The 224,853-nt window shown below is 70.9% G+C and carries 198 protein-coding genes, 10 pseudogenes and 1 riboswitch; of the genes and pseudogenes, 124 read left to right on the forward strand and 84 right to left on the reverse strand.

Features of this window, described 5'->3' with window-relative positions:
• The 4 genes from MRBLMG1_RS36200 to nusB all read left to right on the forward strand — a co-directional run.
• Positions 1-767 (forward strand): AAA family ATPase (locus MRBLMG1_RS36200; protein WP_367828408.1); only part of this gene is annotated, 767 nt, incomplete at its 5' end.
• Positions 768-838: 71 nt separating this feature from the next.
• The gene (locus MRBLMG1_RS36205; protein WP_367828409.1) at positions 839-1,951 is read left to right on the forward strand and encodes an aminopeptidase P family protein; all 1,113 of its coding nucleotides are present in this window, start codon (positions 839-841) and stop codon (positions 1,949-1,951) included.
• Between the two features lie 49 nt (positions 1,952-2,000).
• On the forward strand, positions 2,001-2,567 hold the full coding sequence (efp, locus tag MRBLMG1_RS36210; RefSeq protein WP_367828410.1) for an elongation factor P: 567 nt from the start codon (positions 2,001-2,003) through the stop codon (positions 2,565-2,567).
• A 2-nt stretch (positions 2,568-2,569) separates the two neighbouring features.
• Complete coding sequence (gene nusB, locus MRBLMG1_RS36215) at positions 2,570-3,007, forward strand: transcription antitermination factor NusB (protein WP_367828411.1); 438 nt, start codon at positions 2,570-2,572, stop codon at positions 3,005-3,007.
• 278 nt (positions 3,008-3,285) lie between these two features.
• Here the strand turns inward: nusB and bldD are convergent, their stop codons facing one another.
• A complete protein-coding gene (gene bldD, locus MRBLMG1_RS36220; RefSeq protein ID WP_017242229.1) occupies positions 3,286-3,786 on the reverse strand; it encodes a transcriptional regulator BldD in 501 nt (166 codons plus the stop codon).
• A 245-nt stretch (positions 3,787-4,031) separates the two neighbouring features.
• Here bldD and pyrR point away from each other — a divergent pair, with 245 nt between their 5' ends.
• The 14 genes from pyrR (at position 4,032) to MRBLMG1_RS36290 (ending at position 20,659) form a co-directional block, all read left to right on the forward strand.
• Positions 4,032-4,598 carry a bifunctional pyr operon transcriptional regulator/uracil phosphoribosyltransferase PyrR gene (gene pyrR / locus MRBLMG1_RS36225; RefSeq protein WP_367828412.1) on the forward strand — a complete coding sequence of 189 codons (567 nt, stop codon included), beginning with the start codon at positions 4,032-4,034 and terminating at the stop codon, positions 4,596-4,598.
• 85 nt (positions 4,599-4,683) lie between these two features.
• A complete protein-coding gene (locus MRBLMG1_RS36230) occupies positions 4,684-5,664 on the forward strand; it encodes an aspartate carbamoyltransferase catalytic subunit (RefSeq protein WP_367828413.1) in 981 nt (326 codons plus the stop codon).
• A 2-nt stretch (positions 5,665-5,666) separates the two neighbouring features.
• Positions 5,667-6,953, forward strand: a complete 1,287-nt coding sequence (locus MRBLMG1_RS36235; RefSeq protein ID WP_367828414.1) for a dihydroorotase — start codon at positions 5,667-5,669, stop codon at positions 6,951-6,953.
• Positions 6,950-7,528 carry a hypothetical protein gene (locus MRBLMG1_RS36240; RefSeq protein ID WP_367828415.1) on the forward strand — a complete coding sequence of 193 codons (579 nt, stop codon included), beginning with the start codon at positions 6,950-6,952 and terminating at the stop codon, positions 7,526-7,528. Before MRBLMG1_RS36235 ends, MRBLMG1_RS36240 begins: the two co-directional genes overlap by 4 nt.
• Positions 7,525-8,673 (forward strand): glutamine-hydrolyzing carbamoyl-phosphate synthase small subunit, encoded by a 1,149-nt coding sequence (gene carA, locus MRBLMG1_RS36245; protein WP_367828416.1) that lies wholly within the window; start codon positions 7,525-7,527, stop codon positions 8,671-8,673. The genes MRBLMG1_RS36240 and carA overlap by 4 nt, the downstream gene beginning before the upstream one ends.
• On the forward strand, positions 8,666-11,974 hold the full coding sequence (carB, locus tag MRBLMG1_RS36250; RefSeq protein ID WP_367828417.1) for a carbamoyl-phosphate synthase large subunit: 3,309 nt from the start codon (positions 8,666-8,668) through the stop codon (positions 11,972-11,974). Before carA ends, carB begins: the two co-directional genes overlap by 8 nt.
• Before the next feature lie 75 nt (positions 11,975-12,049).
• The gene (locus tag MRBLMG1_RS36255) at positions 12,050-13,159 is read left to right on the forward strand and encodes a quinone-dependent dihydroorotate dehydrogenase (RefSeq protein ID WP_367828418.1); all 1,110 of its coding nucleotides are present in this window, start codon (positions 12,050-12,052) and stop codon (positions 13,157-13,159) included.
• Entirely contained in the window at positions 13,156-13,992 is an 837-nt protein-coding gene (gene pyrF, locus MRBLMG1_RS36260; RefSeq protein WP_367828419.1) for an orotidine-5'-phosphate decarboxylase, read from the forward strand. The genes MRBLMG1_RS36255 and pyrF overlap by 4 nt, the downstream gene beginning before the upstream one ends.
• 352 nt (positions 13,993-14,344) lie before the next feature.
• The gene (locus tag MRBLMG1_RS36265; RefSeq protein ID WP_362572758.1) at positions 14,345-14,668 is read left to right on the forward strand and encodes an integration host factor; all 324 of its coding nucleotides are present in this window, start codon (positions 14,345-14,347) and stop codon (positions 14,666-14,668) included.
• 49 nt (positions 14,669-14,717) lie between these two features.
• Complete coding sequence (gene gmk / locus MRBLMG1_RS36270; RefSeq protein WP_367828420.1) at positions 14,718-15,305, forward strand: guanylate kinase; 588 nt, start codon at positions 14,718-14,720, stop codon at positions 15,303-15,305.
• Positions 15,306-15,367: 62 nt separating this feature from the next.
• On the forward strand, positions 15,368-15,640 hold the full coding sequence (rpoZ, locus tag MRBLMG1_RS36275) for a DNA-directed RNA polymerase subunit omega (RefSeq protein WP_366042461.1): 273 nt from the start codon (positions 15,368-15,370) through the stop codon (positions 15,638-15,640).
• Positions 15,641-15,749: 109 nt separating this feature from the next.
• Positions 15,750-16,961 (forward strand): bifunctional phosphopantothenoylcysteine decarboxylase/phosphopantothenate--cysteine ligase CoaBC, encoded by a 1,212-nt coding sequence (gene coaBC / locus MRBLMG1_RS36280; protein ID WP_367828421.1) that lies wholly within the window; start codon positions 15,750-15,752, stop codon positions 16,959-16,961.
• A 266-nt stretch (positions 16,962-17,227) separates the two neighbouring features.
• Positions 17,228-18,436: a methionine adenosyltransferase gene (gene metK, locus MRBLMG1_RS36285; protein WP_367828422.1), complete on the forward strand. Its 1,209-nt coding sequence runs from the start codon at positions 17,228-17,230 to the stop codon at positions 18,434-18,436.
• Between the two features lie 93 nt (positions 18,437-18,529).
• Positions 18,530-20,659 (forward strand): primosomal protein N', encoded by a 2,130-nt coding sequence (locus MRBLMG1_RS36290; protein ID WP_367828423.1) that lies wholly within the window; start codon positions 18,530-18,532, stop codon positions 20,657-20,659.
• A gap of 78 nt (positions 20,660-20,737) precedes the next feature.
• On the opposite strand, the gene MRBLMG1_RS36295 is transcribed toward MRBLMG1_RS36290, so the two are convergent.
• Positions 20,738-21,256 (reverse strand): hypothetical protein, encoded by a 519-nt coding sequence (locus tag MRBLMG1_RS36295; protein WP_367828424.1) that lies wholly within the window; start codon positions 21,254-21,256, stop codon positions 20,738-20,740.
• Between the two features lie 227 nt (positions 21,257-21,483).
• Between MRBLMG1_RS36295 and fmt the strand changes: the two genes are divergently transcribed.
• From fmt to MRBLMG1_RS36330, 7 genes are all read left to right on the forward strand, one after another.
• Positions 21,484-22,416, forward strand: a complete 933-nt coding sequence (gene fmt, locus MRBLMG1_RS36300; RefSeq protein WP_367828425.1) for a methionyl-tRNA formyltransferase — start codon at positions 21,484-21,486, stop codon at positions 22,414-22,416.
• Positions 22,417-22,489: 73 nt separating this feature from the next.
• A complete protein-coding gene (locus tag MRBLMG1_RS36305) occupies positions 22,490-23,902 on the forward strand; it encodes an RsmB/NOP family class I SAM-dependent RNA methyltransferase (protein ID WP_367828426.1) in 1,413 nt (470 codons plus the stop codon).
• Between the two features lie 118 nt (positions 23,903-24,020).
• Complete coding sequence (gene rpe, locus MRBLMG1_RS36310; RefSeq protein ID WP_367828427.1) at positions 24,021-24,704, forward strand: ribulose-phosphate 3-epimerase; 684 nt, start codon at positions 24,021-24,023, stop codon at positions 24,702-24,704.
• A gap of 134 nt (positions 24,705-24,838) precedes the next feature.
• Positions 24,839-25,888: a sugar-binding transcriptional regulator gene (locus MRBLMG1_RS36315; RefSeq protein ID WP_367828576.1), complete on the forward strand. Its 1,050-nt coding sequence runs from the start codon at positions 24,839-24,841 to the stop codon at positions 25,886-25,888.
• A 55-nt stretch (positions 25,889-25,943) separates the two neighbouring features.
• Positions 25,944-26,390 (forward strand): ribonuclease domain-containing protein, encoded by a 447-nt coding sequence (locus MRBLMG1_RS36320; RefSeq protein WP_367828428.1) that lies wholly within the window; start codon positions 25,944-25,946, stop codon positions 26,388-26,390.
• A complete protein-coding gene (locus MRBLMG1_RS36325; RefSeq protein WP_367828429.1) occupies positions 26,380-26,712 on the forward strand; it encodes a barstar family protein in 333 nt (110 codons plus the stop codon). The genes MRBLMG1_RS36320 and MRBLMG1_RS36325 overlap by 11 nt, the downstream gene beginning before the upstream one ends.
• A gap of 105 nt (positions 26,713-26,817) precedes the next feature.
• Positions 26,818-28,260, forward strand: coding sequence for a GuaB1 family IMP dehydrogenase-related protein (locus MRBLMG1_RS36330; protein WP_367828430.1), 1,443 nt, complete (start codon positions 26,818-26,820; stop codon positions 28,258-28,260).
• A gap of 497 nt (positions 28,261-28,757) precedes the next feature.
• On the opposite strand, the gene MRBLMG1_RS36335 is transcribed toward MRBLMG1_RS36330, so the two are convergent.
• On the reverse strand, positions 28,758-29,753 hold the full coding sequence (locus MRBLMG1_RS36335; RefSeq protein WP_367828431.1) for a GDSL-type esterase/lipase family protein: 996 nt from the start codon (positions 29,751-29,753) through the stop codon (positions 28,758-28,760).
• 339 nt (positions 29,754-30,092) lie between these two features.
• On the opposite strand from MRBLMG1_RS36335, the gene MRBLMG1_RS36340 reads away from it, so the two are divergent.
• Positions 30,093-31,574: an amino acid permease gene (locus MRBLMG1_RS36340; protein WP_367828432.1), complete on the forward strand. Its 1,482-nt coding sequence runs from the start codon at positions 30,093-30,095 to the stop codon at positions 31,572-31,574.
• Between the two features lie 10 nt (positions 31,575-31,584).
• On the forward strand, positions 31,585-32,040 hold the full coding sequence (locus MRBLMG1_RS36345; RefSeq protein ID WP_015032260.1) for an Lrp/AsnC family transcriptional regulator: 456 nt from the start codon (positions 31,585-31,587) through the stop codon (positions 32,038-32,040).
• 170 nt (positions 32,041-32,210) lie between these two features.
• Here the strand turns inward: MRBLMG1_RS36345 and MRBLMG1_RS36350 are convergent, their stop codons facing one another.
• The gene (locus MRBLMG1_RS36350; RefSeq protein ID WP_367828433.1) at positions 32,211-32,777 is read right to left on the reverse strand and encodes a Repetin; all 567 of its coding nucleotides are present in this window, start codon (positions 32,775-32,777) and stop codon (positions 32,211-32,213) included.
• 372 nt (positions 32,778-33,149) lie between these two features.
• Here MRBLMG1_RS36350 and MRBLMG1_RS36355 point away from each other — a divergent pair, with 372 nt between their 5' ends.
• Both MRBLMG1_RS36355 and MRBLMG1_RS36360 read left to right on the forward strand, forming a co-directional pair.
• Complete coding sequence (locus MRBLMG1_RS36355; RefSeq protein WP_367828434.1) at positions 33,150-33,956, forward strand: carbon-nitrogen hydrolase family protein; 807 nt, start codon at positions 33,150-33,152, stop codon at positions 33,954-33,956.
• 56 nt (positions 33,957-34,012) lie between these two features.
• Positions 34,013-35,710, forward strand: coding sequence for a flavin monoamine oxidase family protein (locus MRBLMG1_RS36360; RefSeq protein ID WP_367828435.1), 1,698 nt, complete (start codon positions 34,013-34,015; stop codon positions 35,708-35,710).
• A 28-nt stretch (positions 35,711-35,738) separates the two neighbouring features.
• Here the strand turns inward: MRBLMG1_RS36360 and MRBLMG1_RS36365 are convergent, their stop codons facing one another.
• From MRBLMG1_RS36365 to MRBLMG1_RS36375, 3 genes are all read right to left on the reverse strand, one after another.
• Complete coding sequence (locus tag MRBLMG1_RS36365) at positions 35,739-36,455, reverse strand: DUF5995 family protein (RefSeq protein WP_367828436.1); 717 nt, start codon at positions 36,453-36,455, stop codon at positions 35,739-35,741.
• 73 nt (positions 36,456-36,528) lie between these two features.
• Positions 36,529-37,923 (reverse strand): uracil-xanthine permease family protein, encoded by a 1,395-nt coding sequence (locus tag MRBLMG1_RS36370; protein WP_367828437.1) that lies wholly within the window; start codon positions 37,921-37,923, stop codon positions 36,529-36,531.
• A 125-nt stretch (positions 37,924-38,048) separates the two neighbouring features.
• Positions 38,049-39,263, reverse strand: coding sequence for an MFS transporter (locus MRBLMG1_RS36375; protein WP_367828438.1), 1,215 nt, complete (start codon positions 39,261-39,263; stop codon positions 38,049-38,051).
• Positions 39,264-39,384: 121 nt separating this feature from the next.
• Here MRBLMG1_RS36375 and MRBLMG1_RS36380 point away from each other — a divergent pair, with 121 nt between their 5' ends.
• Positions 39,385-40,512: an ROK family transcriptional regulator gene (locus MRBLMG1_RS36380; protein WP_367828439.1), complete on the forward strand. Its 1,128-nt coding sequence runs from the start codon at positions 39,385-39,387 to the stop codon at positions 40,510-40,512.
• Positions 40,513-40,648: 136 nt separating this feature from the next.
• On the opposite strand, the gene MRBLMG1_RS36385 is transcribed toward MRBLMG1_RS36380, so the two are convergent.
• Complete coding sequence (locus MRBLMG1_RS36385) at positions 40,649-43,018, reverse strand: chitinase C-terminal domain-containing protein (RefSeq protein ID WP_367828440.1); 2,370 nt, start codon at positions 43,016-43,018, stop codon at positions 40,649-40,651.
• A gap of 274 nt (positions 43,019-43,292) precedes the next feature.
• Positions 43,293-43,422, forward strand: a riboswitch (FMN riboswitch).
• Between the two features lie 174 nt (positions 43,423-43,596).
• Between MRBLMG1_RS36385 and ribD the strand changes: the two genes are divergently transcribed.
• The 10 genes from ribD (at position 43,597) to MRBLMG1_RS36435 (ending at position 52,068) form a co-directional block, all read left to right on the forward strand.
• Positions 43,597-44,670, forward strand: a complete 1,074-nt coding sequence (gene ribD / locus MRBLMG1_RS36390; protein WP_367828441.1) for a bifunctional diaminohydroxyphosphoribosylaminopyrimidine deaminase/5-amino-6-(5-phosphoribosylamino)uracil reductase RibD — start codon at positions 43,597-43,599, stop codon at positions 44,668-44,670.
• Between the two features lie 2 nt (positions 44,671-44,672).
• Positions 44,673-45,281: a riboflavin synthase gene (locus MRBLMG1_RS36395; protein ID WP_367828442.1), complete on the forward strand. Its 609-nt coding sequence runs from the start codon at positions 44,673-44,675 to the stop codon at positions 45,279-45,281.
• Positions 45,278-45,916 (forward strand): nicotinamide mononucleotide transporter family protein, encoded by a 639-nt coding sequence (locus tag MRBLMG1_RS36400; RefSeq protein ID WP_367828443.1) that lies wholly within the window; start codon positions 45,278-45,280, stop codon positions 45,914-45,916. The genes MRBLMG1_RS36395 and MRBLMG1_RS36400 overlap by 4 nt, the downstream gene beginning before the upstream one ends.
• Positions 45,913-47,190 carry a bifunctional 3,4-dihydroxy-2-butanone-4-phosphate synthase/GTP cyclohydrolase II gene (locus MRBLMG1_RS36405; RefSeq protein WP_367828444.1) on the forward strand — a complete coding sequence of 426 codons (1,278 nt, stop codon included), beginning with the start codon at positions 45,913-45,915 and terminating at the stop codon, positions 47,188-47,190. The genes MRBLMG1_RS36400 and MRBLMG1_RS36405 overlap by 4 nt, the downstream gene beginning before the upstream one ends.
• Before the next feature lie 29 nt (positions 47,191-47,219).
• The gene (ribH, locus tag MRBLMG1_RS36410) at positions 47,220-47,705 is read left to right on the forward strand and encodes a 6,7-dimethyl-8-ribityllumazine synthase (RefSeq protein WP_015032243.1); all 486 of its coding nucleotides are present in this window, start codon (positions 47,220-47,222) and stop codon (positions 47,703-47,705) included.
• A 35-nt stretch (positions 47,706-47,740) separates the two neighbouring features.
• On the forward strand, positions 47,741-48,013 hold the full coding sequence (locus MRBLMG1_RS36415; RefSeq protein WP_030551960.1) for a phosphoribosyl-ATP diphosphatase: 273 nt from the start codon (positions 47,741-47,743) through the stop codon (positions 48,011-48,013).
• A gap of 50 nt (positions 48,014-48,063) precedes the next feature.
• On the forward strand, positions 48,064-48,912 hold the full coding sequence (gene hisG / locus MRBLMG1_RS36420; protein WP_017242191.1) for an ATP phosphoribosyltransferase: 849 nt from the start codon (positions 48,064-48,066) through the stop codon (positions 48,910-48,912).
• A gap of 42 nt (positions 48,913-48,954) precedes the next feature.
• Positions 48,955-49,407 (forward strand): PH domain-containing protein, encoded by a 453-nt coding sequence (locus tag MRBLMG1_RS36425; protein WP_367828445.1) that lies wholly within the window; start codon positions 48,955-48,957, stop codon positions 49,405-49,407.
• Between the two features lie 241 nt (positions 49,408-49,648).
• On the forward strand, positions 49,649-51,025 hold the full coding sequence (locus MRBLMG1_RS36430; protein ID WP_367828446.1) for a hemolysin family protein: 1,377 nt from the start codon (positions 49,649-49,651) through the stop codon (positions 51,023-51,025).
• Entirely contained in the window at positions 51,022-52,068 is a 1,047-nt protein-coding gene (locus MRBLMG1_RS36435; protein WP_367828447.1) for a hemolysin family protein, read from the forward strand. The genes MRBLMG1_RS36430 and MRBLMG1_RS36435 overlap by 4 nt, the downstream gene beginning before the upstream one ends.
• 128 nt (positions 52,069-52,196) lie before the next feature.
• Here the strand turns inward: MRBLMG1_RS36435 and MRBLMG1_RS36440 are convergent, their stop codons facing one another.
• Both MRBLMG1_RS36440 and MRBLMG1_RS36445 read right to left on the reverse strand, forming a co-directional pair.
• Positions 52,197-54,116, reverse strand: coding sequence for an AAA family ATPase (locus MRBLMG1_RS36440; RefSeq protein WP_367828577.1), 1,920 nt, complete (start codon positions 54,114-54,116; stop codon positions 52,197-52,199).
• 330 nt (positions 54,117-54,446) lie between these two features.
• Positions 54,447-55,076: a uridine kinase family protein gene (locus MRBLMG1_RS36445; RefSeq protein ID WP_367828448.1), complete on the reverse strand. Its 630-nt coding sequence runs from the start codon at positions 55,074-55,076 to the stop codon at positions 54,447-54,449.
• A gap of 300 nt (positions 55,077-55,376) precedes the next feature.
• Between MRBLMG1_RS36445 and MRBLMG1_RS36450 the strand changes: the two genes are divergently transcribed.
• Complete coding sequence (locus MRBLMG1_RS36450) at positions 55,377-56,774, forward strand: peptidase C39 family protein (protein ID WP_367828449.1); 1,398 nt, start codon at positions 55,377-55,379, stop codon at positions 56,772-56,774.
• Here the strand turns inward: MRBLMG1_RS36450 and MRBLMG1_RS36455 are convergent.
• Positions 56,722-57,855, reverse strand: coding sequence for a tyrosine-type recombinase/integrase (locus tag MRBLMG1_RS36455; RefSeq protein ID WP_367828450.1), 1,134 nt, complete (start codon positions 57,853-57,855; stop codon positions 56,722-56,724). The two genes, MRBLMG1_RS36450 and MRBLMG1_RS36455, sit on opposite strands and share 53 nt — an antisense overlap.
• Positions 57,856-58,078: 223 nt before the next feature.
• Positions 58,079-58,363, reverse strand: a pseudogene (locus tag MRBLMG1_RS37500) (IS701 family transposase); the annotation flags it as partial.
• On the opposite strand from MRBLMG1_RS37500, the gene MRBLMG1_RS36460 reads away from it, so the two are divergent.
• Together MRBLMG1_RS36460 and MRBLMG1_RS36465 are read left to right on the forward strand one after the other, a co-directional pair.
• Positions 58,268-58,459 carry a hypothetical protein gene (locus MRBLMG1_RS36460; protein WP_367828451.1) on the forward strand — a complete coding sequence of 64 codons (192 nt, stop codon included), beginning with the start codon at positions 58,268-58,270 and terminating at the stop codon, positions 58,457-58,459. The pseudogene MRBLMG1_RS37500 and the gene MRBLMG1_RS36460 sit on opposite strands and share 96 nt — an antisense overlap.
• Positions 58,460-58,526: 67 nt before the next feature.
• Positions 58,527-58,904: a hypothetical protein gene (locus tag MRBLMG1_RS36465; protein WP_367828452.1), complete on the forward strand. Its 378-nt coding sequence runs from the start codon at positions 58,527-58,529 to the stop codon at positions 58,902-58,904.
• Between the two features lie 98 nt (positions 58,905-59,002).
• Here the strand turns inward: MRBLMG1_RS36465 and MRBLMG1_RS36470 are convergent, their stop codons facing one another.
• Both MRBLMG1_RS36470 and MRBLMG1_RS36475 read right to left on the reverse strand, forming a co-directional pair.
• Positions 59,003-59,344 (reverse strand): hypothetical protein, encoded by a 342-nt coding sequence (locus MRBLMG1_RS36470; RefSeq protein ID WP_367828453.1) that lies wholly within the window; start codon positions 59,342-59,344, stop codon positions 59,003-59,005.
• Positions 59,345-59,367: 23 nt separating this feature from the next.
• Positions 59,368-59,628 (reverse strand): hypothetical protein, encoded by a 261-nt coding sequence (locus tag MRBLMG1_RS36475; protein WP_367828454.1) that lies wholly within the window; start codon positions 59,626-59,628, stop codon positions 59,368-59,370.
• A 57-nt stretch (positions 59,629-59,685) separates the two neighbouring features.
• On the opposite strand from MRBLMG1_RS36475, the gene MRBLMG1_RS36480 reads away from it, so the two are divergent.
• The 3 genes from MRBLMG1_RS36480 to MRBLMG1_RS36490 all read left to right on the forward strand — a co-directional run bounded on the left by MRBLMG1_RS36480 (position 59,686) and on the right by MRBLMG1_RS36490 (position 65,242).
• Positions 59,686-60,021, forward strand: coding sequence for a DUF4240 domain-containing protein (locus MRBLMG1_RS36480; protein ID WP_367828455.1), 336 nt, complete (start codon positions 59,686-59,688; stop codon positions 60,019-60,021).
• Between the two features lie 345 nt (positions 60,022-60,366).
• Positions 60,367-63,852: an AAA domain-containing protein gene (locus MRBLMG1_RS36485; RefSeq protein WP_367828456.1), complete on the forward strand. Its 3,486-nt coding sequence runs from the start codon at positions 60,367-60,369 to the stop codon at positions 63,850-63,852.
• Positions 63,845-65,242 (forward strand): hypothetical protein, encoded by a 1,398-nt coding sequence (locus MRBLMG1_RS36490; protein ID WP_367828457.1) that lies wholly within the window; start codon positions 63,845-63,847, stop codon positions 65,240-65,242. Before MRBLMG1_RS36485 ends, MRBLMG1_RS36490 begins: the two co-directional genes overlap by 8 nt.
• 262 nt (positions 65,243-65,504) lie before the next feature.
• Here the strand turns inward: MRBLMG1_RS36490 and MRBLMG1_RS36495 are convergent, their stop codons facing one another.
• From MRBLMG1_RS36495 to MRBLMG1_RS36515, 5 genes are all read right to left on the reverse strand, one after another.
• The gene (locus tag MRBLMG1_RS36495; RefSeq protein WP_367828458.1) at positions 65,505-65,903 is read right to left on the reverse strand and encodes a DUF5958 family protein; all 399 of its coding nucleotides are present in this window, start codon (positions 65,901-65,903) and stop codon (positions 65,505-65,507) included.
• The gene (locus MRBLMG1_RS36500) at positions 65,900-66,310 is read right to left on the reverse strand and encodes a Fic family protein (RefSeq protein WP_367828459.1); all 411 of its coding nucleotides are present in this window, start codon (positions 66,308-66,310) and stop codon (positions 65,900-65,902) included. The genes MRBLMG1_RS36495 and MRBLMG1_RS36500 overlap by 4 nt, the downstream gene beginning before the upstream one ends.
• A gap of 242 nt (positions 66,311-66,552) precedes the next feature.
• Positions 66,553-67,326 carry a hypothetical protein gene (locus MRBLMG1_RS36505; RefSeq protein ID WP_367828460.1) on the reverse strand — a complete coding sequence of 258 codons (774 nt, stop codon included), beginning with the start codon at positions 67,324-67,326 and terminating at the stop codon, positions 66,553-66,555.
• A gap of 144 nt (positions 67,327-67,470) precedes the next feature.
• Positions 67,471-67,941 carry a DUF6228 family protein gene (locus tag MRBLMG1_RS36510; protein WP_367828461.1) on the reverse strand — a complete coding sequence of 157 codons (471 nt, stop codon included), beginning with the start codon at positions 67,939-67,941 and terminating at the stop codon, positions 67,471-67,473.
• A gap of 33 nt (positions 67,942-67,974) precedes the next feature.
• Complete coding sequence (locus tag MRBLMG1_RS36515; protein WP_367828578.1) at positions 67,975-68,439, reverse strand: DUF2199 domain-containing protein; 465 nt, start codon at positions 68,437-68,439, stop codon at positions 67,975-67,977.
• A 208-nt stretch (positions 68,440-68,647) separates the two neighbouring features.
• Between MRBLMG1_RS36515 and MRBLMG1_RS36520 the strand changes: the two genes are divergently transcribed.
• The gene (locus MRBLMG1_RS36520; protein WP_367828462.1) at positions 68,648-69,160 is read left to right on the forward strand and encodes a hypothetical protein; all 513 of its coding nucleotides are present in this window, start codon (positions 68,648-68,650) and stop codon (positions 69,158-69,160) included.
• Positions 69,161-69,236: 76 nt separating this feature from the next.
• On the forward strand, positions 69,237-70,031 hold the full coding sequence (locus tag MRBLMG1_RS36525) for a fumarylacetoacetate hydrolase family protein (protein WP_367828463.1): 795 nt from the start codon (positions 69,237-69,239) through the stop codon (positions 70,029-70,031).
• 6 nt (positions 70,032-70,037) lie between these two features.
• On the opposite strand, the gene MRBLMG1_RS36530 is transcribed toward MRBLMG1_RS36525, so the two are convergent.
• The gene (locus MRBLMG1_RS36530) at positions 70,038-71,396 is read right to left on the reverse strand and encodes a hypothetical protein (RefSeq protein ID WP_367828464.1); all 1,359 of its coding nucleotides are present in this window, start codon (positions 71,394-71,396) and stop codon (positions 70,038-70,040) included.
• A 253-nt stretch (positions 71,397-71,649) separates the two neighbouring features.
• Here MRBLMG1_RS36530 and MRBLMG1_RS36535 point away from each other — a divergent pair, with 253 nt between their 5' ends.
• From MRBLMG1_RS36535 to MRBLMG1_RS36585, 11 genes are read left to right on the forward strand one after another with little or no spacing between them, the layout of a single operon-like run.
• Entirely contained in the window at positions 71,650-72,165 is a 516-nt protein-coding gene (locus MRBLMG1_RS36535) for an ATP-binding protein (protein WP_367828465.1), read from the forward strand.
• On the forward strand, positions 72,162-72,644 hold the full coding sequence (locus MRBLMG1_RS36540; RefSeq protein WP_367828466.1) for a recombinase family protein: 483 nt from the start codon (positions 72,162-72,164) through the stop codon (positions 72,642-72,644). Before MRBLMG1_RS36535 ends, MRBLMG1_RS36540 begins: the two co-directional genes overlap by 4 nt.
• Positions 72,641-72,838: a hypothetical protein gene (locus MRBLMG1_RS36545; protein WP_367828467.1), complete on the forward strand. Its 198-nt coding sequence runs from the start codon at positions 72,641-72,643 to the stop codon at positions 72,836-72,838. The genes MRBLMG1_RS36540 and MRBLMG1_RS36545 overlap by 4 nt, the downstream gene beginning before the upstream one ends.
• A 19-nt stretch (positions 72,839-72,857) precedes the next feature.
• On the forward strand, positions 72,858-73,769 hold the full coding sequence (locus MRBLMG1_RS36550) for a hypothetical protein (RefSeq protein ID WP_367828468.1): 912 nt from the start codon (positions 72,858-72,860) through the stop codon (positions 73,767-73,769).
• 59 nt (positions 73,770-73,828) lie between these two features.
• Positions 73,829-74,893, forward strand: a complete 1,065-nt coding sequence (locus MRBLMG1_RS36555) for a radical SAM protein (RefSeq protein ID WP_367828469.1) — start codon at positions 73,829-73,831, stop codon at positions 74,891-74,893.
• A gap of 23 nt (positions 74,894-74,916) precedes the next feature.
• Complete coding sequence (locus tag MRBLMG1_RS36560) at positions 74,917-76,056, forward strand: enolase C-terminal domain-like protein (RefSeq protein WP_367828470.1); 1,140 nt, start codon at positions 74,917-74,919, stop codon at positions 76,054-76,056.
• Complete coding sequence (locus MRBLMG1_RS36565; protein ID WP_367828471.1) at positions 76,053-76,763, forward strand: HAD family hydrolase; 711 nt, start codon at positions 76,053-76,055, stop codon at positions 76,761-76,763. The genes MRBLMG1_RS36560 and MRBLMG1_RS36565 overlap by 4 nt, the downstream gene beginning before the upstream one ends.
• Complete coding sequence (locus tag MRBLMG1_RS36570) at positions 76,763-77,935, forward strand: hypothetical protein (RefSeq protein WP_367828472.1); 1,173 nt, start codon at positions 76,763-76,765, stop codon at positions 77,933-77,935. The genes MRBLMG1_RS36565 and MRBLMG1_RS36570 overlap by 1 nt, the downstream gene beginning before the upstream one ends.
• On the forward strand, positions 77,932-80,091 hold the full coding sequence (locus tag MRBLMG1_RS36575) for a phosphoketolase (protein ID WP_367828473.1): 2,160 nt from the start codon (positions 77,932-77,934) through the stop codon (positions 80,089-80,091). Before MRBLMG1_RS36570 ends, MRBLMG1_RS36575 begins: the two co-directional genes overlap by 4 nt.
• Positions 80,088-80,936 (forward strand): phytanoyl-CoA dioxygenase family protein, encoded by an 849-nt coding sequence (locus MRBLMG1_RS36580; RefSeq protein WP_367828474.1) that lies wholly within the window; start codon positions 80,088-80,090, stop codon positions 80,934-80,936. The genes MRBLMG1_RS36575 and MRBLMG1_RS36580 overlap by 4 nt, the downstream gene beginning before the upstream one ends.
• A gap of 44 nt (positions 80,937-80,980) precedes the next feature.
• A complete protein-coding gene (locus MRBLMG1_RS36585) occupies positions 80,981-81,793 on the forward strand; it encodes a class I SAM-dependent methyltransferase (RefSeq protein WP_367828475.1) in 813 nt (270 codons plus the stop codon).
• A 29-nt stretch (positions 81,794-81,822) separates the two neighbouring features.
• Here the strand turns inward: MRBLMG1_RS36585 and MRBLMG1_RS36590 are convergent, their stop codons facing one another.
• The 5 genes from MRBLMG1_RS36590 to haaT form a co-directional block, all read right to left on the reverse strand.
• Complete coding sequence (locus MRBLMG1_RS36590) at positions 81,823-82,059, reverse strand: DUF7660 family protein (protein WP_367828476.1); 237 nt, start codon at positions 82,057-82,059, stop codon at positions 81,823-81,825.
• Between the two features lie 462 nt (positions 82,060-82,521).
• Positions 82,522-82,998, reverse strand: coding sequence for a cyclophane-containing RiPP N-acetyltransferase HaaN (gene haaN, locus MRBLMG1_RS36595; protein WP_367828477.1), 477 nt, complete (start codon positions 82,996-82,998; stop codon positions 82,522-82,524).
• Positions 82,999-83,083: 85 nt separating this feature from the next.
• Positions 83,084-84,244 (reverse strand): FxsB family cyclophane-forming radical SAM/SPASM peptide maturase, encoded by a 1,161-nt coding sequence (locus tag MRBLMG1_RS36600; protein WP_367828478.1) that lies wholly within the window; start codon positions 84,242-84,244, stop codon positions 83,084-83,086.
• Positions 84,245-84,257: 13 nt separating this feature from the next.
• Positions 84,258-84,437, reverse strand: a complete 180-nt coding sequence (gene haaA / locus MRBLMG1_RS36605; RefSeq protein WP_026058169.1) for a HaaA family cyclophane-containing RiPP peptide — start codon at positions 84,435-84,437, stop codon at positions 84,258-84,260.
• Positions 84,438-84,576: 139 nt separating this feature from the next.
• A complete protein-coding gene (gene haaT / locus MRBLMG1_RS36610) occupies positions 84,577-87,345 on the reverse strand; it encodes a cyclophane-containing RiPP biosynthesis TPR protein HaaT (RefSeq protein WP_367828479.1) in 2,769 nt (922 codons plus the stop codon).
• A 257-nt stretch (positions 87,346-87,602) separates the two neighbouring features.
• Between haaT and MRBLMG1_RS36615 the strand changes: the two genes are divergently transcribed.
• The 5 genes from MRBLMG1_RS36615 (at position 87,603) to MRBLMG1_RS36635 (ending at position 92,739) form a co-directional block, all read left to right on the forward strand.
• Positions 87,603-88,049 carry a hypothetical protein gene (locus tag MRBLMG1_RS36615; RefSeq protein WP_367828480.1) on the forward strand — a complete coding sequence of 149 codons (447 nt, stop codon included), beginning with the start codon at positions 87,603-87,605 and terminating at the stop codon, positions 88,047-88,049.
• A 60-nt stretch (positions 88,050-88,109) separates the two neighbouring features.
• On the forward strand, positions 88,110-89,330 hold the full coding sequence (locus tag MRBLMG1_RS36620) for a damage-control phosphatase ARMT1 family protein (RefSeq protein ID WP_367828481.1): 1,221 nt from the start codon (positions 88,110-88,112) through the stop codon (positions 89,328-89,330).
• Positions 89,331-90,002: 672 nt separating this feature from the next.
• Positions 90,003-90,437, forward strand: coding sequence for a hypothetical protein (locus MRBLMG1_RS36625; protein ID WP_367828482.1), 435 nt, complete (start codon positions 90,003-90,005; stop codon positions 90,435-90,437).
• Positions 90,438-90,585: 148 nt separating this feature from the next.
• On the forward strand, positions 90,586-91,821 hold the full coding sequence (locus MRBLMG1_RS36630; RefSeq protein WP_367828483.1) for an MAB_1171c family putative transporter: 1,236 nt from the start codon (positions 90,586-90,588) through the stop codon (positions 91,819-91,821).
• 288 nt (positions 91,822-92,109) lie between these two features.
• Positions 92,110-92,739, forward strand: coding sequence for an HAD-IA family hydrolase (locus tag MRBLMG1_RS36635; protein ID WP_184930811.1), 630 nt, complete (start codon positions 92,110-92,112; stop codon positions 92,737-92,739).
• Positions 92,740-93,129: 390 nt separating this feature from the next.
• Here the strand turns inward: MRBLMG1_RS36635 and MRBLMG1_RS36640 are convergent, their stop codons facing one another.
• Entirely contained in the window at positions 93,130-94,002 is an 873-nt protein-coding gene (locus MRBLMG1_RS36640) for a helix-turn-helix domain-containing protein (protein ID WP_367828484.1), read from the reverse strand.
• 557 nt (positions 94,003-94,559) lie between these two features.
• On the opposite strand from MRBLMG1_RS36640, the gene MRBLMG1_RS36645 reads away from it, so the two are divergent.
• From MRBLMG1_RS36645 to MRBLMG1_RS36685, 9 genes are all read left to right on the forward strand, one after another.
• Entirely contained in the window at positions 94,560-94,886 is a 327-nt protein-coding gene (locus MRBLMG1_RS36645) for a transcriptional regulator (RefSeq protein WP_367828485.1), read from the forward strand.
• Between the two features lies 1 nt (position 94,887).
• Positions 94,888-95,907: a hypothetical protein gene (locus MRBLMG1_RS36650; RefSeq protein ID WP_367828486.1), complete on the forward strand. Its 1,020-nt coding sequence runs from the start codon at positions 94,888-94,890 to the stop codon at positions 95,905-95,907.
• Positions 95,907-96,611, forward strand: a complete 705-nt coding sequence (locus tag MRBLMG1_RS36655; RefSeq protein ID WP_367828487.1) for an ATP-binding protein — start codon at positions 95,907-95,909, stop codon at positions 96,609-96,611. Before MRBLMG1_RS36650 ends, MRBLMG1_RS36655 begins: the two co-directional genes overlap by 1 nt.
• 115 nt (positions 96,612-96,726) lie before the next feature.
• Positions 96,727-97,293, forward strand: a complete 567-nt coding sequence (locus MRBLMG1_RS36660) for a WhiB family transcriptional regulator (RefSeq protein WP_367828488.1) — start codon at positions 96,727-96,729, stop codon at positions 97,291-97,293.
• On the forward strand, positions 97,293-98,351 hold the full coding sequence (locus MRBLMG1_RS36665) for a DUF2637 domain-containing protein (RefSeq protein ID WP_414721722.1): 1,059 nt from the start codon (positions 97,293-97,295) through the stop codon (positions 98,349-98,351). The genes MRBLMG1_RS36660 and MRBLMG1_RS36665 overlap by 1 nt, the downstream gene beginning before the upstream one ends.
• A gap of 88 nt (positions 98,352-98,439) precedes the next feature.
• Entirely contained in the window at positions 98,440-98,664 is a 225-nt protein-coding gene (locus MRBLMG1_RS36670) for a hypothetical protein (RefSeq protein ID WP_367828490.1), read from the forward strand.
• Positions 98,665-98,711: 47 nt separating this feature from the next.
• Positions 98,712-99,326 carry a plasmid mobilization protein gene (locus MRBLMG1_RS36675; RefSeq protein ID WP_367828491.1) on the forward strand — a complete coding sequence of 205 codons (615 nt, stop codon included), beginning with the start codon at positions 98,712-98,714 and terminating at the stop codon, positions 99,324-99,326.
• The gene (locus MRBLMG1_RS36680) at positions 99,326-101,086 is read left to right on the forward strand and encodes a relaxase/mobilization nuclease domain-containing protein (protein WP_367828492.1); all 1,761 of its coding nucleotides are present in this window, start codon (positions 99,326-99,328) and stop codon (positions 101,084-101,086) included. The genes MRBLMG1_RS36675 and MRBLMG1_RS36680 overlap by 1 nt, the downstream gene beginning before the upstream one ends.
• Positions 101,087-101,194: 108 nt before the next feature.
• Positions 101,195-101,638, forward strand: coding sequence for a hypothetical protein (locus MRBLMG1_RS36685; protein ID WP_367828493.1), 444 nt, complete (start codon positions 101,195-101,197; stop codon positions 101,636-101,638).
• Positions 101,639-101,908: 270 nt separating this feature from the next.
• On the opposite strand, the gene MRBLMG1_RS36690 is transcribed toward MRBLMG1_RS36685, so the two are convergent.
• The 6 genes from MRBLMG1_RS36690 to MRBLMG1_RS36715 all read right to left on the reverse strand — a co-directional run bounded on the left by MRBLMG1_RS36690 (position 101,909) and on the right by MRBLMG1_RS36715 (position 107,970).
• The gene (locus MRBLMG1_RS36690; protein WP_367828494.1) at positions 101,909-104,773 is read right to left on the reverse strand and encodes a serine/threonine-protein kinase; all 2,865 of its coding nucleotides are present in this window, start codon (positions 104,771-104,773) and stop codon (positions 101,909-101,911) included.
• 152 nt (positions 104,774-104,925) lie between these two features.
• Positions 104,926-106,104 carry an FHA domain-containing protein gene (locus tag MRBLMG1_RS36695; RefSeq protein ID WP_367828495.1) on the reverse strand — a complete coding sequence of 393 codons (1,179 nt, stop codon included), beginning with the start codon at positions 106,102-106,104 and terminating at the stop codon, positions 104,926-104,928.
• Between the two features lie 247 nt (positions 106,105-106,351).
• Complete coding sequence (locus MRBLMG1_RS36700; protein ID WP_367828496.1) at positions 106,352-106,681, reverse strand: esterase; 330 nt, start codon at positions 106,679-106,681, stop codon at positions 106,352-106,354.
• Positions 106,682-106,753: 72 nt separating this feature from the next.
• Positions 106,754-106,966, reverse strand: coding sequence for a hypothetical protein (locus MRBLMG1_RS36705; RefSeq protein ID WP_367828497.1), 213 nt, complete (start codon positions 106,964-106,966; stop codon positions 106,754-106,756).
• A 40-nt stretch (positions 106,967-107,006) separates the two neighbouring features.
• Complete coding sequence (locus MRBLMG1_RS36710; RefSeq protein WP_367828498.1) at positions 107,007-107,267, reverse strand: hypothetical protein; 261 nt, start codon at positions 107,265-107,267, stop codon at positions 107,007-107,009.
• Positions 107,268-107,622: 355 nt separating this feature from the next.
• Positions 107,623-107,970, reverse strand: a complete 348-nt coding sequence (locus MRBLMG1_RS36715; protein ID WP_367828499.1) for a DUF317 domain-containing protein — start codon at positions 107,968-107,970, stop codon at positions 107,623-107,625.
• Positions 107,971-108,192: 222 nt separating this feature from the next.
• Between MRBLMG1_RS36715 and MRBLMG1_RS36720 the strand changes: the two genes are divergently transcribed.
• Positions 108,193-108,456 (forward strand): hypothetical protein, encoded by a 264-nt coding sequence (locus MRBLMG1_RS36720; RefSeq protein ID WP_367828500.1) that lies wholly within the window; start codon positions 108,193-108,195, stop codon positions 108,454-108,456.
• A gap of 4 nt (positions 108,457-108,460) precedes the next feature.
• Here the strand turns inward: MRBLMG1_RS36720 and MRBLMG1_RS36725 are convergent, their stop codons facing one another.
• The 26 genes and pseudogenes from MRBLMG1_RS36725 to MRBLMG1_RS36850 form a co-directional block, all read right to left on the reverse strand.
• Entirely contained in the window at positions 108,461-108,949 is a 489-nt protein-coding gene (locus MRBLMG1_RS36725; RefSeq protein ID WP_367828579.1) for a hypothetical protein, read from the reverse strand.
• 59 nt (positions 108,950-109,008) lie between these two features.
• Positions 109,009-109,947: a DUF317 domain-containing protein gene (locus MRBLMG1_RS36730; protein ID WP_367828501.1), complete on the reverse strand. Its 939-nt coding sequence runs from the start codon at positions 109,945-109,947 to the stop codon at positions 109,009-109,011.
• A 640-nt stretch (positions 109,948-110,587) separates the two neighbouring features.
• Positions 110,588-110,923, reverse strand: a pseudogene (locus tag MRBLMG1_RS36735) (winged helix-turn-helix transcriptional regulator); the annotation flags it as partial.
• Positions 110,920-111,588, reverse strand: a complete 669-nt coding sequence (locus MRBLMG1_RS36740) for a hypothetical protein (protein ID WP_367828502.1) — start codon at positions 111,586-111,588, stop codon at positions 110,920-110,922. The gene MRBLMG1_RS36740 and the pseudogene MRBLMG1_RS36735, both read right to left, overlap by 4 nt.
• The gene (locus tag MRBLMG1_RS36745; RefSeq protein WP_367828503.1) at positions 111,585-112,061 is read right to left on the reverse strand and encodes a hypothetical protein; all 477 of its coding nucleotides are present in this window, start codon (positions 112,059-112,061) and stop codon (positions 111,585-111,587) included. The genes MRBLMG1_RS36740 and MRBLMG1_RS36745 overlap by 4 nt, the downstream gene beginning before the upstream one ends.
• A complete protein-coding gene (locus MRBLMG1_RS36750) occupies positions 112,058-112,849 on the reverse strand; it encodes a glycosyl hydrolase (protein WP_367828504.1) in 792 nt (263 codons plus the stop codon). The genes MRBLMG1_RS36745 and MRBLMG1_RS36750 overlap by 4 nt, the downstream gene beginning before the upstream one ends.
• Entirely contained in the window at positions 112,846-113,451 is a 606-nt protein-coding gene (locus MRBLMG1_RS36755; protein ID WP_367828505.1) for a DUF4913 domain-containing protein, read from the reverse strand. The genes MRBLMG1_RS36750 and MRBLMG1_RS36755 overlap by 4 nt, the downstream gene beginning before the upstream one ends.
• 93 nt (positions 113,452-113,544) lie before the next feature.
• Positions 113,545-114,447, reverse strand: a complete 903-nt coding sequence (locus MRBLMG1_RS36760; RefSeq protein WP_367828580.1) for a DNA cytosine methyltransferase — start codon at positions 114,445-114,447, stop codon at positions 113,545-113,547.
• Between the two features lie 115 nt (positions 114,448-114,562).
• A pseudogene (locus tag MRBLMG1_RS36765) lies at positions 114,563-114,745 on the reverse strand (DNA methyltransferase); the annotation flags it as partial.
• A 1-nt stretch (position 114,746) separates the two neighbouring features.
• On the reverse strand, positions 114,747-115,337 hold the full coding sequence (locus tag MRBLMG1_RS36770) for a hypothetical protein (protein ID WP_367828506.1): 591 nt from the start codon (positions 115,335-115,337) through the stop codon (positions 114,747-114,749).
• A 42-nt stretch (positions 115,338-115,379) separates the two neighbouring features.
• A complete protein-coding gene (locus MRBLMG1_RS36775; RefSeq protein WP_367828507.1) occupies positions 115,380-116,552 on the reverse strand; it encodes a DnaB-like helicase N-terminal domain-containing protein in 1,173 nt (390 codons plus the stop codon).
• Positions 116,549-116,779, reverse strand: a complete 231-nt coding sequence (locus tag MRBLMG1_RS36780; protein ID WP_367828508.1) for a hypothetical protein — start codon at positions 116,777-116,779, stop codon at positions 116,549-116,551. The genes MRBLMG1_RS36775 and MRBLMG1_RS36780 overlap by 4 nt, the downstream gene beginning before the upstream one ends.
• Positions 116,776-118,564, reverse strand: a pseudogene (locus MRBLMG1_RS36785) (type IV secretory system conjugative DNA transfer family protein). The gene MRBLMG1_RS36780 and the pseudogene MRBLMG1_RS36785 overlap by 4 nt, the downstream one beginning before the upstream one ends.
• A 93-nt stretch (positions 118,565-118,657) precedes the next feature.
• Entirely contained in the window at positions 118,658-119,629 is a 972-nt protein-coding gene (locus tag MRBLMG1_RS36790) for a hypothetical protein (RefSeq protein WP_367828509.1), read from the reverse strand.
• Between the two features lie 252 nt (positions 119,630-119,881).
• Complete coding sequence (locus MRBLMG1_RS36795; RefSeq protein ID WP_367828510.1) at positions 119,882-121,150, reverse strand: hypothetical protein; 1,269 nt, start codon at positions 121,148-121,150, stop codon at positions 119,882-119,884.
• A gap of 183 nt (positions 121,151-121,333) precedes the next feature.
• On the reverse strand, positions 121,334-121,831 hold the full coding sequence (locus tag MRBLMG1_RS36800; RefSeq protein WP_367828511.1) for a hypothetical protein: 498 nt from the start codon (positions 121,829-121,831) through the stop codon (positions 121,334-121,336).
• Between the two features lie 26 nt (positions 121,832-121,857).
• On the reverse strand, positions 121,858-122,622 hold the full coding sequence (locus tag MRBLMG1_RS36805) for a hypothetical protein (RefSeq protein WP_367828512.1): 765 nt from the start codon (positions 122,620-122,622) through the stop codon (positions 121,858-121,860).
• Between the two features lie 96 nt (positions 122,623-122,718).
• A complete protein-coding gene (locus MRBLMG1_RS36810) occupies positions 122,719-123,546 on the reverse strand; it encodes a hypothetical protein (protein WP_367828513.1) in 828 nt (275 codons plus the stop codon).
• A gap of 133 nt (positions 123,547-123,679) precedes the next feature.
• Positions 123,680-124,378, reverse strand: a complete 699-nt coding sequence (locus MRBLMG1_RS36815; protein ID WP_367828514.1) for a hypothetical protein — start codon at positions 124,376-124,378, stop codon at positions 123,680-123,682.
• Between the two features lie 20 nt (positions 124,379-124,398).
• Positions 124,399-125,904, reverse strand: a complete 1,506-nt coding sequence (locus MRBLMG1_RS36820; protein ID WP_367828515.1) for an ATP-binding protein — start codon at positions 125,902-125,904, stop codon at positions 124,399-124,401.
• 27 nt (positions 125,905-125,931) lie between these two features.
• A complete protein-coding gene (locus MRBLMG1_RS36825; protein ID WP_367828516.1) occupies positions 125,932-126,384 on the reverse strand; it encodes a DUF6238 family protein in 453 nt (150 codons plus the stop codon).
• Between the two features lie 35 nt (positions 126,385-126,419).
• A complete protein-coding gene (locus MRBLMG1_RS36830; protein WP_367828517.1) occupies positions 126,420-127,886 on the reverse strand; it encodes an SCO6880 family protein in 1,467 nt (488 codons plus the stop codon).
• A 132-nt stretch (positions 127,887-128,018) separates the two neighbouring features.
• Positions 128,019-129,416: an SCO6881 family protein gene (locus MRBLMG1_RS36835; protein ID WP_367828518.1), complete on the reverse strand. Its 1,398-nt coding sequence runs from the start codon at positions 129,414-129,416 to the stop codon at positions 128,019-128,021.
• Between the two features lie 27 nt (positions 129,417-129,443).
• Positions 129,444-130,133, reverse strand: a complete 690-nt coding sequence (locus MRBLMG1_RS36840; protein WP_367828519.1) for a hypothetical protein — start codon at positions 130,131-130,133, stop codon at positions 129,444-129,446.
• Positions 130,133-130,441 carry a DUF6112 family protein gene (locus tag MRBLMG1_RS36845; protein ID WP_030195549.1) on the reverse strand — a complete coding sequence of 103 codons (309 nt, stop codon included), beginning with the start codon at positions 130,439-130,441 and terminating at the stop codon, positions 130,133-130,135. Before MRBLMG1_RS36845 ends, MRBLMG1_RS36840 begins: the two co-directional genes overlap by 1 nt.
• Positions 130,442-130,529: 88 nt before the next feature.
• The gene (locus MRBLMG1_RS36850; protein WP_367828520.1) at positions 130,530-131,675 is read right to left on the reverse strand and encodes a C40 family peptidase; all 1,146 of its coding nucleotides are present in this window, start codon (positions 131,673-131,675) and stop codon (positions 130,530-130,532) included.
• A gap of 578 nt (positions 131,676-132,253) precedes the next feature.
• On the opposite strand from MRBLMG1_RS36850, the gene MRBLMG1_RS36855 reads away from it, so the two are divergent.
• Complete coding sequence (locus MRBLMG1_RS36855) at positions 132,254-133,000, forward strand: DNA-methyltransferase (protein ID WP_367828521.1); 747 nt, start codon at positions 132,254-132,256, stop codon at positions 132,998-133,000.
• 98 nt (positions 133,001-133,098) lie between these two features.
• Here the strand turns inward: MRBLMG1_RS36855 and MRBLMG1_RS36860 are convergent, their stop codons facing one another.
• From MRBLMG1_RS36860 to MRBLMG1_RS36890, 7 genes are all read right to left on the reverse strand, one after another.
• A complete protein-coding gene (locus MRBLMG1_RS36860) occupies positions 133,099-134,034 on the reverse strand; it encodes a DUF5655 domain-containing protein (RefSeq protein WP_367828581.1) in 936 nt (311 codons plus the stop codon).
• 242 nt (positions 134,035-134,276) lie between these two features.
• On the reverse strand, positions 134,277-136,658 hold the full coding sequence (locus MRBLMG1_RS36865; protein ID WP_367828522.1) for a UvrD-helicase domain-containing protein: 2,382 nt from the start codon (positions 136,656-136,658) through the stop codon (positions 134,277-134,279).
• Positions 136,658-143,521, reverse strand: a complete 6,864-nt coding sequence (locus MRBLMG1_RS36870) for a DEAD/DEAH box helicase (RefSeq protein WP_367828523.1) — start codon at positions 143,519-143,521, stop codon at positions 136,658-136,660. Before MRBLMG1_RS36870 ends, MRBLMG1_RS36865 begins: the two co-directional genes overlap by 1 nt.
• A complete protein-coding gene (locus MRBLMG1_RS36875) occupies positions 143,518-149,184 on the reverse strand; it encodes a hypothetical protein (RefSeq protein WP_367828524.1) in 5,667 nt (1,888 codons plus the stop codon). Before MRBLMG1_RS36875 ends, MRBLMG1_RS36870 begins: the two co-directional genes overlap by 4 nt.
• A complete protein-coding gene (locus tag MRBLMG1_RS36880) occupies positions 149,181-152,348 on the reverse strand; it encodes an SNF2-related protein (protein ID WP_367828525.1) in 3,168 nt (1,055 codons plus the stop codon). Before MRBLMG1_RS36880 ends, MRBLMG1_RS36875 begins: the two co-directional genes overlap by 4 nt.
• Positions 152,349-152,491: 143 nt before the next feature.
• Entirely contained in the window at positions 152,492-153,679 is a 1,188-nt protein-coding gene (locus tag MRBLMG1_RS36885) for a serine/threonine-protein kinase (protein WP_367828526.1), read from the reverse strand.
• A 593-nt stretch (positions 153,680-154,272) separates the two neighbouring features.
• Positions 154,273-154,440 carry a helix-turn-helix domain-containing protein gene (locus MRBLMG1_RS36890; RefSeq protein WP_367828582.1) on the reverse strand — a complete coding sequence of 56 codons (168 nt, stop codon included), beginning with the start codon at positions 154,438-154,440 and terminating at the stop codon, positions 154,273-154,275.
• 299 nt (positions 154,441-154,739) lie between these two features.
• On the opposite strand from MRBLMG1_RS36890, the pseudogene MRBLMG1_RS36895 reads away from it, so the two are divergent.
• Together MRBLMG1_RS36895 and MRBLMG1_RS36900 are read left to right on the forward strand one after the other, a co-directional pair.
• A pseudogene (locus MRBLMG1_RS36895) lies at positions 154,740-154,880 on the forward strand (peptidase C39 family protein); the annotation flags it as partial.
• Between the two features lie 222 nt (positions 154,881-155,102).
• Positions 155,103-157,253, forward strand: a complete 2,151-nt coding sequence (locus MRBLMG1_RS36900) for an ATP-binding SpoIIE family protein phosphatase (protein WP_367828527.1) — start codon at positions 155,103-155,105, stop codon at positions 157,251-157,253.
• Between the two features lie 38 nt (positions 157,254-157,291).
• Here the strand turns inward: MRBLMG1_RS36900 and MRBLMG1_RS36905 are convergent, their stop codons facing one another.
• Positions 157,292-157,963 (reverse strand): ThuA domain-containing protein, encoded by a 672-nt coding sequence (locus tag MRBLMG1_RS36905; RefSeq protein ID WP_367828528.1) that lies wholly within the window; start codon positions 157,961-157,963, stop codon positions 157,292-157,294.
• Between the two features lie 144 nt (positions 157,964-158,107).
• Here MRBLMG1_RS36905 and MRBLMG1_RS36910 point away from each other — a divergent pair, with 144 nt between their 5' ends.
• From MRBLMG1_RS36910 to MRBLMG1_RS36945, 8 genes are all read left to right on the forward strand, one after another.
• Complete coding sequence (locus MRBLMG1_RS36910) at positions 158,108-159,199, forward strand: LacI family DNA-binding transcriptional regulator (RefSeq protein ID WP_030552488.1); 1,092 nt, start codon at positions 158,108-158,110, stop codon at positions 159,197-159,199.
• A 136-nt stretch (positions 159,200-159,335) separates the two neighbouring features.
• Complete coding sequence (locus tag MRBLMG1_RS36915) at positions 159,336-160,649, forward strand: ABC transporter substrate-binding protein (RefSeq protein ID WP_367828529.1); 1,314 nt, start codon at positions 159,336-159,338, stop codon at positions 160,647-160,649.
• A gap of 99 nt (positions 160,650-160,748) precedes the next feature.
• Complete coding sequence (locus MRBLMG1_RS36920; protein WP_030552484.1) at positions 160,749-161,645, forward strand: carbohydrate ABC transporter permease; 897 nt, start codon at positions 160,749-160,751, stop codon at positions 161,643-161,645.
• Between the two features lie 95 nt (positions 161,646-161,740).
• The gene (locus MRBLMG1_RS36925; RefSeq protein ID WP_414721719.1) at positions 161,741-162,595 is read left to right on the forward strand and encodes a carbohydrate ABC transporter permease; all 855 of its coding nucleotides are present in this window, start codon (positions 161,741-161,743) and stop codon (positions 162,593-162,595) included.
• A gap of 24 nt (positions 162,596-162,619) precedes the next feature.
• A complete protein-coding gene (locus tag MRBLMG1_RS36930) occupies positions 162,620-163,633 on the forward strand; it encodes a hydroxyacid dehydrogenase (protein ID WP_367828530.1) in 1,014 nt (337 codons plus the stop codon).
• A 122-nt stretch (positions 163,634-163,755) separates the two neighbouring features.
• A complete protein-coding gene (locus MRBLMG1_RS36935; protein ID WP_367828531.1) occupies positions 163,756-165,780 on the forward strand; it encodes a PQQ-binding-like beta-propeller repeat protein in 2,025 nt (674 codons plus the stop codon).
• 29 nt (positions 165,781-165,809) lie between these two features.
• The gene (locus tag MRBLMG1_RS36940) at positions 165,810-166,634 is read left to right on the forward strand and encodes a heparin lyase I family protein (protein WP_367828532.1); all 825 of its coding nucleotides are present in this window, start codon (positions 165,810-165,812) and stop codon (positions 166,632-166,634) included.
• A gap of 122 nt (positions 166,635-166,756) precedes the next feature.
• The gene (locus tag MRBLMG1_RS36945; RefSeq protein ID WP_367828533.1) at positions 166,757-167,689 is read left to right on the forward strand and encodes an ROK family protein; all 933 of its coding nucleotides are present in this window, start codon (positions 166,757-166,759) and stop codon (positions 167,687-167,689) included.
• A gap of 149 nt (positions 167,690-167,838) precedes the next feature.
• On the opposite strand, the gene MRBLMG1_RS36950 is transcribed toward MRBLMG1_RS36945, so the two are convergent.
• From MRBLMG1_RS36950 to MRBLMG1_RS36960, 3 genes are read right to left on the reverse strand one after another with little or no spacing between them, the layout of a single operon-like run.
• Complete coding sequence (locus MRBLMG1_RS36950; RefSeq protein WP_030552472.1) at positions 167,839-168,141, reverse strand: DUF202 domain-containing protein; 303 nt, start codon at positions 168,139-168,141, stop codon at positions 167,839-167,841.
• On the reverse strand, positions 168,138-168,527 hold the full coding sequence (locus MRBLMG1_RS36955) for a YidH family protein (RefSeq protein ID WP_367828534.1): 390 nt from the start codon (positions 168,525-168,527) through the stop codon (positions 168,138-168,140). Before MRBLMG1_RS36955 ends, MRBLMG1_RS36950 begins: the two co-directional genes overlap by 4 nt.
• Positions 168,528-168,550: 23 nt before the next feature.
• A complete protein-coding gene (locus MRBLMG1_RS36960; RefSeq protein WP_367828535.1) occupies positions 168,551-169,726 on the reverse strand; it encodes an ROK family protein in 1,176 nt (391 codons plus the stop codon).
• A 120-nt stretch (positions 169,727-169,846) separates the two neighbouring features.
• Between MRBLMG1_RS36960 and MRBLMG1_RS36965 the strand changes: the two genes are divergently transcribed.
• The 11 genes from MRBLMG1_RS36965 (at position 169,847) to MRBLMG1_RS37015 (ending at position 181,658) form a co-directional block, all read left to right on the forward strand.
• Positions 169,847-170,890: a hydroxyacid dehydrogenase gene (locus MRBLMG1_RS36965; protein WP_030552467.1), complete on the forward strand. Its 1,044-nt coding sequence runs from the start codon at positions 169,847-169,849 to the stop codon at positions 170,888-170,890.
• Positions 170,887-172,335, forward strand: coding sequence for a sulfatase family protein (locus tag MRBLMG1_RS36970; RefSeq protein ID WP_078946078.1), 1,449 nt, complete (start codon positions 170,887-170,889; stop codon positions 172,333-172,335). The genes MRBLMG1_RS36965 and MRBLMG1_RS36970 overlap by 4 nt, the downstream gene beginning before the upstream one ends.
• Positions 172,332-173,585, forward strand: a complete 1,254-nt coding sequence (locus MRBLMG1_RS36975) for an extracellular solute-binding protein (RefSeq protein WP_367828536.1) — start codon at positions 172,332-172,334, stop codon at positions 173,583-173,585. Before MRBLMG1_RS36970 ends, MRBLMG1_RS36975 begins: the two co-directional genes overlap by 4 nt.
• A gap of 134 nt (positions 173,586-173,719) precedes the next feature.
• Positions 173,720-174,625 carry a carbohydrate ABC transporter permease gene (locus MRBLMG1_RS36980; RefSeq protein WP_037635896.1) on the forward strand — a complete coding sequence of 302 codons (906 nt, stop codon included), beginning with the start codon at positions 173,720-173,722 and terminating at the stop codon, positions 174,623-174,625.
• Positions 174,622-175,473, forward strand: a complete 852-nt coding sequence (locus tag MRBLMG1_RS36985) for a carbohydrate ABC transporter permease (RefSeq protein WP_106978626.1) — start codon at positions 174,622-174,624, stop codon at positions 175,471-175,473. Before MRBLMG1_RS36980 ends, MRBLMG1_RS36985 begins: the two co-directional genes overlap by 4 nt.
• 8 nt (positions 175,474-175,481) lie before the next feature.
• Positions 175,482-176,369: a Gfo/Idh/MocA family protein gene (locus MRBLMG1_RS36990; RefSeq protein WP_367828537.1), complete on the forward strand. Its 888-nt coding sequence runs from the start codon at positions 175,482-175,484 to the stop codon at positions 176,367-176,369.
• Positions 176,366-177,322, forward strand: coding sequence for a formylglycine-generating enzyme family protein (locus MRBLMG1_RS36995; protein WP_414721720.1), 957 nt, complete (start codon positions 176,366-176,368; stop codon positions 177,320-177,322). Before MRBLMG1_RS36990 ends, MRBLMG1_RS36995 begins: the two co-directional genes overlap by 4 nt.
• A 124-nt stretch (positions 177,323-177,446) precedes the next feature.
• Complete coding sequence (locus tag MRBLMG1_RS37000; protein ID WP_367828538.1) at positions 177,447-178,601, forward strand: Gfo/Idh/MocA family protein; 1,155 nt, start codon at positions 177,447-177,449, stop codon at positions 178,599-178,601.
• A complete protein-coding gene (locus MRBLMG1_RS37005) occupies positions 178,598-179,743 on the forward strand; it encodes a dihydrodipicolinate synthase family protein (protein WP_367828539.1) in 1,146 nt (381 codons plus the stop codon). The genes MRBLMG1_RS37000 and MRBLMG1_RS37005 overlap by 4 nt, the downstream gene beginning before the upstream one ends.
• Positions 179,740-180,570, forward strand: a complete 831-nt coding sequence (locus MRBLMG1_RS37010; RefSeq protein WP_367828540.1) for a sugar phosphate isomerase/epimerase family protein — start codon at positions 179,740-179,742, stop codon at positions 180,568-180,570. The genes MRBLMG1_RS37005 and MRBLMG1_RS37010 overlap by 4 nt, the downstream gene beginning before the upstream one ends.
• The gene (locus tag MRBLMG1_RS37015) at positions 180,567-181,658 is read left to right on the forward strand and encodes a glycerate kinase (RefSeq protein WP_367828541.1); all 1,092 of its coding nucleotides are present in this window, start codon (positions 180,567-180,569) and stop codon (positions 181,656-181,658) included. The genes MRBLMG1_RS37010 and MRBLMG1_RS37015 overlap by 4 nt, the downstream gene beginning before the upstream one ends.
• Before the next feature lie 290 nt (positions 181,659-181,948).
• Here MRBLMG1_RS37015 and MRBLMG1_RS37020 read toward each other — a convergent pair whose 3' ends face one another.
• The gene (locus MRBLMG1_RS37020) at positions 181,949-183,931 is read right to left on the reverse strand and encodes a hypothetical protein (RefSeq protein ID WP_367828542.1); all 1,983 of its coding nucleotides are present in this window, start codon (positions 183,929-183,931) and stop codon (positions 181,949-181,951) included.
• Between the two features lie 212 nt (positions 183,932-184,143).
• On the opposite strand from MRBLMG1_RS37020, the gene nagB reads away from it, so the two are divergent.
• Complete coding sequence (gene nagB, locus MRBLMG1_RS37025) at positions 184,144-184,929, forward strand: glucosamine-6-phosphate deaminase (protein WP_367828543.1); 786 nt, start codon at positions 184,144-184,146, stop codon at positions 184,927-184,929.
• 72 nt (positions 184,930-185,001) lie between these two features.
• On the opposite strand, the pseudogene MRBLMG1_RS37030 reads toward nagB, so the two are convergent.
• A pseudogene (locus tag MRBLMG1_RS37030) lies at positions 185,002-185,420 on the reverse strand (ABC transporter permease); the annotation flags it as partial.
• A gap of 37 nt (positions 185,421-185,457) precedes the next feature.
• Between MRBLMG1_RS37030 and MRBLMG1_RS37035 the strand changes: the two are divergent.
• Positions 185,458-185,601 (forward strand): hypothetical protein, encoded by a 144-nt coding sequence (locus tag MRBLMG1_RS37035; RefSeq protein ID WP_367828544.1) that lies wholly within the window; start codon positions 185,458-185,460, stop codon positions 185,599-185,601.
• Between the two features lie 205 nt (positions 185,602-185,806).
• On the opposite strand, the gene MRBLMG1_RS37040 is transcribed toward MRBLMG1_RS37035, so the two are convergent.
• Positions 185,807-185,974 (reverse strand): helix-turn-helix domain-containing protein, encoded by a 168-nt coding sequence (locus MRBLMG1_RS37040; RefSeq protein WP_367828545.1) that lies wholly within the window; start codon positions 185,972-185,974, stop codon positions 185,807-185,809.
• Positions 185,975-186,254: 280 nt separating this feature from the next.
• On the opposite strand from MRBLMG1_RS37040, the pseudogene MRBLMG1_RS37045 reads away from it, so the two are divergent.
• Positions 186,255-186,395: pseudogene (locus tag MRBLMG1_RS37045) on the forward strand (peptidase C39 family protein); the annotation flags it as partial.
• Between the two features lie 215 nt (positions 186,396-186,610).
• Positions 186,611-187,246, forward strand: a complete 636-nt coding sequence (locus MRBLMG1_RS37050; RefSeq protein ID WP_367828546.1) for a DUF1345 domain-containing protein — start codon at positions 186,611-186,613, stop codon at positions 187,244-187,246.
• A gap of 9 nt (positions 187,247-187,255) precedes the next feature.
• On the opposite strand, the gene MRBLMG1_RS37055 is transcribed toward MRBLMG1_RS37050, so the two are convergent.
• Together MRBLMG1_RS37055 and MRBLMG1_RS37060 are read right to left on the reverse strand one after the other, a co-directional pair.
• Positions 187,256-187,399, reverse strand: a complete 144-nt coding sequence (locus tag MRBLMG1_RS37055; protein ID WP_367828547.1) for a hypothetical protein — start codon at positions 187,397-187,399, stop codon at positions 187,256-187,258.
• A gap of 129 nt (positions 187,400-187,528) precedes the next feature.
• Complete coding sequence (locus MRBLMG1_RS37060; protein WP_367828548.1) at positions 187,529-187,954, reverse strand: hypothetical protein; 426 nt, start codon at positions 187,952-187,954, stop codon at positions 187,529-187,531.
• A gap of 5 nt (positions 187,955-187,959) precedes the next feature.
• Here MRBLMG1_RS37060 and MRBLMG1_RS37065 point away from each other — a divergent pair, with 5 nt between their 5' ends.
• From MRBLMG1_RS37065 to MRBLMG1_RS37100, 8 genes and pseudogenes are all read left to right on the forward strand, one after another.
• Complete coding sequence (locus tag MRBLMG1_RS37065; protein ID WP_367828549.1) at positions 187,960-189,624, forward strand: flavin-containing monooxygenase; 1,665 nt, start codon at positions 187,960-187,962, stop codon at positions 189,622-189,624.
• A complete protein-coding gene (locus tag MRBLMG1_RS37070; protein WP_367828550.1) occupies positions 189,621-190,001 on the forward strand; it encodes a hotdog domain-containing protein in 381 nt (126 codons plus the stop codon). The genes MRBLMG1_RS37065 and MRBLMG1_RS37070 overlap by 4 nt, the downstream gene beginning before the upstream one ends.
• 137 nt (positions 190,002-190,138) lie before the next feature.
• Positions 190,139-190,279, forward strand: a pseudogene (locus MRBLMG1_RS37075) (peptidase C39 family protein); the annotation flags it as partial.
• A 74-nt stretch (positions 190,280-190,353) separates the two neighbouring features.
• Positions 190,354-190,500, forward strand: coding sequence for an SCO1431 family membrane protein (locus tag MRBLMG1_RS37080; RefSeq protein WP_367828551.1), 147 nt, complete (start codon positions 190,354-190,356; stop codon positions 190,498-190,500).
• Positions 190,501-190,677: 177 nt separating this feature from the next.
• Entirely contained in the window at positions 190,678-191,904 is a 1,227-nt protein-coding gene (locus tag MRBLMG1_RS37085; protein WP_367828552.1) for an acyl-CoA dehydrogenase family protein, read from the forward strand.
• Between the two features lie 116 nt (positions 191,905-192,020).
• Complete coding sequence (locus MRBLMG1_RS37090; protein WP_367828553.1) at positions 192,021-192,389, forward strand: hypothetical protein; 369 nt, start codon at positions 192,021-192,023, stop codon at positions 192,387-192,389.
• Positions 192,390-192,623: 234 nt separating this feature from the next.
• Positions 192,624-193,760 (forward strand): hypothetical protein, encoded by a 1,137-nt coding sequence (locus MRBLMG1_RS37095; RefSeq protein ID WP_367828554.1) that lies wholly within the window; start codon positions 192,624-192,626, stop codon positions 193,758-193,760.
• A gap of 10 nt (positions 193,761-193,770) precedes the next feature.
• Positions 193,771-194,859: a phosphotransferase family protein gene (locus tag MRBLMG1_RS37100; RefSeq protein ID WP_367828555.1), complete on the forward strand. Its 1,089-nt coding sequence runs from the start codon at positions 193,771-193,773 to the stop codon at positions 194,857-194,859.
• A 9-nt stretch (positions 194,860-194,868) separates the two neighbouring features.
• Here the strand turns inward: MRBLMG1_RS37100 and MRBLMG1_RS37105 are convergent, their stop codons facing one another.
• On the reverse strand, positions 194,869-195,237 hold the full coding sequence (locus MRBLMG1_RS37105) for a hypothetical protein (RefSeq protein ID WP_367828556.1): 369 nt from the start codon (positions 195,235-195,237) through the stop codon (positions 194,869-194,871).
• Between the two features lie 225 nt (positions 195,238-195,462).
• Here MRBLMG1_RS37105 and MRBLMG1_RS37110 point away from each other — a divergent pair, with 225 nt between their 5' ends.
• The 4 genes from MRBLMG1_RS37110 (at position 195,463) to fxsA (ending at position 199,496) form a co-directional block, all read left to right on the forward strand.
• The gene (locus MRBLMG1_RS37110) at positions 195,463-195,903 is read left to right on the forward strand and encodes an Lrp/AsnC family transcriptional regulator (protein ID WP_024760806.1); all 441 of its coding nucleotides are present in this window, start codon (positions 195,463-195,465) and stop codon (positions 195,901-195,903) included.
• A gap of 70 nt (positions 195,904-195,973) precedes the next feature.
• Positions 195,974-197,608: an amidohydrolase gene (locus MRBLMG1_RS37115; protein ID WP_367828557.1), complete on the forward strand. Its 1,635-nt coding sequence runs from the start codon at positions 195,974-195,976 to the stop codon at positions 197,606-197,608.
• Positions 197,609-198,043: 435 nt separating this feature from the next.
• A complete protein-coding gene (locus MRBLMG1_RS37120) occupies positions 198,044-198,820 on the forward strand; it encodes a polyprenol monophosphomannose synthase (protein ID WP_367828558.1) in 777 nt (258 codons plus the stop codon).
• Between the two features lie 82 nt (positions 198,821-198,902).
• The gene (gene fxsA, locus MRBLMG1_RS37125) at positions 198,903-199,496 is read left to right on the forward strand and encodes an FxsA family membrane protein (RefSeq protein ID WP_367828559.1); all 594 of its coding nucleotides are present in this window, start codon (positions 198,903-198,905) and stop codon (positions 199,494-199,496) included.
• 163 nt (positions 199,497-199,659) lie between these two features.
• On the opposite strand, the gene MRBLMG1_RS37130 is transcribed toward fxsA, so the two are convergent.
• The 4 genes from MRBLMG1_RS37130 to MRBLMG1_RS37145 all read right to left on the reverse strand — a co-directional run bounded on the left by MRBLMG1_RS37130 (position 199,660) and on the right by MRBLMG1_RS37145 (position 203,300).
• Positions 199,660-200,034, reverse strand: a complete 375-nt coding sequence (locus MRBLMG1_RS37130; protein ID WP_015032218.1) for an RNA polymerase-binding protein RbpA — start codon at positions 200,032-200,034, stop codon at positions 199,660-199,662.
• A 255-nt stretch (positions 200,035-200,289) separates the two neighbouring features.
• Positions 200,290-201,663 carry an MFS transporter gene (locus tag MRBLMG1_RS37135; protein ID WP_367828560.1) on the reverse strand — a complete coding sequence of 458 codons (1,374 nt, stop codon included), beginning with the start codon at positions 201,661-201,663 and terminating at the stop codon, positions 200,290-200,292.
• Between the two features lie 57 nt (positions 201,664-201,720).
• Positions 201,721-202,485 (reverse strand): glycerophosphodiester phosphodiesterase, encoded by a 765-nt coding sequence (locus MRBLMG1_RS37140; RefSeq protein ID WP_367828561.1) that lies wholly within the window; start codon positions 202,483-202,485, stop codon positions 201,721-201,723.
• Entirely contained in the window at positions 202,482-203,300 is an 819-nt protein-coding gene (locus MRBLMG1_RS37145) for a YczE/YyaS/YitT family protein (protein WP_367828562.1), read from the reverse strand. Before MRBLMG1_RS37145 ends, MRBLMG1_RS37140 begins: the two co-directional genes overlap by 4 nt.
• 64 nt (positions 203,301-203,364) lie before the next feature.
• On the opposite strand from MRBLMG1_RS37145, the gene MRBLMG1_RS37150 reads away from it, so the two are divergent.
• Positions 203,365-204,864 carry a PLP-dependent aminotransferase family protein gene (locus tag MRBLMG1_RS37150; RefSeq protein ID WP_367828563.1) on the forward strand — a complete coding sequence of 500 codons (1,500 nt, stop codon included), beginning with the start codon at positions 203,365-203,367 and terminating at the stop codon, positions 204,862-204,864.
• A 70-nt stretch (positions 204,865-204,934) separates the two neighbouring features.
• Here MRBLMG1_RS37150 and MRBLMG1_RS37155 read toward each other — a convergent pair whose 3' ends face one another.
• Entirely contained in the window at positions 204,935-206,584 is a 1,650-nt protein-coding gene (locus tag MRBLMG1_RS37155; protein WP_367828564.1) for a hypothetical protein, read from the reverse strand.
• A 37-nt stretch (positions 206,585-206,621) separates the two neighbouring features.
• Positions 206,622-206,816, reverse strand: a complete 195-nt coding sequence (locus MRBLMG1_RS37160) for a hypothetical protein (RefSeq protein ID WP_015032212.1) — start codon at positions 206,814-206,816, stop codon at positions 206,622-206,624.
• Positions 206,817-207,160: 344 nt separating this feature from the next.
• On the opposite strand from MRBLMG1_RS37160, the gene MRBLMG1_RS37165 reads away from it, so the two are divergent.
• The 6 genes and pseudogenes from MRBLMG1_RS37165 to MRBLMG1_RS37190 all read left to right on the forward strand — a co-directional run bounded on the left by MRBLMG1_RS37165 (position 207,161) and on the right by MRBLMG1_RS37190 (position 216,567).
• Entirely contained in the window at positions 207,161-207,553 is a 393-nt protein-coding gene (locus MRBLMG1_RS37165) for an ankyrin repeat domain-containing protein (protein ID WP_367828565.1), read from the forward strand.
• A 255-nt stretch (positions 207,554-207,808) separates the two neighbouring features.
• A complete protein-coding gene (locus tag MRBLMG1_RS37170) occupies positions 207,809-209,224 on the forward strand; it encodes a HEAT repeat domain-containing protein (protein ID WP_367828566.1) in 1,416 nt (471 codons plus the stop codon).
• Positions 209,225-209,460: 236 nt separating this feature from the next.
• Positions 209,461-210,582 (forward strand): glycosyltransferase family 4 protein, encoded by a 1,122-nt coding sequence (locus MRBLMG1_RS37175; protein ID WP_367828567.1) that lies wholly within the window; start codon positions 209,461-209,463, stop codon positions 210,580-210,582.
• Positions 210,579-211,817 carry a glycosyltransferase gene (locus MRBLMG1_RS37180; RefSeq protein ID WP_414721721.1) on the forward strand — a complete coding sequence of 413 codons (1,239 nt, stop codon included), beginning with the start codon at positions 210,579-210,581 and terminating at the stop codon, positions 211,815-211,817. Before MRBLMG1_RS37175 ends, MRBLMG1_RS37180 begins: the two co-directional genes overlap by 4 nt.
• Positions 211,814-212,632: pseudogene (locus MRBLMG1_RS37185) on the forward strand (SGNH/GDSL hydrolase family protein); the annotation flags it as partial. The gene MRBLMG1_RS37180 and the pseudogene MRBLMG1_RS37185, both read left to right, overlap by 4 nt.
• Before the next feature lie 335 nt (positions 212,633-212,967).
• Positions 212,968-216,567: a hydantoinase B/oxoprolinase family protein gene (locus MRBLMG1_RS37190; RefSeq protein WP_367828568.1), complete on the forward strand. Its 3,600-nt coding sequence runs from the start codon at positions 212,968-212,970 to the stop codon at positions 216,565-216,567.
• 45 nt (positions 216,568-216,612) lie between these two features.
• On the opposite strand, the gene MRBLMG1_RS37195 is transcribed toward MRBLMG1_RS37190, so the two are convergent.
• Genes MRBLMG1_RS37195 through MRBLMG1_RS37205 form a run of 3 tightly spaced genes read right to left on the reverse strand, consistent with a single transcriptional unit; the run spans position 216,613 to position 218,923 of the window.
• Positions 216,613-217,476 carry a biotin-dependent carboxyltransferase family protein gene (locus MRBLMG1_RS37195; RefSeq protein ID WP_367828569.1) on the reverse strand — a complete coding sequence of 288 codons (864 nt, stop codon included), beginning with the start codon at positions 217,474-217,476 and terminating at the stop codon, positions 216,613-216,615.
• A complete protein-coding gene (locus tag MRBLMG1_RS37200; protein WP_367828570.1) occupies positions 217,473-218,162 on the reverse strand; it encodes a 5-oxoprolinase subunit B family protein in 690 nt (229 codons plus the stop codon). The genes MRBLMG1_RS37195 and MRBLMG1_RS37200 overlap by 4 nt, the downstream gene beginning before the upstream one ends.
• Complete coding sequence (locus MRBLMG1_RS37205; RefSeq protein WP_367828571.1) at positions 218,159-218,923, reverse strand: LamB/YcsF family protein; 765 nt, start codon at positions 218,921-218,923, stop codon at positions 218,159-218,161. The genes MRBLMG1_RS37200 and MRBLMG1_RS37205 overlap by 4 nt, the downstream gene beginning before the upstream one ends.
• Before the next feature lie 143 nt (positions 218,924-219,066).
• Here MRBLMG1_RS37205 and MRBLMG1_RS37210 point away from each other — a divergent pair, with 143 nt between their 5' ends.
• The 5 genes and pseudogenes from MRBLMG1_RS37210 to MRBLMG1_RS37230 all read left to right on the forward strand — a co-directional run.
• Positions 219,067-219,786, forward strand: coding sequence for a GntR family transcriptional regulator (locus tag MRBLMG1_RS37210; RefSeq protein WP_367828572.1), 720 nt, complete (start codon positions 219,067-219,069; stop codon positions 219,784-219,786).
• A gap of 144 nt (positions 219,787-219,930) precedes the next feature.
• The gene (locus tag MRBLMG1_RS37215; protein WP_367828573.1) at positions 219,931-221,475 is read left to right on the forward strand and encodes a hypothetical protein; all 1,545 of its coding nucleotides are present in this window, start codon (positions 219,931-219,933) and stop codon (positions 221,473-221,475) included.
• Entirely contained in the window at positions 221,472-222,197 is a 726-nt protein-coding gene (locus tag MRBLMG1_RS37220) for a hypothetical protein (RefSeq protein WP_367828574.1), read from the forward strand. Before MRBLMG1_RS37215 ends, MRBLMG1_RS37220 begins: the two co-directional genes overlap by 4 nt.
• Positions 222,194-223,108: a hypothetical protein gene (locus tag MRBLMG1_RS37225; RefSeq protein WP_367828575.1), complete on the forward strand. Its 915-nt coding sequence runs from the start codon at positions 222,194-222,196 to the stop codon at positions 223,106-223,108. The genes MRBLMG1_RS37220 and MRBLMG1_RS37225 overlap by 4 nt, the downstream gene beginning before the upstream one ends.
• Positions 223,109-223,174: 66 nt before the next feature.
• Positions 223,175-224,853: pseudogene (locus MRBLMG1_RS37230) on the forward strand (hypothetical protein); the annotation flags it as partial.

Here is a 224,853-nt window from a genome sequence, read left to right on the forward strand (position 1 = left end):
CGTCACCGTCTTCCGCGACCTGCGCTCCGGACGTTCCACCGAGGGCTGGGACGTCGAGCGGCCGGGCACGGTCATGTCCACGGCCGAGGCCGTACAGGTGGCCGCGTCACTCGGGGTCGCCGCCGCAGCGGGGGGACCTGACCGGGCACGTACCGCTGCCGCCCGTGGGCGCGCCGCCCGTGCCGGCCGCCGAGCACGGCGGGACCGGCACGGCCACGCTCGCGGTGCTGCTGATCGGGCCCGCCGGGGCCGGCAAGACGACCGTCGCGCGGCACTGGGCGCAGCGCCGCCGGGTGCCCACGGCGCACATCAGCCTCGACGACGTCCGCGAGTGGGTCTGCTCCGGCTTCGCCGACCCACAGTCGGGCTGGAACGACCACTCCGAGGCGCAGTACCGCCTCGCCCGCCGCACCTGCGGCTTCGCCGCGCGCAACTTCCTCGCGAACGGGATCTCCTGCATCGTCGACGACGCGGTCTTCCCCGACCGGCCCGTCGTCGGCCTCGGCGGATGGAAGCGCCACGTCGGCCCCGGCCTGCTCCCGGTGGTCCTCCTGCCCGGCCTGGAGATCGTCCTGGAGCGCAACGCGGAGCGCAGCGGCAACCGGCGCCTCTCGGACGAGGAGGTCGCCGCCATCCACGGCCGGATGGCCGGCTGGTACGGCTCGGGGCTGCCGATCATCGACAACTCCACGTACGACGTCGAGACCACCGCCCGCGTCCTCGACGACGTCCTGGCCCGTGCGATAGCGAGTCCGCCCACCTGGTGACCCGGCGGGCCGTCTGCCCGGTCGGCCGCGCAGAACAGGCCGCCGCGGCGCGGTGCTCGTAGGCTCGGAGCATGTCAGAGGTGTATGCGGACCGCCGTGTACGGCTGCGCGACCGGTGCGCGGCCGCGGGCAGCCCGGCGGCCCTGGTCTCCCGCCCCGCCAACGTCCGCTATCTCGCGGGCGGCTCACCGCCCGGCGCGGTCCTGCTCGTCGGCCCGGAGCCGGACACGGACGTCCTGCTCTGTCCCGTCGCACCCGGCGCCGAACCGGCCGACGGACGGCTCGACGAGCTGCTGAGACAGCAGGTCCTGCCCGCGGGCGGCGGCGATCCGGCGGTCGCGGCCGTCGACCTGGCCCGCCGGGCCGGATCGGACGTGCTCGCCGTCGAGGAGCACGACCTGACCGTGGCCAGGCACCGCGCCATGGGCTCCGTCGCGCCCGGACTGCACCTCTCCGACCTCGCGTGCGCCGTCGAACAGCTCAGGATCGTCAAGGACGAGGACGAGATCGCCTGCCTCCGGATCGCCGCGGAGATCGCCGACCAGGCCCTCGGCGAACTCCTCGAGTCGATCCTCGTGGGGCGGACCGAGCGCCACCTCGCCCTGGAGTTGGAGCGCCGGCTCGTCGACCACGGTGCCGACGGGGCCGCCTTCCCCACCTCGGTGGCCACCGGTCCGCACTCCGGGCGCCGCGGGCACCGGCCGACCGACCGCCGCGTCGAGGAAGGTGATTTCCTCTCCGTCTGCCTCGGCGCCGACTACCGCGGCTACCGGTGCGAGATCGGCCGCACCTTCGTCATCGGCACCACCCCCGCCGACTGGCAGATCGAGCTGTACGAGCTCGTCTTCGCCGCTCAGCGCGCCGGACGGGAGTCCCTCGCACCCGGCGCCGAGTACCGGGACGTGGACCGGGCGGCCCGGCAGATCCTGGACTCGGCGGGCCACGCGGAGGCCGCCGTGCCGCTCACCGGGCACGGCGTGGGACTCGAAATCGACGAGGACCCGCAGCTCTCACCCTCGGCCATGGGTAAACTGGACGCTTGTGTGCCGGTCACCGTCGAACCGGGGGTCCACCTCCCGGGCCGGGGCGGGGTCCGGATCGATGACACGCTCGTCGTGCGCCAGGAGGCGGACGGCGGACCCGAGCTACTCACCATCACGACCAAGGAGCTGCTCGCGCTGTAAGGCGCGTACGCCTCCCAGGTCCCACGTCAGTCCAGGAGATTCCGCAACCGTGGCTTCCACGAACGACCTCAAGAACGGCATGGTGCTCAAGCTCGAAGGCGGCCAGCTCTGGTCCGTCGTCGAGTTCCAGCACGTCAAGCCCGGCAAGGGCCCGGCCTTCGTGCGCACCAAGCTCAAGAACGTGCTGTCCGGCAAGGTCGTCGACAAGACCTTCAACGCGGGCGTCAAGGTCGAGACGGCCACCATCGACCGCCGCGACATGCAGTTCTCCTACATGGACGGCGACTACTTCGTCTTCATGGACGAGGAGACCTACGACCAGCTGCACGTCGACCGCAAGTCGGTCGGCGACGCCGCCAACTTCCTCATCGAGGGCTTCAGCGCCTCCGTCGCGCAGCACGAGGGCGAGGTGCTCTACGTCGAGCTCCCGGCCGCCGTCGTGCTGACGGTCAAGCACACCGACCCGGGTGTCCAGGGCGACCGCTCCACCGGCGGCACCAAGCCCGCCACGCTGGAGACCGACCACGAGATCCAGGTCCCGCTCTTCATCACCACCGGTGAGAAGATCAAGGTCGACACGCGCACCAGCGACTACCTCGGCCGGGTGAACAGCTAACCGTGGCCGCTCGGAGCAAGGCCCGCAAGCGGGCCTTCCAGATCCTCTTCGAGGCCGACCAGCGCGACGCCTCCGTCCAGGAGGTCCTCGCGGACCAGATCCGGCACGCGCGGTCGGACGACCGCCAGCCGCCGGTCAGCGACTTCACCATGCAGCTGGTCGAGGGGTACGCGGCCCATGTGGCGCGGATCGACGAGCTCATCGCGACCTACGCGGTGGACTGGGACCTCGACCGGATGCCCGTCGCCGACCGGAACATCGTGCGCCTCGGTGCGTACGAGGTGATCTGGGAGGACGGCACTCCGGACGCGGTCGCGATCGACGAGGCGGTTCAGCTCGCCAAGGAGTTCTCCACCGACGAGTCCCCGACCTTCGTCAACGGCCTGCTGGGGCGCTTCAAGGACCTGAAGCCGCGGCTGCGCCGGGACGCGGACGACTGAGTCCGCAGGACGGTCACCCACGCCTGAGGGGCCCGCAGCACACGTGCTGCGGGCCCCTCAGGCGTTCCCCGGGCGGTACGGGCCCCCTCGTGGGCCGTGCGGGCCGTGTACGCGGCCTTGCGGGACCGTACGGCTACGCGGGCCCTCCCGGCGCTCGTGCGGCCCGTTCAGGGCTCTCCCGGGGCTTCGCGCACGGCCGGGGAAACGCCGAGGGCCCGTGGACGTCGGATGACGTCCACGGGCCCGGCGGTACGTTTCTGCTACGCCCTCGTAAGGGTTCAGTTGTCCTCGTGGGCGACCGCGCGGCGCGCGTCGGCGTCGAGCACGCCCCAGCTGATCAGCTGCTCGGTGAGGACCGAGGGGGACTGGTCGTAGATGACGGCGAGCGTGCGCAGGTCGTCCTGGCGGATCGACAGCACCTTGCCGTTGTAGTCGCCGCGCTGCGACTGGATCGTCGCCGCGTAGCGCTGCAGCGGGCCGGCCTTCTCCTGGGGGACGTGCGCCAGGCGCTCCAGGTCGAGGACCAGCTTCGGCGGCGGCTCGGCCGCCCCGCCGGGGGTCGTGCCCGGCAGGAGCTCCTGCACCGGCACTCCGTAGAAATCGGCCAGCTCGGCAAGACGCTGCACGGTCACCGCACGGTCACCACGCTCGTACGAGCCGACCACCACGGCCTTCCAGCGGCCCTGGGACTTCTCCTCCACTCCGTGGAGGGACAGACCCTGCTGGGTGCGGATGGCGCGGAGTTTGGCCCCGAGCTGCTTTGCGTATTCGCTGGACATAACGCTCCCGGACGCTGTGACGACATGCGGCTGCGCCGCGCGGCTGGTAACTCACTGTGAGGTTACGCAGCGTTACTCTTTCCCGTCAAGCCGAATGGTCCGTACCGCCTCCTCCCGGGGGACGGCGCACGGAGTGGCGCCCGGGGGTGCCTCGCACACCCGTCCACCCCTGGTAAAGTGAACGGCGCAATTCCGACGTCCTTTAAGAACCGTCCCGTGAGGCGGAGAAGGAGGTCCGATTTTTCATGGACACTCAGCAGCAGTACGGCGATGACGCCCGGCCCGTCCTCGAGGCCCCCGACATCGCGCGGGTCCTCACCCGCATCGCCCACGAGATCGTCGAGCGCGCCAAGGGCGCCGACGACGTGGTCCTCCTCGGCATTCCCACCCGCGGCGTCTTCCTCGCCCGCCGGCTGGCCGAGAAGCTCGAGTCGATCACCGGCACGAAGGTCCCGGTCGGCTCCCTCGACATCACCATGTACCGGGACGACCTCCGGCTGAAGCCCGCCCGCGCCATCGGCCGCACCGAGATCCCCGGTGACGGCATCGACGGCCGCCTCGTCGTCCTCGTCGACGACGTGCTCTTCTCCGGCCGCACCATCCGCGCCGCCCTCGACGCCCTCGGCGACATCGGCCGCCCGCGCGCCGTCCAGCTCGCGGTCCTCGTCGACCGCGGCCACCGCGAACTCCCGATCCGCGCCGACTACGTCGGCAAGAACCTCCCCACGTCGCTGCGGGAGACGGTCAAGGTCCAGCTCGCCGAGGAGGACGGTCGCGACACCGTGCTGCTCGGCGCCAGGCCCGCCTCCTAGCCGGACCGGCTTTCCCGCGGGGCCCGGGGCACACCCCTGCGCCCCCGCATGTCCGCACACCTCCCCACCACGGAGAGACACCCCGATGATGCGTCACCTCATCTCGGCCGCCGACCTCACCCGCGACGACGCCGTTCAGATCCTCGACACCGCCGAGGAGATGGCCCGGGTGGCCGACCGGCCCATCAAGAAGCTGCCGACCCTGCGCGGCCGGACCATCTGCAACCTGTTCTTCGAGGACTCCACCCGCACCCGGATCTCCTTCGAGGCGGCCGAGAAGCGCCTCTCCGCCGACGTGATCAACTTCGCGGCCAAGGGCTCCAGCGTCTCCAAGGGCGAGTCCCTCAAGGACACCGCGCAGACCCTGGAGGCCATGGGCGTCGACGCCGTCGTCATCCGGCACGGCGCCTCCGGGGCCCCGTACCGCCTCGCCACCTCCGGCTGGATCGACGCCCCCGTCATCAACGCCGGCGACGGCACCCACCAGCACCCCACCCAGGCCCTGCTCGACGCCTTCACCATGCGTCGGCGCCTCGTCGGCCGCGACGCCGGTCTCGGCCAGGGCCTCGACGGCAAGCGCATCACCCTCGTGGGCGACGTCCTGCACAGCCGGGTCGCCCGCTCCAACGTCGACCTGCTGCACACCCTCGGCGCCGAGGTCACCCTGGTGGCCCCGCCCACCCTGGTCCCGGTCGGCGTCGGGACCTGGCCCTGCGAGGTCTCGTACGACCTCGACAGCGTGCTGCCGAAGTCCGACGCGGTGATGATGCTCCGTGTGCAGCGCGAGCGGATGAACGCCGCCTTCTTCCCGACCGAGCGCGAGTACTCCCGCCGCTACGGGCTCGACGGCGAGCGGATGGCGAAGATGCCCGAGCACGCCATCGTCATGCACCCCGGCCCGATGGTCCGCGGCATGGAGATCACCGCCGAGGTCGCCGACTCCGACCGCTGCACGGTCGTCGAGCAGGTCGCCAACGGCGTCTCCGTCCGGATGGCCGTCCTCTACCTGCTTCTGGGCGGCAACGAGTCCGCCGTCAGCCACACCCGTACCGAGGAGAGCAAGTAACCATGAGCAAGATCCTTATCCGCGGTGCGAAGGTCCTCGGCGGCGACATCCAGGACGTCCTCGTCGACGGCGAGACCATCGCCGAGGTCGGCACCGGGCTGTCCGCCGAGGGCGCGACCGTGATCGAGGCCGACGGCCGGATCCTGCTGCCCGGCCTGGTCGACCTCCACACCCACCTGCGCGAGCCCGGCCGAGAGGACTCCGAGACCGTCCTCACCGGCACCCGCGCCGCCGCCTCCGGCGGCTACACCGCCGTCTTCGCCATGGCCAACACCCACCCGGTCGCCGACACCGCCGGCGTCGTCGAGCAGGTCTACCGGCTCGGCAAGGAGTCCGGCTACTGCGACGTGCAGCCCATCGGCGCCGTCACCGTCGGCCTCGAAGGCAAGAAGCTCGCCGAGCTCGGCGCCATGCACGACTCCGCCGCCGGCGTCACCGTCTTCTCCGACGACGGCAAGTGCGTCGACGACGCCGTGATCATGCGCCGCGCCCTGGAGTACGTGAAGGCCTTCGACGGCGTCGTCGCCCAGCACGCCCAGGAGCCCCGCCTCACCGAGGGCGCCCAGATGAACGAGGGCATCGTCTCCGCCGAACTCGGACTCGGCGGCTGGCCCGCCGTCGCCGAGGAGTCGATCATCGCCCGCGACGTCCTCCTCGCCGAGCACGTCGGCTCCCGCGTCCACATCTGCCACCTCTCCACCGCCGGCTCCGTCGAGATCGTCCGCTGGGCCAAGTCCCGCGGCATCGACGTCACCGCCGAGGTCACCCCGCACCACCTCCTCCTCACGGACGAGCTGGTCCGCTCGTACAACCCCGTCTACAAGGTCAACCCGCCGCTGCGCACCGAGAAGGACGTCCTCGCCCTCCGCGAGGCGCTGGCCGACGGCACGATCGACATCGTCGCCACCGACCACGCCCCGCACCCGCACGAGGACAAGGACTGCGAGTGGGCCGCGGCCGCCATGGGCATGGTCGGCCTGGAGACCGCGCTCTCCGTCGTCCAGCAGACGATGGTCGAGACCGGCCTCCTCGACTGGGCCGGCGTCGCCGACCGCATGTCCTTCGCCCCCGCCCGCATCGGACGGGCCTCCGGCCACGGACGACCCGTCTCGGCTGGTGAGCCCGCGAACCTGACGCTGGTCGATCCGGCTTACCGTGGTGTCGTGGACCCCGCGGACTTCGCCTCCCGCAGCCGCAACACCCCCTACGAGGGTCGTGAGCTGCCGGGACGCGTCACCCACACCTTCCTGCGGGGCCGGGCAACGGTCGTGGACGGGAAGCTGGCGTGACACCACTCATCACAATCGCCGCACAGGCAGCCGATCAGAAGTCGGCGGAGGTGACCGACTGGGCCGGCAGGATCGGCTGGGTCGCCGGACTGCTGCTCTTCGTCGCCTTCGTCTACTGGCTGATGCGCCAGGGATGGAAGTGGCGCGGCAGCCTCCAGTCGGACCTCCCCGAGCTGCCCACCGCGCCGCAGGAGCCCGGTGCGGCGAGACTGACCCTCAGCGGGCGCTACCACGGGTCCACGACCGCCGGGCAGTGGCTCGACCGGATCGTCGCCCACGGCCTCGGCACCCGCAGCCGGGTCGAGCTCACGCTCACCGACGCCGGGATCGAGGTCGTACGCCCCGGGGCGAACGACTTCTTCGTCCCGGCCGACGCCCTGCGCGAGGCCCGCCTCGACAAGGGCATCGCGGGCAAGGTCCTCGCCGAGGGCGGCCTGCTGATCGTCACCTGGGCCCACGGCGAGAAGCTGCTCGACTCCGGCTTCCGCTCCGACCGGGCGGCCGAGCACGCCGCCTGGGTCGAGGCCGTCAACTCCATGAACCACACCATCACGACGGAAGGCATCGCACGATGACGACCTCCACAAGGGGAGCCGCCAAGACTCCCGCCGTACTCGTCCTGGAGGACGGCCGCATCTTCCGCGGCCGCGCCTACGGGGCCGTGGGGGAGACCTTCGGCGAGGCCGTGTTCTCCACCGGCATGACCGGCTACCAGGAGACCCTCACCGACCCGTCGTACCACCGGCAGGTCGTCGTCATGACCGCCCCGCACGTCGGCAACACCGGCGTCAACGACGAGGACCCCGAGTCCGGCCGCATCTGGGTCTCCGGCTACGTCGTCCGCGACCCCGCCCGTGTCTCCTCCAACTGGCGCGCCCAGCGCTCGCTGGACGAGGAGCTGGAGCGCCAGGGCGTCGTCGGCATCTCCGGCATCGACACCCGCGCCCTCACCCGCCACCTGCGCGAGCGCGGCGCCATGCGCGTCGGCATCTTCTCCGGCGACGCCTGGACCGGCGTCCGCGACGAGGCCCTCCTCGCCAAGGTGCAGGAGCAGCCCCAGATGAAGGGCGCGAACCTCTCCGCCGAGGTCGCCACCAAGGAGACGTACGTCGTCCCCGCGATCGGCACGAAGAAGTTCACCGTCGCCGCCGTCGACCTCGGCATCAAGGGCATGACCCCGCACCGGATGGCCGAGCGCGGCATCGAGGTCCACGTGCTGCCCGCCACCGCCACCGCGGAGGACATCTACGCGGTGAACCCGGACGGCGTCTTCTTCTCCAACGGCCCCGGCGACCCGGCCACGGCCGACGGTCCCGTCGCCGTCATGCGCGCCGTCCTGGAGCGCAGGACCCCGCTCTTCGGCATCTGCTTCGGCAACCAGATCCTCGGCCGCGCCCTCGGCTTCGGCACGTACAAGCTGAAGTACGGCCACCGCGGCATCAACCAGCCGGTGCAGGACCGCACCACCGGCAAGGTCGAGGTCACCGCGCACAACCACGGCTTCGCCGTCGACGCGCCCCTCGACAAGGTGTCCGACACCCCCTTCGGGCGCGCCGAGGTCTCCCACGTCTGCCTGAACGACGACGTCGTGGAAGGCCTCCAGCTGCTCGACCAGCCGGCCTTCTCCGTCCAGTACCACCCCGAGGCGGCCGCCGGCCCGCACGACGCCGCGTACCTCTTCGACCGCTTCGTATCCCTGATGGAGGCCGAGCGTGCCTAAGCGCACCGATATCCAGTCCGTCCTGGTCATCGGCTCCGGCCCGATCGTCATCGGACAGGCCGCAGAGTTCGACTACTCCGGCACCCAGGCGTGCCGCATCCTCAAGGCCGAGGGCCTGCGGGTGATCCTGGTCAACTCCAACCCGGCCACGATCATGACCGACCCGGAGATCGCCGACGCCACCTACGTCGAGCCGATCACCCCCGAGTTCGTCGAGAAGATCATCGCCAAGGAGCGCCCCGACGCCCTCCTCCCCACCCTGGGCGGCCAGACCGCGCTGAACACCGCGATCTCCATGCACGAGCAGGGCGTCCTGGAGAAGTACGGCGTCGAGCTCATCGGAGCCAACGTCGAGGCCATCAACAAGGGCGAGGACCGCGACCTCTTCAAGGGCGTCGTCGAGGCCGTCAAGGCCAAGATCGGCTACGGCGAGTCCGCCCGCTCGGTCATCTGCCACTCCATGGACGACGTCATCAAGGGCGTCGACACCCTCGGCGGCTACCCCGTCGTCGTCCGCCCCTCCTTCACCATGGGCGGCGCCGGCTCCGGCTTCGCCCACGACGAGGAGGAGCTGCGCCGCATCGCCGGCCAGGGCCTCACGCTCTCCCCGACCACCGAGGTGCTCCTGGAGGAGTCCATCCTCGGCTGGAAGGAGTACGAGCTCGAGCTGATGCGCGACAAGAACGACAACGTCGTGGTCGTCTGCTCCATCGAGAACTTCGACCCGATGGGCGTCCACACCGGAGACTCGATCACCGTCGCCCCGGCGATGACGCTCACCGACCGCGAGTACCAGCGGCTGCGCGACATCGGCATCGCGATCATCCGCGAGGTCGGCGTCGACACCGGCGGCTGCAACATCCAGTTCGCGATCGACCCGGTCGACGGCCGGATCATCGTCATCGAGATGAACCCGCGCGTCTCCCGCTCCTCCGCGCTCGCCTCCAAGGCGACCGGCTTCCCGATCGCCAAGATCGCGGCCCGTCTCGCCGTCGGCTACACGCTGGACGAGATCCCGAACGACATCACGGAGAAGACCCCGGCGTCCTTCGAGCCCACGCTCGACTACGTCGTCGTCAAGGCCCCCCGGTTCGCCTTCGAGAAGTTCCCGCAGGCCGACTCCACCCTCACCACGACCATGAAGTCGGTCGGCGAGGCCATGGCCATCGGCCGCAACTTCACCGAGGCCCTCCAGAAGGCCCTGCGCTCCCTGGAGAAGAAGGGCTCGCAGTTCACCTTCGTCGGCGAGCCCGGCGACAAGCACGAGCTGCTGCGCGACGCGGTCCGCCCGACCGACGGCCGCATCAACACCGTCATGCAGGCCATCCGCGCCGGCGCCACCGCGCAGGAGGTCTTCGACGCCACGAAGATCGACCCGTGGTTCGTCGACCAGCTCTTCCTGATCAAGGAGATCGCCGACGAGCTGGCCGCCGCCGAGAAGCTCGAGCCGGAGATCCTCGCCGAGGCCAAGCGCCACGGCTTCTCCGACGCCCAGATCGCCGAGATCCGCGGCCTGCGCGAGGACGTCGTCCGCGAGGTCCGGCACGCCCTCGGCGTCCGCCCGGTCTACAAGACGGTCGACACCTGCGCCGCCGAGTTCGCCGCCAAGACCCCGTACTTCTACTCCTCGTACGACGAGGAGAGCGAGGTCGCGCCGCGCACCAAGCCCGCCGTGATCATCCTGGGCTCCGGCCCGAACCGCATCGGCCAGGGCATCGAGTTCGACTACTCCTGCGTCCACGCCTCCTTCGCCCTGAGCGACGCCGGCTACGAGACCGTGATGGTCAACTGCAACCCGGAGACCGTCTCGACGGACTACGACACCTCCGACCGCCTGTACTTCGAGCCGCTGACGCTCGAGGACGTGCTGGAGATCGTCCACGCCGAGACGCTGGCCGGCCCCGTCGCCGGTGTCGTCGTCCAGCTCGGCGGCCAGACCCCGCTGGGTCTGTCCCAGGCGCTCAAGGACAACGGCGTGCCGGTCGTCGGCACCTCCCCGGAGGCCATCCACGCCGCCGAGGACCGCGGCGCGTTCGGCCGGGTCCTGGCGGAGGCCGGCCTGCCGGCCCCCAAGCACGGCACCGCCACCACCTTCGCCGGCGCCAAGGCCATCGCCGACGAGATCGGCTACCCCGTCCTCGTGCGCCCGTCGTACGTGCTCGGCGGCCGCGGCATGGAGATCGTGTACGACGAGACCCGCCTCGAGTCGTACATCGCCGAGTCCACCGAGATCAGCCCCACCCGGCCGGTCCTCGTCGACCGCTTCCTCGACGACGCCATCGAGATCGACGTCGACGCGCTCTACGACGGCCAGGAGCTCTACCTCGGCGGCGTCATGGAGCACATCGAGGAGGCCGGCATCCACTCCGGCGACTCGGCCTGCGCCCTGCCCCCGATCACCCTCGGCGGCTTCGACATCAAGCGGCTGCGCGCCTCCACCGAGGCCATCGCCAAGGGCGTCGGCGTCCGCGGCCTGATCAACATCCAGTTCGCCATGGCCGGCGACATCCTCTACGTCCTGGAGGCCAACCCGCGCGCCTCCCGGACCGTCCCCTTCACCTCGAAGGCGACCGCCGTGCCGCTCGCGAAGGCCGCCGCCCGCATCTCGCTGGGCGCCACCGTCGCCGAGCTGCGCGCCGAGGGCCTGCTGCCGAAGACCGGCGACGGCGGCACCCTGCCGATCGACGCGCCGATCTCCGTCAAGGAGGCCGTGATGCCGTGGAGCCGCTTCCGCGACATCCACGGGCGCGGCGTCGACACCGTCCTCGGCCCGGAGATGCGCTCCACCGGCGAGGTCATGGGCATCGACGCGGTCTTCGGCACGGCGTACGCCAAGTCGCAGGCCGGCGCCTACGGCCCGCTGCCCACCAAGGGCCGCGCGTTCATCTCCGTCGCCAACCGCGACAAGCGCTCGATGATCTTCCCGGCCCGCGAGCTCGTCGCCCACGGCTTCGAGCTGCTCGCCACCTCCGGCACCGCCGAGGTCCTCAAGCGCAACGGCATCAACGCCACGGTCGTGCGCAAGCTCAGCGAGGGCGAGGGCCCGAACGGCGAGAAGACGATCGTCCAGCTGATCCACGACGGCCAGGTCGACCTGATCGTCAACACCCCGTACGGCACCGGCGGCCGCCTCGACGGCTACGAGATCCGTACCGCCGCGGTGGCGCGCAGCGTCCCGTGCCTCACCACGGTCCAGGCGCTCGCCGCCGCCGTCCAGGGCATCGACGCGCTCAACCGCGGCGACGTCGGCGTCCGCTCGCTCCAGGAACACGCGGAGCATCTGACCGCGGCCCGCGACTAGCAGCCCGTACGAACGAGGGGGACACCGGAGACACCGCGGTGTCCCCCTCTTCATGAGCACACCTGGACTCCCCGCATGTACAAGTTCTTCTTCACCGTCGTCTTCAAGCGCATGGACCCCGAGAAGGCCCACTACCTGGCCTTCCGCTGGATCCGCCTGGCCGCCCGCGTCCCCGTCCTGCGGACCTTCGTCGCCGCCGTCCTCGCGCCCCGGTACGAGGAGCTGCGCACCGAGGCCCTGGGCCTGCGGATGCACGGCCCCTTCGGCCTCGCCGCCGGCTTCGACAAGAACGCCGTGGCCATCGACGGGATGTCGATGCTCGGCTTCGACCACATCGAGATCGGCACCGTCACCGGCGAGGCCCAGCCCGGCAACCCGAAGAAGCGCCTCTTCCGGCTCGTCCCGGACCGCGCCCTGATCAACCGCATGGGCTTCAACAACGAGGGCTCCGCCGCCGTCGCCGAGCGCCTCCACGCGCGCGTGCCGGTCTTCAAGACCGTCGTCGGCGTCAACATCGGCAAGACCAAGGTCGTGCCGGAGGCGGAGGCCGCCGCCGACTACGTGAAGTCCACCGAGCGCCTGGCCGCCCACGCCGACTACCTCGTCGTGAACGTCTCCTCGCCGAACACCCCCGGGCTGCGCAACCTCCAGGCCACCGAATCCCTGCGCCCGCTGCTCACGGCCGTACGGGAGGCCGCCGACCGCTCGGTCACCGGCCGCCGGGTCCCGCTCCTGGTCAAGATCGCCCCCGACCTGGCCGACGAGGACGTCGACGCGGTCGCCGACCTCGCCCTGGAGCTCGGTCTCGACGGCATCATCGCCACCAACACCACCATCGCGCGCGAGGGCCTGGGCCTGACATCCGACCCGGAGCTGATCAAGGAGACCGGCGGTCTCTCCGGCGCGCCCGTCAAGGAGCGCTCCCTGGCCGTCCTGCGCCGCCTCCACGCGCGCGTGGGCGACCGCCTGGTCCTCGTGGGCGTCGGCGGCATCGAGAACGCCGAGGACGCCTGGCAGCGGATCCTCGCCGGCGCCACCCTGATCCAGGGCTACAGCGCCTTCATCTACGAGGGCCCGTTCTACGCCCGCGCGATCCACAAGGGCCTCGCCGCGCGCCTCGCCGCCTCCCCGTACGCCACCCTCGCCGAGGCCGTCGGCGCCGACAACCGAAAGGCCGCCAAGTGACCCTCTCCTTCGGTACCCGCCTGCGCTCCGCCATGGACGAGCGCGGCCCCCTGTGCGTCGGCATCGACCCGCACGCAGCCCTGCTCGACTCCTGGGGCCTGACCGACGACATCGCCGGTCTGGAGCGCTTCACCTTCACGGTCGTCGAGGCGCTCGCGGACACCGTGGCGGTCTTCAAGCCGCAGTCCGCCTTCTTCGAGCGCTTCGGCTCGCGGGGCGTCGCGGTCCTGGAACGGGCCGTCGCCGATCTGCGCGCCGCGGGCGGCCTGGTCGTCATGGACGCCAAGCGCGGTGACATCGGCTCCACCATGGCCGCCTACGCCGAGACCTTCCTGCGCAAGGACTCCCCGCTCTTCTCCGACGCGCTCACGGTCTCCCCGTACCTCGGCTACGGCTCCCTGAAGCCGGCCGTCGACCTGGCCCGCGAGTCCGGGGCCGGCCTCTTCGTGCTGGCGCTCACCTCCAACCCGGAGGGCGCCGAGGTCCAGCGGGCGGTCCGCGAGGACGGCCGGACCATCGGCGCGACGATGCTGGGCCACCTGGCCGCGGAGAACGCGGGGGAGACGCCCATGGGCTCCTTCGGCGCGGTCGTCGGCGCCACGCTCGGCGACCTGTCCTCGTTCGACCTGGACATCAACGGGCCGCTGCTCGCCCCCGGCATCGGCGCCCAGGGCGCGACCCCGGCCGACCTCCCCGCCGTCTTCGGCGCGGCGGTCCGCAACGTCGTCCCGAACGTCAGCCGCGGAGTCCTGAAGCACGGACCGGACGCGGCCGCTCTGCGGGACTCGGCTCACCGGTACGCGGACGAGGTCCGGGCGGCGGTCGGCGCCTAGCGGGTCCGCGGGCGGTCCTTCCCGGTCTCCCGGGCGATCCGATCCGGGGTGTCAGGTCAAGCCGCAGGTGGGAGCCTTTTCGGCCCGGTGGGACGACCCGTCCCGCCGGGCCGTCTCACTACTTGACGAAAACTTGGCTCAAAACCGGGTCGTTATGCCGGAAAAGTCCTGGTCGGTCGATGCTGACCAGGACTTTTCCGCTGTTCTCGCTGACGGGAGCGGCCTCGGCCGCTAGTCTCCGGGGCAGAGCAGCCGTTCAGCGACACACCGTTGAACGTTGCTCCACTGGTGTGGGGCGCTGGGTTCCTCACCGGTCCGTATCCGACAGATCGACATCCGAGGTGACGTAGGCGTGGCTCTTCCGCCCCTTACCCCTGAACAGCGCGCAGCCGCGCTCGAGAAGGCCGCCGCGGCTCGCCGGGAGCGGGCCGAGATCAAGAATCGACTCAAGCACTCCGGCGCCTCCCTGCAGGAGGTCATCAAGACCGGCCAGGAGAACGACGTCATCGGCAAGATGAAGGTCTCCGCTCTCCTCGAGTCCCTGCCGGGCGTGGGCAAGGTCCGCGCCAAGCAGATCATGGAGCGCCTCGGCATCTCCGAGAGCCGCCGCGTCCGCGGTCTCGGCTCGAACCAGATCGCCTCCCTGGAGCGGGAGTTCGGCAGCACCGGCGCCTGATCCGGGACGCGCGTCCCGGGCACACCGGTAAAGCTGGAATAATCGCTGCATGGCAGCAGAGGTACGTCCGCGGCTGACCGTGCTCTCCGGCCCCTCAGGGGTCGGCAAGAGCACGGTCGTCGCTCATATGCGCAAGGTCCACCCCGAGGTCTGGCTCTCGGTGTCGGCGACGACACGGAAGCCCCGCCCCGGCGAGAAGCACGGCGTCCACTACTTCTTCGTGACGGACGACGAGTTCGACAAGCTGATCGCCAACGGTGAGCTCCTCGAATGGGCCGAGTTCGCGGGCAACCGTTACGGCACCCCGCGGGGCGCGGTCCTCGAGCGCCTCGACTCCGGGGAGCCCGTGCTCCTGGAGATCGACCTCCAGGGCGCCCGTCAGGTCAAGGACTCCATGGCGGAGTCCCAGCTGGTCTTCCTGGCTCCGCCGAGCTGGGAGGAGCTGGTCCGCCGGCTCACCGGCCGCGGCACCGAGTCGCCGGAGGTCATCGCGCGCCGACTGGAGGCCGCGAAGGTCGAGCTGGCCGCCGAATCGGAGTTCGACACCACGCTCGTCAACACCTCCGTCGAGGACGTCGCACGCGAGCTGCTAACGTTGATGCTGCTGTCATCTGGGGATCTGGACAACAACGGCTGACGCCGTGGGTCCCCGACCTTCACAGCATGTCTGATTTTTTCTCCATCTTCGGAAGGTAGAGCGTGTCCTCTTCCATGACTGCGCCCGAGGGCATCATCAACCCGCCGATCGACGAGCTGCTCGAGGCCACGGACTCGAAGTACAGCCTCGTGATCTACGCGGCCAAGCGCGCGCGTCAGATCAACGCGTACTACTCCCAGCTCGGCGAGGGCCTGCTGGAGTACGTGGGTCCGCTCGTCGACACCCACGTCCACGAGAAGCCGCTCTCGATCGCCCTGCGGGAGATCAACGCGGGTCTGCTGACGTCCGAGGCCATCGAGGGCCCGGCGACGTAAGCACGTATCGCTTTGTAACGCTTGTCACCACAGGCCCGGCGGAACATCCGCCGGGCCTGTGGTGTCTCATGGAGTCGTACGCATCCGAGTGCGGGGAGTGGTGGAAGTCGTGGCCGAGCCGAAGGTCGTTCTGGGGGTCAGCGGCGGCATCGCCGCCTACAAGGCGTGCGAGCTGCTGCGCCGGCTCACCGAGTCGGGCCACGACGTCCGGGTCGTGCCCACCGACTCCGCGCTGAACTTCGTCGGGGCGGCCACCTGGTCCGCACTCTCCGGCCACCCCGTCTCGACCGAGGTGTGGGAGTCCGTCCACGAGGTCCCGCACGTGCGGATCGGCCAGGGAGCCGACCTCGTCGTCGTCGCCCCCGCCACCGCCGACATGCTCGCCAAGGCCGCCCACGGCCTCGCCGACGACCTCCTCACGAACACCCTGCTCACCGCGCGCTGTCCGGTCGTCTTCGCCCCCGCGATGCACACCGAGATGTGGGAGCACCCGGCGACCCAGGAGAACGTGGCCACCCTCCGCCGCCGCGGCGCCGTCGTCATCGAGCCCGCCGTCGGCCGTCTCACCGGCGTCGACACCGGCAAGGGCCGGCTGCCCGACCCCGGGGAGATCTTCGAGGTCTGCCGGCGGATCCTCGCGCGCGGCGTCACCGCCCCCGACCTCGCCGGCCGCCATGTCGTGGTCAGCGCGGGCGGCACCCGTGAGCCGCTCGACCCCGTGCGCTACCTGGGCAACCGCTCCTCCGGCAAGCAGGGCTACGCGCTCGCCAGGGCGGCCGCGGCCCGCGGTGCCCGGGTGACCCTGGTCGAGGCCAACACCGGCATCCCCGACCCGGCCGGCGTCGACGTGGTCCACGTCGGCACCGCCGTCCAGCTCCGCGAGGCCGTGCTCAAGGCCGCCGCCGACGCGGACGCCGTGGTGATGGCCGCGGCCGTCGCCGACTTCCGCCCGGCCGTCTACGCCACCGGGAAGATCAAGAAGAAGGGCGACGACGGTGCCCCCACCGTCGCACTCGTCCGCAACCCGGACATCCTGGCCGAGCTGTCCGCCGACCGGGCCCTGCCCGGCCAGGTGGTCGTCGGCTTCGCCGCCGAGACCGACGACGTCCTCGCCAACGGGCGGGAGAAGCTCCGCCGCAAGGGCTGCGACCTGCTCGTCGTCAACGAGGTGGGGGAGCGCAAGACGTTCGGCTCCGAGGAGAACGAGGCCGTCGTCCTCGCCTCCGACGGCGCCGAGACCCCCGTTCCGTACGGGCCGAAGGAAGCGCTCGCCGAGACGGTGTGGGACCTCGTCCTGCCGCGGCTCCGGCCTGCGACCTGACAGGCTTGCCCGTCCCGGGGCGAAGCAGCGCGGTGACGCATCGGAGGCGGGAAACGCCGACCGTCGAGTGATGTGCGTCCCACCGAAAGGGTGATCTCGGCCTTGTCGGCGGGGGGTTCCGCGCCTCCTGTGTCATTCGTCTGTCGAGACACCTGGTCCATAGTCCGACCACGACCGATAGACTGTTCGTGGAACGTCGCGGGGCGCAGCCCCCTGCCGGTCCGCGTCACGAGTAGCCAGCAGCCGCTGCAACACCAGGGAGCGTTGTGTCCCGTCGTCTGTTCACCTCGGAATCCGTCACCGAGGGTCACCCCGACAAGATCGCTGACCAGATCAGCGACACCATCCTCGACGCACTGCTGCGGGAGGACCCCACCTCTCGCGTCGCCGTCGAGACGCTGATCACCACCGGCCTCGTGCACGTCGCCGGTGAGGTGACCACCAAGGCGTGGGCGGACATCCCGACCCTCGTCCGGAACAAGATCCTGGAGATCGGCTACGACTCCTCCAAGAAGGGCTTCGACGGCGCCTCCTGCGGCGTGTCGGTGTCCATCGGATCCCAGTCCCCGGACATCGCCCAGGGTGTCGACACCGCGTACGAGAAGCGGGTCGAGGGTGACGAGGACGAGCTCGACAAGCAGGGCGCCGGCGACCAGGGCCTGATGTTCGGCTACGCCTCGGACGAGACCCCCGAGCTGATGCCGCTGCCGATCCACATCGCGCACCGCCTGTCCCGCCGCCTCACCGAGGTCCGCAAGAACGGGACCATCCCGTACCTGCGCCCCGACGGCAAGACCCAGGTCACCATCGAGTACGACGGCGACAAGGCCGTCCGCCTCGACACGGTCGTCGTCTCCTCGCAGCACGCCTCCGACATCGACCTGGAGTCGCTGCTCGCGCCCGACATCCGCGAGTTCGTCGTCGAGCACGTGCTCAAGCAGCTCGTCGAGGACGGCATCAAGCTCGACACCGACGGCTACCGCCTCCTGGTGAACCCGACCGGCCGCTTCGAGATCGGCGGCCCGATGGGCGACGCCGGCCTCACCGGCCGCAAGATCATCATCGACACCTACGGCGGCATGGCCCGCCACGGTGGCGGCGCCTTCTCCGGCAAGGACCCGTCCAAGGTCGACCGCTCGGCCGCCTACGCCATGCGCTGGGTCGCCAAGAACGTCGTCGCCGCGGGCCTCGCCTCGCGCTGCGAGGTCCAGGTCGCCTACGCGATCGGCAAGGCCGAGCCCGTCGGCCTCTTCGTCGAGACCTTCGGCACCAACACCGTCGAGAACGAGAAGATCGAGAACGCCATCGCCGAGGTCTTCGACCTCCGCCCGGCCGCGATCATCCGCGACCTCGACCTGCTCCGCCCGATCTACTCCCAGACCGCCGCCTACGGCCACTTCGGCCGCGAGCTGCCCGACTTCACCTGGGAGCGCACGGACCGCGTGGACGCCCTCAGGACGGCCGCCGGTCTGTAATCGCCCGTACGCGTCCGAAGCCCGGCACCCCCTGGAGGGGTGCCGGGCTTCGGACGTCTCCGGCTGTCGGTGGCGTCTGGTAGGTATGGGGCTGTGAGCAGCGAGAACGAGAAGTCCGACGAACCCGAGCAGCTCGCGCTCATTCGGGAGACCGTGCGGACGGCGAAGGTGCCGCGGGCCAAGCCGCGGACCTGGCGGGGGGCCGCACTGGCGAAGGAGCTGCCGGTCGCCAGGGTCGTGGTGAACAAGGGGGCGCTCCACCTCGACCAGTTCTTCGACTACGCGGTGCCCGAGGAGCTCGACGAGGCGGCGCGGCCCGGAGTGCGGGTGCGCGTGCGGTTCGGCGCGGGCGCCCACCAGGTCAAGGGCGGACGCCGGGAGGGCGGTCGGCTGATCGACGGCTTCCTCGTCGAGCGCCGGGCCACCTCGGACTACTCGGGACCGCTGGCCGCGCTCGCCGACGTCGTCTCGCCCGAGCCGGTCCTCGGACCCGAGCTGCTCGGTCTCGCCCGCGCCGTCGCCGACCGCTACGCCGGAAGCCTCGCGGACGTGCTCCAGCTCGCGGTGCCGCCGCGCAGCGCCCGCGCCGAGGGCCGCCCCTCGCCGGAACCGCTGCCGCCGCCGCGGGCGCCGGAGCCGGGGACCTGGACGCGGTACGAGCGGGGGACGGCGTTCCTGGACTCCCTGGCCCGCGGCGGGGCGCCCCGGGCCGTGTGGAACGCGCTCCCGGGGCCGCACTGGGCCGAGGAGATCGCCCGGGCCGTCGGCGCGACCCTGGCCTCGGGCCGCGGCGCGCTCGTCGTCGTCCCCGACGGCCGGGCGGCCGGCCGGGTCGACGCGGCGCTGACCGAGGTCCTGGGGGAGGGGCGGCACGCGCTGCTGACCGCCGAGGCCGGGCCGGAGAAGCGGTACGCGCAGTGGCTGGCGGTGCGGCGCGGCGCGGTGCGGGCGGTGGTCGGCACCCGGGCCGCGATGTTCGCCCCCGTACGGGACCTCGGGCTCGTCGTCGTCTGGGACGACGGCGACGGCAGCCACAGCGAGCCGCACGCCCCGCAGCCCCACGCGCGCGAGGTGCTGATCCTGCGCGCCGGCCTCGACCGGTGCGCCTTCCTCCTCGGCGGTACGAGCTGCACCGTCGAGGCCGCCCAGCTCGTCGAGTCCGGCTGGGCCAAGGCGCTGACCGCCGGACGCGAGCAGGTCCGCAGGGCCGCCCCCCTGATCCGGACCGTCGGCGACGGGGAACTCGCCCGCGACGAGGCCGCCCGCGCGGCCCGGCTGCCGTCGCTCGCCTGGCAGACCGTACGGGAGGGGCTCAAGACCGGTCCGGTGCTCGTCCAGGTGCCCCGGCGGGGATACGTGCCGAAGCTGGCCTGCGAGCGGTGCAGGACGCCCGCCCGCTGCCGCCACTGCGCAGGGCCCCTCGAAGCCCCCGACCAGCAGGAGCTGCGGTGCTCCTGGTGCGGGCGGGGCGCGCCCGACTGGCACTGCGTGGCGTGCGGATCGAACCGGCTGCGGGCCCAGATCGTGGGCGCGCGGCGGACGGCGGAGGAACTGGGCCGGGCGTTCCCGGCGGTTCCGGTACGGACCTCGGGGCGCGACCACGTCCTGGACAGCGTGCCCGGGCGTCCGGCGCTCGTCGTCTCCACCCCCGGCGCCGAACCCGTCGCCGACGGCGGATACGCGGCGGCGCTCCTCCTCGACGGCTGGGCCATGCTCGGCCGTCCCGACCTGCGGGCCGGCGAGGAGGCGCTGCGCCGCTGGATCGACGCGGCCTCGCTGGTGCGGGGCCAGGCCGAGGGCGGCACCGTCGTGGTGGTCGCGGAGCCGACGCTTCGGCCGGTGCAGGCGCTGGTCCGCTGGGACCCGGTCGGGCACGCCCAGCGCGAGCTGGCCGAGCGGGCCGAGCTGGGCTTCCCGCCGGTCTCCCGGATGGCCGCGGTGACGGGCCCGCCGGACGCCGTCGAAGGGTTCCTCGCGGCGGCCGGCCTGCCCGCGGACGCCCAGATCCTCGGCCCGGTGCCGCTGCCCGTCGTCCGACCCGGCGGCCCCCGCAGGCCCGGCGACCCGCCGCCGGGCGAGATGTGGGACCGGGCCCTGGTCCGGGTACCGCCGGGGAGCGGCGCGGCTCTGGCGGCCGCCCTCAAGCAGGCGCGGGCCGCCCGCATGGCGCGCGGCGGCGGGGAGCCGGTACGGATCCGGGTCGACCCGCCGGACATCGGTTGAGGCACGGTCCCCGGCGGGGACGCGACAGCCGCCCGCCCCCCTCTCGGAGGGGACGGGCGGCCGTCGGGTGGTGCGGGGTCAGCCGTTGCGCGGGCCGGGGAAGGCCGGCGGGCGGGGGTCCTCGCGGAGGGTGGCGCTGCCCGAGGTGGGCTGCGGGGGCATCGAGCGGGCGGCGGGAACCGAGGGGAGCGTGCGGGTCGCGCCCGGCTCCACGGTGTGCTCCTGGTCCACGGCGATGCCCTGCTGGGGCGCGCGCCGGGCGCCGTAGCGGCGGTGGACGGCCTGCTTGGTGACTCCGAGCGCGGAACCGACCGCGTCCCACGAGAAGCCGAGCGAGCGGTCGAAGTCGACCGCGGCGGTCACCAGGGTCTCGACGCTGTCCCGCAGCTCCTGGGCGAGTCGGACGGTCGGGGCGGGCGCGCGCCCGTAGACGACGAAGCCCGTGGACGGGCCGGAGCGGCGAGGGCGGTAGACATTGCCCAGCTGGGCCGTGAGCGTGCGCAGTGCGTCCACCTGCCGCCGGACCCGCTCGATGTCCCGCACCAACAGGTGCAGACTCGCCCGGGCTTGGGCGTCGTGGGTTGCGTGGTCGGCCATGTGAAAGCCTCTCGAACCGGCGTTTAAGGGAGCGGGTCGCAGGGGGGAACGGCGACCCGATTCGGTCAATCTCTCTTGACCAACGCGCCACCGGGAGTTGGGTCACGCTGCGGGGGCGTACACGCATATGCGCAGGGCGCTCGTCCTCACGTACGCCCCCTTCTCCCGTGGCATCTAGACTGGTGCGCTGCCCGTAAAGCCCCCGGAGAGACAGGCAGTCGCCACCCATGAAGCTCGTCTTCGCAGGCACCCCCGAGGTCGCCGTACCCGCCCTGGACGCCCTGCTCGCCTCCGGCCGGCACGAGGTGGCGGCCGTGGTCACCCGGCCGGACGCTCCGGCGGGGCGCGGCCGGCGGCTCGTGGCCAGCCCGGTGGCCCAGCGGGCGGAGGAGGCCGGGATCGAGGTCCTGAAGCCGGCCAGGCCGCGCGACGAGGACTTTCTCGCCCGGCTGCGGGAGATCGCGCCGGACTGCTGCCCGGTCGTCGCCTACGGCGCGCTGCTGCCCAAGGTCGCCCTCGACATCCCCGCCCGCGGCTGGGTCAACCTGCACTTCTCGCTGCTGCCCGCCTGGCGCGGGGCCGCCCCCGTGCAGCACTCCCTGATGGCCGGCGACCAGGTGACCGGCGCGTCCACCTTCCTGATCGAGGAGGGGCTCGACTCCGGTCCGGTCTACGGCGTGGTCACCGAGGACGTCCGCCCCACCGACACCAGCGGCGACCTGCTGACCCGGCTCGCCTTCGCGGGCGCCGGACTGCTCGCGGCGACGATGGACGGCATCGAGGAGGGCAGCCTCCACGCCGTCCCGCAGCCGGTCGAGGGCATCACCCTGGCGCCCAAGATCCAGGTCGAGGACGCCCACGTCGACTTCGCCGCCCCCGCCCTGCGGGTGGACCGCGTGGTCCGCGGCTGCACCCCCGCGCCCGGCGCCTGGACCGTCTTCCGGGGCGAGCGCCTCAAGCTCATCCAGGTCACCCCCCTCCCCGACCGCGCCGACCTCGCCCCCGGCGAGCTCGCGGTCGGCAAGAACAACGTCTACGCCGGCACCGGCTCCTACGCGGTCGAAATGCTCTGGGTCCAGCCCCAGGGCAAGAAGCCGATGAAGGCCGCGGACTGGGCCCGCGGCGTGCGGATCGCCCCCGGTGAGGGCCTGGGAGCGTAGGGCGCGGGGGGCTCCGCGGGCGACGTAGGCTGGGGAGCGTTCGACCCTCTTCATTTCGTCACGCGGAGCACCTTTGAGCGAGCAGGCACGTCGCCGTCCCCACAAGCCCTACCGGAGGCCCCAGAAGGACCCCGTCCGGATGCTGGCCTTCGAGGCGCTGAGGGCGGTGGACGAGCGGGACGCGTACGCGAACCTGGTACTGCCGCCGCTGCTGAGGAAGGCCCGGGAGAAGGGCGACTTCGACGGGCGGGACGCGGCGCTCGCGACCGAGCTCGTCTACGGGACGCTGCGGCGCCAGGGCACGTACGACGCGGTCATCTCCGCCTGCATCGACCGGCCGCTGCGCGAGGTCGACCCGCCCGTCCTCGACGTGCTGGCGCTCGGCGCGCACCAGCTGCTCGGGACGCGGATCCCCACCCACGCGGCGGTCTCCGCCAGCGTCGAGCTGGCCCGCGTGGTGCTCGGCGACGGCCGGGCCAAGTTCGTGAACGCCGTCCTGCGGAAGATCTCGCAGCAGGACCTCGACGCCTGGGTCGCGCAGGTCGCGCCGCCGTACGACGACGACCCCGAGGACCACCTCGCCGTGGTCCACTCGCACCCCCGCTGGGTCGTCTCGGCGCTCTGGGACTCCCTCGGCGGAGGCCGCGCCGGCATCGAGGACCTCCTGGAGGCCGACAACGAGCGCCCCGAGGTCACCCTCGTGGCCCGGCCCGGCCGCGCCACCACCGAGGAGCTCTCGGCGGTCACCGAGACGCTGCCGGGCCGCTGGTCCCCGTACGCCCTGCGGATGGCCGAGGGCGGCGAGCCCGGCGCCATCGAGGCCGTGAAGGAGGGGCGGGCCGGCGTCCAGGACGAGGGCAGCCAGCTCGTCGCCATCGCCCTGGCCAACGCGCCGGTCGAAGGCTCCGACGCCCGCTGGCTCGACGGCTGCGCGGGGCCCGGCGGCAAGGCCGCCCTGCTGGCCGCGCTGGCCGCCGAGCGCGGCGCCGCCCTGCTCGCCTCGGAGAAGCAGCCGCACCGCGCCCGCCTCGTCGAGCGCGCCCTCGCCGGCAACCCGGGTCCGTACCAGGTGATCGCCGCCGACGGCACCCGCCCGCCGTGGCGCCCCGGCTCCTTCGACCGCGTCCTGATGGACGTGCCCTGCTCGGGCCTCGGCGCCCTGCGCCGCCGCCCGGAGGCCCGCTGGCGCCGCCGCCCCGAGGACCTGGACGGCTTCGCGCCGCTCCAGCGCGCGCTGCTCACCGAGGCCCTGAGCGCCGTGCGCGTCGGCGGCGTGGTGGGGTACGCGACCTGCTCGCCGCACCTGGCGGAGACCCGGGTGGTCGTCGACGACGTCCTGAAGAAGGTCGGCGGCGCCGAGCTGATCGACGCCCGCCCGCTGCTGCCCGGTGTGCCCGCGCTCGGCGACGGCCCGGACGTCCAGCTGTGGCCGCATCTGCACGGTACGGACGCGATGTACCTGGCGCTGCTGCGCCGGACCGCCTGACCGCAATCTCCCGGTCCGTCCCGGTCCAGACTCGTCGGTTCGTACCGAAATTGGTCTGGACCGGATCCGAAACCGCTCAGCGGCAAAGAAGTACCCAAGAACGTGGGAGGCTTGGCACATGGCGCAGATCAACCCCAGCATCCTGTCCGCGGACTTCGCCCGGCTCGCCGATGAGGCGAAGGCCGTCGGCGGTGCCGACTGGCTGCACGTCGACGTGATGGACAACCACTTCGTGCCCAACCTGACGCTGGGGGTGCCGATCGTCGAGTCCCTGGCCCGCGCGACCGACATCCCGCTCGACTGCCACCTGATGATCGAGGACCCGGACCGCTGGGCCCCGCAGTACGTGGAGGCGGGCGCCGGCTCGGTCACCTTCCACGTCGAGGCGGCCGCCGCGCCCGTGCGGCTCGCGCGGGAGATCAGGGCCAAGGGCGCCCGCGCCTCCATGGCGCTCAAGCCGGCCACGCCCATCGAGCCGTACGAGGACCTGCTCCCCGAGCTCGACATGCTGCTGATCATGACCGTCGAGCCCGGCTTCGGCGGCCAGGCGTTCCTCGACATCATGCTGCCCAAGATCCGCCGCACCCGTGAGCTGATCTCCAAGCACGGCCTGGAGCTCTGGCTCCAGGTCGACGGCGGTGTCGCCGAGTCCACCATCGAGCGGTGCGCCGAGGCCGGCGCCGACGTCTTCGTCGCCGGCTCCGCGGTGTACGGCGCCGCCGACCCGGCCGCCGCCGTCGCCTCGCTGCGTGCCCGCGCCGACGCCGCCACGGCCTCCGCCGCGTGGGCGTGTGGCCACTGAGCCTCCGGCGGATGAACGCGGTCGGTCGGGCCGTCGACAGGACTGATCAAGGCCCGCCGGATCTGACAGGATGAACGGCGAGTCCAGAGTGTGAACCACATCGGAACGTGACTTCCGTACGTGAACAGCGGTACGTGAACAGCAGTGAGGAGATCGCGGTGGCGGGAATGTCGGCGGGACGGTCAGCCCTGCGGATGGGCCCCGCGGAGCTGGTGCAGGCGGCGGCCATGGCCCGCCGCTTCTACCTCGAGGGCAAGTCCAAGATCCAGATCGCCGAGGAGTTCGGCGTGAGCCGCTTCAAGGTGGCCCGGGTCCTGGAGACCGCCCTGGAGCGCGACCTCGTACGGATCGAGATCCGCGTACCGGCCGAGCTGGACGCCGAGCGCTCCGACGCGCTCCGCGCCCGCTACGGGCTCCGCCATGCCGTCGTCGTCGAGTCCCCGGCGGAGGGCGACGACGAGTCGCCCGACCCGGAGAACCTCGGCGAGGTCGCGGCCGACCTGCTCGGTGAGCTCGTCACCGAGGGCGACGTCCTCGGCCTCGCGTGGGGCCGCTCCACCATCCACATGGCGGCGGCACTCGACCGGCTGCCGCCCTGCACCGTCGTCCAGCTCACCGGCGTGTACGACGCCGGAACCGCCGAGCGCGGCTCCGTCGAGGCCGTCCGCCGCGCCGCCCAGGTGTCCGGCGGCGAGGCCCATCCCATCTACGCGCCCATGCTGCTCCCCGACCCGGCGACCGCGGCGGCGCTGCGCAGCCAGACCGGCATCGCCCGGGCCTTCGAGTACTTCGACAAGGTGACCGTCGCCTGCGTCTCCATCGGCTCCTGGGAGCCGGGCATCTCGACCGTCCACGACATGCTCTCCGACACCGAGCGGGCCCACTACGCCTCGCTGGGCGTCGCCGCCGAGATGTCGGCCCACCTCTTCGACGCCGACGGCCGGCGGGTCGGCCGCGACCTCGGCGAGCGCTGCATCACCGTCGAGGCGGACCGGCTGCGCCGCATTCCCGAGGTCGTGGCCATCGCCGGCGGCCAGCGCAAGGCGGCGGCGATCGGCGCGGTGCTCCGCTCCGGACTCGTCACCAGCCTCGTCACCGACCGCGCCGCGGCCGACTACCTGCTCACCGCGTCCAGCCCGGGCACCCACCCGGCGCTCGACCGCAGGGACCCCGACGGCAACTGACACGACCGCCGCACGTCCAGGGGCCGGAGCCATCCCGTAACGGTATGTTCGGGACATGTTGCTCCGGCCCCTGCGCGTGCTCCTCGCGCTCGTCCTCGCCGTCTTCCTGGCGGGGTGCTCCTCGGCGAGCGGCGGGACCGGCACCGCCACCCGCACGGCGACCCCCACCCGCACCGCCCCCTCGCTCCCCGCCGCCGCACCCACCGGCGCCTCGGGGCTCCCCACCGTACGGGTCGCGGACCTGCCCCCCGAGGCGCGGACCACGCTCCGCCTCATCGCGAGCGGCGGCCCCTTCCCGTACACCAAGGACGGCACCGTCTTCTCGAACTTCGAGCAGATCCTGCCCCGCGAGGAACGCGGCTACTACCACGAGTACACCGTGAAGACCCCCGGCGCCCACGGCCGCGGGGCGCGCCGGATCGTCACCGGACGCAACCACGAGACGTACTACACCGCCGACCACTACGAGACGTTCCGGGAGGTGGTCACGGATGAGAATTGACGATCCCGTCGTCCTCGACCTGACCGGGGTCACCGACAAGGCCGACCTCATGGACCGGTGCGCCACCGCGCTCGCGCTGCCCGACTGGTTCGGCCGGAACTGGGACGCCCTCGCCGACTGCCTCACCGACCTGACCGAGCCGGTCACCCTCGTCGTCACCGGCTGGCAGGGGTTCGCCGACACGCGCCCGCGCGACTGGCAGACCGCCCAGGACGTCTTCGCCACGGCCGTCGACGAGCGCCCCACCCGCCTCACCGTCCTCCTCGCCCTGGGAACGGGCTTCGGAGGATCCGACGAACCACCTGCCGCGAGCCTCGGATGATTCGCCCTGGACTGGTATCCGTAGGGGCGTGGGACAATGAACTACGTGCTTTTTCCCCTGGCTGAAATGCCTAGGGGCCGATCCGAACGACTGGGATGTCAGCACGTGCGTTTCCTCAATGACGTCAAGCCGCCCTACGACCTGACGTACGACGATGTGTTCATGGTGCCGAGCCGCTCGGCCGTCGGTTCCCGCCAGGCCGTGGACCTCTCCTCGCCCGACGGAACCGGGACGACCATCCCGCTCGTCGTCGCCAACATGACCGCCATCGCCGGCCGGCGGATGGCCGAGACCGTGGCCCGCCGCGGCGGCCTGGTCGTCATCCCCCAGGACATTCCCATCGAGGTCGTCACCGACGTCATCACCTGGGTCAAGAGCCGCCACCACGTGCTCGACACCCCGATCGTCCTCGAGCCGCACCAGACGGTCGCCGACGCGCTGTCGCTGCTGCCGAAGCGCGCCCACGACGCCGGCGTCGTCGTCGACGAGAACCGCCGCCCCGTCGGCGTCGTCACCGACGCCGACCTCTCCGGCGTCGACCGCTTCACCCAGCTCTCCGAGGTCATGTCCAAGGACCTGCTGCTCCTGGACGCCGACATCGACCCGCGCGAGGCCTTCAACACCCTCGACGCCGCCAACCGCCGCTACGCCCCCGCCGTCGACGCGGACGGCAAGCTCGTCGGCATCCTCACCCGCAAGGGCGCCCTGCGCGCGACCCTCTACAGCCCCGCCGTCGACAAGGCCGGCAAGCTGCGCATCGCCGCCGCCGTCGGCATCAACGGCGACGTGGCGGGCAAGGCCAAGCAGCTGCTCGACGCGGGCGTCGACACGCTCGTCATCGACACCGCGCACGGCCACCAGGAATCGATGATCGCCGCGATCCGCACCGTGCGGGCGCTCGACCCGCACGTCCCGATCGTCGCGGGCAACATCGTCGCCGCCGAAGGCGTCAAGGACCTCATCGAGGCGGGCGCCGACATCATCAAGGTCGGCGTCGGCCCCGGTGCCATGTGCACCACCCGCATGATGACCGGCGTCGGCCGCCCGCAGTTCTCCGCCGTCCTGGAGTGCGCCGCCGAAGCCAAGAAGTACGGCAAGCACGTCTGGGCCGACGGCGGTGTCCGCCACCCGCGCGACGTCGCCATGGCGCTCGCCGCCGGCGCGTCCAACGTCATGATCGGCTCCTGGTTCGCCGGGACGTACGAGTCCCCCGGCGACCTCCAGCAGGACGCCAACGGGCGGCTCTACAAGGAGTCCTTCGGCATGGCCTCCGGCCGCGCCGTCAAGAACCGCACCAGCGACGAGTCCGCCTACGACCGGGCGCGCAAGGCGCTGTTCGAGGAGGGCATCTCCACCTCCCGCATGTTCCTCGACCCGGCCCGTCCGGGCGTCGAGGACCTCATCGACTCCATCATCGCGGGCGTCCGCTCCTCCTGCACCTACGCCGGTGCGGGCTCCCTCGCGGAGTTCGAGGACAAGGCCGTCATCGGCGTCCAGTCCGCCGCCGGCTACGCCGAGGGCAAGCCCCTCCACGCCAGCTGGAGCTAATCCCCACCCCCCCGGGCCCCCGAGAGCAGACCACCGCTCCCGGGGGCCCGCGGCATTCCCCCACGCCCGGCGGCCCCGCCGACCGTCCGGCATGAGCCCCCGGGAGCCCCGCCCGTTGTGGGCAATCGTTCCGCTGGGGCGGAACGGGTGGGCACAACGGAACGGCGCCCGTGCCGGGCCTAGGCTTCCGCGCCTGATCCCGCACCACTGGTACGGCGCCGTATGGGTGCGGGCAGGTACGAGGGGCGAGGCGCCGCCGAGGGCGCCGTCCCGTGTGCCCACCCGTCCCGCCCCAGCGGGACGATTGCCCACACGGCGGTGGAGCGGGGCGGGGCCCACGCGGGGGGCGGTGGGTGGCGGGCGCGGGCCCACGCCGGCCTACGCGGGGCAGGTGGTGGGCGCGGGCAGGCGCGGGCCTACGTGGGGGTAGGTGGCGGGCGCGGGCCCACGCCGGCCTACGTGGGGGTAGGTGGCGGGCGCGGGTAGGCGCAAGGGGGTTAGGGGGTGGAGGGGGGGAGGGGGGTGGGGAGGGCGGTGGCGACGGCTTGGGCTAGGCGGGTGTGGCCGGCGTCGTTGGGGTGGAGGCCGTCGGCGAGGTGTTCGGGGCGGAGGAGGGGGCGGCCGGGGAGGAGGTGGAGGTGGGGGTCGTCGGTCGCGAGGTCGTGCGCGGCGCGTTCCATGGCGCGGCGGAGGGCGGTGAGGGTGGCGCCGAGGGGGTTGGGGGTGTGTTCGGCCTCGGGGCGGAGGACGGGGGAGAGGATGAGGAGGGGCGTGGCCGGGTGGCCGCGGCGGACGAGGCCGACGAAGGCGCGGACGGTGGCGTAGAGCCACTCGGGGGTGGCGGGGACGCGGGACCAGCAGTTGGTGCCGAAGGCGAGGGTGATGACCTCGCCGGGGAGCCGGGCGAGGTGTTCGGCGAGGGGGAGTTCGCCGCGGGCCCCGCCCGCGTAGCCGAGGTTGACCGGGTCGAGGCCGCGGAGGCGGCCCGCTGCGGCGGGCCAGGAGTGGGCGGGGCGGGTGGACAACCAGCCTTCGGTGATCGAGTCGCCGTGGACGAGCCAGCGGGGTCGGGGCGGCGCGGGGGAGAGGGTGCCGTCGACGGCCCGCAGGGCGAGCGGCAGGGGTGACTGGCCCTCGGGGAGGTGGAGGGTGAAGGTGCCGCCGCGGGCGGGCAGCGGGACGGTGACGACGGCTTCGGCGGACGGGGTGGCGAAGGTCTCGCCGACCAACCGGGTGCCCTGCCAGAGGTCGAAGCAGTGGCGTAGCGCGGCGAGGGGGTCGTCGGGTCGCGGGGCGTCCGCGCGGTAGCGGAGCCGCACGGCGCGGGTGCCGGGCGCGGCGGTGAACTCGATGCGGACGCCGATGGGCAGCGCGGCCCGGGCGGCGATGTCCCAGGGGAGCCGTTCGAGGTCGTCCGGGTCGGCGCGGACGGGCCGTCGCCCGTCCAGCCAGGCCGTGCCGCGCAGGAACGGTTCCGGGTCGAGCCAGCCCACCGGGGCCTCCGATCGTGCGGTGGTCAGGACCTCGCAGGGTGGCTCATCGGCGGCGAGGAGTCCAGAGGCGGGCGGGCCGGTTCACCCCCGATGTGTCGATTCATGCGGGGGAGCGCAATGTTTACGCGTCTGCGCCCGAAGCGCGCAATGATCATCCGCCAGTGCGCAACAACCCTGCATTACGAGTGCGAACCTCGGACCCTTAGGCTCGTGCCCCGTACCAGGAGTGGGGCGACCGCCTGCTCGGCGGTTCCCCTTCCCCCGTGGGCTTGTCTCGGCATGCCCTCGTACCGCCGCGGTCGCCTCCCTACCCCCAGGCAGCGATAAGGAGCCTCCGCAGTGCTGGATCAAGGCGCAGCCCCGCCGGTCGTCGAAACGACCACCCCGAAGACCTCCACCCTCGGCGCACTCGTCCGGCGCAAGCCGGTGGAAGCCCTGGTCGCGGAGGGTGGGCAGGGCGAGGGCGGCAGTCTCCGCCGCACGCTCTCCATGTGGCAGCTGACCATGATCAGCATCGGTGCGACGCTCGGCACCGGCATCTTCGTCGTCCTCGGTGACGCCGTCCCGAAGGCGGGCCCCGCGGTTACCGTCGCCTTCGTCATCGCCGGTCTCACGGCGCTGTTCTCCGCGCTCTCGTACGCCGAGCTGGCCGGCACCATACCGGTGGCCGGCTCTTCCTACTCGTACGCGTACGCAACGATGGGCGAACTGGTCGCCTGGGTCTGCGGCTGGTGTCTGGTCCTGGAGTACGGCGTGTCCGTCGCCGCCGTGGCGGTCGGCTGGGGCGAGTACCTCAACGAGCTGCTCGACGGGACCATCGGCGTCACGCTCCCCGACGTGGTCTCCTCGGCCCCGGGCGAGGGCGGCGTCATCAACCTGCCCGGCCTGATCGTCGTCCTGCTCGCCATGCTGTTCCTGCTCGGCGGCGCCCGTGAGTCCGCCGTCATCAACACCATCATGGTCGCGGTGAAGATCGTCGCCCTCGTGCTCTTCTGCGCGATCGGCTTCGTGGGCTTCAAGTCCGGCAACTACAAGGACTTCATGCCGCTCGGCATGGCCGGCGTCGGCGCCGCCAGCGCCAGCCTCTTCTTCTCGTACATCGGCTTCGACGCCGCCTCCACGGCCGGCGAGGAGGCCAAGAACCCGAAGCGCGACCTGCCGCGGGCCATCATGCTCTCGCTGCTCATCGTCACGGTGCTCTACGTCCTCGTCGCCGCCGTCGCCGTCGGCGCGTGGCACTGGAAGGCCTTCGAAGGCTCCGAGGCCACCCTGGCCGCGATCATGAACGACGTCACCGGCCAGACCTTCTGGGGCACCCTGCTCGCCGCCGGCGCGGTCATCTCCATCGCGAGCGTCGTCCTCACCGTGCTCTACGGCCAGACCCGCGTCCTCTTCGCGATGTCCCGCGACGGCCTCGTCCCCAAGGTCTTCGGCAAGGTCAGCGGCAAGACCGGCACCCCGCGCGTCAACACGGTCATCGTGTCGCTCTTCTGCGCCGCCCTCGCCTCGGTCATCCCGCTCGGCAAGCTCGTCGACGCCACCAGCATCGGCACGCTCTTCGCCTTCGGCCTGGTCAACATCGCGGTCATCGTCCTCCGCTACACCCGCAAGGACATGGACCGCACCTTCAAGGTGCCGCTCGGCCCGGTCTTCCCGCTGCTCGGCCTGCTCTTCTGCGCGTACAACATGTTCAGCCTCGACGCGGTCACCTGGAAGGTCTTCGGCGGATGGATGGCCGCCGGGCTCGTGTTCTACTTCCTATACGGCATGCGCCGCTCCCGACTGGCCACCGCAGCGTCAGCAGCATCAGCAGAGAAGTGATCCACCCGTAGTGCGACTCAACGACCTCGACGAACGCATCGTCCACGCCCTCGCGGAGGACGCCCGCCGCAGCTACGCCGACATCGGCTCGCTCGTCGGTCTCTCCGCACCCGCCGTGAAGCGGCGCGTGGACCGGCTCCGGGCCGAGGGCGCGATCACCGGCTTCACCGTACGGGTGGACCCGGCGGCGCTCGGCTGGGAGACCGAGGGGTTCGTCGAGATCTACTGCCGCCACAACACCTCGCCGGACGACATCCGGCGGGGTCTGGAGCGGTATCCCGAGGTGGTGTCCGCGTCGACCGTCACCGGTGACGCGGACGCCGTCGTCCAGGTCTTCGCCTCGGACATGCGCCACTTCGAACGGGTCCTGGAGCGCATCGCGGGCGAGCCGTTCGTGGAGCGCACCAAGTCCGTCCTGGTGCTCTCGCCGCTGCTGCGGCGCTTCTCCTCGGGCTCGCCGGCGTAGGACCCGGTCCCGGGCTCGCCGACGTAGACCCGGCCCCCGGCCTGGGCGTAGACCCAGCCCCCGGCCTCGCCGGTGCAGGGATTCGCGGGCGGCCGGGCGGCCGGGCGGCCGGGCGGTGCGGGCCGTGGTTCCCGCACCGCCCCGCGCCCCGCCCACCCCTGTGGGGCGGTCTACTCGGTGGGGTAGGCGAACTCCCAGGGCACGACCCGGAAGTCGCCCGTCCCCGCCTTGACCTTCTCGAACGGCGCGCCGCTGACGCACGGCGGCACCTTGTCCTTCTGCGGGTCGGCGGTCATCCACGTGTAGCCGAGCCGGTCCCCGGTGGGGTCGTCGTGCACCGTGACGCCGACGCGCGCCTTGCGGAACTCCTTCACGTCGGTCTCGACGACGACGCCGGACACGACGGCGACCTTGCCGCCGGTGGTGAGGCAGTCGACCTCGACCTTGGCGTAGCCGCCCCAGTCGCCCTTGTAGTGGCTGAACCGGAACGTGCCGGTCGCCTTCATCGGATCCTGCCGGTCCTTCGCGGCCAGATGCGCGTCGAACGCGAACGTGATGTCGTCCCCGGCCGGCCGGTACAGCTTCGCGGTGCCGGTCAGCGCGGCGGCCTCCGACACGGTGGCCCGAGCGGCGGCCGGGGCGGGCGCGTCGTCCACCGAGGCGGCGGCGATGCCCCCGGCCCCCAGGGTGAGCAGCACGGCCGCGGCGACGGCGAGGGTCTTCATGCGACGGTTCATGGCTTCCGGGTCCTTTCGGCAGGTCGTCCGGGGTGTCCTCCGGACGACCACCACTCTTCCGCGCGGGCCGCGCCGGGGCGTCGGGCCGTAGGACGGTCCTCGCCTCCGCCGTGCGGCGGGGAAGCCGTACGACCCCGGGCGGACCCGTACGACCTCGCGCGGACCCTTACGACCTCGCGCGGAGCCGTACGACCTCGCGCGGAGCCGTAAGACCCCGCGCGGAGCCGTACGCAACGAATCACCGTCGTGGACTCCGATCGCGCAACGGTTCGACGGTCGGTCCGCAACGCTCCCGCCTTGTCCGGAAGGAGCGCGAAACCGTACCGTTTTTGACGTCTTCCCCTTGTACTCCGCACCCCCCCGAGGATCGCCATGCCCGCGCTGCGCACCGCCCTGCTCCAGAGCTCCGGTGAGCTCGGTGACGTGGCCGCCAACCTCAAGATCCTCGACGAGGCCGCCGCCCGCGCCGCGGCCGCCGGAGCGGACCTGCTGCTCGCCCCCGAGCTGTTCCTCACCGGGTACGCCATCGGCGCCGACCTGGCGCGTCTGGCCGAGCCGGTCGACGGTGCCTCCGCCCGCGCCGTCGCGGCCGTCGCCGTCCGCCACGGGCTCGCCGTGGGCTACGGCTACCCGGAGCGCGACACCGAGCGGCACGGGGTCCTGTACAACGCGGCGCAGCTGATCGGCGCCGACGGCGTCCCGCTCGCGAACTACCGCAAGACGCACCTCTTCGGCGACTTCGAGGCGACCTGGTTCACCCCCGGTGACCAGGCGGTCGTCCAGGCCGAGCTCGGCGGACTCACCGTCGGCCTCATGATCTGCTACGACGTCGAGTTCCCGGAGAACGTGCGGGCGCAGGCGCTGGCCGGCACGGACCTCCTCCTCGTGCCGACCGCGCTCATGCACCCCGCCGAGGTCGTGCCCCTGTCCGTGGTGCCGGTCCGCGCCTTCGAGAACCAGCTGTACATCGCGTACGCCAACCGGACCGGGCCCGAGGGCGGCTTCGAGTTCGTCGGCCTCTCCACGCTCGCGGGTCCCGACGGCACCGCCCGCGCCCGCGCCGGGCGCGGCGAGGACCTGGTCCTCGGTGACGTCGACCCGGCCTTCCTCGCGGCCTCCCGCGCGGAGAACCCCTACCTTCGCGACCGGCGCCCGGGGCTCTACGGCCCCCTCGTCTGAGCCGCCCCCATCCTCCCCGCCTCATCACTTTTTTCCGTGCAAGGAGTCCGTACCCCATGACGTCCACGGTGCCCACGACCGCCGTCCCGCACAGCGACGGCCAGCCGCCGATCACCATGTTCGGTCCGGACTTCCCGTACGCCTACGACGACTTCCTGGCCCACCCGGCCGGGCTCGGCCAGATACCGGCCACCGAGCACGGCACCGAGGTCGCCGTCATCGGCGGCGGTCTCTCCGGCATCATCGCCGCGTACGAGCTGATGAAGATGGGCCTCAAGCCCGTCGTCTACGAGGCCGACCAGATCGGCGGGCGGCTGCGCACCGTGGGCTTCGAGGGCACCGCCACCGAGGGCCTGACCGCCGAGATGGGCGCCATGCGCTTCCCGCCCTCCTCGACCGCGCTCCAGTACTACATCGACCTGGTCGACCTGGAGACCACGCCCTTCCCGAACCCGCTGGCCGAGTCGACCCCGTCGACCGTCGTCGACCTCAAGGGCGAGTCCCACTACGCGACCACCGTCGACGACCTGCCGCAGGTCTACCGCGACGTGATGAACGCGTGGAACGCCTGCCTCGACGAGGGCGCCGACTTCTCCGACATGAACCAGGCCATGCGCGAGCGGGACGTCCCGCGCATCCGCGAGATCTGGTCGAAGCTCGTCGAGAAGCTCGACAACCAGACCTTCTACGGCTTCCTCTGCGAGTCGGAGGCCTTCAAGTCCTTCCGCCACCGCGAGATCTTCGGCCAGGTCGGCTTCGGCACCGGCGGCTGGGACACCGACTTCCCGAACTCCATCCTGGAGATCCTCCGCGTCGTCTACACCGAGGCCGACGACCACCACCGCGGCATCGTCGGCGGCTCGCAGCAGCTGCCGCTGCGCCTGTGGGAGCGCGAGCCGGGGAAGATCGTCCACTGGGCGCAGGGCACCTCGCTGAGCTCCCTGCACGACGGCGCCCCCAAGCCGGCCGTCACCCGGCTGAACCGGACCGCCGGCAACCGGATCACCGTCACCGACGCCTCCGGCGACATCCGCACGTACCAGGCGGCGATCTTCACCGCCCAGTCCTGGATGCTGCTCTCCAAGATCGCCTGTGACGACTCGCTCTTCCCGATCGACCACTGGACGGCGATCGAGCGGACCCACTACATGGAGTCGTCCAAGCTCTTCGTGCCCGTCGACCGGCCGTTCTGGCTGGACAAGGACGAGGAGACCGGCCGGGACGTCATGTCGATGACGCTGACCGACCGGATGACCCGCGGCACCTACCTGCTCGACGACGGCCCGGACAAGCCGGCCACGATCTGCCTCTCGTACACCTGGTGCGACGACAGCCTGAAGTGGCTGCCGCTGTCCGCGAACGAGCGGATGGAGGTCATGCTGAAGTCGCTCGGCGAGATCTACCCGAAGGTCGACATCCGGAAGCACATCATCGGCAACCCGGTGACGGTCTCCTGGGAGAACGAGCCCTACTTCATGGGCGCCTTCAAGGCCAACCTGCCGGGTCACTACCGCTACCAGCGGCGCCTGTTCACGCACTTCATGCAGGACCGGCTCCCCGAGGACAAGCGGGGCATCTTCCTCGCGGGCGACGACATCTCGTGGACGGCCGGCTGGGCCGAGGGCGCGGTGCAGACGGCGCTCAACGCGGTGTGGGGCGTGATGCACCACTTCGGCGGCGCCACCGACGGCACCAACCCCGGTCCGGGCGACGTGTACGACGAGATCGCCCCGGTCGAGCTGCCGGAGGACTGACCCCACCCACTCCGTACCGCGGACCAGGTCAGGGCCTGGTGAGGGGCGTGAGCAGCATGCGCCCCACCAGGCCCACCGACCGGTCGAGGCGCTCCGTGAACTCGGCCGCGAGGTCGGGCAGCCCGCGCAGCTGCCACAGCGAGCGCGCGGCGAGCCAGGCGCCGTCCCGGGCCCGGTCCAGGCTCCAGCAGCCGAGCAGATGGGTCAGCGGGTCCGCGATCTCCAGGAGGTCCGGGCCCGGCATCAGTTCCTCCCTGATGCGCTCCTCCAGGAGGACCAGGATGTCGCCGACCCGGTCGAACTCGTCCTCGATGTCGGCGGGCGCGCACTCCAGGATCCGGCAGGCGTCGACCACGGCGAGCGCCAGGTCGTGCCCGATGTGCGCGTTGATCCCGGCCAGCGCGAACTGCAGCGGCCGTACGCCGGGATGGCGCCGGTAGTGGAAGAGGGGCCGCCAGCAGGCGGGGGCGGGGAAGCCGGTCGCGGCCGCGTCGACCGCCGCGAGGTACCGCTCGGCGAACCGTACGTCGAGCGTGGCGGCGGCCCGCCGGTCGGCGAAGGTGCCCGCCTCGATGGCGTGGCCGATCTCCTCGGTGACGGTCAGGTAGACCCGGTTGAAGACGGCGACCCCGTCGGCCGGGTGCCAGGCCGAGCGGAGCGACCGCATCCGGTCCACCACCGGGTCGACCGCGAGGAACGGACCGAGTCGCTCGGTCTGCTGTCCGATCTGCTGGGTCTGCGCCATGGGGGCAGGCTCCCAGGCGCCGGGCCCGGGAGGGAACCTCCCGGGCCCGGCTTACCCAGAACGGGCGAATCACTCAGTTCTTCGACGCGTGGTCCGGCACCGTCTCGTAGGAGCTGGTACCGGCGTCGAGGAGCGGCTCCTGCTCCTTCAGGTGGGCCGGGGCGAAGGCCCGCAGCACGTGGTAGCCGGTGATGACGACGATCGTGCCGAGCGCGATCCCGCCGAGCTCGAAGCTGTCGGTGAAGGTCAGCTTCACGCCGCCGACGCCGATGATGATGCCCGCGGCGGCCGGGACCAGGTTGAGCGGGTTGCGCAGGTCGACCTTGGCGTTGATCCAGATCTGGGCGCCGAGCAGGCCGATCATGCCGTAAAGGATCACGGTGATTCCGCCGAGGACGCCGCCGGGGATGGCGGCGACGACGGCGCCGAACTTCGGGCAGAGGCCGAAGAGGAGCGCGAAGCCGGCGGCGGCCCAGTAGGCGGCGGTCGAGTAGACCCGGGTGGCGGCCATGACGCCGATGTTCTCGGAGTACGTGGTGTTCGGCGGGCCGCCGACGGCCGTGGACAGCATCGAGGCGGCGCCGTCGGCGGCGATGGCGGTGCCGAGCTGGTCGTCCAGGTTGTCGCCGGTCATCTCGCCGACGGCCTTGACGTGGCCGGCGTTCTCCGCGATCAGCGCGATGACCACCGGCAGCGCGACCAGGATCGCGGACCATTCGAAGCTCGGGCCGTGGAAGGACGGCAGGCCGATCCAGTCGGCCTGGGAGACGCCGGAGAGGTCGAGCCGCCAGTGGTCGGTGACCTGCCCGGCCGGGGACGCCGAGTGGATCCTGCCGAAGACCAGGTCGAAGACCCAGGAGACGGCGTAGCCGAAGACCAGGCCGAGGAAGATCGCGATCCGGGACCAGAAACCGCGCAGGCAGACCACGGCGAGGCCGGTGAACAGCATCACGAGCAGCGCCGTCCACTGGTCCTGCGGCCAGTAGACGGAGGCGGTGACCGGGGCCAGGTTGAAGCCGATCAGCATGACGACGGCGCCGGTCACGATCGGCGGCATCGCCGCGTGGATGATCCGCGCGCCGAACTTCCGTACCGCCAGACCCGCCAGGAAGAGCACCGCTCCGACGACCAGGACCGCCCCGGTCACGGTGGCGCTGGTGCCGCCGGACGCGCGGATCGCGGCGGCGACGCCGACGAAGGAGAGCGAACAGCCCAGGTAGGACGGGACGGTGCCGCGGGTGGCCAGGAGGAAGATCGCGGTCGCGACGCCCGACATCATGATGGCGAGGTTCGGGTCGAGGCCCATCAGGACCGGGGCCACGAACGACGCCCCGAACATCGCCACGACGTGCTGGGCGCCGAGCCCGACCGTACGGGGCCAGGAGAGCCGCTCGTCCGGCCGGACGACGGCTCCCGGAGCGGGTGTTCTCCCGTCGCCGTGCAGGGTCCAGCGCACGCCGAGGTTCATGAGGTCGCTCCCGTTCTCCGGTGTTCGGCGGCCGTGTCGTGACCGCAAAAGATCAGCCACATGCTATGCGTCCCGCCCGGCTGTACGTTCGACCGCCGCCGGGGAGCGGTCGTACGGCGGCGGGGTTACCCGACCCGGCCCGCGCTCTTCGCGGGGGCGGGCGCGGCCGGCTCCGTCTCCCGCCCACCGGTCCTCAGCACGCCCGCGCCGAGCACGAGCCCGAAGGCGAGCAGGGTGACCAGGCCGAAGGAGACCACCAGCGAGGTCGCGTCGGCGATGCCGCCGATCGCCGAGGGGGCGATGAGCCCCGAGGTGTACGTGATGGTGGCGACGCCGGCGATGGCCTGGCTGGGGTTCGGTCCGCTGTGCCCGGCCGCGGCGAAGGCGAGCGGGACGACGACCGCGATCCCCAGCCCGATGAGACCGAATCCGGCCATCGCGACGGCGGCGTGCGGGGCGAGGACCACCATGAGCCCGCCGAGGGTGGCGACGGCGCCCCCAGTCCGTACGGTGCGGACCGCACCGAAGCGGTCCACGACCCGGTCGCCGACCAGTCGCGCCACCGCCATCGTCAGGGCGAAGGCGGTGGTGGAGGCGGCCGCGAGCCCGGCCGAGCTGCCCAGCTCGTCGCGCAGGTAGACCGCCGACCAGTCCAGGCTGGCGCCCTCGGCGAACACCCCGCAGAAGCCGATGGCGCCGATGATCAGCGCGGACTTCGGCGGCAGGGAGAAGCGCGGCGGCGGCTCCTCGTCCGGGGTGCTGCGCACGTCGAGGACGCCCTGGCAGAGGACGAGGCCGAGCGCGGTGAGGATCAGGGCGGCGGAGAGGTGGTGGAGCCGGGCGTCGCCGCCGAGGTGGGCGGCGACGGTGCCCGCCGCGGAGCCGAGGAGGGCACCCACGCTCCACATGCCGTGCAGGCTCGACATGATGGACTTGCCGAGCCGGGTCTCGGTCTCGACGCCGAGCGCGTTCATCGCCACGTCGGACATGCCCGCGGTGGCGCCGTACACCAGGAGCGCGCCGCACAGGCCCCAGATGTTCGGGGCGAGCGACGGCAGGATCAGCGCGAGCGTCCAGAGGGCGAGCAGGCCGCGCAGGGCCGTGCGGGCGCCGAAGCGGTGGGAGACGGCTCCGGCGAGCGGCATGGCGAGGGAGGCGCCGAGCGCCGGGAAGGCGAGCGCGAGGCCGAGTTGGCCGGCGCTGACCCCCGCGTGCTCCTGGATCCAGGGGATCCGGGTCGCGAAGCTGCCGGTGACCGCGCCGTGGACGCAGAAGACGGCGGCGATGGCGAAGCGCGCCCGCCGCAGGCGCTCGGTGCTGGTGACGGTCTCCGCCGCCATGGGGCCCTCCCCGGGTGTCGTGGTGTGGCGCGTAAACTATCAGGAACCCTGCCTGATAAATAGTCCGCAGGGCGGGCCCGGGCCGGAACGCACCCGGGAACGAGTCTGAGAGGATCGCCGCATGGCCGCATCCCCGAGCACCGCACGGGCCATCAACGACCGGTCCGCCCTGCGACTGCTCCAGGACGAAGGTCCGTTGACGGCCACTCAGCTGAAGACGCTCACCGGGCTCTCCCGGCCGACCGTCGCCGACCTCGTGGAGCGGCTCCAGGGCTCCGGCCTCGTCCACGTCGTCGGCGAGTCCGGCGCCGAACGCCGCGGCCCCAACGCCAAGCTGTACGGGATCGTCGCCGACCGCGCCCACCTCGCCGCCCTGGACGTACGGACCCGCTCGGTCTCCGTCACCGTCGCCGACCTCCTCGGCACCACCCTCGCCGAGGCCTCCGTGCCCGTCGGCGACGACGACGGCGGGACCGGCGAGGCCGTCGAACGGGCGGTCGCCCTCCTCGAACGGACCGTCGCGCAGGCGGGCGCCGACCGGCTGCACAGCGTCGCCGTCGGCGCGCCGGGGCTCATCGACCCTGCCACCGGCGAGCTGCGCGACTCCTCCGGGCTGCCCGCCTGGCACCGCAGGCTCGTCTCGGTCCTCCAGGAACGGCTTCCCGCCCACGTCCTGGTGGAGAACGAGACCAACCTCGCGGCAGTCGCCGAACTGCGCGAGGGGGCCGCCCGCGACCGCGACGACTTCGTGCTGCTCTGGCTCGGCCAGGGCGTCGGCGCCGCCGTCGTCCTCGGCGGGCGGCTGCGCCGCGGGGCCTCCGGCGGCGCCGGCGAGATCGGGTTCCTGCCCGTGCCGGGCACCTCGGGCCTCCCCTCGGCCACCGGCTGCGACGGCGGCTTCCACGAGCTGGCCTGCTCGGCCGCCGTCGCCTCCCTCGCCACCGCCCACGGCCTCGACCCGGCCGGGGCGCTCACCTCGGGCCACGGTCCCTTCCTCGACGCCCTCGCCCACCGCCTCGCGGTCGGCGCGGCCGCCGTCGTGTCCGTGCTCGACCCCGGTTGCGTGGTCCTGGCCGGGGAGACGGGCCACCAGGGCGGCGCCGCGCTGGCGGCCCGCGTGGAGACCGCGCTCGCGGACCTCTCGCCGCTGCCCACCGAGGTCCGCCCGACCGCCCTCGGCGACGCCGCCGTCCTCCGCGGGGCCCTTCTGGGCGCGCGGGACGCGGCCCAGGAAGAGCTGTTCCCGTAGAAACCGGAGGGCGGCGAAGGGCTCGGTGAACGCGTCCGCGCCGCGCCCCGGACAGGGGGGCGCGGCGCGGAGGGAGCCCGGCGGCGGGCAAGGGCCGTGAGCGTCCGCCGCCGGGGGGTCTTTCAGGGGGTGGGGATCAGCAGGCGCCGAGGTCCTGCCAGACGCCCCAGTCGCCGGTCGTGCCCGGCTCCTCGTTCTGGGTCCACCACTTGGCCTTCCACTTGCGGCCCTTGTGGGAGACCTCGTTGCCCGCGTTGTAGACGTTGCCGGCCACGTACGCCGCGGTGGTGCAGCCCGTGGTGGGCGGCGTCGTCGGAGGCGTGGTCGGGGGAGTCGTCGGCGGGGTGGTGGGCGGCGTCGTCGGCGGGGTGGTCGGCGGCGTGGTGGAGCCGGGCTCCACGACCGTCGTGCCGCGCGCCAGGTCACCGGCGAGGGCGTACGTCGTGCCGTTGATGTTCACCGTCCAGTTGGAGGGGGTGGACACCGGCAGGTAGTAGTTGAACGCCAGGTCGATCGTCGCGCCGGGGGCCAGCGACTGCCAGGCCGGGAGCTTCAGGGAGACGCGGTGGAAGTCGCCCTTCAGGCCGCCGACGTTGCTGCCCGTGTGGTCGCTGCTGATGACCTTCGTGCCGAAGCCGGACTGGTCGGAGGCGTTGGCCGGGGCCGAGGTGCCGTAGTCGAACTGGAACTCGGTGCCGCCGGGCAGCGCCGCCGCCGTGTTGTTGGTGATCTTGATCTTCGGCGTGATCGGGTAGTTCGAGTCGCCCAGCTTGAACTCGGTGAACTGGGTGTCGATCTTCACGGCCTGGGTCGGCAGCGTCGCGTTGGACTTCTTGGCGCCGTACGGGGCGGCCGCCTTGAACTTGTCGTACATCAGCGAGGTGAGCGTCGAGCCCATCTCGTACTGGCCCTTGGTGGCGTTCCAGCCGTAGTCGCCGGCCATCTCCCACACCATGGTGCCGCCGATGCCCTTGTTGACCACGTAGTCGGCCTTGGCGGCCACCGACTGCTCGTCCTCGGTGGAGAGGAAGACCTTCTTCTGCGCGTTCCACAGCCACGGCGCGACCAGGGTCGAGTCGTACTTGCGGGCGTAGGTGCCGGTCAGCGTGGTGTTCGCCGGGAAGCCGTACTGGGTGACGTAGTCGCCGACGATCCCCTTCTCCAGGTTCTTGGCGTGCCACATCGGGTTGGAGCCCGCGGGCGACTCGACGCCGTTGGTGTCCTTGTCGTGCCACAGGTTGTCGATGCCGGTGGCGCCGTCACCGCACTTGGTCAGACCGGCGCCGGCGGGGCAGGTGGTCGCGGAGGCCTTGCCCCACAGACCGTCGGTGCCGCCCTGCACGTTCTTGTGGCCGCGGGTGTAGTACGGCAGGCCGATGTTGATGCGGCCGGCCGGCATCGAGCCGCGGAAGTAGTGGTACGCCCAGTCGGTGTTGAGGTAGCCGAGGCTGCCGTACTGCGCCGAGCCGTAGACGTTGGCGGCGGCGAGCTCGCCGTCCTTGCCGTCGTCGAAGAGCGAGGCGTTGGGGCCGACGTACTCGTTCCAGGCGCCGTGCAGGTCGTACGACATGATGTTGACGTAGTCCAGATACTTCTGCATCTGGAAGGTCTCCATGCCGCGCAGCAGGTAGCCGGAGGAGGGGGCGGCGACGGTCAGCAGGTAGTGCTTGCCGTCGGTGGCGCCGGCCGTGTCCAGCTTCTCGCGCAGGGACTTCATGAGGGCCGCGTAGCCCTGAACGAGTCCGGCGCGGCGGGCGTTGGCGAGCTGCCAGTCGAGCGGGTTTCCGGCGTCCTTCATGGTCGTCGGGTACTCGTAGTCGATGTCGACGCCGTTGAACCCGTACTTCCGGATGAAGTCGACGGCCGAGGTGGCGAAGGTGTCGATCCCGGCCTGGTTGACCGAACCGTCGGCGTTGGTGGCCATCGAGTAGAAGCCGCCGGAGTTGACCCGGTCGCCGTTGTCCGCGAAGTAGCCGCCGGTCTCCGCCCAACCGCCCACCGAGATCAGCGTCTTGACGCTCGGGTGCTGCTTCTTGAACTTGTTGAGCAGGTTGAAGTGGCCCTTGTAGGTGTACGCCGGGTCCATCTCGGCGCCCGCGACACCGGGCCAGGTCATCCCGGTGGCGGCGTTGTCGGGGCCGTCGGTGCCCACGGACAGTTTGTTGTCGCCGCCGATGTGGCCGAAGGCGTAGTTGATGTGGGTGATCTTCTCCCACGGGATGTCCTTGGCCAGGTAGGCGGGCTGGCCGTTCTTGCCGGTCCGCCAGCCGGTGAAGTAGCCGATGACGCGGCGCTGGTGGTCGGCGCCCATCTTCTCGCGGCCCTCGGTGTCGTAGACCGAGCAGTACGGGACGTCGACGCCCGGGGTCTTGTAGAGCCCGTCGGGGCGACAGGACTCGTTGTCGGCCGCGTACGAGACGCCGCCGGCGAGCGAGCTGAGCAGCAGTCCGGCGACGGCCGCGCCGGAAGCGAGCAGCGACGCTCTCTTCGCAGTGGGGGACAACACGATCGGGTCCTCCTGGGGTGGGGGTCCCCCCGCGCCCTCGGGGAGCCGGGGGAGGAAGCAAACACAACGAACAAGGGGGTGGGTCGTGTTGGGCCGTGGAGTGCGCACGCCGACGGACCGTTACCTGTGAGGTGACACGGAGATTAAGAGGACTAGACCAGTGCGTCAATAGGTCTGGACCATAGAAGACTTCCGTGGGACGCTGTGAGCCAGCCCACAGGGACTCGAACACACGCCTCGCGGCGTCCGTGGCACACTGGCCCTGTATCAGCAGCAGCGCACTCCGGGGTCGGTGTAATTCCGAACCGGCGGTATAGTCCGCGACCCGTCCGCAGCCAGCGGCCGGTTGACCAGGTGAGATTCCTGGACCGACGGTGAAAGTCCGGATGGGAGGCAGTGCGCGGCGGGTGACCCCTCTCAGGGGTGTGCCGGCCGTACGTCCGCTGGTCGCCGCATCGCAACAGATCGGCGTACCCGCAAGGACCCGGCCTCCGGCACACCCTGCGCGAGGCGTCCCACCCGCTCTCTGTCGTCATCGACAGCCCCGGAGTCCGTGCCCGAAGAGGCAGGAGGACCCGGTGGCCCAGCAGGCCGACACCACCGCCATGCGACGCGCCGTCGAACTCGCCGCACGCGGTCTCGGCGCGACCAGCCCCAACCCCGTCGTCGGCTGCGTCATCACCGACGCCTCCGGCCACCCGGTCGGCGAAGGCTGGCACCGGCGCGCCGGCGGCCCGCACGCCGAGGTCCACGCCCTGCGCGAGGCGGGCGTCCTCGCCCGCGGCGGCACCGCGTACGTCACCCTCGAACCCTGCAACCACACCGGCCGCACCGGCCCCTGCGCCCAGGCCCTCGTCGAAGCCGGGATCAGCCGGGTCGTCTACGCGGTCGGCGACCCGAACCCGCAGGCCACCGGCGGCGCCGACACCCTGCGCGCCGCGGGCGTCGAGGTCGCCCAGGGACTCCTGGAGGACGAGGCCGAGGCCGTCAACATCGCCTGGCTCACCTCCGTACGCCGCGGCCGCCCCTTCGTCCGCTGGAAGTACGCCGCCACCCTCGACGGCCGCATCGCCGCCGCCGACGGCACCTCCCGCTGGATCACCTCCGCCGAGTCCCGCGCCGACGTCCACCGGCTGCGCGCCGAGGCCGACGCCGTCGTCGTCGGCTCCGGCACCGCCCGCGCCGACGACCCCCATCTGGCGGTACGCGGGATCGACGAGGCCGTACAGCCCCTCAGGGTCGTCGTCGACACCGAGGCGACCGCCGTGAAGCCCGGCGCCCGGGTCCTCGACGACGCCGCACCCACCCTGATCGCCATCGCCGAGGACGCCGAGACCCCGCTCACCGAGGTCGTACGCCTCCCCAGGGCCGAACGCGGCGTCGACGTCCCCGCCCTCCTGGACGCCCTCCACGCGCGCGGCGTCCGCTCCGTCCTCCTCGAAGGCGGCCCCACCCTCGCGGGCGCCTTCGTCGCCGCGGGCGCCGTCGACCAGGTGGTCGGCTACCTCGCACCCGTCCTGCTCGGCGCCGGCCCCCAGGCGCTGGCCGCCGCGGGAATCGGCACCATCACCGAAGCGTTGCGGCTCGACATCACCGAGACCGTCCGCATCGGCCCCGACCTCCGCATCACCGCCACCTTCAAGGGAGCCTGACCGTGTTCACCGGAATCGTCGAAGAACTGGGCGAGGTCGTCGCCGTCGAGCAGCTGGAGGACGCCTCCCGCTTCCGGCTGCGCGGCCCCCTGGTCACGGAAGGCGCCCAGCACGGCGACTCCATCGCCGTCAACGGTGTCTGTCTCACGGTCGTCGAGTTCGGCGACGGGGAGTTCACCGCCGACGTCATGGCCGAGACCCTCAAGCGGTCCAGCCTCGGCGCCCTCGCCGTCGGCTCCCGGGTCAACCTGGAGCGGCCCATGGCCGTCGGCGGCCGCCTCGGCGGTCACATCGTCCAGGGCCACGTCGACGGCGCGGGCACCATCCTCGACCGGACCCCGTCCGAGCACTGGGAACTCGTCAAGGTCGGCCTGCCCGCCCACCTCTCCCGATACGTCGTCGAGAAGGGCTCGATCACGGTCGACGGCGTCAGCCTCACCGTCGTCGAGGTCGCCGACGACTGGTTCACCATCAGCCTCATCCCCACCACGCTCGACCTGACCACGCTCGGCACCAAGCGGCCCGGCGACCCGGTCAACCTCGAAGTGGACGTCATCGCCAAGTACGTCGAGCGGCTGCTCGGCACCGACGCCAAGGAGAACGAGAAGTGAACTGGCTCAACTCCGAGGCGTTCACGGTCCTCGACCAGCACATCAAGTGGTCCGACATGATCGGCAACACGATCGGTCTGATCGCCCTCGCGCTCGGCTGGCGCAGGTCCATATGGACCTGGCCCGCCCAGTTCCTCTCGGGCGTCATCCTCTTCGTCGCCTTCGCCGCCGGACACCTCGCGGGCAGCGCGGGCAAGCAGGTCGTCGTCATGCTCGTCGCCGCCTGGGGCTGGGCGCAGTGGAACCGCGGCCGCCAGAACGCCCAGGACGGCTCCATCGCGGTCCGCTTCGCCAGCTGGCGCGAACGCGTCCTGCTGGTCGCCGCCGCCGCCCTCGGCACCGTCGCCGTCGCGATGCTCTTCACCGCCTTCCCGAAGCTGTCCTGGGACCCGTGGCCCGACGCGTACATCTTCGTCGGCACCGTCGTCGCCATGTACGCCCAGTCGCGCGGCATGGTCGAGTTCTGGTTCGCCTGGCTGCTCGTCGACCTCGTCGGCGTCCCGCTGAACTTCGCCAACGGCTACGCCTTCTCCGGCTTCGTGTACGTCATCTACGGCGCGCTCGTCCTCTGGGGCATGCGCGACTGGTGGCTGCGCTCCCGCGCCACCACCGTCCTGGAAGGAGCACACGCATGAACGCGCATCCCCTCTGGGACGCCACCGACCTCGCCCTCGACCCCGTCGAGCAGGCCATCAGGGACATCGCCGCCGGCCGCCCCGTCGTCGTCGTCGACGACGAGGACCGCGAGAACGAGGGCGACCTCGTCATCGCCGCCGAGAAGGCGACCCCCGAGATCATCGCCTTCATGATGAGCGAGTGCCGCGGCCTCATCTGCGCCCCCATGGAGGACGACGAACTGGAGCGCCTCCAGCTCCCGCAGATGGTCGAGCACAACACCGAGTCGATGCGGACGGCCTTCACCGTGTCCGTCGACGCGGGCCCGGCCCACGGCGTCACCACCGGCATCTCCGCCGCCGACCGCGCCACCACCCTGCGGATGCTGGCGAGCGGCAGCCACGAGCCCTCCGACTTCGTGCGCCCCGGCCACATCTTCCCGCTCCGCGCCAAGCCCGGCGGCGTCCTCGTCCGCAACGGCCACACCGAGGCCGCCGTCGACCTCGCCCGCCTCGCGGGCCTCCGCCCGGCCGGCGCGATCGTCGAGATCGCCGGCGAGGACGGCGTCATGCTCCGCCTCCCGGAGCTGGTCCCCTTCGCCCGCAAGCACGGCCTCACGATCATCTCCATCGAGGACCTGATCGCCTACCGCCGCTCCGCCGAGCCGACCGTCCGCCGCGAGGCCGAGGTCCGGCTCCCCACCGCGCACGGCGACTTCACCGCGTACGGCTACCGCTCCACCGTCGACGGCGTCGAGCACGTCGCCCTCGTCCACGGCGAGATCGGCGACGGCGACGACGTCCTCGTCCGGGTCCACTCCGAGTGCCTGACCGGCGACATCTTCCAGTCGCAGCGCTGCGACTGCGGCCCCCAGCTGCACGCCTCCATGGACCGGATCACCGAGACCGGCCGCGGCGTCGTCGTCTACCTGCGGGGCCACGAGGGCCGCGGCATCGGACTGCTGTCCAAGCTGCGCGCGTACGAGCTCCAGGAGCGCGGCCGCGACACCCTCGACGCCAACCTGGAGCTCGGGCTGCCCGCCGACGCCCGCGACTACGCGGCCGGCGCGCAGATCCTCGCCGACCTCGGCGTCCGCAGCCTCCGCCTGATGACCAACAACCCCGACAAGATCCAGGCCCTCACCCGCCACGGCCTCACCGTGGAGGGCCGCGAGCCCATGCCGGTCACGGCCGGCGAGCACAACCTCGGCTACCTGCTCACCAAGCGGGACCGGATGGGCCACGACCTGCCCTGGCTGGACGGCTCCCCGGCCTCCACCTGCGGCAACCAGTAATCACGTACGTACGACCGGCTAGGAGAATCATGAGCGGCAAGGGCGCACCCGTCCTCAGCGTGAAGAACTGCGGCGACCTCCGGGTCGCGGTCATCGCGGCCCAGTGGCACGAGAAGATCATGGACGGCCTCGTCGACGGCGCCCTGCGCGCCCTCAGCGAGCTCGGCATCGACGAACCGACCCTGCTGCGCGTCCCCGGCAGCTTCGAGCTCCCGGTCGTGGCGAAGGTCCTCGCCGGGCGCGGCTACGATGCCATCGTGGCGCTCGGCGTCGTGATCCGCGGCGGAACGCCGCACTTCGAGTACGTGTGCCAGGGCGTCACCCACGGCCTCACCCAGGTCTCGATCGACACCGGCGTACCCGTCGGATTCGGTGTCCTCACCGTCGACACCGAAGAGCAGGCCCTCGACCGCGCGGGCCTCGAAGGCTCCACCGAGGACAAGGGCCACGAGGCCGTCACCGCCGCCGTCGCCACCGCGACCACGTTGCGCACGGTGAGCGAACCCTGGCGCTAGGAACGCGACCCTCACCCCGTACTCTTAGGACCATCATGGCGAACAAAACCTTCGAAGAGCTCTTCGCCGAGCTCAAGCTCAAGGCCGAGACCGGCGACCCGGCCACCTCCCGCACCGCGGAGCTGGTGGACAAGGGCGTCCATGCCATCGGCAAGAAGGTCGTCGAGGAGGCCGCCGAGGTCTGGATGGCCGCCGAGTACGAGGGCAAGGAAGCGGCCGCCGAGGAGATCTCGCAGTTGCTGTACCACGTCCAGGTGATGATGGTCGCCCGCGGGATCTCGCTCGACGACGTCTACGCCCACCTCTGAGCACACCGCCCCACCGCCCCGAAAACTCCCAGGCAAAGGAAGCTCACCCCATGCTGCGCATCGCCGTCCCCAACAAGGGTTCCCTCTCCGGACCTGCGTCGGCAATGCTCCATGAGGCCGGCTACCGCCAGCGCAAGGAGTCCAAGGAACTGGTGGTCATCGACCCCGACAACGAGGTCGAGTTCTTCTACCTGCGGCCGAAGGACATCGCGATCTACGTGGCGTCCGGCAAGCTGGACATCGGCATCACCGGCCGTGACCTGCTCCTGGACTCCGGAGCCAGCGCCGAGGAGATCCTCCCGCTGAACTTCGGCCGCTCCACCTTCCGCTACGCCACCCGCCCGGGCACGGCGAACGGCCCCGAGGACTTCGGCGGCATGACGATCGCCACCTCCTACGAGGGCATCGTCGCCAAGCACCTCGCCGACCAGGGCATCGACGCCTCCGTCGTCCACCTCGACGGCGCCGTCGAGACCGCGATCCAGCTGGGCGTCGCCCAGGTCATCGCGGACGTCGTGGAGACCGGCACCAGCCTGCGCAACGCCGGCCTCGAAGTCATCGGCGAGCCGATCCTGACCTCCGAGGCCGTCGTCGTCCGCCGCCACGGCGCCTCCGACGACCACCCGCAGGTCCAGCAGTTCCTCCGCCGCCTCCAGGGCGTCCTCGTCGCCCGCTCGTACGTGATGATGGACTACGACTGCCGCGCCGAGCACCTGGAGCAGGCCGTCGCCCTCACCCCCGGCCTGGAGTCGCCCACCGTCTCCCCGCTGCACAACGAGGGCTGGGTCGCGGTCCGCGCCATGGTCCCCGCCAAGGAGGCGCAGCGGATCATGGACGACCTGTACGAGATCGGCGCCCGCGCCATCCTCACGACCGCCATCCACGCCTGCCGCCTCTGACGGCCCGGCCCGCACCTCCCACCAGGCACTGAGGAAACCCCGATGTCCCAGCCGACGACGCCCGCCCTCCCGGTCACCTTCCGTCCCGGGCGCACCCGGGCCGTCCTGCTGACCATGAGCGCGGCGATGTTCGTGGTCGTCACCGGCGTCGCGCTGATGCTGGAGCGGCTGGGACCGGGGGAGCGCGCCAGCTTCGTCTTCACCGCCGCGCTGCTCTCCGGGGTCCTCGTCCTGCTGAGCCGGCCCAAGGTCGTCGCCGACGACGAGGGCGTCACGGTCGTCAACATCACCAGGACCCGGCGCCTCGCCTGGGCGGAGATCCTCAAGGTCAACCTCCGTCCCGGCGACCCCTGGGTCTTCCTCGACCTCAGCGACGGCACGAGCCTGCCCGCGCTCGGCATCCAGCCCGGCATCGCCAAGGAAGCGGCGATCCGCGACGCCCGCGCGCTGCGGGCCCTGGCGGACAGTCGCGGCACGGGCGCGGAAACCCGCTGAGACCCCCAGGTGGACCGGGGGAATCCCCGATCCGTCCCCCATCCGGGGCCGACCCCCTGCCCCTCGGGGCGTTGACGTGACTACTCTGGAGACGGTGGTGCCGAGCGGCACCACCGTCTCGCGTGTGCAGGGCCGCGACCGCGGCCCGCGAGACCACCCTTCGACCCGAGGAGTGACTCCCTCCAGCAATGGACGGATCGTCCGGTAGTACGTGCGCCGCCCCCTCCCAGGAGGCGGCGGCATGATCATCTCCCTTCTGCTGCTTTTCGCGGCCTTCGTCCTGATCCTCGCCAACGGCTTCTTCGTGGCCGCCGAGTTCGGCCTCGTGACCGTCGAGCGGGCCGAGGCCGAGCGGGCCGCGGCCGACGGCGACCGGCGTGCCCGCACCGTCGTCACCGCGCTGCGCGAGCTCTCCTTCCAGCTCTCCGGCACCCAGCTCGGCATCACGATCACCTCGCTCGTCGTCGGCATGCTCGCCGAGCCCGCGCTCGCCGGACTGCTGCACCGGCCGCTCACCGCCACCGGACTGCCCGAAGGGGCCGTCTCCGGGATCGCGGTGGTGATCGGCATGCTGCTCGCCTCCGCCGTCCAGATGGTGATCGGCGAACTCGTACCGAAGAACTGGGCCGTCTCCCGGCCGCTCCAGGTGGCCCGCTTCGTGGCCACCCCGCAGCGCCGCTTCTCCGCCCTCTTCCGGCCGGTGATCTCCCTGCTCAACCGCGTCGCCAACCGGCTGGTCCGGCTCCTGGGCGTCGAGCCCACCGAGGAGCTCGACTCCGTCAGGACCCCCGGCGAGCTCGTCTCGCTCGCCCGGCACTCCGCGCTGGCCGGCACGCTCGAACAGGACACCGCCGACCTCTTCGTCCGGACCCTGACCCTCGGCGGACTCACCGCCGAGCAGGTCATGACCCCGCGCGTGAAGGTGAGCGCCCTCCAGTGGGACGCCACCGCGGCCGACGTCCTCAACCTCACCCGGGCCACCGGCCTCTCGCGCTTCCCGGTCTACCGCGACCGCATCGACGAGGTCGTCGGCATGGTCCACCTCAAGGACGCGCTCGCCGTCGCCCCGCACGCCCGGCTGCGCACCCCCGTCGGCCGGATCGCGGTCCCGCCGCTCCTCGTCCCCGGGACGCTGCCCGCGCAGACCCTCCTGGAGCGGCTGCGCCGCGAACAGCCGATAGCCGTGGTCGTCGACGAGTACGGCGGCACGGCCGGTGTGGTCACCCTGGAGGACATCGTCGAGGAACTCGTCGGCGAGGTCCGCGACGAGCACGACACCGTCGCCGACGGGCGCCCCGAACTGGCCGCCGCCCCCGCCGAGGACGGCCGCCCGGTCTGGGAGGCCGACGGCTCCTGCCGGGTCCACACCCTGCGCCGGATAGGCCTCGACGTGCCCGACGGGCCGTACGAGACGGTCGCCGGACTCGTCGCCGACCTCCTCGGGCGGATCCCCGCCCCGGGGGACCGGGCCGAACTCCCCGGCTGGCGGCTCTCGGTGCGCCAGGTCGACCGCTACCGCGCCGAGCGCGTCCGGATCGTCCGGACGGAGACCGGCGCGGAACCGGACCCGACCGGGTCCTCGTCCACCGCCACGCTGGTCACGGGAGGCGCCCGGTGAGCACCCTCCAACTCCTCTTCGCCGTCCTCCTGGTGCTCGCCAACGGCTTCTTCGTCGGGGCCGAGTTCGCGCTCGTCTCCGTGCGCCGCAGCCAGATCGAGCCGCTCGGGGGTGCCCGGGCCAAGCAGGTCCTGCACGGCCTCGAGAACCTGCCGCAGATGATGGCGGCGGCGCAGTTCGGCATCACCGTCTGCTCGCTGACGCTCGGTGCCGTCGCCGAGCCGACCGTCGCCCACCTCCTCGAACCCGTCTTCCACGCGGTCGGGGTACCGGAGGCGCTGATCCACCCCCTCGGCTACGTCATCGCGCTCGCCGCGGTCGTCTTCCTCCACCTCGTCATCGGCGAGATGGTGCCGAAGAACCTGGCGATGGCCGCGCCCGAGCGGACCGCGCTCTGGCTCGCCCCCGGCCTGGTCGGCTTCGCCCGGCTCTGCCGGCCGGTGACGACCGCGCTCGGGGCCTGCGCCCGGCTGGTCCTGCGGGCGTTCAAGGTCGAGCCGAAGGACGAGGTGGAGGCGGTCTTCACCAGCGCCCAGCTCGGCCGGCTCGTCGAGGACGCGGGACAGGCCGGACTGCTCGACCCGGGCGAGCAGGAGCGCCTCGAAGACGCCCTGGAACTGGGCACCCGCCCCGTCACGGACGTCCTCATCGCCTCGGCGTCCCTCGTGACGGTGCCGCCGTCCGTCACCCCGCGCGAGATCGAGGAGCTGACCGTACGGACCGGGTACTCCCGCTTCCCGGTCCGTGCCGGCGCCCACCACACCTTCATGGGCTTCGTCCACGTGAAGGACGTCCTCGACCTGGAGGAGCGGGAGCGGGCGGTGCCGCAGCGGCTCTGGCGGCCGATGGCGACGGTCCGCGCCGAGCTGCCCCTCGACGACGCCCTCACCGTGATGCGCCGCGCCGCGACCCATTTGGCGCAGGTCGCCGACGGCTCCGGCCGCGTCCTCGGCCTCGTCGCCCTGGAGGACGTCCTGGAGATGCTGGTGGGCGAGGTCCGCGACCCCGCCCACCGCGTACAGCGGCCGGTCTCCGCGTCCTGAGGGCGTCTCGTCGATCGGGCCGGGCTCCCCGGTTCCGATCGATGAGGCCTCGATCATGCCGGGCTGACCGATCCGATCGGCAAGGCCTCGATCGGGCCGGGCTCACCGGTTCCGATCGACAAGGCCTCCTAGTAGCCGGGCGGTTCCTGCTGCGGGCCGCGGTCCACCGGACCGCGGCCCGACAGGACCTCGCCGTACGCCTGCATGAGGTCGGGTAGCCGGAGGGTGGCGAGGTCCTCCCGCGTCAGGGTGCCCGCGTACCCGGAGAGCCGCAGGTCGCGGTAGGCGCAGGACTTCTCGTACAGGGTGCGCAGGAAGCGGCCGTTGCCGAGTTCGTCGATCCAGCCCTGTTCGACGACGTGCCCGCTGATGGAGCGCAGCTCGTCCAGGGCCTCCTCGTCCCAGCCGTCGCCGTCGGCGGCGGCGAGCACCTCGCCGATGGCGGTGAGCTCCAGGGGCCGGTACGAGGGGAAGTCGACCCGGGTGGTGAAGCGGGAGGAGAGCCCGGGGTTGGTGTTGAGCAGCCGGTCCATGCCCTCGGGGTAGCCGGCCAGGATCACCACCAGGTGGTCGCGGTTGTCCTCGGCCCGCTTCAGGAGCACCTGGAGGGCCTCGTCGCCGTAGGCGTCGCCCTTGCTGTAGCCGGTGTTGGAGAGGGCGTAGGCCTCGTCCACGAAGAGCACGCCGCCGACGGCCGAGTCGATCAGCTCGTTGGCCTTGACCGCCGTCTGCCCCAGGAACTCGCCGACCAGATCGGCCCGTTGGGCCTCCACGAGGTGGTCGCCGCCGAGCAGTCCGAGGGCGTAGAAGACCCGGCCGAGGATCCGGGCGACGGTCGTCTTGCCGGTGCCCGAGGGGCCGGAGAAGACGAAGTGCCGCTTCGGCGGCTGGACCGGAAGCCCCTGCCCGGCGCGCAGCCGCGCCATCTCCAGCTGCGCCGAGAGCGCCTTGACCTGGCGCTTCACCGGTTCGAGGCCGACCATGCCCTCCAGCTCGGCGAGCGCCTCCGCGAGCAGTACCGGATCGGTGGGGCCGGCCGGAAAACGCGGCGGCACCGGCTGGTGGGGGACCGGGGCCTTCTGCCGTACGGTCTCCGGCGGGGTGACCGGCGCGACCGGAGGTACGGGTTCGGGGGCGAGCCGCAGCCCGTCGCCGAGGCCGCCGGGGTCGGGCTCGGCGCCCGGCACGGTGTCCACGGCGTCCTGGCCGAGGCCCCCGCCGAGGGTGCCGAGGGCGACCGTCGCGAGACCGGCCGGGTCGTCCACGCCGTCGTAGCCTTCGAACCCGTCGTACTCCGCGATCGCCGCGAGCCGTGCCGCCGTGTCCATGAACGCCGGGTCGATCCTGTGCACGGCCCGGTAGAGCGGCAGCGCGGCGGCACTGCGCCCGGTGCCCTCGTGGGCCCTGGCCAGCCAGTAGCGCAGCTCCTTGCGCTGCGGCTGTTCGCTGCGGCAGCGCATCAGAGAGGCGGAGAGCAGCGGTTCGGCCTGGCTGTACATCTCCAGGCGCACCCGGGCCATCCCGCCGAAGAGCCCGGCCTCGATGCCGAGCAGCGGGTCGTCGACGAGGGTCTCGGTGTGTCGGACGAGCTGGTCCCAGTCCTTCACGAGATAGGCGCGGCAGGCGTGCAGGAAGCGGACCTGCGGGTCGGTGTCGACCGGCGGGAGCCCCGCGAGGGCCCGGTCCAGCTCCGGCACGTGCCGTCCGTCGAGCCAGTGGGAGGCGTGCGCGAGCAGCAGGTCGCGCGGGCTCTCCAGGACGGGCTGCACCCACCAGCCCAGCCAGTACCAGGAGTTCAGGGTGCGCCGGTACCGGGACCGCTGCTCGCCGAAGCGCTCGCGGTTGCGGTACATGCGCAGCAGCGCGGTCGTGGTGTCGACCCTGAGCGCGTGCAGCCCGAGCCAGGCGTCCGCCATCCCGGGATCGATCCGTACCGCCGTCCGGAACTCGTCCTCCGCCTGCGGATAGGCGCCCATCGTGTAGGCGTCGACTCCGCGCAGCCAGGCGAGCTCGGCCGGGGCCTGCGCGCCCTGCGTGCCGATGTCCATCGGGTCCCCCACAACCGTCATCGCATGGACGGGATTTGACCGCACCTGCGGGCATCGTACCTGCGCAAGGGGGGTGTGCTTAAGGAGAAGCGCATGATCCGGAAGTCGTGACCCTGGGTGAGCATCAGGGGTCGCGAAGCGCCCTCGGAATGGCCTCGGAGGGGCCTTGAGAGGCCTCTGAGGGCAGAACGAAGCCCCCGATCACGGGGGAACAACCGGGGGCTTCGTGTCCGCGGCGGCTCCGAAAAGCCGCACATTCAGAACGTAAGACCAGTACGCCCCTTGGGTCAAGCGGAGTTGAGGCACTTGCGGAAGCGGACTTCCGGACGCTCAGTTCACGGACATGAAGCCGTCACGGTGTGTGATGATCTGGTCCGCGACCGCTGTCACAGCGGGCCCGGGGAGCCAGTCGTACCCCTCCGCGCACTCCCGTACCAAGGTGTCCGCGGCGGCCCGCGAAGGGTCTTCCGTGAAATGGCGAGTCTCCGCCACGGTCCAGAGGTCCCAGAACGCGGCCTGCTCCGCACCGTCCCGACGGCGACCCCGCTCCCACGACTCCTCCGCGCCCCGCTCCATCCACAGCAGCCACGCCAGGAACGGCCGCACCGCACGCCGCCCCGCCCCGACCCCCTCCACGAGCACCACCGGTGCCACCGGCAGCTCCACCGCCTCCCCGAAGCGCCGCGACCCCCAGTCGTACCGGTGGTAGACGGCCGTCTCCCCCCGCGACAGGGGCCCCAGCACCTGCTCCCGCAGCCGGCCCGTCCACGCGAACAGCTCCTCGTGCGTGGCCAGGTCGTCCAGGTGCAGGACGGGCGCTCCGCCCAGCGCGGCGGCGAGACGGCCCGCGAGCGTGGACTTCCCCGATCCCGCGTGGCCGTCGACCGCGACCAGCCTGACCGGCCCGCAGGACGGCGGCAGCCGGAGTAGCGCGTCAGCCGCGCGAGCGAGGTCGTTCATGGCCCCAGCGTAGGCGAGCCGACGACCTCCGCAGGTCAGGGAGGTTCCACCGTCAGTGGTCGAGACCAATATTGGTACGGCGACGCGAGCCGAAGTGCTGGCGGACGGCCCACGCGAGCCGCGATAGTGGGCCCGCGCGACACGTCCGTACACCCAACGACCGGCGGACGCCCCCACGTCCTCACCCCGCCGACCGATAGCGCACCCCGCTCCCTCACCCGGCTACCGATAGTGCGCCCGCTCCCTCCGCCCCGCCCGCAGGTCCGTACGCCCACCGTTCTCGACTGGGGGTCACCGCCCATGACCAGTTCCACCCCGCGCAGAACCGTCCTCGCCGCGGCTCTCGCGGCCGCCGCGGGAACGGCCGCGGCCGCCGCACCCGCCGCCGCCGTGCCCGACTGCTCCGCGGCCGACTGCCCCGACACGACGCAGGCCGACACGGCCGATCGCGGCCACGCCCCGGCGCAGGGGCTCGTCGACAACCGCTTCTGGTCCTCGTACACGGACTGGCGGTGCGGCTCCGCGGCCGGCACGAAGGCGGTCGCCGGCCACCGCCCCGGCCTGGTCCTCGTCACCCCCGCCGGGCGCGTCGACCACACGGACCCGCACACCGGCCGGACCGCCACGTGGGAGTACGCGACCTGGACCTCCCCGGTGCACACCCCGACGGTGCCCGCCACCGAGGTCATCGCCTCCTGGAACGCCCACACGCCACCCGGCACCTGGCTCCAGGTCGAACTGTCGGGCGCCTATTCCGACGGGACGGCGACCCCCTGGTACGTCCTGGGCCGCTGGGCGTCCGGTGACGACGACATCCGGCGCACCTCGGTCGACGACCAGACCGACGGCAAGAGCACCGTGTGGACGGACACGTTCGCGATCGACGACACGGCGAGCGGCCTCCGCCTGCTCTCCTACCGCCTCCGCCTGACGCTGTACCGCACCCCGGACAGCGACCTCACCCCCACGGTGTGGCGCGTCGGCGCCATGGCCTCGGACGTCCCCGACCGCTTCACCGTCCCGGCCTCCACGCCCGGCCTCTCCCACGAGCTGATCGTGCCGCGCTACTCGCAGAACACCCACGTCGGCCAGTACCCCGAGTACGACAACGGCGGCGAGGCGTGGTGCAGCCCCACCTCCTCCCAGATGATCGTCGAGTACTGGGGCCGCCGCCCCTCCGCCGACGACCTCGCCTGGGTCGATCCCGCCTTCGCCGACCCCCAGGTCTGCCACGCCGCCCGCTTCACCTACGACCACCAGTACCAGGGCTGCGGCAACTGGCCCTTCAACGCCGCCTACGCCGCCACCTACCCCGACATGAACGCCGTCGTCACCCGGCTCCGCTCCCTCACCGAGCTCGAATCCCTCATCCGCGCCGGCATCCCCGCCATAACGTCCCAGTCCTTCCGCAAGGAAGAACTCACCGGCGCCGGCTACGGCACCTCCGGCCACCTCATGACCGTCATCGGCTTCACCCCCGACGGCGACATCATCGCCAACGACCCCGCCTCCCCCACCAACCCCGCCGTCCGCCGCGTCTACCCACGCCGCGAATGGGAGAACATCTGGCTGCGCACCAAGCGTTATGACGCAAACGGCAAGGTCAGAGGCGGTACGGGGGGTGTCTGCTACATCTTCTGGCCGGTCAAGTCAGCACCAAGTCAGCACCGCGCACTGCAGGCACTCGGCCTGGTGTGAGCATGTGCGGCCCGACGGCCGTCTCGACGACCTGACGGCAGCGCTCCTGGCCGTCCTGCGTGAGGTGGCCGTACCGGTCCACCGTGACCTTGATCGAACGATGTCCGAGCCAGCGAGACACCTCGTGAATGGACACCCCGTTGGTCAGGGCCACGGTGGTCCATTTATGCCGCAAGTCGTGCGGGTTGTATGCAGGAAGCTCGAGCCGCCTGATGGCGCGGTCCCACGACTTGCGCAGAAGATCGGGATACGGCATTCCGCCACTTGCATTGCGGATCGGAAGTCGGTCGATGAACGGCTCAAGGGAAGCAGGTACGGGTATGTCGCGCCACTCGCCTTCTTTCCGATGCTTCAGCGGGGCGTATTTCGGTGTGTACTTTCCGGTGGCGTCTTTGTAGCGAATCACCTGCCGACGGATTCGCAGGGTGCCGTCGCGCATGTCTTCCGGGAAGACTCCCAGGGATTCGCCTATACGAAGTCCGCAACACGTCATGAGCCATACCGCCGGAGCCAGGCGAGGTCCGATCTCCTTGGCGATGGCGGTTATCTCGTCGAAGGTGGGAAGTTTCCTGTCGTCGACAGGAATGACAGGGTTATCCAGCTTCTCGGCCTGCGTCACGGGATTCACGGGAATCCGCCTGTGGCGCACAGCGTGGGAGAACAGCGCCGAGAGGGCTATGTGCCGGGACTCGATGGTGTTGAGGGCCGCCCCGTCCCGGCGCCAACGTGCATACAGGCCCTCGATGTCCGCCGCGGTGACCTGCGAGATCATCTTGCTCCCCAGGTGGGGGACCACGTGGAGGCGGACGATGCGCTCGTACGACTCGAGGGTGCCGGCGGAAGCGGTCTTCTTGGCGAGCCAGTCGTCCGCGTACCGGCGGAGCGACACCTTGCCGGCGTCGGGGTCGACGTAGATGTTCTCGCGCTTGTCGCCTTCCATCTTGGTGGCGAAGTCGACCGCGTCCTTCTTCCGAGAGAACGACTTCTCCCGCTGACGCCCGGTGCGTCCGCCCGGCTCCCTGTAGCGGACGGTCCACCGCTTGCCGGACACGGCAGAACCGTTGTCGATGATTTGAGCCAACCTGTTCACCCATCTCTACTCACACGGCCGGTGGCCGTGCTTTTCGGTGTGGGTGGTGTTGTAGTCGATGTTTCCGGCCGCGCCAAATCCCTGGGCACAGGAAGATTCGACGACCTACGTTTCCAAGGGCCGTAAGACCGCGATCGTGCCGACGTGACGGCGCACCGCGCTCAAAGGCCGTCCGGACAGGTTCGCCAAGTACTCCAGCCGTAGATCGTGATCTTCATGTCCGGTCGTGACTTTGTCGGCGGTAACGGCTGGCTTGCACACGGTTTGATGACGGCGTCGCCAAGCCGACCAGCCGAGCCGAAGGGCCGCATCACACATGGGCCAGGACTACGGGTGTCGTGAGTAGGCGCTGGATCTCGTTCCAGGTGAGTGGGATCAGCCCGACCGGGGCGGAACGGCGGGTGTGCTCGTCGGCACGGACGACCACGAGGAAGGCGTGGGCGAGCGTGGCCAGGGCGGCCCAGCGCGACCACAAGGTGAAGCGGCGGACCTGGTGCTCGCCTGGAAGAGCGTCAGTGTCCGCTACCGCGAACCGCTGACGCTCTTCCCCGAGATCTTGGAGAATGTCACCCAGCTCGAGCTCTACCTGACCTAGAGCCCGGCATGATCAACATCGTTCTGGAGAGCCCTCCGGGCCACCGGACGGGAACAGGGAGGGACACGTGGATCGACACGAGAAGAAGCGGCTCCGCGATTACATCGGCGAGTATCTGGACGTCTCCAGCACGCGTCTGACGGACGACCAGGCGACGTTCCTGAGCGATTTTCTCGACGAGTACGACGAGACCTACAAGGGGCGCACGTTCACCCGCACCAGGAACCGTCCCTGCTGGAGCTCCGACGGGAAATACACACGTAGTGAGACGTTCACCGACACGTTCACCGACGACGTCGGCATCCGCCAGGACTACGAGTACCAGGACGACGACGGACAGAACGGGAGGTCCACGAACGTGATCACGGACGCCCGAGGGATCCTGAACTGGTTTGAGACTGCACCTAAGGCGTGCCCCAAGCCCGGGCGCAGAGCCGGGCGATGATGTCCCGCTTCATTGAAGGTGAACCACGTTGAGGCTGTGACCGGCGGTCGATCATCTTGACTGAGAGGCGGTGCGGCCCGGTGCCTCAGCCAATCTGATCAGTCTGCGTGCTGCGCTGCTTCGCGCTCGGCCGCGAACTCGTCGAGGAGCTCGAACAGGGCTTTGATCGCACGCTGCTCGTCGTCAGGTGGAAGGTTCCAGATGTCGTCCCAGCCGTCCGGGAAGGTGATGTGGAGGACTTGGCCAGGCCAGGCGTGGCTGCAGTCACGTCCCCGACGGGCGACGAGCCAGTCGTGCCAGCCGGTGAGCCCGTGACCACCGTGCCGCATCGCATGCTGGTCATAGCCAGTCAGGAACGCGGTCAGCATGTGGAAGGAGGGCTTGCCGACGAACATGCCGGGACGTTGGTCGACGCTGGCGAAGTACTCGCGCTCGGTCATCTCCGCGAGGGGTCTCATGTGTCTTACCCCTCGTGATCATCGGTGTCGTCGTCCGGAGCGGGGCGAAGCCTGCGGCGGGCCGCGTCCAGACGTTCGGCGTAGTCCGTCGCAAAGATCCCGGGCAGCGACTTGTCGAGTGTTCCGGCAATACGGTGAAGGGGCGCCCAGACCGCAGCATCGTCGACGAGATGGCTGAGGTCGGTCATCTGCACCTGCTCCAGCCAGTCCGACAGGACCAGCGCCTCATCCGGGGTGAGCTTGATGATGATCTCCGGATTCTCCACCGCTCGAACATAGTCCGTGGACCAGGTGTTGTCAGAGGCGCCTGGCACAGTGCCGCCGTGGACATCGATTCATTCTGGGCGCTCATCGAAGAATGCCGGCGGCAGGCGCGGGGACAGGACGAACGGCTCGCGTGGCTGCGTGGCGAACTGTTGCGAAGGTCGCCGGCAGAGGTCGTGCAGTTCCAGGTGCGCTTGGACGAGGTGACGCACGAAGCGTTCACCTGGGACCTGTGGGCAGCCGCGGACCGGATCTTCGGCGGCTGGTGTTCGGACGACGGGTTCTGCTACTTCGGTCTGTGGATCGTGAGTCTCGGCCGGAAATCGTTCTCCCAAGCGGTGGCAAACCCCGATGCCCTGGCCGACACCCCGGAGGTCCAGCGCCTGGTGCCGTGACGGCGCCGGAATCGACTCCAGGTCGGCGGCTGTCCTTCCCGGAACGTGCAGCCAGCTGGGGTCACCCTGCCCGTCCAACCGCAGGAGCTTTCCTGGCGCAGAGAACCAGCGCACGGGTGCTTGCCCGATCATCCACGACACCACCGACAGAAACCTCGGCTCCCCTCCTGCAGCGGCACAGTCGCTCAGCCCGTAGCTACTGTGTCTGCGGCCGTGCCCCGTACGAGCCTGATGAGTTCGGGCCCAATATGACTTGGTTGGCTGTAGAAGTGCCGTAGCGAGTCCTCAGAGAGACCACCACCTCTCCGCTCAACTCCAGCCCTGGAGACGGAAAGAACTGGCAGGATGGTTCGTCTGGAGCGGGACGCACCGTTTGCGGTGCTGAGCGAGGAGTGGTGCGTGGGGGCACAGCAGTTGATCAACCATCGTTTCCTGCTGCTGCCCCAGGATCCGCGAGCCGGGGGGCTGTCTGAGGTCCGCAAGGCGGTGGACACCAGTGGTGCGGCTGGGGACTACGCGGCCGTGAAGCTGCTCAAGCAGCGCGACGACCAAGCCATCAAGACGTTCCTGTCGCGCGAGACCGACTCGCTCAAGGCTCTGCACCACCCGAACATCGTGCGAATGCTTGACTCCGGCTGGGACCCCGACCTCGGCCGGTACTTCATTGCGCTGGAATGGGTCGACCGCAGCCTCAAGGACGACATGACCGACGGCAGGCCAGTCGGTTGGACGTCGTTCTTCACCCGTACCGGCAAGCCGCTCGCGGCCGCTCTGGCCCACGCGCACGCGCTGCGGATCGAGCACCGGGACATCAAGCCCGGAAACGTCCTGCTCACCGAGGATGGCACGCCCAAACTGGCCGACTTCGGCATCGCCAAGATTTGGTCCAAGGCTTCCGTCCTCACCGACGCAACGGTGGCGGAGTTCCGCTCCAACCTCTACGCCCCGCCCGAGCAGGAAGACACAATCCCCTACGTCCGGGACGTCTACGGATATGGTGTCCTCGCCATCCAGGTCCTCTCCGGCGGCAAGGCGCGGGACTATCCCGATCTCGCGGAGGTTCTCGCAGAGCTTGATCTCGACACGGAGGTCCGCTCGATCCTGCGGTCCTGTATCGACTTCGACCCCAGGAAGCGTCCCGCGAACGCGACCGTGCTCGAACAGCGCCTGCTCGAGGCCGAGCGGGTCTCCCACGACCAGCAGGCCCGCCGCAGCAACTTCGTATGGCTCAAACTGACCCGCCGTGCGGCCGAAACCCTGAGTAACGTTCCCGCTGGTACGGAGCCGGACTGGGACGTGGCGAAGTCCGAGGTCCTCGCAGACCTGGCCGGTACCGTCCACGCTGACTACGGACACAATCCGAAGACGGACGAGATCGACCAGGGCACCCTGCGGGTCTTCGGGCGCTCCTGGTTCCTCCGGCTCGTCGAGGACGAGAACCAGAGCGATCGGTGTGTGATCCTCGCGGCCGACGCCAGGGGCGAGGAGTGGATGGCCAAGCGGCGTGAGCGGTCGGCGCCGATCGGCCCGGTCCTCACCTGGACCTTCGACGACCCCGGCGAGGACCCCGCCTACGACGGCCTAACCTTCCTTCTCGAGCGACTGGACGAGCATCTGGTCCGACGTGAGGAAGCAGCCCGGGCCGACAAGGATCAGCACCTGGGTGATCTCTTCGGAGGCTGGCGCCGGCTGCTCGAGGCTCGCGAGGAGGTCGCGGCCGGCGGCCGGCAGAACCTCGAGTACGAGCGCGTCACGGGGAGCGGGCGCAACCGGGTCTTCCGCCTGGCCATGCCCACCACTGCCACCCTGGTCGGTGAGGAATGGTCCGTGGCCACCAATTCCTACACCCGGCCTCTCGACCGTGGCGAGGTCACCGCTCAGACCGATGACACCCTCACCGTCCGCTTCCGGCGCCCTGACACCGTCCTTCCCGGCAGGGGTGTCCTCCTGCCGTACCTCGGCCCCAGCCAGAACGCCCTGAACCGGCAGCGCGACGCCCTGACCAACGTCGCGGCGGGTCAGACGACGAACCCGGCCCTGCGCGAGATCATCGAGAAACCTGCGGTCATCACGGTCCGGCCGCCGGCGGAGATCACCCACTGGTCCCGCACCGATCTCGACAAGAGCAAGCGCGAGGTCGTCGCCCACGCGCTTGGAAGCCAGGACATGCTGCTGGTCGAAGGCCCTCCAGGAACGGGCAAGACGACCGTCATCGCGGAGATCGTCGAGCAGGCTCTCAAGCGCGACCCGCATGCCCGCATCCTGATCGTCAGCCAGACCCACATCGCCATCGACAACGCGTTGAAGCGCATCGAAGACGCCGGCATCGGCGGGCTGGTGCGCCTCGGCCGCCCCGATGACCCGCGCGTCGCCGCGAATGTGCAGCCGCTTCTCCTCGACAAGCAGGTGAAGCGGTGGACCCAGCAGGTCCGCACCCGGGCCGAGCGCTACCTCGACGAGATCGCCGCCCATAAGAACCTGAATGGCCGGCGCCTCAAGGCCGCGCTCATGCTGGAGGAGCTGGCCTCCGTCGCGGCCGACCTCGCCCACGTCACCCGGACGCTGGACGAGCTCACGGACCGGCCGGCACCGGACCGCACCACGTCCGCCCGCGAGCTCGGCGAGGAGCTGGTCTCGGCCCGGGACCGTCGTGACCAGCTCGTCGAGCAGCGCCGTGAGCTCTTCACCGCCGTCCAGCCCTTGCTCGCTGGCGAGATCACCCTCCGCGAGGAACTGAGCGCCGCCGAGGCCCGCGACGCGGTCGAGCTGCTACTCATGGATGCTCCGGGCTCCGCCGGCCAGGAACTCATGCGGCTGCTCCGCCTCCAGGGCGAGTGGTTGCAGCGCATCGGAACCGACCAGAACCTGATCACCGCGTTCCTGCGCACCTGTCCGGTCGTCGCCGGCACCGCGCTGGGCTTCCTCGGTCACCCCGCCGCCCGTGACCTGGAATTCGACCTGTGCATCTTCGACGAGGCGTCCAAGGCCACCGCCACCGAAGCGCTCGTCCCTCTCGCCAGGGCCAAGCGCTGGGTATTGGTGGGAGACACCGCACAGCTGCCTCCGGTCGACGAGGACCTGCTGCGCGACCCCAAGATCATGGCCGACCACCAGCTCGTCCCCGAGCTGGTCACCACCACGCTCTTTGAGTATCTCGTCCGCAACACCGAGTTCCCGGTCCGACACATGCTGCGCGAGCAGTACCGCATGACCCCGGCCATCGGGAAGCTGATCTCCAACTGCTTCTACCGCGACGAGCTCCTCTCCCTGAACGACCACGCGTTGCCCGGTTACGAGATCGTCGGCAAGCCCGTCACCTGGCTCGATACGTCGAAACTTCCCGGCCGTCGTGAGTCTGAGCGCAGCGCGACACAGACCAGCATCTCCAACCGCGTCGAAGCCCAACTGGCCGTGCGCCGTCTGGAGGTCATAGATCAGGCCATCGGCAAGAACGTCATCAAGGTTCCGGACGACCGGAAGCTCGACGTTCTGCTCATCGCCCCGTACGGCCGTCAGGTCGAAGAGTTGGACCGCCAGCTGACCTACGCCAAGCTCAAGTACCTCACCGTCGAAGTGCTCTCTGTCGACGCCGTTCAGGGTCGCGAATGCGACCTCGCGGTCTTCTCAATCACCCGGAGTAACACCCGTTCGGAGTTCGGCTTCCTCGGCCAGCCGTACTGGAGGCGCATCAACGTGGCTCTCTCCCGTGCCCGCTTCGGCCTCACCGTCGTCGGCGACGCGGCCTTCTGTCGCAGCACGCCCGGTGCCCTGCGCGACGTACTTGACTACATGCGTCACCACCCCGAGGAGTGCGAGATCCGCGATGCCTGACTTCAGCCCCGACAGCCTCCTCGCGGTCCGTTTCGACGACGCCCGCTCCGGCCTGGAGCTCGTCGCCGTTGTCGACGCCGCTCTGCCTGTGGCTCTCGTTACCGCCGATGTTCTCGCGCAGGACCGGAAGCGGCTGCCACTGCTCGACGAGTTCGTCCTGCGCCTGGTCAACAACAAGGTCACCACCGAGCAGGCCATCTCCGGCCTCCTAGGCGTGCCCGAGCGCATGGTCACCCAGACCGTGGCCCAGCACTTCTCGGACGACTACCTCACGTATGCCCGGCCCCTCGCAGGGGCAGACCCGGCCGACCGGAACCTGCGCCTGACCGGACGGGGAGAGCAGACCGCCCGCGAACTGGCCGCGATCACTCCTGTACGCGTCGAGCAACCGCTCGTCTACGACCAGCTGCTTTGGAAGGCCAGGCCCTACGACCGACACACCGTCATACCCCGCGGTCAGGCCGAGGATCAGGACATGATCCTCCTGCCCGCCGCCAAGAGCGGACCGGTCGAGCCAGGCGACATCTCGGCTGCAGACATCAACGCTCTACTCCGGGAACGCGGCAACAACGACCGTGAAGTGCTCCAGGTCAGAGGCATCACGCAGACCAGGGCCCGTCGGGTGATCCCGGCTAAGATCCTCGTCTACTCGAACCCCGATCGCACCGACATCGAACTGGGCGTCGTCGTCGATGGCGAGCTCAGTCACGCGCACGAGCTCGCACTGATCACGGCCGGCGGAGCGAAGGCGCTCGGCATCACCGTGGAGCCCGCGCCGGAGCGGCCGATCCTCGAGCCCGATCTCGAGCAGGTCCGTGTCCCGCTCAGTGAGGTCACCCAGCGACGCGCCGAGCGAGCCGCAGCGCAGCTCAGTTCGTCGAGCCCGCTGTCCGCCGCTGTCTCCGAGCCCGCGCCGGCGGAGCCGGAGATCCGGGCGATCGGCGTGTTCGAGCACCCCGACGTCCTCGACGAGGCACTCACCCACGCCCAGAACAGGATCCTGGTCATCTCGCCGTGGATCAAGCAGGCGATCATCACCACCGAGTTCCTGAGCAAGCTCGAGAACCGTCTCCGCAGCGGGGTCCGGGTGGACATTGCCTACGGCTATGAGGAGAACGACACCAAGTCGGATCCCATTGCCATCCGGCGGCTCGAGAACCTTGCCGCGCGCTATCCCGACAAGTTCGCGTTCTCACGTCTCCGGAGCACCCACGCCAAGGTCCTGGTCTTCGACGACGTCTGGGTGACCACAAGCTTCAACTGGCTTTCCTTCAAGGGCGACCGCAACCGCAGCTACCGCATGGAGGAGGGGAGCCTCATTCATGACAAGAAGCACGCGGACGCCAAATACCAGCGTTATCTCGACCTGATCGGACAGCAACGCCAATAGGTGGCCGGAGTGCTCGGTGATGTAGGCCGCAACCGGTAGTTGTCAGTGCGGCGACGAGCAGCCCAGGCAGCCGAAGGCAGGGAACGACGCTGAGGCCGCTCATTCCGGCAGGACAGGAGTGCTGGTGAACACCGCGCAGACGCCTACTCTCGAGTGAGCTCAAGAGCAGTGACGCGATCCCGTCCCGGTCGCAACATCGGGGCGGGGTCTTCGCCGTTTCAGGGTCGCTCAATGACTGCTCTGGGAGCCTTGTTGTCAGCGATCAGCCTGCGTCAGACAGCTTGTGCCACCAGTGACTACATCCGCCTGAACAGTCGCGTTCGCGGCGCCGCGCATCGGCGATCGCGAGTACTGAGATCAGGAGTCGGAAGGCTTTGCGGCGTTCGTCGAGAGGTGCGAGACCGGCGATCTTTCCCAGTTGCTCGTCGATCCGGCCTTGTGAGATCAGCACTGCGGGTGTATGCGTCGGGCGCAGCCCGGCACGGCAGATGCTCTCCGGTGCGTCCTCAGTGACGGCGCGCGCCTGGACGCAGTGATGGCGCAGGAACAGCAGCACCTCGGACTGCTCTTCCTGGCCGAGGACGTCGAACCATTCGATGCCCTCTGACATCGGGCGCAGCCCCTGTGCGAGCTCGTTGAGCAGGACGTCGCGTTCGGTCATGACTGCCTCCCGTGGGACGGGCGGCGCTGTGCCGCGTTGATCAGGATGCCGAGCAGCACTGCCAGATCGGCCGCTCCCTCCGCGTCGTCGGCCCAGCGAGTGGTCTGGAGCGGGTGCACCTGGTCGATCGCCGCTCCTTCGCGGGCCAGGACGAAGGCCAGCGCCAGCATCGCCGCGCGGGCGTTGCCGTCCTCGAACGGATGGAAGAAGAGGATGTCGAGGTAGGTTCGTGCGGCGTGTGAAGGGAGCGGCAGGTCCCGTTGAGTGCTCTCTGACAGGCACTGCTCGAACCTCGCCTGCGTGCCCGTTGCAATGCCGTAGCGCTCTCGTCCTCCCTTGGAGAAAGCGGGCATCGTACGGAAGGCGGCCACGCCCTCGCCTAACATGGTCTGCTGCCAGTCGGCCATGAGAGTGAACGTCAGCCGATCGCCCCTCTTCGCGTCTGCCAGGGCCAGATCGAGGGCTTCCAGGACCCTGGTGGTTCCCTCGGTATCGCGGCTGCCGCGGGTCGCGTTGAAAAAGTCCCTGAAGGCGTCTCGGTGCGATGCTCCATGGCTGAGGTGAGCACCGCTCCAACACGGCCATGAGATCTGCGGACGGATGCGCACCCAGTCGGTGAGGGCGTCCGTCGGGCGGCCAGGGGCGGACATCATTCGGTCTCGCCCACGGCCTGGGCGAACTGGGAACTCACCGCGTCGACCACCGTCACGTCCGGCGCGATCCAACTGCCGAATCGGCCGCCGATCGCGCTCTCCACAATCTCGCCGGCTCGCTCCTCTTCGACGTCGTTGTAGGCGAGGAACCAGCCGAGCACCTGCTCACAGTGTCCGTACCAGCCGCTCTCGGCCTGCGTCCGGTCGGCTACCAGGGTGACCAACCGCGTGCATGCCCGCTCCCAATGCCAGGGATCGACGGTGGCCCCCGTCGAGTGCGACGGCGGCGCCAGCGCGGCAAAGTGCTCCGTCAGATCCTCCAACCAGTCACGCCACTCAAGCAGGCCGGCGACAACCAGAGGAGCGGTCTCGTCCGCCGTCGTCACGGAATGGGCGGTGCAGCACCACGCGCCGACGATCCCGCTGTCGGTGTCGCCCTCGCCTACCGACCAGTTCCACCCGCAGGCCCATCGGCCATACCGGTCCACCAGGAACTCGGTGACGGGGAGCAGCGAGCGCCAGCGGTGCTCTTCGGCGGCCTCGGAGCTGGGCAGCAGGGGAACAACAAGCCCGGTCAGTGTCTTGGCCGCATCCTCGTCCAGCTCGAACGGATGCCGCGACGGATCCACTTCCGCCCAGGTCAGCGCGTGCGCCCACAGCTCAGTCACCACGCCACTCTGCCTTGCGTAGCCGCCCTGACTCCACTCCATATCGAGTGGCCGTCCCATCAGCGGGAAACGATCTTCGGTCAACTGGGAAGCGATCTTCAACCGCCCTTGTTCCGCCTGGTCAGCGGTACTCGTGAACACCCCAGCCTGAGCTACGTCCCAAGAGCCGACCATGTCGCTGAACTCGCCTTCCTCGTCGTCGTAATCGATGCCGTGTTGCGTTTCAGGAGGCGGATCCAGACGTCATTAGCCTGGCGGTAGGACGGTGCGCTCCCCCTCGAGGAAGTGCCGGACATCGGATGCGAGGGATGACATCTGCTCGCCGGCCTCCAGCCACGTGGTGACCGAAGTGCTCCAGTCGCCCGCCGCGCTCCGCCAGGGGCGAATGGTCCAAGTCAGGCCGATGTATCCGCCGGAGCGGAAGACGGCCGAGACGGCGAGGTCGCGGTCTATGGTGTGCCAGGTCCGTTCGCCATCCCAGCCCCGGTAGCCCGCTGCCAGCTCCTCCAGGAACGTGGTGAGGTCGTTGTCCCAGATCCAGGCGACCACCTCGTTGACACGGGCGGTCAGACCGGGCGCCCAGGCTTCGATGGCGTAGTGGACGGAGTCCTGGTCGAAGCTGAACCGGTCGCAGAACGTCACGCCCACGGACGAGTTGTCCTGGCAGCGGATGGTCACGCAGGGCTTGCCGTCGATGTCGCCGTCCGGGGATGTCATGCACGGAACGCTAGGTCAGCGCTACCTCGACCGTCATCCGGATTCGTGGCCGGTGCCGTGAAACAGGGCTTCGGCGATTTCGCGGACGCGGTCGCGGGTGATGCCGGTGCGCTGTTCGACAGCGAGCGGGTGCTCGGTCGGTTCGAGCTCGACCAGGGGCCGCTCGCCGATCGGGCGAGTGTAGACGTTGGTCTTCAGGTTGATGGTGCTGGGGGAGTAGATCGGCAGCTCGGTGGTGAGCCAGCCGAAGTACGGCTTCTCCGACTCGCGCCCGGGCGTGTCCCACAGGTCGGCCGCCCGGGAGAAGTTCTCTCGGCTGAGGGAGACCCAGACACCCCAGGAGAAGGCTTCGTCGCTGCCGATGACCGGTATCTCGATCAGACCCTTGACGAAGTAGTGCTGCGCCTTGATGACGCACTGATCCGAGGAGAGCAGGCAGTCGGGGGCGTCGGCGAAACTCGGGTCCCAGACGTAGGGGGCGGCGGCGGAGTAGCTCATCGGCAGCTCGCCGTGGTGGCTGCCGCAGCACGTGCAGGTGAATCCGAGATCGCTGGTCATGGCGGGAGCCTAGCGATGCACTCGGACAGTCGCACTCTGCAGCCAAGACGCACGACTTGAACAGCGACGCGACCCCTACAGCGAACCCCGCCGACCCTGGGCGATCGGGCGGCCGCGGGGACGTCTCGCGGGGCGACGAGGGGAACCGGTGAACGTGCGACACAAGACGCGCGGAAGCCTCTTCGTCGCGCTGATCTCCGTGCTGGTTCTCACGTCCTGCTCGACCGGGGCCCCCGGCAGCGCTACGCGCGAGAGCGCCTATCCGTACTGGGAGAAGGGTGCCGGCGCCACCGAAGCGGCCGCGTTCATGAAGATTCAGATCCCCAAGGGCGCGACGGAGGTGAAGGGTGCCGTGCAGGTCAACCCACGCGAAGACGAGTACATCCTCTCCTTCCGTACCGGCAAGGCCATCGCAGCCCAGGTCGCCAAGGACCTGCACTCCGAGGAGCCGCTGGCGCCATGGGGCATCAAGTCGACACAAGAGTCCGAACTCTTCGAGCACCTTGGACTCGCAGAGCCGAAAACACTCAAAGATGCCCTTTGGGCGGGTGTCTGCCCGCCGTGTGTCAAGGACTACCGACGTCGCGACGTCGCGTGGATGGAGATTTACATCGAGAACATGGACTCCGAGCAAGCCCGGTTGTACCTCCACGCTTTCTGACCGCGACCGGCCGATGGCTCTCTCGGGCCTGTCCGAGAAAGTCCGCCATACCCGGGCGCGAAGGTACGGTTCAGGCATGAGGCTGACGGGTGAATCGCAGCGGCTGGCCAGGTTCGAGTGGAAGGGCAACCTCCTTCAGGGGCGCCTCATCGCCGAGGACGGGGGCGACGCCGTGGAGGTGCTGAGCGCCGATCCGGTGAGGGGAACGGCGAAGCCCACCGGCCGCCGGGTCCCGCTCCACGACGTACGGCTGCTCGCCCCGGTCAGCCCCGGGAAGATTGTGGCGGTCGGCCGGAACTACGCCGATCACATCGCCGAGTTGAGTCTGGACACGCCAGCCGCCCCCCGGCTCTTCTTCAAGCCGCCGTCCGCCGTGATCGGCCCCGGGGAGCCGATCCGCTACCCGGCCCAGTCGCACGAGGTGCACCACGAGGCCGAGCTCGCCGTGGTCATCGGCCGTACGGCCCGCGACGTCCCCGCCGAGCAGGCGCTGGAGTACGTCTTCGGCTACACCTGCGCCAACGACGTGACCGCCCGGGACATCCAGCGGGAGGACGGGCAGCCGTCCTGGGCGAAGGCGTTCGACACGTTCTGCCCGCTCGGCCCGTGGATCACCACCGACCTCGACCCGACGAAGCTCGTCGTGCGCTGCGAGGTGAACGGCGAGGAGCGGCAGTCGGCCGGTACGGACACCATGGTGCATCCGGTCGCTTCCCTGCTGGCGTACATCACGGCGGCGGTCACGCTGGAACCGGGTGATGTGCTCCTGACCGGTACGCCGGCCGGGGTGGGCCCGGTCGTCCCCGGCGACGAGGTCGCGGTGCACGTCTCCGGGATCGGCTCCCTCGTCAATCCTGTTATCGGCCGGTAGCTCGGATCAGGCTCGCAGCAGCTCGGCGAACTCCTTGCCGGCGGGCAGCTGGGCGTGTCCAGCCGCGCGGCTGAAGTCGGTCGCGTACTTCATGACCATGCCGGTGCGGTGTTCGTCCGGCAGCACCGTCAGGGCCTGTGCGGCGGTGCGGTACGCCTCCTCCGGCTCACCTCCGCGGGCGAGACAGGTCGCGCGGTCCAGGCGGATCAGGGTCGGGTCGAGGTACTCGGTGGGCGGGTAGAGGTCGAGGGCGCGGCGCTGGACCTGCCAGGCGTCCTCGTTGCGTCCCAGGTGCGTCCACGCGTTGCCGAGGTGCCAGAGGAACTGCCGCTCGGTGTGGCCGAAGGCGGGGTCGTCGCGGTCCTCGGCGGTCAGCCGGCCGAAGGCGTCCTCTGCCTGGCGCAGCAGCGGCAGCGCCTCGTCCCCACGTCCCATGCGGGCGAGTGCCCGGGCCTCGACGAGGAGGCCGCGAGTGGTGGCGGGGCCGATGGTGTCGCCCAGGATGTGGCGTGCTCGGGCGGCCTGTTCGTGGGCAGAGGCGGGGGTGCCGTAGTAGAGGGAGACGATGGCCGAGCGTACGGTCAACGCTCCTTCGAGCTGGTTGTCCCCGGCCTCCGAGGCGGCGAGGCGTCCGGTGTGGAACCAGCCTCGGGCCTCGCGGTGTGCCCCGAGGGCGGAGGTGAAGATCCCGGCCAGGGCCGCGAGTTGGGCCGCGACCCGGCAGAGGCGTTGGCGGTAGCGGATGGGCTGCCGCTGTTCCAGCAGTCGCTCCACCTCGGTGAAGTCGGCGAGGACATCGGCGAGAAGGCGGTGCGGTGGCACGGTTTGGTAGGCGTGCGCGTACTCGAAGGCCGTGGTCTCCCAGCGTTCCAGAGTCGCCGGCCCGACGGCCGACGATTCGAGCGCCAGGTCCATGCGCTGCCTTGCGGCGGCCATGACCTCCAGGGCCGCCTCCGTGATGCCGAGGGTCGTTCCGACGACAAGCCCGCGGATCAGGGTTCGCCGTTTCATCTCGTCCTCCTCCAGGAGCACGTTCGCCCCTGTCTCGGACGCGTGCTTCGGCTCTTGCTCTGTGCGTGTCGGTGGGGTGTCGGCGGTCGCTACCAGCGGCGAGGGCTCTGCTAAGGCGAGCAGCTTCTCGGCCGTCCAGCCCGGGAACATGCCCTCGAGCGCCTCGCACGCCTCGGCGCGCGGCACGCCCTTGATCTGTCCCGTGCGCCACCGGTCGTACTGCTTGCGCTGTGGTGTGACGTCGTCCAGGCGCAGGTCGGCGCAGACCTTGCGGAACTCGCGGCCGAACCGTGCGTATCCCCAGCCGCGTTCCCGTACGAGCCTGCCGAACACCGTCAGCTGTCTGTCGCCCACCGTGCCCCCTTCGCATGGACGCCGTCAGGCCCTCCGCCTGTACGCGGCGATTGTCGATCACCTACCCGCCCGGCGGCCGGGCAGGACGCACCCGAGTCCCAGAAGACCACGGCAGGACCCGCCGGGGGCCGGAACGACGAGATCGGGGCCGTAGGAAAGTCCGTCCGCCCGCCGTCATCGTTCGGTGACCGCGACGGCGCGGCCTCACGGCCACGCCTCGCCACCAGGGTCCGACATGCGGAAAGGCTGGGCAATGGCGTCCTCGGTTCCCACCTCGGTCATCACCACGAGCCTCATGGGCTGCCGTGGCATCCCCACGGCCGGCGGCGGCGCGCGCATAGCGCCGTCGCCCATGGACGTCTCCTTCGTCCGCGACGCCTCGCGGGTCTCTCAGGCGCGGCGGATCGGAACGGCCTGGCTGCGCAACGCGTGCCGGGTGCCCGAGGCTCGGGTCGACTCCGCCGAGGTGGTGATCTCGGAGCTCGTCGGCAACGCGATCGTCCACGGGACGAGCGATTCCGTGGGCCTGCGCATGCGGCGCGTGGGCGACGAGGTCCGCCTGGAGGTCGACGACGGTTCGCCGTCCGAGGTACCGAGACCCAGGCGGGCCGGGGCCGAGGCGGAGCAGGGGCGCGGCCTGTGGCTGGTGGACGCGCTCGTGACGGAGCTCGGCGGCAGCTGGGGGTTCACCAACGACGGCACGGTCGCGTGGTGCGTCTTCCCCGTCATGCGGGAGCCCTCTCCGACGAACCGGGGCCGGGCGGCATGAGCCAGGCGGTCAAGGCCCCGCCGTGGCGAGTCCCGCCCGGCGCCCGGGTCGTCGTGTACGCGTGTCTCTCCCCTGGAGCCGCCGCCCCGAAGGCACAGCCCCAGCGGGCGCTACGGCACGTGCTCCGGTACGTGAAGACGCGCGGCTGTACCGTGGCGGCGACCTACGTCGACCGGGCCGCCGTGCTTTCCAGCCGGGCGGACCGCCCCGAGTGGCCGAAGGTACTCGCCACGATCGAGGACGGACGGGCCGACGGGATCGTCGCACCGTCGATGGAGACGCTCTGGTTCCACCCGGAGGAACACGACTCGTTCATGGGGTGGCTGGAGAAGACGGGCGCGTTCGTCTCGACGCCCGATTCCCTCGCCGATCTGCGACGGCCCCGCCGGGACGGTTCCTCTCCCGAAAACACGGCGGCTCCCAAGGACACGGCGGTCGGCCCTCGGCCGGCGGCGGGATCGAAGCGCAGGCCCCGATGACCTTGGCGCCCAGAGCCACGATCCCCCGACGTCGGTTCGCCCGGTCGCGCTGGGCCCTCCGCCACCCCGTCCGGCTGCTTCGGCGCTACGGCTTCGGCTGGTTCCAGTTCGCGGTCCTTCTCGTACCGGTCCTGCTGGTCATCTGGGTCACCGTCGCCCGCGCCGACCTCCCGTATCCGTATCCCATCCGCTGATTCCCACGAGGAGTGCTTCATGACTTCCCGTTCCGTGCCCGAGTACCGGGTGACCCTGCCGAAGGAGCTTGTCGCCGACCTCGCCTGGCAAGCCGCCGGCCTCCCCGAGTGGCGGCTCGGCAACGACGGCATGCTCTCGCCCGGGACTGCCGCGCGATACCACGGGGTGCTGGCCGGCATGCCCCGCCTCGCCGAGTTCACCACGACCTGCCACCAGCTGCTCAGCGCTCCCGAGGGCGGGGGCTTTGCGGTCCTCGAACTGGCCGGGCTGCTCGACGCGGCCGACTCCGAGGAGGCGGGCCTGCGGGCAGTGACCGCGCTGCTCTCCTTGATTGCGACGCCGCTGCGGGCCTTCGACCGCTGGCCGCTGTGGCAGCCGCTGAGCACCAACCTCGCCATCGACCCGATGCATATCGACGTCGTGAACTCCACGCTCCCGCCGGACTACATCGCCCAGCTGTGCGTCCGCCCCGAGCCCCGAGGCCACAGCCTGATCTCGCAGGTCCGCCGCGCCGTGGGCCGGCTCGGCTACGCCGACGCCGAGCTCCTGACCCACCCGCGGTACGTCGACGGGTCGCTCTTCGAGCTCACGGGCGTCGGGGAGGAGTGGCAGCCTTTCCCGATCCTCGACGGCCTGCCGCCGTCGGAGGGCTTCGTCCGGTTCACGACCACGATGCTCGCGGACGCCGATCCCGCCGACCCGTACGTCAAGGCGGCTCGGGCCCTGGAGCGCGAACTGATTGTCGGCCAGCGCCGGTTCCTGCTCGGGCGAGGCGACCTGCTCATCGCCAACCAGCACCTGTGCTGCCACGGCCACGAGGCCCTCGGCGGCGGCCAGGAGGACGTACCCGAGGACGAGCGCCGCCTCCTCCTGCAGATCTTCCTCCGCGGTCAGCTGCGGCACGCGGCGACGCCGGAGGTCGTGGCATGACGCCCGTCATTGCGGGTGGGCCCGCAGCACAAGACACCAGACATCAGAGAGGGAAGCCGATGCTCGAATCCGTCAGCCACCTGGAAGAGGTGGCCCGTGAGTGGAAGATCAACCGCGAGGACGTCCTGCTTCTCGCGCTGAACAGCTGCGGGGCGCGCTCGCCGCTGGACAAGCCGCGGATGCGGTTTCGGCTGGAACTGGACTCGCGGCCGGCCGACCCGTCGTACCTGATCCTCTCCCTGGGCCGCGAGGACTCGCCCTTCGAGATCGACGAGCACGAGCTGCGCCTGCACGGCGAGCGGGTCGGCACGGTCGCCGGCATCGAGGACGACGACGCCGTCTTGGGCTACTGGCGCAACGGCACCAAGATGCTCACCCTCAACTCGAACCAGCGCTCCCAGTGCACCGGGTGCACCTTCTGCCCGAACACGCTGGAGGGCGCCTCGGACCCGGCGATCCGCGAACTCGACCTGCCCGGCTACTTCGCCACCCTCGCGGCGAACTCCGGCATGGCGGACCTGTCGGGGGTCGAGACCGTCACGGTGTGCACCGGCTGCTTCCTCTACGAGCACCTGGCCCTGGAGCACTTGGAGGGCGTGCGCGCCGCGATGCGCAGCACCGGCTGCGAGGGGACCCTGCACTTCCTGTCGTCGGTCCTCACCAGTGAGGAGGGCCTGGACCGGGCCGCCAAGCTCGGCCCGTTCCACCTGACACTGACGGTGGAGTGCTTCACCAACCGTGCGAACATCCTCAAGCAGTCCAAGGCCGCGCTGACGGTGGACCAGATGATCGAGACGCTCGGGGCGGCTAAGGAGCGGGGCATCACCACGGACTTCACCTACATCGTGGGCCTGGACCCGATCGAGGAGGCCGTGGAGAACCTGAAGCGGCTGGTGCCGGTGACCACGACGTTCCCGCGGTTCCAGACGTACCAGGCCCACAACCCGTACATGGATGTCTACCGCACGCCGGGTTCGGACACGATCGAGTGGAACCTGACGATGCGCCGAGCGGTCGAGGAGCTGTTCGCGGAGACGGAACTTCGGCCGCAGTGGTGGCAGAACTACCGCTCGCCATGGGCGTACACGTTCGCCGGGGAGCAGCTGACCGGGGCGCGGATCTGATGGCCAGGCGGGACGGCGGGGCCGTGAGTGTGGTGCGGGCGGTGCGGCTGTGGCCGGTGGCCGGGCAGCAGGCCGGTCTGCCGGAGGGATTGCCGGACGCGGTGGCCGCGGTGGCCCTGGACCCGGCGGGCCCGTCGTGGCCGGAGCACCGGACGCGGTTCGCGATCGAGGTGGTCGGCGACGGGGTCTCGGGCTGGCACGCGCCCGTCGGGGAGGGCGTGGCGCGGCTCGTCGTGGACACCCTCGCCGACGGGCTTGTCGGGCACGATGCGGCGGCGCCGCGCAAGCTCGGCTACCGGCCGCGGACCGGGCGGCACCAGCAGGGGGCGCACACCCGTCAGGCCGTGTCGGCGGTCGAGCTGGCGTGCTGGGATCTGGCGTCGCGGGCCTCGGGCCGGTCGGTGCCGGAGCTGCTGGGCGGCACGGTACGGGAGCGGGTGCCGGCGTACGCGTCCGCGCTCGGCCTGGACCCGAGCCGTCCGGAGGCGGTGAAGGCGGCGGCGTGGATCGCCGAGCAGGGGTTCTGGGGGCAGAAGTGGCCGCTCACCAAGGAGTTGCTGCGCCAGGGGCCGCGGGTCGTCGGCCGGGTGCTGGGGGCGCTGCGGGAGGCAGCGGGCGACGGCCGGTTCATGGTCGATGGGCTGCGCCGGTGCCGGCTGGACGAGGCGCTGGCCCTGATGCCCGTGCTGGCTGACCTGGATGTCGCGTTCGCCGAGGAGCTGGTGGAGCCGGGCGGGTTCGCCTGGGGCCGGGTGCGGGTGGCCGGGGCCGGGGTGCCGATGGCGGCCGGTGAGCACGCGGTCGACGAGCACGAGCAGATGCGGCTGCTGGCCGGTGGAGCGGTGGACGTGTGGCAGACCGATCCGGGCTGGTCGGGCGGGCTGGCCCGCTCTCTGCACACCACGGAGGTCGCCGCCGATCTGGGGATGGCGACGTTCCCGCACGGCGACCGGCTGTGGGCGGCGCTCGCGCTGGCCGGGGCGTGCTGCCGGGACAAGATCCCGGCGGTGGAGTGGCACCTGACGCTGGAGCCGCTGCGGCAGCAGGTGTTCACCGAGGCCGCCGTCGTCGAGGCGGGGCTGCTGCCGTTCGGGCCCCACGCCGGGCTCGCCCCGCTGCCGGTCACCTCCTCGCCTCTCCCAGCGTGGGAGGTCGGGTCGTGAGCGGCCGGGTGATGTGGTCCGGGGCGCGGGCGGTCTGCTTTGACCTGGGCGGCACGCTGGTGCGCCCGGAGCCGGTGGCGACGACCGGCCAGGTCGCCGAGGTCCTCGGCATCTCCTTGGAGGAGGCCCGCGCCCTGATGGGGCGGAGCGCCAAGCGTCGTCTGGTCACCCCGCAGGACCTCGCCCACGAGATCGCGGCCGACTTCGGGCGGCCTGGGCTCACCGGGCCGCTCACCGAGGTGCTGGAGCGGGCCCGGCGCCGGGCCGAGAACCCGCAGCTGTACCCGGACGTGCCGGACACGCTCGCCGAGCTGCGGGCGAGGGGCTATGCCCTGTACGCCATGACCAATGCGCTCGGTTCCTCAGTGCCCGAGCAGGATCCTCCCGCGTTCCGCGAGTTGCTGGACGGCGTCTTCTACTCGGCGCGCACCGGCGCGATCAAGCCCGAGCCGGAGGCGTTCGCCGCCGTCGAGCACGCCAGCGGGCTGCGTCCGGGAGAGTTGCTGCACGTCGGCGACTCGATGACCGCCGACGTACGCGGGGCCGCGGCGGCCGGCTGGCACACGGCCTGGGTGGACCGTCACCACACGACCGGCCCGCTGATGCCGGCCGCCCTCACGCTGCGCCTGCACTCCCTCAACACCCTCCCTCTGCTGCTGCCCGCCCGGGCGGCGGCGGAGACGATCACATCGGAGGTGGCCGGCTGATGGAGCCGTCCCGTACATCCCGTACGTCCCGCCCGGCACTCCCCCCTGCCCGCGACCCGCTGACCTCGTCCGTGCCGCTGTTCGACCCCAGTCAGATGCCGCTGCGCACCTGGTGCGAGGGCAGCCGCGAGGACGCGGTCACCGGCCTGGTCGCTTTCCCCGACTTCCACAGCCACATCCCTCGCTGTCTGGCCGCCGCCCTGGACGAGGGACGGCTGGTGGCGCTGGCGATCGGGGACGTCGACGGGCTGAAGGACCACGTGGAGCGGACGAACTCCACCAACCCGACCTCGTACGGCCACCTGGCCGGCAATGAAGTCATGGCGACCGTGGGGGCCACGACCCGTGTGTGGTTCCGCGAGCAGCCCTTCGACGCCGGCTGCTCGGCGACCTTCGGCGGCGACGAGGTAATCCTCGCCGCGGTCGTGGACGACGCCGCCCAGTTCCACCAGGCCCTGGGGATACTGCGGGACCGGCTCGGCGCCGCGCTGCCGGTGACGGTCTCCTTCGCCCTGATGTTCGTCACCGGCGGCGACCTGCCCGCGAAGCGAGAGCGGAGCTGGAAGCACGCCTTCACCGACACCCTGCTCGCGGCGGTGGACCGGACGCTGTTCACGCACAAGGCGGCGCGGCGCGCCGGGGGCGGCCAGGGCGGCATCATCGCCGTCACCCGCCCGCCCCTCCTGTCCGAGTCCGACCAGGCAGGGCCGGATCCGATGGTCCTGCTTCCGCTGCCGGCCGCGTCCGACGTCGTGCATGTGGTGGCCCGGCCGGAGCGGATCGGCGGCCGGGACTTCCTGCTGCTGCCCTGCCGCGGGCCGGTCGGCCAGCGCGGCGCCCAGCTGCGCGTCACCTTCCCCACCGGCAGCTCCAAGACCGTCGTCGCCTACGCGCTGCGCGGTCAGGCCGCGGTGCCGTACGCGGCCGTCGCCGACGGCGTGACCGGCGTGCCGCTGACGGTGCGGGGCCTGCGGGACCGCACTCCGCGCAGCGTGCCCGAGGACCTGGCCGCCGCCCTGGAGCGGGCTGGCCTTGACTGGACGGCGGTGCCCGCTCACGAGCAGGCGCAGATCCTCCACCTGATCACCGAGGCCGGCACTGAGGAGATCCGGGCCGGGCGGGTCACCGCCGCCGTGGACGCGGTCGCCGCGCGGAAGGGGGCGGCACGGTGACGGAGACCGCTCTGCTCCCCGGGCCCGCCGTCGTCGCGGGCCCGGGCGACTTCCCCGACTGGAGCCAGGCCGCCGCGAACGCCGCGGAACGCGTGCCGGGCGCGGCCGTCACGGCCGCGTGGCGGGCACTGAACTACCTGTGCGCTGCGCAGCTGTACCTGAACGACAACGTGCTGCCCGCCCGGCCGCTGCGGGTGGAGGACGTGAAGGAGGCGCCGAGCGGACACTGGGGGGTGTGCCCGCCAGTGAACTGGATGCTCGCCCACCTGGGGCCGCTCACCGCATGGCGGCCTCCGGGCAGTGAAGTCCTGGTCGTTCACGGCGCCGGCCACGCCGGGCCGTCGGCGCTGGCCCACGCCTACCTGACCAAGACTCTCACCCTGACCAGCAACGGACCGGGCTGGTCCGCCGACGACATGCGCGCGCTCGCCGCGGGCTTCCCCCACACCCGCGCCTACGGCGGGGAGATCACCCCGCTCATCCCCGGCGTGCGCTACACCGGCGGCCAGCTCGGGCCGGCGCTCGCCGTCGCGCAGGGCATGGTCCTGGACGCCCCGCACCGCCTGGTGGTCGCGTTGCTCGGCGACGGGGAGCTGGAGACCGGTGCTGCCGCAGCCGCCTGGACGGCCCGGCGCGCGCTGCTCGGGTCCGGGCTGCACGGCGCCGTACTGCCCGTCGTGCTGGCCAACGGCCTGCGGATGGGTGGCCCCTCCATCCTGTCCGGGCTCGACGAGAACGAACTGCGCGCGTACTTCACCGGCCTGGGGTACGAGCCGTTCCTCCACGACGGCTCCGACGCCGCCGGGTTCCGGGCGGTCCTGGCCGAGGTGTTCGCCAGGCTGCGGCCGCTCGGTGTCGCCCGGCCACAGCCGGTCATCGTCCTGACCATGCCCAAGGGCGCGACCGGCCCCGAGCAGGTCGCCGACCGCCAGATCGCCGGGACCCCGGCCGTGCACAAGGCCCCGCTGAAGGACCCCGCCCGCAACGGGGAGGAGTTCGACGCCCTTGCCGCCTGGCTGGCCTCGTACGAGCCGGCCGAGCTGTTCACCGACGGCGGGCAGCCGTCCGACCTCGTACGGCAGGCGCTGCCACACCCGCCGCCCCGGCCCCGCCCCGCCCCACCGGTAGCGCCGCTCGCCGTCCGAGGAGAACCGGCGTGGCCGCTGGTCAGCGCTGTGATCCGCGAGCGCGCCGCCGCCGGTTCGTTCCGCCTGTTCAGCCCGGACGAGGTCACCTCCAACCGGCTGCGCCTGGCCGACGCCGGGGACGACCGGCTGCCGGAATGGGCGAGCGAGATCCTCAACGAGGAGATCTGCCACGCCTGGCTCCAGGGCTACACGGAGACCGGCCGCGACGCGCTGCTGGCCACGTACGAGGCGTTCGCCGCGGTCAACACCAGCCTGCTCGTCCAGCACCTCAAGCACCGCGGCGCGCGGACCGCGACCGGCATGGGTGGGCTGGCGAACATCAACTACCTGATCACCTCGCTGGGTTGGCGCAACACCTACACCCATCAGAACCCCGGGCTCGTCTCCGCGATGCTGGAGACCGAGAACCCCACCGTGCACGTCTACACCCCGGCCGACGCCACCCGCGCGGCCGCGACCCTCACGGTCATGCTCACCGGGCGCGACCGGGCGAACTTCCTGATCGCCGACAAGCACCACACGCTCACCTTCCCGCCGGGCAGCATCCGCGAGGAGATGACCAACGGCGCCGCGATCTGGCCCCACCTGAGCCCCCCCGGCCCGGGAGGCCCGGATCTCGTCCTCGCCTCCGCCGGCGACGTCGCGGCGCGCGAGCTGTCCGCCGCAGCCGACCAGATCGCCGCCGCCCGCCCAGGCGCGCGCATCCAGTACGTGCACATCAACGACCTCACCGTCCTCGGCCAACCGGACACCTGGCCCGCCGCGCTGCCCGACGGCACCTTCGCCCGCCTGTTCCCGGCCGGCGTTCCCGTACTGCTGGCCACCGTCACGCAGGCACCGGCCGTACGGGCCCTGCTCGCCGCCCGCGGCGAAGCCGCCCGGGTCCGGGTGGTCGGCTACCGCGACCCAGGCCGCCCCCTTCCGTCCGTCGACCTGCTGGAACTCTGCGGCATGTCCGCCGCCGCGCTCACCGCCCAGGCGCTCTCGATGCTGAAGGAGCCGCGATGACCACCCCGCTCGCACCCGCCCCTGAGCAGCTGGCCGCCTTCGACCGCGACGGCCTCCTTATCCTGCGCGGCGCCGTTGCCCCCGAGGTCCGAGACCGCGCCGCCGAGGCCGCCGTACGGCTTCTGGCCTCCGACCGCACCGTGGGCCGGGACCGCTCGGTCGACGGCAAGGACGGCTTCCGCGGCGTCATCGCCCTGGACGACGCCTTCCTACCGCTCGTCGCCAACCCGGCCGTCCTGCCCACCCTCGTCGGCCTGCTCAGCCCGAACATCCACCTGATGTCGAGCAACCTGATCGCCATGCCGTCCCTGCCCGACGAGCAGCGCACCATCCGCGTGCCGTCCCGGCACGGATGGCACCGCGACATGTCCTCCACCGTGGCCGACCTCGGCGTCGGACACACGCCCCGCCTGGCGATCAAGGTGGCGTACTTCCTCACCGCCCCGGGCCCGGACGCGGGGTTCACGATGTTCGTGCCCGGCAGCCACACCCGCACCGGACCCGTCGCCGTCCCCGAGGGGGACATCGACCCGCCCGGCGCGATCACTCTGGACATCGGCCCGTACGACGTGGTGCTCTTCGAGAACCGCACCTGGCACGCCGGCGGCCTGAACCGCTCCGGACGCGACCGGCTGGCCGTGATGATGCAGTACGGCTACCGGTGGCTCAACGCGGTCGATGACCCCGCCCCCGGCCTTCTCGACCGGCCGGACCTGAATGCCGTCGAGCGACAGCTCCTCGGCGCCCGCGACCGCCACCCCGACGGCTCCGTCGCCCGCGAGGGCTCCGGCGCCCGTCCGATCACCGAGTGGTGGCAGCACCTGACTACGGCCCCGGCTCGTTGACCGATCACCCGCCCCTGACCGCACCCCCGCGAGAGACTGGACCCGTGACCTCCTCCACCCCCTCGTACAAGCCCAAAGAGCTGTTTGCGTCCACCGCGCCGTACTACGCCGCCTTCCGGCCCCGCTACGCGCCCGAGTTCTACACCCTGCTCGCCGACCGATTCGGCCTGGACGGCACCCAGCGTGTCCTCGACCTCGGTGCCGGCCCCGGCATCATCGCCCTCGAACTCGCCCCGCTCGTCAGTGAGGTCGTCGCCGTCGACCCTGAGAAGGGCATGCTCGAAGAGGGCCGCCGCCTGGCCGCCGAACGCGGCATCACCAAAATCACCTGGCGCGAGGGCGACTCCACCACGCTCCCGACGATGGACATCGGGCCCGTGCTCCTCACCGTCATGGGCGCGGCCTATCACTGGATGGACCGTGACCAGGTGGCCCGCGATCTCGACCGGATCATCGACCCCGGCGGAGCGATCGTCCTCGCCTCCGGCGGCGCCCCCGGCGACCTGGAGCCCGCCCCCTGGCTGCAGGTCGTCGACGAGGTCCGTACCCGCTACCTCGGCCCCGACCGGCGCGCTGGCTCCGGCACCTACACCCACCCCAAGGAACGCCACCAGGACGTCCTCGCCCGCAGCCCGTTCTCCCAGGTCGAAACCGCGCGCTGGGACCACACCATGACCCGCACCGTGGACGAGGTCATCGGCTGGATCTTCAGCCTCTCCTACTCCAGCCCCGCCCAACTCGGCGAGAAGAAGGACGCCTTCGAGCGGGACCTGCGCGTGGCCCTCCTCGACTTCGCCCCGTCCGGACGGTTCGACGAGGTGATCCGGACCGAGGCGGTCATCGCCACCAGGCCCTGAGTGACGCTGGAGAGCCGCGGAGCCCCGCTCTACTCGTAGCTGGTGGCTGCGCGGAGGGCTCGGGCAAAGGTCCAGTCTCCGTCAGGGGGGATCTGCTCTCCCCCTTGGCGGTACGCACCCGGGGAGTCGTTCACCCACGCTGCGAGTGCTTCGAGGAAGTCGTCCAGAGTGTTGTTCTCCCACTCGTGGCCACGGGCACGGAACTCTTCGTGCAGGTCACGCAGGAAGGTGACCAGCTCTTCACGGCTGCGCGGTTCGGGGAGCATGGCGACAACGTACCCAGCGTGATCGTTCAGGATCCAGGGGCCATTACAAGATCAGCGACAGAGTCGAACCCGGCGACCGTCCACGGTGGAGCCGCTACGACACCGCCGTCTCGCATGAGCTGCACCTCTGTACAGCCTGCCGGCCGGTGTTGCCCGCTGTCGCGGTCGCCGGATGGGTGACGTTCAGCCGGTCCCAGAGCCCGGACGGCGGGTCCGGAATCCATCCCCACCGAGGTGCCTTGATGTACTCGTCCTCCAGGTGAGTACAAGCCCCTGGCAGGTGCGCGTACCGCGTGGGCGAGATCAGGATGGTGTCCGCAGGGAAGCCCCGCCATTCCCGCCGAATCGGCGACGCGGGCCGCTCCGCCCTGGGCGCGGCGCCGTTCGCCGGGCAGCAGCAGCCCAGTCCCACGATGAGCTCGCATCGTTCGCAGAGTTCTTCCTTCACAGCCCCGCGTCCCCTTACGCCGTGCCGGTCGTCTCGATCCGGTAGACGATCTTCCCATCGAACTCGGCGAATCCCAGCGACTTGTAGAAGGCGCGGGCGACGGGGTTGTCGCGGTCCGTCATCCACTCGACGCGGCCGCACCCCGGGCGCGCGGCGGCCAGGGCCCGGAGTTCGTCCATGAGCCGGGCACCGATGCCCAGGCGGCGCAGGGTGTCGCGAACGTACAGCTCCTTGAGGAACAGGGAGTGCGTGGAGCCCGCCGCCGGCCAGAGGAAAGAATAGGCGGCGAGCCCCACGATGTCCCCGGCCTCGTCCTCGACCAGGAGAGCCGAGGCCAGCGGCGGGGCGCCGAAGAGCGCTTCCTCCACCTGTGCGCGCCGCTCCTCGAAGGGCTGGATCGTGGTCGATCCGTAGAACCGCTCGATCTCCTCGATCAGTTCGGCCACCGCGCGGACGTCGCGCTGCTCGGCAGGTCGGATCGTCACCGTCATGGACAACTCCTCGTTCTTCGTTCGTCGTTCACTTCGCACACCGGCTCCAACGCCCGGCACCTAGACGGCGCTACGGTTCGTCGTCTCATGGGGACTGCGCGGCCGGCTTGTACGCGTCCCACCCGCTCGCCCGCAGGGAGTCGTGGACGTGGCGGATCAGGTACTCCAGGTCCGCGCAGTAGACGGAAGGGTTCCGGTAGCCGCGGGCCGCGCTGAAGCGGTGCGGGAGGTAGCCGCCGCCGCAGACGTCCACCAGTGGGCAGCTCTGGCATTGCGCGGCGAGCGCGGCCCGGCCGTCTGCCCGATGCAGGAGCTTCGGGTGGCGCGACGCCTCGTCGAAGGAGTGCTGGAAGACGTCGAGCCCGAGCCGGGAGGCGCCCTCTTCGACGGAGCGCAGCGTGTCCACGGCTTCCATCGTCCCGTCGGACTCGATCACGACGCTCGTCGGCGGGGCCAGGCCGAGTGTCTCCACCGCACCGCGCACGCCGGAGCTGAGCGCCACGATGTCCTCCAGCATCCGGATGCTGTGCCGGTGCTCGGGCCGGGCGAGCCAGGCGTCGTACACCCGGCTCATCCAGAGCCCGTACTCGGGCATGTCGGGGTTGTCGCGGTGCGGCGGGTCGTCGTGGGTGGCGTGCGGAAGACCGAAGTCGATGACCGGCGGCTCGAAGGACGCGAGGTAGTCGTGGACTTCGACGGGATCGTCGGCCAGGTCCACGACGGCGAGGAGACCGGCGAAGAGGTGCGGCCGGTCCCGCAGCAGATCGATGCCGCGGACGGCGGCCGCGGAGCTGGACCGACCGGTGTGCGTCAGCCGGTGCCGGTCGTTCGCGGCCGGGGGCCCGTCGAGGCTCACGCCGATAACCACGCCGTACTTCTCGAACAGGTCGAGCCACGCCTTCGTGAGGAGCGTCCCGTTGGTCTGAAGCTCGAAGCGGACCTTCACTTCCGCCGGGACGCCTTCGCGTACGGCATCGAGGAGTTCGGACAGGTGCCGGCGTCCGGCCAGCAGCGGCTCCCCGCCGTGCAGGACGACGTGGACGGCCGGCAGGCCGTGCGCAGCGGCGTGCTCGCCAATGCGCCGGCCTGCCTCCCTCGCCACGTCCACATCGAGCCGGACGGGCAGGTGCCGCCACGACTGGTCCTTGGAGTTGAAGACGTAGCAGTAGTCGCAGTCGATGTTGCAGCGGTTCGCGACCTTGAGGATGAAGGTCCGAAAAGGTGCGGTCTCTTCGAGCGAGGTCATCGAGAGTCGATGCTCAGAACCACCAGGGCCAGATGAGAGACGCCGCGTGGGGCCCCTCAGCGAAGCCGTCCGCCTCGGACTTCTCCTCGTCGAGTCGTTGCTGTACGCGGGCGGCGATCCGTTCCAGGACAGCGTTGCCGTGGATGGAGTCAGGGCAGGTGGGCGGCGCGAGCACGGGCGTACGTGACGACATTCAACGCTCCTCGGGGTAGTGGTGCCGATAGCGGACCGGCACCGTGCGACGGCGGTTGAAGCGACAGACCGACTCGGCACCGTAGCAGTGCTGTTGTCGTCGGCGGCATACGGATTCCGGCCAGGTGGCAACGGTGCTATCAGGCTCGTGAGGCGAGCAGCTCTTCGAGCTCCCGCGCCGCCGCGCCGGCTCCGAGCCGCCGGTAGAGGGCGGCCGCGTTCCGGAGGGCATCCTCGGCCGGCGCCTGGTCCGCCGCGGTCCAGTCGCAGCGTCCGATCCCTTCCAGGGCCCGCGCCTCCTCCAGCGGAGAGCGGATCTCCCGAGCGAGGACGAGGGCCTGCTCGAAGTACCCGCGTGCTGCTTCGATGTCCCCGGAGGCGCGCAGCAGGGATCCCCAGTGGTTCAGCGCCTCGGCCTCGCCACTGCGGTCTCCCAGCTCTCGGTGGAGCTCCAGGCTCCGCCGGAACGCCTCGACGGCCTCCTCCCGCTCGCCGAGCGACGCACGGGCGGCGCCCAGCTCGCTCAGGGAAGCGGCCTCTCCGCCGCGGCTGCCGAGATCGCGGAACGCGCTCAGAGCCTCCTCCAGTATCCGGACCGCTTCGGTGGCGCTCCCTGACACGCGCTCCAGCGCCCCCAGGTTGCGGATGCTGTTCGCGCGACCGAACCGCTCCCCGAGTTCGGTGAAGCGTTCCAGCGCCTGGCCGTGCGCCTCCTGGGCACCGACGACGTCGCCCGTCAGCCTCCTCACGACGCCCAGCTCGTTGAGCGCGTACGCCTGGTGGGTCCGGTCGTCGAGCTCCTCGTAGATGTCGTACGCCTCGCGGTGTCGGCGCGTCGCCTGCTCGTACTCGCCCGTGAGGCGGTGTACGACGCCGAGGTCCCTGAGGGAGTTCGCCTCCCCGTACCGGTCGTGGAGCTCCCGGTAGATCGACAGCGCCTCGCTCTGGGCCTCCACGGCGGCGTCGAACCGGCCGGTCTGCCGACGCACCATGCCGAGGTCCGCGAGCGCGTTGGCCTGCCCGAGCCGGTCGCCCACCTCGCGGTAGAGAGCGAGGGCCTCGGTCTGGGCGTGGGCGGAAGCCTCGTTGTCGGCGGTCATGAGCCAGACGATCCCGGCCTGGTTCAGCGCGTCGGCCTTGCCGCGCCGGTCGCCCGCGGCCTCGTACTCCTCCACCGCCTCGTTGAGCGCCTCGACCGCCTCGGGATAGGCTGCCATGAAGCGCCGTACGACTCCGAGCTCGGCGAGCGCCCCGGCGAGGGCCTTGCGGTCGCCGGTGTGCCGGGCGGCGTCGGCGGCTGTCCGGTGGAGCCCGACGGCCTGGTCCCAAGGGCCTGCCTGCCGCAGGAACGGGGCCATGGCGGCGGCCATGCGGATGACGAGCTCGTGAAGGGCGAGACCGCTCGCGCGCCGAATGCAGGCGAGGACGTTGGCCCGCTCGTTCTCCAGCCAGCCGAGGGCCGCCGCACGGGACTCCATGCGCGGGGTCTCCACCGAAGCGGCCTCGTCGGGCCGTGTGGGTGCGACCGCGCCTCTTCGGACGAGGTGCTGGTTCGCGGCGGCGAGAGCGGCCAGGTAGTAGAGGCACACTCGCTGAACGGCCTGGGTCTGCTCCATACTGCTGCCTCCCTCGTCGGCGAGACCGCGGGCGAAATCACGTAACAGATCATGAAGCCGGTACCGGCTCCCCGGATGCTCGTCGATCATGTGGGCGTCGTACAGCGCGTCGAGCTGGCGTCGCGCCTCCGTCATGGTCACCCCACCGAGCGCGGCACCGACATAGGCGTCAAGGTCGGTCCCAGGGTAGAAGCCCAGTCCGCGGAAGAAGCGCCTGTGCTCCTCCTCCATGTCCTGGTACGACAGCTCGAACGTCGCCGCCACCGCCCGCTCCCCGGCCCGCAGCTCCCCCAGCCGATCCCGCGCGGCCAACAGGCGCTCGCGGAGATCCTCCGCGCCCCACGACGGGTGGTGCCGCAGCCGCGCGGCGAGCAGGGACACCCCCAGCGGCAGATACCCGCATAGCCCGACGAGCTCCGCGACCACGTCCCGGTCGAGCGACGCCGCCGGCCGCCCACTGAGCCGTACGAACAGATCGACAGCGTGATCCGCCGGCAGCGCCTCCACGGGCAGCACCACTTCCTCCTGCGCCGCCAGCCGCTTCCGGCTGGTCACCAGCACCAGACAGTCGCCCGCCCCCGGAAGCAGCGGCTCCAGCTGCCGGTAGCTGGCCGCGTTGTCGAGGATGAGCAGCGCCTTCTTCCCCGCAAGACCGCTACGCCACATAGCGGCCCTCGCCTCAGTGACCGCCCCCGCATCATCACCGGCCGGGATCCGCCCCGCAGGCACCCCGGTCGCCGACAGCAACGACGCCAGCGCCTCGCCGGCCTGCACGGGGCTCCGCCCGGTCGTGTGCCCGTTGAGGTTCACGAACAACTGCCCATCCGGGAACCGCTCCGCCAGCACATGCCCGGCGTGCACGGCGAACGCCGTCTTCCCCACCCCCGGCATCCCGTCGATCACATGCACCGGCAGCGCCTCACCACTCTCCTGCGCCGCCCGTACCGACCCCACAAGCGCCGCCAGCTCGGCGCCACGGTCCGTGAACGCCGCGGTGTCGCGCGGCAGCGCCCGCAACACGAGCGCGGCTCCCGGCGGTTCGGCTTCGTTCTGGGGCGCCGACTCGGGCTGCCGCACGGGCGTCCGTGAATCCGACAGGGCGGCCAACACCGTCATCACCACGAGCAGCCCCCCGAGCAGCACGAACGAGAACCAGGCATGCCTCTGCAGCCACCCCAGCCACCCCGGCCACTCCGACTCGGACACCGCGTTCGTGACCAGCCCCACGAGCATGGTCGTCACGACCCCGCCGGCGGCCACGACGGCGATCGAGATCCCGCGTCGAAACCTCATGCGTCAGCCGTCCACCCGCGAAGGGGATGCGTCTCCCCAACTGGCGCTGGCGTGTCACTCATGCGCCCCAGCGTCCCAAGGTCAACCCCCGTCACGAAACCCCCCGAGTTCGCCATCCAACCGCCCAAGGGCATCAGCGGAGACGACCTCGGTCAAGGGCACTGACGCGCCAAGGCCGGTCCGGATCCAGCCTTGCCGAATCACGAGCCAGTCCGCCCAGGAAACTCTGAGACCGCACACGATGAGGGAGCGAGAGCGTGGACGCGTCCGAACTGGCCGAACTCCGCACCACGTACATCTTCGGCCCCGCCGAGGGTTCCACCTGGGGCCTGACCTACGAGGGGATCGAGGCCAAGCTGCATGAGCGGGAGACGGATACGTTCGTCCGTATTGATGAAGGGAAGGAAGGTCCCATTCGCCGGTCCGTCATGCACTTCGGCATCACGGTCGGCGAGGAGGAGCTGGAAGGCATGGCCAAGCTGTCCCCGGAAGGCATCGCCATCGAGGACTGCACGGCCCTTGCCGCAGCGGAGTTCGTCGAGTGGCTGTGGGGCAGCGTCGTCCCGGATGGCAGCAGCATCACCTTCAACACGGAGTGGGGTCTGGAAGCCGACCTGCCCGACGCGCTCGTCCTCCACGTGCCCCGCCCCCGCCTCGTGGCCACCTTCCTCGCTCATCTCGAAGCCACCGGCGGGCTGGACTGACAGCGAGCGTGCTCCCGGGGATCATGGCCACGTGAGCGACATGCGAAGGGCCTGGGCGCCATGACAGAGAAGATCCCCCACGCCTCGGGCGACGAGGCTGTTCGCGAGGCCGGCCCAGTTGGTGCGCCGGTCATCCTGGGCAACGAGCCCGGCTCGTTCGCCTGGAGTGTGCTGGCCAAGCGCCACCCTGCGCTCATCCGGCAAGTGTGGGAGGCCTTCCCGTACGGCCGCCAGCAGCACGAGGCGCTCGACGCCCTGCTGGACGAGATCACCAACGGTGTCGTCCAACCGCTCGACCCCGCGGACCACGACCACGTGCGTTGGGCGGCCTGGGGGCAGGAGCACTTCGGGCGCTCGTGGTACGACGCCCCGTTTCTGTGGGCGGAGAGCTACTTCTATCGCAGGCTCCTCGGCGTGGTCGGGTACTTCGGTGCCGGTCCGTGGCAGGGAGTCGATCCCTTCGCGCCGTTCAAGAAGGCCGAACTGAGAGGCGGCGCGGTGGACGAGGAGCTGCGGGCCCTCGACGCGCTCGCGAGCGCCCCGGCTGAGGAGCGGGCCACGGCCCTCCTGCACGCTTCGCTCTGGGGCAACCGCGCAGACCTCGGCTTCCGCGTCACGGCGGGGGAGTCGGCAGTGGATGACGCCGCAGTCTCGGCCTTGGTTGCCGACGACAGCGCCACACTGTGGGAGCTCCTGCCCGCCGGCACATCGGCCACCGTGGCCGTGATGGCCGACAACGCGGGACGGGAGCTGATTCCCGACCTCGTCCTCATCGACCACCTCCTCGAACACAGGCATGCCGAGCAGGTCGTGCTTCACGTCAAGTCCTACCCGTACTACGTCTCCGACGCGGTGACCGCGGACGTGGTCGACGGCCTCCGCCGCCTCACCGAGGCATCCGGCGAAGCAGGCCGGATCGGCGGCCGACTCTGGAAGGCCATGGCGGCGGAAAGCCTGGAGGTCCGCACCCACCCGTTCTTCTGCGCTCCGCTGCCGTACGAGGAGATGCCCGAGGACCTGCAGAAGGAGTTCGCGGGGGCCGCGCTCACGATCCTGAAGGGTGATCTCAACTACCGTCGCCTGGTGGGCGACCGGCTGTGGCACCCGACCGTGCCGTTCGCCGAGCGCACGGCCTACTTCCCCGGGGCTGTCGCGGCGCTCCGGACCCTGAAATCCGACGTTATCGTCGGCCTGGAGCAGGGAACGCTGGACGCCCTCGAACGGTCCGGGGTTGTTTGGCGTACGAGCGGTACTCACGCGCTGATCCAAGTGCGCCCGTAGATCTGAGAGCGCGGGTCGACTCCGTATCGCTCGGCGACAAGGGATACGACTCCGACCCCAACCGCCGCGAACTGCGCAGGCGCCGGATCCTTCCGGTCATCTCCCGCAGGAGCGCCCCGAACACCGAGGGACCGGGCGAGCTCCGTTGCGGCGTCGAGCAGACCCTGCTCCACCAGTTCAAACGCCTCGCTGTCCGCTGGGAACGCCGTACCGAACTCCACAACGCCTTCATCTCCCTCGTCTCCAGCCCCCATTTGCTGGAGGCGACTCAAGAAGTGGGGCGGCGGACCGGCCTCCCCTCGGAAGCATTCGAAATTCAATCAACGCGCCGTCACTCAATTTCGATCTTGAGATACAGATTGCGAGACTGTCGCGCTTGGGTGACCTTCACAACAGCCCGTCCTGCGTAGATCACACTTTCCTCCTTGTACGATTAGGCGTAGACAGCGTGTGTCGGCCGACCGCCGCGCACCTCAAGCGCAAGCTCCTGGCTACTAGCGCCTCGCGGGCTGGCAGTGAACACCTCAGTGGCATTTCAATGGAGCGACGATGCGTTGGCGTAGGGACCCTTCACGGCGTGCCCTCGTGAAGGAATGTGAGAGTCTGCTCGCCGATCTCCCTGTCCCAGCTCCTTTCAGTGTCGAGGCGCTGGTGCGAAACATGGAGGGCGCGTTGGGGCGTCAGATTCAGCTAGTGCCACTGGATGACGCCGATGGGGGTCTGGGCACGGCATGCGGCCTCCGGGTCAAAGCGCCGGAGTTTACGATCATTCTCTATCGCCGCCGTTCAAGTCGCAATCAAACCGAGCACATCATTCTCCATGAGCTCGCGCACGAGTGGCTGAACCACGGTACCTCCCTGACGGATTCAGAGATCGAGCGATACGTCCCTGAGCGCATTCGCCAGGAAGTCCTTCGACGTTTCCCGTCGGCTCTGGTTCAAGGGCGCGTAGATTTTGGCAGCCCTGAGGAAAAGCAAGCCGAGCTTTCGGCTTCATTGATCAAGCGGCTGGCACGCCGTCAGTCCTTCACGGGAGATGACATGGTCAGCCTCCTGGAGCATTCACTTGCTCACCCAGTCGCTGCTCCACCGCGGCGTCGACTCTAGCCGCGATCGGCTGGCGACTACTGAGGCATAGCTCCTGGCCTTACGACTTCCGCCGTATCGTGCAGTCCACCTATTGACAATCGAGGCTGCGGCCGACTGGCCTTCCGGCCGGCGAAACGTGCAGCCGGGGCAGATACTCACTGGTTCAGTGTTCGACTACATCAAATACCTTACTGCGGCCGTGATGACCCTCATCGCCGTATGGCGATTCCCTGCAGTTCGGTACGCCGACGCTCACCGCCGGGCGCTCTGGGGCGGTTACGCGGGATTCGCCGTAGCGCTCTGGCTCTACACGCCAGCAGTAATGGATGCGGTGGATCGCATTCCTGTGGTGGACCTGAGCGCCCTACTCAGGCACTTTGCCAGTACCGCAGCGATCATCGCGGCCCTGACCTACGTCGCCACCAGCTACGGGAAGAGCTCGGAGACGGTCGTACCCCGGCACGTAGCGGTCTCCCGCTGGATCGCCCGCGCGTCCTACGGGACGGGAGCGATAGGCGTCACTCTGCTCACGGTCCTGTTTTTCACGGTGGTGGACCGCGACAAGCCGAGCCAGAACTTCCTCATCGACCACGCTGGGCAATGGGGAGTCTCGGTCTACATGACCGTGTTCTACTTCTTCCCGCTCATCACGACCGCAGTCTGCGGCTACCAGTGGACGAGGGCGGCGCGACGGGTCGAGGACACGAGCATGCGTATCGGGCTGGGCTTGATGGGGATTTCCATGTGGATGGGGCTGACCCACACATTGGCGCGCATCGCCATCCTTTGGGCTGCGGTCGCGTTCCCTCTAAGCCCCTCCATGGTCCGGCTCCTGGTCGATGCCACAGTGATATGGATGAACCTGCTCTTCCTGATCGTTGCCGTAGGTGCGAGCATTCCCACCACCCGCGCGGCGGCGGCCCGGTGGAGAACTTGGCGCACCCTGTACAGGACTTACCCGCTCTGGTTCGACCTGGTGGACGCGTTTCCCGGGACGAGCCTGTATCCACCAGGGCGGCGCCTCGCTGAGCTTAGGCACATACGCGTCCCCATCGATGTTCGCCTGGACCGATGGACTCAGGACATTGCTGACGCTTGCGAGAAGCTGCGCTATTACGCTCCGCGGGACTTGATGTTCGCCGCCGAGGACATCACTGCATCGCACCCCGACCCTGAGCCAGCCGCGGAAGCGTACTGGATTAAGGCCGCACTCCAGGCCGCTGACAGCTCGCAAGCCAACCCGTACGCCACTGCCCCCCTGAGAGAGAAGCCGTTCGTGGACACCGATAGTGAAGCGGCGTGGCTTGCGCGAGTCAGCGCGGCTTATTTGCATATCACCACGAATCAAGCTCGGGAGCTTCTCCTGCACTGCATGCAGGTGGAATCCGAACCGGGTCTCTAGCCCGCTCTTAGATTCACAGCCTGGTTTCTCGGTTTAAGCACTATTTCCTGGCGAGCGAAACAGGCTGCATAGCGATCGTGATGGCGGGCCGGTGAGTGAGATTTGGCACCGTCCGCCGCATGAACTGGGCTGGTATCGTGGGTCATGCGGACTGATAGGTCTTGCTCCGCCTCGTAAGTGCACCCCCGGCCTGCGACGCACCTCTACTCCCGTCGCCACATGTAGCCGGGCAGTGACGCTATCCGGTCTGGATGGGCGTCCGAAATCTCAGCAATCTGGAGTTCTCGCATGTCCAACCGCCGCACGGGCCTCATCCTCGATTTCGGAGGCGTTCTCACCACTCCGCTGCTGCCCGCAGTGCTCGCGTTCGAGCAGCGCGAGGGCCTCCCCCAGGGCGCCTGTCTCACGGCCCTGTACAAGGACGAGGAGGGCGTCCGGATCACCAGCGACCTCGAGCGCGGAGCGGTCTCCCAGACTGAGTGGAACGAGTTCGCCGGCAAGATGCTGGGCGTGCCAGCTGACAACCTGATGGGCCGGATCTTCGGCGACCTTCGCCCCGAGCCGCTGATGATCAATGCGGCTGCTGCGGCGAGGCGGGCCGGGATCAAGGTGGGCATCCTGTCCAACAGCGTGGGACTCACCCCGTGGGACCTGTACGCCGGCTACGAGCTTGAGCGGCTGTACGACGTCGTGGTGATCTCCGAGCAGCACCTGCTGCGCAAGCCTGACCCGGAGCTCTTCGAGATCACGCTCAAGCTCATGGAAATGCCCGCCGAGGAGTGCGTCTTCGTCGACGACACCGAAGCGTACGTTCAGGTAGCAGAGCAGCTCGGCCTCGCAGGGGTGCACAACCAGGACCCCCGGCAGACGGTGGCCACTCTCTCCGAGATGCTCGGCGTGGACCTTACGGCGTCGTAGACCGGTGCCAGACGCGCGGCGGTCCGACCGGTCTCGATATCGAAGTGAGCCGCCGACTCTGCTGTCCCACACCTCGGTACAGCAAACTCGCCCAGGGCGTCGACGCTCGCCCGCCTGGGCGGGCGGTCATGGCGGCAGTGGACGCGGAGGGTGAGCCAGCCCCCGCCCTCGGCGCTGGAGCGCCATGAACACAAACAGCGAAGGGACTACGGCGATACCCCGGCAAGGGGTATCGCCGTAGTCCCTTCGCTGTTTCGGCCACTTACGCGGCTGCGACACAGCTCGTACCGGCCCTGGTGCACGCGCGGTCGATGCCAGTATCAGACGCCAAGCCGACAGAGCGGAAACGCCTCATACGGGCCCAGCTCCGAGGAGCACTCGCCGACGGCGTCACTGCCCGTCCTGCACCTCGGGCAGCTTGTGCTTCAACTCTCCGACGAGCTCGTTGATCTTGGCCATCATCTCGGCAGACAGGCCCCCGCCGTTGCCGCGGGCAGCCAGGCCGAGGATCTGCCCCCTGTGAATGGAGCCGAGGAAGCGGAGTGCCTCCAGGAATTCGCGGGCCGCGGGGTCGACCTCGGCATCGTCCTGGAAGAGGGCCGCGTCGACCTGAAGCGCCTCAGCTAGGCCGGCACGCACCACATCAGAAGCCTCCGTGGTGGCGCCCGCACGAAGGGCGGCGATGTCGTCGTCGGTGACGGCTGCCATGCCGGCATGCTCGTTGACGATCCGCGCAATTTCCTCATCGGAGGGTGCTTCTTGGCCAATGTATCCGTGCTGCAGGAGATAGTTGATCTTCTCTCCCACCGTGCGGGGTGCGGACGCATGCTCGTCGCGCGAGGCCGTGGGGCGAAGCCCGAACGAGCAGTCCTGGGCGGCCAGCAACTCCTCTTCGGTCACCCCGTACGCCTGTGCGAGCGGTTGCACGTAAGCATCACTGAGCCGGCGCCGGCCGGATTCGGCGTTGCTCACCGGTACGCGGCTCGCGCCGATGATCGCAGCGGCCTGCGCGACGCTGAGGCCGGCGTCGCAGCGCAGGAGCTGCAGGTCCGGCGGACCGTCGTGGGGGAAAAGGACATCAAGCGACTGACCGAGCGCCACTGCGATTGCGGGGAGCTTCTCGCCCTTGGGGAAGTCCTGGCCGCTCTCCCACCGCGCGACCGTGGGGGCGCTGACGCCCACCATCTCGGCCAACTCCTTCTGATGGAGGTCCTTGCCTCGCCGGACAGCACGCACGCGGCTGCCGTCGAACTGACGTGGCACATGAACTCCTGCGGGGTGGCGATCGGGCCGGTGGTGGCGGCCTCTAGGGCAACTGTAGCCCAGGCTTGATACATCTGCGCAAGTGACGTACGTTTCCGTATCGCACCTGCTGGCCGGGCTCCGGCTCTCTATGGTGCCAGCCCTGGGGGACCCCTATGCATGTTGCGTTGTCGCGGCCATCCGCGCAACGCGCCGTCGGATTCGGTACCAGTCGTTGCCAGCCGGTCGCGGGAGCACTCTCCCGCGACCGACTGTCGCGAGCCGGGTGCGACCTGTAACGAGCTAGGGATGGACTTGCCGCAGGTGTCTACGTATGTTCGTCGTCCCTCGCCGGGCGGCGCCCCGGGGAGGGGTGGAACGAGCATTAGAGAGGAGGTGGGACGAATGCGAGCGCACGGCCCGTGACATGGCTCGGCAATGAAAAACCGGCGCCCGGGAGCTACCAACTCCCAAGCGCCGGGCTGGCACCCCGAGAGGTGCCCATACGCATCACGCGGGCGGCGGGGCTTTTGCACGAGAACCGCCGCACCGCGCTCCTACGAAAAACGGAGTATCGCATGCTCGCCATGCCGAGCGGAACCCTGGCCTGCCCGGGTACCGACCGCCAGCACCGCCTCGCGGCCCAGCTCGCCGCCATGATCCCGGGCGCGGCCACCATTCGGGTCAGCCTCAACGACCCGAAGCAGAGGTGGCCCCACCTGCACGCCACCGTGACGGACGAGGCCGGGAAGACCCTGGAGCCGAACCGTACGACCGTCAGGGTCGCCGCCCGCTGGATCCTGCGAGTCTGGCCGGAGGCGAACTGGGACCGGCCGCACGTCTTCGACCTCTCCGATGCCACTCTCACTCGCAGCGACCTGGTCGCCGCCGGTCGGGGCCGCTGACATGGCGCGGATACGAACCATCAAGCCGGAGGCATTCTTCTCCGAGTCGCTCGCCGAAGTGCGCGTCGAGGCCGAGCGGACCTTCTTCGGACTGCTCACCCAGGCCGACGACCACGGTCGCCACCGCGACAACGCCGCGATCATCGCCGGGCTCCTCTGGCCCCTCCGCGCCGAACACACCTCGGTCCACGTCGAAGACGACCTCAACCAGCTCGCGACCGCCGGCCTGATCTGCCGGTACACCGGCTGCGACGGCCGCCGGTACCTCCACATCGTGACCTGGTCCGACCACCAGAAGATCGACAAGCCGAGCCAGTCGCGCCTGCCCTCCTGCCCGCAGCACCAGGCCGCCGACCGGTGCGCCCCCTGCAAGGGCTCCTGCACCAAGCGGACCGAGGGCTCGTCCACCGCTCCCCGAGGACTCGCCGAGACCTCGCCGAACGCTCCCCGAGCCCTCGACCTGCCCGCCAAGACCACCTCGACGCCTTCCGGACACGCGGGTGGGGCCTCTGCCGACCGGCAGGAAGTCGCCGACAGCGGGGGCGGTGCCCTTAGTCAGACCGGAACGAAGAGCGCAGGTCAGGGGGCACTCTCCGAGCACTCCCCGAACCTTCCCCGAAGCCTCGGAGAGGGCTCGGCGCCTGGATCTAGGATCTTGGATCCTGGATCTCTTGTCCCTACGGGGCGCACGGCGCCCGCAGCCAGCGTCTCGGCCAACCAGCTCGTCGGCGAGTACGTCGCCGCCTGCGACGAGCGCCCGCCCAGCGACGTGATCGGACACCTCGGCCGGATCACCAAGAAACTCCTGGGCGAAGGCATCGCGTCGGAGCACATCCGTGCCGGGCTGGCGAATTTCGCGGCCAACCCCAAGCACCCGAGCGTGCTGACCAGCATGGTCAACGAGGCCATGAACGCCCGCTCCGGCGGTTTGGCTCGGCCGGGAATCCGGCCTAACGTGCCCGCCCATCAGGCGTGGACCAACCCGTCCAACGCCGCTGCCGCCTACGCCGAGGAGCTGTGATGCGCACCCGTCACCGCGAACCGCAGACCCTCGGTGAGGGAACCCTGGACCGGATGGCCCGGATCCTGGCCGCCCGCAACATCGACCCCGGCACCGTCGCCGCACCGGCCCAGGAGCCCGAGCCCTTCTCCCCGCTGGAGGCACTGTCGGCCGGGATGCCCCCGCGCTACCGGGCCGCCGTCGCCGATCACCCCCAGGTCCTGGCCTGGGTCCGGACCGTCGCCGAGGCCGCCGTCGCTCCCAACCAGGGAGCCAGGCGGCAGGTCACCACCGGTCCCAGCCTGCTGATGGCCGGCGTCGTCGGCGCGGGCAAGACGCACCAGGCGTACGGCGCGGTCCGGCAGCTGGTGCAGAGCGGGGTTGGCGTGCGCTGGCGTGCGACCACCGCCGCCGACCTGTACGCCGACCTGCGGCCCCGGCCCGGAGCCGACAGCGAGCGGGAGCTGGCCACCGTCAGCCGCTGCCCGCTGCTGATCATCGACGACCTCGGCGCGGCCAAGGCCAGCGAGTGGGTCGAGGAAGTGACGTACCGGCTGATCAACCGCCGGTACAACTACGAGCTTCCGACCCTGATCACCACCAACCTGGCGATCAGGGACCTCCGGGCCCACCTCGGCGACCGCGTCGCCTCCCGGCTCGCACAGATGACCACCCGGGTCGAGTTCGAGCAGGTCGACCGCAGACGCCCCCGCCTCGCGGCCTGACCGCTCCAGGCCGCCACGCCGGGCCGCGCCTTCTGCGCGCCGCCCCGAGCCCTTCCCCGACCCAGCGCGCCTCTCCGCCGACGCCCCGCGCGCGGAGAGCGATCGGAGTACCCGCATGACCAGCACGACGCACAGCCCTGTCCGCCACCGGTCGCTCGGCGACCACACCTGGCGGGACCAGGCCGTCTGCCAGAGCACCGAGTACAACCCGGTGGACCCCGAGATCTTCTTCCCGGACCCTGATGAGACCGACAAGATCACCGCAGCGAAGGCGCTGTGCGGCCAGTGCCCGGTCCGCCGCGTCTGCCTGGACGCCGCTCTGGAAGCCGGCGACACCGACGGCATCCGAGGCGGACTGACCGAGGAGGAGCGCGGACCTCTGCACGAGAAGATCGCCCACCGCCTCGACTACAGCCGCGTCAACGACACCATCGCCGGTCGCGACATCCACCTCACCAAGGCCGAGCGCCGCGCGGTCATCCGCGCCGCCTACCGCCACGGGGTGACCGAGCAGCGCCTGGCCTGGCTCCTCAAGATCACCGAGGAGCACGCACAGAAGCGGTACCGCGAACTCCGCCGCGCCCTGCGCAACCGAGACCTGAACCAGGCCGAGACAGCCACCGCCTCGTCCGAGGCCGGCGGCGAGCACCTGAGCCGCGACGACTTCGGGACGGCGGCGTGATCGCCACGACCGCGCCGAAGACGGCGCACATATCCGGCTGGGACCGTACGGTCGTCATCGCCCTCGGCGGCGCGGGATGCGCGCTGTCGTACGACGCGCTGCAGCAGATGGCCGTCGCCATCCACATCCGAGGCTTCCTCACCTACCTCTTCCCCCTGGTGATCGACGGGTTCATCGCCTACGGCGTCCGGGCACTCCTGGTCCTCCGCGACGCGCCGCTGCGCGCCAGGCTCTACGTCTGGACGCTCTTCGGCACGGCCACCGCCGCCAGCATCTGGGCCAACGCACTCCACGCGGTACGGCTCAACGAGGACGCGGTCGCCGGCACCGGCCTCCGGCTCGGGGACACGGTGGTCGCGGTGCTGTCCACCATCGCCCCGCTCGCCCTGGCCGGAGCGGTCCATCTCTACATCCTCATCGCCCGGGGGCCGGTCAAAGGCAGTGACCGCGAGGACCTCGGTCACCTCGGTCACCCCGGTCACCTCGGTCAGGGTGACCGGCGCGCCGCCGTCGAGGTCACCCGGACTGACCGGGTCGGTCAGAACCGGTCGGCGGTCGGTCAGGGCAAGGCCGGTCAGCCGGTCACTGCCCTGACCGGCCAGCCGCCGCTGTCCCTGGACAAGCAGGCTCCTGCCTCCCGGTCACTGACCGGGGACAGCGCCCCGGTGGGCAGCAGCAACCCGGTCACCGACGACCGAGGCCAGTCGCACGAGGCTGCTGACCTGCCCGGACAATCGGACACGGCACGGCCAGTCACTGACCGCCCCGAGGACACCGCCCCGGTCACCGGCGACCAGGACACCCCGGCGGCGGTCACCACCCCGCCGGTCACTGACCGAGAGGCCCGGACACCCGGTGACCGACGGCCCGACCCGGACACCGAGGAACTGCTGAAGATCGCCCGGTCAGCGGTCAGGGCCGAGGACAAGTTGACCCGCAAGGTGGTCGCCCAGGCGATCCGCGGTCAGCAGATCCCCCTGTCCAGCGACACCCTGACCGCCCTGATGGCCCAGCTCCGCGCCCAGCACGGACAGCCGGTCACCTCCGCCCGGAACTGACCGGACACCACGGAGCGGGTGACCGAGCCGGTCACCCGCTCCGGACACTCGCCCCGCCCCCCTCCTGAGCAGAAGCGGAGAACACCCGATGCGCACCCACCCGGCCACTCCCGCCGAAGTCGACTCCTGGCTGGCCGTCCTTCACCAGCGCGGCCACCTCCACCGCGCCCAATCCGGCCCCGACACCACCTGGATCGTGCAACAAGAGCAGCACGATCGCCCCTGGACCCTGCACCACCCGGTCCTGGCCATGGACTGGATCGAGGAACTCGTCCGCGAAATCCAGCAGCAGGATCCGGAGACGAGCCGATGACCACCGACGACCCGGTGGTGACAACCGCCGGACATCAGCGTGACCCCATGACGGCACCTGGCGGAGCAAGCTATCGCGTACGACGGTCCTACGGCCCGTCGCACGCACTTGCCCCCGCCCAGGAGGGCGGGGGAAGCCCGGCTGGTTCCCGAGCGAGGGCGCTCGGGAACCAGCCGGGCAACCAGCACCAGGGGGCGCCGGTCACCGGGGGAGAAGCAGACGAGCCCGCCGACCGCGAGCAGCCGAGCCCGAGCACGCCCGCCTTCCCCGACCGCAAGCCGCGCCGCCGCAGCCGCAACCCGAGCGAGCGCACCCGCAAGACCACCACCCGCCTCTCCGACACCGAGAAAGCCGAGATCGTCGCCGCCGCCGCGCAGCGCGGCGTCACCGTCGCCCGATTCCTCGCTGCCGCCGGCCTCGCCGCCGCCCGCGGTTCCACCGCCCTGCACACCAACGAACAACTCGACGCGGCCATCGACGAACTCGCCGCCCTGCGTACCGCCCTGGCCCGGATCGGCAACAACATCAACCAGATCGCCTACATCCACAACGCCGGCGGACAGCCCCGCCCCGGCGAACTCGACCACGCACTGAACGTCCTGACCCGGTCGCTCGGCCGCCTCGACGACGCGGCGAACGACCTGGTGAACAGGCGGCTGTGATGGTTCCCGACATCGGACGTGGCTCCCGCACCCACGGACTCCTCGTCTACCTCTACGGCCCCGGCAGGCGCGAGGAGCACACCGACGCACACCTCATCGGCTCCTGGGACGGCTTCGCCCCCGACCCTGGCCGTGACACCGACCCGCAAGTCACCCTCGCCCGCCTCACCGCAGCCCTCGACCTCCGGGTCAAGCAGGCCGGCGACCGCGCGCCCGCCAAGCACGTGTGGCACTGCTCGGTCCGGACCGCCCCCGGCGACCGGCGGCTCTCCGACGAGGAGTGGAACGCCGTCGCCCAGCGCATCGTCCACACCACCGGCATCGCCCCGGACGGTGATCCCGACGGCTGCCGGTGGATCGCCGTCCGCCACGCAGAAGACCACATCCACATCGTCGCCACCCTGGTCCGTGGCGACCTGCGCAATCCCCGCCTCAACTACGACTTCAACAAGGCCCAGGCCGTCTGCCGGCGCATCGAGGAGGAGATGGGCCTGCGCCGCCTCAACGCCGGCGACGGCACCGCAGCGAAGAACCCCACCAGCGCCGAGAAATTCAAGGCCGAACGCACCGGCCGCCCCGAGACCTCCCGCGAGACGCTCCGCGAAGCCGTCCGCCAGGCCGTCGCGGGAGCGAACGACGAGAAGGAGTTCTTCACCCGGCTCCGCGAAGCGGGCCTACGCGTGAAAGTGCGCCACGCCCCGTCCGGCGACGCGCTCGGCTACAACGTGGCCCTGCCCGGCGACCGCAACCGCCACGGTGAACCGGTCTGGTACCCAGGCTCCAAGCTGGCCCCCGACCTGTCGCTTCCGAAGATCCGCCTCCGCCTTGCCGACGGTACCGCCGAGCGGACAACGCCTTCAGCCGCCGACGGCCGGGCGGACTGGTCCCCGCCCGCCCGAGAACGACGCAGCGCCACAGGGATCGCCGAGCGTGCCGCCGTCCTCCTCGACAGCGACGACGACGAAGCCGCCGCCCAGCTCGTCGGCGTCGGCGAACTCCTGGACGCGGTCGTCCAGACCTCCCCGGCCGGCACACGCGCCGAGCTGGCCGCCGCCGCCCGAGCCTTCGAGCGGGCGACTCGCAGCCACGTCCGAGCAGAGCGCGCCGACACTCGGGCGCTCCGCTCGGCCGCCCGGGGCATCGTCCAGGCCGGCAGCGCGCTCGGCCGGGGCGAGGACGGCGGCACCACCGCCATGCTCCTCTCCACCCTCGTCCTGGTCACCCTCGCCGCCGCCCGATGGCACTCCGCCCGCAGTCACGCCCAGCAGGCCCAGGCCTCCCGACAAGCCGCCGAGCACCTGCGAACCGCCTACCGACAGGCCGTCGCCACCCCGATGCGAGTGCTGCACGACCAAGGCCGTGCCCTCCCCGAAGCCCGACGCCGGACGCACGAGGCCACCCTCCGCGCGGCCCTGCCGGAGCAGGGCGTACAAGCAGATGGCACGCCGACGAAGACCGACGCCCTGGTCGCCACCCTCGCCCAGGCCGAGCAGGCAGGCCACGACCCCGAGGCCCTCTTGCAGCAGGCCATCGACATGCGCGAACTCGACACCGCCGCGGACGTGAACGACGTCCTGGTCTGGCGCCTGCGCCGGATCGCCCAGCTCCCCGCCCACCCGAGCGAAGCCACCCGCCGCCGCCCCCAGACCGGCACCCGCCAGACCAAGACCTCGGCCAACCGCACCAGCGAACGGAACTCACCCACAGTGGCGCCCCGCCCTGCCGTCTCTGACCCGCGCGGCCGCCTACCGCGCCGCTGATCAGCGCGTACGGAAGGCCTGCCACCGACCGACCAGACTCCACGAAATGCCTGGACAGTCGGCTCCGTCGGCTGTTACGGATGAAAACAGGAAGCCCTCGACCGGGAGATGACGCTCGTGCCCAGAACCACCGACCGCACCACGGAGCCGGCACCCGCACTGCCCGTCCTCCCCACTGGCACCGACCCCCTGCTGCAACTCCAGTACGAGACACAGCCGGCCGACGGCCCCGGCGCGACACGCTGCGTCAGTCACCCACACGAACTCACCCTCGCCGGCATCCCCGTGATGTGCTCAGCCTGCCGGGCCCGACGCGACTGGCTGCTCATCAACCACGGCCGCAACGTCTGGATCCGCTGCCGGTGCAGCAACCAGTGGCTCGAACCCGAGATCATCCGCGCCGACTTCGACGCCCTGATCGCCGGCCCGTATGGCACGACCTACCCCACCGTCGAGCAGGGCCTCATCGCGCTCGGCTTCGACGGTGCCTTTACTGGCACCTATCTGGAGCAGGCGAGCGAGGCGATGCCCCATCTCCGTGAAGTTCGCTAGCGGCACACGCAATCCGGCGGAGTGCCCGGGAGCCACTGATCCTGTCTGTTCGTCACCGTAGCCCCTCACCTGGCTGGCCTTCCCAGCAAGTGGACAGGAGAGGTTTCCCTGCCCCAGCTCTGTTGACCTGACACATCCTGCATCCTGGCAACAGCGTGGGAAGAGGTATATCGCCTGTATCCCGATCCCAGCTGGGCAGGAACTCTCGAAGACTCACCAACCGCCTTCGTGGACCCCTTGCTTCCTTCTCGAGGAGCGATCAGGTCCGGGTCACCCTAACGAGCGGCGCAAGCGTTCCGACCAGCGGTGCCAAAGCGCGACACCCGGGTGTTCGGTCGTCACACGTGCTACCTCCTTGGCCGCGCCGTCTGCGCCGTTCTCCTCAGCCCAGCGGAACCAGTCGATGGCCTCTCGGTATGCGCCGCGCTGTTCGTGGGCCCGAGCTCCGGCCAGGATGGCTGCAACGTCGCCAGCCTCGCCGGCTTGCCGCAACCAGGACAGGGCTGCCTGGACATGTTCGGCGCTGCCTGCCTTTAGTTGTGCCCGGGCGACGCTCCGCATGGCCTGGGTGTTGCCAGCCTCTGCGGCCCGCAGCCGCCATTCGAACGAATTGGCGGTGTCCAGCTCCACCAGAGCAAGCATCGCCTCGATCTCCCCGGCCTTAGCAAGGGCGCCATACAACCGTATGGCCTGCCTTCTGAGCTGTTTGCGCTCAGCACGCTTGCTTTGGTCGCTCAGTTCTAGGCAGAGCCGGGCGGCATCCCACCGGGCGGTGTGGTCGCCCAGTTTCTCAGCCTGAAGAAGGTACTGCAGGGCGTCCCTCAGTTGCCCACGCCCCTCATGCTCCACGGCGGCGGCCCGCAGCGTTGCAAGATCCGGCTGCGTTCCCGCGTTCCGTGCGGCAGGGCTCGGATCGGTCAGTGCTGCGGTCTTTGGAGCGGCAGCCTTCGACTCTTTGCGCGTTGAGTTCCTTGGCGCGGCAGGGAGCGAAGTTACCCGTTCTATGGCCTCTTTCGGGAGAGGGCCGGCGGGTGCGGGCCTTGACGCAGTGGAGTCTCTTGGACCGGTCTTGGCCAGCACTGTACGGAGGCGTTCTACTTCGAGTGGCGCCTTGGGGTCCCCCTTCTCAGCGGCACGCTGGTACCAACTGAGGGCCTCTTGCTCTCTCGCCGTTTGCTCTAGGACCTCCGCCGCCTCGATCATGGCAGCCAGGAGCCCCTTGTCGGCGGCTGCGAGGAACTGGGATAGCGCCTCGGTCAAGCGGCCCTCTCCTCGATGCCAACGCCCCACCCAGTGCTGCGCTGTGGAGTTGTTCGCGGCCGCCGCTCGGCGGTACCAGTCGAGCGCCTGGGCCTGCTGGTTCGGGTCTTTGGCCAGCAGCTGGGCAGTCATTACCATGGCGTGGGCATGACCAGCCTTGGAGGCCTGCTCGTACCAGGCGAGGGCCTCCTGTTCCCGTTTTGCCCCCTGGTGCCAACTCGCCAGTGTCAGCATGGAGTTCACGTGGCCCTTGCGTGCCGCGGCTTCGTGATTGCGCATCAGTGCACCCTCAGTGTCGGGCGCCTGGGGTCGGATCAACGCGGTGAGACGGGCCACTGCCTGCGAGGCATCTTTATAGTCCTGCGCTGCGGCCCTCTCGTACCATTCGAGGGCGTCCGTCAGTTTCCCCGGCTCCAGCTCCAACAGTTCGCCCAGCCGCATTGCGGAGTGGAGGTCTCCGGCCTCGGCCGCCTTTCGATACAGGGCCGCAATCTGGTTTCGTTGCTCGGGGAAGTACTGCTCGATCAGCTGTGCCGCCTCTCGGGCGCTGTTCGGATTACCGGCCTTGGCCGAGCGTCGGTACCAGTGCAGGGCCTGCTGCACGTCACGGACAGCAAGGTAGGCGTGGGCCAGGCGGCGCATCGCCTTGGAATTCCCTGCCGCAGCAGCGGCCCGGTATTTGGAGCCGGGCTCACACGCAGGCGCCCCGTCATCAACGGCCTCCCGCGTAGGCGCAGTCGAGGGCTTCACCGGTACTGCCGTCAACGGTGCGGTCTGCGAGGCTTGGTGCGCTGGCTTGGCGGTGCTCGCTGACTGGGTGGTTGCCTCGTGGATCGATGGTCCTGGCGATGCGGGCCGGGAAACGCGCTCATGGGTTGATCGGAAAGCCATCGATGTGGGAGTGATGGCTGCGGCCCGCCCGGCAACCGGGCGGGTCAGTGGTTCCTGCTCGGAGCGCCGATACCGCATCGGCTTCGCGAGGTCGACTGCGAGGTCTGATAGCCCAGCGATTGCGCGTCGAAGCCCAGGCGGCAGCCACTCCTGCTCCTTCGGTGACACGCTTGGTGGCAGCAGCCGGGCGAGCTCTTCGGGTCTGGGCCGGTTCTGCGGCGTCGGTTCCAGGCAGGGGAGGACGACCTTCTTCACAGCGGGCGGCAGGCCGTCCAGCTCGCGGCGCCCGTGCAGGATGTTCGCCCCGATCTGGGCCGCTGAACCGGGCCCGAATGGGTGCCGGTTCAGCGCAGCGTAAGCCAGCACCAAGCCTAGGCCGAAGATGTCGCTCGCCGGCCCCACCCGCTCGTCCCGCAGCTGTTCGGGTGAGGAGAAGGTGACCGTGCGTGGGGCTGCCCCGGAGCCGGTCAGTGCGATGCCGTCTGAGGGTGAGAGGTTTCGGGCGATGCCGAAGTCGATGACGTATGGTCCGTCGGCAGCCAACACAATGTTCGCGAGCTTTAGGTCACGGTGCACCAGGTCTGCGGCGTGGATGCTGTGCAGGGCGTCGGCCAAACTGGTCGCCAGGATCCGCCACGTCTGCGGCGGCAGCGGCGCCCCGCAGCGGTCGAGCGCCTCCGCAAGGTCGACCCCGCGGATATAACGCGTGGCGAGCCAGGGCTCGGCAGCTCCCGTGTCGGCGTCCACCACTTGTGCGGTGTGCGCGCTGTCGACCGCGCGGGCCGCCTCTACTTCCCTGGCGAACCGGCTGCGGAATCGCTCTGGGTGCGCCGTTAGGTGCTCGGGCCGAATCGTCTTGAGCGCCACCCCACGGCCGAACTCGCTGCGGGCGAAGTAGACGCTGCCCCAGCCACCCCGGCCCAGGAGGGCGAACAGCCGATACGGTCCGATCGTCTCAGGGTCGTCCTCGCTCAGCGGCTCCAACTCGCCTCCTTCACCTATCTACCAGCCACCACCACATCCCGCCTGACACGCCTCACGATCAACTCGCCAGTCGCATGAGGGTTCCGAATGTATGAGCCGCGCCGCTACGTGGGTGCAATGGGCGTACGCGGTTGGACGACTCCCCGACGCGCTCAGTCCGTTCTGGTTAGTTCGTCGTCTTCCTGTGCACGCCTGGGAAGTCTTGCCCGCACCCCCTCGTTGCGTTCCCCCGGCCAGCGCTGGCCACTCCGGCGGAGGACGACCCCAGGAATAAGTTCGATCTCATCGTCTGGGCCAAACCCCCGGAACAAGCGCTCCCCCGCCACGCCTGCCGATCGCACATCATGATGCGGTAGGGACTGCCATGCCGTGGGCTCCTGCCCGGGCCGCAGGGTACGGATCCGGCTGCGCGCGGTGCTGGTGTCCATGATCTTGAGGGTGCCATGACGCGAGACGATGACCAGATGGCTCCGGCTGATCCTTCCCCGGCGCTCGTCGGAGAGATGGCGTTTCTCGATTTGTGCAAGGTGGCGGCGCCCGAGGACGGACTCCCGGCTGTCGTCTTCCGTGAGGTTCTCCCAGGCTCGACAGACGCCGTCGACCATGATTTTGAGCTGTACCCGGGGGCGGCGGGGACCGAGGTCGGTCAGTAGCGTCCCGTGGGACCGGCAGACCACCTTGCCTGCTCGGATTGCCGGACTGGGGTTGCAGGGCGTTTGCGGACAGCGCCAGGACCGCTCCAGGATCTCCGAGCGAGGGCGGCCTCGAAAGTCCAACAGGTTTCTCGCCTTAAGGTCGTCCCGCTCACTTTCCCGGGAGATCTCCCGGTCCGCGAACACGCGCATGTCCCGAAGGATCAGCCGGACCGAACCGTCGGCGTTGCGCTGCGGCTTGAGGAAGTGCTCGCGGTCGCCCTGGATCCACGGATGTACTCCCCGGTGCCCCCGGAAATAGTCACTGCTGATGACTCTGGTGCCGAATACCTTCGCATGGTCAAGCAGGTCTGGGTCCGCCTTGGCGATCGCGGCGATCAGACCGCGGTCTCGCCACTCCCGCAGAAGTGCGCCCTCGGCGGGGTCTGGAAAGTCGGGGTCGGACCGAAGGTACAGAAGATTGTTGTCAGCGATTGCGTGGACTGTGACGTCCCTGTCCCCGGTCCACTCCTGCAGGGCCGTGAGGACCACCCGTAACCGTTCGAGCGACCTTCGAGTGCCGCAGCCGAGCGCGGTTTCGCGTACCACATTGGAAAGATCGACCAGGTAGTCGGCTCGGGCCGCTTCACCCACTAGGTGACGTTCCATGCGGCGGAACGCCGCCAAGTCGCTCGTCACGCTCTCCCACCCACGTCGCCGGTTCTGTTGTGACAGGACAGGCTACCGGCTACCGGAATCGGGTGCTACGCGCTCCGCCGACTGCGTAATCGCCCTGCTCCTCCGAGGGCCGTTCAGGAAGTGTCTAGGTCCAGTTGAGGGCTCCATCGACCGACTCGCCGCGGATGAGCGTACGCACCTATGCCCGTGTGACAGGGCAGAGCCGCCCCTGCCTGATCGGCGAGGGGCGGCCTTCTGTGGTTCTCGGTTAGACCTCGGCGAGGCGGTTCGAGAGGTCGAGGGCGTCGGTCGCGAACGCGAGGGCGGCGCACAGACCGGCTACTTCGTGGAGGGTCGGGCGGATCAGGCGCGGCCAGTCGTCCGGGGCGGCGGGCCAGGAGGCGAGGTGTACCTCGGTGGTGGCCAGGCCCAGGTGGGCGGTGACGTTCCAGCCGGAGCGAGCGGCGGGCTCCCAGCGGAGGCGAATGCGGCCGAGGGGGAGCTTCGGGGTTCTGGCGGCGAGCCATGTGACGTCGAGCGGGCCGTCGTGCCGGGAGGAGACGCGCTGGATCAGCGCGCCGTGTACACCGTCCGGCATGGGACGTACGGCGAGGCCGTGAAGCGGGAGGGTGCGTGACGAGATGGAAGCCTCCGGAGAGCAGGGAAGGGGTCAGGACCAGGTGAGGGCGTCGCATGCCGACGTGGGGAGATAGTCCTCCTGGCCGTCGTCGGGGATGAACGCCTTGCCGTCCTGGATGACGACCTCGGCTCCCACGTAGTGGGTGAAGGGGAAGTCGGGGTTGACGGCGAGGCGGATCGGCAGGGTGGGATCCAGGTCCTGGAGCTGACGGAGCAGATGGCCGACGGTCATGTACTGGGGCAAGGAAGCCTCCGGGAGCGGTACGGGTGGGCGGGTTGGAGCGTCAGGGAGTGTCGAGACGGAGCAGGTCCCGGAGGATGCTCGGCTTCTGGGCGTGGCCGGCGAAGTGCCGTTTGCGGCACTCGTTGGCGTAGCCCTTGCCGCGCTGCTTCATCTCCCAGCTGCCGCACGAGCAGACGGCTTGGGTGTATGAGCGCCCCGGGCAGTCGGCGTGGAGCGACCTGACGGAGCTGGTGTGCTTGTGGGCCGCCGGGCAGAGGGTGCCGTCGGCGTGGTGGTTGGTGGGTGGGGCATGGAAAGGCACCGTGGATTCCTCGTGTTGGGGAGGGCCCCTGGACGGCTGGGGCGGTGGACGTCAGGGCGCTCGGTCATCATTCGGAGAGGTCGCGCTGCCACTGGCGTCGTTCGGCTCGGCGCGCGGCACGATGACGAAGAGACTTGGTGTGGCGGCCGTACTGACCGGGCAGGTAGTAGCAGGTGCAGCGACGGGCGAAGGCGCACTTACGGCGATACCCGGGACGGGTCGCCAGGAGCATGCGTGCGATCGGAGCCTCCTGCTGGGGCAGCGAGCGGGGACGGGGTCGGTCGGCGAGGAGGGGCAGCCCCCGAGAACAGGTGCCGGTGAGTGGCCGGGCCGCTGGTGCAGCCCGCTCACCGATTCAGCGCGGGGAGTGGGCGACGAGGGCGGCGACGAACCCGGCCACCGCCTCGGCGGGGGTGTTGGTGCCGAACTCCTGGACCCACGCGTCGCCTTCAGCGGGCTGTACCTGGACCCGCCAGACGATGTCGCGTGTCCAGGCGGCGGGGTCCTCGGGGAGCCAGCCGACGTAGGCGCGGCCGTCCGGGCTCGTAGCGTGGACGTTGGCCTCCGGAGTGTCGACGACCGTCCAGTCGAGGGCGTGGAGGAGTTCGAGGACCGGGGTGGCGCAGTGGTCCGAGGAGAGCCAGTGGTGGACTTCCACGGAGGGGCCGACGACGGCCGGCTGGAGGGTGGCGGAGGCGTTCACGGTTGGACGATCCCTTCGTTGACCTGCGGTTTTTCTCGACACCCGTACGTTGACATGGGGCGTGCCGAAGTCCGTAGTCGTTTCCGGAGGTGCCCGTCTGCCGTGGGCGAACTGATTAGGGGCAGACGCCCAGAACGTGGCGGCACGGGAATGGAACGACGGCCGAGGTTGTCGTACTCGAGTTACGGCAGCGGGCCGTACGGGACCGAAGGGGGAGCAGGGATGACGGAGTCGGGCAGACATTGGGACGGGGCCGGGTTGGAGCGCAAGATCCGTGCCGCCGGACGGCCGTGGACCGTGGGTGACATCTCGATGGTTGCCGACGGCCAGTGGGGCGTCGGCGCGCAGTCCGACAGATGGCCGGACGAGGACACGGTGGTGGAGCGCCGGGTCGCGGAAGGCCGGTACATCGAGCTGACGGTGGAGGAGCTGGCCCGTGTGGTGGGGCCCACCGAGGACGCCCACCACGACGAAGACCTTGCCTGACCGTTCAGAGGCGTGGCCCCGGTGAGGGCGCCGACGTCCCGACGACAGCCGCAGGAACAGGCTGGTCGGGCACCTGGCCCGGGGCATGTGAAGCGAGCCCCGAGCGGGCGACAGCGGCCCGGGACAGGTTCGCCGCCGGCCCCCGGTCCGCGGTCGAGGCGGCTTCTCGTGCCTCGACCACACGCCGGACCGCCTGCACATACGCACCGCTCTCCGCGAGCGCGACGCGAAGGTCGGCTGCCGAGCTGGAGAGCCGATCCAGCTCGTAGAAGGCCGGCACATACCCGGGCCGAGTCATGGCGTGCAGACGGTCCTGGTGGACGGACGCCGCGTTGTCGGTGATGGCCAGGGCCGTACGGATGTGCATGGCCGAGCGCAGGAGCGGGTCGTCGCAGGGGCGACGGACCGCGAGGACTTCCAGGACCTCGATGGGTTGGCCCCAGGCTTTCTCGATCATGGAAGTGGCCTGGTCGAGCGCGGTGGTGTCGGGCATGAAGGAACTCCTGTTGTCCGTTGGGGCGGAGGGGGTGTCCGGGAAGGTCCGGGCGGGGGTCAGCGGCTGTGCCGGGGAGTCGACGAAGCGGCCGGCGGCCGGGCTGTGGCTGTGGGCGCGAGGGTGCTCGACCGCTTCTGCGCCGAGGACGTGGTGCGGCTCTGGGCCGCCATCACGCGGAGGTCGGCTGCCGTCCGCGGAGCGCGCGCGGCACGGCGTACGGCCTCGGTGACCGCGGTGCGGCGTACGTCGAGTGGAGTCGGAGAGCGAGAGACCAGGGGACCGGCAGCCGGGCCGACCGGCGTCAGCGTGACCAGCGGCTCCATCTCGCGGTGGATCATGTGCCGTTCGCGGATCACCGGGGCCGAACTGGCCATGGCGGCCGCCGTCGCGGCGATCAGATGGGACGGGGCGCGGGCCGTGAACACCGCCTCCGCCCGTGTACCCCAGCCCCGGGGGCCGGCCCACAGCGTGACGGTCTCGGCGTCCCGTCCGCCGCGAAGGGTGTCGATCTCGACACCTGCCAGCCCGTCGGGAGCGGTGATCTCGATGGTTCCGTACTTGGCTGCCCCTCGGTGCCAGCCGGCATCGAGCAGTGGCTGGACGGCATCGGCCCAGTACAGCGACGGTTCTGCCAGGAAGCGTCCGTTGTTCTCGTACGGGTCGGATTCGGCGTAGTCGCGGGCCAGGGCGGTGGTGAGGCCGGCGACGATCTCGGCCGGGGTGACGTGGTTGAAGGTCGCCGTCCATCGGGGCGTGGCGACTGCCTCCTCGGCTGCGGTGATCCTCCACAGCTCGAAGTCGTCGCCGAACCAGCCGATCCGGATCCGCTGGTCGGGAGAGGTGACGAGGAGCTGGCAGGGGCCGTCGTCGAGGTAGTGGTGCGGCCAGTGGGCCACGGGGGCGAAGCCGGCGTCTCCGGCCCCGTTGGAGCCGGCGAGATACATGGGGCTGACCAGTACCTCTTCGTAGCGGGACGGGTCGGGGAGGGCGGGCATGGTCGAAGCTCCAGGCGCGTGTGGAGGAGGGGAATGCGCCCGCGTGCGCAGCGCGGTGAAGGGCCGGAGCGCACGCGGACGCTGTGGCGATGGCGGGGTGCCGCTGGTTCTCGGCGCCACCCGGATCACCTGACCGTCCCGGGGCCGACGGAGAGGTCGCGGACGCCGGCACCCGCGGTTGAGGCTGAGGAGCATGGCTGAACAGGGCGCTCGGCACGGCGGCGCTCCGGCGCAGCGCCGCCGCGGTCCGGGCGCCGTCCGACCCCAACGGGATGGCGGAGTGGGTCCGCTGGGCCGTCGTGACGGGGGCAGGGGGCGACGGGGTCCACCGCGTGGCCAAGGGGGCGCTCCAGCGCTCGACGGTCGCGTAGACGGGGCCCAGCTCCCGGCCGGCATCGGTCAGCACGTAGGGGTCGCCGTGGCGCGGGCCGGTGCGGGTGACGAGGCCGTCGGCCTGGAGCCGGAGGAGGCGATGCCGGGTAAAGGCGTGGTCCAGGCCGACGCCTTCGGCGATGTGGACGAACCGCATCGGGCCGCTCGCATCGAGGACTTGGATCATGGCGGTGGAGTGCCGCAGCCGCAGACGCTGTACGGCGTCCTCGACACGTTCGGCTTCGGCCATCGTGCCGGGCGGCAGGTAGTTCCGAGACCATTCGGCCAAGGTGCGGTGCACGTGTGTCAGGGACTCGCCGAGGGCGCTGAGCCGGTACGGAGCCCCGTGGCGCTTGTCGGTTCGGGTGACCAGTCCGTCGGCGTGCATGGCGGCCAGTCGCTTGCCGACCAGCTGCTCGCTGACGAAGGGGAGCCTGGCGGCGACATCCCGCACCCGCATGGGACGGCCTTCATAGGCCATGGTCATCACCGACCAGGTGGTCCACTTGGGTCCCATCAGGGAAAACGCGTCCTCGATGCGCTGAGCGTCGAACGAACCGATGGGGAAGAAGGCGAGCTGGTCGGGCGTATCGCGCGGGTTCATTCGGCCGCCTCCATCCGGGCGAGCAGTGAACGGACCAGAGTGGGCAGTCCCCCTGGTTCGCCGCCGGTCCAGATGTGGTCGGCCGCCTCGTCGAGGATGTACGCGGCGTCTTCGAGCAGGCTGCTGGAGATCTCCATGCAGGCGTCGGTGATCCGGGAGGCGGCGAGCAGCGACTGGGAAAGCACGTCGACGTAGTCGCCCGGCGGGAGGCCAGCGGCCTCGGCGGCGGTGCGGATCGCCGCCAGCTCGAGCGCGCTGAAGGCGAAGTCGAACCCGTCTTCCTTCTCGGCGTCCCCGGTCGCGGCGAAGGCCAGGTCCCGAGGTTCCGTGGGGATGCCCACGCGCGTGCTGATCTCGTCGACGGCGGTGGTCAGCTCTGCGAGGGACTCGGTGAGCCAGCCCAGCGCGGAGGCGTAGGAGGCCAGGGTGAACAGACCCGCCGGTGTGGCGGGACGCGGCTCGGAGACCATGAACTCTTCGAGCCGGTCGGTCAGTTCGCCCACCACGTGCGGACCTGCGGACAGCGCGCCCAGTACGGGGTGCAGGTAGGAGTGGCTGGCGACCGTCGGGTACTCGGCGGCGAGGATTCCGGAGACGCTCTGCGCGGCCTCGGTGAGGAGGCCGGCCATATCGGTACGGGACAGTGGGGCACGATCGGTGGTCATCGCTGGGGGACCTTTCGGGAAGGGACGGCCGTGGCGTGAGCCACTGGGGGAGGAGCTGCCAGGGCGGCCGTCGGGCGGCCGGCGGTGAGGGAGGAACGGGACCGGGCGGCTTGGACGCGGGCCTCGTCGGGAGAGGCCGTCTCGGTGATCGGCTGCGGGGCGGTGCGTAGGTGGGCCGTGCGGTAGACCGCGTAGTCCTTCCGGCTTCCGGCGGCGACGAGGTAGACCTCGCGCTTGTGGGTCGAGGTCGGTGGGGCCGGTCGGAACTGGATGACCAGCCGGTAGGCGACGGAGGGGTCGACGTAGACCTTGTGGAAGCCGGCGAGGCGGCCCTTCAACGGCAGGCAGTCGTCACTTCCGTGGACCAGGTTCTGCAGTTCCAGCAGCGCCAAGTCGCGGATCTCATCGGGAAGTTCCCGAAGGTCGGCGATGGCGTCAGGGTGTGCGGCGAAGGCGAAGCGGGCGCGGCTCACAGCGGCCTCCCCTGTACCGGACGCTGGACCGGTCCCGCCGGAGGCGTACGGGGGACGTCGCGGCCCGCCTTCGGCGCCGCGGAGGCACCGGCCGACCGGGCGAGGGCGATACGGGCGATGCGGGCCCGGACGACGGTGCCGTTGTGATCGCTGTACTCCGGCGGCTCGGGCAACGGGCCGCTGCGGTCGTCCAGCCAAGTGCGGGCGGCGCCGATGTAGGCGAAGGCGCCCTCGCGCATCGTGTACGTGCCGGCGTCGTGATTCCACTCTTCGTGGAAGAGGCGGACCGGTTCCTGGGCGGCACTGGAGTCGCGCGTCAGCGTCCACGTCTCGCACGGGTCGGAATCCGAGGTGTGGTTGTCGAGGACCTGGTATCGGGTGCCCGACTCGCGGATCTGCCGTTCGACCCACACCGTGAGGTCGTCGGCGGGCTTCATTAGGCCGTCGCGGAGCTTGGCGATCTTCTCGGGTGGGCAGCCGCGTTCGACCAGCCACGCCTGGGCGAAGGACACCGTGGCGTGGTGGCTCGTCTCCAGGGTGTACGTGAACCGGGTGAGATCCCGGGCGACGGCGATCGCCATCACCTGGGGCGCGCCGGGCACTCCCCAGGTGGCCGAGTGGTCTTGGGCGATGACGAAACTGTGGGAGCCGTTGGGCGTGGTGTGGTGCTGGGACAGCGCCGTCAGGTCACCGGACCAGAACCTCTTCACCGCTTCCTCGGACGCGGCATCAGCGGGAGCGAGTTCGTCGAGATCGAAATCGAAGGCGAAGTCCAAGCGGTCGTTCATGCCGTCACCCCCGACAGCTGAGGGGCGGGAGTGGCGAGCACCCGGTGGTTGGGACGGGTCGGGCTCGTCGTGCACGCGGCGAACGGACCGTCCGGGGCGCGGAGGTGCACCAGCGCCTGATCCAGGTGGTCGCGGTGCCAGGTCGACGGACCGGCCAGGCCGGCCTCGGTGTCGGTGAGCTGCTGCCACGCGAGCCAGAGGGCGTGCAGCCGGGCGACGGCTTCCGGGTGCTCGTGCCACTGCGCGCACCAGGGGCGAGTCGTGCTGATCTCCCGGCCGTACACCGGCAGGAGGAGGTGGTTCACCCAGTTGCTGAGGGCGGCGAGTTCGACGGCGTACGCCTCGCCGTCCAGGGCGATGATGAACACCGAGGTGGGGCCGTCGGCCTTCTCGGGGTCGGCCGCCCCGGCTTCGGCAGCGCCGTCCGTCTGCTGATCGGCAGGGGGTACGGCATCGGGCTCGGAGCCGAGGCGGTCGAGGATGACGCCCTGGCGCCTGACCTCCGCGATGGTCTTGGCGAGGGCGCTGGCGAGGTCGTCGAGGTTTTCATCGGAGACCCGGAACGGCTCAGGGCCGGGGGCGGTCGGGCTGGTGTCGGACATGAGAGCGTGCTCCATCTATGAGACGGCGACATGCCCGAGAGGATGCGGAGAATCCGCGGTTTGGCCCGGCCGGGGAAACCCGGTAGGGAGCCGCTACCCGGCCGCGCAGCCCGGACAGCGCGGGCACGGCGGCGCCAGCAACTGCAGAGCCCGAGTGGCCTGTTGGGGTACGACGCCGTTGCCGAGCGCGGTGAGCTGAGCCGGGCGTCCGAGTCCCGGGGTGGCGGTGACCCAGCCGGAGTCGAGGCCCTGCATCCACTCGACGAAGTCGGCACGGAGCCTGCCGGCCGCGTCCGTGGGCGCCGGCGCGGGGCGGGTGAGCGTCTCCCATCGGGTGATGGCGGCTGCGTACGGTCCCCATCGCAGCTCGACTCCTCGGCTTCCGGGGACGGCTCGGCCCACAGCGGCAGGACCACCGCCGACAGGGGAGGGCGCCACCCCTTGCCGGGGCGGCGGCCCGGGGTGCCCGTGTCGCTGGCCCGGGGCGTGGGCAAGAGCGACGCCGCCGCACTGGGCAGGGTCATGTCCCCATTGCCGTGCCGCTGGTTGGGAGATCCCTTGATCCCGTCCGACGCCTTCGGGGTCGGCAGCAGGAGCCACTCGACCTCGTCGGCCAGGTTCGGACCGTGGCCCCCGCTCTTCCTCTTGGCCGGATGCTGGGAGCCGCCGTTCTTGCCGATGTTGCTGGTCGGCGTCTTGAGCAGGGTCTCCGGCGGGCCAGGCCGTGAGGAAGGTCCGCTCGCGCCGGTGCGGGGCTCCGACGTCGGAGGCGCGAAGCACGAGCCACTTCGCGTCGTACCGGAGGTCGGCCAGGGATCCGAGTACGGCACCGAGTGCCCGCAGAGGAGGCTGACCTGCAGTGTCTCCCAGACACCACGGGCAGGGTTCCACGTCGCCAGGGGAACCGGCGGGGGAGGTGAGGAGGCCGCGCACATTCTCGATCACTACCAAGCAGGGTCGGAGGGCCTCGACCGCACGGGCGACGTGCAGCCACAGCCCCGATCGGGTCTGGGAGTTGAGTCCGGCCCGGCGGCCGGCGACCGAGACGTCTTTGACAGGGGAAGCCGGCCGTCAGGACGCACACCCGGGGGACGGCGGACCAGTCGACGGTCGTGATGTCGCCCAGGTTGGGGACGCCGGGCCAGTGGCGGGCCAGGATGCGCGAGGCGTTCGGATCGACCTCGGCGTGCCAGGCCAGGGTGCCGCCGAGGGCGGACTGCACCCCCAGGTCGAGGCCGCCGTACCCGGAGCAGAGCGAGCCGATCAACGGAGGGCGGGAGGCGGTGGAGGGCATCTCACCGGCCCCGTACGGTCCGGGGCACGACAGCCGTTGCCGTTGCCGTCGCCGGTGCCGCAGGGGCAGCCGGTGCGGCCTTGTGTACGGGGGTGGTGGTCCGGCCGAGGGCGGCCCGGAGCCGTGAGGACGGCGGCGAGACCGCCGTCGAGGCGGCGTGCAGGGAGTCGGCCGCCGCCCGCAGGGCCGTGTCCGCCGTCCCGAGCGCCTCGTCGATCACCCGCCCCGCCGTTTTTCGGGCCTCTCGGCCGTCGGGCAGCTCGTGCAGGTGCTCGGTCTGCTCCAGGAACACGAGCTGCTCCGCGACCTCCCCGAGTGCGGACGCCGCTTCACCGGCAGGCCGTACGGCGGCGGAGAAGCCGGCGACGGACCGCCCAGTGCGGGAGTTGTGGACCCCGTTGACGGTGCGGAAGAGGGCCTCGTCGCCCAGTTCGGTGATCAGTTTGCCGAGTTCGGAGATCTGCTGGGCGACGGCGACGCTGCCGGGAAGACGGTGGGGGTCGCCGGGAACCGGGAGCTTGCCGCGCTGGGCGTCGAAGGCCGAGGCCATGGCACGTATGGCCAGGGCGTCGGAGAGAAGGGGCGTGGTCACGATGAATTCCCGTACGTGAGGAGGAGCGGAGGAAAAGGTGCGTCAGCCGTGGTTGCGCGAGGGCGGGCGTGCGACGGCGGGGGCGGGCCCCGGGCCGAGACGGCCCGGTGGAGACGGAGCGGGGCGCGGCGTGCTGCGGGTGAGGGCCGCGTGCACCCGCGCCGCCGGCGGCCCGCTCGGAGGAGAATCGGTGGATGGCACCCGTGAAGCCAGCCGGCTGTGCGCGGTGTGCCAACGGGCGCGAACCTCGTCGAGCGGGCCGAGCGCGTGCAGGGCGTGGTTGATGAGCCGCCCAGGGGCCAGGACCTTGTCCTCGGCAAGGGCGCGGACCGTGCGGGCGGAGGCGGCTGCGGTGCGCGTGAGGGAGGAACACATCACCCGCTTGCCGAGCCACTCGGCGTCACCGGCTCCCACGCCGTCGCAGATGGCGGCGAACCGGTCTTCTGACAGCGTGCCGTCGGCCAGCAGGCCACGCCGATGGGCCTCCCAGAGCAGGGTGATCCGGTCTATGGGCTCGCCCCGGTGGTGCAGCGCCCCGAGACACCGGTAGAGCTGCCCATGGACCGGGTCGGCGAAGTCGCCCGGACGCAGCCAGTCCACCACCTCGCCCATGGCCCCCGGCCGCTCGACGAGGACGGCCAGAAGGAACTCCTCGTCCTCGGCCACACGATCGGCCTGAGCTGGCGGAAAGGCAGGTGGGTCGAGGGCCCGCGATGTCGCGGGCGCGACAGGGCGCGGTTCGGTGCCCCACCGGCGTGCGAGATCGGTGAGCACCCCCGTCAGGACGTCCGCGTGGTGCAGCGCTCCCTCGACCTCGCCTCGCAGGGCGTCCGCGCGAGCCTCCTGATGAAGGCGGATCGCGTGCTGGGCGACGGTGCGGTGGATCGCCCCCTCCAGCGCCATGCGGCCGTACACCGGAGCGTGCGCCGGACGCGGACAGGCCGAGACCAGCAGATGGGCGTACGACGCGGTCAATCCCCTTACCTGGAGGCCGGTTTCGGCGACCGCGTCGGTCACCCACGACAGCGGCACCGGTCCCTCGCCCTCCACCGCGGGGTGGCCATCGCTTCGGAGCTTGCGCAGCGCGGCGAACAGCGCCTGGTGGACCGGCCGGTAGAAGTGATCCGGCGCGAGCCACTCCAGGTGCGAGAGCTGGCCCGGGTCGAGCAGCACAGCGCCGAGGACCGCCTGCTCGGCCTTCAGCAGCGGGTTCATCGACGACCTCGCGTGCGGGAAGCGGGCGGCTCACTCGGCCGGGCACGCAGATCGGCGACCGCACGGTCCGCAGCGGCCACCGCCTCAGCGAAGCCGTCCAGCACGGTGGCGAACGCGGGATCGGCGACGGGAACCGACCCGGCACCGCCGACCAGCCACCACCGGCCCTCGTGCAGGACGACCGGCGACTGCGCCAGCCGCGCGGAACGCGGCGTGGGCGCGCTCATGCCGACAGCCCGAAGTCGTCGTGGCCGACGGTCTTCGCCAGGGCCCGCTCGGTGATCGCCTTCGTGGCGCGGGCCGAGGCCGGCCCGACCACCTTGGCGGAGGGCTCCTTGTACCAGGGCCGGATGGAGAGCATGGCGATCCGCAGGCCGGTGGCCAGCAGCAGCACCTTGCCCTTGGGCAGGGCGCGGATCGCGTCGGGCGGCAGGATCCGCTCGGTGCGCATGCTCACCGAGGTGGACTTGCCGCTCTCGCTCGTGGAGACCGAGACGGTCTGGACGTCGTGGTCGCCGACCTGTCGGCTGAGGCGGTCGGCGAAGTCGGCGTCGTCGATGCCGGATCCGACGATCTTGACGGTAGCGGCGGACCAGAGGGCGTCCATGCCGGCCTCGCCCCAGCAGCGCTGGCCCTGCCGGTAGGACTGCAGGATCGTCATCGGGATGACGCCCCGGCTGCCCAGGTGGCTGTATAGGTCCGGGAGGTCGCTGATGCGGCAGACGTTGGCGGCCTCGTCGAGGACGCACAGGGCGGGTGGGTCGAGCCGTCCGCCGGATCGCTCGGCGACGATCACGGCCGCGCGCATCACAGCGTCGGCCGCGGCTGCGATGATCGCGCTTGCGCTGCCGCCGCCGTCCTTGCTCAGCAGGTACAGCGTGTCGCGGGAGGTGGCGAAGGCGAGGGGCCTGAACTCGGGGAGGTCCTTGCTCGGGGTGACCCAGGCGGCCACCTCCGGGTCGAGCAGGCAGCTCGCGTACTGGCGCGCGGTTTCGTAGATGCCGTCGCGGGTTTCGGTAGCGCCGGAGACGGTGCCCTGGAGCTGTGCGGCGACCGCGTCGTGGCCGGCGTCGGTGAGCAGATCGACCGGAGTCCGGTCGGCGGGGGAGGCGAGCCAGGCCAGCACGTCGGTGATCGGCCGCCGGTGGCTCGCGGCGGCCAGGAACAGGGCGCCGAGCGTGTTGGACGCGGCGGTGGACCAGAAGTCGGAGCCGCTCGACTCGTCCACGCTCGCCGCGACGAAGTGCCCGGCCAGTCGCTTCGCCCCGGCCAGGTCGCGGGCGTCGGCCAGGATGTCCCACCACATCTCGCGCGGATGATGGGCGATCTGCTGGGGGTCGAGGGTCCAGGCCGTGCCGACCTTGGCACGGGCGTCCACCGTCGCGGTGAACGCGTCATTCGCCGCCTTGTTGGAGGTGAGTAGGACCGGGCCGGGAGCCGCGAGGATCGCGGGGATCGCCAGTCCGGAGGTCTTCCCGCTGCGCGGGGCCATGATCGCGACGATCACGTCCTCCCAGGAGGCGCGGACATCGGCCCGACCCGGGTCAAGAGTGCCGAGCAGGATGCCGCGGTCGGCGGGAGCGACCTCTTTTGCACTCCCGGCCGCTCAGGGACGGCCGCAGGCTCTTCGCCTTGGCAGTGATCTCCTTGTCCAGCAGCGGCGCCAGGTCGCCCTTGCGGGCGAGACCGGTCTTGGCACCGGAGCGCCAGCGCAGCCACAGCACCAGGCCGGTGGTGATCAGGCCCAGGGTGAGCAGGCCGGGTATGACGCGGACGCCGACCAGCAGCGCGGTGGTGCTCAGGGCCGGCCACAGCACCTCGGGGTGCAGCAGGGCGTCGGTGGCGCGGAACGGGGTCCACGGGCCGCTGCCGACAAGGGCGTTGGTGAGGTTGCCGGACAGCCAGGCGAGAGAGCCGAAGGCCATTGCGGCGCCGAGGACGCCGAACAGGAGATAGAGGAGCGCGTCGGAGCCGGTGGTGGTCGACAGCGCACTGGTGCGCGGGGAAGGCATGGGAAGTTCCTTGGGGTACGAGCGGGCGGGGCGGGGCGCGCTCGGCTCTCGTGCAGCTCACGGGCCTACTCCATACGGATCGAACGGAACGCTTCATCGGGAGCGGGGGACGGGGTGTACCGCGGACGGGGGCGGCACGGTGGACGGCGGGGCACTGGTGCCGGTGTTGCTCTCAGCCGCGACGGGGGAGACCTGGCGGGCAGCGGCCAGCCGTCGGGCCTCGGGTTCGACGGCCTCTCCGACGTAGCCGACGGCCAGGGACGGGTCGATCGCGACGCAGTACCCCAGGTCAGCCAGCATGCTCGCGGCAGAGGAGGAGGCGAGCTGCCGGTCCGGGCCGACGAGGTGCGACGCGAGGCTGTAGGAGGCGGGATCGCCCGGGTCGCCGGGGGCGGCGAACCCCCAGGAGCGCAGGATGCGGTGGGCCGATTCGGGCAGGCCGGTCCGGCAGTCGGCCCAGACCAAGTCATCGGCCCAGGGGAAGATTGCGACGTCGGTGCCGTAGGTGTCGACAGGTTGGCCATGGAGGGCCCTTCTGGAGAGCGGAGCGGTGGGGTGCGCGCCGGGACCTCTTCGGCGCCGGGCGGCGACGACGGTTGTCGGGGGCCGGTCTGTGGCGTGGAAGCACGGGCGGCACGGTGGCGGTCTGCGTCCGGATCGCGGGGCGGGAGGCTCTGCGGCGACCGGGCCGGTGCCGAGGACGTCGTCGAGCAATTCCCGGGTCCGCAGGACGTTGACCCTCTCGTGGTACCGGGGGTCGGTCCGCTCGGCAGGGCACGCGGCGATCCCGTCCTCGGCGGCCGCCAGCTGCTCCTGAACGTCCTGGAGCATGACGTGGGCGGCGGCCAGTCGCGTCCAGGTCTCGAAGACCTCTTTGGGCGTTGCGTCCGCGGTGAGACGGGCGATCGTCCCGGGGATGGAGTACGGGTCGGCGGAAGCGCTGGGTAGGTGTCGGACCCGCGGCGGCTTGTCGGAGCCGGGTGCCACGCTGCGGTGGGCGAGCCGGATGTTGTGTTGCATCGTGGCGCCGATGGCCTCGCCGATGCTGGAGTAGAACTCGGGCACGGTTCCTCCGTGAGTTGGTGGTGCTGGCTGGCCAGGCCGGGTGGAGCACGTGGCACACGTGCTCCACCCGCAGGAACGGTCCTGGGTCTGGTGCCGGAAGGCAGAGGCGGCGGAGTCACGGCGTCACCGGCAGGGGCAGGCTGTCGGCGAGGGACGAGAGCCGTTCGCGGGCGGCGGGGCTGCCGGCGGTGACGCCGCACGAGATGCGTACGAGACAGGCCGGCGGATGAAGCGGACGAGGAGAACACTCGATCACCGCAGAGGACCGGAGGCACGCGGCGGGCGCGCAGCCGCACGGGCATCCGTGAACTCGATACCGAAGACCGAGACGACCTCGGCCTTGGCCGCCGCAGGAGACACGGCCAACGCCGCGCTCTGGGAAGCAGACAGAGCCGAGGACCGCATCCGCGTCTCGGCCTGGGATGGGCCGCCGACACGACGCAGCTCGTCCTCCGAGTCGACGAGTTCCGACTGCGCCGAGCTGACGAACTCCGCCGCGAAGCCGAACCGGTCAGCCAGCGCGTACGCCTCGTCGTCGAGGTCGGTGATGTGTTCGCTGGCCGCCTCCAGCGCCTCCCGGACACGTTCCAGGGCCCCGTGCTCGGGGTGAAGGAGCTGGTCGACCGCTTGCCGAAGGTCTACCCCGTTCTCGGCCGACCTGATGCGGTCCGTGATCTGAAGGAGCGCGGCTCCGGCGGCGTAGGGCCCAAGGGGATTCGCCGGAGTACTCATCCGGGCCACGTCCAGGGAAGGAGCGAGATCGACACCGTAACGGGCGGCACGGAGCATCTCAGCCGCGTGGCTGGCGATGGCGATCTGGTCGGCGACCGCGGTGGTGGTGGGAAGTCGGTGGCGCCGGCCGTGCCAGTCCTCGATCTGCCGGAAGCCGGCGTGCTTGAGGATCATCGCGGAAAGATCATCATTGGCGCCCTTCGCCACGACACTGCCGCTGGCCTCGGAGGAGATGGTGATGGGAGGGGCAGGCACAGCAGTCTCCTGGGCACGGGCAGTCGGATGGGGTGCGGTGGGCAGGTGCCCCAGCTCGGCCGCGATGCGGCGGCACTCGGTCTGGAGACGGAAGGCGTCGCGATAGCCCTGGTGCAGGCCGCCGTCCTCACGGGCGAGGGTTGCCACGACGTGCACCTGACGGGGTTGGTTGCGCAGGGCGACCCACCGGCAGGCATCCGGATCGCCCTCCGGGGCGATCCCGACGGCGGACACCAACCGGCGGGCGACGACGGCCCACTGCGCGTCGGCGAGGTCCGGTCGGCGAGGATCGGAACGGACCGAGCAGACCCACGTCGGCCGGACGGGAGCACGGGCCCCGAGCCGCTCGACCGGAGCGTCGAGAGCATGGGCCAGGTAGGGCAGCGAGCCCGGCTCGGCGAGCAGCTCGATCGGCGCCCCGTGACCCTCGCCCGCGATCAGCCGGGCGCTGACGTGGGCACTGCGTTCACCCGGCCCGTACAGGTACGCGAGCAGGCCGGCGGTGTCGCTGGCGCGCTGCAGGTGGGCGATCACGGCGGCAACCTCGAAAGGGAAGGAAGGAACGAGGGTCCGGGAGACCGGGCCAACAGGGAGAGAATCCGCAGGATTCGGGATTTGGCCCGGCCGGGGAACCCTGATAGAAGCCCTGCTCACCCGGCCCCTGGCCTTGGCGGGAGACGAGGAACTGGTGCCCCGCCGCGGCGGGGCACCGGACAGCTAGAAGTAGGGGTTCTCGCTGGGCCGGTCGGCGTCAGAGGCGGCCTGGAGCAGCTCGGTGAGGTCGTCGGGTTCGGAGGAGCGCTGGTCGATCCACCATCCGGCGCGGGTGATGGCGCGAGCGGTCTCCTCGATCTCCTCCCATTGCGCCTCGCTGGTTTCGCCCTCGACGACCAGCGCGGTGTAGGCGGCGGCCAGGATCTGGTGGCGGCAGTGCACACCCCAGGGGACGGCGCGCTGGGTTCCATCCAGCGGAGGCATCCGGTACTGCTGCGACCAGGCTTCGGACTCGGCCTGCTCTTCGGCACGTTTGGCCTTCACCCAGGCGGCCTTGTCCTGCTCGCTGTTCTCCTTGGAAGCGCGCCAGCACTCGCTGCACTCCTGGCTGGCGAGCCACTCGGCGAAGCCCGCGCGGCGGTCGGCCGGCCGATTGGACAGGTCACGGTCGTCCTTGTGGCCGCATGAGTGGTTGATCGGCCAGATGGTCTTCACGGCCATGGGAGTTATTCCTTACGGGAGTTGGGTCAGCGGTTGCGGGTGAACGCGATGCGCGGGTCGACCGGCCGGGCCGCCGAGACGGACGTGGCGGGAGCGGGCATCGGCGCTTTGCCCGGGAGACTGGCGAGGGTCGGGCTGGCGGCGAGCGCAGCGGCCACGGTCGGAGAACTACGGCCAGCGCCCTGGATGCGGTCGAGGGACGAGGCGGGCGCGGGGCGGTGGCGGGCCGCTGCGTCCTGGGCGAGGCGGGGCTGCACCGCGACCTGGACACCGGAACGGTGCAGGGCCAGCGTGGCGTCGGCGACCTTCCCCAGGGCCTCGTCGCGGCTGGTGGTGGCGGGCAGTGTGTAGATGTCCAGGCGGTGATCGTGCCGCCAGCCGTGTTCGACCAGGACGAGTCCGGTGAGTCCGGAGGCGCGGCTGTCGATGGCCGCGACAATGCCGAGCCGCGGATGCTCGGCGAACGCGACATCGGGCTCGGCGTGCGGAGCTCGGGACGGGACGGGCTCTGTGCCAGGTAGGAGGGAGGGGTTGAGCACGGCGTCCGTGTCGACCCGGAAGCCGGCGTTGCGCAGCAGCGCGACGGCCCGGGTGGCGCGGCCCTGCCCGTCACGCTGCTGGTCGGTCAGGGCGTACAGGGTCGGCTCGCCCAGGACGGGGCGGAAGTCGAGCCGCTCCAGCATCCAGGTGCCGGCGGCGAGGTTCTTGGGGTTCGCGGCGATGATGCCGTAGTCGGGGTGGCGGCCGACGGTGACGTCGGCAAGCAGTTCTTCGGCGGAGGTGGGCAACACGGCTGATCTATCCGGTGGCTCGATGACAAGGGAGGTCGAGGGCCGGAACGGTTCTGCTGGTGAGAGTCATGCGGCGTACTCCGAGACGGGAAGAGATCAGCGACCAGGGGTGGTGGAGGGACGTGCGGGTGGAAGCGCGGGACGTGGGGGAGGGGCCGTCGCCAGGCGCGTGCGGACCGTGCGCGGTCCGGCCGACGGCGAGGGTGCGAGAGCAGCGCTCACCCGTGGCTGAGCAGAGGCCGGCAGGGTGGTCCGGTCCATCGGACTTCGGCTCTTGGACGTGAGCAGGGTCGAGTCGCACAGGACGTTGAAGCCCTCGGCCTGCAGCGCGGCGAAAGCCCGGGTCACCGCCCGCCGTTGCTCGGTCAGATCGGTCATGGCCGTGTGTAGCCGGTGGTAGCGCTCCCCGTCGAATGAGACGGCGGCGATGAAACCCCCATGGTGGAGCACGGCGTCGGCGGCGTGCTCCTGTGGGGAGCGCTGCTGCTCGGGGCGTGGTGGCACGCCGAGCTGGTCCAGGCGTGTGTCGACGGCGGCGAGCAGACTCGGGAGGCTGCCGCCGTATCGGGCGTCAGGGCCGCCGGGTTCCGAGTCGTAGATCTCTTCGTACACCGAGGGCCCGGTGTCCCTGTGGCGGATCGCCGTCCAGCTCTCGGGGAACTCGGGGTCCTCGCTGGGTGGTTCCTGCGGCGGCGAGATGATCAGCGAACTGCCGTCGGGGAGGGCGGCGTGGACGATGTAGTCGCTCAAGCCGTACTCGACGGTGACCTCCAGGCCGCGCTGGCGGAGGGGAGCAGTGAGGTGGCCGTACCCGTGATCCTCTTTCGGATCCTCGGACACAGCAGGCGAGGGGGAGGTGCTGGTCCACGCGGTGATGTGTGGTCCCTCTCGCTCGAAGGTGATCAGGGGGTTGTCCTGGTGCATGGGCTTTCTCCGTGGTGGGGTGTTCCAGCGGTCGGCGGCACGGGCTGCGGGCACGTGGTGCCGGGCGGGCGGTGGTCCACGAGGATCTGGCGATCGGAAGGTTTGGTCCCGCCGGGACTCGCTGCTACGGCCGTCAGCGGGAGCGCCCCGGCACCGGTGGGCCGGGTGCCGGTGGCGCCGGGGGAGAAGCGGGCAGGGGCCCGCGCCGGCCGGAGGTGGATCGGGCGAGGGCCACGCGTGTCTGTTCGGTCCGCGAGGACTGTTCGCGGTCCGCTCGGCCGGCCAGGTAGTCGGCGGCCCGTACGAGGGCCGGGCCGCGGATGGACAACTCGTCGGCGTAGTGCCAGCCGTCGGCGTTGCGGTCCTCCTCCGCCTGGCTCTCGTGGAGCTTCCGGGAGCCGGGGAGTGAGGCGTCCATGAGGGCCATGATCTGATCCCACTCGCGCTGGAGCTGTCCCGCCCGTTCCAGGGTGGTGTCGATCCCGGGCAGCCGGCGGAGGTCTTCGCTGACAGGCCCCCCAACGTAGTCGGCACCACGGGCGGTAGCGCGGACGCCGGCCAGGACCTCGGGACCGTGGGCGAGGAAGACCTCCACGTGTTTCCACGCCTCGGCGTCGCGTTTCACCTTGCCGTCCTCGTATCCCTGTTCGTCGACGGGCCAGCCGTCGCCGTCGCAGAAGGAGTCCGAGACCGCGTCCCAGGCGTCGGACGCGTGCCTGATCCCGGCGGCGGCGGAGGCCAGCGCCGGGATGTGCCTCCGCCACGCCAGACGGTCGGTGGCCACCGGCGGCCGATTCTCGGCCAGGCCGGGAGAACTGGGAGAAGCAGACATGATGGATCCTCCGGGCAGGCTTATGCCGACATGCGGGCGTCGGTGTCGAACAGTTCGCGTTCGGCCGGGTGGAGGATGTGCTGGGTGATGAAGGACCGGCCGGCGACCTTCCATAGGCCCCGGCCCTTGGTCAGGGCGGACACCGCCTGGGTCTCGACGCCGGTCAGGCCGAGCAGCGACGCGGCGGCGGCGAGTTGGTCGGGTTCCTGGCGGTAGATGATGCGGGTGGAGCAGTCGGCCAGGAGGCCCTCGGCCAGGACCCGGCCGCGCGAGCCGGCGTCGCCCGCCGAGAGCAGGTCCGACAGCCGGTGGATGACCATGAGGTTCGCGATGCCGAGACCGCGGGAGAGCTTCCACTGGCTCTGCATGCGTTCGAGCAGGCCGACGTGCCTCATCAGCCGCCACGCCTCGTCGTAGATCACCCAGCGCCGGCCGCCGTCGGGGTCGGCGAGGGCGGACTCCATCCACGCGCTCGCGCAGGTCATCGCGAGGACCAGGGCGGTGTCGTCTCCGGAGCCGCCGAGGCGGGAGAGGTCGATGGAAAGCATCGGCGCGGTCGGATCGAACGCCACTGTTGAGGGGGCATCGAACATGCCGTTGAGGTCACCGTGGACCAGGCGGCGCAGGGCGTGCGCGAGGTCCTGGGCGGCGGACCCGAGGTGTCCGGCCTGGTGGCCGAGGGCTCGGTCGAGGCGTTCGGGCGAGCCGAGGGCGTGCGCGATCTCTCCGAGCAGCGGCACGGTGCCCCGGGCGGTGGCCTCGGCGACGACCAGGTCGAGGGCGAGGTCGAGGGCGGTGTGCTCCATCGGCAGCAGGTCGCGCTTGAGGACGGTGCGTGCCAGGCCGGCCAAGAGCAGGAGACGGCGCTTTCGGACCTCGGTGGCCCAGTCGTCCTCGCTGACGGAGGTGGGCCGGGCCGGGGCGTCCAGTGGGTTCAGCCGGCCCGGGAGGCCGGGGCCCAGGGCGATGCTGTAGCCGCCGAGGTCCTGTGCGACGCCGGTCCACTCGCCTTTCGGGTCGCAGGGGATGTAGATCCGGTAGCCGTGGGCGATCGACCGGGTGGCGATGGACTTCGCCAGCGCGGACTTGCCCATGCCGATGATCCCGGCGAGGACCGCGTTGGGGTTCGTGAAGCCCTCGATCCGGCCGCTGCTGTACAGCGAGAAGGGATCGAAACAGAAGGCGGCTTCGGCGTGGACGTCGCGGCCGATGAAGATGCCCTCCGCCCCCAGGCCGCCTTCGGCCACGAAGGGGTAGGCCCCCGAAGCGGTGGCGGTGGTCATCCGGTGGGCAGGCAGGCGGAGCTTGCCGCCCCGGGCCGAGGTCGAACCGGGACGACCGGTCGGCGGGTAGGTCGGCCGCAGCTCTGGGTCGAGGGTCTGCTCGGCGCGGTGCTTGGGCGGCGTTCCGGCGAGGCGCGCCTGACGGCGGGCCTCGGCGAATCCGGCTCGGGCGGCCCGCTGCTGGGCCCGCGAAGCCTTGTGCGGCACGTACAGGGGAGAGGCGCTGGCGCGGGTACGGGGCATGAACGTTTCTCCAGACAGGTGATGGGGTCAGCGGCGGACGAGGCCGGTGAACGGCGTGTGCAGCTCGGCCGGGGTGGTACGGCGACGGACCAGGTGCGCGGCGCGCTGGTGGCGCTGGCAGACGGTCAGCTCCGGTGCCCCTTCGGGCAGGCCGGCCTGGCAAGCCTCGGGTTCGGGCACCTCGCCCGAATCCGGCCGGGGCGCCGCGTGGTACGCGGCGTGGACGTGGTCGGCGGCCTGCCAGATCCGGGTGCGGGCGGCGCGAAGCTGGTCACCTTCGATCGGTACGAGCTGACCGACGCGGAGGGCGTGGGCGTCGAGCAGCCCGTGCACCGAAACGAGATGCGCGTGCAGAGCGTCCAGCTCGGCCCGGCTGGTGACGAGCGGGCCGCCGGGGAGATTGAGCGCGCGGTGGAAGTCGAGCGCGGCGGTGGCGAAGGGCACGAAGTCCTGCGCGGTCGGGCTGGCGGTGCGGGACATGAGGGTGCTCTTTCGAAGGGAGGGAAGGGCCGGCGTCAGGCGGCGAGCGCGAGCGGCAGGGCGGCGGCGGTGAACGCTTCGGCCTGCTGCCAGGTCAGCGGCCGGACGTCGAGCTGGGCGCCGACGGCGGCGGTCTCCACGACCGCGCAGGCGGAGCGGAGTTCGTCCTCGGAGTCGGCCGAGACGGTCAGCAGCCCGGTCAGGGCGACATCGGCGTGGCCCGCGATGAGCTGGCGCTCGCGGGACTTGATGTCCTGGTACTCGATCGAGTCCGCCTCGGAGTCGACCTGGCCGCGCCGGGCCCGCTCGGCGGCATCGGCGATCACGCTGGCCTTCTTGCGCTGGACGTCGCGCAGTGCGGCGTCCAGACCCTTCGGCTCATAGGAGAGCGACAGCGTGCGCCGGACGCCGCCGGTGAACAGGAGCTGGTGCAGGAAGCCGGCCGACGTTTCAGTCCTCGGCCAGTTCTCCACCCAGTACGTGGCATGGACGGCCGAGTCGGTCGCGATGTGGTCCGCCTTCTCGACGACCACGACGGGTCCGGCGGCCGCAGGCTCGGCCTCGGGACGGCCGGCGGTGGACCACCGGTCCAGCGCCGTGAGGGCCTTGGGGTCATAGGCCGTCCGCACGACGGCGGCGATCTTGCGGGCAGTGAGCCAACCGGTGGGGTTGAGCCCGGCGGTCCGCGCGGCCTGGTCGAAGGTGGAGGTCAGCTGCGCCAGAACGCTGAAGGAGCCGGTCAGGCCACCGCCGGCCTGGTTGATCAGCCGTCGCGCGGCCTTGGTGTCCAGCGCCACCGCGACGTACGCCTCGTGGGGTGCCGCCGCCGGGCCCGCGCTCTGGATCAGCTCGCCGTAGATCGTGCCGGCCATGGGGGCGTGGGGTCGGCCGTGCTCTTCCCAGTAGCGGCGAAGCGCGTCGCCGGAGTCCGGGACGGTGCGCTCGATCACCTGGATGCGGGCGATCTGCCCGGTACGGGCCAGCGCGGCCAGCGCGCGTCCCCAGCCGTTGACGTTGGCCTGCTGGGTGCCCGGGTCGAGCAGCGCGTAGGCGCGGGAGGAGACCTTGACCACGGCGGTCAGCGTGCCGCTGTGGGGATCGTGAACCGCACCGTACCTACCGTCGGGGGAGGTGACCACGCGCAGGCTGGCGGCGGTGCCGGGAAGGTGGAGGACTCCTTCGCGGGTCGGCCGACGGGAGGGCCGGGTGAGCCAGACGAGCTGGCCGCGCATCCGGCGCAGGACGTACCGGGTGACGATCGGAGCCCAGTCCGCCAGGGCACGGCCACGGTGGCGGACGAAGACGAACAGGGAGATGACGGCCCACAGCGGGATGAGCTGGAGGGCGCCGACCACGCCGCGGGTGAGGACGACGGCGAGAAGGAGAAGGCCGGTGAGGCCGGCGACGATCAGCTGCGGGGCGGTCAGGCCGAGCAGAATGCCGCGCCTGCTGCGGTGGGGGAACTTCACGGTGGCTGTAGAGGCCTGGTGCTTGCCGGACATGGTGATTCCAGACGGTGGGAGCGGGCGAAGGACGGGGCGCGCGGCGCTCTTCTGGAGGTCATGGGGGACTCCAATGCTGGTCGGTCAGGGTGGGGCGGGCCGCGGTGTACAGCCCGCCCCGGGTGTGATGGGTCAGGAACCCGACGTCGGCTGGGTGGGGAACACCCAGTTCGTCGGGGTCGGAGAACCGGTGGCCGACGGTCCGGCGAGGGTCGGCGGCGCAGTCGCGGGGGCGACAGGCGGCATGGAGGTCATGCTGCCGCCCGGTGCAGAGGCGCCGACGAGATAATCGGAACTGGGAGTGACGCCGTGGACGCCCACCTCGGACCCTTCCGCTTCGTCCCCGCTGGGACGCGTGATCAGCGGTGGGATCCCGGGCCGCTGGATCAGGGCCCGGCCCTTGTCGCCAGTCGCGTTCGGGTCCTCGCCGTACCGGAAGCGGGTCTGCTGCTTGGGCGGACCGGCGTCGATACCCTCCTTGCTGAGGTTGCCGCCGGCAGGATTGATGCCGGCGGCGACGCCATCGGCGCCCGCACCGGGGACCTGGTTCGGCCCCTGGGGAGCAGGAGCACCGGTGCCGGCCTGCATCGCCAGGGTGCCCGCGGTCTTCGCCGCCCCGGCGGCGACCGCCATGCCGGCGACGCTGGTGCGGTGCAGGTCGTCGTGGCCTCCGCCATCGCTGGCCCAGTGCACGAACTTGTACGTCGCGTACGGGCAGAGCAGCACGAGGACCATCACGACGATGCCCGCCATCGCGTCGGACAGGGCTGCCATCCCGTCGCTGGCGTCGCTCTTGCCCATGGCGGAGACGCCGATCAGGAAGACCACCGTCATCAGGAGCTTGGAGACGACCAGGGTGGCAGTGGCCTCAATCCAGCCGCGCCGCCACCGCTTGGCGACCTCCCAGCCACCGCCGGCACCGGCGAACACGGCGAGCGAGACCATGATCAGGACGCCGACCTTGCGGGCGACCATGACGCCCCAGTACAAGAAGGCACCGATCGCGCACCCGAGGGCGACCAGGGCTGGGACACCCCAGCCGAGGCCGTACATCGCCCCCAACTGGTTGACCTTCACCACGCGCCGGATCGCATCGTCGACGGAGGTGTTGGCTGCTTGAAACAGTCCGTCGGAGAGAGCGTCGACCACGGTGATGGCGACAGACGTGAAGGCAATGGCGGAGAAGCTGAAGAGGACGCCGGTCATGGTGCCGAACGCAGCCTGAGCAAGAGCGCGTTCATCGCGTCGCCAGGCCGCGGTCATGAGCTGGATGCAGAAGATGCCGACGGTCAGAGCGAGCCCGATGGGCAGCAGGAGCTCGTAGTTGTCCCGGAACCATCCGGCGTTGAGGTCGATGGCGGTCGTCTCGTTGACGGCCTTGGCGGCGAGATCGGCCGCGCTGGCCGCCAGTTCACCCATCGACTTCGCGATCCACGCGCCGATGCCGTCCGTGACGGTTCCGGCGGGGTTGGTGGCGAAGTCGACGGCGCCGCACACCTTGTCCATCAGCGGGAAGTCGCAGACTCCCATGGCGACACCTCCTTTCCTGAACGGGGATTAGGGCGCGACGGACGGCATGACGCCGACCAGGGCGCAGGGGTGGTCGGGCCGGCACTGGACCGCGAGGGTGGTGGCACGGCTCTCCGCGCCGCCGGCGGGCGAGCCCTTCCAGGCGATCGACTGCTTGCCGGAGACCGTGACGGCGTAGACGTAGCCCTGGGTGATCGCCCCCGGGTCTTCCTGAAGGGCCCGGGTGAACGCGTTCGGGAAGTGGCCCTCGTACACCTTGGCGGTGACGAACTGGCCGTTGGCGGCCATCTCCTTCCACAGCACCGCCGAGGGGAAGACCTTGTCGACCGAGGCCGGGTCGGCGTACTTGGTCTCCGTGGTCAGCCACCCGTGCAGAGCCTTCCGCAGCTCGGGCTGCGAGTACGCACGGGTGTCGTAGGACCAAAGCGCTGCTGCGGCTGCCTTCCCGTACGCGATCGGGTCATGGGTCTTCGGCGGGACCGGAAGAGCATGGGGACGGGTGTGCGGCGTGATCGGCCCGGACGGCGACGCTGGTGAGGAGGAGGCCGTGGGTGAACTCGGTGGTGGAACAGGAGTTTCGGCGGGGCTCCTGCCGTCGCGGGAGAGGTACGCGGCCAGGCCGGCGAGGGCGACGAGTACCGCCAGGACGACGGTGCCGAGCAGCGCCCGGCGGCGCACGCGAGATGCGCCGCCGGGGTGGGTGGAGTGCTGAGCCATCAGTGGACCTGCGTCCCCAGCGTGCTGAAGAAGGCCACCACGCCGTTCGCCGCACCGAGCAGAAGAGCTGCGCCGGCGCTCACCAGCACGCCCTTCTTGCCGTTGGCCTCCGCCTGGTGACCGCCCGAGTGGTGGCCCCAGGCCCACACGCCCGCGCTGACGGCGAGGGCGCCGACCACGGCGATGAGGCCGAAGAGGTTGATCGAGCCCATCACCTGCTTAAGGACGGACAGGCCCGGCAGACCACCCTCGTTCGGCTTGATTCCGGGATCGTAGGCGAGCTGTATGACCTGGTCGGCGAGATACATGGAGAACTCCGGTTCGATTGCGCGCACGCCAAAACCCACTGGGGCGAAGCGGCGGTGCGAGGAAAGGGGAGAGGGGAAGAAGCGCCGGTCAGACGACTCGGCGGGCCGCGAGAATCCGCGGTTTCCAGGAGGCGAGGGTCGTGATGCGGACAACGTCGCCGGGGCGCGGGGCGTGGACGATCAGGCCCTGCCCGATGGCCATGCCGACGTGCTCGGGTACGGCGGCCGTCCCCTCGGTGAAGAGCAGGTCACCCGGCTGAAGGGCATCCACCGACACCGCCTTGCCCTCCTTGACCTGCGTGTACGTCGTGCGCGTCAAGGTGACCCCGGCGGCCTTGTACGCCTGCTGCATCAGGGAGGAGCAGTCGCACCGGCCCATCGCTTCGTTGCCGTGGGAGTCGGTGCAGCTCCCGCCCCACTGGTACGGCGTGCCGAGCTGGCCGAGCGCCCACCGGATCGCCGTCTGGACCTTCGGCGGAGCGTTGGCGGGGATCTTGTACTCGGCCGGCACAGCGCCGGGCGGGATGGTGCCGAAGTCGGTCAAGTCCCCCTCGGCACTGCAACCGCCCGCAGTACTGGGGAGAGGACTGCCGGTGCCGGCCGAGCCGGACGGCGAAGGGTCCTGTGACGCGCCACCAGCCTTCGGTAGCAGGGGCTCGATGGCCTTCTGCAGAGAGGTGGCCAGGGGCTCCCACTTGGCGTACGCCTCCGGGAAACCCGACCGCTGCACCGCCTGGGCGGCCTGCGTGACGGACAGGGACTGCCAGCCCGAGACCCTCCGCAGCCCCTCGTAGAACTTGGTCGAGGCATGCACCGGGTCGAGGATCTCGTTCGCCGTGCCCCAGCCCATCGACGGCCGCTGCTGGAAGAGACCCAGCGAGTCGCGGTCGCCGTAGGTCAAGTTCCGAAGGCCGCTCTCCTGCAGGGCGGTCGCCAGGGCCACGACCTGCCCCCGGGCCGGGATGTTCATCGCGACGCCGGTGGCCTGGATCGTCCTGGCGTTGGGCACCTGCTCGGCCGGGTCGTCCAGACCCGGCACGGAGAGTGAGCCCTCGTCGCCACCGTCCAGGATGGCCTTCACCTGGGTGGCGACGGCGGCGGTATCCACATCCTGTGCCCCGCCGGTCGAGCAGGAGGCCGAGGCGGTCCCGGCCCCAATGGCGAGAATCGGAACGGCCATCAGCAGCGGAGCGATTGCGCAGAGACCGACGACGCCCTTGGTGGTCTTCTTCATCGCCGCCGCCGTTCACCGAGGCGGCGGTGCCGGCCGGGTGATGGCGTCGGGTCGGGGCGCGGATGTATCAGGGCATGCTGCATCGCAGCGGCTCCTCGGTGTTCGTAGGAGGCGCGGTGCAGACTTCTCGTGCAAAGCCGTCGGCACCGCGCCGATGTGTATCCGCCGCTCGGGCGGGCCCAGGTCAGAGGAGTTGGTAGCTCCCGGACGCCGGTCTCAGGTCATGCGCGGCAGCCAGCCGCGCTCGTAATCTCAGGCAGTACACCGGGGCTCCTGACGGTGTGTGGGAAGGAAGAGGGCACCGTGCCTGCGATACCGCTCGACTGGACGAGACAGCACGGATAAGCGCAGGTCAGCGGGGGTGGAGCGAGGCTCCTGCCCGGTGACACGGCGAGACAGTAGACCGGGATTCCGGCCGCACCAAACGACTCCCGGACGAGGGCCAGCAGCACGGCCCGCCTCGTTAGGTACGGCCGGAGATCGCCACTAACCTCCAGCACAACCCCGCACCGGAAGAACGCCGTTGAGCGCTGCCCGGAGCGGGCCCAGCCCCGCCATGCCCTGAGAGAGGCACTCCCATGAGCTACACGCTGCACCGAGGCGACGCCCTGACCGTGCTGAAGTCCCTTCCGGACAAGAGCGTCAACGCCGTGATCACCGACCCGCCGTACAACTCCGGCGGCCGTACGAGCTCGGAACGCACCGGACGGACCGCGCGCGCCAAGTACGTCACCAGCAACAGCGCCCACGACCTCGCCAACTTCCCTGGCGAGAACCGCGACCAGCGCTCCTACCGCTCCTGGCTGACCGAACTGCTCACCGAGGCGTACCGGGCCTCGACCGAGCACGCGGTGGCCATGGTCTTCTCCGACTGGCGCCAGGAACCGACAACGTCCGACGCCCTGCAGATGGCAGGGTGGACCTGGAGCGGCACCATCCCGTGGATCAAGCCCGCCAGCCGGCCCCGCAAGGGCGGGCCGAAGCAGGACTCCGAGTTCATCATCTGGGGCGTCAAGGGATCCCTCGACAACACCCGCGACCTCTACCTGCCCGGCCACTACATCGCCTCCCAGCCCCGTAAGGACCGGGTGCACATCACCCAGAAGCCCGTCGAGATCATGCAGCAGCTCGTGCAGGTCTGCCCCGAGGGCGGCACCGTCCTCGACCCGTTCACCGGCAGCGGCTCCACGGGCGTCGCAGCTCTTCGAGAGGGCCGTCGCTTCGTGGGCGTCGAGCTGTCCTCGCACTACGCCGACGTGGCCGAGCAGCGGCTCCGTGCAGAGCTGACCAAGGACGACTTCGACCTGGCCGGACCGGAGGCGTGATCATGAGAGCGGAGAGAGCCTGGGACCGGCGGGCCGCAGACGCCGAAGGGCGACTGGAGCATCGAATGACCGATGCGCCAGCCGCCCTCCTCGTTGCGTCAAGCTGCCTCGAAAGCCCGCCGGATCAACGGCGCCGCCTTCTCCAAGTCCGCCGCCGAGACGAGGCGCACCTCCAGGTCCCCCGTCCCGAGATGCCCGATACCGCGCATGTCCCGGGTGAAGCCCTCCTCCAGCACGACCGAGTCCGGGTCGAGTCTGAGATAGACCAGGATCGCCTCGTGCTTCGGACGGAAGATCACCGATGCCACGTTCACCAGCCGCCGGTAGGCGATGTAGTGCCGCAGCGGCGCCACCTCGACCTCGCCCCACGCCGTGAGCGCCTCGTCCAGCTCCGCGTACAGGTCCCGCAAGGACTCCGGCACGAGCCCGGCACCTGTCGGCGCAGGAGTCGCCGGGGCCGCCGGCGCGCTGTCACCCACCGCGTCCCGCTCACGGCTCCGCCGAGACGAAGAGGCGCTCGGAGAGCCGGGCGAGGAATCGACGAGCAGCAGGCTCAGCAGGCCGCCCTCGAAGACCCGGTAGCGCACCAGGTCGATGCGCTCGGGCAGCCACTGCACGGCCACACGGTCATGGTGGGAGAAGCCGGCCGCGATGCAGACCATCCGCGGACGCCGCCAGTCGATCGACTCCGCCGCCTCCGCCCCCAGCATCTTCCGGACGAGCGCCTCGAACTCGTGCTGCGCCGAGCGCAGCCAGGACAGATACGAGACGGCCTGCGACAGCACCCCGCTGTCGGAGCCCCTCTTGAACTCGATCACGACCGGGCTGCCGTTCTCGTCCAGCCCCAGCGTGTCGATCCGCCCCCGGTGCCACGGACCAGTCGCATACTCCGACGCCACGAACCGGATGCCGAGCATCTGCTCCAGACCGGCCTCGACCCGCCGCTGCAGCTCCACCTCCAGCGCCACCGTCGAACCGGACAGCTCGACATCCCGCCCGTCCGCGTCCTGCCGGAACAGCATCAGCTCGGCCACCAGCGCCCCTCCCATGATCCCTGTAAGAGGACCAATCGACGGGGGGCTCCGCGTATTCCGCCTTTGTGCAGCGGGAAACGGTCGGCCGAAGCCCTGGCACATGTCAACCGTCGCAGTCCCGCCGATTTTCCGAGTGCATGGGCCCAGTTCAATCACGGCATGGTGATCGGATTGCCGGGGGAGCGGGGGTGTATGGCGGTTGGAGGTCTCATGGGAAGAGGCGGACTGGAGTTCTGGCCGAGTTACGGGACGCGGAGCGATTCGTGATCGCGCGGGAGGTACGGGCTCGGCGCGCCGTGCCAGCTGATGCGCAGGGTGTCTCGGGCGCGAGTCGCGGCGACGAAGAGGAGGGAGCGGGACTTGCGTTCCTCCCGGAGGAAGCGCTGGGGGTCGGTCTCGCGATAGCGGTTCATGACGGAGGTGCGGGGGATGACTCCGTCGCGGGCGCTGACGATGGCGAGCTTCTGGTATTCGAGGCCCTTGAAGCGGTGCATGGTGCCGACGTGCACCTCGCCGTCGCCCTTGACGCCGTCCTTGGTGAGTTCGGCGACGGTGATGCCGGCCTCCGTGGCGAGGTAGTACATGACTTGGTTCACCGAGTCGCGGTCGGCGACACATACGGCGATGTTGCCGCGCGGATCACGGCGCGGGCCATTGCCACCGTCGCCCGAGGTGAGCTCTTCGCGCCAGGTGTGGATGGTGGTGGCGAGCTGGGTGAGTTCGTCGTCCCAGGAATTGCAGGGGACGAGTTCGGGGACGGGGCCACGGAGTACGGAGCGGTAGCCGGCGAGGTTGTCCGTTCCGTCGTCAAGGTCGTCGAAAGCCAAGGTGCTTCCCTTGGTGTCCACGACCTGCATGGCGCGGGCGAGGATCTCTTGCGTGGTGCGGTAGCTGAGGGTGAGGCGGGAGGAGCGGCCCCTGATGTTGACGCCAACGGTGCCAAGGGTGACCTGCTGGTCGTAGATGCGCTGGTGGGTGTCGCCGGCGATGAACATGTCGTCGGGGCCCGGCGCGACCATGGCACGGAGCATCTTCCAGTGGGCGGGGCGCAGGTCCTGAGCTTCGTCGACGACGACGTGGCGGTAGCGGTGCCCGATGTAGCGCATGCCGGAGCTGTCGTCCCGGTGAATGAGGTCCTTGCCGCCGACTGCGTCCTTGTGTTCCTGCCGTGCCTGAATCTTGGCGGCGCGTTCCATCTCGAAGCGGGCGGCGCGTTCGGCCGCCTGACCCCAGGTTTCGCGGTTCTCCTTGTCGAGACGCGCGGTGAACTGCTCCAGGATCTTCCAGATCTGCGCGCGCTCGGGGCGATTGATCGACCGGCCGCGGCCGGCCCGGCGGGCCTCGAAGTACGCCTTGCGGTTCCCAAGGGACTGGCCGAGGATCACCTGCTCCCATTCCTCGTAGAGGAACTCGGCTTCCCAGCGCTTCTCGTCGAGCTCGAACAGGAGCTGCTGCAGCATCCCCAAGGCGACGGTGTCGTAGATGCGCTGTTTGCCGGCGCCGCTCAGGGAGTTTTCGTTGAGGACGCGGGCCGCGAGCTTGTCGATGTGGGTGATCTCTACGCGAGCGAGAAGCTCCGGATCCAGAAGGGAAGCGAGGCGGGCGCGGAGGTCGACGGTGAGATTCTTGGTGAAGGTCGTGAGCAGGATCGGTTTGTTGTGACCGGGAGGAAGTTGCCCGGCCAGGTGCCGGACCCGGTGAAGGGCGACGATGGTCTTGCCGGTTCCGGGGCCGCCGGAGACGCGGGCGGGTCCGTTGTAGCGGCGGTCGACGAGCTTGGCCTGGGTGGGGTGGAGGAAGACCTTCCAGGCCCGGAAGTCTCCTTCCTCCAGAACGTCGCGGACGTCGTCGTCGATGGTGGTGACGGTGGTGCGAGCCAGGGCCGCCCCGAGGTCGTGGCGCTCCTCTTCGGGGAGTCGTACGTCGACGGGCGCGGTGATTTCCCGGCGTACCTCGTCGATGGGCATCCCGGCGGCGAGACCGTAAAGGATGTCCTTGGTCAGCAGGGGGGCGCCGGACACCAGCTGGTCGAGTTCGGCACTCTCGGTGACGGCGAGCGCGAGGTCGATGAGCTGCGTGGCGACACCGAGCTCTCGCAGGTCCTCGCCGGTGACCCCGGACAGCAGCGGCTCGGCGGGCTCGACAGCCGGAAGCGGTGCAGTGGTGGCGGGCTTGGAGACCTCCGCGACCTGCGCCGGCGGCGCGGCCTCGTGGTCGGATGCCGGGTCGGGAGTCTGGTCGATCGGGGTGAGGGTGACGCCGGCGCGCTGGAGCACGCTCGGTCCGACCACGGACAGGTCGACGAACTCGATTTCGCCCGTGACGCGGTTGATCGCGACGGAGAGTTCTTCGTAGACGTGCTTGCGGTGCCGCACGGCAACGACGAGCCACCGCTGTTGTCCTCGCTCATCGACGCCCGCCTTGGCCAGTAGGGCCCGGTACGACTGGTCGATCTTTGCGCGGAAGACCCGTCCGTCGCCCTTGAGGGGCTTGAGGTCGAGGCCAGGATGGTCGGGGTTCTGCCGGAAGCGGTGGCAGAAATCGTAGAACCTGCCCTTGACCGAGCGGTCGAGCTTGTAGAGCTCGTTTTCTGCCTTCTCGTACAGGCTGAGCCGTGCGGTCATCAGGTGGTCGGGCCTTTCGTATCGGGGAGGAGGGTGAGAAGGGTGTCGAGATGGCTGAGCCAGTCGGCGGCTGTGCGTACGGTCCAGCCGTCGGCGGCGTACGCGTCGTCCCGTTTGCGTCGCTCGTCGTCCTGAGTGCCGTGTGCGTCTGCGGTGACAACGGCGACCTTGATGGAGGGATCGATCCAGGCGAAGTCCGCCTGCCAGCCTCGTTCGCCGAGTTCGTAGCCGAAGACGGGGGCCTTCTTGCCGCTTGCGGCGATCTGCTTGGCCAGTCGAGTGAGGTCGGAGTCCGGTTCGTCCTCTTCCAGGAGGTCGATGATGTCCTCGTCCCAGGCCCTGTCCCGCAGGATCCCGGCGACCGCCTTTTCCAGAGGGGATTCCGCTGTGGGTTCGGTGGCGGATCCGACATCGCTGACCGGGGCCCCCGCAGGGCTCTGCGCCGGCACCTTCTCCGCATCGGGGGCGGGCCGCCGCTGCACCATCAATGATTCGAGCTCGCCGATGCCTCCGCCGATGGTGAGGATCTCCACGGGGAAGCCGGCGGCCTGACTGGTCGCGAGCTGGATGCCGTCGCCACCAGCGAAGGCCAGGAACTGCAGTAGGTTCGACCAGTACAGCCAGGACCGCCACATGAGCTTGTGCGCGTCGGTGCCGACAGCCTCCGTTAGGTCGTCGAGGACGGCGATCGCGCTCCACTTTGGTTGCTCCGCGCCGTCGTCCCCGGAGGCGTCCACGGTGTAGATCAGCGGCAGCCCGCACTCGTCCGTTGCGTGCAGGACGAGGACGTCCCCGTCACCTTCCTCCGATTCCGGTTCCGGTCCAGCCCCTCGGCCGAGAGCGGCGAGGGCCGTGCGTACCGTTTCACGCGCCTGGTTCCTGTCGGCCTGCTGGACGAGCGGTTCGGGGGCGCTCATCAGTCCGCCGACAAGTGCCTTGGCCCGCTGTCCCCAGGCGGTACGCGAAGGCTGCCGCAGGTAGGCGAGGAGCGTTTCGATGGGGTTGGCGAACACCGCGTCGGCGAAGTGGGCACGGTCGCCGCCCATCTCCTCGTACCACTCCTTGGCAGTGTCCTGCCCGGTCCGCCGGTACGGCGGCCAGACCGGCCGTGCCTTGGCGGCGTCGCCCTTCTCGAAGAGTTCCAGGTCGTCCCAGGTGATCTGGAAGACGATGTGCCCGTCTGCCCGTAGGTCGTTGCGCTTGGCGCAGTCGGAGGCGATCCGGTTGTGCTTGCGGCTGGCGTGGTAGCGGTGTCCGTCGAGGTAGACGGTGACGGACCGGCGAGGTCCGTCGGTGGACTCGAAGGTGAAGTCGGTACGGGTGTACTCCAGGTTGCGCTGGGCTGTCAGCCGCCATCCCGTGGACCGCACGGTCCTGGCGTCTGTCCCCTTACCCTCGCCCGGCCCGGCTCCGGAGCCGGTGAAGCGGAGATATCCGCTGTTCGTGCCGCTCTCGTCGAGCGCGGCGTCGTCCTGGGTCTCGCTCCACTTGCGCAGGGCCGCGAGGAAGCGGGCTTCGAGGTCGGACTCGACCTGTTTGTCCAGGCCGATCAGGTCGGTGGTCTCCACCTTGCCGACCGACCAGCCGTCGATGGGGTTGCCGTCGCCGTCGCGTAGCGGCTCGCCGTTCTCGTCGATCGGGCCGAGGAGGTCGCCGAGGATCGTCAGGGCTTCCCGGCGTGAGACGACATCCTGGTGTCGTTCCTCGGTGTGGCGGTGCAGACAGCGGTGGCAGGCACGCAGGCCCTCGTCCTGGCAGGGGCACGCGAGGAGCACGGCGCGGGCCTTGAGGAGCATTTCCTTGAAGTCGTCGGAGTCAGTCAGACGGTCCAGGTACCCGGTGCCGCCGGGGAGCCGGTCGAAGAGCACGAGGAAGTGGCGCTTCTCGCCGGTGGCCTGGTCAGGCATCCTGGCCAGTGTGGTGTCCAGATGGGAGGGATCGCCGCCGAACTGTCGGTCGACACCGAGCCGCAGCGCGGCCTTGAAGGAGTAGATCTTCTCCTCCACGAGCACGGTGGCCGCCGGCAGCAGCACCCGCAGGGCTTCGGTGTGTAGCTGATGGGCCAGGAGCACCGGCTGCTGGGGTACCTCGGAGGCCTTCTTCCCGCGCCGCAGCGGGCACCAGGGCTGGTGATGCTTGACCTTCGGGTTGTGGCCGGCGGAGGAGCCCAGGGCATCGGTGTCGTGGTCGAAGACCGGCTTGCCGTCGGCGGTCGCCGCCCCGCACGCGGTGCACACGTGGAACGGTGCCATGCGGACGTCCTGCCCGGCGAGTTCGTCCTCGGACTGCGAGTCGAACCGCATCGGCCCGACGTTGACACGACGGATCACCGCCTTGCGGCAGTAGTCGATGCCGAAAGTCTGGCGGGTGTGCCTCCAGGACGTTCCTTGCTGGATCTCGTTCTGCGGAATGTCCACCGCGTCGATGACCGTGTAGTACCGCTGGTCGCGGTCGTCCTTGTCATCTCCGATGCGTGCGTCCTCGCGCTTGTCGCGGGAGGTGACTACGGTCGGCTCGACGACCTGGTGCAGGCACGATCCGTCGTCCGCGATCCGGGCGCTGTGGCACCGCGGGCACGGCTGCCGGTCGTCCTTGGCGTTCTCGGTCCGGACGTAGCCGCATTCCTGGCAGAACCGCCAGGTCTTCCAGTCCGGCTGGGAGGAGCTGCCGATGTCGACACCGGTGATCTCGTGCTTGTAGCCGTTGACGTAGAAGGTGTTGCCCGGCGCGAGTTCGGACAGGGCATAGCGTCGGGGACGGTCGTAGGAGCGGACCTTGGAGTCGAAACGGTCTCTGTCGGTGTTCGGGTCCTTGCTGTCGGGCCAGTACAGCGTCGCGTTGAGGGTGGTGACCGAGTCGATGAGGGCGTAGTTCGGGAGCAGGCCGAGGTCGCACAGAGCCTGCTGGGCCGTGGTGAGGCCCAGCTTGTGCAGTCGCTTGCCGACCGCCCGGTGCTCGGCATCGAGTTCCGCCTTGCGGGCGCGCTGCTCGTCCTCGGTGTCGTGAAGTTCGTCGCGGGCCTCCGCGATGTACTTCAGTCGCCGGCGCAGCACGTCCTCACCACGCTGCCACTGCCGTTCGGCCCGCTCCACCGCGCTGCGCAACTTGCGCTTCGCGTAGGTCCGCAGGTCTTCCGCCGCCTGCTCGTTGACCCCGATGGGGAAGAGCCCGAGGAAACCGTCGACCAGGCTATCGGCGTCGGCGAGCGCTGTCTCGACCAGATCGGCGAGGTATCCCGACGGGCCGAAGAGCGCGGGTGCCTGGTGGGGCACGGCGGGTAGCGGCCGGCCGTCGGGACGCAGCATCCGGCCCCGCGCGGCCAGGTCGAGCAGGTGCGCGAGGTATTGACGGCGCAGGATCTCGATGGCCGACAGGTGACTGCCCGGCGGCACGATCTGCCCGGCGATCATCTCGCGCGGCTGATCCAGGTAGTACAGATCACGGCGGCTGCGATCGGGGATGGTCAGCAGGAACGCGTTCCCGGTGCGGCGACCGGCCCTGCCGACCTGCTGAGCGTAGTTGGCGGCGCGCCTGGGCAGAGCGGCGAGTACGACGGCTGACAGATCGCCGATGTCGATGCCCATCTCCAGAGTCGGCGTGCAGGACAGCACGTTGGGGTCCTTGAACCCGCTGCCGTCCTTGAATGCCGCTTCGACCTTCTCCCTCTCCGGACGGGTCAGCATGCCCGTGTGCTCGGCCGTGATGACCTGGTACGTACCGGCCTTGCGGTACAGCCGACGGTAGTAGTCCTCGCGGTAGTCCCGGTCCCGCTGGTGCCTGCCCAGCCCTTCGGGTCGGTTCCCGGCGACGAGACGGCCCTTGCGGCAGCGGTACGACGGGCAGGGCTGCCCGTCCCACTGGCCGAGCAGGCGAGGGTGGACGGTCTGCTCCCAGAAGCAGTCCGGGCAGCGCACGAACGCCTCGTTTACTTCCGTGTCCTTCAGGAGCTGCACATCGACAGCGCCTGGCTTGAGGCCGTAGATCCGCAGGGTGCCGTCCAGCGGGGTCCGCACCGAAAGCAGCCTGGCCTCGACCAGTGCGGGCAGCAGCCTCGACCAGAACTCGGCCGCCTGCTCACGCGGCAGCCCGAGAACACGCTGCGCCCACCGCTCGTACCAGGACAGCCGCCCCGTTGCGAAGTCGAACTCGCTCTTTGCCTTCGGGGCGCTGAGCAGGAACACCGGGGCTGCGATGCCCTTGGGGAAGGCGCGCATCCCGGTAGGCCGCTTGCCCCAGATGAAGTACCGACTGGTGCCGGCCTCCGACAGATACCCCTCCAGCCACCTGTGCCCGATCGCGCCACGGGTCCGCAGACGCTCCAGGAAGATCCGCAGGAACCCGAGGTAGCAGGCGTCGTCCTGCTCGATGACCGGCAGGCCGCCCCCCTTCCCGTACGGCTCGGTGTGCGCGGCCTTGACCAGAGCGATCGCCGCGGCCTCGTCCTTGATGCGGACGTGCGCGGCGGCGGTGCGGGTGAGCTCCAGCGTACGACCGTTGCGGGAGCGGAAACCGAACTCCATCAGCGCCTCGAACGCGAAGCGCTCGCCGATCAACTCCCAGGTCTTGCGGTCGCCGCCCCGCCCCTCGCCCGAGAGGAGCCGCTGGACGCCCTTGAAGTCGTGCAGGTCGGTGGGGACGACGGCGGCGAGGGTCTCCCGGTCGGTGGTCGCCGCGACCACGTCGGCGATCAGATCGTGCAGAGCGGTCGGACGCTCCTCCGACAGATGCTTCTTGAACAACGCCCGCAGGGAGAATGTGTACGAACGACTGGCCACGAACCCGGCCCGGTGTGCGGCATCCTGCACCGAGTCGTTGAACATCAGGGTCTTGTCCTCACCCTGCTGGTCGTCCATCTCCCCGCCGGTGAACAGCTGGGTGATCGAGGCCGCAGCGAGGGCCGCCGCACCGGTACCGAGGAAGCGGATCGCGTTGTGCGAGCCGCAGGCAGGACACCAGTCGTCCTCGGCGGCGGTGGTCGCGGTGTCACCGAGGTACACGAGGACGAAGGCCGAGTCGGAACCCGCGAGCCGGGGCTCGCCCGTCTCCCGGTCGTAGTCTCGGACCGGATCGGGCAACCTGAGACGACGGTTCGGTCCGTCCAGGACGCGCAGCTGCCCGGAGTTTGTGGCGGCCAGTGACGAACCGCCAGCTCCCACGCGCCGTCCGGCGTCGTCCATCGGCGCGGCACCGGATCCCTCCAACGCCTCCTTCTCCGTGGCCGCAATTAGGTTCCGGACACGCATCTTGTCCTGGCTCACCGAGGCACGCCGGATCTTGTGCGTGTCGACCTGGACGTCGGCGTCATCGGTCTCCGGCGAGAACACCGCCCAGCCCGACCGGCCGCAGTCCCTGCAGTACACCGCCGGCAGGAACAGGTTCGCCGTCTGCCCCGCAGTTGCCGTCGTCACCGGCGCGGTCCGCGCCGGCTGCTCCGCCGAGCGGTCGGTGGCACCGGCCGAATCCCACTGAAACTCGGCCTTCGGCCACGGCAGCACCCCCCGTACGAGACGGGACACCGACCGCGCCCACTGGTGCACCTCGACCTGCACGAAAGGACGCGGCTTCTCGGGCGTGGACGCGGGGTCGCGGGCCACCGACAGCAGCGCCACTAGACGGGCCAGCGCGGAAGCCGCCACTTCCGGTTGTCGGGTGATCGCCTGTCCCCAAGATGGCGCTCCCCGGCGCCACATCAGGTCCAAGACCTCGGGAACGGTCCGCACCTGCCCGTCGAGGGCGTGCATCACCGCCGAGGCCAGCATGTGTCGTTTCAGGTGCCCACCGAGCACGTACGGGTCGGTCTCCCGGGACCCGGTCACCGCCTCCGCCAGTGAGGCGAACTCCTCGTTCCCGAGGGAGGGGTCGGGGAGCATGGCCAGCACATCCGGCGCAGGCATCGGCAGCATGGGGTCGAAGCCGCTCGGCGGCACGAACTCGTCGACTGTCTGCCGGTTCTCCCCGACGATCGAGGAGGCGTCGAACTCCGTCCCGAACACTTGCGTCGCGACATCGAGTAGCTGCCGCACGCCGTCCTGGTCCGTACCCGACGCGAGCGTCGCCGAGGTCGCCACGGGACAGATCCGCCCCAGCGGCCGTCCCTTCTCCGATGCCCCTACGGCAGAGGCGAGCCGCCGCAACAGCATCGCGACGTCGGTGCCCTGTGCGCCGTCGTAGGTGTGGAACTCGTCGACGACCACGTAGCGGATGTCTGCGTCCGCCCACAGCGGGGCGTCCTGCGCACGCTGGAGCAGCAGGTCGAGCATCTTGTAGTTGGTGATCAGGATGTCGGGTGGCGAGATCTGCATGTCGGAACGGCGCGTATACACCCGGTCGTACTGGGTTGCCGCCCGGTCGCCGATGTAAAGACCGGCCCGTACCTTGCCCAATGCCTCGTGCTCATCACGCAGGAGGTCGTTGATGCGCTGCGCCTGATCGGTGGCGAGCGCGTTCATCGGGTACAGGAACACGGCCTTGACCCCGGTGCGGCCGGCCCTCCGCTCCCGGGCGCAGTGGTCGAGCACCGGATAGAGGAACGACTCCGTCTTACCGGAGCCGGTCCCCGTCGTCACGAGCGTCGGCTGCGGCGTACGACCACCCGCTGAGGACAGCCGCTCGAATGCCTTCGCCTGGTGCGCGTACGGCACCCAGTCGGTTCGCCGCCAGTCCAGGTACTTCTCCCAGGACCCGTCCGCCTGCACGAACGGCGTACGAAGACGGAGGAACGGCCCCCGGAACATCCCGGTGTTCTCGTCCCCCAGGAATTGGTGCAACGCCTGTCGCGCACCCTCGTCCGTGAGCGCGTACGTGGTCGACAGGTACTGCAGCAGGCTCTCCTTGAGCCCCTGCGCTTCGAGCGTCGGCCTCACGACTTGGGCACCTCCTGCTTGACCGGGTCCCAACGGCCGGCGGAGACGGCCTTGTCGAGACGCTCCTGGAAGTAGGCGTGGGCCTCGCGCATCTCGTGCTCGCGGTCGGCCTTGTAGAAGGGGGCGGTGTAGCCGTCGGGGACGGGTGGCTTTTCAGCCTCGGGGAGGGAGGCGTCCTTCTGGCCGGCGAGGTACTTCTCGAAGGCCTTCCAGTCGTCGCTGGTCTGGCCGTGGCCGAAGGTGTATCGGTTGCCGGCGATCTTGCGCTCCGTGGAGTCGAACCAGGTCACGGAGTCGAAGTCCTGCATGATCGGGAATCGGGCTCGGTACATGGTGATGAGCGTGTCGGCGTCGATTCCGAGCCAGACGGCCACGAGCGCGTCGATCTCGACCAGGGCGGCGCGCCGGGCGTACTCGGTGCGGAGTGGGGTGTCGCGCTGCCAGGTGGGCGTGACGGCGTGGAGCTCGGTCGTCATGTGCTCCCAGGTACGCGCCCAGGGCTCGTAGCCAGACCACTTGGGGTCGTAGAGCTCCTGCCAGAGGTCGGCGTAGGCGGTGGTCAGGCAGTTGAGACGGAGGGTACGGAGGAGGAGAGCTGGGGTGAGTGGGTGCTGAATGCGAGGGGCCGGAAGGGATTTGGCGCTCGCGAACTGCAGCTGATTGCGGTTCGTTGTCCGAAGGAAATAGTCCAGCGGCAGTGACGCCCAGAAGCCCGCAACCAATGCTGTCTCATAACGGGATGGCATAGTGAGGCTGAACAAGCCGTCTACGTGCGCAGCTTCTGGCGGAATCAATGCGGCGTAGAGGGCCCTTTCCGTATCGGGGGCGATCATCTTTCGCCAGGCCAAACGGACGAAGCGTGTACTGGGCTTTGTTGCTCGCGCAATGAGGGCATTGTCCACCGTTTCGTCCGATACCTCGGACAGTGGACGCATCAGTTTCTCCGCGAGTTGCTTGCGCATCGACGTTCGTGATTCCGTCGATCCCCGCAACTGATTGAGCTCCGCATGGTCCAGCCACAAGTCCTGCGCTTCGCGATAGGTAGCCTCGTCTGCTACGCGCCGGTACTCTGACTCCGGAACCGCGTCCGAGGGCAGCTCGATGTGATTGAGCCCAAGGACCTCGCCGCCACCTTGGCTCGGCTGCTTGAAGAATGGGTTGGCGACTCCGATTTGGGGGCCTTTAAGGATGACGCTTCCCCAGAAATCCGCCTGATAGTCTTCTCGGTCCTTCTGCCTCTTGTTGTAGTCAATGAGAGGGGTGTCCTTGGTGGAGCCATGGATCGGCTTCTTGGCTGCGCCCTCGTCGAATCCGATCGTGATCTGCGGCGAGAGGCTACCCAATCGATGGGGGTAGGCTGCAAGCGCGTTGATGGCGGGATTCTCAGCTGAACTCACCGGTGACAGGAGTCTGGCCTCGCCTGCTGGGACATCCTGCTCTCCGGAGAGTTCCTGCCACTTGACCAGCGTGCGCGAGGTGACTCGGACAACACGGGCGCGGTGCGGTCGTTCGTCCCAGCTGCCTTCGTACTTCACCCCTGGCGCGTCACCGCTGCCATCGTGCGCCTTTGAGAACCGAAATGCATCGACGGAGAACAGCCAGGAAAGATGGTCGAAGTCGATCTCTCCGTCTTCGCCATAGATGTGCACGCCGAAGTGGCTGGACCTGCCAACGGGTGGCGGGAAGAAGCGATTGCCTGCGTTAACGAAGTCGCCGTGCATCCGCAGCCGACGGTAGGCGGCATTCCGCAGTGCTGCTTCCTTGGCGCCTGTGAAGTGGGTGTCGGGATGTACGAGGCCGATCGTGCCGCAGGCGGCGAGGTGGCGCCAGGTCTGACACATGAACGATCGGTACAAATCGGGCTTCGTGCCTGCAATCAGTGGATACACCTGTGGTGCTGACAGATAGTCCGCTGTCGTGACCGTCGACGTGACCTCGCCCAGCACGTACGTGGTCACCTTCGGCCTCGCTAGTTCGGCCGTCCGACGCCGGTGTTTCTCCGCGGCCGGAGGCTTCTCCGTCAGCATGAACCATGGCTCGAACTCCGCGATGACGGAGTTCTCCTTCCACTCGGGCCGCACCCACGGTGGGTTACCTACCTGAAGGTCGAACCCTCCGCCCTCCGAGAAGGCCAGTGCGAAGTCGAGCTCCCAGTGCAAGAAGCCCTGATCGTCGGCGATGTCGCTAACCATCCCCATCCAGGGGAAACGGGCCTCCGGTTCCCGTTGGTCCATGTCCATCTCGGTCTCACTCTGGATGAGCTGTTCGTAGTCGCTGAGCTCCTTCAGGGTGTTCATGGAGCCGATGAGGGAGTCGGTTCTCGGGACCGGCCCGCGTCCGAGCATGGCTTCCAGGAAGTCCAGCCAGTCGTCGAGGTCCTTCAGCGCGATGAGCGGGCGACGCGCGGGCCGGGCGAGGGAAGGGGCGGGCTTGCTGGTTCGGACCGTGGTCCTCGACGGGCCGGCTTCCTTGATCTCTTTGTGCACCACACCGCTGGACGAGCCGTCGATGTCCGACAGGGAGATCTGGTCTCCTGCCATGTCGAAGAGCAGCACGTTCTCCACGAGGCGCGGTGCGCTCGTGGGCATCGGCGGCTCTGCCTCGACCGAGCGGGTAATCGGCACGTCGGCGGGTGATGCCTCCACGGCCCAGGCCATCGTCGCCTCGATCAGGTCACCGATGCTGCCCACGCCGTCGCCGCCCACCACCGGGGCGCCGAGATACACGTCGTCCGTGCCATCCAGCAGCCCTGCCTGTTCAGCCGGCCAGAACCACAGCGCGCACCATGCGTCCATGACCCGCTTCAGCCGCCAGTATGGGCTTCCGGCAGCCTTGAACAGGTCGGCGTACACCTTCTCCTTCGACATCCGTACGGAACCGGCATCATCCGTGCCGGCCTCCGAGCGCCGCAGGAAGGCGAACTCCTCGTCCTTCGGGTCCGCGCCCCAGACGGCGATGCTGCGGGAGATCTCCCGTTCCGACAGCTCCATTCGCTTGACCACGAGGGACCATAGGAACTCAGCACGTCGCGCGGCGTCACGCAGGCGCGTGTACTGAGAAGCGGCCTCGTCGCCAGTCTTCGTGTCGCGCATGGGTTCGCCGGTCTTCTTGGTCAACCGGCGATGGGGCTTCTGCAGGATCCCCTTCTTCCAGTCCGCGAGCGCCTTGACGCCGTCCTCGGCGAGCAGCGCGAGGAGCTTCTTCGCGTCCCCGCTTGCGCCTGTCACCGCCGCCCATCCAGGGGTCGGCAGCAGGAACTGGTGCACCGCCCCGTCCGGCAGCGGCTGCTTCGCGCCGTCCTTGAGGAACGGCAGCGGCGTCGGGGTGAGGGGCTTGGCGTTGAGCCACGGGGCTTTGCCCGTCTGGGGGGCTACGTCTCCGGCCGCGTAGACGGTCCGGCGTCCGCCGATCAGAGAGTTGCCCCGCCGCAGGTGCAGTCCGAACCACGGCGCCCGCATGCCCGGGTGCATGGTGTTGAGCCATAGCGAGACCTCGGCCAGTTCGACCCCCGTCGCGTTGAGGTCCACACCGTAGGCGTTATGCAGCGCGATGTACGCCTTGGCCTTCTGCTTCTCCGTCAGCGCGTCCGCCGTCGGAATGGAGACACCCAGCTCGTCCTGCCGGCGCCGCAGGTACTCCTCGGCGACCTGGTTGATCGCCTCGTTCAGGAACGCGCCCGACCCGAGCGCGGGCTCGCAGATCCGGTACTTCAGCAGTTCCGAGGCCCGCGTCTTGACGACGTTGCCGTCGGCGTCCTTCTCCTGGTCTACCCGGTGCTTGAGTGCGAGCTCGACGGTGACCTTGGTGAGGGACTCGGGTGTGTAGTACGAGGCAGACGTCTCCCGGTCGCGGCCGGCGAGGCGGTACACGAAGCAGCCCGGCGGGTACTTCCTGGGCCCGCGCAGCCCCCTCTGCACGTCGTGCTCGTCGTACATGACCCATGTGTTCTCGGGGTACTCCTTGAGTCGCTGGGAGGGGACGAGCCAGGAGCCCTTCGCCGGGTCGCCGCTCTTGGCGACTTCGCACAGCTCCTCCTCGGCGATGATGCCGGTGTACGACATCAGGCCCTCGTAGACCGCCCCTAGCTGGTTGATGCCGAGGTTGCGGTACGAGATGAACCCGGCGCGACCCCCGGGGCCGTCGGCCTTCTTCAGGGTCAGCAGGCGCAGCACCTGGTGCAGGGCGCTGTTGCGCGGTCGCAGGTCCAGCCAGCGGGGCTCGGCGTCCTCGTCGCTGCGAGGGTCGCGGGTCTCAGTGCCGATGAGCCGTACGGAGTCGCGCTCGAAGAGTTCGCTGCGCAGCGGTTCGAAGCGCAGGCCCCGGTCCTCGCTCCGGTGCTTCTCCTTGCGGCGCCGGGTCTCCTCATCGTCGCCGGGCAATTCGTCGTTCGGCTCGGTGCCGTAGGGGCGGTAGCCGTTGTTGACCTTCTTGAAGAGCAGGTCGAGGGAAGCGTGGAGGTGGACGCCGTTGCGGGTGGTTTCTTCGGTCAGCTGCTCGTCGCGCTGGACCAGTTCACGGAGGCGGGCCATGGAGTACCCGGCCTCGTAGGAACCGTCGTCGGCCGGCAGGATGCCCAGCTCGGGGCGGGCTTCGGCGTAGAGAAGGAAGAGGATCCGGTAGAGGTAGCGGAGCGACTCCTGGGTGAGCTGCCTGGCGAAGGGCTGGTCGGTGCGCTCGATCTCGCGCGGTTCGACCCCGATTTCCTCCAGGCGCTCTAGTACCGCGTTGGCGATGATCTCGACGGACTTCTGGAGCCCTTCGCGCAGCTCGCTGGACACGCCCACGGCGTTGTCACGGGACGCCTTGATCAGAGCGTCGATGGCCGGCGCCTTGCCGTCCTCGGCAGGGGCGAGCGCCTCGTGGCTGAACAGCCCGGCGATGGTGGCGAGTTCGCCGTACTGGCGGCGGTCGTTGCGTTCCAGGGCAGCGTCGAGGTTGACGGCCAAGTATCGGCCTTCGCCCCAGGTCTGACGGTCGGCAAGGACGACTACTCCGCCGCACAGCAGCAGGACGAAGCGCGGGGCCGTGCCGCCTTCCTCGCCGAGTTCGCTCTGGAAGAGCCAGGTGGCGAGCGCCTGCCCGGTCTCGTAGGTCTCACCGCTGCCTGCCCGTACCGCGTGGAGCAGGCGGCCGTAGCCGTCCGAGTCGAGTGCCGTGTCGTTGCTCGCGGACCAGCCGCAGTCGACGGCCACGATGCCGTCGCCGTGCCAGGCCACCGTCACCTCGTGCTCGCGACCCGCCCGGTGCACGGTCAAGGTCCGAGCCGGGGGTACGGCCCCCGTGCCATCGGCGGCCCCCGTCGCGACGGGAAATCCGAGGGCGGCGAGGACCTGCTGGTGCCAGTCCGCGACGCGCTCCCGCCATTCCTCGTCCTGGTAAGTGTTCAGGCGCGCCTCGAAGGCTTCCGCCTGCGGGTCCGCGTCGTCCTGCTCGTCGGCCTTGGCCTGCTCGGCGAAGAAACCGCGGTACTTCTCGTCCAGGTACGTCGAACGCAGGGCGCGCAGCGCCTCGCGCGGAGTGGCACGCGGGTCGTTCGCGTCGCTCTCACGGTCTGCCCAAGCGGCGAGGACGCCCTTCTTGAGCCCGTCGCCGAGCTGCTCGGCGAAGTAGTACGCGGACAGGTACTCGCCGCGGTTGGAGAAGGAATCGAAGTCAGTGCTCATCGGTCGGTCGTCTCTCCGGCAACAGGCGCGGCGGATACGTCGGCTACAGCGGGGTGCCAGTCGACAGGCGTCGAGGACAGCGGTTCCAGGACGCCGAGCAGGCGCAGCATCGGGGCCCCGGAAGTCCGCAGCGACCTGATCATGGCCTTACGCCGGCTCGCGGTGAGGTCGACGTCCTGCTTGTGTTTACGGGAACGGGACGCGACGGCGAACAAGGCGTCCTGCTGCCACTGCGTGACACGCTTCTCGTACGGGGCGAGCACGGTGTCGATCTGCCGCGTGTACTCGGCCTCCCGGTCGGTGAGGAACCGGGTGGCAGCGTCGATGGCTGCCGGCACCAGGTCCTGGAGCCCGTCCCGGTCGGCCGGGGCGGCACGTCCGGGCATCTTCGGGCCCACGTTGCACGCGGCGAGGAAGGCGTCATCGATCCGCAGGACACGCGGGGCGGCGGGCAAGCCGACGATGGCCATCCACTCGACGACGGTGGGACGGCCCACCGCGTTGGAGTAGATGCCCTGGACGAGGTAGACCGGGCCCGACAGGTCTGCTGGCAGCTGCTCGTCCAGCTTCCCGGCCGCTTCGAGGTCGGGGGCGTAGGCGAGCACGAAGGCCTGGTCGTGCCGGAGAGCGGCCAGCGCCTTGTCGGTCACCCAGTCCAGGACGGGGTGGACGTCCGACACGTAACTGACATTCGGCCACTGGCTCTGGGTGGTCTCCCGGGCGACCTCGAGCCGCTTGGCGGCCAACCCCTTGTCGAAGGTGAGGCGCAGTCGCCCTTCCTTCTTCGCGGTGGGCAAGATGCCCTGGTCGGTCAGGTACGCCTTGGGCAGGGCCTTGAGCCGGTACACCAGGTCCGACGGCGGTTCGAAGGCGATGGTGCCGTCGTCCTCACGGCGCAGCTTGAGGACGTTCTCCGGCTTGTCGGGGAAGTACGTCTGCCGCAGCGCTTCGTCGAAGTAGGCCGCCGTGGCACCCGAGGCCCCGAACAGGCTGGGCACGGTGGCTCCGGGTACGTCGTCGGTCGGCTTCTTCGCGCCGACGTTGCCCATCAGCCGGCCAAGCATCGCCTTGGCGCCGCCGCTGGACTTCTTGATGGACTCCTCAACCGTGCGCCCCGCGATGAGGTCCCGCGTGAGGCGGTCTTCTTCCTCCTTCGCACGGTAGATGCCACTGACGGCCTCCGCCGATCCCTCGATCCGGTGTGCCTCCGCCTCGCGGGCGAGGAGCTTGGCACCCACCAGCCGGTCATCCAGGGGCAGAGCTTCTCCGGTCTCAACGTCCTTGCGCCACTCCACGTCGCTGGTGAGGACCAGAGCCCGGAACTGAGGCGGGGTGCCCTGCCCATAACGGTCAATACGGCCGTTGCGCTGCTCGATACGGATCAGCGACCACGGGAGGTCGTAGTGGATCAGCTGGTAGCACTGCTGATGCAGGTTGACACCCTCGGAAGCGACGTCACCGGTGAAGAGGATGCGCACCGGATCGGTGCGCAGACCGAACTTGGAGACGATGTCCTTCTGCTCGTCCTCGTTGCTGGCCTCGCCGTGCATGACCTGGACCACACCGCCGTAGGCCAGCCAGGGCTTCGACTTCGCCTCGGTCTCGTCCTGCTTGGTGCCGGTCCGGAAGCCGAGCCTGGCCGGTACGGCCTGCGCCAGCCACTTCAGCGTGGGAATACGCTCGGAGAAGACGACGACCCGCGTGTCCGACCCGGGCCCCACACCGATCTTCTTCAGCTCGCGCACCAGGGCGTCGAGCTTCGCGGAGTCGTCGTCGCCGATGTCGGCGGCGAGTCGCTCCAGCTCCATGATGGCCTCGCGCTCAATTCTGCGCTCGGTCTCGCGGACCGCCGGATCCTGCCCCTTGCGGACCTTCAGGGGCTTGTCCAGGACCCCCTTCCTGGCTGCGACCGAGTCCTGGAACGCCCTGTGCGACGACAGGAACGACTTCAGCAGGTTGTAAGCGACCATCGTGTCGGCGCAGACCGAGGAAGCGGCCGGGTCGCGGGGCGTCCACCGGGCAGCGAGTTCCTCGAGGACCGCCCGTTCCTTTGGCCCGGCCTCGACGGGCACTGGTTCGGACGGTCCCCGGTCGGCCCATTTGCCCTTGAGAGAGTCCCGGACTTCGCGGTCGGTCTTGGTCCTCCGGATGTAGAGATGGCCGAGGTCCTTCACCTCGTACTCCGCGGGGTTCGCGATCGCCGTCTTGTCCAGCATCCCGATCAGCTCGGCGAAGGACTCTGCGACACCATTGTGCGGGGTCGCGGAGGCGAGGACGAGCGCGTCCGTGTGGTCGGCCAGAGTGCGGGCGACGTCGTTGTTCTTGGTGCCCCGGTTGACCAGATTGTGCGACTCGTCGATGACCACCGCGTCCCAGTGGGAGTTCTCCAGGTGGTGGGCATAGACATCGCTCTTGAGGGTGTCCACGGAGATGATCGAGCGCTTGAAGTACGCGAAGGGGTTGCGGCCGGCCGGGATGTCCCGCTGGATGCGCTGGATGCCGGTGGAGTCGAGGCGGACCAGCGGAATGGAGAAGCGGGTCCACAGTTCGCGCTGGAACTGCTCCAGAACGTGAGCCGGAGTGACCACTAGGATGCGCTCGCCGCGCCCGCGGCGGATGAGCTCGGCCAGCAGGATGCCGATTTCCAGGGTCTTGCCGAGCCCCACCACGTCGGCGATCAGGATCCGCGGTTGAGGGTTCTCCTTGGAGAGTGCCAGCTCGGCCGGGCGCAGCTGGTGGGTCTGCTGGTCCATGAGGAAGTTGTCGGCCAAGGCGAGCCCATGCTCTGTCTGCGGGAGCGCGGTCTTGCGGATGACCGCCTCCAGGTAGAGACGCGCCTTGCGGTGATTTGGTGAGTCGTCCGGGACCAGCTGCGTCTTCTTCGGGTCGAGGGCCTCGATGTAGTCGAGCTTGTCGTAGAAGACGGCGTCGGTACCCCGGACGAAGGAGGACACTCCGGTGGCCTCGATCATCCAGTCCTCACCCACCGGTGTGACGGTCTTGACCAGCCACTGCTCGTCCCGGACCCGCACCTGTGCGCCGGGAGCATACTTTGCCTGGCGAGCTACACCGATGGCACCGTTCGTGACGTCGGGCGAGTCCTCGTCCACGGCGTCGAACGTGCCCTGCCCACCGGGGCTGCCGGTCTCCGCAGCGCTGGTCACGTACCGCTCCATTCCCTTATCCCGCTGTTCTTCCGTACTTCTCCGGATGCACCCGGAGGAGGGGCACCCCGTGTCAGCCGACTGCCGCATTTGTATCCGCGACCACTGACAGCGCTGGCTCAGATGCCTGACCTGCCGCGGTGCTACAGCGCGGACTGCATCGCGTACCGCTGCCGCAGGTCCTCTGACACCACCAGGGAGGCCGGCTTCCGGCCCCGCTTCGGCTTCTCCGCAGGGGGCTCCGTCCCAGGCCGGTCCGCGGCTTCTCGTACGACATCTGCCGGTGGCTCCGTGGGTGTTTCGTCACTGGAGTCGTCCAGGATCGGGAGGATTCGGTCCAGGGGACTGTCCTGACCGTCCTCGTCAGCGTCGCTTGCCTCGCCGATCGGGGAGGCGAATTGCTCGATGCGCTCCCATACGGAGGAAGACGGGCCGTCGTGCCCCGCGCCGCGAGCCCCGCCCCCGGACGAGACCGTGGCAGTGATCAAGGCGTGACGTGCCTGCGCCGCCGACAGCTTCGCCTCCCGCACGAGAGCCACGCACTGCCGGGTCACCTCAGCGAGCGAAGGCCGGTCGGCGGGGGCGTAGGCAAGCATCGACTCGATCAGCGGGAGCAGCGCGTCCGGCAGTCCGCCCAGGTCGGGCGGCTGCTCCTCGTCCGCCACCTGGGTGGCGATGCCTAGCCAGTCCGCGCCCTCGTACGGGTAGTGACAGGTCGCCGCGTATAGGAGCACCGTGCCGAGCCCGTACACGTCGGCAGGCTCCTGCGGCTTCACGCGCGCGAGCGCCTGCTCGGGAGGCATGCAGCGCACCGTGCCGATGATCATCCCAGCCAGGGTCAGATTGTCCCGGTCCGTGTCCACGAAAGCCCCGAGCCCAAAATCGATCAGAATCGGACCGTACTCGCCGAGCATGACGTTCTGGGGCTTCAGATCACGGTGCAGCAACCCCACCCGGTGAACCGCTTCAAGGCCCTCTGCTAGTAGTGCCCCGAGGCTGGCGACCAGCGGGACGGGGAGCGTCCCTTTGTCCCGGACGTGCTCATGAAGCGTGCGGCCCGGGACGTACTCGACAGCCATCCAAGGCTGATCCGCGTACGGATCGGCGTCCAGGAACCGAGCCACGCGATTGGTGCCGACCACCGTCCGGGCGATCAGCGCCTCCTTCTCGAAGCGGGCCCTGGTGGCCTGGTCGAGCCGGTCGTTCCTGATCACCTTCACCGCGACCGGGTCGCCGCCGGGCGAGTAGGCCAGATAGACCTGCCCCATACCCCCGGTGCCCAGCTCGCGCTCGACCGCGTACCGGCCGATCTGCGCGGGCAGCCTCGTCATCTCTTCCGCTTCACCCTTTCGCGCCCGCCTCGGCCGGCCGCGTCACCCAGACGTCGAAGATTCACCCTATCGCCACAACCGACGCTCCGTGAGGGAGTCCGTTCCTTGACATGCGTGAATAGGGCTTCCCGGTCGCTGGTCAGCGCGCGCAGAATCTCGGCCGGCGGAAGCAGAGTGCCGGCAGCACGTTGGGGTGCGCGGTCGAAGGGGAAGGAGCGGACTCCGTCCAGGCGACGCTGGTGGAGGGTTCGTTCGATGAGCTTCTTCAGAACGGCCACGATCGGGTGACGGCTGTGTCTGTCGACGGTGGCTGCTGTTGCAGCTCAGAGGGCAGTCAACCAAGGGGAGTCATTCACCCCTGGGGGTGTCCACTGAAGAAGCTCAATGAGCCCGGCGTGAGGCGTGGAGCGGGTCACTCAGAGAGCGCCCGCAGGGTTGTTGGCGAAGTTCTGAATCCGGCTCCGATTCCCTGCCCGAGGAGGGATCAGTCTGGGGCTTTCACGTCTGCCCCAGGGAGGTTCCAGAGGCTCTCCGCCAGCAAGCAGGGTTGATCACGGTGAGACCTCCGCGTGCCGTCCCCTTGTGCTCGACGTTCATGCGACCATTCGGCATCGCTCTTCCAGCCATTGCCGAACCTCTGCCGGAGAGAACCGTAGCTGCTGGCCTACGCGAAAGCTCGGCAGTCCCTCCTTGAGATGGTTGTCGTACACCCAAGAAGCCGGCTTCCCGAGATAGGCGGCAAGCGCCTTGACGTCCCACATCGGCTCACTCACAAACAATTCCTCTACGCTTACTTCAGCTGCTCGCGAGGACGGTAGTGAGGAATGGCGGCCGCACCAAGCGAGTGGAGGTCTGCCGGCCGACGAGGGCTCCGGAGTCAGCACCGATCCAGCACGACGCACCCGAGCGGACCGGAACGGACGCCAGCGGAAGTCAGCACCAGGTCAGCACCAGGTCAGCACCAGTGCGTCCGCGCTCGATTTGGCTTGCGCGGCCCGCGCCTCTGACCTGCATGTTTGTGCAGGAGGGCGTCGCATGATAAGCGGCGCCCTCCCATTTGGAGAACATCTGGTTGAGGACCAAGTGGTACGACGCAAACGGCAAGGTCAGAAGCGGTACGGGCGGGGTCTGCTACCTCTACTGGCCGGTCAAGTCAGCACCAGGTCAGCACCGCACGCTGCAGTCGCTGGGCCTGGTGTGAACGTGTGCGGTCCCACGGCCGTGCGCCTCGTCCAGCTCCGCGTACAGGTCCCGCAGGGACGCCCAGAAGAACGTTGCGCACCACGGTAGGCGCTTCCTCGGGTCCGGGTCTCCTGCCAGGCGGGTCGGGCCAGGAGGATTCCTCCGGCGCCTCTGTCCTCTGACCGGCAGGTCCTCGGCCTCTCCCAGGGCGCCACGGGTTCACCGGGCTTACATTGCTGTCGTGGAGTCCAACGTCGATGTGATCCTCTCCCACGCCGCTCGCGGCGTCGTGTCCAGGGCGGCCGAGCTGGCCGACCAGCTGGCGCAACTCCTGAGCGTGAAGGTTCCCGAGCTCACGGAGTACGAGGACATCGTCACGTTGGGAGGGGCGAGCATCGCCGACAACATCATGGTGTGGGGTGACGCCCTCGAGAATGGTCTCGACCTGACGCGGGTCGAGGCGCCGCTCTCCTTCGTGGAGTACGCGCGGCGGTTCGCCCGGGACGGAGGACGCATCAGCACCCTACTGCGGACGTACCGCTACGGGCAGGCCGGCCTCCTGCGCGCGATGCTGGCGGAGATGAACCGGCTCACGAAGGACCCGGTTCTCATCAACGCGGCGACGGTCAAGCTGAGCGGGATGATCCTCGAGTTCATCGACCGCACCTCGGAGCAGGCGGTCGCGGCGTACCAGGAGGAGCGCGATCGTTGGGTGCAGCGGCGGTTGTCGCTGGTGAACGAGGCCAACGTGCGAGTGGGGACGACCCTGGACATCGCCGGCACCGCGGATGAACTGGCCGCCGTCGGTACCGACTACTTCGCCGACCTCGTCACCGTCGACCTGCTCGACTCCGCGCTCCTGGAAAGGGACGCCGAACCCGTTCCCGGGCCCCCAACCCTCCGCCGCGTCGCGCAGCGGTCCGTATGGGACGGCTGCCCGGACTCCGCTGTCAAGACCGGTCACTCGTACATCTGCCCGGAAGGGTCGGAGCCGGCGCAGGTCCTGGCCACGGGGCAGCCGTGGCGCAGCCGCATCGACGCCTCGGCGCTCCCCGTGTGGCTGACGCAGAGCCCCGATCAGAGGGCGGTCGTCGCCGAGTACGGAATCCACTCCGTGCTGGTGCTGCCGCTGCAGGCCCGGGGAAGGACCCTGGGCCTCGCTCAGTTCTTCCGGCACCGCACGGCGGCCTCGTTCAGCGACGACGACCTGCTGCTCGCCCAGGAGATCACCGAGCGAACAGCCGTGTACATCGACAACGCCCGCCGCTACACCCACGAGCGTGACTTCGCGCTCACCCTGCAGCGCAGCCTGCTGCAACGGCGCCCACCGGAGCAGTCCGCCGTGGAAGTCGCCTCCCGCTACCAGCCGGCCGGCTCCCACGCGGGGGTGGGCGGAGACTGGTTCGACGTCATTCCGCTGTCCGGGGCCCGCGTCGCCCTGGTGGTCGGCGACGTGATCGGCCACGGTATCCATGCCTCCGCGACCATGGGCCGGCTTCGGATGGCTGTCCGGACCCTCGCGGACGTCGACCTGCCCCCCGATGAGCTGCTCACCCACCTCGACGACGTCGTCGTCCGCCTCCAGCAGGAGGAGTCGCCGACCGAGGACGAGATCAGCGCCACGTGCCTCTACGCCGTGTACGACCCGGTCTCCCGTGTCTGCTCGCTGGCCAGCGCCGGGCACGTGCCACCGCGTGTAGTCCTCCCCGCCGCGGCACCCGCTGAGGACGCCACTCCCGATCTGCCGATCGGGCCGCCATTGGGCCTTGGGGGGCTGCCCTTCGAGACGATTGAGCTAGAACTGCCGGAAGGCAGTCTGCTCGCCCTGTACACCGATGGCCTGACCGAGAGCCGAAGCCGCACCACCGGAGACGAGCTCGACGTACTGAGCCAGGCCCTGGCCCAACCCGCCGCGTCCCTGGAACGGGTCTGCGACACCGTGCTCGGGGCGCTCCTGTCCGACCTTCCCCAAGACGATGTCGCGCTTCTGCTGGCCCGCACCCGCGCCCTCGACGCAGGCCGGGTCGCCGCCTGGGACATCCCTTCCGAGCCCGAGGCCGTGGCAGGGGCCCGGCGGAACGCCTCGGAGCAGCTGGCGGCCTGGGGACTGGACGACTCCGCGTTCATCACTGAGCTGATCGTCAGCGAACTGGTCACCAACGCCATCCGATACGGCCGACCGCCGGTCCGGCTCCGGCTCATTCACGACCAAAGCCTCGTCTGCGAGGTGTCCGACGCCAGCAGCACGGCACCTCACCTGCGCAGGGCCCGCCTCTTCGACGAGGGCGGCCGTGGCCTGATGCTGGTCGCACAGCTGGCCCAGCGCTGGGGAACCCGGCACGCCAGGGAGGGCAAGATCATCTGGACGGAGCAGGATCTGCCCGCCCGCTGAGGCGCCACCCTGGCCAGGCCGCCCACGGCTGAGCCGTCCTAGCGGCCCTGGCGGCCCGCCGCCCAATGGAGAGCGCCGGCGAGGTGGGTGCGGAAGGCGGGGGTCGCGTACGACTCCGAGGTGTGGCCGAGGGCAGTGAAGAAGAACCGGCCGCCGGCCTTCTCGTGGCACCAGGAGAGCGGATGGTCGGCGCCGTGGGTCCCGCCGGTGTACGTGGACTCGTCGGCACGCAGCAGGACGTGGACGTCCGCGTCGCGCGGGGGTGAGGTGAAGTCGTACCACTCGTCGGTCCAGGCCCATTCCGCGGGCAGGTGCGCGGTCGCCGGGTGTGCGGGGTCCTCTACGTGGACCAGACCGTGCTGCAGAGGGGGGTGGCCCGCGAAGCGGGTGCCGAGCAGCTCGCCGTAGAACGGCCAGTCGGGCTCGGCGTTGGCGGCCGCATGGACGGCGAGGAGCCCGCCGCCGCGCCGTACGAATGCCTCCAGGGCCGATCGACCCTGGTCGGTGAGGACCGACCCGGTGGTGGACAAGAGGACCACCGCTGCACACCGCCCGAGCCGCTCGGCCGTGAAGGCCTCTGGTTCGCCCGTCGCCTCCGCCTCGAACCCGCCCTCGCGGGCCAGCTCGACGAGCGCGTCCGTACCTGCGGGGATGGAATCGTGGCGGTAGCCGGCCGTGCGGGTGTAGACGAGGACGTCCGAGGTCGGCACAGGACCCCCTTCTTGGAAAGCGCTTTCTGTCCGACCTTAGTCGCCGGATCTTCCTCGCTGCAACGCGTCGCTGCCCTTGGTTGATACCTTTCACTTGTCGAGTGAAAGCAAATGGCTTCGCTCACGATGGGAGGGGGCACGTGAGTGCTGGCTGAAGAGCGGCGTGAGGTGCTCCTGCGCTTGGTGGAGCGCCGGGGATCGATCAAGGTGAAGGACGTGGCGGAGGAGATGGGGGTCTCCGCCGTCACCGTGCGCCAGGACGTCCGGGAGCTGGCAGGCCGGGGGCTGATCGTCCGTGTCCACGGAGGTGCCATGTCGCCAACCGCGGCGCAGGCGGCCGACGTGCCCGGCCCCGCCGCCCCCCGGCCCTCGGCGCGGCAGGGGGATGCCTTCGGGCTGATCGTCCCGCCGGGGGGCTATTACTACCCCGAGATCATCCGAGGTGTGCAGGATGCGGCGCGCACGCACGGGGTGCGCATTGTGCTCGCGGTTTCCGGTGAGACGTTGGCGGACAACCAGGAGCAGGTGCGACGGCTGATCGCGGCGGGCGTCGACGGTCTGCTGTTGATGCCGCGCGCCGGACTCGAACCCGTGGACCTGGCCGAGGAGTGGCTGGCCGGCCTCGAGATACCGGTCGTTCTCGTGGACCGGCGGGCTGGTGCGCAGGCCGGGAGGCTGGAACAGGTCGCGTCGGACCACGCCCATGGCGCGGGCCTGGCCGTCCGGCACCTCGCCGGTCTTGGGCACGAGCGGATCGCGCTTGCCGCCAGGGCGGAGAGCCCCAACACCCCGTTGATCAGGGAGGGGTACGTGTCGGCCTGTCAGGCCCTGGGGCTGACGTCGGGCCCGGAGTACGGCATTGATCCGGCCGACGGGCAGGCGTCGGCCGAGTGGCTGGAGGAGCTCGTGTCGGCGGTCGAGGCGGGTGACGTGCGAGCCGCCCTGGTCCACAACGATCTCGATGCCGTCACTCTGGTCGGCCTCCTTCAGGCGCGCGGCCTCCGCGTTCCGGAGGATCTGGCGATCGTGACGTACGACGACGAGGTCGCCGAGCTGAGCGATGTGCCGCTCACGGCTGTGGCACCGCCCAAGCGGGCGGTGGGGGAGTGGGCGGTCGATCTGATGAGGCGGCGACTCGCCGATCCGGCCGCCCCGCTGGCCGAGCTGCTGCTTCGCCCGGAGCTGCGCGTACGGGACTCCAGCGGGGCCTCCTCCGCGGCGGGTGAACACGCGTAGAGCGCGGACAGGAGGCCGGTGCCACATCGCATCAGTTGATTTCGTTATCTGTCGAATGAAGCTCTAGGGATTGACGAAGCCGTATTTACTGACGAATGATTCCGGTCAACGCCCCAGCGAACGATCGGTGCACATCATGCGTCGCAGAACCACGGCCGTCATGGCCGGCTCCGTCACGGCTCTCGCCCTGCTTGCCACCGCCTGCGGTGGAGGAGCGGATCAGGGCGCTTCCTCGACCGAGGCGAAGAAGACCGGTGAGGTCACCTTCTGGTCCTTCGTGAAGGGGTCCGACAAGGTGGCTGCGGCTTTCAACCGCAGCCACCCGGACATCAAGGTGACCTTCGAGACGGTCCCGTCGGGCCAGGAGTACTACTCCAAGCTCACCAACGCCGTGAAGGCCGGCACCGCGCCGGACGTCGCGGTGGTCGAGTACCCGCACCTGCCCGAGTTCGCGGCCCAGGGGAAGATCGAGGACCTGAGCGGCACCCTCGGACCGGTGGTAAAGGACCAGTTCCCCGAGGCGGCGCGGCAGCTGGTCAACCTCGGCGACCGGACCTGGGCCGTCCCGCGTGACGCGGCGCCCCTGATGATGATGTATCGCAAGGACTTCTTCACCCAGCACAAGATCGACGTCCCCACGACGTGGGACGCGTACCGGAACATGACCGAGCAGGTGAAGAAGGCCGATCCCGCCGCTCGCGGCGGCGTCCTGTACACCGACAATCCCGGGCTCCTGGAGGCGCTTTCCTGGCAGGCCGGCGGGCAGTGGTTCTCGACCGAGAAGGACTCCTGGAAGGTCACCGTCGACGACGGCCCGTCGAAGAAGGTCGCCGCCTATTGGGGTGACCTCGCCCGCAAGGGCCTCGTCCGCTCGCTGAGCCAGCTGGACCCGTTCTGGACGAGCGTCCAGAAGAACCAGACCGTCGCCTACGTCTGCGCCAGCTGGTGCGCCGGGGCGCACCAGGCGACCGTCCCCGACCAGAAGGGCAAGTGGGCCGTGGCGCCCGTGCCCACCTGGGACGGCAAGCCGGCCTCGGGCATGTACGGAGGTTCGTCCTTCGTGATCCCGAAGGGGTCCGACAACAGCGGTGCCGCCGCCGAGTTCATCAAGTGGATCACGACCGACCCCGAGGGCATGAAGGCCTGGGTGGCCTCCGGCACCAGCAGCATGTTCCCCGCGGATCCGAAGCTCGTGCCGGTCACGAAGGCGGCCTTCAAGACGGACTACTACGGCGGCCAGGACATCTACTCCCTCATGGTGCAGTCCTACGACGCCATCCCGCCCGGCTGGACGTGGGGCCCGGTCATGGGCGCCACCAACACGGCCATCGTGGACCAGCTCCCGAAGGTCGCCGACGGCACCGTGACCCTGCCGGGTGTCCTCACCACCGCCGAGCAGGCCACGGTCGCGCAGATGAAGCAGCGTGGCCTGACGGTCACGGCCCCGTAGGGGCCCGGAGCCTGGAGAGCCGGCCCCGCCCGCGCGGCGGGCCGGCCTCTGGCTCCCTCCCCCACTCGCTCTCCCCCGCCCCACCCTAGGAAGGCCGGTATGGCAAGCCCATCCGCCCGAGGTCAGCGCCGGACCGCCGCACTGCTCCTCACCCCGTTCTTCGGCCTGTTCGCGGCCGTCACTCTCGCCCCGCTGTTCTACGCGGCCTGGCTGAGTCTGTTCACCACCCGCACGTCCGGCCTTGGGTTCGGCGGTACGGAAAACGTCTTCTCGGGGCTGGGGAACTACGCCCGCGCGTTGTCCGACGAGGCGTTCCGCGACGGGTTCCTCGTCATCGCCGTGTACTGCGCGGTCTACATCCCCGTGATGATCGGCGGATCGCTGGTCCTGGCCCTGCTGCTCGACTCGGGCCTGGCCAAGGCGCGGAACTTCTTCCAACTGGCGCTCTTCCTGCCGCACGCGGTGCCTGGACTGATCGCCGCGCTGATCTGGGTGTACCTCTACACACCCGGCCTGAGCCCCGTGATCGACTTCCTGGAATCCGGCGGCATCGACGTCAACTTCCTGTCGGTGGACAACGCCGTGTTCTCCGCGGCCAACATCGCCGTCTGGGAGTGGATGGGCTACAACATGGTCATCTTCTATGCCGCTCTACAGGCCGTGCCCCGCGAGACGCTCGACGCGGCGAAGGTCGACGGTGCGGGCGCCGTGCGGACGGCACTGTCCATCAAGGTCCCGATGATCCGCCCCGCGATCGCGCTCGCGGTCCTGTTCACGGTCATCGGGTCGATCCAGCTCTTCACCGAACCGAAGGTCATCTACAACGCCTCCAGCGCGATCGGCAGCAGCTTCACGCCCAACATGTACGTCCAGACGGCCGCCTTCCAGAACAACGACTTCGGCCTGGCGGCAGCTGCCTCACTGCTGATCGCCCTGTTCGCCGCCGTGCTGTCGTTCGTCGTCACCCGTATCTCACGCCGCGGGAGCAAGTCGTGACCAAGTCCTCCACACTCGACGCTCCGGCCCCCGCGCCCGTGACGCCGCAGTCGTCCGGCCGTCGGTCGGCGCCTCGTAGAGACAAGGGCCGCCCTGTGAAGTCACCGTCCGCCCTGCTGTCCAAGGCCGGAGTCACGGCGATGCTGGGCCTTGCCACCCTCTACACCCTGCTCCCGCTGACCTGGCTGCTGCTGTCCTCCACCAAGAGCCGTGAGGATCTGTTCGGCACGAACGGTTTCGCGCTCGGCGACGAGGTCCACCTCACCGAGAACCTCGGGCACCTGTTCACGGCGGACGGCGGCGTCTACCTGCGCTGGCTGCTCAACACGGTGCTGTACGCCGGTGTCGGGGCCCTGCTGGCATCGGTGTTCAGCGTCGCGGCCGGCTACGCGTTCGACAAGCTCTCGTTTCCCGGCAAGGAGCGCCTGTTCTCGCTGGTGCTGCTGGGCGTGATGGTGCCCGGTACGGCGATGGCGATCCCGCTGTACCTGCTCGCCGCGAAAGTCGGACTTGTGAACACGTTCTGGGGCGTGTTCATCCCCGGACTGGTCTTCCCGTTCGGCGTCTACCTGGCCCGGGTCTTCAGTGCCTCCTACGTGCCGGACGAGGTCCTGGAAGCGGCGCGGATGGACGGGGCCAGTGAGTTCCGGACCTTCTGCCGCATCGCGTTCCCGATGATCGCGCCCGGTTTCGTGACCATCTTCCTCTTCCAGTTCACCCAGATCTGGAACAGCTTCTTCCTGCCCCTGGTGATGCTCTCCGACCAGGACCTGTACCCGGTCAACCTCGGTCTCTACGTCTGGTACTCGTCCGCGCTCACGCAGGGCCACCCCGAGGACTACCTGCTGGCCGTCGTCGGCTCGCTCGTGGCCGTGGCCCCGCTGATCGCCATCTTCCTGATGCTGCAGCGGTTCTGGAAGTCCGGCATGACCGCCGGCGCCGTCAAGTAGGCCGCCACCGTGAGGAACCCTTCCATGCGCCCGACCCCGACCACCCGCCCCCGCGCCCTGTTCGCCATGGGCCGGCGTCACCGGGACACGATGTTCCCGCCCGCCGAGATCCAGCGCCTGACGGCGTACGTCGACATCGACCCCGACCACGTCGCCGAGGACCTCACCGAGGAACCGGCCCTGGAGGACGTGGAGATCCTGATCACGTCCTGGGGCTGTCCCGTCCTCGACGAGGAGATCCTGGCGCGCGCACCGGCCCTGAAGGCGATCGTCCACGCGGCGGGCAGCGTCAAGCACCATGTGACACAGGCCTGTTGGGACCGGGGCCTGCTGGTCTCCTCGGCCGCCGCGGCCAACGCCGTCCCCGTCGCCGAGTACACGGTCGCCGCGATCCTCTTCGCCAACAAGAGGGTCCTGGACATCGGCGGTCTCTACCGCGACCACCGTGCCACCCTCGACTGGTCCCAGCAGTTCCCCGGATTCGGCAACTACCGCCGCACCGTGGGCCTGGTCGGCGCCTCCCTCGTCGGCCGCAAGGTCCTCGAACTGCTGCGGCCCTACGACCTCGACCTGCTCCTCGCCGACCCCCACGTCGACGCCGCGCAGGCCGCCGAATTGGGCGCCCGGCACGTGGACCTCGACGAACTCATGGCCCGCTCGGACGTGGTCTCGCTGCACGCCCCCGCGCTGCCGGAGACCGAGCACATGGTCGACGCCCGCAGGCTCTCACTGATGCGCGACGGAGCCACGCTGATCAACACGGCACGCGGCTCCCTCGTCGACACCGACGCCCTCACCGCCGAAGCCGTGACCGGCCGCATCCGCGCGGTCATCGACGTCACCGAGCCCGAGGTGCTCCCCGCCACCTCACCGCTCTACTCCCTGCCCAACGTCCTCCTCACCCCGCACATCGCCGGCTCGCTCGGTGGCGAACTCCACCGGATCACCAGCAGCGCCCTCGACGAGGTCGAGCGCTACTGCGCCGGCGAACCGTTCGCGCACGCCGTGCACCACGCCGCCCTCGCGACGTCGGCCTGACACGTCCGGTCCCCGGATTCCGTCCGTCCGGGGACCGGCCGACCCCTCCCGTGGGCTCCCCACCACGGTGCCTTTCCGCTCCTCTCTGTGTCCCCCGCATGAAGAACAAAGGAGTTCCCCCCATGCAGCACAATTCGTCTATGGGCAGGCGTCAGCTGCTCATGGCAGGTGGTGCCCTCGGGCTCGCCGCGGCCTCCGGCTCGCTGCTCACCGCACCGGCCCAGGCCGAGGCCACGGCCGAAGGACCCTGCACCCGCATCACCGATCTCGGCCCCGGCATCGAGCAGTTCGCGCTCATGAGCGCGCTCCGCGTCGGTGACACCGTTTACATTGGGTCCCGCAACCTCGAACCGACCCGGGTGATCGCCTTCCACCTGCCGACCCGCAAGGTCGTGTCCCAGACCGTCCTCGGCGTGGGCCACTCGATCCAGGCGCTCGCCGCCGACTCCACCGGCAGGTACCTGTACGCGGGCATCCTGACCAAGGCCGATGAGGGCAAGCCGAACATCTTCCGCTGGGACCTGACCACGCCGGACAAGCCCGCCGTCGGCGTCGGCCGGACCGAAGACCGCGACATCCGCGACCTCGCCGTCGCCTCCGACGGCGTCGTGTACGCGGTGGGCGGGATCCCCGGGAAGGCGCCCGCGCTGTGGATGTACGACCCGGGCACCGACAAAGTGACCAACCTCGGCATCCCCGACCCCAAGGCCACCCTGGCCAGGGCCGTCGCCGCCACGGACACGACCGTCTTCTTCGGCGCCGGCAGCGTCCTGGCCGGCGGGGACGGAGCGAGCAAGGCCTCGCTGTACGCGTACGACCGGGCGGCGGGCACGTTCCGCAACGTCACGCCGCCGGAGATGGAGCAGGACCCCAGCCTGCGCGACCTCCTCGTCGTCGGCGACCGCCTCGCCGTCAGCACCTCGGGATCGACCGAGCCCGCCAAGCTCGCCGTCATGGACCTCGCCGACCTCTCCTCGTACAGCGTCACGCCCACCACCGGCAAGGTGGTCAAGAACCTGGCCGCGAACGGCGACCTGATCTACTTCGCCACCGACGCGGGCCTGCACTCCTACTCGACGGCGACCAAGGTCGTCGCCCCCGTCGCGTTCGACGGTGATCTCGGCGAGATCTGGGGCCTCGACTATGCCGGTGGCAAGCTGACCGTCGTCTCTGGTTACGGCTTCGTCGCGGAGATCGACACGGCCGCCGGGACGTCCGTCGTCACCGACCTGGGCCCGGCGGGCGCACCCGTCACTCCGCAGACCACGATGGGCATCGCCGCCGACCACCGGTACGTGTACGTCGGCGGCAACAACGGCATCGCACGCCACGACCTGCGCAGCGGCAAGGTGGTCAACCTCCGGGCGCCCGGCGAGGCCAAGGACGCCCATGTGCTGGACGGAGTGCTCTACACCGGCCAGTACAGCTCGCAGGGCATGTGGACGTACGACCCCACACGCGACGAACAGCCCCACCAACTGGCGGCGTTCCCGAGCGAACAGAACCGTCCGCTCGACGTCTGCCACGACCCCGTCAACGAACTCCTGCTGGTCGCCGCGCAGTCCGACACCGAGGGCGGCGGCTCCCTGTGGACGTACGCGCCGGGGACGCGCAAAAAGGGCGTGTACATCAACCCGGTCGACGCGACACAGCTGGTGCGCGCCGTCGCGACCCGGGAAGGCGTCGCGTTCCTCGGTGGCGACAACCCCACCACGCAAGGGCCTCGTGGCACGATCGTCGCCTTCGACCCGGTCGCCGGGCGCGAGCTGTGGCGCATCGACCTCCCCGCGACCCTGACCACCGGAACGGCCGCACTGGCAGTGCACGGCAAGCACCTGTACGGACTCACGCGGAAGGGCGGCTTCTTCGTCGTCGATGTCACCATCCGCCGGGTGATCCACACCGCCGACCACCGCGCCGTCTGCCCCGGCTTCGCGGCCATGGTCACCAGCCGAGGTGTGGTCTACGGCGTCTCCGACACCACCCTCTTCCGCTTCGACCCCAAGACCTTCGCGATCAGTACCGTCGTCCCCGAGATCAACGGCGCCTGGTACAGCGGTCCGCACGTCAACGCCGACAGCCGCGGCCTCCTCTACACGATGCGCGGCCACAACCTCGTCCGCATCGAAGACAGGCCGGTGATCTGACCATGAAGAAGTCGACGAGGCGGTCCATCATGGCCGCAGCGATCGCGGGGACGCTCACCATCGCAGGCCTGGCCACCGCGCAGGCGGGGCAGGACGGCGTGAGCCGGGCCGCGGAGGGTTCGTGCAGCAGTAGCAGCATCGCATCGACTCTGCTGACCATCGACTACCTGAACGGCCAGCTGAACTCAGGCATCCCCAACCTGACCACGACGCACGCGACCGCGGCCGACGCGTCGTACGTCGTCGCATCAGGGGCTGACCACGCCGTCGCCCACAAGGTGACCCTGGGCGACGCCGGTTACGTCTCCGATGGAGCCCCGCGCAGCGAGAGCGCCACGAACGACGTCCACGAGGGCAAGTTCGTCGTGGGCGACGAGCAGCGGTACGAGTTCAGCGTCCTGTTGAAGGACTGGAAGACGTACGTAACAGGGGACTCGGAATCCGGCGACATCATCTTCCAGGGGAAGCACGCCGGCGGAAACTCTCCGTCCTTCTACCTCATGACCAAGCGGAACAGCATCGCCTTCCGGTCGCCGACCCTGAACCTCCAGGCCACCGTGGTCGACGACTTCCGCCCCCACCTCGGTCAGTGGATGCACTTCCGCGTGGACGTGAGCTGGACGGACGACACCACCGGTTACTACAAGGTCTCCACCCGGATGCCCGGCCAATCGCAGTTCACGCTGCGGCAGACGTACCAGAACGTGAAGACCTTCCACCCCGAGAACCCGGCCGACTTCGGCTACCTCAAGTGGGGCCTCTACCGCCCCGGCCAGACGATCGAAAAGGGGGACGTACCGACGCGCATCGTCTATCACGACGACATCCGCGTCCTGGATCTCTCCCAGGGATGAGCCTGCGGGGCGAGGCTCCTCCACCCGAGGAGGTCCTCGCCCCGCACAGCCGCAGTACGACGCGGCAAGAGATACGAACCAGTGGTCCGAACGGCCTGGAAGTCACCAGTGAGAGTGTTCCCGTGAGACATGTCATCGCCCTCGATGTGGGCGACACCGGAATGAAAGCGGCTCTGGTCGGGCTGGACGGGGCGCTGTTGTACGAGGCGCGGCAGTCCACCGGGCGCGAGCGCGGGCCCGACGCCGTCGTGGAGTCGATCCTTCGCTTCGCGAAGGAGCTGCGCGCCCACGGAGAGAGGCACTTCGGCACGGCGGCCGAGGCCGCGGGGGTCGCCGTACCCGGCACTGTCGACGCGGAGCGCGGCGTCGCCGTCTACTCCGCCGGCCTGGGCTGGCGGAACGTCCCGCTGCGGGGGCTGATCAGCTACAGGCTCGGGCGGATCCCCGTCGCGCTCGGGCACGACGTACGCGCCGGCGGCCTCGCCGAGGGCCGCATCGGGGCGGGCCGCGGCACCGGCCGGTTCTTGTTCGTGTCGCTCGGCACCGGCATCGCCGGTGCGATCGGTATGGACGGCGGCATCGAGGCCGGCGCCCGCGGCGGCGCCGGCGAGCTCGGCCACATCGTCGTACGACCCGGCGGCCCCGTGTGCGGCTGCGGCGGGCGCGGCTGTCTGGAGGCCGTGGCCTCCGCAGCCGCGGTCGGTCGCGCCTGGGCCGTGGCGAGCGGTGATCCCGCCGCCGACGCCGCCGACTGCGCCCGGGCCGTCGCGGCGGGCGACGAGGCGGCGAACGGGGTGTGGCGGGCGGCGGTCGACGCCCTCGCCGACGGCCTGCTCACCGCGCTCACGGTCTTGGACCCCCGCACGCTGATCATCGGCGGCGGCCTCGCCGAGGCCGGAGAAACCCTGCTCGCACCCCTACGCGCCGCAGTGGCGGAACGCATCACGTTCCAGAAGCTCCCCACGATCGTCCCGGCGGCCCTCGGGGACGCCGCCGGGTGCGTGGGCGCGGGGCTGCTCGCCCGGGACCTGCTCGCCGCGGCGGCGGCCGTCTGACGGCCGCGGCCCACGGCTCGTTCAGCGAGGAGCCCAGGGCGTGCGCCAGCCGACGTGGCGGTGCACGCCCTGTCGGGCAGGTGGATCGTCGTCCGCCCGTCGTCCGCCCGTCGTCCGACGGAGGGGCGGTGGTGGGCGGATGCAGAGTGCTACAGGACGTGGACGACGGCGATCGCTGCCAGCGTGAGCGTGGTGGCAAGGGCGGCGGCCGCGGTGCCCGGCGCCATGGTCGGAGGTTCCTCGGCGTGACGCAACGTGGTGATCCGGTGGTGCGCGACGGCCCAGAAGGTGAGCAGTGCGATGACCATCACCGCTGTGTGCATCGCGGGGGAGTGGGCTGTCTGGCGGCTCGCCAACAGGGCTGTGGCCGTCCAGGTGAGGGTGGTCCGGCGCCAGGCGAGCCGCGTGCGTTCGGGTTGGAGCCCGGGGTCGCGGTTGCTCGGTGCGGTCATGCGCTGCCTTGGGCCACGACGGCCACCATGGTGACGGAGACGATGGTCACCAAGACGGCGAGCAGTGCGGGAAAGGCCGTGGCCGGCAGGTCCTCGCCGCGTCGTATCGCCCGTTCGCAGCGGACCCAGTGGTGCACCGCCCGCACGGCGCACAGCGCGCCCGCGCCGATGGTGGCGAGTGCCAGAGCCGCCCGCACCGTCCCGTCGAGGCCCGTCAGGAACTGGTCGATGGCGAAGCCCCCGCCGCTGAGCGCGAGCGCTGTCCGTATCCAGGCGAGGAAGGTCCGCTCGTTGGCGAGAGAGAAGCGGTAGTCGGGCGTTTCTCCGTCGTCCCGGATGCGTCTGGGCGTGAACGAAAGGCAGATGGTCTGTGCGGAGTCGCCCATGCCGCGCCCGCGTCGGCCCGGGCTCATCCGGCCGTGACGGTGCTGCGGGCACCGCTGGTGTCCGGATCGGAGGTACTGGCGGTGAAGAGCTGCGCCAGGACGGTGTAGGCGGCGCCGGCGGCGTGGCTGGAGGGGCCGGTCGCGGCGATCTCCAGTGCGGGAGGAGTGCTGGCGCCGTGAGCGTACTGCCGTCGGAACACCTGCTCCGTCCGAACGGTGAGTTCCGGAACGTTCATCTCGGGCGTGAAGGCGACCACGACACGTTCCGGGCCAAACATCTTGGCGGCGTTGGCCACGGCGGTACCGAGGCTGTCGGCCGCGCTCGCGAGAACGTCGTCGTCGCGGCCGACGAGGCTTCCCGGCTTCGTGCCGCGCCTTTCGAGTTCTCGCTGGATACCCCAGTGACTGGCCCAGGTCTCCAGACAGTCCTCCGCACCGCAGTGGCAGGGCCGCCCGGCATCCGTTCCGACGCGGGAGTGGGCGAACCCCCCGGCGGTGCCGCTGAAGCCACGGTGAATGCGTCCCCGCACCACCACGGAGGCGCCCAGACTCGCTCCCACGCTGAAGATCATGAGATCCCGACCGGTGAGCCTGTCGTCAAAAAGCAGCAGACCGGAGGCCACGGAGTTGACGTAGCTGTCGAGAACGACAGGAGTCCCCAGCAGTGCCGTCAGCTGCCGCTGGAGCGGCACGTTCTCCCAGCCCATCGATCCGCTGTGCCGGACGACGCCGCCCTGTTGGTCGACCACGCCCGACACGGCGACTCCGACGCCGATGAGGGTCGCGGAGGGCCTGCTCGCGGCGGCGCGGGCCACCGCGCGGGCGACGCTCTCGCCGACGTCCTGCGGGCGGGTGGAGCGCAGCGGCTCCTGGTGCGAGGCGACGACGTCACCTCGCAGATCGACCAGTACCACGTAGGCGTCGGTGTTCGACAGTCTGACGCCGGCGGCGAGCACCGCGTCGGTGCCCAGGTCGAGCAGGCGGGCGGGCCTCCCCCCGGTGTTGCGGACGGCGTCGGTCTCCGTGAGCAGTCCGGCGCCCAGCAGCCGGGCAGTGATGCCGGTGACGGTCGCCGGGCTCAGTCCGGTCTCGGTGGCGATCCTCGCCCTGGCCACAGGGCGATGAGCGCGGACGACGTCGAGGACCAGGGCTTCGTTGATCTCGCGGATCAGGGCTTTGCTCCCGGCGCGTGGCCTCATGACTGGCGGCTCCTTCTGGTGTTCGCTCGGCATGGACGGGTCTCCGTCCTCCGGGTGGGTGAGCCCAGTGTAGTTTATTCGGTCATTGACAGAAGTAACTCTCAGGGTTAGCTTCGCCGCATGAGTCACCACCTCGGAGTGGGCCAGGAGCAGCGCCTTCAGGGCTCACACATCCGGATCCTCCTGAGCGTCCCCCCAGGAGAGAAGGAAGCCTTCTTCCCTCCGGCGACGCTTCGGGCACTGGCAGCGCTCGGTGAGGTCACCGAGCGGGAGCCGGCCGCGCTGCAGTCGGAGCAGGCCTTTCGCCAGGCCCTCGACGGCGTCCACGTTCTCGTCACGGCCTGGGGATTTCCCCGGCTCGATGCCGCTCGCCTCGCGCTGGCACCCGATCTGCGTTTCGTCATGCACGCCGCGTCCTCGCTCCACTGGCTGGTCAGCGACGACTTCTGGGCCACCGGCCTGCCCATCTCCCAGGCGGGAGCGGCGATGGCTCCGGCTGTCGCGGAGCTCTCCCTGGGCTTCACCCTGTCCCTGCTGCGCCGGACCCACCGGCACGACCACGCGCTCCATTCCGGTCAGAGCTGGGAGACGGCCGCCGGTTCCGAGCGGGCACGCGAGATCAGCGGGGCCCGTATCGGCGTCGTCGGCGCCTCGCGGACCGGGCGGCGCTACATCGACATGTGCAAGGCGCTCGGCGCCGACATCCGCGTCTACGACCCGTACGTCCAGCCCGGTGACCCGCTCGCCGAGTCCACCACCGGCCTTCGGGAGCTGCTCGCGTCGAGCGACGTCGTCGCCGTGCACGCCCCCGCCACACCGGAGACGCACGGCATGATCGGCCCGGACGAAATCGCCGCGATGCGTGACGGCACACGGTTCGTCAACACCTCCCGGCCCTCGCTCGTGGACATGGACGCCTTGTTCGAGGCGGTCGCCTCGGGCCGGATCGATGCCGCTCTCGACGTGTTCGACAGCGAGCCACTGCCCGTCGACGACCGCTGGCGCCGCCTGCCGAACGCCCTCCTCACGCCGCACATCGCGGGCGCGACCGCCGACTCGCGGCAGCGCGCCGGGCGGATCGTCGTGGAGGAGATCCGACGGCACCTGGCCGGAGAGCCCCTGGAGCACGCGCTGACGCGCGAGGACCTGGCGAGGATGGGATGACCGCGCCCACGGCACGCAACATTCTGCTGCTGCACTGCCACGACCTGGGCCGGTTCCTCGGCGCGTACGAGGTTCCCACCGTGGTCTCACCGCATCTGGACGCCCTCGCCGCGCAGTCGGCCCTGTTCGAGGCGGCGTTCGCCACCGCCCCGCACTGCAGCCCCGCCCGGGCCTCCCTGTTCACCGGCACGTACCCGCAGAGCAACGGGGTCCTCGGACTCACCCACGACCCCTTCGGCTGGGACCTCACCGACCCCTCGACCCACCTCGCCGGCCGACTGCGCGCGGCCGGGTACGCGACCGAACTCATCGGTGTGCACCACGAGTCACGGGTCCTGGCGGACGACGTCGTGGCCGAGCGCCTCGGTTTCGACCGGGTCCGCAGCGGCGGCGACCGGGACACGGTCGTCGAGCGCACCGTCGAGGCCCTCGACCGGGCGGCCGCGTCGGACACCCCGTTCTACCTGCAGGTCGGATTCCACGAACCGCACCGCACGCCGTCGAAGAGGGACCGCCCCGGAGTCATGGGCTTCCTCGGCGACAAGGTGACCGCGGACGACTCCCTCGGGATCACCGTCCCCCCGTATCTCCAGGACGACGTGGGCGCCCGCGAGGAGATCGCCGAACTACAGGGCGCCGTAAGCCACATGGACGAGGGCGTCGGCAGCATCCTCGCCCACCTCGACGCGCTCGGTCTGACCGACGACACCATCGTGGTGTTCACCACCGACCACGGCCTCGCGCTGCCCCGGGCGAAGTGCACACTCTACGACCCCGGCCTGGAAGTCGCGCTCATGATGCGCGTACCAGGCCGGCCCGACTGGTGCGCCCGCCGCGTCGAAGGCCAGGTCAGCCATGTCGACGTCCTGCCCACCCTGTTCGAACTCGTCGGCCTGCCAGAGCCTGCGGACGGTCAGGGCGTCAGCCTGGTCCCCGTCGTGGAACAGGACCGCCCGGCTCGTACCCACACCTTCGGGCAGCTGTCCCACCACATCTACTACGACCCGAAGCGCTCGGTGCGGTCCGCGTCGCACAAGCTGGTCGTGAACTTCTCCAACGCCCCGCGGGCCATGGACCCCACCCAGTCGTGGATACGGCGCAGCCTCCCCGTGGATCTCAACGGCTCCAGCATCGGCTCCAGTCCCGCTCTGGAGTTGTACGACCTGGTCCGCGATCCGCACGAGCGGGCCAACCGTGCCCTGGACCCCGCCTACGAGGGCGTCCGGGATGAGCTCGCCACCGCGTTGCTGGACTGGATGCGTGCCACAGGCGATCCGCTCCTCAGCGCGCCGCCGCTGCAGCGGCGGCATCAGGACGCTCTCACCGCGCTGAGCGACGCCGCCCGCGACCAAGGGACGCAGCCGCTTCCCGGTTCCTCCGCCCCCATCTGTCACTCCCTTGCCGACAAGGCCGTCGCACCCCCACGAGAGAGAGAAACAGCATGAGCACACGACCGTTTCGCTTCGCGGCCCTCGCCGCTGCCGCCACCATGGCGATCACGGCCTGCTCGGGCTCGGGTTCCGGTGACGGCAAGGCCGAGGTCACGCTGTGGATGTACCCCGTCATCAAGGACGAGGCCGCGAGCAAGAAGTACTGGGCCGGGACCGAAGCCGCCTTCGAGAAGGCCCACCCCGGCATCGACCTGAACATCGAACTTCAGACCTTCGACAAGCGTGACGCCCAGATCTCCGCAGCCCTCGCCGCGGGATCCGGCCCGGACATCGTCCTGATCACCCCCGACCAGGCCGCGACCTACCACAAGGTGCGGGGGCTGCTTCCCGTCGACGACGCCGTCGCCGACGACCGTACGAAGTTCTTCCCCGGGACGCTCGAGGCCGCCACCATCGAGGGCAAGCTCTACGGCGTCCCCGCCTTCCAGAACGTCAACACCACCGCCTACAACACCAAGATCTTCGCCGATGCGGGCCTCGACCTGCCGAAGACCTGGGACGACGTACGCGCGGCGGCCCCGGTGCTCGCCAAGAAGGGCATCGCCGTCATGGACTACGCCGGCAGCCCCGAGCAGACCCTGAACCTCTCGTTCTATCCGCTGCTCTGGCAGGCCGGTGGGTTCGTCTTCAGTCCGGACGGCAACGACGTCGCGTTCGACTCGCCCGCCGGCGTCTCCGCTCTCCAGCTCCTCGTCGACCTGAAGAAGGCGGGCGGCCTCCCTCCCGAGGCGGCCACCGAAGGTCCCAAGGTCGAAGGGGCGCCCATCGCGACCGGCAAGGTCGCCATGCGACCCGTCACCTCCCTGCCCGAGCTCAAGCAGATGCGCGCCGCCCTCGGCAAGGAGAACGTGACCCTCGGCCTGCCCCTCCAGGGCAAGACCCGGGCGACCTACGGCAACCCCGGCCTGCTGTCCCTGACCTCCATCAATGAGGAGGAGAACCGGGAAGCCGCCTACGAGGTGCTCTCGTACCTCTCCTCGGCCGAGTCCCAGGAATCGCTCAACGCGGCCGCGGGCAACCTGCCGACCCGCGTCGACGTCGACGCTTCGGCCACGGACCCCGACCTCAAGGTCCTGAACGAAACCCTCCAGTACGCCAACCCCGGTGAGCCCTCGCCCTTCGCCCGCCAGGTGATGGCCACGCTGGCGCCGTACATCCAGGCCGCCCTCGGCGGCGACCTTACGCCGAAGGAGGCGCTGAAGAAGGCCGCCGAGGAAGCGCGCGCCCTTCTCGCCCGGTCCTGAACCCGTCAGGGGAGTGCGCGGTCCCCGCCAACCGACCGCGCGCTTCCTCTCCTCCCCGCTGATAGGCCGCCATGCCCGTGTACACACCTCCGAGCACCGGCTCGGACAGCCGACCGTCCCGCCATCCTGAGCCCATGCACCTCTCTCCGAGCAGTCGGGCGGCCCGGCGCCGTCTGAAGCGCCGTGAGGCCATGGCGGGCATCCTGTTCGTGCTGCCGACGCTCGTCATCTTCGCGGTGTTCAAGTTCCTTCCCATCGCCGGCGCCGGTGCGATGAGCCTGACGCGCTACCGTCTCAACGGCGACGTCAGCTATCTGGGGGCCGAGAACTACACGCGCCTGTTCTCCGACCCCCACTTCTGGCAGAGCCTCGGCGTGACGGTGAGCTACGTGCTCATCTTCGTGCCGCTCATCATCGTCGTCTCGCTGGCCGGCGCGCTGCTCCTGAACAAGATGGTGAGGTTCACCGGCACGTTCCGGGCCGTGCTCTTCGTCCCGTACCTCAGCTCCTTCGTGATGGCCGGCATCATCTGGTCCTGGATCTTCGACATGGACGGGCCGCTCAACGCCGCGCTCGGCGGACTCGGACTCGGCCCGGTCCCGTTCCTCACCGGGGACCAGCTCCTGGTCCTCGCCAGCCTCGCGCTGGTCTCGGTGTGGAAGGGCTTCGGATACTCGATGCTCGTCTTCCTCGCCGGACTCAAGGCCCAGCCCGCCGAGGTGCACGAGGCGGCGCGCCTCGACGGGGCGAGCAGCTGGCAGGCGTTCCGGCATGTGACCCTCCCGCTGCTCAAGCCCGTGATGTTCTTCGTCCTCGTGATCGAGACGATCATCGGCTTCCAGGTGTTCGACACCATCTACGTGATGACCGGCGGCGGCCCCAACCGGGCCAGCCACAGCCTCATCTACTTCCTCTACGACGAGGGCTTCAAGTTCCTCGACTTCGGCTACGCGGCGGCGATCGGCATGGTCCTCTTCGTCATCGTGCTCGTCCTGTCCCTCGTCCAGCGACGCCTCGTAGAAGGCAAGGAGACCAAGTGACCGCCCAGCCCTCCACCCTCGACGCCGGCCGCCCCGCCGCCCGTCGGCCCCGCAACCGGCTGCCGGCCCTCGCGCTCACCGTCATCTCGCTGTTCACCGTCGCGCCGCTGATCGCCGTGGTTGTCCTCGCCCTCTCGCCCGAGGACGCGCCCACCCTGCCGCACGCGATCCCCGACTCCCTCACGCTCGACAACATCACGCGGATCTTCGAGGTCGGAGAGTTCCCGCTTTGGCTCCTCAACTCCTTGGTCTACTCCGTGGTCTCCGTGGTGGTCATCCTCCTCACTGCCTCCATGGCCGCCTACGCCCTGGTGCGCAAGAGGTTCCCCGGGCGCAACGCGGTGCTGTGGGCGATCGTCGCCACCTTGATGGTGCCGATGCAGGCCACGCTCATCCCCACCTTCATCCTGGTGGCCCGCATGGACGGGGTGAACACCCTGTGGGGCCTGATCATGCCGACCCTCGCCAACGCCCAGGCGGTCTTCCTCATCCGGCAGTTCGTCCGCGACCTGCCCGACGAACTCTTCGACGCGGCACGGATCGACGGTGCGGGGGAGTGGCGGACCTTCGTGCAGATCGTGCTGCCGCTGATCCGGCCGGTGCTCGCCACGCTCGCCATCTTCGTCTTCCTGTGGCACTGGAACGACCTCCTGTGGCCGCTTGTCGTCGGCCAGACGGACGAGGCCCGGACCCTGACGGTCGGACTCGCCACCCTGCACACCGAGACGGTGTCCACGGCCGGCATCATGTCCGCCGCCCTCGTGAGCTTCATCCCCTGCTTCGTGATCTTCATGGTTCTCCAGCGGCACATCGTCGCCGGCGTCACCTCGTCGGGGGTGAAGGGATGACGTACGACGTGACAGCGCCACCCCTGCGGTTCGGACTCATCGGCGTCGACTCCCCGCACGCACCGTCCTTCACCCGACTCTTCGGAGACGGAGTCACCGGCACCGTGGCGGGCGGCACGGTCGTCGCGGCCTGGAGGGGCGTGGCGGCCGAGGACTTCCCGCTCAGCCGGGACCGCATCGACGCCTTCGCCCAGGAGGTCTCCGATCTGGGGGTGCCGCTGTACGACACTCCCGAGGACGTCGCCGAGCGCTGTGACGCCCTGCTCGTCGTCGCCTCCGACGCCCGTACCCACGCCGGTTACTTCACCGGGCTGACGCCGTTCGGCAAGCCGGTCTACGTCGACACGCGCTTCGCTCTCACGGCGGAGGACGCCCGGGCCATGCTGGCGACGGCAGGTGCCCACGGGTGCCTGCCGCTGGCGGGCTCACCGAAGCGCTTCACACCCGAGTTCCGCCGCGCCACCGGCTGGGGGCGGGCCGACCGCGTCGACCTGACCGGCCCGTTGCCCACCCAGCCCGGCCACGCCTTCCTGGCCTGGTACGGCGTGCACCTGGTCGACCTCGCGGTCGCGACGCTCGGGCCGGGATGTGCGCACGTCGACGCCTCGACCGGCGACAGGGTCACGCTGACCTGGCCGGACGGACGGGTGGCGACCCTCGGAGGTGAGGAGCGGTGGTCACCGCTCACGACGGGGCGCGTCAGCGGTCCCGGCGGAGCACGTGAATTCACCATCGAGGCCGGACCGCCCATGCTCACCGGGCTGCTCGCCTCGATCGTCGACGCCTGCCGCACCGGCATCCCCAACGTCCCCGAGGCGGAGGTGCTCGACATCGTCGCGATCGTCGAGGCCGCCCACCGCAGCCGCACGAGCGGCGCACCGGTGACCCTGTCATGACCCGTCAGCGGTCGTGCTGCGCCGCGAGCCGCGAGACCGGACTGGCGCAGCGGCTGCTCGCGACGGGGCCGAGCGTGGCGGCGGAACGGTCCCCGTCCCGACCTTCGGGCATGGCACTTCTGCCCGGAGGTACGTTCCTGATGGGCACCGACGCCGGTGACGGGTACGCCGCCGACGGTGAGGGACCGGTGCGCGAGATCCGCCTCGCCCCGTTCCTGATCGACACCACGACGGTCACCAACGAGGCGTTCGCCGAGTTCGTCGACGCCACCGGGTGGGTGACGCTGGCGGAGCGGTTCGGCTCGTCGTTCGTGTTCGTCGGTCTGCTGCCCGACGGCGTACGGGGCGGCCGCCCCGTACCGGCGACACCGTGGTGGCGGGAAGTCGCGCACGCCGACTGGCGCCGTCCGGAAGGCCCCGGATCGGACATCGCCGACCGTATGGACCACCCGGTGGTCCACGTCACCTGGCGTGACGCCCGCGCCTACGCGAAGTGGGCGGGCAAGCGCCTGCCCACCGAGGCCGAATGGGAGTACGCGGCCCGCGGCGGTCTGACGCAGGCCCGCTACCCGTGGGGCGACGAGCGCGAGCCCGGCGGTGCGCACCGGATGAACGTGTGGCAGGGCGAGTTCCCCGCGCACAACACCGCTGCGGACGGTCACCTCGGCACCGCGCCGGCCGACGCGTACGAACCCAACGGGTACGGGCTGTACAACACCTGCGGCAACGTGTGGGAGTGGTGCTCCGACTGGTTCCACCCCACATGGCACGCCACCGGCCCCCGGACCGACCCCGCCGGGCCACCGAGCGGGGGCCGCAAGGTGATGCGCGGCGGCTCCTACCTCTGCCACGAGAGCTACTGCTTCCGCTACCGGGTCGACGCACGCAGCTCCAACACCCCCGACAGCAGCGCCGGCAACATCGGCTTCCGCTGCGTCGCCGAAACCGGCTGACCTGACACAGGTAACCCAGCCCCTACCTCTCACAAGGAGGTGGGGGCAGCCACATAGCGAATAGCAAGCGCTTTCTGCACTCAGTTGCAGTTAGTTCCACGCCACACCAGAGGGAGACACGAGCATGAGCCGCAAAGTCATAGGCATCGTGATGAACGGCGTGACCGGCCGCATGGGCTACCGCCAGCACCTGGTCCGCTCCGTGCTGGCCATCCGCGAACAGGGCGGTCTGCCCCTGGACGACGGAACCGTCATCTGGCCCGAACCGATCCTCGTCGGCCGCAGCGACCGCAAACTGAAGGAACTGGCAGACCGACACGGCCTGGAGCACTGGACCACGGACTTGGACGAGGCCCTGGCCCACCCCCTCGCCGAAATCTACTTCGACGCCCAGGTCACCACGGCGCGGGAGAAGGCGACCCGGACCGCGATCGCGGCCGGCAAGCACATCTACACCGAGAAGCCGACCGCCGAATCCCTCGACGCCGCACTGGAACTGGCCCGGCTGGCACGCGAGGCGGGCGTGTGCAACGGAGCCGTGCAGGACAAGCTGTTCCTGCCCGGCCTGCTGAAGCTCAAGCGGCTCATCGACAGCGGCTTCTTCGGACGGATCCTCTCCGTACGCGGCGAGTTCGGCTACTGGGTCTTCGAAGGCGACTGGCAGACCGCCCAGCGGCCGTCCTGGAACTACCGGGCCGAGGACGGCGGCGGCATGATCCTCGACATGTTCCCGCACTGGCGGTATGTGCTGGACGGTCTGTTCGGCGAGGTCCGCTCCGTGTACGCGCACACCGCGACCCACATCCCCGCGCGGGTCGACGAGCAGGGTGGGAGCTATGCGGCGACCGCGGACGACGCCGCCTACGGCGTCTTCGAGCTGGAGGGCGGCATCACGGCCCAGATCAATTCCTCCTGGGCCGTACGGGTCGACCGGGACGAGCTCGTCGAGTTCCAGGTGGACGGCACCGAGGGCAGCGCCGTGGCCGGCCTGCGCAACTGCCGTGTCCAGCACCGCTCCCTGACGCCGAAGCCGGTGTGGAACCCGGACCTGCCGGTGACCGAGTCGTTCCGCGACCAGTGGCAGCAGGTGCCGGACAACGGTGAGTTCGACAACGGCTTCAAGATCCAGTGGGAGCTCTTCCTGAAGCACGTGGTAACCGGCTCGGAGTACCACTGGGACCTGCTGGAGGGCGCCAAGGGCGTCCAGCTCGCCGAACTCGGCCTGCGCTCCGCCCGCGAAGGCCGCCGTCTCGACGTCCCCGCACTGGAGATCCGATGACACTCGTCCTGCGCCTCCCTGACGGCCCCCACCGTCTCCGTACCCCCGCCGTCCTCGACGTGCCCGACCGCCCGATCACCTCCCGGGTCGTGTACGCCGCCGCCCATGTGGTCGCCGATCCCCTGGGGGACAACCGCCCGGGAGCACCGGCGGCCGTCGACTGGGACACCACACTCGCCTTCCGCCGGCACCTGTGGTCCCTCGGCCTGGGCGTCGCCGACGCCATGGACACCGCCCAGCGCGGCATGGGCCTCGACTGGGCCGCCACCCGTGAACTCATCACCCGGTCCGGGGCGGAGGCCCGCGCCGTGGGCGGGCGCCTGGCCTGCGGCGTCGGTACCGATCACCTCACCGGGGCTCCCTCCCTGTCCGCCGTCATCGACGCCTACCAGGAGCAGTTGGCCGTCGTGGAGGAGGCCGGTGCCCGGCCGATCCTGATGGCGAGCCGCGCACTGGCCGCGGTGGCCAAGGGGCCCGAGGACTACCTCCACGTGTACGGCGAGGTCATCGACACCGCTTCGCAACCGGTGATCCTGCACTGGCTGGGCGAGATGTTCGACCCGGCACTGGCCGGCTATTGGGGCGGCGCGAACCTGGACGACGCGACCGACACGGTGCTCGACCTGATCAGGGAGAACCAGCCGCGCGTCGACGGCATCAAGGTGTCCCTTCTCGACGCCGACCGGGAGATCGCGCTAAGGCGCGCGCTGCCGGAGGGCGTACGCATGTACACGGGGGACGACTTCAACTATCCCGATCTGATCCGCGGGGACGAGGTCGGTCACAGCGACGCGCTGCTGGGTGTCTTCGACCCCATGGCGGCGGTTGCGTCGGCCGCGCTGCGTGCACTGGACGCGGGTGACACCGCGCGGTACGACGCCCTGATGGAGCCCACCCTGCCGCTGGCCCGGCACCTGTTCGCCGCGCCGACGTACCACTACAAGACAGGCGTGGTCTTCCTTGCCTGGCTGGCCGGCCACCAGAGTCACTTCACCATGGTGGCCGGTGCGCAGAGCGGGCGTTCCGTCCCCCATCTGACCGAGCTGTTCCGGCTCGCCGACGCGGCCGGAGTCCTTCCCGACCCGGAGCTCGCCGTCCACCGGATGCGGCAGTTCCTCCACGTCGCGGGGGTGGACGCGTGAGCGGCCTGGAGCGCCTGTCGCTGAACCAGATCACCACCAAGCGTTGGAGCCTTCACGAGGCCGTCCAGGGGTGCGTGGACGCGGGCATCCCGGCGATCGGCCTGTGGCGGGACAAGGTCGCCGAGACGGGAGTCGCCGAGGCGGCGAAGCTGGTCCGCGACGCCGGCCTCGCCGTCAGCAGCCTGTGCCGCGGCGGCTTCCTCACCGTCGACGGACCCGAGGCCTACCGGGCGGCGCTGGTGGAGAACTTCCGCGCTCTGGAGGAGGCCGCCGAACTCGGCACCGACACGCTCGTCATGGTCGTCGGCGGACTGCCCGAGGGCTCCCGCGACCTGGCCGGCGCCCGCGCCCGGGTCGCCGACCTGATCGCCGAACTCGCCCCGCACGCGGGTGACGCCGGGGTCCGCATGGCGATCGAACCCCTCCATCCCATGTTTTGCGCGGACCGGGCCGTCGTGTCCACCCTGGGCCAGGCGCTGGACCTCGCCGAACCGCACCCAGTGGCGCAGGTGGGCGTGGTCGTCGACAGCTACCACGTCTGGTGGGACCCAGACCTGCCACGCCAGATCGAGCGTGCCGGACCGCGGATCGCCTCCTACCAGGTCTGCGACTGGACCCTGCCCCTCCCGGCTGACGCCCTGCTCGGCCGGGGCCACGTGGGGAACGGCCACATCGACTTCCGCACCCTGACCGACCAGGTCACCGCCGCCGGCTACACCGGCTGGATCGAGGTCGAGATCTTCAACGAGAACGTCTGGGACACCCCGGGTGAGCAGACCCTCAAGACCGTGGTCGAACGCCACCTGGCCCATGTAGCCGGTCCATGAAGATCCTCATAGCCCCCGATTCGTTCAAGGGGACCGCGACGGCGGTGCAGGCAGCGCGCGCCCTGGCCGACGGCTGGCGCTCCGTCCGGCCGCACGACGACCTGGTTCTGCTGCCCATGGCGGACGGCGGCGAGGGCACCCTCGAAGCCGTCGCGTCGGCCACACCGGGCACGGAGATGCGCCTGGTGCCGGGGTGCACCGGGCCCGACGGCCGTAGCGTCGACGGGGCGTACGCGATGCTCCCCGACGGTACGGCACTGGTCGAACTCGCCGTCGCCAGCGGCCTTCCGCTGCTGGAAGGCCGACTCGCCCCGCTCACGGCCACGACACGCGGCACCGGTGAGACGATCGCGCGTGCCCTGGACGACGGTGCTCGACGCCTCGTGGTGGCCCTGGGAGGATCCGCCTCCACGGACGGCGGCGCCGGACTCCTGAGCGCGCTGGGCCTGCGGCTGCTCGACGCCGACGGCCGTCCCCTCACGGACGGCGGCGGCGCCCTCGTCCAGGCCGCCACGGCCGACCTCACGGCGCTTCGTCCGCCGCCGCCCGGTGGAGTTCTCCTGCTGAGCGACGTGACGAACCCACTGCGGGGGCCGGAGGGCGCGGCGACCGTCTACGGCCCGCAGAAGGGCGCGGGACCAGGGGAAGTCGCCCACCTGGACCGCGGGCTCGCCCGCCTGGCCACACTGCTCGGCGGGGAACCCGAAGCCCCCGGCGCCGGGGCGGCAGGCGGCACGGCCTACGGCCTCGCGGCCGCCTGGGATGCCCGGCTGGTACCCGGGGCGGTCGCGATCGCCGACCTGCTCGCCCTCGACAGCGAACTCGACGCCGCCGACCTGCTGATCACCGGTGAGGGATGCTTCGACCGGACCAGCGCCCTCGGCAAGGCGGTCGGCGAGTCGTTGCACCGGGCCCAGAGGGCGGGCACGTCCGCTGCGGTCGTGGCAGGGCGGGTTGCCGCGGCCGACGACAGGGCACACACCTTGCTCTCCCTGACCGCACTCGCGGGCGACGACGTCTCGGCCCGCGCCCACGCCCCACACTGGCTTCGGCGAGCCGGAGCGACCCTCGCGGCGGAGGCGTTCTAGTGGCTTGTCACGCGGCCATGTCCGGGTAGTCGCCCCGCTGCTCTCGGGCCGGCGGACCGTCCCGGGGACTGGATCTCCGAACGCGCAGGACTTCGAGCCGGACGCCCACCAGGCACGCGACCATCGGGACAGGCTCGGCGGTTACTCGTGCCGAGGCGCTGACCCGAACCATGGCAGCCGCGCCGCCGGCAACGGCCTGTCCTTCGGCACCTGTCGCGACAGGTGCCGAAGGACAGGCTTCGGGGAGCTGTGCACCGTGGTGCTCGCTGCGAGGAGCGTCGGGACGCGGGTCAGCGGTCGTTGAGCTCGATGCGGATCAGGTTGCGGCCGCGGATCGCGTAGAACCGGCCGACCTCGTCGACCGTCGCGCGGGGGATGCCGTACCACTCGCCGTTCAGGGTGGCCAGGTCGGTGCGCTCGAAGGTCCGTGGGTCGAGCCGGAAGAAGGCCTTGCTGGAAGCGCAGAACACCTGCTCACGGCTCACCAGGAGCGTGCCGTAGTTGGGTACCACCGGCCCGTGGTTGGCAGTGTGGACCACCTGTCGTGTCGTCAGGTCGACCACGAAGAAGTCGCCCCGGTGACACATGATGTACAGATGGCGGCCCAGCACCGCGAGGCCGGTGATGCCGGTCGGCCTGGTCTGCGGAGTCATCCGCCACAGCTCGCGGTGGGACGTGGGATCCCACGCCACCACGGTCCCACCGCTGTTGCCGACGTTCTGCCCGCCGAGGAAGGCGATGCCGTCGTGCACCGCGACGGTCCGCACCATCTGGGTCTTGTCGATCGGGTTGACGGCGACCGTCGTCTCGGAGGTCCTCGGGTCGAAGGTCATGAGTGAGCCGCCGCCGAGGGTGTCGGACTGGAGGCCGATCAGCGCCACCTGGTTCCGGTCGTCCCAGACGATCTGGTGCGGCCGGTTCTGGCCGGGCGGCAGGAGGGCCTGCTTGCGGGTCCATTCGCCGTCGACCCGCGGGTCGTGGGCGAGGATGCCGATACCGTTGTACTGCGCGAAGTAGGCCACGCGCTCGTGGATGAGGATGTCCTTGGCCTCGCTCGGTGCGAGGATCCGGGTCTTCGTGCCGTCGCGGAGGTTGTGGCGCACCACCGCGTTGGTGCCGCCCACGTAGACGCCACGCGCTCCGGCGGCGATCGACATCGCCAGTTGGGGATCGGCCGGAGCGCCTCCGGCCACCAGGTCGTAGGCCGTGGCCTGACCGGTGGCGGGGTCCACCCGGTAGACGAGGCCGAACGCCGAGACGGCCATCACCGACCCGTCCCGTTCCCACAGCCCCCAGATCTCGCCGAACTCGCCCTCCTGGAGTTCGATCTCACGGAAGACCCCCGTGCTCAGCGTGAGCTCGACCAGCGTGCCGCCGTTGAAGTACACCTTGTCCTCGCCCACGAAGACCGGCAATCGCAGGAACTTTCCGCCGTGACGCAGTAGCCGGTACCGGCTCGGGTCGGCGAGGTCGATGATCGCGACCGCGGCTACGTCTGCGGGGCTGGCACAGACGTAGAGCGTGTCGCCCTTGAGGGCGATGTCGCGCACCTCGACGGCATCGGCGAACTCAGGGGGCAGCAGGGACGTGTACTCGCCGGTGGCGCGATCCATGACGAACAGGCCCGCCCTGGTGCTGGTCGGGGTCGCTCCGAGGGACGCGCCGGTGCCGATGTAGAGGTGGTGTTCGGTCGCCACCAGGCAGCGGATCATCGGCACGTGGGGGTCCGGTCCGGTGATCTCCGTCAGAGTGCCGGACGCCGGATCGTACATCCGGAGCCGTGGAGCGGCCTCCTGACCACCGAAGAACAGCACACCGTCGGGCGCCATCGCGATCGCGTAGGGCCTCAGGCCGCCCAATGACGCCAGGTCCTCCTTCGGCGCGTCCGGCTGCGAAAGGTCGAGCCGGATGAAACCGGGCTCGGCACCTCCGCGTTCGTCGACCGCCGCATACAGGTATCGGCCGCCGGGGTCGGCGGCCAGCAGCTGGGTGCTGATCCCGGGCCCTGGCGTGATGCTCGTGACCTTCCGCGTGTTGAGGTCGTAGCCCACGATGCGCATGGGGTCGATGTTGCGCGAGGCGACGTACACCCGATCGCCGACGGGGATGCCGGCGGCCAGCGAGAAGTTGTTCACCGCCGGGCCCAGGTCGGTGATCCGGACACTGGGCGTGATCGCGGCGGCCGCCGTGCCGGGGGCGAACGCCGCAGCGAGGCCGGCGAGTGCCCCCCACTGCAGGACGCGGCGACGATCGATCGGGGACGAAGGGGTCATGAATACCACCTGGTGTCGGTGTCTGCTGAGGTCGGACCGTCGCGGGCGGAGCCCCGGGAACCGTGGTCGACGGCGTGAGCGCTGCCGGTCAACGTAGGAGCCCGAAAACGTTCTGTCAATGACCGAATAAAGTAGGTGAGGTAGGTGCCCTGAACGGGTCGATCCCGATAGAGTGGTCTAGTCCACTCTCCTTCAGAAATGGCAGACCCTACGTGGAAGTTGTCATCGTCAAGGACGCCAAGGCGGGCGGCGAGCTCATCGCGGACGGCATCGCCGGCCTCCTGCGCCGCAAGCCGGACGCGCTGCTCGGCGTGGCCACCGGATCGACTCCGATCCCGATCTACGACGCCCTGATCGCCCAGGTCAAGGCCGGCGGCGTGGACGCCTCGCGGGCCCGGATCGCCCAGCTGGACGAGTACGTCGGGCTGCCGGCCGGGCACCCGGAGTCGTACCGCTCGACCGTGCTCCGCCAGGTCGTCGAGCCGCTCGGGCTCTCCCCCGAGGCGTTCATGGGCCCGGACGGCTCCGCCGAGGACGTCCTGGCCGCCTGCGAGGCGTACGACCGGGCGCTGGCCGAGGCCGGTGGCGTGGACCTGCAGATCCTCGGCATCGGCACCGACGGGCACATCGGCTTCAACGAGCCGTGCTCCTCGCTCGCCTCCCGCACCCGGATCAAGACGCTGACCGAGCAGACCCGCGTGGACAACGCACGGTTCTTCGACAACGACATAGAGCAGGTGCCGCACCACGTCATCACCCAGGGCATCGGCACCATCCTGGAGGCCCGCCACCTGGTGCTGCTCGCCACCGGCGAGGGCAAGGCCGAGGCCGTGGCGCAGACCGTCGAGGGCCCCGTGGCGGCGCTCGTGCCGGCCTCCGCGCTCCAGCTGCACCCGCACGCCACCGTGGTCGTGGACGAGGCCGCCGCCTCCAAGCTGAAGCTCGCGGACTACTTCCGCGCGACGTACGCGGCGAAGCCCGCGTGGCAGGGCCTGTAGCCGCGCCTGCGGCGGGCCAAAGTGGCATAGCCGCACATTTTGTGCGGCGGACCGGGGGGCTACGGCGCGGCCAAGTGCCTCCGTCGGGGAGAGGCGGGAGGTCCGGACGGCCGGGTAGAGCCCCGCGAGGACGCCGAAGGCGAGGGTGGCCCCGATGCCACCGGCCATGGCCCAGGGCGGGACGGCGGTGGGCCAGCCCTGGTAGAGGGCGTATCTGGAGGTGACAGCCGTGCCAAGGAGGCCCCGCTGGTGTCGCCCAGGGCGGACAGGAGCAGGGACTCGGCGAGGAACCGCGTCCGGATCCGGCCCCGGGTCGCCTGAGAGCGCGGCGCAGCCCGATCTCCCGGCGGCGTTCCAGGACGGAGACGACCATGGTGTTGGCCACGCCCGTGCCTCCGACGAGCAGCGCGACGGGAGCCGAGGTCGAGGAGGAGTCCGGTAAACGCCTCGTCCGCGGCCTGTTGGGCGGCCAGGGCATCGGAGAGGCGGCGGCGTTCGGCTTGCATCCCCACCTTCATGCTTTCGGCGATGCCCGGGGCACAGATCTCCACCCGGCCTCCGGAGAACAGCCCACGGATCTGGACCTCGACGGCGTCCACTGCCGAGCCCTTCACCGAGCCCGTCCTTCTCGGCCTGGCGGTCTTGGTGGTCCGTAACCACTTCAAGCGCTGACCCAGCGCCCCGCAGTCAGGGACCAGCAGGACACCGAGATCGCCGGACACCGAAGCAACCGCTGCGCCCGTACCGCCGCAGGGAAGATTTCAGTGAGCAGGTCACAGCCCCGCTCACTGAGATCTCTGTGCGACCTGTCACCGAACCCCAGTGCTTGCTGAACTTTCCGTGAGGTCATTGTGTGCCGCCCGCTTCTGCTTCACGTTCACGCGACCATTCGGCATCGCTCTTCCACCCATTGCCGAACCTCGGCCGGAGAGAAGCGCAGCTGTTGGCCTACCCGGAAGCTCGGCAATTCTTCCTTGAGGTGATCGTCGTACACCCAAGAAGCCGGCTTCCCGAGATAGGCGGCAAGCGCCTCGACGTCCCACATCGGCTCACTTGCGCAGGATTCCTCTACGTTTGCTTCAGCTGCTCGCGAGGACGGTAATGAAGAAAGACGGCCGCGCCAAGTGACTGGATGCCGTCCACGCGCGCGGAGTCAGCACCGATCCAGCACGACGCACCCGAACGGACCGGAACGGGCGCCAGCGGAAGTCAGCACCAGGTCAGCACCAGCGCGTCCGTGGTCGATTTGCCTCGCGCGGTCCACGCCTCTGACCTGCATGTTTGTGCAGGAGGGCGCTGCGTGGTAAGAGGCGCCCTCCCATTTGGAGAACATCTGGCTGCGGACGAAGAGGTACGACGCGAACGGCAAGGTCAGAGGCGGTACGGGCGGCGTCTGCTACGTCTACTGGCCCGCTGAACCGGCACCAGGTCAGCACCATGCGCTGCGGGAGCTCGGCCTGCTGTGAGCATGCAGGGTTCCACGGCCGTCTCGACGACCTGACGGCGCGGCTCTGCACCGGACGACACTCCCCGGCACTGCGGCGGCGGAGCGGCACGATGCCGTAGCGTCGGGCTTCGACCTGGTCGGCAGCCGCGTTTCCTGAGGAGTTCGTCCGTGCAGCAGCCACGTTCCGAGGGCCGTAGTCGGAATAAGTGGCTCTCCGAGCGCCGTCGGTCGGCGGTGAGCGGTCTCATCGCTCTGGGAACGGCTGCGCTCCTCCTCGGCCTTGACCGCAGCTGGGCGCAGATGTCGGTGGCGGACGTGTGTGTGGTGATGCTGCTCGCCTATCTCTTCCCCTATCTCCTGATCACGGCGATCACCTTCTCGACCGCCTCGCCCGAGCGCGTGCGCAGCTGGGCGAGCCGGGAGACGCGGGGCACGACGCTCCAGCGATACGTGTACGGGACGGCCCCCGGACCAGGGGTTTCCCTCGTCATCGCGGCCGCGGCGCTCGTGGTGGCGGTGGTGTGGCGCCCCGGGCACATCGGATCCTCGTTCGAACCGGTCGCTCGGGCGGCGGTGGCACTCACCCTGGTCGCCGTGGCCTGGATCTGTGTGGCCGTGTCCTTCGCGGTCGCCTTTCAGGCCGACAACCTCGTCGAGCGGGAACGGGCACTGGAGGTCCCCGGAGGGGAGGACCCGACCTGGAGCGACTACGTCTATTTCGCCTTTTCGGTCATGACGACGTTCGGCACGACCGACGTCACCGTGCTGTCCCGCGAGATGCGTCGGACGGTGACCGTCAACGCGTGCATCGCCTTCGTCTTCAACACCGTCACGGTGGCCAGCCTCGTCTCCGCTCTGGACAGCCTCTGACCGGGGCGGCTACTTCTGCGCGTGCGCGCCCAGGAGGCTCACCACGGTGAGCCGCAGGTAGGTGCCGGTGACGTAGAAGAACACCCGCAAGGCGATGCCCTTGGCCTTCCATCGCTCGTCGGCACGGTCCGCGTCGTGGTCCTTGCTGCTCACGACATCCGCTCCCAGGGTTGTGGTGGACGAAGGGGCTGAAAGGGCTGAGGTGGATGACGGGGGCTGAAGGGGCTGCGGTCGGCCGACCGTAGCCCCTTCCCGCGATTCGGCTGGTGGAGTCGTACCTTGCTAGTGCTGCCGGCCGGTCGGGTCGGCAGCGGCGACCTGCGCGAGGGCGTAGAAGCTCGACTGGCCCAGCCCCGCGGCCTCGGCCGCCTTGAGATTGCGCACGGCGGCTTCCAGTACGTTCGCGTTGAAGCCGGAGCTCCTCATGCCGTCGACGCAGGTCTCGCCTCCGTGGGTGAACACCGAGAGCGTGGCCTGGTCCGTCGTGAAATCGCCACCGTCGATCGCTGCCACGGCCTCCCCGGTCGCGTCCTTCAGCGCTGCGAGGACCTTGTCCGTGGCCTCGTTGAGGACGTCGCCCGGAACTCCCTGGCTCTGGGCGTACGCCACGGCGTCGACATAGGCGGCCAGTGCGGCGATGTACACCCCGCCGACGATCGTGAGGTCGACCGCGCTCGCGGTGTGTACCTGATCGGAGACGAACCGCATCGCGCATGACTGAGACCCCTCCCTCCACCGCACCCGTCGTCGACCTCCTCTGTGTCGGTGCGGGATTTTCAGGCCTCTACGCGGCTTACAAGGCCGTCGAGAAGGGCTGGACGTTCGCAGGATTCGAGGTCGCGCCCGATGTCGGCGGTACTTGGTTCTGGAACACGTATCCCGGCGCCCGGTGCGACGTCGAGAGCGTCTACTACTCCTACTCGTTCAGCCAGGAGCTTCTGCAGGAGTGGACGTGGAGCGAGCGCTTCGCTCCGCAGGCCGAGATCCTCGACTACATCAATCACGTCGCGGACCGCTTCGACCTGCGCCGGCACTTCGAGTTCGGCACCCGGGTGACGTCCGCGACCTGGCTCCCGGACGAGCGGCTCTGGGAGGTGGCCCTCGACTCCGGCGAGACCCGGCGGGGTCGCCACCTGCTCGCCGCCTCGGGCGGCCTCTCGGCGCCCAAGGACTTCGACGTGCCGGGCCTGGAGAACTTCACCGGGACCATGGTCTCGACGAGCCGGTGGAACATCCCGCTGAGCGATCTTGCGGGCAAGCGCGTCGCCGTGATCGGCACCGGATCGTCCGCGGTCCAGTGCATTCCGCTCATCGTCGAGGTCGCCGAGCACCTCACCGTGTTCCAGCGCACCCCCAACTACGTGTTGCCGGCCCGCAACGCCCCGCTGTCGGTGGACTACGTCGACGAGATCAAGAGCAGCTACGCGGCGATCCGTGAGGAGTGTCGCCACTCGCTCGGTGGCATCCCGGACCGCATCCCGGACGCCGCCGCGTTCGACGTCTCCGACGAGGAGCGGCGTGAGCGCTACGAGCGGGCCTACGTACGCAGCGGATTCAACGGCGTCGGCGGCGAGTTCTCCGATCTTCTGACCGATGAGAGGGCCAACGAGACCGCGGCGGAGTTCGTGCGCCAGAAGATCCGCCAGATCGTCCAGGACCCGAAGGCCGCCGCCGTCCTCGAGCCCCGCTTCCACCCGCTCGGCGCCAAGCGCAGCTGCTTCGGCACCGACTACTACGAGACCTTCAACCGCCCCGACGTCTCGGTGGTCTCCCTGCGCGACGAGCCGATCGCCACCATGACGGCTGACAGCATCGTCACGAGCGCCGACTCCTACGAGGTCGACGCTATCGTGCTGGCGATCGGATTCGACGCCTTCACCGGCCCGCTGTTCGCACTCGACGTCTCCACCCCGGAAGCCGGCAGGCTGCAGGACGCGTGGAGCGACGGAGTCCGGACCTACCTGGGCGTCATGGCCGCCGGGTTCCCGAACTTCTTCATGATCGCCGGGCCGCAGAGCCCCGCGCTCGCGAGCAACGTCGTGGTCACGATCGAGCAGGCCGTCGACTGGATCACCGTTCTGATCGGGCACGCGAAGGCCGGCGGCGCCGAGGTCATCGAGCCGACGGCCGAAGCCCAGGACGACTGGGTGAAGATCACCGAGAACACGGTCGGCCGGACTCTCTACGCGACCGCCGACTCCTGGTACCGGGGGTCGAACGTGGCCGGCAAGCCGACGACCTTCCTCGGCTATGTGGGCGGAGTCGGCAAGTACCGCCGTATGTGTACCGAACTCGCCAAGCGCGGTTACCCGGGCATCGAGCTGGACGGCGAGACCGTAGCCCGCCGCCTCGGCCGCATCCACCAGGAGATCGCGTGAAGGTCGTACACCAGCGCTACGTCGCCCACTCCGAGGCGCACTACGCGGGGAGCCTCGTCGACGGGGCCTTCGGACTGAAGCTCTTCGGAGACGCCGGAACGCACCTGGCGATCACCCTCGACGGCCACGAGAGCCTGTTCGCCGGCTATGCGTCGGTCGAGTTCCTCGCCCCGGTCCGTGGCGGCGACGTCGTGGAGGTGGAGGCGCGCCTGGCGTCGAAGGGAAGGCGCAGCCGGACCGTCGACTTCGAGCTGCGGATCATCTGCCGATCCGTCGACGACAGCGGCCGGGCCGACGTCCTCGCCGAACCCATCGTGGCCACCCGGGCGCGAGGGACGGCCGTCGTTCCGGCCGAATTCGCGACGACAGCACCATGACGTCGGGGCGGGGCCGGTAGGCGAGGACAGTGCGAGATGAACGACGCGTAGTCGGTCACGGCGCTCGAAACGGATCACGGCGGTGGGCCCGAAGGTCCACCGCCGCGTCGCGTGGTGAGCGGCGCCCTCCCATTGGGGAGGACATCCGGCTGCGGACCAAGCGCTACGACGCGAGCGGCAAAGTGGCCTCCGGCACAGGAGGGGTCCGTCACCTCTGCCTTCCCGACCGGCCCTCGCCCGCGCGGCGCAAGGCCCTCGGGGCTCCGGGCATCGGCTGACGTGGCGGGGCGGCTGCGGGGGCGTGACCGACGTCTCTACCGCGGGGCCGCCCGCGTGGCGCAAGGTGGTCGCCATGACCTCCACCACGTACGCCCGCCTCCTGACCCGCACGCGGACGGGCGGGCCCCGCGACGACGGCCCCAAGATCCTGGAGCACGTGCTGGGCTGGACGCTGGTCGTCCTGCTCGCCGTGTTCGTCACGGGGGCCGGCCTCATGTGAGGCAGGACCACCGGCGGTGGGCGGAGGTCCGCCGCACGGGAGCGTGCCTTCCGCTGCCGGGCGTGTGATTCCGCCGTGGCGGCGTGAGGGCGAGGGTGCGAACGGGCATACTTCCCGCGATTCCGGCACCGCGCGCGCGCGTACCGCTCGCGCCCCGGCAGGGAGGAGCGCCCGGCGATGTCCGAGAGCACACCGGAGGGCGTGGAACGCCGATTGCCGACCGAGGAGGCGCGGGAGCTGCTCGCCCTGGTGCGCGAGATCGTGCGCAGGGAGATCGCCCCGCACGCCGCGGAGGAGGAGGCGGCCGGGCACTTCCCCCGCGAGCTGTTCGTGCTGCTCTCCCGGTCCGGGCTGCTCGGGCTCCCCTACGATCCCGCGTACGGCGGGGGCGGTCAGCCGTACGAGGTCTACCTCCAGGTCCTGGAGGAGCTTGCGGCGGCCCGGCTCACCGTGGGGCTGGGCGTCAGCGTGCACACGCTCTCCTGCCACGCGCTCGCCGGCTTCGGCACCGACGAGCAGCGGTCGGCGCACCTGCCGGCGATGCTCGGCGGCGGCCTGCTCGGCGCGTACTGCCTCTCCGAACCCTCCGCCGGATCGGACGCGGCGGCGCTGCGGACGCGGGCCGTCCGGGAAAGCGGGGAGCGCGGGGAGCGCGTCGAGGGCGGCGGGGGAGATGTCGCCGGTGAGGGTGGCGACTGGGTGATCGACGGGACCAAGGCATGGATCACCCATGGCGGGATCGCGGACTTCTGCACGGTGATGGCACGTACGGGCGGTCCCGGTGCGCGGGGCATCTCCGCGTTCCTGGTGCCGGGGGACGCGCCGGGGCTGACCGCGGCCCCTCCCGAGCGGAAGATGGGGATGAAGGGTTCGCCCACCGCGCAGCTGCACTTCGACGGGGTGCGGGTCCCGGACTCGCGGCGGCTGGGGCGTGAGGGGCAGGGGTTCGCCATCGCGCTCGACGCCCTGGACTCGGGGCGGCTCGGCATCGCGGCCTGCGCCGTGGGGCTGGGCCAGGCCGCGCTGGACGAGGCCGTCGCGTACGCCGGGGAGCGCCGCCAGTTCGGCCGGCCGATCGCCGACTTCCAGGGGCTCCGCTTCCTGCTGGCCGACATGGCGACCCGCGTCGAGGCGGGCCGGGCCCTGTACCTGGAGGCCGCGCGGCGGCGGGACGAGGGGCGGCCCTTCGGCCGGCACGCGGCGATGGCCAAGCTGTTCTGCACGGACGCCGCCATGCAGATCACGACGGACGCGGTGCAGGTGCTCGGCGGGTACGGCTACACGGCGGACTTCCCCGTGGAGCGCTTTCTCCGCGAGGCCAAGATGCTGCAGATCGTCGAGGGGACCAATCAGATCCAGCGGGTGGTCATCGCGCGTCACCTTGTCGGACCAGAATCCCGCTGACGCGCACGGTCCGGTCCACCCAGACGGGGCCCGCGGCCAGCCGGATCCACTCCTGGTCGCGGTGGCCCGGGAGGGTGCGGCCGTGGCTGGCCCACAGCGAGAGCACGTCCTGGTAGATGGGAGGGTGGGCCGGGGCCGGGGCGGGCGCGGAGACCTGCGTCTGCGTGGGAACGGGGACGGGCACCGGTACGGGCGCCGACACGGGCGTGGAGACCTGCGTCTGCGGAGGCACCGGTGCGGGCGAGGCCCCGGACGCCCGCGTCTGCGGAGACACCGGCACGGGCGAGGGCCCGGACGCCCGCGTCTGCGGAGACACCGGCATCGGCGCCGCCACCGGGACGGGCCCGGAGACCTGCGTCCGAGCGGGTGCGGGCGCCGGCGTCGTCTCCGGGACGAGCGTCGGCGTGGGCGTCGAGGCGGCGACCGCCGGTGTGGCCGGCGCGGCGGTCGCGGGCGGGGCCGCGGCGGTGGCCTGCGTCGGGTGAGGAACCGATTCTTCATTGCGCGGGTCGGCCTGCCGGTGCCGACCGAAACCGCTGGGTGTCGTGTACAGCGTGGTCATGCCGGGACCAACGCGCCCCGGCGGCGAGGGTCACCGCCGAAGGGATTCGAGCGGCAGTTCGCCCGGTACCCGGTGCACGACTCTGGCCCCTCGAACCGTAGCTGACGTACCGTCAGATCTTCTCGCGGAAGCGCGCCCGCCGACCAGGAGGTCAGCCATGTCCGTGCACCGGCACGCCGACGACCGACCCGTCGCCCTCGACGAATACCCCGTGCACCAGGCACCGCTCTCGATGAAGCACCACGTCAGCGGCGACCGCAACGCCTATGACCGGTGCATCTTCCACGTCTTCGACCACGAGGGCCGCGCGCTGCTCATCGCCGGCCTCGGCGTCTACCCCAACACCGGGGTCGTCGACGCCTACGCCACCCTGCGCACCGGCGACCGGCTGCACGCCGTCCGGGCCTCCGACGCCCTCGGCGACGACCGGATGAACCTCGCCGTCGGCCCCCTGACCATCACCGTCGACGAACCCCTCAGGCGACTCACCCTGCGGTGCGAGGCCGACCCGGGCGACCCCGGCGGGCTCTCCTTCGACCTCACCTGGACCGGTGACTTCCCCGCCGTCTGGGAACCCCACCACACCCAGCGCCACGGCGGCCGGCTCACCCTGGAGGGCCGCCGCTTCGTCCAGGCCGGACACTGCGAGGGCACGATCAGGGCCGGTGGCGAGGAGTTCACGGTCACCGCGGGGGAGTGGACCGGTACGCGCGACCGCAGCTGGGGCGTGCGCCCCCTCCCCGGCGAGGAGCCCGGCCGCGCCGCCGAGTTCCGCCCCGAGGGGTTCCACTGGCTCTGGATCCCGATGCGCTTCGAGGACCGGTTCGTCATGGTCATCGCCCAGGAGGACGCCGACGGCTACCGCACCCTCAACGAGGCCCTGCTCGTACGGAACGGCCGGCGCGACACCCAGCTCGGCTGGCCCCGCACCGACATCACGTACCGACCCGGCACCCGTCACCCGGAACGGGCCGTCGTCCACCTCGCCGACCCGGCCGGCAAACCCCTGGAGATCGGCGTGGAGATCCTCGCCTCCTCCCCGCTCGCCGTCGGCGCCGGCTACCCGCCCGCCACCGACTGGCAGCACGGCAGCTGGCAGGGCCGGGGCTGGACGGACCGGCGCGTCTACGACCTCGCGGACCCCGCGGCCCACCCCGTGGCCGCCTACGGCGTCACCGACCACGCGGCCCGCTTCACCCTCGACGGCCACACCGGCTACGGCATCTTCGAGCACGGCTCCTTCGGCCGCCACGACCCCAGCGGCTTCGCCGACCACACGTCTACAGCCCGCTGAGGAGGACGACGTGACCACGCCACGCCCCCGCACCACCACCCGTGACCCCGAGGAGCTGGGCAGCCGGCTCGCGGCCTGGCTCGACCGGCACCTGCCGGGGGCCGAGGTCTCCGGCCTCGCCGTCCCCGGCTCCAACGGCATGTCCAGCGAGACCCTGCTCTTCGACCTCGACCACCCGGACGCCCCCGTGCGCGGCTGCGCGCTGCGGCTGGCCGCCGACCCCGCCGCGTACACCGTCTTCCCCGTGTACGACATGGCCCGTCAGCACCGGGTCATGCGCCTGGTCGGCGAGCACACGGACGTCCCCGTGCCGCGCGTGCTCTGGCTGGAGGAGGATCCGGAACCGCTCGGCGCCCCCTTCTTCGTGATGGCCCGCGCCGAGGGCCGGGTGCCGCCGGACGTCATGCCGTACACGTACGAGGGGAACTGGCTGCACGCCGCCACCGACGCCGAACGGGCCGTGCTCGAAGCGGAATCCGTCGCCGTCCTCGCGCGGCTGCACGACCAGTTCCCGGCGAAGGAGGCCGAGTTCCTCCTTGCGGAGGGCGCCGGGAGCCCGCTGCGACGACACGTCGACGCCCAACGCGCCTACTACGCCTGGGTGGTGGACGGGCTCTCCCCGTCACCGCTCATCGAGTCGGCCTTCGCCTGGCTGGAGGCGCACTGGCCGGCCGACGAGGGCGAGGCCGTGCTCGGCTGGGGCGACGCCCGGATCGGCAACATCGTCTACAACGGGTTCACGCCCGCGGCCGTCCTCGACTGGGAGATGGCGGCCTGCGTCCCGCGCGAGGTCGACCTCGGCTGGGCGGTCTACCTCCACCGCTTCTTCCAGGACCTCACCGTCGGCTTCGGCCAACCCGGGCTGCCCGATCTCCTGCGGCGCGACGCCGTCGAACGGCGCTACGCGGAACTGACCGGACACACCCCGCGGGACATGGAGTTCCACACCCTCTACGCGGCACTGCGGCACGCGATCGTGATGCTCAGGATCGCGTACCGCCAGGCTCACTTCGGAGAGGTCGAGGTCCCCTCGGACCCGGACGGCCTGATCCTGCACCACGCCACGCTCGCGGCGATGGTGCGGGGAAGCTACTGGTAGACGACGGCCTCAGGCCGCGCGCCGCATCTGCGGCACCCGGATCGGACGCGAGCCCGGACCGCCGACGTGCGAGAAGGGCTGGGTCCGCCAGTCGAGGCTCTGGGGGAGCGTCAGGAGCAGCGCGGTGTCCTGCTCCTGCACCTCCAGGGTGTCGTCGGCGGGGCTTGCCGCGGAAGCCGAGAGACCCGTGCCCGGGCAGACCGTCAGGACGAAGGGGTTCCACGGCGTCGGGCACAGCGCGTGCTCCGGCAGCACGTCCTCGTCCGCGAGCAGCGCGATGGGCTGCACGCACTCCGGGCAGACGACCCGGAACATCTCAAAGGTGTCGTACGCGTCGAGCTCGTCGGACGTGTCGACCGAATCAACAGGCTCCTGCATGGAGAATCTCCCCCTCGGGTGGGTCGGCCGGATCTGTGCGGCCTCGACCACAGCAAGCACTTCCCATGCGGAACTCCGCATAACCGTGAGGCGGCGCCCCAGGCAGGTGGCAAACATGTGGCGTTCGTCACATGCCTGGCGCAGGTGCCCCGTGGCCGCCCAAAGTGCCGCATACAGGTGGCCCCCGGCGGTGCCCCTCTCTCTCCGGGGCCATAGGGTCACCGCATGGAGGAGCTGGATCGTCAGATCGTCGAGTTGCTCGTCAAGGACGGGCGCATGAGCTACACCGACCTGGGCAAGGCCACCGGCCTGTCCACGTCGGCGGTGCATCAGCGCGTCCGCCGCCTCGAGCAGCGCGGTGTCATCCGCGGCTATGCCGCCGTCGTCGACCCGGAGGCCGTGGGACTTCCCCTCACCGCCTTCATCTCGGTCAAACCCTTCGACCCCAGCGCCCCCGACGACACCCCCGACCGGCTCGCCGACATCCCCGAGATCGAGGCCTGCCACAGCGTCGCGGGCGAGGAGAACTACATCCTCAAGGTCCGGGTCGCCACACCACTGGAGCTGGAGCACCTGCTCAGCCGCATCCGCTCCCAGGCCGGTGTCTCCAGCCGCACGACCGTGGTCCTCTCCACCCCGTACGAGGCCAGGCCGCCGCGCATCTGACCCGCCGACCCGGCCCCGGCCGGGGGACCTGCCGGACAAACCGGGTCCGGACAGGTCCTAGCCTGGTCGCATGAGTGAGACCGCGTCTGCCATCGAACACCGCACCGTGCTGCTGCGCGGTGGAGAAGTCCACAGCCCCGCCGACCCCTTCGCCACCGCCATGGTGGTGGAGCGCGGGCACGTCGCCTGGGTGGGCTCCGAGGGCGCGGCCGACGCCTTCGCCTCCGGCGTGGACGAGGTGGTCGACCTGGAGGGCGCCCTCGTCACCCCGGCGTTCGTCGACGCCCACGTGCACACCACGGCCACCGGGTTCGCCCTCACCGGCCTCGACCTGTCCTCCGCCGCCTCGCTCGCCGAGGCGGCGGAGCTGATCCGGGCCCACGCCGCCGCCCGCCCCGAGGACCGCATCCTCATCGGCCACGGCTGGGACGCCTCGCGCTGGCCCGAGCGCCGGCCGCTCACCCGGACCGAGCTCGACGAACTCACCGGCGGCCGCCCGCTCTACCTCACGCGGATCGACGTCCACTCGGCCGTCGTCACCACCGCGCTCCTCGACCTCGTCCCCGGCGTCCGCGACCTGGACGGCTTCCACGACGGCCAGCGGCCGCTCACCGGCGACGCGCACCACGCCGTGCGCGCCGCCGCCTTCGGCGCCGTCTCCCCGCTCCAGCGCACCGAGGCCCAGCGCGCCGCCCGGAGCCGCGCCGCCTCCCTCGGCATCGGCACCCTGCACGAGTGCGGCGGCCCGCAGATCTCCTCCGAGGACGACTTCACCGGGCTCCTGGACCTGGCCCGCGAGGAGGCCGGGCCCCGGGTCGTCGGCTACTGGGCCGATGTCGACGTCGAGCGGGCGCGTGCCCTCGGCGCCCTGGGCGCGGCGGGCGACCTGTTCGCCGACGGCTCCCTCGGCTCGCACACCGCCTGCCTCCACGAGCCGTACGCCGACCACACCGACCCCGGCCACACGGGCGCCGCCCACCTGGACGCGACCGCCGTCGCCCTCCACGTCGTGGCCTGCACCGAGGCGGGGCTCCAGGCCGGCTTCCACGCCATCGGCGACGCCGCCGTGACCTCGGTCGTCGAGGGCGTCAGGGCCGCCGTCGAGAAGCTGGGCCTGGCCCGGATCCGCGCGGCCCGGCACCGCGTCGAGCACGTCGAGATGCTCACCCCCGAGACGATCGCCGCCTTCGCGGAGCTGGGCCTCACGGCCTCCGTCCAGCCGGCCTTCGACGCGCTGTGGGGCGGCGAGCAGGGCATGTACGCGGACCGCCTCGGAGTGGAGCGGGCCCGCACCCTGAACCCGTACGCGGCGCTGCTCAAGGCCGGCGTGCCGCTGGCCTTCGGCTCCGACAGCCCGGTCACCCCGCTCGACCCGTGGGGCACGGTCCGGGCCGCCGCCTTCCACCACACCCCCGAGCACCGGATCTCCGTCCGGGCCGCCTTCACCGCCCACACCCGGGGCGGCTGGCGGGCCGTCGGCCGGGACGACGCGGGGACGCTGGTCCCCGGGGCCCCCGCCGACTACGCGATCTGGCGCACGGGCGAACTCCTCGTCCAGGCGCCCGACGACCGGGTCGCCCGCTGGTCCACCGATCCGCGTTCCGGTACGCCCGGTCTGCCCGATCTGTCACCGGGCGCCGAACTGCCCGTCTGCCTCCGCACGGTGGTGTACGGACAGACGGTGTTCGTACGGCCGAACGAGTGATGTGGGGATATTTCAGACCCTCGATCCTGGCTCCGCACGCTTGTCCCCGACCTGCGGATCTTCCCCTCTGGCCTGGCCTTATGGGAAGTCTCCGCAGGTCAAGCGGGTGTTGACAGTCAACCGTCGTCGGCGGATAGGTTCTCCGCGTCCACCACAGGACGTCCGACCGGTCCGAACCGCCCCCGCAGTCGCCGAACGCCGCCCGCGCCTCGGCCGCGAGGGAAGGTTTCTCCGACGGAAGGTGCGACCCGGGTGGGGCCCGGACGTTCAGTAGACAACGGCTCTCGGTCGACCCGCAGCCAGCGGATCCCAGGTCGGACCGAAGGACGTCGGGCCCCGCACCGCACCCCACCGTTCCCGCACGACCCGCCGCGACGGAGCGATCCGCGGACCTCGCTATGGTGGGGTTCCGCGTGTGTATCCGAAGGGGCAGTAGTGAACGACGGTGGCCAGAGGCGTTACGGCCCGCTCGGCAAGGCCTTGGTGATCATTCCGACCTACAACGAGGCGGAGAACATCAAGCCGATCGTCGCGCGCGTGCGGGAGGCCGTCCCCGAGGCTCACGTCCTCGTGGCCGACGACAACAGCCCCGACGGCACGGGCAAGCTCGCGGACGAGATCGCGTCCGAGGACGACCACGTGCACGTCCTGCACCGCGAGGGCAAGGAGGGGCTCGGCGCCGCCTACCTCGCCGGCTTCCGGTGGGGCATCGAGCAGGGGTACGGCGTCCTCGTCGAGATGGACGCCGACGGCTCACACCAGCCCGAGGAGCTGCCCCGGCTGCTCACCGCCCTCAAGGGCGCGGACCTGGTCCTCGGCTCCCGCTGGGTGCCGGGCGGCCGGATCGTGAACTGGCCCAAGTCCCGCGAGTTCATCTCCCGCGGCGGCAGCCTGTACTCGCGGCTCATGCTCGACGTGCCGATCCGGGACGTCACCGGCGGCTACCGGGCCTTCCGCAAGGAGACCCTGGAGGGCCTGGGCCTGGACGACGTGGCCTCGGCCGGCTACTGCTTCCAGGTCGACCTGGCCCGTCGCGCGGTCGCCGCCGGCTTCCATGTCGTCGAGGTCCCGATCACCTTCGTGGAGCGGGAGATCGGCGACTCCAAGATGAGCCGCGGCATCGTCGTCGAGGCGCTGTGGCGGGTCACGGGCTGGGGTCTGACGGCGCGCGCGGAGAAGGCCGGCCGGCTGATCGGCCGCAGGTCCGCCTGACGTTCGCCGCGGGCCCCTTCCACCGCACGTCCTGATCTCTCCTTTACGACGTTCCGGCGGGGTGCCAGGCACACTGGGGGCCATGACGACCGGCGCACCGCCTCCCCTCGCCCCCAAGCGCTCACGCGCGCGTACGTTCCTCCCGCTCGGCGTCGCCGCCTGGCTGGTCCTGGAGATCTGGCTGCTCACGGTGGTGGCGAACGCGGCGGGCGGGCTGACCGTGCTCGCCCTCCTCGTCGGCGGCGCCGTACTCGGTGCCGCCGTCATGAAGCGGGCGGGCCGACGTGCCTTCCGTAACCTCACCTCGACGTTCCAGCAGGCCCAGGCCGCGGCGCAGACCGGTGCGGTGCCTCCGGCGCAGGACCGGGCCGCGGCCGAGGACCGCGACGGCTTCCTGATGCTGGGCGGCCTGCTCCTGATGATCCCCGGCCTGATGTCGGACGCGGCGGGGCTGCTCCTGCTGATCCCGCAGGTCCGCTCCCTCCTCGGCCGGACGGCGGAGAAGGCCGTCGAGCGCCGGATGAGCGCCGCACCTACGGGCAGCCTCCAGGACGCCTTCCAGCAGGCCCGCATCCACCGGCCCGACGGAAAGGTCGTGCAGGGCGAGGTCATCCGCGAGGACGCGCCGCAGGGCCCTCGCCGGAGCGACCAGCCCCGCCCGCCCCTCACGCCCTGACGCCTGACCGGCTGACGCCGCCCCTGGGACGCTTCCCCGGGGGCGGCGGTCGTGGATCCGGGGGAGACGTGGACCCGGTCCGCGGGCGCGTACGCGAAACGCCGCGGGGCCCGGTACACGGATCGTGTACCGGGCCCCGCGGCGTTTCGCGACCGGTCGCCCGCTAGGCGGACTTGCGGCTGTCGCGCGGATGCACGGCGATGTTCATCGCGCCGGAGCGCAGGACGGCCAGCCTTTCGGCGAGGACCTCCTCCAGCTCCTCGCGCGTACGGCGCTCCATGAGCATGTCCCAGTGCGTACGCGCAGGCTTGCCCTTCTTCTCCTCGGGTCCGTCCCCGTCCACCAGGAGAGCCTGGATTCCGCAGACCTTGCATTCCCACTCCGGCGGAATCTCCGCCTCGACCGAGAAGGGCATCTCAAAACGATGTCCCTTCTCGCATGCGTACTCCACCGCCTGGCGCGGGGCCAGATCGATGCCGCGGTCGGTCTCGTAGCTCGTCACCACGAGGCGCGTGCCGCGAAGAGCTCGCTCACTCATGAATCGTGCCTCCCGGGCTTGTCGCCCACAGGACAGGTGTCGCTGTCGTCGTTATCCGGTCAACGTCCGGTCGGCGGTAAAGATTCCCGTGCCGGGTCATGCGTCGCCCGTCGTGCCGCCCCTTGTTGTACCCACCAGTGCCCGTTTTGTCACATCTGACGGCAGATATGACCCGGTGTCTTCACCAAAGCAGCACGCAGTAACGGTCCGCCTGGCAGGCCAAACGCGTACACTACCGCCCTTTGGGTGCCACGTCTAAACGCGGTCCGGTACCGGGTTCCCCGCCGCCTCCACCGCGCGTCGTACCGGGACCCGGGCGAGCAGCGCGAAGCCCACCACGAAGAAGATCACGAGGGAGATAATGGCATCCCGATAGCTTCCGGTCAGCTGATACGCGAGACCGAACACGAGCGGACCGAGCCAGCTGAGCCCGCGGTCGCTCATCTCGTACGCCGAGAAGTACTCCGCCTCCTTGCCGCGCGGCACCAGATGGGAGAACAGGGAGCGCGACAGGGCCTGGCTGCCGCCCAGGACCAGGCCGATCGCCGCCGCCAGGCAGAAGAAGAACACCGGCGCGCCGGCGGGCAGGAAGTAGCCGGCCGCGAGGATCAGCGTCCAGACCGCCAGGGATCCCAGAATCGTCCGCTTGGCGCCGTACGACCGGGCGAGTCGCCCCATGCCGAGAGCGCCCGCGACCGCGAGGACCTGGACGAGCAGGACCGCGGTGATGAGCGTCGTCTGGTCGAGTCCCAGCTCCTCCGAGCCGAACACCGAGGCCTGGGAGATCACCGTCTGGACGCCGTCGTTGTAGACCAGGTAGGCGAGCAGGAAGGAGAGCGTCAGCGGATGCCGGCGCATGTCCTTCAGGGTGGCCCTGAGCTGGCGCCAGCCGCTGCCGACCGCACCCTCGCCGCCGCGGCCGTCGGGGCCTTCGGGTGGGAGCCGGCGGTCGCGGAGCCGCCGGAGCGGCACGATGGTGAAGGCGCCCCACCACACGCCGGCCGAGGCCAGGCAGATCCGGACCGCCTCGCCCTCCGTGAGGCCGAAGGAGTCGTGCGCCGAATAGAGCACCAGGTTCAGGACGAGGACCAGCGCGCCCGAGGTGTAGCCGAAGGCCCAGCCCCGGGAGGAGACCGCGTCCCGCTCGTCCGGCTCCGCGATCTGCGGCAGATAGGCGTTGTAGAGCACCATCGAGACGGACAGCGAGGCGTTCGCCACGATCAGCAGGAACGTGCCGAGCAGATAGCGCTCGCCCGCCAGGAAGAACATCCCCGCCGTGGCGGCCGCCCCCAGGTAGGCCGCCGTCGCGAGCAGCGGCTTCTTCCGGCCCGTGCGGTCCGCCGCGGCGCCCGCCAGCGGCATCACCAGGACCGCGACCACGATCGACATCGAGACGGCGTACGCGAAGAGCGAGCCCGCCCGCACCGGGATGCCGAGCGGATGGACGAATCCCTCGGCGTCGGCCGCGGCCCGCGCCACCGAGGTCAGATACGGGCCGAGGAACACGGTCAGCACGCTCGTCGAGTAGACCGAGCACGCGAAGTCGTAGAAGTACCAGCCCCGCTGCTCCCGCCGCCGTTCGGCGGGATCGACGGCGTACTCCTCAGGCTCGGTGGTCCCAGCGGTCAAGGCCGCGCCCCCTCGTTCGTCACGGTGAGCCGTCCCCGGGGCACGGGGATCGCGGACTCAGACCCACGCGCCCCGCTCGGTCAGCACCGAACGCAGCGTCTCCAGTCGATCGGTCATGATGCCATCCACCCCGAGGTCCAGGAGAGAGTTCATCCGGGCCGGATCGTTCACGGTCCACACGTGGACCTGGAGCCCGCGCGCGTGGGCCTCCCGGACGAAGCGACGGTCGACCACCGTGATCCCGCCCTGCCGCTCCGGCACCTGCGCCGCCACCGCCCCGGCCCGCAGCGCCGCCGGGACGCCGAACGAACGCAGTCGCAGTCCGACGACCCCGCGCACCCCGTACGAGGTGGCGAGTCGCGGACCGGCGAGGCGCTGCGCGCGTGCGACCCGCGACTCGGTGAAGGAACCCACGCAGACCCGGCCCCAGGCGCCGGTCCTGCGGATCAGCTCCACCAGCGGGACCAGGGCCGACTCGGCCTTGAGGTCCACGTTCCAGCGGGCCTCGGGGAACTCCTCCAGGAGGTCCGCGAAGAGCGGTAGCGGCTCCTCGCCGGCCACCCTGGCCTCGCGCACCGCCGCCCACGGCAGGTCCCGGATCCGCCCCGAGGCGTCCGTGACCCGGTCGAGCGTCGCGTCGTGGAAGGCGACGAGGGCCCCGTCGGCCGTCGTGTGCACATCGGTCTCGAAATAGCGGTAGCCCGCCGCGGCGGCCCGGCGGAAGGCGGCCGCGGTGTTCTCCAGGCCGTTCGCCGTGCCGCCGCGATGGGCGAACGCGAGGGGGAGGGAATGGTCGAGATAGGGGTGGCGTACGCGAGTCACGGCCGCAGTATGGCCTGTTCCGGTGTCGACGGGGCGACCGCGGAGGGACCGGGGCCCGGCTCCCGGGCGGCGTCGAGGCGGCCGGCCCCCCGCGCGGAGGCGGCCCCGACGGCTCCGGCGACCCCTGCGACTCCTGCGGGCCCCGCCTCCGGATCGGGCTCCCGTTCCGGTTCCGGTACGGCGAACCAGCGCAGGAAGAACTGGGCGAGCGGCCCGATGGCCAGCGCGTACAGCACCGTGCCGATGCCGACCGAGCCGCCGAGCAGGAAGCCGGTCGCGACCACGGCGATCTCGATCGCCGTCCGCACCAGCCGGATCGACCGCCCGGTCAGCCGGTGCAGACCGGTCATCAGGCCGTCGCGCGGACCCGGGCCGAACCGGGCCGCGATGTACAGGCCGGTCGCCACCCCGTTGAGCAGGATGCCGAGCACAAGCAGCGGGATCCGCCCCGCCAGGCCGTGGACCTCGGGGACGAGCGCCAGGGTGCCGTCCATCGCCAGGCCGATCACGAAGACGTTGGAGACCGTGCCGAGCCCCGGACGCTGCCGGATCGGGATCCACAGCAGCAGCACCGCCGCCCCGACGACGATCGACACCACACCGATGGTCAGTCCGGACTTCTCGGCGAGGCCCTGGTGGAGGACGCCCCAGGGTTCGAGGCCGAGCCCGCTCCGCACGAGCAGCGCCGAACTGACCCCGTACAGCGTCAGCCCGACATAGAGCTGGACGAGCCGACGGGTGAGGTGCCGGCCGCGGAGGCCGGAGGCGATGGACAAGGGACTTCCCCCCAGGGTGGTGGTAGTGGACTGACTCATGACACTCTGTGGCGGGGGATCGGGTGCCAACCATGGCCAATTCGATGAAGGTGGACTGATTTCGATGGCTCAGTGGACTTCGGCGGTGGGGCCGGCCCAGCTCGCCCGGCAGCTCCAGGCGCAGCAGCCGAGGCCCGCCGCACCCGGCACCCGCAAGCCGCCCGCCTACCGCGCGCTGGCCGACGGCATCCGCCTCCTCGTCCTGGAGGGGCGCGTACCGGTCGCCGCCCGGCTGCCCGCCGAGCGTGAGCTCGCCGTCGCCCTCACCGTCAGCCGGACGACGGTGGCCGCCGCCTACGAGGCGCTGCGCACCGAGGGCTTCCTTGAGTCCCGGCGGGGAGCCGGCAGCTGGACCGCCGTACCGGCCGGGAACCCGCTGCCCGCACGCGGCCTCGAACCGCTGCCGCCGGAGGCGCTCGGCTCGATGATCGACCTGGGCTGTGCGGCCCTGCCCGCGCCCGAACCGTGGCTCACCCGCGGTGTCCAGGGAGCCCTCGAGGAGCTGCCGCCGTACGCCCACACGCACGGGGACTACCCGGCCGGGCTGCCGACGCTGCGCCAGATGCTCGCCGACCGCTACACCGCCCGCGGCATCCCCACCATGCCCGAGCAGATCATGGTCACGACCGGCGCCATGGGGGCCATGGACGCCATCTGCCACCTCTTCGCGGGGCGCGGCGAGCGGATCGCCGTCGAGTCGCCGTCGTACGCCAACATCCTCCAGCTGATGCGGGAGGCCGGCGCCCGGCTCGTGCCCGTCGCCATGTCCGAGGGCCTCGGCAGCTGGGACCTGGGCCGCTGGCGCCAGGTGCTGCGCGACGCCGCGCCACGCCTCGCGTACGTCGTCGCCGACTTCCACAACCCGACCGGCGCGCTGGCCGACGAGGACCAGCGGCGGCAGCTGGTCGAGGCGGCCCGCTCGGCCGGCACGGTCCTCGTCGTCGACGAGACCATGGCCGAGCTCCACCTCGACGACGACCTGGAGATGCCCCGGCCGGTCTGCGCCTTCGACCCGGCCGGCTCCACGGTCCTGACCGTCGGCTCGGCCAGCAAGGCCTTCTGGGCGGGCATGCGGATCGGCTGGGTCCGGGCCGCTCCCGACGTGATCCGTTCCCTGGTCGCCGCGCGCGCGTACGCGGACCTCGGCACCCCCGTGCTGGAGCAGCTGGGCGTGAACTGGCTCATGCGGACCGGCGGCTGGGAGGAGGCGGTGACCCTCCGTCGCGACCAGGCGCGGGAGAACAGGGACGCGCTCGTCGCCGCGGTCCGCAGGGAGCTCCCGGAGTGGGAGTTCGCCGTGCCGCGCGGCGGGCTGACGCTCTGGGTCCGCACCGGCGGCCTCTCCGGCTCCCGCCTCGCCGAGGCGGGCGAGCGGGTCGGCGTCCGCGTCCCCTCGGGACCGAGGTTCGGCGTCGACGGTGCCTTCGAGGGCTTCGTCCGGCTGCCCTTCACGGTCGGCGGACCGGTCGCCGACGAGGCCGCCGCCCGGCTGGCCGCCGCGGCCCGCCTGGTCGAGGCGGGTGCGGTCGGAGGAGCCGAATCGCCCCGGTCGTTCGTGGCGTGACCCCACGACGACGGAGAGGCCGGTCCGGACCCCAGGTCCGTACCGGCCTCTCCGTCGTCGTGGGGGCCGCTCAGCCCTCGGCGGAGACGGGGGCGTGCAGCGGTGCCGGGCCCGGATCCGGGTGGACCCGCGGCGCGGGGGCGGGATCGGCCGCGGCGCGGGGCGCCAGGGCCGGTTCGGGGGGAGTGCCGGGGAACGGCTCGACGACCGCGCCCGTGCGGCGCTCCGGGAGCAGGTCGAGGACCGCCTTGCGGTGCGCCTCGCTCGTGGCGTCGTCGTACGGGTCGGGCGTCGCCGGCACCTGGAGGCGCAGGACCGGGCCGGCGCCGAGGCGCGCGTAGCCCCGGCCGGGCGGGACCTCGGGCGTGGGCGTGGTGTGCGGCGCGGCGCCGAGGACGGCGGCGATCTGCTCCGGCGCGGCGGGGCCGAGCACGATCCGGGCCCTGGTGTGGGTCCGTACCGCCTCGCTCAGGGTGTCGGTGCTGTCGAACTGCTCGGCGACCACCACCGTGACCTGCGCCGCGCGCCCGTGCCGGAGCGGCACCTGGAGCAGTTCCTGCGGGTCGGGGCGGGCGTCGGCGGCGGCCAGGTGGCCGAGGACGCTCGGCCGGTCGAGCAGGATCCACAGCGGCCGCCGGGTGTCCTCCGGCGCCGGGTGGCCCGCCTGTCGGGCCCGGTTGGCGGCGATCAGCCGCCGTTCGGTCTCGTGCGCCGCCCACTCCAGGCTGGCCAGGGAGCCGGCGAGGCCGCACTCGACGGAGAGGACGCCGTCGCGGTCGGTGAGGCAGGCGTACTCGCCGGTGCCGGCGCCCTCGATGATCAGCACGTCGCCGTGGGGAAGGGCCTGGAGTGCGATCGAGCGCAGCAGGGAGGTGGTGCCGCTGCCGGGCTGGCCCACGACGAGCAGGTGCGGCTCGGTGGAGCGGGGGCCGGTGCGCCAGACGACGGCTGGCGCGTCCTCCGTCGCGTCGGCGGCGACCACGGGCACGGTCCGCTGCACGGCGTCGGCGTCGGTGAAGCCGAGGACGGTCTCGCCGGGCACGGTGACGAACCGCTGGGCGGCGATGGTGGTGGGCAGTCCGGGCAGCACGCTCATGGCGAGCCGGTTGCCCTCCTCGTCCCAGTCGAAGCGGTACTCGCGGCCGCGCCCCGACTTGGCGTGCAGCAGCTGCTCGATGCGGGCGCGCGCGGCGGGCTCGCCGTCGGTGAAGTACGGCGGGTAGGCGATCCGCAGCCGGCTGATCCGCCCGTCGTCGTCGAAGGCGTACTCCCCGAAGGCGCCGCTCCAGTCGCCGCCGTGGGAGAAGAGCGGGGAGGGGTCGTCGGGGACGGAGAAGTACGGCACGAGAGCCTCGTAGAGACCCTTCAGCCGGGCGATCTCGGCCTCGTCGGGTCCGGTCTTGACGACCGGGCGTTCGCGTCCCTTCCACGCTGCCGCGCCCATCAGCGTCACGAGCGCGAGGAGCGGCCCGTACGGCATGAGGGCGACGACCAGGACGCAGGCCGCGACCAGGAGCAGCGTGGGACCACGCCGCTCCTTCGGGGTCGCGGCCCACCTGGCGCGCGCGGTCGCGGCCAGCTTCCGCAGACCGCGGGAGACCGTGATCAGCGGATGGAGCACGTCGGTGGCGCTGTCGGCGGCCGTGCGCGCGATCTCTCGACTGCGAGCGATCTGTGCGCTGCCGCTGCTCAGAATGCGGGGGAGTGGTCGCCGGGCCACGAAGTACTCCTGAAGTGGTGGAAGGGACGGAAGGGCGTCAGAACTTGATCCCGCCCAGAAGGCCGGCGAGGCTCTGCCCGCCCGCTGTGATGCTCGGTGCGATGGCGGTGCCCGCGAGGTAGAAGCCGAACAGCGCGCTGACGAGGGCGTGCGAGGCCTTCATCCCGTCCTTCTTGAAGAACAGGAAGCAGATGATGCCGAGCAGGACCACGCCTGAGATGGACAGGATCATTGGGTGTTCTCCTGGTTGAGGGGACAGTCACCATGAGTCCTTCCAAGTTCACAGCAAGTATCTATGTGACTAAAGGTGCATACGGGTGAAAAACCTGCGTTTTCACTTGACCGGCGGACGTCCCGTGCCTCCCCCGGTGGCGAAATGCCCGGGGTGCGCTAGAGGGGCGTACCGGCGGTCCGGCCGGGGGCGGGCTGCGGTGATCTTTGCCGTGGACGGGCGCCGTCATGTCACCGAACGGGCAGTACCCTGTCGATTCACTCGTACGGCGGCGCTTGCCGTGCGCAGGTCGGAACAGTGGTCCACGCGGCCGCTCAACACAGCAGGAGAGGCGGTCCCACCCGATGAGCGAGACTCCGGACCCCGAGGTCATCGAGCTGGCGTCCAAGGTCTTCGACTTCGCGCGCACGGGTGACGCCGCCGCCCTCGCCGCCTACGTGGACGCGGGCGTGCCCGCCGACCTCACCAACGACAAGGGCGACTCCCTCGTCATGCTCGCCGCCTACCACGGCCACGCCGCCGCGGTCTCCGCCCTCCTGGAGCGAGGCGCCGACGCCGACCGCGCCAACGACCGCGGCCAGACCCCGCTCGCCGGTGCCGTCTTCAAGGGCGAGGACGCGGTGGTCCGTGCGCTCCTCGCCGGCGGCGCAAATCCGGAAGCCGGGACTCCGTCCGCCGTCGACACCGCCCGCATGTTCGGCAAGGCCGAACTCCTCGAGCTGTTCGGATCCCGGTGAACGGGCGCTGAACCCCAGGTGAGAGCGGCATCGTAAATGTGGTCGCGGCGGCGAAATGGGTGGGTCATCATGACGTCGGGCCCGGCAAATCGGGCCACCGACGAGAGGTAGAGGAAGATGATCACTGGCAAGCGCAGGACGACGGGCGGCCCGACATGCTGCCGCACGGCCTAGGCGTACAGAGATGTACCGCCTGACCCGGGTCATCCCGGTATCCCCCGGTCGTGTCGACAGCTTGATGTGAGGCGTCTTCCCATGTTCGATCCAGTCATAGCGCCGAGCGGCACCCTGCTCGGCCTGCTGCAGCGGGGCCGCGGCGACGGCACCCTGCACGCGCTCGCCGCGCCACGCGCCGAGGCCCTCGCGGCCCTCAACCACTGCGTTCTCGACGACCCCCGCCACGACTGGCAGGTCGAGAACCGCTCCCTGTACTACGCCCGCCTCTACCTGGACCTCCACGGAGGTCTCGACGAGATCCAGGCGCACCTCTTCGGCGCCGAGGACCACCTCGACACCGAGGAGTCCCGGACCGGGCTCGCGCTTGCCGTCCTCGGACACCTCGCCTCCTACGGACGCCAGGACGCCGTGCTCCTGCTCCGGCGCTACGCCGCGACCGGGACCAACTGGGCCTGGGCCCTGGACGAGCTGGCCCTGCGCGACGACGACGCCGGACTCCGCGCGCTCGCCCTGCCCGTACTGGCCCGCTTCCCGGCCGGCCCGGAGGGCGACGCCGAACTGGCCGCCACCGTGCGCGACGCCTACGAGCCGCGCCCCTGGCGCCTGTGGGCCGAGGACCCGCGCGACGCCGTCGGCGCCCGCGTCAGGGCTGCCCGGGAACAGGGCTCCTTCGACCGCTGGCAGCGCCAGATGAGCCCGGCCGGACCCCGCCCCGGCTGGAGCGTCCGCGCCGTCCTCGACTGGGCGCAGGAGGGGTACGAGCGCGGTGCCGTCCTCGACGGCCCCGCCGCCCGCTGCCTCGCCGCCGTCGCCGGCCCCGAGGACCGGCCCGAAATCCTCGCCGCCGCCCGCGACGGCGCCACGGGAGCGCGGGGCGCCGCCCTGCACCACCTCGCCGCGTCACGGGACCCCGCCGTCCTCGACCTCGTCGAGGCCGCCGCCGACGGGGACTCCCCCGCCGTCGCCGAAGCCGCCGTCGCCGCCTACCGGCGCATGTGCGGCGAGGACGCGGTCGCCCGCGCCCGCGCGTGGGTCCGGCGCACCGACGCCCTCGGCGTCGCCGCCGCCGAGGTCCTCGCCTGCCGCGGCACCGCCCAGGACGCCACGCTCGTCCTCGGCGCGCTGCGCGGCACCGTACGCTCCGCGGGACCCGACGCCCCCGAGCTCGCCGTCCTCGTCGACGGAGCCGGCCGCCTCGGGATCGCCTGCGCGGCCCCCGTGCTGCGCCACGTCTACCGCGAGACCTCCTCCTCCCAGCTGCGCGGCCGCACGGCCCGCGCCCTCGCCGCCACCGACCCCACCTTCGCGACCGGCTTCGCCGTCGAATGCCTCTGGGACTGCGAGGAGACCACCCGCGAGGTCGCGGCCCTGCACGCCGAGACCGGTGACGTCCGCGTCGCCGAGCGATTGCGCCGCCTCGCCGCAGACCCGGCCGAGGAGGCCGAGGTGCAGACCGCGGTGCGCAACCGGATAGGGCCCGACCTCCAGGTCTGACCCGGCCCGGGTCAGCGACAGGTCAGACCAACCCCTCCCGGCCCGACCTGCGCGACCACACCACCCGCCACCCGGCCCCGGGGCGGCGCGGCCCGCGGCGGAGAACCCGCCGACCGAGGCCCCGCCCCGGGCGGCCGACGGCCCTTCCGGCCCCGGCGGGAAACGCTCACGGGACGTTCCCTCCCCGTCCAGATCGACGTCGGCGGGTACACGCCAAGTCCGACGACAACACCCGTATGCGTGTCGTCATCGTCACCGAATCCTTCCCTCCCGACGTCAACGGTGTGGCGCACTGCGCCCTGCAGACCGCGCGCCACCTCGCCCGGCGGGGCCACGCCCCGCTCGTCATCGCCCCCGCCGTCGCCGACCCGGCGGCGGACGCCGACGCGCCCTGCGCCGTCGTCCGGGTGCCCTCCCTGCCCCTCCCCGGCTACCCCCAGGTACGCGTCGCCCTGCCCAGCCGCCGGGTCGCCGCGGCCATCGCCGCGCACCGCGCCGACATCGTCCACCTCGCCGGACCCTTCGTCCTCGGGGTGCGCGGCATGACCGCCGCCGCCCGGCTCGGCATCCCCGCCGTCGCCGTCTACCAGACCGACCTCGCCGGCTACGCGCGCACGTACGTGGGGACGGGCGAGGGCACCGCCTGGCGGCGCCTCCGCGCCGTGCACGGCGCCGCCGACCGGACCCTCGCCCCGTCGTCCGCCGCCGCGCGCGACCTGGCGGACCACGGCGTCGGCCGGGTCCGCCTCTGGGGGCGCGGGGTGGACACCGCCCGCTTCCGCCCGGAACTCCGCGACGAGGCCCTGCGCCGCGAACTCGCCCCCGGCGGGGAACTCCTCGTCGGCTACGTGGGCCGCCTCGCCCCCGAGAAGCGGGTGGACCTGCTCGCAGGCGTCTGCGCGCTGCCCGGCGTACGGGTCGTGGTCGTCGGCGACGGACCGAGCGGAACCGCCCTGCGCACCTCGCTCCCCGGCGCCCGGTTCCTCGGCCGCCGCACCGGCGACGACCTCGCCCGGATCTTCGCCTCGCTCGACGTGTTCGCCCACACCGGTCCGTACGAGACCTTCTGCCAGACCGTGCAGGAGGCCATGGCGAGCGGGGTCCCGGTGATCGCCCCCGCCGCCGGCGGGCCGCTGGACCTGATCGACCACGGGCGGACCGGTCTCCTCGTACCGCCCCGCGACCCGGACGCGCTGCGAGCCGCCGTCGCCTCGCTCGCCGCCGCACCGGAGAGACGCGCCGGCTACGGCCGGAGCGGCCGGGCCGCCGTCGAGGGCCGCACCTGGGAAGCCCTCGGCGACGAGCTGATAGGGCACTACCTGGAGGTCCTGCGCGAGCGGACGGCGGTGGCGGCGTGAACGGACTCCGCACCGACGACGGCGCACGTGCCGAAGACTCGGGCGCCGCCGTCCGGGCCGCCGGCTCCGCACCGGGCGGCGGCCTCCGGATCGTGCGCCTCGCCAACTTCGTGACCCCCACGTCGGGCGGCCTGCGCACCGCCCTCGACCGGCTCGGCCGCGGATACCTGGAGGCCGGGCACGAACCGGTCCTCGTCGTCCCCGGCGACGTCGCGAGCGACCACCTCACCGAACAGGGCCGGATCGTCACCCTGCCCGGACCCGTCCTGCCCGGCACCGGCGGCTACCGCGTCCTCGCCGACCGGCGCCGGGTGCGCAGGCTCCTCGACGAGCTCGCCCCCGACCGGATCGAGGTCTCGGACCGCACGACCCTCCGCTGGACGGGGGAGTGGGCCCGACGCGCCCGCGTACCGGCGGTCATGGTCTCCCACGAGACCGCGGACGGGGTGCTCCGCACCTGGGGCGTGCCGCCGGCCCTCGCGTCCCGCGCCGCGGACCGGCTCAACCGCCGCACGGCCTGGGCCTTCGCGCGGATCGTCTGCACGACGGAGTGGGCGGAGCGCGAGTTCGTACGGATCGGGGCCCGCAACGTCGTACGGGCCCCGCTCGGCGTGGACCTGGACCGCTGCCGGCCCGGCCGCCGCAGCACCGTGCTGCGCGCCCGGTACGCGGACGGGCAGCGGGTGGTGCTCCTGCTGTGCTCGCGCCTCTCCGTCGAGAAGCGGCCCGGCACCGCCCTGGACGCCCTGGAGGTGCTGCGGGTCGCGGGCATCGCCGCGACGCTCGTGGTCGCGGGCGACGGGCCGCTGCGGGGCACCCTGGAGCGACGGGCCCGCGAGCGGCGCCTTCCGGTGCGGTTCCTCGGGCACGTCGCCGACCGGGAGGCCCTGGCCGACCTCCAGGCGGCCGCCGACGTGTGCCTGGCGCCGGGGCCCGCGGAAACGTTCGGCCTCTCCGCCCTCGAAGCCCTCGCCTGCGGCACCCCGGTCGTCGCCAGCGCCTCCTCCGCACTGCCCGAGGTCGTCGGCACCGCCGGCGCCTCCGCGGCCGACACCCCGGCCGCCTTCGCCACCGCGGTCCGGGGCGTCCTCGCCCTACCGGAGACCGACCGGCGGCGGGCCGCACGCGCGCGTGCGGAAGCCTTCTCCTGGGACCGTTCCGTCGCCGCCTTCCTCCGGGCCCACGACGCCCTCCCGGCCCCCGGCGCCCGACGGCCCGAGGAGACCCGCCGATGAACGGGAGTGCCGCGGGCCGCGGGTCGGGGGAGGGTCTCGTCGGAGGCGGGACCGGGGCCGGGGCCGGGGCGGTCGCCCCCGGCCCCAGGCCAGGCCCCGCTCTTGCGCCCGCCCCCGCCCCTGCCCGCGTGCCCGCCCCCGCGCCCGCCGCCGTGCCCGTACCAGCCGCCGTGCCCGCTTCTGTGCCCGTACCCGCCCCTGCCCGCGTGCCCGCCGCCGTGCCCGTACCAGCCTCCGCGCCCGCTTCTGCGCCCGCCCCCGCCCCCGCCCCCGTGCCCACACCCGCCATCGCCGACCTGAGCGGCCCGGGCGCCGCGGGGCCGCTCAGGTTCGCGGTCCTGGGCGACTCGCTCAGCGAGGGGGTCGGCGACCGGGTGGACGGGGCCTGGCGGGGATGGGCGGCGCTGCTCGCCGAGGGCCTCGTGGCCGAGGGGCGGCGGACGGAGCTCCTGAACCTCGCCGCCGGCGGGGCCCTCAGCGCGGACGTCGAGGGCGACCAGGCCACCCGCGCCCTCGCCTTCCGGCCGCACCTCGCCTCCGTCGTGGTCGGAGTCAACGACACCCTGCGCCGCACCTTCGACATCGCGCTCCTCGCCCGCCGCCTCGACCGGGTCTGCGCGGACCTCGACGCCGCCGGAGCCGTACTCCTGACCGCCTGCCTCCCCGACCCCGGCCGGATGCTCGGCCTGCCGCCGCCCCTGGCACGGCCGCTGGCCCGCCGGCAGCGCTCCGTCAACGTCGTCGTCCACGCGCTCTCCGCCCGGTACGGAGCCGTCCACCTGCACCTCGCCGACCCCGCCTGGACCGACGACCGCACCCTGTGGAGCGCCGACCGGCTCCACCCCGGCGAGCGGGGCCACCGTGCCGTCGCGGCGGGCTTCCACCGGCTCCTCGCCGCTCGGGGGCTCGCGCACGGAGTGCCGCCCGCGCGGGAACCGGCCCAGCCGCCGCCGACCAGGGCCGAGACCCTGTGCTGGCTCGCCACCGCGGGCACCGGCTGGGTCCTGCGGCGCAGTCGCGACCTGCTGCCGCAGCTCGTCCTGCTCGCCGGTGCCGAACTGCGCCACTGGGCCGACGGCACCGGCGGCGCACCCCTCGACGCGCGCGCGGAGGCCGAGCTCGCAGCCGCCCTCGCGGCCACAATGGGGACATGGACGGGCGCTGGGAGTTCTGGATCGACCGGGGCGGCACCTTCACCGACGTCGTCGGGCGGCGGCCCGACGGCCGGCTCGTCACCCGCAAGCTGCTCTCCCACGACCCCGCGCGGCGCCAGGACGCCGCCGTCGCGGGCATCCGCCTCCTGCTCGGCCTGGGACCCGACGAACCCGTACCCGCCGACCGGGTCGCCGTCGTGAAGATGGGCACCACGGTCGCCACCAACGCCCTCCTGGAGCGGCGCGGCGAACCGACGGTCCTCCTCGTCACCGAGGGCTTCCGCGACGCCCTCCGCATCGCCTACCAGAGCCGGCCCCGGCTCTTCGACCGCCGCATCGTGCTCCCCGAGCCGGTCCACGCGCGCGTGATCGAGGTCCCCGAGCGGATCGACGCCCACGGCGGGGTCGTCCGCCCCCTGGACGGGCCGGCCGTCGCCGAGGCGCTCGCCGCCGCCCACCGCGACGGCTTCCGCTCCGCCGCCGTGGTGCTTCTGCACGGCTACCGCCACCCCGAGCACGAGACCCGCGTCGCGACGGCCGCCCGCGCCGCCGGCTTCACCCAGGTCAGCTGCTCGCACGAGGTCAGCCCGCTCATCAAGCTGATCCCGCGCGGGGACACCACCGTCGTCGACGCCTATCTCTCCCCGACCCTGCGCCGGTACGTCGACGAGGTCGCCCGCGAACTCGCCGGCATCCGCCTCATGTTCATGCAGTCCAACGGCGGACTGCGCGAGGCGGCCCACTTCCGGGGCAAGGACGCCGTCCTGTCCGGTCCCGCGGGCGGCGTCGTCGGCATGGTCCGCACCTCGGCGGCGGCGGGACACGACCGGGTCATCGGCTTCGACATGGGCGGCACCTCCACCGACGTGTCGCACTACGCCGGGACCTTCGAGCGCGAACTCGGCACCCAGGTCGCCGGGGTGAGGATGCGCTCCCCGATGATGAGCATCCACACCGTCGCGGCGGGCGGCGGCTCCGTCCTCCACTACGACGGCCGCCGCTTCCGGGTGGGCCCCGACTCGGCCGGCGCCGTCCCCGGCCCCGCCTGCTACCGCCGCGGCGGCCCGCTCACCGTCACCGACGCCAACGTGATGCTGGGCCGCGTCCAGCCGGCCCACTTCCCGGCCGTCTTCGGCGAGACCGGGGACCGCCCCCTGGACGCGGAGGTCGTGCGGCGGCGGTTCACGGACCTCGCCGCGGACATCGGCGACGGCCGCACCCCCGAGGAGGTCGCGGCGGGCTTCCTGGAGATCGCCGTCCTCAACATGGCCAACGCGGTCAAGAAGATCTCCGTCCAGCGCGGCCACGACGTCACCCGGTACGCCCTCACCAGCTTCGGCGGCGCCGGCGGCCAGCACGCCTGCGCCGTCGCCGACGCCCTCGGCATCGACACCGTCCTCGTCCCCCCGCTCGCCGGAGTGCTCTCCGCGTACGGCATCGGTCTCGCCGACGCCGCCGCCATGCGGGAGCGGTCCGTCGAGGCCGCCCTCGACGACCCGGAGACCCACGCGCGCGTGACGGCGCTCTGCGACGAACTCGCCGACCGGACCCGGGAGGAGCTGCGCACCGACGGACTGCCCGACGAGGCGATCAGCACCCACGCACGCGTACTCCTGCGATACGCCGGCACGGACGCGGGCCTCCAGGTGGACCTCGGCCCCGCCGAAGCCATGAAAACCGCGTTCACAGCGGTCCACCGGGCGCGGTACGCCTTCACCCTGGACCGGGAACTCGTCGTCGAGGCCGTCTCCGTGGAGGCCGTCGGCACCGCCGGTCCGCACGGCCCGGTGGTCGTCGACCCGACGGAACGCCCCGCCCCGCCGGACTCCGGCACCACCGTACGGATGTACAGCGGCGGCACCGCCCGCGACGCCCCGCTCCACCGGCGCGACGACCTGCGGCCGGGCGACGCAGTGGACGGCCCCGCGCTCATCACCGAGGCCGACGCCACGACCGTCGTCGACACCGGCTGGCGGGCCACCGCGAACGACGGAGGCCACCTCCTCCTGCACCGGGTCACCGCCCGCCCCGCGCGCGTGGCCGCCGGCACGGACGTCGACCCCGTCCTCCTGGAGGTCTTCGACAACCTCTTCATGGCCATCGCCGAGCAGATGGGCGTCCGCCTCGAGAACACGGCCCAGTCGGTCAACATCAAGGAACGCCTCGACTTCTCCTGCGCCCTCTTCGACGCCGAGGGCAACCTCATCGCCAACGCGCCCCACATCCCCGTCCACCTCGGCTCCATGGGCGAGTCCATCAAGGAGGTCCTGCGGCGGCGCGGGGACGACCTGCGCCCCGGCGACGTCTACGCCGTCAACGACCCGTACCACGGCGGGACGCACCTGCCCGACGTCACCGTCGTCACCCCGGTGTTCGACGACACCGGCGACGAACTCCGCTTCCTGGTCGCCTCACGGGGCCACCACGCCGAGATCGGCGGCATGACGCCCGGCTCCATGCCCGCCTTCAGCCGGACCGTCGACGAGGAAGGCGTCCTCTTCGACAACTGGCTGCTCGTCCGGGACGGCCGACTGCGCGAGACCGAGACCCGGGCCCTACTCACCGGCGCCCGCCACCCCTCCCGCGATCCCGACACCAACCTCGCCGACCTCCGCGCCCAGATCGCCGCCAACGAGAAGGGCATCGAGGAACTGCGCCGGGCGGTCGACGAGTTCGGGCTCGACGTCGTCCGGGCCTACATGCGCCACGTCCGCGCCAACGCCGAGGAGTCCGTCCGCCGCATCGTCGCCCGCCTCCACGACGGCGCGTACCGCTACGAGACCGACGGCGGCGCGGTCATCGCGGTCGCCGTCCGCGTCGACCGCGAACGGCGCTCCGCCGTCCTCGACTTCACCGGCACCTCGCCGCAGCTGCCCGGCAACGCCAACGCGCCCACCGCCGTCGTCATGGCCGCCGTCCTGTACGTCTTCCGCACCCTCGTCGACGAGGACATCCCGCTCAACAGCGGCTGCCTGGAGCCCCTGGAGATCCGCGTCCCGCCCGGCTCGATGCTCGCGCCCGTCCATCCGGCCGCCACCGTCGCCGGGAACGTCGAGACGTCCCAGGCCGTCACGGGCGCCCTGTACGCGGCCCTCGGCGTCCAGGCCGAGGGCTCCGGCACCATGAACAACGTCACCTTCGGCAACGCGCGCGTCCAGTACTACGAGACGGTCGCGAGCGGCTCGGGCGCCGGGGACGGATTCGACGGCGCCGACGCCGTCCAGACCCATATGACCAACTCCCGGCTCACCGACCCCGAGATCCTGGAGTGGCGCCACCCCGTCCGGGTCGACTCCTTCGCGGTACGGGAGGACGGCGGCGGGCGCGGCCGCTGGCGCGGCGGCCACGGCGTGGAGCGGCGCCTCCGCTTCCTGGAACCGATGACGGTGGCCCTCCTCACCGGCCACCGCAAGGTCCCCCCGTACGGCATGGCCGGAGGGGAACCGGGCGCCCTCGGCGAGAACTTCGTGGAGCGGGCCGACGGCACGGTCGAGCACCTCGGCGGAGCCGCCACCACCGAGGTGGGCCCCGGCGACGTCCTGGTCCTGCGCACCCCCGGCGGCGGAGGCTACGGCCCGCCGCCGAAGGACGAGTGAGGCCTCACGGCCGCGCACGCGTGCCCGGGCGGCCGGCCACGCCGCTCACCGCACCGGCACGAACCGCACGGACGTCCCCGGGACCGCCTGCGCCGCCGCGCCCAGATCGGCCTCCCGGACCACCCCGACGACCGGGTAGCCGCCGGTGGTCGGATGATCCGCGAGGAAGACCACCGGGCGCCCGTCCGGCGGGACCTGGACCGCGCCGAGGACCATGCCCTCGCTCGCCAGCTCACCCGGCACGGCCCGTTCCAGGGCCGGCCCTTCGAGCCGCAGTCCGATCCGATTGCTCGCCGGGGACACCCGGTACGCGCGCGTGGCGAGGGCGCGGAGGGCGGCGGCCGTGAACCAGTCGTCGCGGGGCCCGAGCCGGACGCGCAGGACGAGTTCGTCCGGGGGGCCCGGCCAGGGCGGAGCGTCGACCGGCCCGCGTACGGCCGTCTCCGCGCCCAGCGGCAGGACCGCCCCCTCCGTCAGCGGCTCGGGGCCGAGCCCGGACAGCAGGTCGGTGGAGCGGCTGCCGAGGACCGGCTCGACGCCGATCCCGCCGCCGAGCGCCACGTACGAGCGCAGTCCGCGTACGGCGGCGCCGATGTCCACGACGGCACCGGCCGCCACCCGGACGCCGGTTCCCCAGGCCGCCGGGCGCCCGTCCACCCGCACCGGGCACGGCGCGCCGCCGACCGTGATGGTCACCGCGCTCCGGGGCCGCAGCGCGCAGCCGTCGACGGTGGTCTCCAGGACCGCCGCCGACTCCGCGTTGCCGACGAGCCGGTTGACGAGCCGTACGGCGGCCGGGTCGAGCGCGCCGGAACGCGGCACGCCGAGGTGCGCGTACCCGGTGCGCCCCAGGTCCTGCACGGTCGTCAGGGCCCCGGCCCGGACCACGGCGACGGCTCGGTCGCTCATCGCCCGCCCTCCGCCGCCACGCGCGCGGTGACCCCGGTGGTGCCGTCGGCGGACGCGACGTCCACCGCCCTGAACCGGACCCGGGTGCCGGGCGCGAGGAGCGCGGCCGGCTCCCGGGAGGCGTCCCAGAGCACGGCGTCCGTGGTGCCGATCAGCTGCCAGCCGCCGGGGGAGGAGCGCGGGTACACGCCGGTGTAGGGCCCCGCGAGGGCGACCGAGCCGGCCGGGACGGCGGTACGGGGCGTGGCCCGCCGCGGCACCTCGTACCGCTCGTCGAGCCCCGTCAGATAGCCGAAGCCCGGCGCGAACCCGCAGAAGGCGACCCGGAACCCGGCCGCCGTGTGGATCCGCACCGCCTCGTCGGCGGACACCCCCCACAGGGCGGCGACCTCCGCGAGGTCGGGCCCGTCGTAGCGGACCGGCACCTCCACCGTCCCGCCCGCACGCGCGTGGAGCGGCCCCACCTCCCAGCCGGGCAGCTCGGCCGCCAGCCGGTCGGGGTCCGCCACCCCGTCGAGCAGGACGGTCCGCGCGGCGGGCACGATCTCGCGTACGGCGGGCAGCGCACCGGCCGCACGCCGGCGCAGCAGCTCGGCGTGGAACGCCTCCGTCCGCTCGCCGGTGCCCAGCTCCACCAGGAGCGCCCGCTCGCCCACCCGCAGGACCCGAGGGCCCGCGGCGGTCACGCGAAGGCCTCCACCCGTACGCCGGACCGCTCAAGGCGTTCCCGGACCCGCCGGGCGAGGTCGACCGCGCCGGGGGTGTCGCCGTGCAGGCACAGTGACCGGGCCCGGACGGCGACGGAGGTGCCGCAGTGCGCCGTCACGACCCCGAACCGGGCCATGGACACCGACCGCTCCACCACCTCGGCCGGGTCGGCGACGACGGCCCCCTCCTGCCCGCGTGGCAGCAGGGACCCGTCCGCCAGGTAGGCCCGGTCGCCGAAGGCCTCGGTCACGACCGGCAGCCCGGCCTCCGCCGCGGCCTCGTGCAGCCGCGACCCCGGCAGGCCGAGGACGGGCAGCGTCCGGTCCGCCAGCAGTACGCCCTCGACGACCGCCGCCGCCTGCGGCGCGTCGCGGACCACCCGGTTGTAGAGGGCGCCGTGCGGCTTCACGTACGCGACGCGCGACCCCGCGGCCCGCGCGAACACCTCGAGGGCGCCGATCTGGTACGCCACTTCGGCGGCCAGCTCCGCGGCCGGGACGTCCATCGGCCGCCGCCCGAAGCCGGCCAGGTCCCGGTAGGACACCTGGGCCCCGATCCTTACCCCCCGCTCGGCCGCGAGCTCGCACACCCGCCGCATGGTGGCCGCGTCCCCGGCATGGAAGCCGCAGGCCACGTTGGCGCTGGTGACGACGGACAGGAGCTGTTCGTCGTCGGTCAGCGTCCAGCGGCCGAAGCCCTCGCCGAGGTCGGCGTTCAGGTCGATCGAGGACGAGTCCATGTCCCGTGTCCCTTTCCCGTGCCGGCGGAGGTCCGGTAGCGGTCAAAATAAAGGATCGTTCAACAATCCAACAAGAGGCATGTTGTCGCCTCCCCGCATCTGGGGTTGACTCGGCCGCGGACACGAGGAAGGGAAGGGACGCCGTGGACGCGAACGCGACCCTCGAGGCCGGGGGACTGGCGGACGACCGCGCGCTGCTCGGGCGCACCAGCACGGCGGAGCGGGTCGCGGACATCCTGCGGACGCGGATCGCGGAGGGCTACTTCCCGCCCGGCACGCGGCTCTCCGAGGACGGCATCGGCGGCGCCCTCGGCGTGTCCCGCAACACACTCCGGGAGGCCTTCCGGCTCCTCACCCACGAGCGGCTGCTCGTCCACGAACTCAACCGGGGCGTCTTCGTCCGGATCCTCGCCGTCGGTGACGTGGACGACATCTACCGCATCCGAGGACTCGTCGAGTGCGCCGTCGTACGGGGCCTCGGGCAGCCTCCGTACTCCCTCGACGGCCTCGTCGGCGCCGTCTCCGCGGGCGAGGCCGCGGCCGACGCCGACGACTGGAACGGCGTCTCCACGGCCAACATCCACTTCCACCGGGAGCTCGTCGCCCTCGCGGGCAGCGCCCGTACCGACGAGCTGATGCGCAGCGTCCTCGCCGAGCTCCGCCTCGCCTTCCACGTGGTCGACGACCCGCGCGCCCTGCACGAGCCGTACCTCGTGCGGAACCGGGAGATCCTGGACGCCCTGCGGGCCGGCGAGCGGATCACCGCCGAACGGCTCCTGGCCCGCTACCTCGACGAGTCCCGCACCCGTGTCACCGCCGCGTACGCCCGCGCCGTCGACGCCCCGACCGCCCCGGCCGACTGACCTCCGGGCACTCCGGAAGCCCGCGATCAGGCCCGTGCCGCCCCGCCGGCAGGCCTTCCGGGGCCCCGCCGTCCGCCCTCCGGGAGCCCGGTCGCATCTGCGCCGTTTCGACCGTTGTCAGTTCGAGGACCTAATCTGTCCACCGTGACTTCGCCTGCCTCGACGGACCTCGCTCCGCCCCAGCTCAGCGCGGGGCCGCGGCCCGCGCAGGGTCCGGCCGCCGACGAAGGGCTCGCGCGCCGCCTCCGCGCGCTCGCGTGCACCGCCCCGCTGCACGACCTCGACGCGCGCAAGGCCAACCTGGCCGGCGAGTACACGGTCTACGCGATGGCCGAGGTGGCCCTCGCCGCGATCGACCTCATCACGCTGAACATGGACTTCGACACCGGCGCCGACCACGAGCAGATCGTCGCCCGCCTGCTGCCCCGCGTCGCCGCCCAGGCCCCCACCCGCCCCGCCGCCGAACACGAGCGGGTGGCCCGCTGGGTCCTGGAGAACCTCATCAACGTCGGCAGCGTCGACCGCGGCTTCCGCGCGGTCTACGGCACCTTCGGGACCGACGGGGTCTACGTGCGCAGGGACTACGACTTCAAGCTCATCGAAGAGGTCCCGGGATACGGCGGCGGCGTCTACCTCCGCACCACCGACGAAGCGGTCAACGTCCTCGTCGGCGCCCTCGACACCGACGTCACCAGCGCCCAGATCGCCGCCGAGGTGAAGCTGGAGGTCCTCATCAACCGGGGCCGCCTCGCCGACGCCCAGCTCGCCGCCGAGCAGGCGCGCTACCGGACCGTGCAGTACGCCGAGGTCCTCCGCAAGACCCTGGAGGCCACCCGGCGCAACGTCCGCGCGGTGGACTGGCTCAACACCGTCCCCGACATGATCGCCGAGGCGCTCGACCACGTGGCCGACCGCTACCGCCACGAGAACGCGATCCTCACCAACATCCGCCGCGCCCGCGACGAGGCCGAGGCCACCTCCGACGCCAAGACGGCCGAGCACAAGCGGCGCGCCGCCGAGCTCGTCGACATAGTGAAGGACTGCATCCGGCGCCACACCCAGCTCCAGTCGCGGCTCCTGGAGGCCGGCCCCCTCTTCCGCGCCGAGCAGGACCGGCAGGCCTTCGCCGCCCCGGCCATGTACACCGGACTCGACCTGTACGGGCAGCTCGTCGCCCCCGTGCTGCCGCTCCCCGTCGAGCAGGCCACCCGGGTCACCGACGCCTTCTTCGCCCGCGGCACCGGACTGCGCACCCCCGCCTCCGTCCGCCTCGGCGATCTCGTCGACCTGCTGCTCACCCCGCCCGTGGAGCGCGAGCACCTCGGCGCGGAGATGCCCGAGCCCGACCTGATCGCCACGCCCGACGACTCCCGCTTCAGCGAGGAGCAGCTCGCGAGCGCCCAGCGCCTGCTCGACCTGGAGCACGACGCCCCGCGCCGCCTCTCCGGACTGCTCGCCGACGCCCGCCGCCTCGACCCCGACCTGCCCTACCTGGTCGCCCTCCTCGCCGTCCACGCGGCCAGCCCCCCGGTCGGCACCGCCTACCGGCAGGGCGAGGAGCGGCTCCTCTTCGCCGTCGACGACGGCACCCCCCTCGACGACCCCGAGTTCGGCGGTGCCGACCTCATCGTCGGTACGGCGCTGCTCGACGCGGCGGGCATGGCCGCCGACCGCACGGAGGCTTCGTGACCCTCGTCCCGCAGGCCCCCGTGCCCGCCCCCGACACCACCCTCCCCGCCGTACCCGCGCAGGCACCCGCCCCCGAACCGACGGCCACGACCGAGCAGGCACACCAGCCGGCCCCCGCCGACACGACGGGACGCGACGCCGAACCGGCACGCGGACCGGAACCGGCACCCGCCGTCGTTCCGGCACCGGCCGTCGTTCCGGCACCGGCCGTCGTACCGGCACCCGTTCAGGAGCCGGCCGCCGACCTCGTACAGGAGCCGGCTGCCGACCCCGTACGGGAGCCGGAACCGGACCAGGTGCCCGACCAGGCGCCGGACCAGGACCCCGAACCCGAACCCCGCCAGGAGACCGTCCGAACCCGTGCGGCCGAGCCGTCCGACGGTCCGCGTCTGCGGGCCGTGCTCGTGCACCCGCCGACCGGCGGGCGCGGCGACGCCGAGCCCACGCCCCCGCGGGCATCCGGCGCGGGGGACGAGCCCGCCGCGGAGGGCGGCACCCGGCCGCGGTTCGGCACCGTGGCGATGCCGGCACGCGCTCCGCAGGCGCGGCGCGGGGGCATGCCGTCCGTACGGGCCGTGCGGCTGACCGACGAGCCGCCCGCACCGGTCGACCGCCCGGCCTCCACGGCCACCGCGGCCGTCACCCCCGTCCCGCTGCCCGTGCCGCGACCCGGCACCGGAGCCGTACCGACCGAGAGCCGTACCGAGGAGCCCCAGCCGTGAGCGAAACCCACGCCGAGTACGCCGACGCGTGGAGCGAGCAGGAGCCCCCGCAGCCCCCGGCCCCCTCCACCAGCGCCGTCAGCGCGTCCGCCGTCACCCCCGCGGACGCCGCCGACGCGGCCCGGCTCGTCTCCTTCGGGCTCCAGCCGAAGCTGCTCCCGGCCCGTGACGCCGAGTACACCGAGCTGCTCCGCCGCTACCGCGAGGACCCCGCCTTCGCGCGCCTCGCCGACGCCGTCGCCACCGGCCTCGGCCTCATCGTCCTCGAGGTCTCCCCGCGCGCGGGGATGGCCGTGACCGCCGGCGAGGACTCCGTCTTCGCCGTCCGCATGGGCGACTACGCGCGCCGCGCCTCCACGGACTCCGCCGACCGGTTCCTGCACGGCCTGGCCCACCTCGCCGTCGCCGCGATGGCGTTCCCCCGCCCGGAGGACCTCGCCGACGACGCGTACATCGGCCGCCTCACCGTCAACGGCGTCGACGCCTTCGTGCGCCAGGCCTGCCTGCGCCTGGAGCAGCGCGCCGAGGAGCAGGGCGAGAACACCGACCCGGCGTCCGACGCCCCCGGCCTGGAGGCGGCCTGGCGGATCTACGCCCGGCGCAGCGCCACCGGCGCCACCAAGGACGCCCGCAGACTCGCCGGATCCACCACCGGCATCGTCGGCAAGGCGGCCGCGTTCCTCACCGACTCCGGCTTCCTCCAGCGCACCGGCGACGAGGGCGGCGGCTCGTACCGGACCACCGCCCGCTACCAGCTCCAGGTCCGCGACATGGCCGGCTCGGCCGCCATGGCCGAACTCCTGGAACTCGGCGTCGTCCCCGTCAGCGACGGTTCCGCGACGCTCCTCCCGCCGCCCGAGGGCGACGACCTGGAACTCGCCGCCGACGCGGGCCTGCCGTTCCATGCGTGACCGCCCCGCGTGACCTCCCCGCGCAACCGACCTTCCTGAGCACGACGAGCACGAGAGTCCCTCGCCATGTACGAGCTGTCCCGGGTCCGCCTCTACTCCATCGGCCCCGCCGGTGCGCGCTACGCCGACACCGTCCTGGACCTGCGCGGGGTCGGCGCACCCGTACCCCACCCCGCCCCCACCCAGGCGGAGTTCTTCGAGGACGAGCCGGTCGGCCCGCCGCGCCGCCCGGCCCCCGCGGGCGTGCTCTTCCTGGAGAACGGCGGCGGCAAGTCCGTCCTCCTCAAGCTGATCTTCTCGGTCATGCTCCCGGGCCACCGCAACACCCTGGGCGGCGCCAGCTCCGGCGTGCTCCGCAAGTTCCTCCTCGCCGACGACTGCGGGCACGTCGCCCTGGAGTGGCAGCACACCCTCACGGGCGAACTCGTCGTCGTCGGCAAGGCCAGCGAGTGGCGCGGACGCCAGGTCTCCAACGACCCGCGGAAGTTCGCCGAGGCCTGGTACTCGTTCCGTCCCGGCCCCGGACTCAGCCTGGACAACCTCCCGGTCGCCGAGGCGACCTCGGTCCGACCGCCCGTCGAGGGCGCCTCCGGCGCGACCGGACGCCGCCGCACCATGAAGGGCTTCCGCGACGCCCTCACCGAGGCCGGCAAGGCGTACCCGCACCTGGAGGTGGTCTGGGAGGAGATCCACGACCGCTGGAACGAGCACCTCGGCGACCTCGGCCTCGACCCGGAACTCTTCCGCTACCAGCGCGAGATGAACGCCGACGAGGGTGAGGCCGCCGGTCTCTTCGCGGTCAAGAAGGACTCCGACTTCACCGACCTGCTGCTGCGCGCCGTCACCGACACCCGCGACACCGACGGTCTCGCCGACCTGGTCGGCGGCTTCGGCAACAAGCTGGGCCGCCGCGCCGAACTGACCGCCGAGCGCGACTTCACGGCCGGCTCGGTGGACCTCCTCGGCCGGATCGTCGACGCCGCCGGAACCCGGTCCCACGCGCGCGACGTCCACGCGGGCGCCGACCGGCGCACCCGTACCCTCGCCCGCAGGCTCTCCGCCCGCGCCGCCGAGGAGCGCGGCCGCGGGGCCGAGCTGGCCCAGCAGGTCACCTCCGCCGCGCACGCCGTCGACGCGGCCGAGACCGCCCGCGGCCGCAGCTCCCTCATCGCCGCCGAACTCGCCTACCGGCACGCCTCCCTGGCCCTGACCGCAGGCGAGAAGGGCGCGGCCTCCCAGCGCCGCGAACTCACCGAAGCCCGCACCCTGCACTCCGCCTGGCAGGCCGCCGAGGCGGTCCTCCGCCACCGCGCCGCCGGCGACCGCTCCGCGCGCGTGGCCGCCGCCATCCGCGAGGCCGAGCGGGACGCCGCCCCCGCCCTCGCGGCCCGGGCCAAGGCCGCCGCCGATCTCGTACGGGCCCTGGCCACCGCCGCCGAGGAGGGCGAGCGCCGCGCGGCCGAGGAGGAGGAGCGCTCCACCGCGCTCCAGGAGGTCGGCGAGACCGCCCACCGCGACGCCACCGCCGCCGCCACCGAGGCCCAGCGGGCCCGCAGCGAGGCCGGCCACCTCCGCCAGCGGCTCGCCGAGGTCGAGCAGGAGACCGCCGAGGCCGTACGGGCCGGCTGGCTCGACGACTCCGCGCCCGACGCCGACCCGGCCCGCGCCGCCCTCGCCGCGAGCGACGCGGAGAAGACCACGGTCGCCGCCTGGGACGCGGCCCGCGAGGCCGCCCGCACGGCGGC

This window comes from Streptomyces sp. LMG1-1-1.1, assembly GCF_040815545.1.
GTDB lineage: Bacteria > Actinomycetota > Actinomycetes > Streptomycetales > Streptomycetaceae > Streptomyces.

Coding starts and splice junctions, on each gene's coding strand:
- MRBLMG1_RS37165 (WP_367828565.1), top strand. CDS start 207,161: ATGAGCGAGACTCCGGACCCCGAGGTCATCGAGCTGGCGTCCAAGGTC.
- MRBLMG1_RS36495 (WP_367828458.1), bottom strand. CDS start 65,903: ATGACCGAACGCGACGTCCTGCTCAACGAGCTCGCACAGGGGCTGCGC.
- MRBLMG1_RS36850 (WP_367828520.1), bottom strand. CDS start 131,675: ATGAAGAAGACCACCAAGGGCGTCGTCGGTCTCTGCGCAATCGCTCCG.
- MRBLMG1_RS36650 (WP_367828486.1), top strand. CDS start 94,888: ATGGCGCGGATACGAACCATCAAGCCGGAGGCATTCTTCTCCGAGTCG.
- MRBLMG1_RS37175 (WP_367828567.1), top strand. CDS start 209,461: ATGCGTGTCGTCATCGTCACCGAATCCTTCCCTCCCGACGTCAACGGT.
- MRBLMG1_RS36205 (WP_367828409.1), top strand. CDS start 839: ATGTCAGAGGTGTATGCGGACCGCCGTGTACGGCTGCGCGACCGGTGC.
- MRBLMG1_RS36660 (WP_367828488.1), top strand. CDS start 96,727: ATGACCAGCACGACGCACAGCCCTGTCCGCCACCGGTCGCTCGGCGAC.
- MRBLMG1_RS37115 (WP_367828557.1), top strand. CDS start 195,974: ATGAGTGAGACCGCGTCTGCCATCGAACACCGCACCGTGCTGCTGCGC.
- MRBLMG1_RS36700 (WP_367828496.1), bottom strand. CDS start 106,681: ATGCCGGACGGTGTACACGGCGCGCTGATCCAGCGCGTCTCCTCCCGG.
- MRBLMG1_RS36545 (WP_367828467.1), top strand. CDS start 72,641: ATGACCTTGGCGCCCAGAGCCACGATCCCCCGACGTCGGTTCGCCCGG.
- MRBLMG1_RS36620 (WP_367828481.1), top strand. CDS start 88,110: ATGACAGAGAAGATCCCCCACGCCTCGGGCGACGAGGCTGTTCGCGAG.
- MRBLMG1_RS36725 (WP_367828579.1), bottom strand. CDS start 108,949: ATGCCCGACACCACCGCGCTCGACCAGGCCACTTCCATGATCGAGAAA.
- MRBLMG1_RS36415 (WP_030551960.1), top strand. CDS start 47,741: ATGGCGAACAAAACCTTCGAAGAGCTCTTCGCCGAGCTCAAGCTCAAG.
- MRBLMG1_RS36670 (WP_367828490.1), top strand. CDS start 98,440: ATGCGCACCCACCCGGCCACTCCCGCCGAAGTCGACTCCTGGCTGGCC.
- MRBLMG1_RS36730 (WP_367828501.1), bottom strand. CDS start 109,947: ATGCCCGCCCTCCCCGACCCGTCCCGCTACGAAGAGGTACTGGTCAGC.
- pyrR (WP_367828412.1), top strand. CDS start 4,032: ATGGACACTCAGCAGCAGTACGGCGATGACGCCCGGCCCGTCCTCGAG.
- MRBLMG1_RS36645 (WP_367828485.1), top strand. CDS start 94,560: ATGCTCGCCATGCCGAGCGGAACCCTGGCCTGCCCGGGTACCGACCGC.
- MRBLMG1_RS37035 (WP_367828544.1), top strand. CDS start 185,458: ATGCCCGGGGCACAGATCTCCACCCGGCCTCCGGAGAACAGCCCACGG.
- MRBLMG1_RS36815 (WP_367828514.1), bottom strand. CDS start 124,378: ATGTCTGCTTCTCCCAGTTCTCCCGGCCTGGCCGAGAATCGGCCGCCG.
- MRBLMG1_RS37085 (WP_367828552.1), top strand. CDS start 190,678: ATGTCCGAGAGCACACCGGAGGGCGTGGAACGCCGATTGCCGACCGAG.
- MRBLMG1_RS36960 (WP_367828535.1), bottom strand. CDS start 169,726: ATGAGGCCACGCGCCGGGAGCAAAGCCCTGATCCGCGAGATCAACGAA.
- MRBLMG1_RS37150 (WP_367828563.1), top strand. CDS start 203,365: ATGGCTCAGTGGACTTCGGCGGTGGGGCCGGCCCAGCTCGCCCGGCAG.
- fmt (WP_367828425.1), top strand. CDS start 21,484: ATGAAGCTCGTCTTCGCAGGCACCCCCGAGGTCGCCGTACCCGCCCTG.
- MRBLMG1_RS37130 (WP_015032218.1), bottom strand. CDS start 200,034: ATGAGTGAGCGAGCTCTTCGCGGCACGCGCCTCGTGGTGACGAGCTAC.
- MRBLMG1_RS36830 (WP_367828517.1), bottom strand. CDS start 127,886: ATGTCCGGCAAGCACCAGGCCTCTACAGCCACCGTGAAGTTCCCCCAC.
- MRBLMG1_RS36350 (WP_367828433.1), bottom strand. CDS start 32,777: ATGAACCGTCGCATGAAGACCCTCGCCGTCGCCGCGGCCGTGCTGCTC.
- MRBLMG1_RS36450 (WP_367828449.1), top strand. CDS start 55,377: ATGACCAGTTCCACCCCGCGCAGAACCGTCCTCGCCGCGGCTCTCGCG.
- MRBLMG1_RS36430 (WP_367828446.1), top strand. CDS start 49,649: ATGATCATCTCCCTTCTGCTGCTTTTCGCGGCCTTCGTCCTGATCCTC.
- MRBLMG1_RS36510 (WP_367828461.1), bottom strand. CDS start 67,941: ATGACATCCCCGGACGGCGACATCGACGGCAAGCCCTGCGTGACCATC.
- MRBLMG1_RS36370 (WP_367828437.1), bottom strand. CDS start 37,923: ATGAACCTCGGCGTGCGCTGGACCCTGCACGGCGACGGGAGAACACCC.
- MRBLMG1_RS37095 (WP_367828554.1), top strand. CDS start 192,624: ATGTCCGTGCACCGGCACGCCGACGACCGACCCGTCGCCCTCGACGAA.
- MRBLMG1_RS36810 (WP_367828513.1), bottom strand. CDS start 123,546: ATGCACCAGGACAACCCCCTGATCACCTTCGAGCGAGAGGGACCACAC.
- MRBLMG1_RS36885 (WP_367828526.1), bottom strand. CDS start 153,679: ATGACGAGGCTGCCCGCGCAGATCGGCCGGTACGCGGTCGAGCGCGAG.
- MRBLMG1_RS36380 (WP_367828439.1), top strand. CDS start 39,385: ATGGCCGCATCCCCGAGCACCGCACGGGCCATCAACGACCGGTCCGCC.
- MRBLMG1_RS36950 (WP_030552472.1), bottom strand. CDS start 168,141: ATGACCGCACCGAGCAACCGCGACCCCGGGCTCCAACCCGAACGCACG.
- MRBLMG1_RS37000 (WP_367828538.1), top strand. CDS start 177,447: ATGAGCCGCAAAGTCATAGGCATCGTGATGAACGGCGTGACCGGCCGC.
- MRBLMG1_RS36355 (WP_367828434.1), top strand. CDS start 33,150: ATGCCCGCGCTGCGCACCGCCCTGCTCCAGAGCTCCGGTGAGCTCGGT.
- MRBLMG1_RS36550 (WP_367828468.1), top strand. CDS start 72,858: ATGACTTCCCGTTCCGTGCCCGAGTACCGGGTGACCCTGCCGAAGGAG.
- gmk (WP_367828420.1), top strand. CDS start 14,718: ATGGCAGCAGAGGTACGTCCGCGGCTGACCGTGCTCTCCGGCCCCTCA.
- MRBLMG1_RS36500 (WP_367828459.1), bottom strand. CDS start 66,310: ATGGCCGACTGGCAGCAGACCATGTTAGGCGAGGGCGTGGCCGCCTTC.
- MRBLMG1_RS36680 (WP_367828492.1), top strand. CDS start 99,326: ATGGTTCCCGACATCGGACGTGGCTCCCGCACCCACGGACTCCTCGTC.
- MRBLMG1_RS36915 (WP_367828529.1), top strand. CDS start 159,336: ATGCGTCGCAGAACCACGGCCGTCATGGCCGGCTCCGTCACGGCTCTC.
- MRBLMG1_RS36440 (WP_367828577.1), bottom strand. CDS start 54,116: ATGGACATCGGCACGCAGGGCGCGCAGGCCCCGGCCGAGCTCGCCTGG.
- MRBLMG1_RS36515 (WP_367828578.1), bottom strand. CDS start 68,439: ATGAGCTACTCCGCCGCCGCCCCCTACGTCTGGGACCCGAGTTTCGCC.
- MRBLMG1_RS36840 (WP_367828519.1), bottom strand. CDS start 130,133: ATGGCTCAGCACTCCACCCACCCCGGCGGCGCATCTCGCGTGCGCCGC.
- MRBLMG1_RS36360 (WP_367828435.1), top strand. CDS start 34,013: ATGACGTCCACGGTGCCCACGACCGCCGTCCCGCACAGCGACGGCCAG.
- MRBLMG1_RS36655 (WP_367828487.1), top strand. CDS start 95,907: ATGCGCACCCGTCACCGCGAACCGCAGACCCTCGGTGAGGGAACCCTG.
- rpe (WP_367828427.1), top strand. CDS start 24,021: ATGGCGCAGATCAACCCCAGCATCCTGTCCGCGGACTTCGCCCGGCTC.
- MRBLMG1_RS37080 (WP_367828551.1), top strand. CDS start 190,354: ATGACCTCCACCACGTACGCCCGCCTCCTGACCCGCACGCGGACGGGC.
- MRBLMG1_RS36920 (WP_030552484.1), top strand. CDS start 160,749: ATGGCAAGCCCATCCGCCCGAGGTCAGCGCCGGACCGCCGCACTGCTC.
- MRBLMG1_RS37190 (WP_367828568.1), top strand. CDS start 212,968: ATGGACGGGCGCTGGGAGTTCTGGATCGACCGGGGCGGCACCTTCACC.
- haaA (WP_026058169.1), bottom strand. CDS start 84,437: ATGTCGTCACGTACGCCCGTGCTCGCGCCGCCCACCTGCCCTGACTCC.
- MRBLMG1_RS36325 (WP_367828429.1), top strand. CDS start 26,380: ATGAGAATTGACGATCCCGTCGTCCTCGACCTGACCGGGGTCACCGAC.
- MRBLMG1_RS36570 (WP_367828472.1), top strand. CDS start 76,763: ATGGAGCCGTCCCGTACATCCCGTACGTCCCGCCCGGCACTCCCCCCT.
- MRBLMG1_RS36755 (WP_367828505.1), bottom strand. CDS start 113,451: ATGTCCGACACCAGCCCGACCGCCCCCGGCCCTGAGCCGTTCCGGGTC.
- MRBLMG1_RS36470 (WP_367828453.1), bottom strand. CDS start 59,344: ATGACCGAGCGCGAGTACTTCGCCAGCGTCGACCAACGTCCCGGCATG.
- MRBLMG1_RS36590 (WP_367828476.1), bottom strand. CDS start 82,059: ATGCTCCCCGAACCGCGCAGCCGTGAAGAGCTGGTCACCTTCCTGCGT.
- MRBLMG1_RS36775 (WP_367828507.1), bottom strand. CDS start 116,552: ATGAACCCGCTGCTGAAGGCCGAGCAGGCGGTCCTCGGCGCTGTGCTG.
- MRBLMG1_RS37060 (WP_367828548.1), bottom strand. CDS start 187,954: ATGCGGTTCGTCTCCGATCAGGTACACACCGCGAGCGCGGTCGACCTC.
- MRBLMG1_RS36580 (WP_367828474.1), top strand. CDS start 80,088: ATGACCACCCCGCTCGCACCCGCCCCTGAGCAGCTGGCCGCCTTCGAC.
- haaT (WP_367828479.1), bottom strand. CDS start 87,345: ATGAGGTTTCGACGCGGGATCTCGATCGCCGTCGTGGCCGCCGGCGGG.
- MRBLMG1_RS36825 (WP_367828516.1), bottom strand. CDS start 126,384: ATGTCCCGCACCGCCAGCCCGACCGCGCAGGACTTCGTGCCCTTCGCC.
- MRBLMG1_RS36555 (WP_367828469.1), top strand. CDS start 73,829: ATGCTCGAATCCGTCAGCCACCTGGAAGAGGTGGCCCGTGAGTGGAAG.
- MRBLMG1_RS36780 (WP_367828508.1), bottom strand. CDS start 116,779: ATGAGCGCGCCCACGCCGCGTTCCGCGCGGCTGGCGCAGTCGCCGGTC.
- MRBLMG1_RS36800 (WP_367828511.1), bottom strand. CDS start 121,831: ATGGCCGTGAAGACCATCTGGCCGATCAACCACTCATGCGGCCACAAG.
- MRBLMG1_RS36485 (WP_367828456.1), top strand. CDS start 60,367: ATGGTTCGTCTGGAGCGGGACGCACCGTTTGCGGTGCTGAGCGAGGAG.
- MRBLMG1_RS36490 (WP_367828457.1), top strand. CDS start 63,845: ATGCCTGACTTCAGCCCCGACAGCCTCCTCGCGGTCCGTTTCGACGAC.
- MRBLMG1_RS36720 (WP_367828500.1), top strand. CDS start 108,193: ATGACGGAGTCGGGCAGACATTGGGACGGGGCCGGGTTGGAGCGCAAG.
- MRBLMG1_RS36235 (WP_367828414.1), top strand. CDS start 5,667: ATGAGCAAGATCCTTATCCGCGGTGCGAAGGTCCTCGGCGGCGACATC.
- MRBLMG1_RS36425 (WP_367828445.1), top strand. CDS start 48,955: ATGTCCCAGCCGACGACGCCCGCCCTCCCGGTCACCTTCCGTCCCGGG.
- MRBLMG1_RS37195 (WP_367828569.1), bottom strand. CDS start 217,476: ATGAGCGACCGAGCCGTCGCCGTGGTCCGGGCCGGGGCCCTGACGACC.
- haaN (WP_367828477.1), bottom strand. CDS start 82,998: ATGACGGTGACGATCCGACCTGCCGAGCAGCGCGACGTCCGCGCGGTG.
- fxsA (WP_367828559.1), top strand. CDS start 198,903: ATGACGACCGGCGCACCGCCTCCCCTCGCCCCCAAGCGCTCACGCGCG.
- MRBLMG1_RS36855 (WP_367828521.1), top strand. CDS start 132,254: ATGAGCTACACGCTGCACCGAGGCGACGCCCTGACCGTGCTGAAGTCC.
- MRBLMG1_RS36835 (WP_367828518.1), bottom strand. CDS start 129,416: ATGGGAGTCTGCGACTTCCCGCTGATGGACAAGGTGTGCGGCGCCGTC.
- MRBLMG1_RS36525 (WP_367828463.1), top strand. CDS start 69,237: ATGAGGCTGACGGGTGAATCGCAGCGGCTGGCCAGGTTCGAGTGGAAG.
- MRBLMG1_RS37205 (WP_367828571.1), bottom strand. CDS start 218,923: ATGGACTCGTCCTCGATCGACCTGAACGCCGACCTCGGCGAGGGCTTC.
- ribH (WP_015032243.1), top strand. CDS start 47,220: ATGAGCGGCAAGGGCGCACCCGTCCTCAGCGTGAAGAACTGCGGCGAC.
- hisG (WP_017242191.1), top strand. CDS start 48,064: ATGCTGCGCATCGCCGTCCCCAACAAGGGTTCCCTCTCCGGACCTGCG.
- MRBLMG1_RS36255 (WP_367828418.1), top strand. CDS start 12,050: ATGTACAAGTTCTTCTTCACCGTCGTCTTCAAGCGCATGGACCCCGAG.
- MRBLMG1_RS36405 (WP_367828444.1), top strand. CDS start 45,913: ATGAACGCGCATCCCCTCTGGGACGCCACCGACCTCGCCCTCGACCCC.
- MRBLMG1_RS36635 (WP_184930811.1), top strand. CDS start 92,110: ATGTCCAACCGCCGCACGGGCCTCATCCTCGATTTCGGAGGCGTTCTC.
- MRBLMG1_RS37015 (WP_367828541.1), top strand. CDS start 180,567: ATGAAGATCCTCATAGCCCCCGATTCGTTCAAGGGGACCGCGACGGCG.
- MRBLMG1_RS36230 (WP_367828413.1), top strand. CDS start 4,684: ATGATGCGTCACCTCATCTCGGCCGCCGACCTCACCCGCGACGACGCC.
- MRBLMG1_RS36365 (WP_367828436.1), bottom strand. CDS start 36,455: ATGGCGCAGACCCAGCAGATCGGACAGCAGACCGAGCGACTCGGTCCG.
- MRBLMG1_RS36540 (WP_367828466.1), top strand. CDS start 72,162: ATGAGCCAGGCGGTCAAGGCCCCGCCGTGGCGAGTCCCGCCCGGCGCC.
- MRBLMG1_RS36845 (WP_030195549.1), bottom strand. CDS start 130,441: ATGTATCTCGCCGACCAGGTCATACAGCTCGCCTACGATCCCGGAATC.
- MRBLMG1_RS36685 (WP_367828493.1), top strand. CDS start 101,195: ATGACGCTCGTGCCCAGAACCACCGACCGCACCACGGAGCCGGCACCC.
- MRBLMG1_RS37005 (WP_367828539.1), top strand. CDS start 178,598: ATGACACTCGTCCTGCGCCTCCCTGACGGCCCCCACCGTCTCCGTACC.
- MRBLMG1_RS36965 (WP_030552467.1), top strand. CDS start 169,847: ATGAGTCACCACCTCGGAGTGGGCCAGGAGCAGCGCCTTCAGGGCTCA.
- MRBLMG1_RS37065 (WP_367828549.1), top strand. CDS start 187,960: ATGACTGAGACCCCTCCCTCCACCGCACCCGTCGTCGACCTCCTCTGT.
- MRBLMG1_RS36970 (WP_078946078.1), top strand. CDS start 170,887: ATGACCGCGCCCACGGCACGCAACATTCTGCTGCTGCACTGCCACGAC.
- MRBLMG1_RS37110 (WP_024760806.1), top strand. CDS start 195,463: ATGGAGGAGCTGGATCGTCAGATCGTCGAGTTGCTCGTCAAGGACGGG.
- MRBLMG1_RS36750 (WP_367828504.1), bottom strand. CDS start 112,849: ATGAACGACCGCTTGGACTTCGCCTTCGATTTCGATCTCGACGAACTC.
- MRBLMG1_RS37105 (WP_367828556.1), bottom strand. CDS start 195,237: ATGCAGGAGCCTGTTGATTCGGTCGACACGTCCGACGAGCTCGACGCG.
- MRBLMG1_RS36975 (WP_367828536.1), top strand. CDS start 172,332: ATGAGCACACGACCGTTTCGCTTCGCGGCCCTCGCCGCTGCCGCCACC.
- MRBLMG1_RS36980 (WP_037635896.1), top strand. CDS start 173,720: ATGCACCTCTCTCCGAGCAGTCGGGCGGCCCGGCGCCGTCTGAAGCGC.
- bldD (WP_017242229.1), bottom strand. CDS start 3,786: ATGTCCAGCGAATACGCAAAGCAGCTCGGGGCCAAACTCCGCGCCATC.
- MRBLMG1_RS37090 (WP_367828553.1), top strand. CDS start 192,021: ATGGGAGGGTGGGCCGGGGCCGGGGCGGGCGCGGAGACCTGCGTCTGC.
- MRBLMG1_RS37145 (WP_367828562.1), bottom strand. CDS start 203,300: ATGAGTCAGTCCACTACCACCACCCTGGGGGGAAGTCCCTTGTCCATC.
- MRBLMG1_RS37170 (WP_367828566.1), top strand. CDS start 207,809: ATGTTCGATCCAGTCATAGCGCCGAGCGGCACCCTGCTCGGCCTGCTG.
- MRBLMG1_RS36865 (WP_367828522.1), bottom strand. CDS start 136,658: ATGACCGCACGGCTCAGCCTGTACGAGAAGGCAGAAAACGAGCTCTAC.
- MRBLMG1_RS36295 (WP_367828424.1), bottom strand. CDS start 21,256: ATGGCCGACCACGCAACCCACGACGCCCAAGCCCGGGCGAGTCTGCAC.
- MRBLMG1_RS36820 (WP_367828515.1), bottom strand. CDS start 125,904: ATGCCCCGTACCCGCGCCAGCGCCTCTCCCCTGTACGTGCCGCACAAG.
- MRBLMG1_RS37020 (WP_367828542.1), bottom strand. CDS start 183,931: ATGACCCCTTCGTCCCCGATCGATCGTCGCCGCGTCCTGCAGTGGGGG.
- MRBLMG1_RS36445 (WP_367828448.1), bottom strand. CDS start 55,076: ATGAACGACCTCGCTCGCGCGGCTGACGCGCTACTCCGGCTGCCGCCG.
- MRBLMG1_RS36955 (WP_367828534.1), bottom strand. CDS start 168,527: ATGGGCGACTCCGCACAGACCATCTGCCTTTCGTTCACGCCCAGACGC.
- MRBLMG1_RS36600 (WP_367828478.1), bottom strand. CDS start 84,244: ATGACCTCGCTCGAAGAGACCGCACCTTTTCGGACCTTCATCCTCAAG.
- MRBLMG1_RS36930 (WP_367828530.1), top strand. CDS start 162,620: ATGCGCCCGACCCCGACCACCCGCCCCCGCGCCCTGTTCGCCATGGGC.
- MRBLMG1_RS37040 (WP_367828545.1), bottom strand. CDS start 185,974: ATGTGGGACGTCGAGGCGCTTGCCGCCTATCTCGGGAAGCCGGCTTCT.
- MRBLMG1_RS36890 (WP_367828582.1), bottom strand. CDS start 154,440: ATGTGGGACGTCAAGGCGCTTGCCGCCTATCTCGGGAAGCCGGCTTCT.
- MRBLMG1_RS36940 (WP_367828532.1), top strand. CDS start 165,810: ATGGCCGCAGCGATCGCGGGGACGCTCACCATCGCAGGCCTGGCCACC.
- MRBLMG1_RS36320 (WP_367828428.1), top strand. CDS start 25,944: ATGTTGCTCCGGCCCCTGCGCGTGCTCCTCGCGCTCGTCCTCGCCGTC.
- MRBLMG1_RS36535 (WP_367828465.1), top strand. CDS start 71,650: ATGGCGTCCTCGGTTCCCACCTCGGTCATCACCACGAGCCTCATGGGC.
- MRBLMG1_RS37160 (WP_015032212.1), bottom strand. CDS start 206,816: ATGATCCTGTCCATCTCAGGCGTGGTCCTGCTCGGCATCATCTGCTTC.
- MRBLMG1_RS36675 (WP_367828491.1), top strand. CDS start 98,712: ATGACGGCACCTGGCGGAGCAAGCTATCGCGTACGACGGTCCTACGGC.
- MRBLMG1_RS36375 (WP_367828438.1), bottom strand. CDS start 39,263: ATGGCGGCGGAGACCGTCACCAGCACCGAGCGCCTGCGGCGGGCGCGC.
- MRBLMG1_RS36935 (WP_367828531.1), top strand. CDS start 163,756: ATGCAGCACAATTCGTCTATGGGCAGGCGTCAGCTGCTCATGGCAGGT.
- MRBLMG1_RS36995 (WP_414721720.1), top strand. CDS start 176,366: ATGACCCGTCAGCGGTCGTGCTGCGCCGCGAGCCGCGAGACCGGACTG.
- carA (WP_367828416.1), top strand. CDS start 7,525: ATGACGACCTCCACAAGGGGAGCCGCCAAGACTCCCGCCGTACTCGTC.
- MRBLMG1_RS36740 (WP_367828502.1), bottom strand. CDS start 111,588: ATGACCACCGATCGTGCCCCACTGTCCCGTACCGATATGGCCGGCCTC.
- MRBLMG1_RS36875 (WP_367828524.1), bottom strand. CDS start 149,184: ATGAGCACTGACTTCGATTCCTTCTCCAACCGCGGCGAGTACCTGTCC.